Annotated in this window: 195 protein-coding genes, 1 rRNA gene, 7 pseudogenes and 2 riboswitches (1 of these 205 running past the window's edge); of the genes and pseudogenes, 114 read left to right on the plus strand and 89 right to left on the minus strand. The window is 73.3% G+C overall.

The annotated features are described in order from the left end of the window. Positions 1–143: 143 nt before the first annotated feature. The 11 genes from rrf (at position 144) to ACFZCD_RS00055 (ending at position 10,744) form a co-directional block, all read left to right on the plus strand. Positions 144–260 (plus strand): 5S ribosomal RNA (rrf, locus tag ACFZCD_RS00005). 144 nt (positions 261–404) lie between these two features. Further along, entirely contained in the window at positions 405–995 is a 591-nt protein-coding gene (locus tag ACFZCD_RS00010) for a CDP-alcohol phosphatidyltransferase family protein (RefSeq protein ID WP_391826152.1), read from the plus strand. A gap of 88 nt (positions 996–1,083) precedes the next feature. Beyond that, on the plus strand, positions 1,084–3,579 hold the full coding sequence (locus ACFZCD_RS00015; RefSeq protein WP_391826154.1) for a sugar phosphate nucleotidyltransferase: 2,496 nt from the start codon (positions 1,084–1,086) through the stop codon (positions 3,577–3,579). Positions 3,580–3,709: 130 nt separating this feature from the next. Then, a complete protein-coding gene (locus tag ACFZCD_RS00020) occupies positions 3,710–4,633 on the plus strand; it encodes a DUF881 domain-containing protein (protein ID WP_391826156.1) in 924 nt (307 codons plus the stop codon). Then, complete coding sequence (locus ACFZCD_RS00025) at positions 4,630–4,962, plus strand: small basic family protein (protein ID WP_030364457.1); 333 nt, start codon at positions 4,630–4,632, stop codon at positions 4,960–4,962. The genes ACFZCD_RS00020 and ACFZCD_RS00025 overlap by 4 nt, the downstream gene beginning before the upstream one ends. Positions 4,963–4,967: 5 nt before the next feature. Further along, positions 4,968–6,050 carry a DUF881 domain-containing protein gene (locus ACFZCD_RS00030; protein ID WP_391826158.1) on the plus strand — a complete coding sequence of 361 codons (1,083 nt, stop codon included), beginning with the start codon at positions 4,968–4,970 and terminating at the stop codon, positions 6,048–6,050. A gap of 106 nt (positions 6,051–6,156) precedes the next feature. Then, positions 6,157–7,020, plus strand: coding sequence for an FHA domain-containing protein (locus ACFZCD_RS00035; RefSeq protein ID WP_391826160.1), 864 nt, complete (start codon positions 6,157–6,159; stop codon positions 7,018–7,020). 46 nt (positions 7,021–7,066) lie between these two features. Continuing rightward, positions 7,067–7,873: a MerR family transcriptional regulator gene (locus tag ACFZCD_RS00040; protein ID WP_391826162.1), complete on the plus strand. Its 807-nt coding sequence runs from the start codon at positions 7,067–7,069 to the stop codon at positions 7,871–7,873. 52 nt (positions 7,874–7,925) lie between these two features. Beyond that, a complete protein-coding gene (locus ACFZCD_RS00045) occupies positions 7,926–8,399 on the plus strand; it encodes a bifunctional nuclease family protein (RefSeq protein ID WP_030364453.1) in 474 nt (157 codons plus the stop codon). A gap of 194 nt (positions 8,400–8,593) precedes the next feature. After that, complete coding sequence (locus ACFZCD_RS00050; RefSeq protein ID WP_391826164.1) at positions 8,594–9,208, plus strand: MerR family transcriptional regulator; 615 nt, start codon at positions 8,594–8,596, stop codon at positions 9,206–9,208. A gap of 69 nt (positions 9,209–9,277) precedes the next feature. Next, positions 9,278–10,744 (plus strand): DNA polymerase IV, encoded by a 1,467-nt coding sequence (locus ACFZCD_RS00055; protein ID WP_391826166.1) that lies wholly within the window; start codon positions 9,278–9,280, stop codon positions 10,742–10,744. 502 nt (positions 10,745–11,246) lie between these two features. On the opposite strand, the pseudogene ACFZCD_RS00060 reads toward ACFZCD_RS00055, so the two are convergent. Next, positions 11,247–11,618: pseudogene (locus ACFZCD_RS00060) on the minus strand (PRC-barrel domain-containing protein); the annotation flags it as partial. 109 nt (positions 11,619–11,727) lie between these two features. Beyond that, positions 11,728–11,837: riboswitch (glycine riboswitch) on the plus strand. A 190-nt stretch (positions 11,838–12,027) separates the two neighbouring features. Between ACFZCD_RS00060 and gcvP the strand changes: the two are divergent. Next, on the plus strand, positions 12,028–14,922 hold the full coding sequence (gcvP, locus tag ACFZCD_RS00065) for an aminomethyl-transferring glycine dehydrogenase (protein WP_391826168.1): 2,895 nt from the start codon (positions 12,028–12,030) through the stop codon (positions 14,920–14,922). 145 nt (positions 14,923–15,067) lie between these two features. Here the strand turns inward: gcvP and ACFZCD_RS00070 are convergent, their stop codons facing one another. Beyond that, positions 15,068–15,274 (minus strand): DUF5999 family protein, encoded by a 207-nt coding sequence (locus tag ACFZCD_RS00070; protein WP_391826170.1) that lies wholly within the window; start codon positions 15,272–15,274, stop codon positions 15,068–15,070. Positions 15,275–15,630: 356 nt separating this feature from the next. Beyond that, entirely contained in the window at positions 15,631–16,218 is a 588-nt protein-coding gene (locus tag ACFZCD_RS00075) for a hypothetical protein (RefSeq protein ID WP_391826172.1), read from the minus strand. Positions 16,219–16,710: 492 nt separating this feature from the next. On the opposite strand from ACFZCD_RS00075, the gene ACFZCD_RS00080 reads away from it, so the two are divergent. Further along, a complete protein-coding gene (locus ACFZCD_RS00080) occupies positions 16,711–18,225 on the plus strand; it encodes a glutamate--cysteine ligase (protein WP_391826174.1) in 1,515 nt (504 codons plus the stop codon). Positions 18,226–18,389: 164 nt separating this feature from the next. Further along, a complete protein-coding gene (locus ACFZCD_RS00085) occupies positions 18,390–19,196 on the plus strand; it encodes a CPBP family intramembrane glutamic endopeptidase (protein ID WP_391827890.1) in 807 nt (268 codons plus the stop codon). A gap of 72 nt (positions 19,197–19,268) precedes the next feature. On the opposite strand, the gene ACFZCD_RS00090 is transcribed toward ACFZCD_RS00085, so the two are convergent. Then, entirely contained in the window at positions 19,269–20,084 is an 816-nt protein-coding gene (locus ACFZCD_RS00090) for a PhzF family phenazine biosynthesis protein (protein WP_391826175.1), read from the minus strand. A gap of 268 nt (positions 20,085–20,352) precedes the next feature. Here ACFZCD_RS00090 and ACFZCD_RS00095 point away from each other — a divergent pair, with 268 nt between their 5' ends. Both ACFZCD_RS00095 and ACFZCD_RS00100 read left to right on the plus strand, forming a co-directional pair. Further along, positions 20,353–20,880: a peptidase gene (locus tag ACFZCD_RS00095; RefSeq protein WP_391826177.1), complete on the plus strand. Its 528-nt coding sequence runs from the start codon at positions 20,353–20,355 to the stop codon at positions 20,878–20,880. Positions 20,881–20,977: 97 nt separating this feature from the next. Next, complete coding sequence (locus ACFZCD_RS00100; protein WP_391826179.1) at positions 20,978–21,997, plus strand: DMT family transporter; 1,020 nt, start codon at positions 20,978–20,980, stop codon at positions 21,995–21,997. On the opposite strand, the gene ACFZCD_RS00105 is transcribed toward ACFZCD_RS00100, so the two are convergent. Further along, entirely contained in the window at positions 21,984–22,655 is a 672-nt protein-coding gene (locus ACFZCD_RS00105) for a pyridoxamine 5'-phosphate oxidase family protein (protein ID WP_391826181.1), read from the minus strand. The two genes, ACFZCD_RS00100 and ACFZCD_RS00105, sit on opposite strands and share 14 nt — an antisense overlap. 35 nt (positions 22,656–22,690) lie before the next feature. Here ACFZCD_RS00105 and ACFZCD_RS00110 point away from each other — a divergent pair, with 35 nt between their 5' ends. Next, on the plus strand, positions 22,691–24,022 hold the full coding sequence (locus ACFZCD_RS00110; RefSeq protein ID WP_391826183.1) for an aminotransferase class I/II-fold pyridoxal phosphate-dependent enzyme: 1,332 nt from the start codon (positions 22,691–22,693) through the stop codon (positions 24,020–24,022). Here ACFZCD_RS00110 and ACFZCD_RS00115 read toward each other — a convergent pair. After that, entirely contained in the window at positions 24,013–25,083 is a 1,071-nt protein-coding gene (locus ACFZCD_RS00115; RefSeq protein WP_391826185.1) for a DMT family transporter, read from the minus strand. The two genes, ACFZCD_RS00110 and ACFZCD_RS00115, sit on opposite strands and share 10 nt — an antisense overlap. 74 nt (positions 25,084–25,157) lie before the next feature. On the opposite strand from ACFZCD_RS00115, the gene ACFZCD_RS00120 reads away from it, so the two are divergent. Next, a complete protein-coding gene (locus tag ACFZCD_RS00120; protein ID WP_391826187.1) occupies positions 25,158–26,063 on the plus strand; it encodes a LysR family transcriptional regulator in 906 nt (301 codons plus the stop codon). Between the two features lie 109 nt (positions 26,064–26,172). Here the strand turns inward: ACFZCD_RS00120 and ACFZCD_RS00125 are convergent, their stop codons facing one another. Continuing rightward, positions 26,173–26,658, minus strand: a complete 486-nt coding sequence (locus tag ACFZCD_RS00125) for a pyridoxamine 5'-phosphate oxidase family protein (protein WP_391826189.1) — start codon at positions 26,656–26,658, stop codon at positions 26,173–26,175. A 140-nt stretch (positions 26,659–26,798) separates the two neighbouring features. Here ACFZCD_RS00125 and ACFZCD_RS00130 point away from each other — a divergent pair, with 140 nt between their 5' ends. Beyond that, a complete protein-coding gene (locus ACFZCD_RS00130; RefSeq protein WP_391826191.1) occupies positions 26,799–27,443 on the plus strand; it encodes a cysteine hydrolase in 645 nt (214 codons plus the stop codon). 9 nt (positions 27,444–27,452) lie between these two features. Here ACFZCD_RS00130 and ACFZCD_RS00135 read toward each other — a convergent pair whose 3' ends face one another. Next, on the minus strand, positions 27,453–27,986 hold the full coding sequence (locus ACFZCD_RS00135; RefSeq protein ID WP_391826193.1) for a Rieske (2Fe-2S) protein: 534 nt from the start codon (positions 27,984–27,986) through the stop codon (positions 27,453–27,455). A gap of 255 nt (positions 27,987–28,241) precedes the next feature. Here ACFZCD_RS00135 and ACFZCD_RS00140 point away from each other — a divergent pair, with 255 nt between their 5' ends. The 5 genes from ACFZCD_RS00140 to ACFZCD_RS00160 all read left to right on the plus strand — a co-directional run bounded on the left by ACFZCD_RS00140 (position 28,242) and on the right by ACFZCD_RS00160 (position 32,041). Further along, positions 28,242–29,066 carry a HipA family kinase gene (locus ACFZCD_RS00140; protein WP_391826195.1) on the plus strand — a complete coding sequence of 275 codons (825 nt, stop codon included), beginning with the start codon at positions 28,242–28,244 and terminating at the stop codon, positions 29,064–29,066. Further along, positions 29,063–29,458: a DUF3037 domain-containing protein gene (locus tag ACFZCD_RS00145; protein ID WP_391826196.1), complete on the plus strand. Its 396-nt coding sequence runs from the start codon at positions 29,063–29,065 to the stop codon at positions 29,456–29,458. The genes ACFZCD_RS00140 and ACFZCD_RS00145 overlap by 4 nt, the downstream gene beginning before the upstream one ends. A gap of 177 nt (positions 29,459–29,635) precedes the next feature. Beyond that, on the plus strand, positions 29,636–30,397 hold the full coding sequence (fabG, locus tag ACFZCD_RS00150) for a 3-oxoacyl-ACP reductase FabG (RefSeq protein WP_391826198.1): 762 nt from the start codon (positions 29,636–29,638) through the stop codon (positions 30,395–30,397). Between the two features lie 14 nt (positions 30,398–30,411). Continuing rightward, positions 30,412–31,206 carry an SDR family oxidoreductase gene (locus ACFZCD_RS00155; RefSeq protein WP_391826200.1) on the plus strand — a complete coding sequence of 265 codons (795 nt, stop codon included), beginning with the start codon at positions 30,412–30,414 and terminating at the stop codon, positions 31,204–31,206. Positions 31,207–31,342: 136 nt separating this feature from the next. After that, positions 31,343–32,041 carry a uracil-DNA glycosylase gene (locus tag ACFZCD_RS00160; RefSeq protein ID WP_391826202.1) on the plus strand — a complete coding sequence of 233 codons (699 nt, stop codon included), beginning with the start codon at positions 31,343–31,345 and terminating at the stop codon, positions 32,039–32,041. Between the two features lie 118 nt (positions 32,042–32,159). Here ACFZCD_RS00160 and ACFZCD_RS00165 read toward each other — a convergent pair whose 3' ends face one another. The 3 genes from ACFZCD_RS00165 to ACFZCD_RS00175 all read right to left on the minus strand — a co-directional run bounded on the left by ACFZCD_RS00165 (position 32,160) and on the right by ACFZCD_RS00175 (position 34,244). Further along, complete coding sequence (locus ACFZCD_RS00165) at positions 32,160–32,861, minus strand: hypothetical protein (RefSeq protein WP_391826204.1); 702 nt, start codon at positions 32,859–32,861, stop codon at positions 32,160–32,162. A 113-nt stretch (positions 32,862–32,974) separates the two neighbouring features. Continuing rightward, positions 32,975–33,484 carry a DinB family protein gene (locus tag ACFZCD_RS00170; RefSeq protein ID WP_391826206.1) on the minus strand — a complete coding sequence of 170 codons (510 nt, stop codon included), beginning with the start codon at positions 33,482–33,484 and terminating at the stop codon, positions 32,975–32,977. A gap of 55 nt (positions 33,485–33,539) precedes the next feature. Beyond that, positions 33,540–34,244 (minus strand): TetR/AcrR family transcriptional regulator, encoded by a 705-nt coding sequence (locus tag ACFZCD_RS00175; RefSeq protein WP_391826208.1) that lies wholly within the window; start codon positions 34,242–34,244, stop codon positions 33,540–33,542. Positions 34,245–34,351: 107 nt separating this feature from the next. On the opposite strand from ACFZCD_RS00175, the gene ACFZCD_RS00180 reads away from it, so the two are divergent. Further along, positions 34,352–35,563, plus strand: a complete 1,212-nt coding sequence (locus tag ACFZCD_RS00180) for an FAD-dependent monooxygenase (protein ID WP_391826210.1) — start codon at positions 34,352–34,354, stop codon at positions 35,561–35,563. Then, positions 35,560–36,465 carry a Gfo/Idh/MocA family protein gene (locus tag ACFZCD_RS00185; RefSeq protein WP_391826212.1) on the plus strand — a complete coding sequence of 302 codons (906 nt, stop codon included), beginning with the start codon at positions 35,560–35,562 and terminating at the stop codon, positions 36,463–36,465. The genes ACFZCD_RS00180 and ACFZCD_RS00185 overlap by 4 nt, the downstream gene beginning before the upstream one ends. Here the strand turns inward: ACFZCD_RS00185 and lnt are convergent. After that, positions 36,437–38,005 carry an apolipoprotein N-acyltransferase gene (gene lnt / locus ACFZCD_RS00190; RefSeq protein ID WP_391826214.1) on the minus strand — a complete coding sequence of 523 codons (1,569 nt, stop codon included), beginning with the start codon at positions 38,003–38,005 and terminating at the stop codon, positions 36,437–36,439. The two genes, ACFZCD_RS00185 and lnt, sit on opposite strands and share 29 nt — an antisense overlap. Positions 38,006–38,544: 539 nt before the next feature. On the opposite strand from lnt, the pseudogene ACFZCD_RS00195 reads away from it, so the two are divergent. After that, positions 38,545–39,153, plus strand: a pseudogene (locus ACFZCD_RS00195) (terpene synthase family protein); the annotation flags it as partial. 260 nt (positions 39,154–39,413) lie between these two features. Here the strand turns inward: ACFZCD_RS00195 and ACFZCD_RS00200 are convergent. Genes ACFZCD_RS00200 through ACFZCD_RS00220 form a run of 5 tightly spaced genes read right to left on the minus strand, consistent with a single transcriptional unit; the run spans position 39,414 to position 43,778 of the window. Beyond that, positions 39,414–40,874, minus strand: a complete 1,461-nt coding sequence (locus ACFZCD_RS00200; protein ID WP_391826216.1) for a cytochrome P450 — start codon at positions 40,872–40,874, stop codon at positions 39,414–39,416. Continuing rightward, a complete protein-coding gene (locus ACFZCD_RS00205; protein WP_391826218.1) occupies positions 40,871–41,509 on the minus strand; it encodes an ATP/GTP-binding protein in 639 nt (212 codons plus the stop codon). Before ACFZCD_RS00205 ends, ACFZCD_RS00200 begins: the two co-directional genes overlap by 4 nt. Further along, a complete protein-coding gene (locus ACFZCD_RS00210) occupies positions 41,490–41,855 on the minus strand; it encodes a DUF742 domain-containing protein (protein WP_391826220.1) in 366 nt (121 codons plus the stop codon). The genes ACFZCD_RS00205 and ACFZCD_RS00210 overlap by 20 nt, the downstream gene beginning before the upstream one ends. After that, positions 41,852–42,238 (minus strand): roadblock/LC7 domain-containing protein, encoded by a 387-nt coding sequence (locus ACFZCD_RS00215; RefSeq protein WP_206329087.1) that lies wholly within the window; start codon positions 42,236–42,238, stop codon positions 41,852–41,854. Before ACFZCD_RS00215 ends, ACFZCD_RS00210 begins: the two co-directional genes overlap by 4 nt. Positions 42,239–42,263: 25 nt before the next feature. Then, a complete protein-coding gene (locus tag ACFZCD_RS00220) occupies positions 42,264–43,778 on the minus strand; it encodes an ATP-binding protein (RefSeq protein WP_391826222.1) in 1,515 nt (504 codons plus the stop codon). A gap of 438 nt (positions 43,779–44,216) precedes the next feature. On the opposite strand from ACFZCD_RS00220, the pseudogene ACFZCD_RS00225 reads away from it, so the two are divergent. Further along, positions 44,217–46,930: pseudogene (locus ACFZCD_RS00225) on the plus strand (ATP-binding protein). Between the two features lie 99 nt (positions 46,931–47,029). Here ACFZCD_RS00225 and ACFZCD_RS00230 read toward each other — a convergent pair. Beyond that, positions 47,030–48,046, minus strand: a complete 1,017-nt coding sequence (locus tag ACFZCD_RS00230; RefSeq protein ID WP_391826224.1) for a Ku protein — start codon at positions 48,044–48,046, stop codon at positions 47,030–47,032. Between the two features lie 41 nt (positions 48,047–48,087). On the opposite strand from ACFZCD_RS00230, the gene ligD (ACFZCD_RS00235) reads away from it, so the two are divergent. Beyond that, positions 48,088–48,993: a non-homologous end-joining DNA ligase gene (gene ligD / locus ACFZCD_RS00235; RefSeq protein ID WP_391826226.1), complete on the plus strand. Its 906-nt coding sequence runs from the start codon at positions 48,088–48,090 to the stop codon at positions 48,991–48,993. Between the two features lie 73 nt (positions 48,994–49,066). Here the strand turns inward: ligD (ACFZCD_RS00235) and ligD (ACFZCD_RS00240) are convergent, their stop codons facing one another. Beyond that, positions 49,067–50,041, minus strand: a complete 975-nt coding sequence (ligD, locus tag ACFZCD_RS00240) for a non-homologous end-joining DNA ligase (RefSeq protein WP_391826228.1) — start codon at positions 50,039–50,041, stop codon at positions 49,067–49,069. 10 nt (positions 50,042–50,051) lie between these two features. After that, complete coding sequence (locus ACFZCD_RS00245) at positions 50,052–51,068, minus strand: PHP domain-containing protein (RefSeq protein ID WP_391826230.1); 1,017 nt, start codon at positions 51,066–51,068, stop codon at positions 50,052–50,054. 125 nt (positions 51,069–51,193) lie between these two features. Between ACFZCD_RS00245 and ACFZCD_RS00250 the strand changes: the two genes are divergently transcribed. Next, positions 51,194–52,672: an NAD(P)/FAD-dependent oxidoreductase gene (locus ACFZCD_RS00250; RefSeq protein ID WP_391826232.1), complete on the plus strand. Its 1,479-nt coding sequence runs from the start codon at positions 51,194–51,196 to the stop codon at positions 52,670–52,672. 55 nt (positions 52,673–52,727) lie between these two features. Here the strand turns inward: ACFZCD_RS00250 and ACFZCD_RS00255 are convergent, their stop codons facing one another. Beyond that, entirely contained in the window at positions 52,728–54,164 is a 1,437-nt protein-coding gene (locus ACFZCD_RS00255; protein ID WP_391826234.1) for a lipase maturation factor family protein, read from the minus strand. 69 nt (positions 54,165–54,233) lie between these two features. Between ACFZCD_RS00255 and ACFZCD_RS00260 the strand changes: the two genes are divergently transcribed. From ACFZCD_RS00260 to ACFZCD_RS00280, 5 genes are all read left to right on the plus strand, one after another. Then, positions 54,234–56,327, plus strand: coding sequence for a SpoIIE family protein phosphatase (locus tag ACFZCD_RS00260; RefSeq protein WP_391826236.1), 2,094 nt, complete (start codon positions 54,234–54,236; stop codon positions 56,325–56,327). 91 nt (positions 56,328–56,418) lie between these two features. Beyond that, positions 56,419–58,308, plus strand: a complete 1,890-nt coding sequence (mutA, locus tag ACFZCD_RS00265; RefSeq protein ID WP_391826238.1) for a methylmalonyl-CoA mutase small subunit — start codon at positions 56,419–56,421, stop codon at positions 58,306–58,308. Beyond that, positions 58,308–60,518, plus strand: coding sequence for a methylmalonyl-CoA mutase (scpA, locus tag ACFZCD_RS00270; RefSeq protein WP_391826240.1), 2,211 nt, complete (start codon positions 58,308–58,310; stop codon positions 60,516–60,518). The genes mutA and scpA overlap by 1 nt, the downstream gene beginning before the upstream one ends. A gap of 13 nt (positions 60,519–60,531) precedes the next feature. After that, positions 60,532–61,530 carry a methylmalonyl Co-A mutase-associated GTPase MeaB gene (gene meaB / locus ACFZCD_RS00275; protein ID WP_391826242.1) on the plus strand — a complete coding sequence of 333 codons (999 nt, stop codon included), beginning with the start codon at positions 60,532–60,534 and terminating at the stop codon, positions 61,528–61,530. Positions 61,531–61,602: 72 nt separating this feature from the next. Continuing rightward, positions 61,603–62,952, plus strand: coding sequence for a CAP domain-containing protein (locus ACFZCD_RS00280; RefSeq protein WP_391826244.1), 1,350 nt, complete (start codon positions 61,603–61,605; stop codon positions 62,950–62,952). Positions 62,953–62,973: 21 nt separating this feature from the next. Here the strand turns inward: ACFZCD_RS00280 and ACFZCD_RS00285 are convergent, their stop codons facing one another. The 6 genes from ACFZCD_RS00285 to ACFZCD_RS00310 all read right to left on the minus strand — a co-directional run bounded on the left by ACFZCD_RS00285 (position 62,974) and on the right by ACFZCD_RS00310 (position 67,421). Next, on the minus strand, positions 62,974–64,026 hold the full coding sequence (locus tag ACFZCD_RS00285) for an enoyl-CoA hydratase/isomerase family protein (protein ID WP_391826246.1): 1,053 nt from the start codon (positions 64,024–64,026) through the stop codon (positions 62,974–62,976). An 82-nt stretch (positions 64,027–64,108) separates the two neighbouring features. After that, on the minus strand, positions 64,109–64,552 hold the full coding sequence (locus ACFZCD_RS00290; RefSeq protein WP_391826248.1) for a type II toxin-antitoxin system VapC family toxin: 444 nt from the start codon (positions 64,550–64,552) through the stop codon (positions 64,109–64,111). A gap of 240 nt (positions 64,553–64,792) precedes the next feature. Continuing rightward, positions 64,793–65,392: a hypothetical protein gene (locus tag ACFZCD_RS00295; protein WP_391826250.1), complete on the minus strand. Its 600-nt coding sequence runs from the start codon at positions 65,390–65,392 to the stop codon at positions 64,793–64,795. Between the two features lie 69 nt (positions 65,393–65,461). Then, a complete protein-coding gene (locus ACFZCD_RS00300) occupies positions 65,462–66,046 on the minus strand; it encodes a hypothetical protein (protein ID WP_391826252.1) in 585 nt (194 codons plus the stop codon). Positions 66,047–66,261: 215 nt separating this feature from the next. Further along, positions 66,262–66,585 (minus strand): nuclear transport factor 2 family protein, encoded by a 324-nt coding sequence (locus tag ACFZCD_RS00305; protein WP_391827892.1) that lies wholly within the window; start codon positions 66,583–66,585, stop codon positions 66,262–66,264. A gap of 125 nt (positions 66,586–66,710) precedes the next feature. Then, entirely contained in the window at positions 66,711–67,421 is a 711-nt protein-coding gene (locus ACFZCD_RS00310) for a TVP38/TMEM64 family protein (protein ID WP_391826254.1), read from the minus strand. Positions 67,422–67,611: 190 nt separating this feature from the next. Between ACFZCD_RS00310 and ACFZCD_RS00315 the strand changes: the two genes are divergently transcribed. Next, positions 67,612–68,799: a GTP-binding protein gene (locus ACFZCD_RS00315; RefSeq protein WP_391826256.1), complete on the plus strand. Its 1,188-nt coding sequence runs from the start codon at positions 67,612–67,614 to the stop codon at positions 68,797–68,799. Between the two features lie 78 nt (positions 68,800–68,877). Continuing rightward, the gene (locus ACFZCD_RS00320; RefSeq protein WP_391827894.1) at positions 68,878–69,669 is read left to right on the plus strand and encodes a spermidine synthase; all 792 of its coding nucleotides are present in this window, start codon (positions 68,878–68,880) and stop codon (positions 69,667–69,669) included. A gap of 77 nt (positions 69,670–69,746) precedes the next feature. Here ACFZCD_RS00320 and ACFZCD_RS00325 read toward each other — a convergent pair whose 3' ends face one another. Continuing rightward, positions 69,747–70,817, minus strand: coding sequence for a hypothetical protein (locus ACFZCD_RS00325; RefSeq protein ID WP_391826258.1), 1,071 nt, complete (start codon positions 70,815–70,817; stop codon positions 69,747–69,749). An 81-nt stretch (positions 70,818–70,898) separates the two neighbouring features. Between ACFZCD_RS00325 and ACFZCD_RS00330 the strand changes: the two genes are divergently transcribed. Then, positions 70,899–71,354: a DUF4442 domain-containing protein gene (locus ACFZCD_RS00330; protein WP_391826260.1), complete on the plus strand. Its 456-nt coding sequence runs from the start codon at positions 70,899–70,901 to the stop codon at positions 71,352–71,354. Positions 71,355–71,470: 116 nt separating this feature from the next. Further along, the gene (locus ACFZCD_RS00335; protein ID WP_391826262.1) at positions 71,471–72,133 is read left to right on the plus strand and encodes a DedA family protein; all 663 of its coding nucleotides are present in this window, start codon (positions 71,471–71,473) and stop codon (positions 72,131–72,133) included. Between the two features lie 85 nt (positions 72,134–72,218). Here ACFZCD_RS00335 and ACFZCD_RS00340 read toward each other — a convergent pair whose 3' ends face one another. Next, positions 72,219–72,449: a response regulator transcription factor gene (locus tag ACFZCD_RS00340; RefSeq protein ID WP_391826264.1), complete on the minus strand. Its 231-nt coding sequence runs from the start codon at positions 72,447–72,449 to the stop codon at positions 72,219–72,221. A gap of 286 nt (positions 72,450–72,735) precedes the next feature. On the opposite strand from ACFZCD_RS00340, the gene ACFZCD_RS00345 reads away from it, so the two are divergent. The 4 genes from ACFZCD_RS00345 to ACFZCD_RS00360 all read left to right on the plus strand — a co-directional run bounded on the left by ACFZCD_RS00345 (position 72,736) and on the right by ACFZCD_RS00360 (position 85,817). Beyond that, positions 72,736–74,118: an MFS transporter gene (locus ACFZCD_RS00345; RefSeq protein WP_391826266.1), complete on the plus strand. Its 1,383-nt coding sequence runs from the start codon at positions 72,736–72,738 to the stop codon at positions 74,116–74,118. After that, positions 74,115–77,453 carry a type I polyketide synthase gene (locus ACFZCD_RS00350; RefSeq protein WP_391826267.1) on the plus strand — a complete coding sequence of 1,113 codons (3,339 nt, stop codon included), beginning with the start codon at positions 74,115–74,117 and terminating at the stop codon, positions 77,451–77,453. The genes ACFZCD_RS00345 and ACFZCD_RS00350 overlap by 4 nt, the downstream gene beginning before the upstream one ends. Next, entirely contained in the window at positions 77,450–84,964 is a 7,515-nt protein-coding gene (locus ACFZCD_RS00355) for a MupA/Atu3671 family FMN-dependent luciferase-like monooxygenase (protein ID WP_391826269.1), read from the plus strand. The genes ACFZCD_RS00350 and ACFZCD_RS00355 overlap by 4 nt, the downstream gene beginning before the upstream one ends. Before the next feature lie 79 nt (positions 84,965–85,043). Continuing rightward, positions 85,044–85,817 carry an acyltransferase gene (locus tag ACFZCD_RS00360; RefSeq protein ID WP_391826271.1) on the plus strand — a complete coding sequence of 258 codons (774 nt, stop codon included), beginning with the start codon at positions 85,044–85,046 and terminating at the stop codon, positions 85,815–85,817. A gap of 87 nt (positions 85,818–85,904) precedes the next feature. Here ACFZCD_RS00360 and ACFZCD_RS00365 read toward each other — a convergent pair whose 3' ends face one another. Continuing rightward, entirely contained in the window at positions 85,905–86,771 is an 867-nt protein-coding gene (locus ACFZCD_RS00365; protein WP_391826273.1) for an EamA family transporter, read from the minus strand. A gap of 118 nt (positions 86,772–86,889) precedes the next feature. Here ACFZCD_RS00365 and ACFZCD_RS00370 point away from each other — a divergent pair, with 118 nt between their 5' ends. Then, positions 86,890–87,465, plus strand: coding sequence for a helix-turn-helix domain-containing protein (locus ACFZCD_RS00370; protein WP_391826275.1), 576 nt, complete (start codon positions 86,890–86,892; stop codon positions 87,463–87,465). Positions 87,466–87,503: 38 nt separating this feature from the next. On the opposite strand, the gene ACFZCD_RS00375 is transcribed toward ACFZCD_RS00370, so the two are convergent. Next, the gene (locus ACFZCD_RS00375; RefSeq protein WP_391826277.1) at positions 87,504–87,944 is read right to left on the minus strand and encodes a CoA-binding protein; all 441 of its coding nucleotides are present in this window, start codon (positions 87,942–87,944) and stop codon (positions 87,504–87,506) included. A 58-nt stretch (positions 87,945–88,002) separates the two neighbouring features. On the opposite strand from ACFZCD_RS00375, the gene ACFZCD_RS00380 reads away from it, so the two are divergent. Further along, positions 88,003–88,629 carry a YigZ family protein gene (locus tag ACFZCD_RS00380; protein WP_391826279.1) on the plus strand — a complete coding sequence of 209 codons (627 nt, stop codon included), beginning with the start codon at positions 88,003–88,005 and terminating at the stop codon, positions 88,627–88,629. 34 nt (positions 88,630–88,663) lie between these two features. Here the strand turns inward: ACFZCD_RS00380 and ACFZCD_RS00385 are convergent, their stop codons facing one another. Continuing rightward, on the minus strand, positions 88,664–89,683 hold the full coding sequence (locus ACFZCD_RS00385; protein ID WP_391826281.1) for a polysaccharide deacetylase family protein: 1,020 nt from the start codon (positions 89,681–89,683) through the stop codon (positions 88,664–88,666). Between the two features lie 99 nt (positions 89,684–89,782). Between ACFZCD_RS00385 and ACFZCD_RS00390 the strand changes: the two genes are divergently transcribed. Together ACFZCD_RS00390 and ACFZCD_RS00395 are read left to right on the plus strand one after the other, a co-directional pair. Then, positions 89,783–90,952, plus strand: coding sequence for an exonuclease SbcCD subunit D (locus ACFZCD_RS00390; protein WP_391826283.1), 1,170 nt, complete (start codon positions 89,783–89,785; stop codon positions 90,950–90,952). After that, entirely contained in the window at positions 90,949–94,131 is a 3,183-nt protein-coding gene (locus tag ACFZCD_RS00395; protein ID WP_391826285.1) for an AAA family ATPase, read from the plus strand. Before ACFZCD_RS00390 ends, ACFZCD_RS00395 begins: the two co-directional genes overlap by 4 nt. A gap of 40 nt (positions 94,132–94,171) precedes the next feature. Here ACFZCD_RS00395 and ACFZCD_RS00400 read toward each other — a convergent pair whose 3' ends face one another. Next, positions 94,172–94,618 carry an Lrp/AsnC family transcriptional regulator gene (locus ACFZCD_RS00400; RefSeq protein WP_391826287.1) on the minus strand — a complete coding sequence of 149 codons (447 nt, stop codon included), beginning with the start codon at positions 94,616–94,618 and terminating at the stop codon, positions 94,172–94,174. Between the two features lie 94 nt (positions 94,619–94,712). Here ACFZCD_RS00400 and ACFZCD_RS00405 point away from each other — a divergent pair, with 94 nt between their 5' ends. The 3 genes from ACFZCD_RS00405 to ACFZCD_RS00415 all read left to right on the plus strand — a co-directional run bounded on the left by ACFZCD_RS00405 (position 94,713) and on the right by ACFZCD_RS00415 (position 95,881). Further along, complete coding sequence (locus tag ACFZCD_RS00405; protein WP_391826289.1) at positions 94,713–95,204, plus strand: rhodanese-like domain-containing protein; 492 nt, start codon at positions 94,713–94,715, stop codon at positions 95,202–95,204. A gap of 75 nt (positions 95,205–95,279) precedes the next feature. Further along, positions 95,280–95,510, plus strand: a complete 231-nt coding sequence (locus tag ACFZCD_RS00410) for a hypothetical protein (protein ID WP_391826291.1) — start codon at positions 95,280–95,282, stop codon at positions 95,508–95,510. Continuing rightward, on the plus strand, positions 95,510–95,881 hold the full coding sequence (locus tag ACFZCD_RS00415; protein ID WP_030364379.1) for a hypothetical protein: 372 nt from the start codon (positions 95,510–95,512) through the stop codon (positions 95,879–95,881). Before ACFZCD_RS00410 ends, ACFZCD_RS00415 begins: the two co-directional genes overlap by 1 nt. A gap of 44 nt (positions 95,882–95,925) precedes the next feature. Here ACFZCD_RS00415 and ACFZCD_RS00420 read toward each other — a convergent pair whose 3' ends face one another. The 4 genes from ACFZCD_RS00420 to ACFZCD_RS00435 all read right to left on the minus strand — a co-directional run bounded on the left by ACFZCD_RS00420 (position 95,926) and on the right by ACFZCD_RS00435 (position 102,478). Then, a complete protein-coding gene (locus ACFZCD_RS00420) occupies positions 95,926–97,611 on the minus strand; it encodes a DUF885 domain-containing protein (protein ID WP_391826293.1) in 1,686 nt (561 codons plus the stop codon). A gap of 75 nt (positions 97,612–97,686) precedes the next feature. Further along, positions 97,687–99,060 (minus strand): GNAT family N-acetyltransferase, encoded by a 1,374-nt coding sequence (locus tag ACFZCD_RS00425; protein WP_391826295.1) that lies wholly within the window; start codon positions 99,058–99,060, stop codon positions 97,687–97,689. 334 nt (positions 99,061–99,394) lie between these two features. Next, positions 99,395–100,843, minus strand: coding sequence for a dihydrolipoyl dehydrogenase family protein (locus ACFZCD_RS00430; protein ID WP_391826297.1), 1,449 nt, complete (start codon positions 100,841–100,843; stop codon positions 99,395–99,397). A gap of 63 nt (positions 100,844–100,906) precedes the next feature. Further along, positions 100,907–102,478, minus strand: coding sequence for an alkaline phosphatase D family protein (locus tag ACFZCD_RS00435; protein WP_391826299.1), 1,572 nt, complete (start codon positions 102,476–102,478; stop codon positions 100,907–100,909). 194 nt (positions 102,479–102,672) lie between these two features. Between ACFZCD_RS00435 and ACFZCD_RS00440 the strand changes: the two genes are divergently transcribed. From ACFZCD_RS00440 to mug, 5 genes are all read left to right on the plus strand, one after another. Continuing rightward, complete coding sequence (locus ACFZCD_RS00440; RefSeq protein ID WP_391827896.1) at positions 102,673–103,338, plus strand: HNH endonuclease family protein; 666 nt, start codon at positions 102,673–102,675, stop codon at positions 103,336–103,338. An 88-nt stretch (positions 103,339–103,426) separates the two neighbouring features. Then, positions 103,427–103,645: a hypothetical protein gene (locus ACFZCD_RS00445; protein ID WP_391827898.1), complete on the plus strand. Its 219-nt coding sequence runs from the start codon at positions 103,427–103,429 to the stop codon at positions 103,643–103,645. Positions 103,646–103,723: 78 nt separating this feature from the next. Next, positions 103,724–104,194: a hypothetical protein gene (locus ACFZCD_RS00450; RefSeq protein WP_391826301.1), complete on the plus strand. Its 471-nt coding sequence runs from the start codon at positions 103,724–103,726 to the stop codon at positions 104,192–104,194. Between the two features lie 65 nt (positions 104,195–104,259). Next, complete coding sequence (purB, locus tag ACFZCD_RS00455; protein ID WP_391826303.1) at positions 104,260–105,693, plus strand: adenylosuccinate lyase; 1,434 nt, start codon at positions 104,260–104,262, stop codon at positions 105,691–105,693. Next, positions 105,690–106,235: a G/U mismatch-specific DNA glycosylase gene (mug, locus tag ACFZCD_RS00460; protein WP_391827900.1), complete on the plus strand. Its 546-nt coding sequence runs from the start codon at positions 105,690–105,692 to the stop codon at positions 106,233–106,235. The genes purB and mug overlap by 4 nt, the downstream gene beginning before the upstream one ends. A 124-nt stretch (positions 106,236–106,359) precedes the next feature. On the opposite strand, the gene ACFZCD_RS00465 is transcribed toward mug, so the two are convergent. Beyond that, the gene (locus tag ACFZCD_RS00465) at positions 106,360–107,106 is read right to left on the minus strand and encodes an ABC transporter permease (RefSeq protein ID WP_391826305.1); all 747 of its coding nucleotides are present in this window, start codon (positions 107,104–107,106) and stop codon (positions 106,360–106,362) included. Between the two features lie 5 nt (positions 107,107–107,111). Next, a complete protein-coding gene (locus ACFZCD_RS00470) occupies positions 107,112–107,840 on the minus strand; it encodes an ABC transporter ATP-binding protein (protein ID WP_391826307.1) in 729 nt (242 codons plus the stop codon). A 107-nt stretch (positions 107,841–107,947) separates the two neighbouring features. Between ACFZCD_RS00470 and ACFZCD_RS00475 the strand changes: the two genes are divergently transcribed. The 3 genes from ACFZCD_RS00475 (at position 107,948) to ACFZCD_RS00485 (ending at position 111,112) form a co-directional block, all read left to right on the plus strand. Then, entirely contained in the window at positions 107,948–109,186 is a 1,239-nt protein-coding gene (locus ACFZCD_RS00475; protein ID WP_391826309.1) for a sensor histidine kinase, read from the plus strand. A 9-nt stretch (positions 109,187–109,195) separates the two neighbouring features. Beyond that, entirely contained in the window at positions 109,196–109,846 is a 651-nt protein-coding gene (locus ACFZCD_RS00480) for a response regulator (RefSeq protein ID WP_391826311.1), read from the plus strand. Between the two features lie 84 nt (positions 109,847–109,930). Continuing rightward, positions 109,931–111,112, plus strand: a complete 1,182-nt coding sequence (locus ACFZCD_RS00485) for an ROK family protein (protein ID WP_391827902.1) — start codon at positions 109,931–109,933, stop codon at positions 111,110–111,112. 77 nt (positions 111,113–111,189) lie between these two features. On the opposite strand, the gene ACFZCD_RS00490 is transcribed toward ACFZCD_RS00485, so the two are convergent. Beyond that, a complete protein-coding gene (locus ACFZCD_RS00490; protein WP_391826313.1) occupies positions 111,190–111,933 on the minus strand; it encodes a GntR family transcriptional regulator in 744 nt (247 codons plus the stop codon). Positions 111,934–112,095: 162 nt separating this feature from the next. Between ACFZCD_RS00490 and ACFZCD_RS00495 the strand changes: the two genes are divergently transcribed. Then, positions 112,096–112,842: an SDR family oxidoreductase gene (locus ACFZCD_RS00495; protein ID WP_391826315.1), complete on the plus strand. Its 747-nt coding sequence runs from the start codon at positions 112,096–112,098 to the stop codon at positions 112,840–112,842. Positions 112,843–112,856: 14 nt separating this feature from the next. On the opposite strand, the gene sigJ is transcribed toward ACFZCD_RS00495, so the two are convergent. Then, the gene (sigJ, locus tag ACFZCD_RS00500; RefSeq protein WP_391826317.1) at positions 112,857–113,789 is read right to left on the minus strand and encodes an RNA polymerase sigma factor SigJ; all 933 of its coding nucleotides are present in this window, start codon (positions 113,787–113,789) and stop codon (positions 112,857–112,859) included. A gap of 163 nt (positions 113,790–113,952) precedes the next feature. On the opposite strand from sigJ, the gene ACFZCD_RS00505 reads away from it, so the two are divergent. After that, positions 113,953–114,783, plus strand: a complete 831-nt coding sequence (locus ACFZCD_RS00505; protein ID WP_391826319.1) for an alpha/beta fold hydrolase — start codon at positions 113,953–113,955, stop codon at positions 114,781–114,783. Positions 114,784–114,787: 4 nt separating this feature from the next. On the opposite strand, the gene ACFZCD_RS00510 is transcribed toward ACFZCD_RS00505, so the two are convergent. Then, entirely contained in the window at positions 114,788–115,207 is a 420-nt protein-coding gene (locus tag ACFZCD_RS00510; protein WP_391826321.1) for a VOC family protein, read from the minus strand. Between the two features lie 123 nt (positions 115,208–115,330). Between ACFZCD_RS00510 and ACFZCD_RS00515 the strand changes: the two genes are divergently transcribed. After that, a complete protein-coding gene (locus tag ACFZCD_RS00515; RefSeq protein WP_391826322.1) occupies positions 115,331–116,161 on the plus strand; it encodes a hypothetical protein in 831 nt (276 codons plus the stop codon). A gap of 39 nt (positions 116,162–116,200) precedes the next feature. Here the strand turns inward: ACFZCD_RS00515 and ACFZCD_RS00520 are convergent, their stop codons facing one another. The 8 genes from ACFZCD_RS00520 to bioB form a co-directional block, all read right to left on the minus strand. Next, positions 116,201–117,040: an SGNH/GDSL hydrolase family protein gene (locus tag ACFZCD_RS00520; protein WP_391826324.1), complete on the minus strand. Its 840-nt coding sequence runs from the start codon at positions 117,038–117,040 to the stop codon at positions 116,201–116,203. A 69-nt stretch (positions 117,041–117,109) separates the two neighbouring features. After that, positions 117,110–118,126 (minus strand): hemolysin family protein, encoded by a 1,017-nt coding sequence (locus ACFZCD_RS00525; protein WP_391826326.1) that lies wholly within the window; start codon positions 118,124–118,126, stop codon positions 117,110–117,112. Next, positions 118,123–119,472, minus strand: coding sequence for a hemolysin family protein (locus ACFZCD_RS00530; protein ID WP_391826328.1), 1,350 nt, complete (start codon positions 119,470–119,472; stop codon positions 118,123–118,125). The genes ACFZCD_RS00525 and ACFZCD_RS00530 overlap by 4 nt, the downstream gene beginning before the upstream one ends. A gap of 175 nt (positions 119,473–119,647) precedes the next feature. After that, positions 119,648–120,523, minus strand: coding sequence for an LLM class F420-dependent oxidoreductase (locus ACFZCD_RS00535; RefSeq protein WP_391826330.1), 876 nt, complete (start codon positions 120,521–120,523; stop codon positions 119,648–119,650). A 62-nt stretch (positions 120,524–120,585) separates the two neighbouring features. Further along, the gene (locus ACFZCD_RS00540) at positions 120,586–121,293 is read right to left on the minus strand and encodes a class I SAM-dependent methyltransferase (protein ID WP_391826332.1); all 708 of its coding nucleotides are present in this window, start codon (positions 121,291–121,293) and stop codon (positions 120,586–120,588) included. Between the two features lie 146 nt (positions 121,294–121,439). After that, entirely contained in the window at positions 121,440–122,156 is a 717-nt protein-coding gene (gene bioD / locus ACFZCD_RS00545; protein ID WP_391826334.1) for a dethiobiotin synthase, read from the minus strand. A 455-nt stretch (positions 122,157–122,611) separates the two neighbouring features. Then, the gene (locus ACFZCD_RS00550; protein ID WP_391826336.1) at positions 122,612–123,919 is read right to left on the minus strand and encodes an adenosylmethionine--8-amino-7-oxononanoate transaminase; all 1,308 of its coding nucleotides are present in this window, start codon (positions 123,917–123,919) and stop codon (positions 122,612–122,614) included. Further along, positions 123,912–125,126 (minus strand): biotin synthase BioB, encoded by a 1,215-nt coding sequence (bioB, locus tag ACFZCD_RS00555; protein WP_391826338.1) that lies wholly within the window; start codon positions 125,124–125,126, stop codon positions 123,912–123,914. The genes ACFZCD_RS00550 and bioB overlap by 8 nt, the downstream gene beginning before the upstream one ends. A gap of 193 nt (positions 125,127–125,319) precedes the next feature. Between bioB and ACFZCD_RS00560 the strand changes: the two genes are divergently transcribed. After that, entirely contained in the window at positions 125,320–126,549 is a 1,230-nt protein-coding gene (locus ACFZCD_RS00560) for an 8-amino-7-oxononanoate synthase (RefSeq protein WP_391826340.1), read from the plus strand. Between the two features lie 13 nt (positions 126,550–126,562). On the opposite strand, the gene ACFZCD_RS00565 is transcribed toward ACFZCD_RS00560, so the two are convergent. Then, entirely contained in the window at positions 126,563–126,826 is a 264-nt protein-coding gene (locus ACFZCD_RS00565; protein WP_391826342.1) for a DUF397 domain-containing protein, read from the minus strand. A 9-nt stretch (positions 126,827–126,835) separates the two neighbouring features. Next, positions 126,836–127,714 (minus strand): helix-turn-helix domain-containing protein, encoded by an 879-nt coding sequence (locus ACFZCD_RS00570; protein ID WP_391826344.1) that lies wholly within the window; start codon positions 127,712–127,714, stop codon positions 126,836–126,838. A gap of 354 nt (positions 127,715–128,068) precedes the next feature. On the opposite strand from ACFZCD_RS00570, the gene ACFZCD_RS00575 reads away from it, so the two are divergent. After that, on the plus strand, positions 128,069–128,506 hold the full coding sequence (locus ACFZCD_RS00575; protein ID WP_391826346.1) for an ATP-binding protein: 438 nt from the start codon (positions 128,069–128,071) through the stop codon (positions 128,504–128,506). A gap of 190 nt (positions 128,507–128,696) precedes the next feature. Here ACFZCD_RS00575 and ACFZCD_RS00580 read toward each other — a convergent pair whose 3' ends face one another. Continuing rightward, positions 128,697–129,167, minus strand: a complete 471-nt coding sequence (locus ACFZCD_RS00580) for a C40 family peptidase (RefSeq protein ID WP_391826348.1) — start codon at positions 129,165–129,167, stop codon at positions 128,697–128,699. A gap of 4 nt (positions 129,168–129,171) precedes the next feature. Continuing rightward, positions 129,172–129,372: riboswitch (cyclic di-AMP (ydaO/yuaA leader) on the minus strand. A gap of 714 nt (positions 129,373–130,086) precedes the next feature. Between ACFZCD_RS00580 and ACFZCD_RS00585 the strand changes: the two genes are divergently transcribed. From ACFZCD_RS00585 to ACFZCD_RS00625, 9 genes are all read left to right on the plus strand, one after another. Next, positions 130,087–130,389, plus strand: coding sequence for an urease subunit gamma (locus ACFZCD_RS00585; protein WP_391826350.1), 303 nt, complete (start codon positions 130,087–130,089; stop codon positions 130,387–130,389). Between the two features lie 15 nt (positions 130,390–130,404). Next, a complete protein-coding gene (locus ACFZCD_RS00590; protein WP_391826352.1) occupies positions 130,405–130,716 on the plus strand; it encodes an urease subunit beta in 312 nt (103 codons plus the stop codon). Further along, on the plus strand, positions 130,709–132,430 hold the full coding sequence (locus ACFZCD_RS00595) for an urease subunit alpha (RefSeq protein WP_391826354.1): 1,722 nt from the start codon (positions 130,709–130,711) through the stop codon (positions 132,428–132,430). Before ACFZCD_RS00590 ends, ACFZCD_RS00595 begins: the two co-directional genes overlap by 8 nt. Continuing rightward, complete coding sequence (locus tag ACFZCD_RS00600) at positions 132,430–133,161, plus strand: urease accessory protein UreF (RefSeq protein ID WP_391826356.1); 732 nt, start codon at positions 132,430–132,432, stop codon at positions 133,159–133,161. The genes ACFZCD_RS00595 and ACFZCD_RS00600 overlap by 1 nt, the downstream gene beginning before the upstream one ends. Before the next feature lie 127 nt (positions 133,162–133,288). Further along, positions 133,289–133,996 carry an urease accessory protein UreG gene (gene ureG, locus ACFZCD_RS00605; protein WP_391826358.1) on the plus strand — a complete coding sequence of 236 codons (708 nt, stop codon included), beginning with the start codon at positions 133,289–133,291 and terminating at the stop codon, positions 133,994–133,996. Beyond that, complete coding sequence (locus ACFZCD_RS00610) at positions 133,993–134,787, plus strand: urease accessory protein UreD (protein ID WP_391826360.1); 795 nt, start codon at positions 133,993–133,995, stop codon at positions 134,785–134,787. Before ureG ends, ACFZCD_RS00610 begins: the two co-directional genes overlap by 4 nt. A 191-nt stretch (positions 134,788–134,978) precedes the next feature. Then, the gene (locus tag ACFZCD_RS00615) at positions 134,979–136,577 is read left to right on the plus strand and encodes an alpha/beta hydrolase (protein ID WP_391826362.1); all 1,599 of its coding nucleotides are present in this window, start codon (positions 134,979–134,981) and stop codon (positions 136,575–136,577) included. A gap of 174 nt (positions 136,578–136,751) precedes the next feature. Next, positions 136,752–136,928 (plus strand): hypothetical protein, encoded by a 177-nt coding sequence (locus tag ACFZCD_RS00620; protein ID WP_391826364.1) that lies wholly within the window; start codon positions 136,752–136,754, stop codon positions 136,926–136,928. Between the two features lie 331 nt (positions 136,929–137,259). Continuing rightward, positions 137,260–137,697, plus strand: a complete 438-nt coding sequence (locus tag ACFZCD_RS00625) for an SSI family serine proteinase inhibitor (protein WP_391826366.1) — start codon at positions 137,260–137,262, stop codon at positions 137,695–137,697. A 59-nt stretch (positions 137,698–137,756) separates the two neighbouring features. Here ACFZCD_RS00625 and ACFZCD_RS00630 read toward each other — a convergent pair whose 3' ends face one another. From ACFZCD_RS00630 to ACFZCD_RS00650, 5 genes are all read right to left on the minus strand, one after another. Beyond that, positions 137,757–137,915, minus strand: coding sequence for a hypothetical protein (locus tag ACFZCD_RS00630; RefSeq protein WP_391826368.1), 159 nt, complete (start codon positions 137,913–137,915; stop codon positions 137,757–137,759). A gap of 117 nt (positions 137,916–138,032) precedes the next feature. Then, positions 138,033–138,986, minus strand: a complete 954-nt coding sequence (locus ACFZCD_RS00635; protein ID WP_391826370.1) for a cytochrome c oxidase assembly protein — start codon at positions 138,984–138,986, stop codon at positions 138,033–138,035. A 113-nt stretch (positions 138,987–139,099) separates the two neighbouring features. Then, positions 139,100–140,125, minus strand: a complete 1,026-nt coding sequence (locus tag ACFZCD_RS00640) for a 6-phosphofructokinase (protein ID WP_391826372.1) — start codon at positions 140,123–140,125, stop codon at positions 139,100–139,102. A 120-nt stretch (positions 140,126–140,245) separates the two neighbouring features. Then, on the minus strand, positions 140,246–140,974 hold the full coding sequence (locus tag ACFZCD_RS00645) for a type 1 glutamine amidotransferase (protein WP_058041480.1): 729 nt from the start codon (positions 140,972–140,974) through the stop codon (positions 140,246–140,248). Between the two features lie 29 nt (positions 140,975–141,003). Beyond that, a complete protein-coding gene (locus ACFZCD_RS00650; RefSeq protein ID WP_030364333.1) occupies positions 141,004–142,242 on the minus strand; it encodes a MurT ligase domain-containing protein in 1,239 nt (412 codons plus the stop codon). Between the two features lie 177 nt (positions 142,243–142,419). Between ACFZCD_RS00650 and def the strand changes: the two genes are divergently transcribed. Next, positions 142,420–143,001 carry a peptide deformylase gene (gene def, locus ACFZCD_RS00655; RefSeq protein WP_391826375.1) on the plus strand — a complete coding sequence of 194 codons (582 nt, stop codon included), beginning with the start codon at positions 142,420–142,422 and terminating at the stop codon, positions 142,999–143,001. A 47-nt stretch (positions 143,002–143,048) separates the two neighbouring features. Here def and ACFZCD_RS00660 read toward each other — a convergent pair whose 3' ends face one another. Next, positions 143,049–143,693, minus strand: a complete 645-nt coding sequence (locus ACFZCD_RS00660) for a TetR family transcriptional regulator (RefSeq protein WP_391826377.1) — start codon at positions 143,691–143,693, stop codon at positions 143,049–143,051. A 157-nt stretch (positions 143,694–143,850) separates the two neighbouring features. Between ACFZCD_RS00660 and ACFZCD_RS00665 the strand changes: the two genes are divergently transcribed. The 6 genes from ACFZCD_RS00665 (at position 143,851) to ACFZCD_RS00690 (ending at position 150,884) form a co-directional block, all read left to right on the plus strand. Next, positions 143,851–145,077 carry an acyl-CoA dehydrogenase family protein gene (locus tag ACFZCD_RS00665; RefSeq protein WP_391826379.1) on the plus strand — a complete coding sequence of 409 codons (1,227 nt, stop codon included), beginning with the start codon at positions 143,851–143,853 and terminating at the stop codon, positions 145,075–145,077. Positions 145,078–145,092: 15 nt separating this feature from the next. Then, positions 145,093–145,491, plus strand: coding sequence for a VOC family protein (locus ACFZCD_RS00670; RefSeq protein WP_391826381.1), 399 nt, complete (start codon positions 145,093–145,095; stop codon positions 145,489–145,491). 110 nt (positions 145,492–145,601) lie between these two features. Beyond that, on the plus strand, positions 145,602–146,138 hold the full coding sequence (locus tag ACFZCD_RS00675; protein WP_391826383.1) for a hypothetical protein: 537 nt from the start codon (positions 145,602–145,604) through the stop codon (positions 146,136–146,138). A gap of 131 nt (positions 146,139–146,269) precedes the next feature. After that, the gene (locus ACFZCD_RS00680) at positions 146,270–147,937 is read left to right on the plus strand and encodes a sigma-70 family RNA polymerase sigma factor (RefSeq protein ID WP_391826385.1); all 1,668 of its coding nucleotides are present in this window, start codon (positions 146,270–146,272) and stop codon (positions 147,935–147,937) included. A gap of 120 nt (positions 147,938–148,057) precedes the next feature. Next, the gene (locus tag ACFZCD_RS00685) at positions 148,058–150,094 is read left to right on the plus strand and encodes an RICIN domain-containing protein (protein ID WP_391826387.1); all 2,037 of its coding nucleotides are present in this window, start codon (positions 148,058–148,060) and stop codon (positions 150,092–150,094) included. A 196-nt stretch (positions 150,095–150,290) separates the two neighbouring features. Next, positions 150,291–150,884 carry a hypothetical protein gene (locus ACFZCD_RS00690; RefSeq protein WP_391826389.1) on the plus strand — a complete coding sequence of 198 codons (594 nt, stop codon included), beginning with the start codon at positions 150,291–150,293 and terminating at the stop codon, positions 150,882–150,884. A gap of 42 nt (positions 150,885–150,926) precedes the next feature. Here the strand turns inward: ACFZCD_RS00690 and ACFZCD_RS00695 are convergent, their stop codons facing one another. Continuing rightward, the gene (locus tag ACFZCD_RS00695; protein ID WP_391826391.1) at positions 150,927–151,928 is read right to left on the minus strand and encodes an alpha/beta fold hydrolase; all 1,002 of its coding nucleotides are present in this window, start codon (positions 151,926–151,928) and stop codon (positions 150,927–150,929) included. 203 nt (positions 151,929–152,131) lie between these two features. Here ACFZCD_RS00695 and ACFZCD_RS00700 point away from each other — a divergent pair, with 203 nt between their 5' ends. Further along, entirely contained in the window at positions 152,132–152,542 is a 411-nt protein-coding gene (locus tag ACFZCD_RS00700; protein ID WP_391826393.1) for an SRPBCC family protein, read from the plus strand. Between the two features lie 10 nt (positions 152,543–152,552). Here the strand turns inward: ACFZCD_RS00700 and ACFZCD_RS00705 are convergent, their stop codons facing one another. After that, positions 152,553–152,885, minus strand: coding sequence for a hypothetical protein (locus ACFZCD_RS00705; RefSeq protein ID WP_391826395.1), 333 nt, complete (start codon positions 152,883–152,885; stop codon positions 152,553–152,555). 131 nt (positions 152,886–153,016) lie between these two features. On the opposite strand from ACFZCD_RS00705, the gene ACFZCD_RS00710 reads away from it, so the two are divergent. The 3 genes and pseudogenes from ACFZCD_RS00710 to ACFZCD_RS00720 all read left to right on the plus strand — a co-directional run. Further along, positions 153,017–153,409 (plus strand): hypothetical protein, encoded by a 393-nt coding sequence (locus tag ACFZCD_RS00710; protein ID WP_391826397.1) that lies wholly within the window; start codon positions 153,017–153,019, stop codon positions 153,407–153,409. 132 nt (positions 153,410–153,541) lie between these two features. Further along, positions 153,542–154,387, plus strand: coding sequence for an SAM-dependent methyltransferase (locus ACFZCD_RS00715; RefSeq protein ID WP_391826399.1), 846 nt, complete (start codon positions 153,542–153,544; stop codon positions 154,385–154,387). 101 nt (positions 154,388–154,488) lie between these two features. Then, positions 154,489–155,187, plus strand: a pseudogene (locus ACFZCD_RS00720) (lysophospholipid acyltransferase family protein); the annotation flags it as partial. A gap of 284 nt (positions 155,188–155,471) precedes the next feature. Here the strand turns inward: ACFZCD_RS00720 and ACFZCD_RS00725 are convergent. Then, positions 155,472–156,104: an AAA family ATPase gene (locus ACFZCD_RS00725; RefSeq protein ID WP_391826401.1), complete on the minus strand. Its 633-nt coding sequence runs from the start codon at positions 156,102–156,104 to the stop codon at positions 155,472–155,474. 102 nt (positions 156,105–156,206) lie between these two features. On the opposite strand from ACFZCD_RS00725, the gene ACFZCD_RS00730 reads away from it, so the two are divergent. Together ACFZCD_RS00730 and ACFZCD_RS00735 are read left to right on the plus strand one after the other, a co-directional pair. Further along, positions 156,207–156,917 carry a hypothetical protein gene (locus ACFZCD_RS00730; RefSeq protein WP_391826403.1) on the plus strand — a complete coding sequence of 237 codons (711 nt, stop codon included), beginning with the start codon at positions 156,207–156,209 and terminating at the stop codon, positions 156,915–156,917. Between the two features lie 245 nt (positions 156,918–157,162). Next, positions 157,163–158,101, plus strand: a complete 939-nt coding sequence (locus ACFZCD_RS00735; RefSeq protein WP_391826405.1) for a cytochrome P450 — start codon at positions 157,163–157,165, stop codon at positions 158,099–158,101. Here the strand turns inward: ACFZCD_RS00735 and ACFZCD_RS00740 are convergent. Both ACFZCD_RS00740 and ACFZCD_RS00745 read right to left on the minus strand, forming a co-directional pair. Then, positions 158,076–159,194 (minus strand): isoaspartyl peptidase/L-asparaginase family protein, encoded by a 1,119-nt coding sequence (locus ACFZCD_RS00740; protein ID WP_391826407.1) that lies wholly within the window; start codon positions 159,192–159,194, stop codon positions 158,076–158,078. The genes ACFZCD_RS00735 and ACFZCD_RS00740 overlap by 26 nt on opposite strands. Before the next feature lie 136 nt (positions 159,195–159,330). Beyond that, positions 159,331–160,131, minus strand: a complete 801-nt coding sequence (locus ACFZCD_RS00745) for a class I SAM-dependent methyltransferase (protein ID WP_391826409.1) — start codon at positions 160,129–160,131, stop codon at positions 159,331–159,333. 177 nt (positions 160,132–160,308) lie between these two features. Here ACFZCD_RS00745 and ACFZCD_RS00750 point away from each other — a divergent pair, with 177 nt between their 5' ends. Further along, complete coding sequence (locus ACFZCD_RS00750) at positions 160,309–161,247, plus strand: N-acetylmuramoyl-L-alanine amidase (protein WP_391826411.1); 939 nt, start codon at positions 160,309–160,311, stop codon at positions 161,245–161,247. 209 nt (positions 161,248–161,456) lie between these two features. Beyond that, positions 161,457–162,325 (plus strand): annotated as a pseudogene (locus tag ACFZCD_RS00755) (GMC oxidoreductase); the annotation flags it as partial. An 8-nt stretch (positions 162,326–162,333) separates the two neighbouring features. Here the strand turns inward: ACFZCD_RS00755 and ACFZCD_RS00760 are convergent. After that, complete coding sequence (locus tag ACFZCD_RS00760; protein ID WP_391826413.1) at positions 162,334–164,472, minus strand: PIG-L family deacetylase; 2,139 nt, start codon at positions 164,470–164,472, stop codon at positions 162,334–162,336. 391 nt (positions 164,473–164,863) lie between these two features. On the opposite strand from ACFZCD_RS00760, the gene ACFZCD_RS00765 reads away from it, so the two are divergent. From ACFZCD_RS00765 to ACFZCD_RS00785, 5 genes are all read left to right on the plus strand, one after another. Next, a complete protein-coding gene (locus ACFZCD_RS00765) occupies positions 164,864–166,024 on the plus strand; it encodes an alpha/beta hydrolase (RefSeq protein ID WP_391826414.1) in 1,161 nt (386 codons plus the stop codon). Between the two features lie 81 nt (positions 166,025–166,105). Further along, positions 166,106–166,684, plus strand: coding sequence for a helix-turn-helix domain-containing protein (locus ACFZCD_RS00770; protein WP_391826416.1), 579 nt, complete (start codon positions 166,106–166,108; stop codon positions 166,682–166,684). After that, positions 166,681–168,075 carry an MFS transporter gene (locus ACFZCD_RS00775; RefSeq protein ID WP_391826418.1) on the plus strand — a complete coding sequence of 465 codons (1,395 nt, stop codon included), beginning with the start codon at positions 166,681–166,683 and terminating at the stop codon, positions 168,073–168,075. Before ACFZCD_RS00770 ends, ACFZCD_RS00775 begins: the two co-directional genes overlap by 4 nt. Before the next feature lie 57 nt (positions 168,076–168,132). Next, positions 168,133–169,311, plus strand: coding sequence for an alpha/beta hydrolase family protein (locus tag ACFZCD_RS00780; protein ID WP_391826420.1), 1,179 nt, complete (start codon positions 168,133–168,135; stop codon positions 169,309–169,311). Between the two features lie 122 nt (positions 169,312–169,433). Beyond that, positions 169,434–171,038: an alpha/beta hydrolase gene (locus tag ACFZCD_RS00785; RefSeq protein WP_391826421.1), complete on the plus strand. Its 1,605-nt coding sequence runs from the start codon at positions 169,434–169,436 to the stop codon at positions 171,036–171,038. Between the two features lie 9 nt (positions 171,039–171,047). On the opposite strand, the gene ACFZCD_RS00790 is transcribed toward ACFZCD_RS00785, so the two are convergent. Both ACFZCD_RS00790 and ACFZCD_RS00795 read right to left on the minus strand, forming a co-directional pair. Further along, complete coding sequence (locus ACFZCD_RS00790) at positions 171,048–172,100, minus strand: polyprenyl synthetase family protein (protein ID WP_391826423.1); 1,053 nt, start codon at positions 172,098–172,100, stop codon at positions 171,048–171,050. A gap of 50 nt (positions 172,101–172,150) precedes the next feature. Further along, a complete protein-coding gene (locus tag ACFZCD_RS00795) occupies positions 172,151–173,197 on the minus strand; it encodes a tetratricopeptide repeat protein (RefSeq protein ID WP_391826425.1) in 1,047 nt (348 codons plus the stop codon). 288 nt (positions 173,198–173,485) lie between these two features. Here ACFZCD_RS00795 and ACFZCD_RS00800 point away from each other — a divergent pair. The 3 genes and pseudogenes from ACFZCD_RS00800 (at position 173,486) to ACFZCD_RS00810 (ending at position 177,544) form a co-directional block, all read left to right on the plus strand. Next, a pseudogene (locus tag ACFZCD_RS00800) lies at positions 173,486–174,812 on the plus strand (DUF692 domain-containing protein). Then, entirely contained in the window at positions 174,809–175,819 is a 1,011-nt protein-coding gene (locus ACFZCD_RS00805; protein WP_391826427.1) for a TIGR04222 domain-containing membrane protein, read from the plus strand. The pseudogene ACFZCD_RS00800 and the gene ACFZCD_RS00805 overlap by 4 nt, the downstream one beginning before the upstream one ends. A gap of 120 nt (positions 175,820–175,939) precedes the next feature. Beyond that, positions 175,940–177,544 carry a phospholipase D-like domain-containing protein gene (locus ACFZCD_RS00810; RefSeq protein ID WP_391826429.1) on the plus strand — a complete coding sequence of 535 codons (1,605 nt, stop codon included), beginning with the start codon at positions 175,940–175,942 and terminating at the stop codon, positions 177,542–177,544. Between the two features lie 116 nt (positions 177,545–177,660). Here ACFZCD_RS00810 and ACFZCD_RS00815 read toward each other — a convergent pair whose 3' ends face one another. Further along, positions 177,661–178,887 carry a serine hydrolase domain-containing protein gene (locus tag ACFZCD_RS00815; protein WP_391826431.1) on the minus strand — a complete coding sequence of 409 codons (1,227 nt, stop codon included), beginning with the start codon at positions 178,885–178,887 and terminating at the stop codon, positions 177,661–177,663. 504 nt (positions 178,888–179,391) lie between these two features. Between ACFZCD_RS00815 and ACFZCD_RS00820 the strand changes: the two genes are divergently transcribed. Both ACFZCD_RS00820 and ACFZCD_RS00825 read left to right on the plus strand, forming a co-directional pair. Continuing rightward, positions 179,392–180,192 carry a phosphatase PAP2 family protein gene (locus ACFZCD_RS00820; RefSeq protein WP_391826433.1) on the plus strand — a complete coding sequence of 267 codons (801 nt, stop codon included), beginning with the start codon at positions 179,392–179,394 and terminating at the stop codon, positions 180,190–180,192. Between the two features lie 181 nt (positions 180,193–180,373). After that, positions 180,374–181,561 (plus strand): acyl-CoA dehydrogenase family protein, encoded by a 1,188-nt coding sequence (locus ACFZCD_RS00825; RefSeq protein ID WP_391826435.1) that lies wholly within the window; start codon positions 180,374–180,376, stop codon positions 181,559–181,561. 753 nt (positions 181,562–182,314) lie between these two features. On the opposite strand, the gene ACFZCD_RS00830 is transcribed toward ACFZCD_RS00825, so the two are convergent. Next, positions 182,315–183,571: a multidrug effflux MFS transporter gene (locus tag ACFZCD_RS00830; RefSeq protein WP_391826437.1), complete on the minus strand. Its 1,257-nt coding sequence runs from the start codon at positions 183,569–183,571 to the stop codon at positions 182,315–182,317. 48 nt (positions 183,572–183,619) lie between these two features. Between ACFZCD_RS00830 and ACFZCD_RS00835 the strand changes: the two genes are divergently transcribed. Further along, positions 183,620–184,132, plus strand: a complete 513-nt coding sequence (locus ACFZCD_RS00835; RefSeq protein WP_391826439.1) for a MarR family winged helix-turn-helix transcriptional regulator — start codon at positions 183,620–183,622, stop codon at positions 184,130–184,132. Between the two features lie 75 nt (positions 184,133–184,207). Here ACFZCD_RS00835 and ACFZCD_RS00840 read toward each other — a convergent pair whose 3' ends face one another. Further along, a complete protein-coding gene (locus ACFZCD_RS00840) occupies positions 184,208–185,152 on the minus strand; it encodes an amidohydrolase family protein (protein WP_391826441.1) in 945 nt (314 codons plus the stop codon). A gap of 4 nt (positions 185,153–185,156) precedes the next feature. Then, positions 185,157–186,383, minus strand: a complete 1,227-nt coding sequence (locus ACFZCD_RS00845) for an amidohydrolase family protein (RefSeq protein ID WP_391826443.1) — start codon at positions 186,381–186,383, stop codon at positions 185,157–185,159. An 83-nt stretch (positions 186,384–186,466) separates the two neighbouring features. On the opposite strand from ACFZCD_RS00845, the gene ACFZCD_RS00850 reads away from it, so the two are divergent. Next, a complete protein-coding gene (locus ACFZCD_RS00850; RefSeq protein ID WP_391826445.1) occupies positions 186,467–187,393 on the plus strand; it encodes a LysR family transcriptional regulator in 927 nt (308 codons plus the stop codon). A gap of 17 nt (positions 187,394–187,410) precedes the next feature. Here ACFZCD_RS00850 and ACFZCD_RS00855 read toward each other — a convergent pair whose 3' ends face one another. Further along, a complete protein-coding gene (locus ACFZCD_RS00855; protein WP_391827904.1) occupies positions 187,411–188,385 on the minus strand; it encodes an aldo/keto reductase in 975 nt (324 codons plus the stop codon). A 60-nt stretch (positions 188,386–188,445) separates the two neighbouring features. After that, a complete protein-coding gene (locus tag ACFZCD_RS00860) occupies positions 188,446–189,378 on the minus strand; it encodes an oxidoreductase (RefSeq protein WP_391826447.1) in 933 nt (310 codons plus the stop codon). Positions 189,379–189,638: 260 nt separating this feature from the next. Here ACFZCD_RS00860 and ACFZCD_RS00865 point away from each other — a divergent pair, with 260 nt between their 5' ends. Together ACFZCD_RS00865 and ACFZCD_RS00870 are read left to right on the plus strand one after the other, a co-directional pair. Next, on the plus strand, positions 189,639–190,481 hold the full coding sequence (locus tag ACFZCD_RS00865; protein ID WP_391826448.1) for a helix-turn-helix transcriptional regulator: 843 nt from the start codon (positions 189,639–189,641) through the stop codon (positions 190,479–190,481). A 234-nt stretch (positions 190,482–190,715) separates the two neighbouring features. Beyond that, complete coding sequence (locus ACFZCD_RS00870; protein ID WP_391826450.1) at positions 190,716–191,450, plus strand: hypothetical protein; 735 nt, start codon at positions 190,716–190,718, stop codon at positions 191,448–191,450. A gap of 306 nt (positions 191,451–191,756) precedes the next feature. On the opposite strand, the gene ACFZCD_RS00875 is transcribed toward ACFZCD_RS00870, so the two are convergent. From ACFZCD_RS00875 to ACFZCD_RS00895, 5 genes are all read right to left on the minus strand, one after another. Continuing rightward, positions 191,757–191,906 (minus strand): helix-turn-helix domain-containing protein, encoded by a 150-nt coding sequence (locus tag ACFZCD_RS00875; RefSeq protein ID WP_391826452.1) that lies wholly within the window; start codon positions 191,904–191,906, stop codon positions 191,757–191,759. Positions 191,907–192,008: 102 nt separating this feature from the next. Continuing rightward, positions 192,009–193,871 (minus strand): TniQ family protein, encoded by a 1,863-nt coding sequence (locus ACFZCD_RS00880; protein WP_391826454.1) that lies wholly within the window; start codon positions 193,869–193,871, stop codon positions 192,009–192,011. A gap of 41 nt (positions 193,872–193,912) precedes the next feature. Continuing rightward, positions 193,913–195,163 carry an AAA family ATPase gene (locus tag ACFZCD_RS00885; protein ID WP_391826456.1) on the minus strand — a complete coding sequence of 417 codons (1,251 nt, stop codon included), beginning with the start codon at positions 195,161–195,163 and terminating at the stop codon, positions 193,913–193,915. After that, the gene (locus ACFZCD_RS00890) at positions 195,160–197,550 is read right to left on the minus strand and encodes a transposase (protein WP_391826458.1); all 2,391 of its coding nucleotides are present in this window, start codon (positions 197,548–197,550) and stop codon (positions 195,160–195,162) included. The genes ACFZCD_RS00885 and ACFZCD_RS00890 overlap by 4 nt, the downstream gene beginning before the upstream one ends. Next, positions 197,547–198,305 (minus strand): TnsA-like heteromeric transposase endonuclease subunit, encoded by a 759-nt coding sequence (locus ACFZCD_RS00895; protein ID WP_391827906.1) that lies wholly within the window; start codon positions 198,303–198,305, stop codon positions 197,547–197,549. The genes ACFZCD_RS00890 and ACFZCD_RS00895 overlap by 4 nt, the downstream gene beginning before the upstream one ends. A 247-nt stretch (positions 198,306–198,552) precedes the next feature. Here ACFZCD_RS00895 and ACFZCD_RS00900 point away from each other — a divergent pair, with 247 nt between their 5' ends. Continuing rightward, positions 198,553–200,520: a TniQ family protein gene (locus tag ACFZCD_RS00900; protein ID WP_391826460.1), complete on the plus strand. Its 1,968-nt coding sequence runs from the start codon at positions 198,553–198,555 to the stop codon at positions 200,518–200,520. A 166-nt stretch (positions 200,521–200,686) separates the two neighbouring features. On the opposite strand, the gene ACFZCD_RS00905 is transcribed toward ACFZCD_RS00900, so the two are convergent. Genes ACFZCD_RS00905 through ACFZCD_RS00915 form a run of 3 tightly spaced genes read right to left on the minus strand, consistent with a single transcriptional unit; the run spans position 200,687 to position 202,114 of the window. After that, entirely contained in the window at positions 200,687–201,289 is a 603-nt protein-coding gene (locus tag ACFZCD_RS00905) for an SLATT domain-containing protein (RefSeq protein ID WP_391826462.1), read from the minus strand. Further along, a complete protein-coding gene (locus ACFZCD_RS00910) occupies positions 201,240–201,695 on the minus strand; it encodes a hypothetical protein (RefSeq protein WP_391826464.1) in 456 nt (151 codons plus the stop codon). Before ACFZCD_RS00910 ends, ACFZCD_RS00905 begins: the two co-directional genes overlap by 50 nt. Before the next feature lie 2 nt (positions 201,696–201,697). After that, entirely contained in the window at positions 201,698–202,114 is a 417-nt protein-coding gene (locus ACFZCD_RS00915; RefSeq protein ID WP_391826466.1) for a hypothetical protein, read from the minus strand. A 374-nt stretch (positions 202,115–202,488) separates the two neighbouring features. On the opposite strand from ACFZCD_RS00915, the gene ACFZCD_RS00920 reads away from it, so the two are divergent. The 5 genes and pseudogenes from ACFZCD_RS00920 to ACFZCD_RS00940 all read left to right on the plus strand — a co-directional run bounded on the left by ACFZCD_RS00920 (position 202,489) and on the right by ACFZCD_RS00940 (position 210,419). Further along, entirely contained in the window at positions 202,489–203,415 is a 927-nt protein-coding gene (locus ACFZCD_RS00920) for an oxygenase MpaB family protein (protein WP_391826468.1), read from the plus strand. Beyond that, on the plus strand, positions 203,397–205,745 hold the full coding sequence (locus ACFZCD_RS00925) for a tetratricopeptide repeat protein (protein WP_391826470.1): 2,349 nt from the start codon (positions 203,397–203,399) through the stop codon (positions 205,743–205,745). The genes ACFZCD_RS00920 and ACFZCD_RS00925 overlap by 19 nt, the downstream gene beginning before the upstream one ends. Before the next feature lie 105 nt (positions 205,746–205,850). Beyond that, positions 205,851–206,942, plus strand: a pseudogene (locus ACFZCD_RS00930) (NAD(P)H-dependent flavin oxidoreductase); the annotation flags it as partial. Positions 206,943–207,260: 318 nt separating this feature from the next. Next, positions 207,261–208,814, plus strand: coding sequence for an acyl-CoA synthetase (locus tag ACFZCD_RS00935; RefSeq protein WP_391826472.1), 1,554 nt, complete (start codon positions 207,261–207,263; stop codon positions 208,812–208,814). Between the two features lie 84 nt (positions 208,815–208,898). Beyond that, positions 208,899–210,419: a fatty acyl-CoA synthetase gene (locus tag ACFZCD_RS00940; RefSeq protein ID WP_391826474.1), complete on the plus strand. Its 1,521-nt coding sequence runs from the start codon at positions 208,899–208,901 to the stop codon at positions 210,417–210,419. 79 nt (positions 210,420–210,498) lie between these two features. On the opposite strand, the gene paaK is transcribed toward ACFZCD_RS00940, so the two are convergent. Beyond that, positions 210,499–211,809, minus strand: coding sequence for a phenylacetate--CoA ligase PaaK (gene paaK / locus ACFZCD_RS00945; RefSeq protein ID WP_391826476.1), 1,311 nt, complete (start codon positions 211,807–211,809; stop codon positions 210,499–210,501). A 114-nt stretch (positions 211,810–211,923) separates the two neighbouring features. Beyond that, on the minus strand, positions 211,924–213,549 hold the full coding sequence (locus tag ACFZCD_RS00950; RefSeq protein ID WP_391826478.1) for an acyl-CoA synthetase: 1,626 nt from the start codon (positions 213,547–213,549) through the stop codon (positions 211,924–211,926). Positions 213,550–213,735: 186 nt separating this feature from the next. Here ACFZCD_RS00950 and ACFZCD_RS00955 point away from each other — a divergent pair, with 186 nt between their 5' ends. From ACFZCD_RS00955 to ACFZCD_RS00975, 5 genes are all read left to right on the plus strand, one after another. Next, entirely contained in the window at positions 213,736–214,539 is an 804-nt protein-coding gene (locus tag ACFZCD_RS00955; RefSeq protein WP_391826480.1) for a crotonase/enoyl-CoA hydratase family protein, read from the plus strand. A 13-nt stretch (positions 214,540–214,552) separates the two neighbouring features. Next, positions 214,553–215,500: a Zn-ribbon domain-containing OB-fold protein gene (locus ACFZCD_RS00960; protein ID WP_391826482.1), complete on the plus strand. Its 948-nt coding sequence runs from the start codon at positions 214,553–214,555 to the stop codon at positions 215,498–215,500. Then, positions 215,497–216,450, plus strand: a complete 954-nt coding sequence (locus ACFZCD_RS00965; RefSeq protein ID WP_391826484.1) for a lipid-transfer protein — start codon at positions 215,497–215,499, stop codon at positions 216,448–216,450. Before ACFZCD_RS00960 ends, ACFZCD_RS00965 begins: the two co-directional genes overlap by 4 nt. Further along, on the plus strand, positions 216,447–217,628 hold the full coding sequence (locus ACFZCD_RS00970) for a thiolase domain-containing protein (protein ID WP_391826486.1): 1,182 nt from the start codon (positions 216,447–216,449) through the stop codon (positions 217,626–217,628). Before ACFZCD_RS00965 ends, ACFZCD_RS00970 begins: the two co-directional genes overlap by 4 nt. Positions 217,629–217,758: 130 nt before the next feature. Beyond that, on the plus strand, positions 217,759–217,989 hold the full coding sequence (locus ACFZCD_RS00975) for a DUF397 domain-containing protein (RefSeq protein ID WP_391826488.1): 231 nt from the start codon (positions 217,759–217,761) through the stop codon (positions 217,987–217,989). Positions 217,990–218,030: 41 nt separating this feature from the next. Here the strand turns inward: ACFZCD_RS00975 and ACFZCD_RS00980 are convergent, their stop codons facing one another. The 3 genes from ACFZCD_RS00980 to ACFZCD_RS00990 all read right to left on the minus strand — a co-directional run bounded on the left by ACFZCD_RS00980 (position 218,031) and on the right by ACFZCD_RS00990 (position 219,887). After that, the gene (locus tag ACFZCD_RS00980) at positions 218,031–219,047 is read right to left on the minus strand and encodes an isopenicillin N synthase family dioxygenase (protein WP_391826490.1); all 1,017 of its coding nucleotides are present in this window, start codon (positions 219,045–219,047) and stop codon (positions 218,031–218,033) included. A 173-nt stretch (positions 219,048–219,220) separates the two neighbouring features. Then, positions 219,221–219,295: a putative leader peptide gene (locus tag ACFZCD_RS00985; RefSeq protein ID WP_353620260.1), complete on the minus strand. Its 75-nt coding sequence runs from the start codon at positions 219,293–219,295 to the stop codon at positions 219,221–219,223. 154 nt (positions 219,296–219,449) lie between these two features. Then, complete coding sequence (locus tag ACFZCD_RS00990) at positions 219,450–219,887, minus strand: rodlin (RefSeq protein WP_391826492.1); 438 nt, start codon at positions 219,885–219,887, stop codon at positions 219,450–219,452. Between the two features lie 360 nt (positions 219,888–220,247). Between ACFZCD_RS00990 and ACFZCD_RS00995 the strand changes: the two genes are divergently transcribed. Further along, complete coding sequence (locus ACFZCD_RS00995) at positions 220,248–220,745, plus strand: hypothetical protein (RefSeq protein ID WP_391826494.1); 498 nt, start codon at positions 220,248–220,250, stop codon at positions 220,743–220,745. 92 nt (positions 220,746–220,837) lie between these two features. Here ACFZCD_RS00995 and ACFZCD_RS01000 read toward each other — a convergent pair whose 3' ends face one another. Both ACFZCD_RS01000 and ACFZCD_RS01005 read right to left on the minus strand, forming a co-directional pair. Continuing rightward, on the minus strand, positions 220,838–222,841 hold the full coding sequence (locus ACFZCD_RS01000; protein WP_391826496.1) for an N-acetylmuramoyl-L-alanine amidase: 2,004 nt from the start codon (positions 222,839–222,841) through the stop codon (positions 220,838–220,840). Between the two features lie 247 nt (positions 222,842–223,088). Further along, complete coding sequence (locus ACFZCD_RS01005) at positions 223,089–224,195, minus strand: aminoglycoside phosphotransferase family protein (protein ID WP_391826498.1); 1,107 nt, start codon at positions 224,193–224,195, stop codon at positions 223,089–223,091. 333 nt (positions 224,196–224,528) lie between these two features. Here ACFZCD_RS01005 and ACFZCD_RS01010 point away from each other — a divergent pair, with 333 nt between their 5' ends. Further along, entirely contained in the window at positions 224,529–226,043 is a 1,515-nt protein-coding gene (locus tag ACFZCD_RS01010; RefSeq protein WP_391826500.1) for a hypothetical protein, read from the plus strand. Between the two features lie 51 nt (positions 226,044–226,094). Here the strand turns inward: ACFZCD_RS01010 and ACFZCD_RS01015 are convergent, their stop codons facing one another. Further along, positions 226,095–226,532, minus strand: the 3' portion of a protein-coding gene (locus ACFZCD_RS01015; protein ID WP_391826502.1) for a PP2C family protein-serine/threonine phosphatase. It continues 1,035 nt past the right edge of the window; only the last 438 of its 1,473 coding nucleotides appear in the window; its start codon lies beyond the right edge, outside the window — the gene reads right to left on this strand; its stop codon occupies positions 226,095–226,097.

Here is a 226,532-nt window from a genome sequence, read left to right on the forward strand (position 1 = left end):
CAGGTGTGGAAGACCGGTAACGGTTGGAGCTGACTGGTACTAATAGGCCGAGGGCTTGTCCTCAGTTGCTCGCGTCCACTGTGTTAGTTCTGAAGTAACGAACACGCCCCCTGCGGGGTGCGGCGGTTCGAATTTCATAGTGTTTCGGTGGTCATAGCGTTAGGGAAACGCCCGGTTACATTCCGAACCCGGAAGCTAAGCCTTTCAGCGCCGATGGTACTGCATGGGGGACCGTGTGGGAGAGTAGGACGCCGCCGAACTATTATTAGCCTCAGGCCTGGGATATTTATCCCGGGCCTGAGGCTTTTTTGCGTTGTACCCGTCCGCCCCTCGCCACTGCCGCACCACACCGGAGGGTAAGGTCAGGGGGTATCGTTCGCATATTTCCCACAGGAGGCCCCCGGGTGGAGGTCCAGGAGACGCGAGTCCAGACCGACCGCGTCCTCACCATCCCGAACATCCTCAGCATGGCGCGCCTGGTCGGCGTCCCTCTCTTCCTGTGGCTGATTCTCCAGGAGCACGACGGGTGGGCGCTCCTCGTCCTGGCCCTCAGCGGTGTCAGTGACTATCTCGACGGAAAGCTCGCCCGGCGCTGGAATCAGATCAGCAGCCTCGGCCGGCTGCTCGACCCCGCCGCCGACCGGCTCTACATCCTTTCCACCCTCTTCGGCCTGACCTGGCGTGAGATCCTGCCGTTGTGGCTGACCGCCGCCCTCATCGCCCGGGAAGCGATGCTGCTGGTCATGGTGTGGATTCTGAGGCGCCACGGCTATCCGCCGCCGCAGGTGAACTTCCTCGGCAAGGCCGCGACCTTCAACCTGATGTACGCGTTCCCGTTGCTGCTTCTCAGTGACGGACACGGCTGGTTGCCGTCACTCGCCGCGATTTTCGGATGGGCGTTCGCCGGATGGGGTACAACCCTCTATTGGTGGGCAGGGATCCTCTACGTGGTCCAGGTCCGCCGCTTGGTCAAGGCGGACACCACGGCCGACTGAGCCCGGCGCAGACTCCGGCCGCACCTCCGGCCGTCCCCGGGCGTTCTGTTCGGCTTGACCGTCGTCGCGCAAGGAGGACGCTTCCGACATGAAGGCCGTCGTGATGGCCGGTGGTGAAGGCACTCGCCTTCGCCCCATGACCTCGAGCATGCCCAAGCCGCTCCTACCGGTCGCCAACCGCCCGATCATGGAGCATGTGCTGCGACTGCTCAAGCGGCACGGACTCACCGAGACCGTGGTGACAGTCCAGTTCCTCGCCTCCCTCGTCAGGAACTACTTCGGGGACGGCGAAGAGCTCGGCATGGAGCTCACCTATGCCAATGAGGAAAAGCCACTCGGCACCGCGGGCAGCGTCAAGAACGCCGAGGAAGCACTGAAGGACGACGCCTTCCTGGTGATCTCCGGAGACGCCCTCACCGATTTCGACCTGACCGACCTCATCCGTTTCCACAAGGAGAAGGGCGCACTGGTCACCGTCTGCCTCACCCGTGTTCCCAATCCCCTGGAATTCGGCATCACCATCGTCGACGAGGACGGCAAGGTCGACCGCTTCCTCGAAAAGCCCACCTGGGGCCAGGTCTTCTCCGACACCGTGAACACGGGCATCTACGTCATGGAGCCCGAGGTCTTCGACTACGTCCGGCCCGACGTCCCCGTCGACTGGTCCGGTGATGTCTTCCCCCAGCTGATGAAGGAGGGCAAGCCGGTCTACGGCTATGTGGCCGAGGGCTACTGGGAGGACGTCGGCACGCACGAGAGCTATGTGAAGGCCCAGGCCGACGTGCTCGAAGGCAGGGTCGACGTCGACATAGACGGTTTCGAGATCTCGCCCGGCGTCTGGGTCGCCGAAGGGGCCGAGGTCCACCCCGACGCCGCCCTCCGCGGGCCGCTGTACATCGGCGACTACGCCAAGGTCGAAGCCGGCGCCGAAATCCGCGAGCACACCGTCGTCGGCTCCAATGTCGTCGTCAAGAGCGGGGCCTTCCTCCACAAGACCGTCGTCCACGACAACGTCTACATCGGCCAGCAGAGCAACCTGCGCGGCTGCGTCATCGGCAAGAACACCGACATCATGCGCGCCTCCCGGATCGAGGACGGCGCCGTCATCGGCGACGAGTGCCTGGTCGGTGAGGAATCGATTATTCAGGGCAACGTCCGCGTCTACCCGTTCAAGACCATCGAGGCGGGCGCGTTCGTCAACACCTCGGTGATCTGGGAGTCCCGCGGCCAGGCCCATCTCTTCGGCGCGCGGGGGGTCTCCGGCATCCTCAACGTGGAGATCACGCCCGAGCTCGCCGTACGGCTCGCCGGCGCGTACGCGACGACGCTCAAGAAGGGCTCCACCGTCACCACGGCCCGTGACCACTCCCGTGGTGCGAGAGCGCTCAAGCGCGCCGTGATCTCCGCGTTGCAGGCCAGCGCCATAGACGTGCGCGACCTGGAGAACGTGCCGCTGCCGGTGGCCCGCCAGCAGACGGCCCGCGGCAGCGCCGGCGGCATCATGATCCGTACGACGCCGGGGGTGCCCGACTCGGTCGACATCATGTTCTTCGACGAGCGCGGCGCCGACCTCTCCCAGGCCGGGCAGCGCAAGCTCGACCGGGTCTACGCCCGCCAGGAGTACCGGCGGGCCTTCCCCGGGGAGATCGGCGACCTCTCCTTCCCCTCCAGCGTCTACGACTCGTACACGGGCTCACTGCTGAGGTCCGTGGACACCAGCGGCGTCCGCGAGGCCGGGCTCAAGGTCGTGGTGGACGCGGCGCACGGCAGCGCCGGCCTCGTCCTGCCCAGCCTGCTCGGCCGGCTCGGTGTCGAGGCGTTCACCATCAACCCGGGGCTGGACGAGTCCCGGCCCACCGAGACCGCGGACGACCGCCGTTCCGCCCTCGTGCGGCTCGGGGAGATCGTGGCGTCGGCCCGTGCCGCGTTCGGCGTGCGGTTCGACCCGGTGGGCGAGCGCCTCTCCCTGGTCGACGAGCGCGGCCGGATCGTGGAGGACGACCGGGCCCTGCTCGTCCTGCTGGACCTGGTCGCCGCCGAGCGGCGCAGCGGCAAGGTGGCGCTGCCGGTGACCACCACGCGCATCGCCGAGCAGGTGGCGGCGTACCACGGCACCCAGGTCGAGTGGACGACGACCTCGCCCGACGACCTGACCAGGGTCGGCCGTGCGGACACCACGATCTTCGGCGGGGACGGCCGCGGCGGCTTCATCGTCCCGGAGTCCAGCAGCGTCTTCGACGGCACCGCCGCGTTCGTCCGGCTGATCGGTCTGGTGGCGCGCACGCAGCTCACGCTCAGCCAGATAGACGCCCGCATCCCCCGTGCCCACGTCCTCCGCCGCGACCTGCCGACGCCGTGGGCCGTGAAGGGGCTCGTGATGCGGTCCGTGGTCGAGGCGGCCGGGGACCGGCACGTGGACACGACCGACGGCGTGCGGGTCGTGGAGGCCGACGGGCGCTGGGTCATGGTGCTGCCGGACCCGGCCGAGGCGGTGACCCACCTGTGGGCCGAGGGGCCGGACGACGCCTCGGCGCAGGCCCTGCTCGACGAGTGGTCGGCGGTCGTGGACGGCGCCGGGCGCTGACGCCCACGCCGGGTCAGGACCCGGTGGGCGCCGTCTCCTTGGGGCCGGACCGGTGCCGGAGCGATCCCGCCTCCGGCGCGCCGGTGGGGCCATTGGGAGACGGCGCCCCCGACGTGCGACGATGTGCGGCATGTCGCAGCAGCCCCCCGTTCGGAGCACGGCCCCGCCGGCTCCGCGCCCTGATGCCTCCATGTCGCTGCTGACCAACGTGATGGACCACAGCCTCGACGACGGCTATGCCGAGGCTGCGGCGAGACGGAAGGCCGCCGGCGGCAGCAGGCTGCCGAGCCCGCTGCGGGCCAAGCTGGGGCTCGCGGCCGCCCTGCTGCTCGCCGCGGTGGTGGTGACGCTGGGGGCGGCGCAGGCGCAGATATCGGCACCGACGCTGGCCAAGGAGCGTCAGCAGCTCATCGACCGCATCGAACGGGAGACCTCGGCGGCCGACACGCTGCAGAAGAACGTCGACACCCTGCGGGACGCCGTCGGCACCAAGCAGCGCGACGTCCTCGAGAAGCACGGCGGGGACAAGGCCGACCTGGTGGCGCTGCTCGCGGGCGCGACCACCGTGCAGGGGCCCGGGGTCAAGCTGGTCGTGGACGACGCCAAGCAGACGAAGCCGGGCGGTGGCGGCGGGCCGCGCGAGAGCAACGGCTTCTCGGACACGGGCCGGGTGCGCGACCGTGACATGCAGCGCATTGTCAACGGCCTGTGGCAGTCCGGCGCGGAGGCGGTCTCGGTGAACGGGCAGCGGCTGACGGCGCTGTCGGCGATCCGGGCCGCGGGTGACGCCATACTGGTGGACAACAGGCCGCTGGTGCCGCCGTACACGGTGCTGGCGGTCGGTGACGGACAGCGGCTGGCCAATGCCTTCCAGCGCAGCGCCGACGGTCAGTACCTGCGTGCTCTGCAGCAGAACTACGGGGTCCGCTACAGCATTTCCGCTCAGGGAGAGGTGCGGCTGCCCGCCGCGCCGAGCCTGATCGTACGTACCGCACAGCCGCAGGAGGGTGGCGCGGCGGGTCGCGCCACCGACACAGGGAAGGGCACATCGTGATCGCCGTATTGGGGCTCGTCGTGGGAGTCGTGGTCGGACTGGTCGTCCGACCCGTGGTGCCGACGGTGGTCGAGCCCTACCTTCCCATCGCCGTCGTGGCGGCGCTCGACGCGGTGTTCGGCGGCCTCCGGGCGATGCTGGACGGGATCTTCGACGACAAGGTGTTCGTCGTGTCCTTCCTGTCCAACGTGGTCGTGGCCGCGCTGATCGTCTTCCTGGGCGACAAGCTCGGCGTCGGGGCCCAGCTCTCCACCGGTGTCGTGGTCGTCCTCGGCATCCGCATCTTCTCCAACGCGGCCGCGATTCGCCGGCACGTCTTCCGGGCGTGAGGCCGATGAGCAACGACGACAACACGCCCGGCGGGCCGGCTCCCGAGGAGGAGCCGACGGGGAAGACGCCCCGCGAAGGGACGCCCGGCGAAGGGACGCCCGGTGAAGGGACGCCTGCCGGGGGAGCGCCTACCGAAGGACCGAAGAAAGCCGCAAAGCCCGGTAAGGGCGATACGGCGGGTAAGTCAGGAGCGAGTGACAAGCCGGACAGGCCGGAGAAGCCGGGAGTGCCCGGGCCGGAGCCGGTTTCTGACGCCGGGTCCGCACCGGGCGCCGAGCCCGGACCGGAGCCCGGGCCTGGGCCGGGGCGTGTTCCCGGGCCCCCGGCCGGGCCCGCGCCCGAGCCCCCTGCGGCGGCCCCAGCGCCGGTGACCGGCCGTCAGCGCCTGGTGAGCAGCCTCTGGCCGCCGCGGCTGACGCGGGCCCAGCTCACCGTGGCGGTGCTGCTGTGCGTCCTGGGCCTGGGCCTGGCCATCCAGGTCCGGTCGACCAGTGACAACAGCGCGCTGCGCGGGGCCCGGCAGGAGGACCTCGTACGGATCCTGGACGAGCTCGACAACCGCACGAAGCGGCTGGAGGACGAGAAGCGGCGGCTGGAGAACCAGCGCACCGAGCTGGAGAGCAGCTCCAACCAGGCCGCCGAGGCACGCAAGCAGACCGCGCAAAAAGAACAGCAGCTCGGCGTGCTCGCGGGTACGGTGGCGGCGCAGGGGCCGGGCATCGAGCTCACGGTGAGCGACCCCAAGGGCGCCGTCGAGGCCGACAAGCTGCTGGACACCATCCAGGAGCTGCGGGCCGCCGGCGCCGAGGCCATCCAGATCAATGACGTGCGGGTGGCCGCCAACACCTTCTTCTCGGGTGCGGCGGGGAGGGTGGAGATCGACGGCAAGAAGGTCTCCCAGCCCTACCGGTTCAAGGTGATCGGCAAGCCGCAGGACCTGGAGCCGGCGCTCAACATCCCCGGTGGTGTGGTGCAGACGCTGGAGAAGGAGCAGGCGGGCGTCTCGGTCCAGCGGTCTGAGAAGATCATTGTGGACGCCTTGCGCCCGGCGAAGCGGCCTGACTACGCTCGGTCGTCATCGCAGTGAGGCGGGCGGTCATGCGGGCTTCAGAGGGAGGCCATGAGCTTGCGGGGGGTCGGCGCACCAAGTCGAGGGTGCGTGGTGGAAACTGTCTGTTGACCACGGACGTTGTATGGATGTCCAGGTCGGACGGTGTGTGCATCGAGGGTTTGTCCTGCCCCACGGGCGGGTCTGTTTCGGTCAAGGGGAATCGCCCGTGAAGTTGTTTGCGAAGTTGTTCGGCAAGAGCGCACGCCAGGACGGTGGCAGCGCCCGCCACCGTGCGTCGCGCCCCGCAGAGGGTGGCCGGGACCAGGGAGGCGCCCCCGAGGAGCGCCCGCTGTTCCGGGATGAGACGGCGGCTCCGGGAGGAGACATTCCGGGCGGGTCGGCTGTTGACCCTGCCGCCACCGGGCGCATAGGTTTCGGGGCACCAGCGACCTCGAGCTCGTACGGAGGGTCTGCCTTGCCGGTTTGCACGAGGTGCGGTCACCGGAACGCCGAGGCGAGCCGGTTCTGCTCCAATTGCGGTGCTCCGCTGCGGCCCGGTGCCGTGGCCGAGCGCGCCTCGGAGACGACCTCGACCATCTCCATCTCCGGTCTCGAGGCGTACGACTCCGAGACCACCGGCCAGACGCCGATCCCGTCGCTCTCCCCGGAGGCGCAGGCCGCCGTCGACGCCCTGCCGGTGGGTTCGGCGCTGCTGGTGGTCCGCCGCGGGCCGAACTCCGGCAGCCGGTTCCTGCTGGACAGCGAGATCACCACGGCGGGCCGGCACCCGCAGAGCGACATCTTCCTGGACGACGTCACGGTCTCGCGCCGGCACGTCGAGTTCCGCAGAGGCCAGGACGGCGGCTTCACCGTCTCCGACGTCGGCAGCCTCAACGGCACCTACGTCAACCGCGAGCGGATCGACTCGACGCCGCTGAGCAGTGGCGACGAGGTCCAGATCGGTAAGTACCGGCTGGTCTTCTACGGCAGCCAGCGGGGCATCTGACCCTCTCCCGGATCCCGTCCGGGGGAGGAGACCCCAAGGAAGGGCCATGCTTCGAACACCGTCGGGCGGTGCCGGGTCTACCGGTGCCGCCGGAGCGGAAGGGCGGCTGGTGAGCATCGGTACGGTGCTCAATCTGCTGCGCGAGGAGTTTCCCGAGGTCACCATCTCCAAGATTCGTTTCCTGGAGGCGGAGGGCCTGGTGGAGCCGCAGCGCACGCCGTCCGGATACCGCAAGTTCAGTACGGAGGACGTGGAGCGGCTCGGCTGCGTGCTGCGCATGCAGCGTGATCACTATCTTCCTCTGCGGGTCATCAAGGAGCACCTGGAGGCCCGCGAGCGGGGCGAGACGCCGCAGCTGCCCGCCCCCGCGAAGCCGCGCGACGCCGCCCTCGTGGCCGTCGACGGCGGGGCCGCGGGCCCGTCCGGGGCCGACGCCGGCGCAGTGCCGGCCGGCACGGAGCCGGGCGCTCCGGTGCCTTCCCCGGCTGCCCGGATCGGCCGGGAAGAGCTGCTGAGCACCACGGGTGTCACGGAGGGTGACCTCGCGGAGTGGGAGTCGTACGGGCTGGTCACGCCCCACCCGGACGGCGGATTCGGCGCAGATGCGGTGGCCGTGGCGCGCCTCGTGGCGGACCTGGGCCGTTTCGGCCTGGAGCCGCGCCATCTTCGCGCCATGAAGGCCGCCGCCGACCGCCAGGCCGGTCTTGTCGAACAGGTGGTCGCACCACTGCGGCGGCACCGTAATCCGCAGACCAGGGCCCATGCCGAGGCCACCACGCGCGAGCTCGCCACGCTGTCCGTGCGCCTGCACGCGGCGCTCGTGCAGGCCGCCCTGCACGCGGGCTCGCACTGACCGGCGGATGCCCGACTACCCAAACCTGCCGGGCACGTCCTAGGGTTGCTGTGTGAACGAGCTCGATGTCGTGGGTGTCCGGGTGGAAATGCCCTCCAACCAGCCGATCGTGCTCCTGCGTGAAGTGGGAGGCGACCGCTACCTCCCGATCTGGATCGGACCGGGAGAGGCGACGGCCATTGCCTTTGCCCAGCAGGGCATGGCCCCGGCCCGCCCGCTGACCCACGACCTTTTCAAGGACGTGCTGGAAGCGGTCGGCCAGCAGCTCACGGAGGTCCGGATCACGGACCTGCGCGAGGGTGTCTTCTACGCGGAGCTCGTCTTCGCCAGCGGCGTGGAGGTCAGCGCGAGGCCGTCCGACGCCATAGCGCTGGCCCTGCGCACCGGCACGCCGATCTACGGCAGTGACGGCGTGCTGGACGACGCCGGGATCGCCATCCCGGACGAGCAGGAGGACGAGGTCGAGAAGTTCCGCGAGTTCCTCGACCAGATCTCGCCGGAGGACTTCGGCTCCAGCAGCCAGTGAGCCGGCCGGAGCGGCGGGCGGCAGGGCGGCGCGAGACGGTCCGCCGCGGCGCATTCGATTAGCCATTCCCGGCGCAGGGGCACGCAAAACCACTCTCTGGGTGATTATCACTCGGCGTGCCGAGTGTGGCGATCGTTGACGCACCCCTGGTGACTGCCTACCGTCGAGAGGGCAGGTCAAGGACGGAGGTCGGCGTGAGAAGCATGGGCGACGGGACGGCGGTCGGCAGTCCGTATCCGCTGTTCGGGGGAGCGGTCGAACAGGCACCCCGTCCGGCGACCCCGGCGGCGGTCACCACGCCGCGGGGGCCGGAGGCCGATCTCATCGGCTACCGAGGGCCGACGGCGTGTGCCGCGGCCGGCATCACCTACCGCCAGCTCGACTACTGGGCGCGTACGGGCCTGGTCGAGCCGAGCGTGCGGCCCGCGTACGGGTCGGGCACCCAGCGGCTGTACAGCTTCCGGGACGTGGTCGTCCTCAAGATCGTGAAGCGGTTGCTGGACACGGGGGTCTCCCTGCAGAACATCCGCACGGCCGTCCAGCACCTGCGCTCGCGCGGCGTGGCCGACCTGCCGCGGATGACGCTGATGAGCGACGGGGCGACGGTCTACGAGTGCACCTCGCCCGATGAGGTCGTCGATCTCCTCCAGGGCGGCCAGGGCGTCTTCGGGATCGCCGTGGGCGTCGTGTGGCGCGATGTCGAGAGCGCGCTGTCCCAGCTGCACGGCGAGCGCGTGGACACCGGCGAAACGCTCATCCGCCCGAACCCCGCGGACGAGCTGGCGCGGCGCCGCAACCGCGTCGGCTGACCTGCGAGGCCTCCGCCCGCCGAACGAACGTGCGTGCGATTGTCAGTGGCATGCGGCAGCATCGGTGTCGTGAGAGGCGCGCCCACCATCCTGCATCTCGACATGGATGCTTTCTACGCTTCGGCCGAGCAGGCGGCCAAGCCCAGCCTGCGCGGGAAGCCCGTGGTTGTGGGCGGGATCGGGCCGCGCGGTGTGGTGGCCACCGCGTCGTACGAGGCGCGGGTCTTCGGCATCCGCTCCGCGATGGCCACGGCCCAGGCCCGCAGGCTCTGCCCCAACGCCGCCTACCTCACCCCGCGGTTCACGCTCTACCGCGAGGTCAGCGAGGTGGTGATGGGCCTGCTCGGCGCGCTGTCCCCGCTGGTGGAGCCGCTCAGCCTCGACGAGGCGTTCGTGGACCTGGAGGCCGGCGGCGTCGAGCCCACCGCCGCGGCCGTCCGGGCGGTGGGCGAGCGCCTGCGGCGGGACATCCGCGCGGCGACGGGTCTCAGCGGCTCGGTGGGGCTCGCCGCCTCCAAGATGCTGGCGAAGATCGCCTCCGAGGAGGCCAAGCCCGACGGCCTGCTCCTCATCGAGCCCGGCACCGAGATGGGGCTGCTGTCGCCCATGTCCGTGCGCGTCATCCCGGGCGTCGGCCCCGCCACCGCCGAGACGCTGCGCCGGGCCGGCATCACGACCGTCGCCGAGACGGCGGAGGCGGGCGAGGCGGAGCTGGTGCGGCTGCTGGGCAAGGCCCACGGCGCGGGGCTGTACGCCCTGGCCACCGGGCACGACGACCGTCCGGTCGTCGCCGAGCGCGACGCCAAGTCCGTGTCCGTGGAGGACACCTTCGAGGAGGACCTCACCGACCGCACCCGGGTGCAGCTGGAGATCTCCCGGCTCGCCGACCGCTGCGTGCAGCGGCTGCGCGCGGCCGGCCGGTCGGGGCGCACCGTCGTCATCAAGGTGCGCAGCTACGACTTCTCCACGCTGACCCGCTCCGAGACCCTGCGCGGCCCGACGGACGATCCCGCGGTGGTCCGGGAGGCGGCGGCCCGGCTGATCGAGGGCGTCGACACCACGACGGGGGTCCGGCTGCTCGGCGTCGGGGTCAGCGGCCTCGCCGACTACACCCAGGAGGACCTCTTCGCGCAGGCCGCGAGCGAGGCGGCAGCTGCCGCGCAGGCGGTGGATGCGGGGGGCGCCGCGGCGGCTGAGGCGGGGCGGGGTTCCGGCACGGAGCCGGGGGAGGCTGCGGGCGCGGCGGAGCGGCCGCGGCGCTGGCTGCCGGGCCTGGACGTGTGCCACGCCGAGTACGGGGCGGGGTGGGTGCAGGGCAGCGGCGTCGGCCGGGTCACGGTGCGCTTCGAGACGCCCTGGTCCGAGCCGGGCCGGGTACGGACGTTCGCCGTCGACGACCCGGCACTGGAACCGGCCGAGCCGCTCCCGCTCGTGAGGACGGCCCTGCCGGGCGCCGCCCCGGACGGGACGGGAGGCGCCCCCGCCACCCCGGAGCCCCCCGGCCCGGCCTCCCCGAAGAGCGGCGCGGCGGCGTAGGCACCGACCGGTGGCCGCCGCCGGGGCCGGCCCGCAGTGGCCCCGGCGGCGGCTCCATCCCGTAGGGGAGATCCGTGCCCGGGATTGGGCTTCGGCCGTGAATCCGGTCCCTGCTGTGCGGTGGTCCCCGCGCGGAGGGCAGGTGACGGCTCCGGCCCGGGCCCTGTGACTGGCCCGGCCCGCACGGCCCCGGCCCGGGAGCGGCTCCAGCCCGTAGGGCAGGCCACGGCTCCCGCTCCCGCTCTGGAACCGGCACGGCCCCGCGGCGCCTGGCCTGCGAGCGGCCCCCCCCGTAGAGCGGATCCCCGCCCGGTATGCGGCTCCGGCCCGCCCGCACCGGAGCCCGTCCCTAGAGCAGGCCCCCGCCCGGGATCCGGTCCCGCCCCTGCATCCAGCCCGGACCCGTAGCCGATCCCGGCCCCGTAGCGGGACCAGGCCCGGGAGGCGATCCCGACCCCGATCCCGGGCCCGTGCCCGCCCCCGGCCCGCCATCCGCCCCCGGCCCCGCGGGCGGTCCCGCCGAACCCGGCCCCGGCCCCCCGGCCGCGGCCGGCCCCGTGCCGGGGATGGGGAGGCGGTAGTGGTGGTAGAGCTGGAGTTCCTGTTCGGGGGAGAGGTGGCGGCCGACGCCGAAGTCCGGGGCTTCCTTGATCAAGGCCCGGTCGTACGGGGTGCGCAGGCTTTCCCCGGTGATTTCGCTGGGTGCCAGGGGAACGAAGGCGTCCCGCCGGAAGAACCCGGTCCGTACCGCCGCCCACAGCGGTTCGCCCGTCGCGTCGTCGAGGTAGACCTCGTCCACCGTGCCGACCTTCGACCCGTCGCGGTCGAAGACCTTCCGGCCGATCAAGCTCCGGGGATCGATGTCGCTCTGCACGGTTTCCTCCCAGAATCGGCGCCTCTTCCCACCCAAAAACACAAAGCGGGAAGCGGCCACTCGGGAGATCCGCCGGTAAAGCCGCGCTGGTAGGCTGGCGAGTGGCCGCAGAATCCGTGCGGGAGAGTCCTCCGGAAGCCCCCAGCGGGGCGGAGCGGAGGCGCCGAAGGAGCAAATCCTCCCCGGAATCTCTCAGGCACCCGGTACCGCACGGACGAGGTCACTCTGGAAAGCAGGGCGGGCCCGGTCAGCCACAGCGCCGAAGCCCCTCCTCACCGACGGTGAAAGCCGGGCCGCGCCTGCCGCGGGCCGGTGAAGCTCTCAGGTTGAGATGACAGAGGGGGAGGCCGTCCGGGTACCCGCGCCGTGGTACCCCTCGCAGGTCGCAACGACCAGGAGGCCTCCGCAGATGACCGCTCACCGCATCTCCCTTTCCGACCTGGAGCGGGACACCCCGTTCGAGCGCCGCCACATAGGGCCCGACGCCGAGGCGCAGGCCAAGATGCTCGCCCAGGTCGGCTTCGGCTCGCTCGACGAACTCACCGCCGCCGCCGTGCCGGAAGTGATCAAGAGCGTGGGAGCCCTGGCCCTGCCCGAGGCCCGCAGCGAGGCCGAGGTGCTCGCCGAGCTGCGGACGCTCGCCGACCGCAACCAGGTCCTCGCCCCGATGATCGGCCTCGGCTACCACGGCACGTTCACCCCGCCCGTGATCCTGCGCAACGTCATGGAGAACCCCGCCTGGTACACGGCCTACACGCCCTACCAGCCCGAGATCTCCCAGGGCCGCCTCGAGGCCCTCCTCAACTTCCAGACGGTCGTGGCCGACCTCACCGGGCTGCCCACCTCCGGCGCCTCCCTCCTCGACGAGGGCACCGCAGCCGCCGAGGCCATGTCCCTGTCCCGCCGCGTCGGCAAGGTCAAGAACGGCGTCTTCCTCATCGACGCCGACACCCTCCCGCAGACCGTCGCGGTCATCGAGACCCGCGCCGAGCCGACCGGCGTCGAGGTCGTCGTCGCCGACCTCACCGCCGGCATCCCCGACGAGATCGCCGAGCGCGGCGTCTTCGGCGTCCTCCTGCAGTACCCCGGCGCCTCCGGTGCCGTACGCGACCTGCGCCCGGTCATCGGGCGCGCCCACGAGCTCGGCGCGATCGTCACCGTCGCCGCCGACCTGCTCGCCCTGACCCTGCTCACCCCGCCCGGCGAGCTCGGCGCGGACATCGCGGTCGGCACCACCCAGCGCTTCGGCGTTCCCATGGGCTTCGGCGGCCCGCACGCCGGATTCATGGCCGTGCGCGAGCAGTTCGCCCGCAGCCTCCCCGGCCGCCTCGTCGGCGTCTCCGTCGACGCCGACGGCAACAAGGCCTACCGCCTGGCCCTGCAGACCCGCGAGCAGCACATCCGCCGCGAGAAGGCCACCAGCAACATCTGCACCGCCCAGGTGCTCCTCGCCGTCATGGCCGGCATGTACGCCGTCTACCACGGCCCCGAGGGCCTGGCCGCGATCGCCCGCCGCACCCACCGCTACGCCGCGATCCTCGCCGCGGGCCTGGTGAAGGGCGGCGTCGAGCTCGTCCACGGCACCTACTTCGACACCCTGACCGCGCGCGTCCCCGGCCGGGCCGCCGAGGTCGTCGAGGCCGCCCGCGAGCGCGGCGTCAACCTGCGCCTGACCGACGCCGACCACGTCGGCATCGCCTGCGACGAGACCACCACCCGCGCCCACCTGGCCTCGGTCTGGGCGGCGTTCGGGGTGCAGGGAACCGCCGAGGACGTCGCGGCGCTCGACGCCGTGGCCGGCGAGGCGCTCCCCGAGGCCCTGCTGCGCACCGGTGACTACCTCACGCACCCGGTCTTCCACGAGCACCGCTCCGAGACGGCCATGCTGCGCTACCTGCGCCGCCTCGCCGACCGGGACTACGCCCTGGACCGCGGCATGATCCCGCTCGGCTCCTGCACCATGAAGCTCAACGCCACGACCGAGATGGAGCCGGTCACCTGGCCCGAGTTCGGCGCGCTGCACCCCTTCGCCCCCGTCGAGCAGGCCGAGGGCTACGTCACGCTGATCACCGAGCTGGAGGAGCGGCTCGCCGAGGTCACCGGCTACGACAAGGTCTCCATCCAGCCGAACGCAGGCTCCCAGGGCGAGCTCGCCGGTCTGCTGGCCGTGCGCGCCTACCACCGCGCCAACGGCGACGAGCAGCGCACCGTCTGCCTGATCCCGTCCTCCGCGCACGGCACCAACGCCGCGAGCGCCGTGATGGCCGGCATGAAGGTCGTCGTCGTCAAGACCGCGGACGACGGCGAGGTCGACATCCAGGACCTGCGCGCCAAGATCGAGCAGTACCGCGACGAGCTGGCCGTCCTGATGATCACCTACCCGTCGACGCACGGCGTCTTCGAGGAGCACGTCGCCGACATCTGCGCCGCCGTGCACGAGGCCGGCGGCCAGGTCTACGTGGACGGCGCCAACCTCAACGCCCTGGTGGGCCTGGCCCGGCCGGGCGAGTTCGGCGGCGACGTCTCGCACCTCAACCTGCACAAGACCTTCTGCATCCCGCACGGCGGCGGCGGTCCCGGCGTCGGCCCGGTGGCCGTCCGCGCGCACCTCGCCCCGTACCTCCCCAACCACCCGCTGCAGCCCACCGCCGGCCCGGAGACGGGCGTCGGCCCGATCTCGGCGGCGCCGTGGGGCTCGGCCGGCATCCTGCCGATCTCCTGGGCGTACGTCCGGCTGATGGGCGGCGAGGGCCTCAAGCGCGCCACCCAGGTCGCGGTGCTCGGCGCCAACTACATCGCCAAGCGCCTGGAGCCGCACTACCCCGTGCTCTACACCGGCCCGAACGGCCTGGTGGCGCACGAGTGCATCGTCGACCTGCGGCCGCTGACCAAGGCCACCGGCGTGAGCGTCGACGACGTCGCCAAGCGGCTCATCGACTACGGCTTCCACGCGCCGACGATGTCCTTCCCGGTGGCCGGCACGCTGATGATCGAGCCCACGGAGAGCGAGGACATCGCCGAGCTGGACCGTTTCTGCGAGGCGATGATCGCGATCCGTGCCGAGATCGAGAAGGTCGGCTCGGGGGAGTGGAGCAAGGACGACAACCCCCTGCGCAACGCCCCGCACACCGCCGCGTCCGTGACCGGCGCCTGGGAGCACGCGTACGGCCGTGAGGAGGCGGTCTTCCCCGCCGGGGTCTCCGCCGCCGACAAGTACTGGCCGCCGGTGCGGCGCGTCGACGGTGCGTACGGCGACCGCAATCTGGTGTGCTCCTGCCCGCCGCTGGAGGACTACGACGGCTGACCGGGAGGACGGGCCTCGCTCAAGGGGCCCGGACCAGGTCGGGGCCGGTTCGGCGATCTCGCCGGGCCGGCCCCTTTTGTGCGGGTGAGGTGCGGTGCTGCCTGTGTGCGCGTGCGTGTGCCGTGCTGTGCGTGGTGATGCGAGCTCAGGCGGCCGTCACCACATTCCCCGTGTCCAGTGGCCGGTGAGGTGCGATGACCCGGCCGTCCGGCAGCAGCTCACCGGTGTCCTCGAAGTGCAGGACCCCGTTGCACAGCAGGCTCCAGCCCTGCTCCGGGTGGTGCGCCACGAGGTGCGCGGCTTCCCGGTCGGCGGAGTCGGCTGAGGGGCACGTGGGCTGGTGCTGGCACATGGGAGGGATCTTTCGCTGCGATGTGGTGGCTGTCCTGCGGCTCGATTCGGTATTCATGCCGCCCCCCGTTGGCGAATCGGTTGGTCGATACCAGTGTTGCCCCACGGGCGAGATTCCGCAGGGATTTCCCGGCAGCGCTCCTCACTCGTTGGAGACGCGTCACCCATGCGGGCGGTTGCCCCCAACACGACTGTCCGGACGGATGGTTGTGCGTGGCCGGTATGGGCTAGGCCATGAGGATGAGCACACGTGTACGCCCCGCGGCGGTGGCCGCGGGGCGTACAGGGGAAGGGCCCGTGCAGAAGGGCGGGTGAGGCGTGGCGGGAAGGGTGGGGCCCCCGGGGCCGGTGACGGGGTCAGGCGGGGGTCTTGAGCAGCGGGGCGGGTGCCAGGCGGAGCGTGAGGACCGGCATCAACTCGCTGAACCGGTGCGGACGGTGCGCGGCGATGCCCGGCGGCGCCGGGGCGAGCGGCACCAGCAGGTCGCCGGGGCCGGGCAGTCCCGAGGCGGCGTCGGCGTTGACGTCGCCGTGCAGCCAGAGAGTGAGCATGTAGAGCTCGGGCACGGACAGCAGCCGGGGCTGGTACGGGGTCGCCAGGGCTTCCGCCTGCCGCAGCGCGCGTTCCGTGGAGGCGAGGTAGGGGCCCTCGCAGAAGTGCGCGAACGCCCAGCCGTCCGCCGTCCGCACCGTCTCGCCGGCGGCCACCACCCGCTCGGCGCCGCGGATCAGGAACCGCCAGCCGGTGAGCCGGCTGCGCGGTGCGCCTCCGCGGCCCGTCACCTGTTCCAGTACGTGGACGGGCAGCGGGAGTTCGGGGGTGAGCGGTCCTTGCGCGGCCTTCAGTGACGGGGTGCGGGCCTCGCGGACGGCGGAGGGGGATCCGAGGGCGCTCAGGACACTGCGCAGGGCGGGCGCAGGGGCAGGGGGGACATGCAGCGGCATGGTGGGTCGCCTCTCACTTCGGAGACACGTGGTGCGGGGCAGGGTGCGGACAGCGCTGTCGGCGTGCGGGGTCGGAGGGGGGCCGGGACCTCACCGACTGCCGGGGCCGTGCGCCTACTCTCCGCCTCGTCCCCGAAGTTTATACGACACGTGTTCACATGGTGTTTCGGCTAGCTGTCGCCGGTATTTCCGGCAAGGGGATATCAGGGCCCCGTCAGGGGGTGATTTCGGTGATTCTGCGCCTCCGCCGGGCGTGCTACCTCGCATTGTTCCCCGGGCAGGGTAGGCCGAATCTCGTCGGTGTTTATCACCAGCGCTATCGGCATTGCCAGGGGCCCCGGCATGCCCAGGGAATGTGCCACCGGATGCGTTGCCGAGAGCGTAGCGGGTATGCGGTGCCGCCGGGGCGTTATCGATCACATTGGCTGGGCATCATCGACCGTGACGCGAGCCGCCGGCGCCGCGGCGACCCACGTGAGAAGGGACCCTGCGATGGGGGATAAGGTCGTGGCCGGGGGCATCGACCTCGCCGACCGGCAGCGCCACCGCGCCAAGCTCCGGCAGTGCCTGGAAGCACTGGCGAGACTGCTGGAAGAGAAGCGCTTCGACCGCCCCAGGAATCTCATGGGCCTGGAGATCGAGCTGAATCTCGCGGGGACCGACGGGATGCCGAGCATGGTGAACGCCGAAGTGCTGGAACGTATCGCCAGCGGTGATTTCCAGACCGAACTCGGCCGTTTCAACCTGGAAGTGAACATTGTCCCGCACCGGCTCTCCGGGAGCGTCCTGGACCAGCTTGCCGAAGAGTTGCGCACCACGCTCTCCTATGCCGATCGCAAAGCCATGGAGGTCGATTCCGGGATCGTGATGATCGGTATTCTGCCGACCCTGGAGGACCATCATCTGGTCTCGGCGAACCTCTCCGCCGACGAGCGCTACGCGATGCTGAACGAGCAGGTCGTGGCCGCCCGGGGCGAGCACTTCGCGATCGACATCGAGGGCGTCGAGCGGCTGACCTGCACCGCCGAGTCCATCGCTCCCGAAGCCGCCTGCACCTCCGTGCAGTTGCATCTGCAGGTGACGCCCAGGCGGTTCGCCGCCGTATGGAATTCCGCGCAGGCCGTTGCGGCCGCGCAGATCGCCGTCGGGGCCAATTCGCCCTTCCTCTTCGGCCGGGAGGTGTGGCGCGAGTCCCGCCCGCCGTTGTTCGTGCAGTCCACCGACACCCGCCCGCCCGAGCTCATGGCCCAGGGCGTACGCCCGCGCACGTGGTTCGGGGAGCGCTGGATCGATTCCGCGTACGAGCTGTTCGAGGAGAACCTGCGTTTCTTCCCGCCGGTGCTGCCCATCTCCGCGGACGAGGACCCGGTGCGCGTCGTGGCGGAGGGCGGCGTGCCGAGGCTGCACGAGCTGACGCTGCACAACGGGACGGTCTACCGCTGGAACCGGCCCGTCTACGGGATAGCCGACGGCGTGCCCCACTTGCGGGTGGAGAACCGGGTGCTGCCCGCGGGCCCCACCGTCACCGACGTCATCGCCAACACCGCCTTCTACTACGGGCTGGTCAGGGCGCTCGCGGAGGAGCCGCGGCCGGTGTGGACCCGGCTGCCGTTCCCCGTCGCCGCGGAGAACTTCGACGCGGCCTGCCGGCACGGCATCGACGCCTGGCTGCGCTGGCCCAAGGCGGTCAAGGGGGGCGGCCGGGCCGCGGCCCTTGAGCGGGTGCCCGCCGTCCGGCTCGTGCAGGAGGAACTGCTGCCGCTCGCCGCGGCCGGGCTCGACGCCTGGGGCGTGGAGCCCTCGGACCGGGACCGCTACCTCGGGGTGATCGAGGGCCGCTGCCGCCGCCGCACCAACGGTGCGTCCTGGCAGGCCGCCACCTACCACCGGGCCCTGGAGAGCGGCCTGGACCGGCACAAGGCGCTGGCCGTCACCACCCGCCGCTACTGCGAGCTGATGCGCACGGGCGCACCGGTGCACACCTGGCCCGCCGGCCCCGGCGACTGACACGCTCCCCCTCACCCGTACCCCCTGCCCCGCGGGCTCCGGCGCGTCGGGCAAGCTGTGACGGCGGCCGCCGCATCGGGCGGCCCGGTACGGCGCCTCCGCTGGTGGGGCGGGCGGAAGGGGAGGCACAGGTGCGGCAGAACGCGCAGGGCGAGGACGGCATCCTGCCGGGCCTCCCGCCCGGTGCCCCGTCCGGACCGCTGCCCGGCGGCACCGCCCTGCGGCGCACGCTGCGCAGCGAGACGCTGCTCGTCCTCGCGCTGTCACTGGGGGCCAGCGCGGTCTCGTCGCTGATCAGCTTCGTCGGCGCGCTCACGCGGCCGGGCGGGCTCAAGCACCAGGCCGCCAACCTCAACGCCTCGCACGCGCCCGGCCGCCCCTGGCTCGACCTGTCCTGGCAGGTCTTCGGCATCGCGACCGCGCTGGTGCCGGTGTTCCTGGTGGCCCACCTGCTGCTGCGCGAGGGAACGCCGGGCCTGCGCGCCATCGGTCTCGACCGGGACCGCCCGGCGTCCGACCTCACGCGCGGGGCGGGCGTGGCGGCGGCCATCGGCGGCACCGGGCTGCTGTTCTACCTCGGCGTCCGGGCGGCGGGCTTCAACCTGACCGTGGTGCCGGAGTCGCTGCCCGACGTGTGGTGGAAGATCCCCGTCCTCGTCGCGTCCGCGGTGCAGAACGCGGTGCTGGAGGAGGTCGTGGTCGTCGGGTACCTGCTGCGCCGGCTGGGACAGCTGGGGTGGACGCCGGCGGCCGCACTCGCGGCGAGCGCGGCCCTGCGCGGCTCGTACCACCTCTACCAGGGCGTCGGCGGGCTCATCGGGAACATGGTGATGGGCGTCGTCTTCGTCCTGCTCTACCGGCGCTGGGGGCGGGTCGGGCCGCTGGTGGCCGCGCACGCGCTGATCGACGTCGTGGCGTTCGTCGGGTACGCGCTGCTGGCGGGCAAGGTGGGCTGGCTGCCGACGGCTTGACGTGATGGCTTTACCCGACGGTCCGGCCCGGCCGTCCGGCCCGGCCGTCCGGTCCGGCTGCCCGGTCCCGGCTCAGGCGAGCAGGTCCCCCTCGATGACGGTGACGGCCGAGCCGGTCAGCAGCGTACGGTCACCGCGCAGCCCGGTCCGTACCAGGCCGGTGCGGGCGGACGCCTGGAGCCCCGTCAGGTCGTCCCGGCCCAGCCGCCCCGACCAGAACGGGGCGAGCGCGGTGTGCGCGCTGCCGGTGACGGGGTCCTCGTCGATGCCGACGTTGGGGAAGAAGCAGCGCGAGACGTAGTCGTAGCCGCGGGCCGGGTCCTCGGCCGGGGCGGTGGCGATGATGCCCCGGCGGGAGTGCCTGCCGAGGGCCCGGACGTCGGGTGCCAGGTCCCGGACGGTCTTCTCGTCGGCCAGCTCGACCAGCAGGTCGCCGATGTGGGGGCCGGTGTCGTGGGCGCTCCGCACCTCGGCGCCCAGGGCCTCGGACACGCCGCCGGGGAGGGCGACCGGGGCGAGCGGCGCGGTCGGGAAGTCCAGGGTGATCGAGCCGTCGTCGTGCGCGGTGGCGGTGAGGACGCCGCAGCGCGCGGCGAAGCGGGCCGTGCCGGTCGCGGCGCCCGTGGTGTGCAGGACGTGCGCCGTGGCGAGGGTGGCGTGGCCGCACATGTCGACCTCGGTCAGGGGCGTGAACCAGCGGAGCGCCCAGTCGGCGTCCTGCGAGGCGCCGGTGAGGGGGCGGGCGAAGGCCGTTTCGGAGAGGTTCACCTCGGCGGCGATCTTCTGGAGCCGGTCGTCGCCGGGGAAGTCCCCGTCGAAGAGGACGACCCCGGCCGGGTTGCCGGCGAAGGGCCGGTCGGTGAAGGCGTCGACGATTCGAATGCGCATGGCCGGACGCTACGACGCCGAAGGACCGGCAGGCCAGGGCCAATACGAGAAAGTGGCCCGGCGGGTCGCCGCCGGGCCCGGGCCCGGGCGCGGCGCGCGGCGGTGGCGGGGTGTTCCCGCGTTTCCGGCGGGAACACCCCCTGAGGACGATGACGTGCCCGTCCTCCTCAAGGAGGAGGAAACCGCCGTGCGTACCCAACCCCCGTGGGATGCGCGAATGCTTCCCTGCGGGGATGACCGGGCGGCCGGTGGCTGATGGGGTGGGAGGGTGCAAAGCCGCATAGGAGACAAGGGGGCGACGGGCGTCGTCCGAGAAGGCCTGTTCAGCGCCGAGCTGGCGGCCGCGGTCACGGGCGCCCGCCGGCGTGCCGTGCGGGACGGTGACCGGCAGGCCGACACCGCCCACCTGCTCCACACCCTGATGGAGGCGGACCCCGCCGTGTGCCGCGCGGTGGACGGGCAGGGCGAGGGCCAGTCGGTACGGCTGCTCGGCTATCTCGTCCAGCGCACCATCGGCTACGGGCTGCGCTGGAGCGGCACCGTCGAGGACTCCGGCTCGCTGCCCGTCCTCCTCGCATGCCGGGCGCCCGGCTGGTCGCCCGCCGCGGCCGCCGCCCTGGAGGGCGCGTTCGCGCGGGCCCGCGCGCGGGGCGCCGACCGGGCGGAAGGGACGGATCTGCTGGCGATGCTCGCCCGGGACCGCCGCTGCCGCGCGGCCGAGGTCATGCGCCGGGCGGGCACGGACACCGGCCTGCTTGCGGCGGACCTCGACCTGATGAGCCGTGACCTGCCATGACGTCATGTGCCGTGGCATCCCCCTGTCCGTTTCCCTGATCATTACGTCATGAGCTTGGAGGGGTGACGGTCATGTCATCGGCTGGCATGATGTGCCGATGCAAGCCTCTCAAGGGAGAAGCGCGGGCCTGGGTTTCGCCCTGGTCTCCGCGCTCGCGTTCGGTGGTTCCGGCGTCGCGGCCAAGCCGCTGATCCAGGTGGGACTCGACCCGCTGCACGTGGTGTGGCTACGGGTGGCCGGCGCGGCCCTGGTCCTGCTGCCGGTCGCCTGGCGGCACCGCGCCCTCGTCACCCGCCGCCCCGCCCTCCTCGCCGGTTTCGGCCTGCTGGCCGTCGCGGGCGTCCAGGCCTGCTACTTCGCGGCGATATCCCGGATCCCGGTCGGCGTCGCGCTGCTCGTCGAATACCTCGGGCCGGCGCTCCTGCTGGGCTGGGTGCGCTTCGTGCAGCGCCGGCCGGTGAGCCGCGCCGCGGCCGTGGGCGTGGTGCTCGCCGTCGCCGGGCTCGCCTGCGTGGTCGAGGTGTGGTCGGGCATGAGCTTCGACGCGGTGGGGCTGCTGCTGGCCCTCGGCGCCGCGTGCTGCCAGGTCGGCTACTTCGTGCTGTCCGACCACGGAAGCGACGGCGAGGAGCCCGCCGACCCCTTCGGCGTCATCGCCTACGGGCTCCTTGTCGGCGCCCTCGTCCTCACCGCCGTCGCCCGGCCCTGGGACATGGACTGGTCCGTGCTCACCGGGAGCGCGGGGATGAACGGTACGGACGTGCCCGCCGTGCTGCTCCTCGGCTGGATCGTGCTGATCGCCACCGTGGCCGCGTACCTCACCGGCGTGCTCGCCGTGCGCTCGCTGTCGCCGCAGGTCGCGGGCGTGGTCGCGTGCCTGGAGGCGGTGATCGCGACGGTGCTGGCCTGGGTGCTGCTGGGCGAGCACCTGTCCTTGCCCCAGCTCCTCGGCGGCGCCCTGGTGCTGGTGGGCGCCTTCATCGCCCAGTCCTCCACGCCGAAGAAGGCCGTGGCGGCTCCGGTGGCCCGGGGTGGCGAAGCGGCGGCGGGGGCCGGGGCGGGCGGGGCCGCGGGCGCGACCCCCGATGCGCGTCGAAGCCCGCTCAGAGAGCGGTGACGTACGCCGGTACGGGCGTGCCCGGCGCGAGGTGCCGATCGGGTATGGGCGTGCCGTACGCGGGGGCCACGGGCACGATGCCGCTCCAGTGGGGGAGGGCGAGGTCCTCGGGCTCGTCGTTCACGCCGCCGGCGCGGATCTTGGCCGACACCTCGGCGAGGTCGAGGCGGAGCACGGCCGTGGCGGCGAGCTCCTTGGCGGAGGCCGGGCGGCAGTCCGCCGAGCGGCCCGGCGTGGCCTGCTCGACCAGGGCGTCGAGGGCCGCGCGCTTCTCGGCCTCCCCGGTCACCTGGCGGGCGGAGCCGTGCACCACGACCGAGCGGTAGTTCAGGGAGTGGTGGAAGGCGGAGCGCGCCAGGACGAGGCCGTCGACGTGGGTGACGGTCACGCAGACGGGCATGCCCGCGTCTCCCGCCCCGCCCGCGGCGCGCAGCGGGCGCGAACCCGTCGAGCCGTGCACGTAGAGCCGGTCGCCGACGCGCCCGTAGAGCGTGGGCAGGACGACCGGCGCCCCGTCGCGCACGAAGCCGAGGTGGCAGACGTATCCCGCGTCGAGGATCGCGTGCACGACCTCGCGGTAGTACGACGCGCGCTCGCGGGCGCGGGTCGGCGTCGTCCGTTCGGTCTGCTCGTACGCGGCGGGCGGCGAAACCGTCATTGCCAACTCCATTGCACTAGTGCATAATCTTCTTTGTGCTAGGAGAGTATCGGATCGAAGGTCGCCGCGCAGCAGAGATTTCCGCGAGCGTGGAGCACGCCGTGGGCGCGGGCAAGCTGGCTCCCGGCGAACTGCTCCCGCCCATGAGGGAGCTGGCGGTCGAGCTGGGGGTCAATCCCAATACGGTCGCGGCCGCCTATCGCACGCTGCGCGAGCGCGGGGTGATCGAGACGGCCGGCCGCCGGGGGAGCCGTGTGCGCCACCGCCCGGCCAGCACGGCCCGCGAGCTGCTCCACGTCGAGGTCCCCGAGGGCGTCCGGGACGTCTCGGCGGGCAATCCCGACCCCGCCCTGCTGCCCCCGCTCGGCGAGGCGCTCGCCGTTGCCGCCGCCCGCGCCGCCGAGGCCCCCGCGCTGTACGGGGCGCCCGCTGTCGACACCGAGCTGGAGCGGCTCGCCAGGGCCGCCTTCACGGCGGACGGTGTCCCGGACGGGCCGCTCGCCGTCACCTCCGGCGCGCTCGACGCCATCGAGCGGGTGCTCGCCGTGCACATGCGGCCGGGTGACGCCGTCGCGGTCGAGGATCCGGGCTGGGGCAGCGTCCTCGACCTCGTCCCGGCCCTCGGGCTGCGGCCCGTTCCCGTGCCCGTCGACGACGACGGCCCGCTGCCGGGTGCGGCGGACCGGGCGCTGCAGCAGGGCGCCCGGGCCCTGATCGTCACCGCTCGCGCGCAGAACCCCACGGGTGCGGTGGTGGGCGCGGCCCGAGCGCAGGAGCTGCGCGCCGTGCTCGCGGGCCATCCGCAGGCACTGCTGATCGAGGACGACCACGGCCACGGCATAGTCGACCTGCCCTTGAACACCCTCACGGGGTGCACCGATCACTGGGTCGTCGTGCGCTCGGTAGCCAAGGCCTACGGGCCCGACCTGCGCCTCGCCGTGCTCGCGGGCGATGCCGTCACGGTGGACCGGGTGCGCGGCCGGCAGCGTCTCGGGCCCGGCTGGGTCAGCCACATCCTGCAGGACGCCGTCGTGCAGCTGTGGCGCAGCGGCGCGGTGGATGCGGTGAAGGTGGCCGCCGCGTACGGGCGGCGCCGCGATCCGCTCGTCCGGGCCCTGCGCGAGCGGGGCATCGAGGCGCACGGCCGCAGCGGCATGAACGTCTGGCTCCCCGTGCCCGACGAGACGGCGGCGGTGGCGCGGCTGCTCCACGCGGGCTGGGCGGTCGCGCCGGGGGCCCGGTTCCGGCTCTCGTCGCCCCCCGGCGTGCGGCTGACCGTCTCGGCCCTGGCGGCGGGCGAAACGGAACGGGTCGCGGACGCCTTGGCGGCCGCGACCCGTCCTACGGCAGCGGGGCGTTACGACTGACGGGCCTTCACCGCGGTGCCGGCCGCGGGAGAGCCGGTCGTGTTCGCCTTCACCGCGGGGGAGATGGTGTCCTTCCGGCCCCGCCCGCTTCCGGTCCGGCTCTGGGTGAGGGCGGCTCCGGCCAGCACGATCAGCGCCCCGACGGGGGTGTTCCAGCTGAGCTGCTCGCCCAGGAAGGCCACGCCGGTGATGGTCGAGACGACCGGGACGAGGTAGGTGATCATGGTCGCCGTCGTGGGCCCGACCTCGGCGACGAGCCCGTACTGGACGAGGAAGGCCAGGCCCGTGCCCAGCGCCCCGAGGGCGAAGATTGCCAGCAGCGGCACGGCGGGGAAGGAGGTGGGCACCGGGGCGACCAGCGGGGCCACGACCGCAAGCTGGACCGTGCCCAGCAGCAGCTGCGCGCCGGACTTCGACAGGTTCGAGTCGCCGGTGTCGGCCAGCGTGCGCCGCACGTAGATCCAGCCGACCGCGTAGCTGGCCGCCGCGACGAGGGCCATGGCGGTACCGGCCGCGTCCTGTCCAGAGAAGCCCTGCCAGACCCCGAGCACGGTCAGCACCCCGGCGAAGCCGATGGCCAGGCCCGCGAACCGGCGCCGCGTCGGCCGGTCCTCGGAGAGGGCCACGAGCGAGAGGACCATGCCCCACAGCGGGGTCGTGGCGTTGCAGATGCCGGCGAGCGTCGAGGGAATGCGCAGCTCGGCGTAGGCGAAGAGGGTGAAGGGCAGGGCGTTGAGGAGGAAGGCGGCGACGGCCAGGTGGCCCCAGGTGCGGGCGGCGCGCGGCAGCCGCTCCCGCTTCACGGCCAGCGTCGCGGCGAGCACCGCCGTGCCGAAGAACATGCGGCCGAAGGAGACGTACAGCGGCGCGAAGCCGTCCGTGCCGAGCTTGATGAACAAGAAGCTGCAGCCCCAAATGAGCGCGAGCGCACCGAAGCGGATCCTCCAGTCGACGGCGGGGCGGCCCCGCTGCGGCTGACGGGGTATGGGGCCGGCGACGGGGGCCGGGTGTTCGGGGAGAGCCGAGGGGGCGTTGGAGCCGGGGATTGCCGTGGTGCGCATGGTCGTCAGAATGACGGCTTCCACACCTTAGGACAAGTAAATTTAAGTAGGGTTTATCGCGTAGAGTTTCTTACATGTTGAACCTGGAGCGCCTGCGTACCCTCAATGCCGTAGCCCGCCACGGTTCCGTCAGTGCAGCGGCGGACGGGCTGCACGTGACGACGTCCGCCGTCTCCCAGCAGCTCGCCAAGCTGGAGCGGGAGACCGGGCAGCAGCTGCTCGCCAAGCAGGGGCGCGGAGTGCGGCTCACGGACGCCGGCCGGCTGCTCGCCGAGCACGCCTCACGCATCCTCTCGCAGGTCGAGCTGGCCCAGGCCGACCTGGAGGCGCAGCGCGGGCAGGCCGTCGGGGAGCTGCTCCTCGGCGCCTTCCCCACGGCCGCCCGCGGCCTCTTCCCGGCCGCCCTCGCCGGGCTGCGCCGGGCCCACCCCCAGCTGCGGGCCCGGCTGGAGGAGATGGAGCCGGAGGAGGCCGTGCCCCGGGTGGTCCGCGGCGACATCGACGTCGCGATCGTCCTCGACTGGTACAACAAGCCGCTGCCCATGCCGGACGGCCTGGCCAAGGCCCCGATCCTCGATGACATCGCCGACGTGGCCATGCCGGTCGGCCACCCGCTGGCCGGCCGCGAGGAGGTCGACCTGGAGGAGTTCGCCGACGACGACTGGGTCTCCTGGCCCCGGGGCGAGTTCTGCCACGACTGGCTGATGCTCACCCTGCGCGGCAAGGGCATCGAGCCCCGCATCTCCCACATGGCCGAGGAGCACCACACCCAGCTCGCCCTCATCGCCGCCGGGCTCGGCGTCGCCGTCGCACCGCGGCTGGGCCGGGGCCCGGTGCCGGAAGGGGTGCGCGTGGTGCCCGTGCGGCACACGGTGCGCCGTCACGTCTACGCGATCTGGCGCGCCGACGCGGACCGGCGCCCTTCCATCCGGGCGGCGGTCGAGGCGCTGCGGGTGGCCGGCGAGAAGGTGGCCGGCTGACCGCGTCCTTCTCGGAGGGGCCCGGCTGACCGCTGCCTCTTCAGAGGGGCCCGGGCTTACGGCTGCCTCCTCAGGGGGCGGGGCGTCCCCTCGCCCCGGCGGCCGGCCCTCAGCTTGCGGAAGTCCCGGGAAGCGGCAACTTGCGGAAATCCCAGGACGCGACCGCCTCGGGCGACAGCCGGAGCCACGCGTGCCGGCCGTCGTGCGGCATCGAGCACGGGCCCCCGAAGTACTTGGCGGCGAAGAGCGCCTCCGGCGCGGCCAGCTCCGGGCAGGGCAGCCCCGTGCGCGGCGCCTCGCCGACGAAGACGGCCGTGCCGGACAGCTCCGCGCCCCGCAGTTCCCCGTACTCCCGCCCGTCGTCCACCAGCACCGCGATCCGGGCGTCGCGCCGCAGCTCCGCCCAGCGGCGGCTGCGCACGAGCGAGTACAGCCACACCGCGGACCCGTCCCAGACGAACCACAGGGCGCTGAGGTGCGGCCGCCCGTCCCGTCCCACCGTGGCCGCACGGCAGGTGCGCTGCCCGGCGAGGAACGCGTCGAGCTCCTCGTCCGTCATCATGATCCGGCGGCCCCGCCGCTGGGTGACGGCCATCGTGCCCCTCCCCGCACCCCCGCAATTCTGACCAGGTGTCAGAAGTGTGGGCCCCTTCCCCCGCCGGCGCAATGCCCGCTACCCTCACGCGGCCCGGCCCTCACCCCCACGCCGGCAGAGCCCGGAAGGGAGGCACCGGCATGGCACCACCCGACCCGCCCGCCGAGGCGGCCGACCCCGCGACGACCGTGCTGCTCACCGTCGAGTGCCAGAACGGCGTCGTGGGACCCGGCAGCGCCCTGCCCGAGCTCGCCGCCGCCGCCCGCACCTCCGGCGCGCTCGTCACCATCGCCCGCCTCGTCGCGGGCGCGCACGACGCGGGCGTCCAGGTCGTGCACGCCATCGCCGAGCGCCGCCCCGACGGCCGCGGCGCCAGCCGCAACGCCCGCCTCTTCCGCGCCGCCGAGCGGCTGCCCGTGCAGCAGCTGACCGGCACCCGGGCGGTGCGCGTCGCCGACCCGATCCCGGTCGGCGACGGCGACCTCGTCGTCCGGCGGCTGCACGGGCTCTCGCCCCTCGCGGGCACCGGCCTGGACGCCCTGCTGCGCAACCTCGGCTGCCGCACCCTCGTCGTCACCGGCGTCTCGGCCAACGTGGCCGTCCCCAACACCGTCTTCGACGCCGTCAACCTCGGCTACACCGCCGTCGTCCCCGCCGACGCCATCGCCGGCGTGCCCGCGGACTACACCGCGGCCATGGTCGGCCACACCCTGGCGCTCGTCGCCACCGTCACCACGGCCGACGCCGTCCTGCGCGGCTGGCGGGGCGCGCCCCGGCGGGGCTGACGCCGGGTCTCACCCCAGGTGCAGGGAACCGTCGTGGACGGAGACCTTCTGCTCGGGCAGCGGCCGCTGCGCCGGGCCGGCCTGCACGCTCCCGTCCGCGATGTTGAATTTGCTGCCGTGACAGGGACAGTTCACCGTCCCCCCGGAGACGTCCTTGACCACGCACCCCTGGTGCGTGCAGACGGCGGAGAAGGCCTTGAACTGGCCCTTCGCCGGCTGGGTCACCACGACCTTCCGGTCCGGGAAGACCTTGCCGCCGCCCTCGGGGATGTCCGAGGTCTTCGCGATCCCCCCGTCCAGGCCCTTCGCCTCGTCGTCCCCGCCGCCCCCGCCGTTCCCCCCGTCCCCTCCGCCGCACGCGGCGAGCACGGTGACGAGACCGGCGGCCCCGGCCGCCGCGACGACACTGCGGCGGGTGGAACCGTACGAGGCCCGGGAGGCGGTGGAGTCAGGGGAGTCGTTAGGGGCGGTTGAGCCGGGGGTGGCGGTGGAGTCGGTGGTGGCAGGGGGAGTGACGGAAGCGGTGCGTGACGTGTGGTTCATGTTCGCTCCTCTGGTCGTGCAGTTTCAGGGAGTCATACGGCGCCGGCGCCACCCGCGTTCAAAGGCCGGTGGAAGTCCGGCAGCGGCGCTGGGCATTGCTCCCCGAAGACACAGATACCCGGTATGTCACGCCTTTGTGTGAGAACGGCCCGTTCCGTCGGGAAAACCCGTCACCTCGTCAGAACCGCGTCGGCGACCCGGCTGTCACGCTCGGTTACTATGCTCACTTCACGCCAGAGGCTGGAGTCGTTGTTCATGCTGCCAGAGGTCACCGCCACCCGATATGTCACGCCCTTGCGTGAGGGCGGCTCGCTCCCCGGCATCGTCGAGGCCGACGATCTCGGGACGTACGTCATGAAGTTCACCGGCGCCGGCCAGGGCCGCAAGACGCTGGTCGCCGAGGTCGTCTGCGGGCAGCTGGCACGCGCGCTCGGGCTGCGGGTGCCGGACCTGGCCCGCATCCAGCTCGACCCGGTCATCGGCCGGGGCGAGCCCGACCAGGAGGTGCAGGGGCTGCTGAAGGCCAGCGGCGGGCTCAACCTCGCCATGGACTTCCTGCCCGGCGCCCTCGGCTTCGACCCGCTCGCCTTCGAGGTCGGCGCGGCCGAGGCCGGCCGCGTCATCTGGTTCGACGCGCTGGTCAACAACGTCGACCGGTCCTGGCGCAACCCGAACCTGCTCGTGTGGCACGGCGAGCTGTGGCTCATCGACCACGGCGCCACCATGATCTGGCACCACAACTGGCCGGGCGCGGCCGCGGCCGCCGCCAAGCCCTACGACGCCTCGGACCACGTCCTCGCGACCTTCGGCCCCGACCTCGCCGCCGCCGCGGCCGAGCTCGCGCCGCGCGTCACCGAGGAACTGCTGACCGAGGTCGCGGCCGACGTGCCCGACGAGTGGCTCGCGGACGAGCCGGGCTTCGACGGCCCCGACGCGGTGCGCCGGCGCTACGTCGAGGTGCTGCTGGAGCGGGCACGGAGCATCGGCGACCGGATCACGGTCGGCGAACGCAGCAAGGACAAGCCCTCGCAGGCGCCGGAGTGGGTGCGTGTCAGGCTCGACGGAAGGGCCGGGAAGTGACCGGGCGCCACAACGGACGCGAAGTCTTCGAGTACGCACTGCTGCGGGTCGTCCCCCGCGTCGAACGCGGTGAGCAGATCAACGCAGGTGTCGTCGTCTACTGCCAGGCGACGGGCTACGTGGCCGCCCGCGTCCATCTGGACGAGGCCCGGCTGCTGGCCCTCGACCCGGCGGCCGACGTCGAGGGCGTACGGGCCGCGCTCTGTGCCGTCGAAGGCGTGTGCCTCGGCGGGGAGCGGGCCGGCCAGGCCGCCGGGGACGACCCGGGGCGCCGCTTCCGCTGGCTGATCGCTCCCCGCAGTACGGTCGTCCAGCCGGGCCCTGTGCACGCCGGCCTGACGGCCGATCCGGAGGGCGAGCCGGAACGGCTGCTGGACCTGCTGGTCCGGTGACCCGCCCGGCCCGGCGACCGGGCTCGCGGCGCGGTGCCGCACGGGGCGCGCGGGAAGACGTTGACAGCGGGTGGCGGGGCTTCTAGCGTCTGATCCGTCGAAGCTACTAAGCGGTTGCTCACCTGTCCGGCCGGGCGCCGGGCGGGCGGGCGGCCTTCGAGGTGAGGAGACCCCCGTATGCCCAAGCCCGAGCAGCGCGTGGCCGTCGTCACGGGCGCGGCCCGCGGCATCGGTGCCGCGACCGCCGTACGCCTGGCTCAGGAAGGCCGCGCGGTCGCCGTCCTCGACCTCGACGAGGCGGCCTGTGCGGGCACCGTCGAGAAGATCACGGCGGCGGGCGGCACGGCCCTCGCCGTAGGCTGCGACGTCTCCGACGCCGCGCAGGTGGACGCGGCCGTCACCCGGATCGCCGCCGGGCTGGGCGCGCCGCTCATCCTCGTCAACAACGCGGGCGTGACCCGTGACAACCTGCTGTTCAAGATGAGTGAGAGCGACTGGGACACCGTCATGAACGTGCACCTGCGGGGCGCGTTCCTGATGTCGCGCGCCTGCCAGAAGCACATGGTGGACGCGGGCTTCGGCCGCATAGTCAACCTCTCCAGCAGCTCCGCCCTCGGCAACCGCGGCCAGGCCAACTACGCCGCCGCCAAGGCCGGCATGCAGGGCTTCACGAAGTCCCTCGCCAAGGAGCTCGGCAAGTTCGGCATCACCGCCAACTCCATCGCCCCCGGTTTCATCGCCACCGACATGACGGCCGCCACCGCGGAGCGCATCGGCATGGGCTTCGAGGACTTCAAGGCCGCCGCGGCGAGCCAGATCCCGGTGCAGCGCGTGGGCGAGCCCGAGGACATCGCCAACGCCGTCGCCTTCTTCACCGGCGAGCAGGCGGGCTTCGTCTCGGGGCAGGTGCTGTACGTGGCCGGCGGACCGCTCAACTGACAGGAAGCACGGAGATGACCGCAGCACAGCAACAGCAGGAGCAGCAGGAGCGGCGGGACGGTCAGGAGGACACCGGCAAGGTCGCCCTCGTCACCGGCGCCAGCCGCGGCATCGGCTACGGCATCGCGCAGGCGCTCGTCGCCCGCGGCGACCGTGTCGTGATCACCGGCCGCAACGAGGACGCCCTCAAGGACGCCGTCGAGTCGCTCGGCGCGGGCCGGGCGATCGGCATCGCGGGCAAGGCCCACGACGAGGCCCACCAGGCCGCCGCCGTGGAGCACGCCATGGAGGAGTTCGGCCGCATCGACTACCTGGTCAACAACGCCGGGACCAACCCCGTCTTCGGGCCCATGGCCGAGCTCGACCTCGGCGTCGCGCGCAAGGTCTTCGAGACCAATGTGATCTCCGCCCTCGGCTTCGCCCAGCAGACGTGGCGGGCCTGGCAGAAGGAGAACGGCGGGGCGGTCGTCAACATCGCGTCCGTCGCCGGCATCTCCGCCTCCCCGTTCGTCGGGGCGTACGGCATGAGCAAGGCCGCCATGGTCAACCTCACGCTGCAGCTCGCGCACGAGTTCGCCCCGGGGGTGCGCGTCAACTCCATCGCGCCGGCCGTCGTCAAGACCAGGTTCGCCGCCGCCCTCTACGAGGGGCGCGAGGAGGAGGTCGTGGCCTCGTACCCGCTCGGCCGTCTCGGGGTGCCCGAGGACATCGGGGGCGCGGCCGCCTTCCTGCTCTCGGACGCCGCCGCGTGGATCACCGGGCAGACGCTCGTCGTGGACGGCGGGATCTTCCTCAACGCGGGGTTCTGAGGCCGCCGGACGGGGACAGGGGCGGGGGCACGGGGAGCCGGCCGGGGAGCGGGGAACGGGACCGGGAATCGGCCGTTGTCAGTGGTCGCCGGTAAGTTCTCGTGCGAGAACGGATCGAACCCCGGAGGTTGTTGACGTGACCGTCACCGACGCGCTGCCCCAGTCCTGGCACGGTGTCCTCGCCGAGGAGCTGGACAAGCCCTACTTCAAGGAGCTCACCGACTTCGTGGAGGAGGAGCGCACGAAGGCGCCGGTGTACCCCCCGCGCGGGGAGGTCTTCGCAGCCCTGGAGGCCACCCCGTACGAGCAGGTGAAGGTCCTCATCCTCGGCCAGGACCCCTACCACGGTGCGGGCCAGGGCCACGGCCTGTGCTTCTCGGTCCGGCCCGGCGTGAAGACCCCGCCCTCCCTGCGGAACATCTACAAGGAGATGCGCGAGGAGCTCGGCTACGACGTCCCGGACAACGGCTACCTCCAGCCGTGGGCCGAGCAGGGCGTCCTGCTGCTCAACGCCGTGCTGACGGTCCGCGGCGGGGAGCCCAACTCCCACAAGGGCAAGGGCTGGGAGAAGTTCACCGACGCGGTCATCCGCGCCGTGGCCTCCCGGCCCGACCCGGCCGTCTTCGTGCTCTGGGGCAACTACGCCCAGAAGAAGCTGCCGCTGATCGACGAGTCCCGGCACGTCGTCGTCAAGGGCGCCCACCCCTCGCCGCTGTCGGCGAAGAAGTTCTTCGGCAGCCGCCCGTTCACCCAGATCAACGAGGCGGTCGCGGCCCAGGGCCACGAGCCGATCGACTGGCGGATCCCGGACCTGGCGTCCGCACCGGCCCTCTGACCGGTCCGGAACCGCGCGGTGCGGCAGTGCCGGGTACGGAAGGCCCTGCCGCATCGTGAACCGCGCACCGCGCACCGCGCACCGTGCACGGTGCGCACCGTACGCCCTGCGCCGCCCGTCAGTGTCCGTACACCGAGTCGCAGATCTTCGACGCGTCGCTGCCCTGCTGCCAGCGGCCGTGCTCCCGGCCGAGCGCGCAGACGTTGTTGCGGCGCATGGCGGGCGGCTGGGCGGGCGGTGGTGCCTGGGCGGGCGGCGGCGCTTCCCGGCGGGACTCGGCCGCGGACGGGGGACCGGCGGGGCGCTCCTCCGACGGCGGAGCGGCCGGCGCCTCGCTCCGTGAGGAGGACGGGCCGCTGTCCGGCCCGGTGGAGCGGTCCGGCGCCCAGGAGCCGGGGCGGCTCGTGCGGCGGGCCGGGCGGGAGTGCTGCGGCGAGGCCCAGGCGGCGGAGGAGCCCGAGGAGTCCGCGTGCTCCGAGGAGGGGCCCGGCGGCCCGGAGGCGGCGTACGGGTCCGCCGGGTCCCCGTGGGCCCGGGAGGCGGAGCGGCCGGTGGCGGCATCGTGCTCGGCCCGGCCGCCGGCCGAGGCGGTTCCCGGCCCCTGCGCGGGATCCGACGGGCCGCCCGCACCGCCCGCGCCGTCCGGAGCGATGGTGATCAGGTTCTCCCGGGCGGGACCGGGCGCGGCCTCGCCGGGCCGGGCGTGGCCCGGCGGGCGGGGCGGGGAGTGGGAGGACGGGCGCTGGGAGACCGAGACGCAACCGGCGGCGGTCGCCATCGCCACCGCCGCCAGGACCGTCACTGCAGGCAGTCGATGCACCCGCTCAACTCTGCTGGGCCGCCGACTGCGTTGGGAATTACCCGCACGGGTGATAGGCGATCAAGCGTGCGGCCTCGGGGTGACTGCGGGACGGCCGTGGAGCGGCCGCGGGGTCACGTCCCCGTCGCCCCGTCGATCCGTTCCCGGATGAGGTCGGCGTGGCCGTTGTGGCGCGCGTACTCCTCGATCATGTGGAGGTAGATCCAGCGGAGGTCGTACTCCTTGTTGCGGTGCGGGGCGAAGCCGCGGTCGTCCAGCGACCGCCCGCGCGCCGCCTCCCGGGCCGCGGCGATCTCGGCCTGCCAGGTGGCGTACGCCTCCTCCCAGCTGTCCTCCGCGGTGACGTGGATGTCGCCGTCCTCGTCCTCGTCGCTGTAGTAGATCGGCCCGGCGTCCTCGCGGGCCAGGCACCGGCGGAACCAGGAGCGCTCGACATCGGCCATGTGCCGGACGAGGCCCATGAGGGAGAGCGGCGACGGGGGCGCGGAGGCTTCGCGCAGCTGCGCCTCGTCCAGGCCGGCGCACTTCCGGGCCAGCGTGGCGCGGTGGAAGTCGAGCCAGCTCTCCAGGCTGGTGCGCTCGTCGGAGATCGTGGGCGGCTTGGTGCGCTCAGTGGTCGTCATGGCGGTCATCCTCCCGTCCCGCAGGTGTCGCTGCCAGGGGTTTTCCTCCCGTCCCTCAGGCGTCGCCCCCAGGGGTTCTCCCTCTCCCCGCAGGCTCTCCGAGCATGCCGCGCAACAGCTCGCCCGCGCTGTCCCGCAACTCCTCCCGGCCGGGCACCCGGTCGTGGTACGGCCCCGCGGTGCAGGTGAACAGCACGCCGTCGGACCACGCGCCGAGCGACAGCGCGTGCCGCTGCGGCTCGGCGGACCCGGCCGCGGTCAGCAGCTCCGCCATCAGATCGCGGAACCCCCGGCCCGCCGCGTCGTAGATCGCCCGCAGTTCCGGGCGCCGCGCGGCCTCCAGGGCCAGCTCGAAGCGCGCGAGGACGTGGTCCCGCCGCCGGGTCAGGAGCCGGTGCAGCACGGTCGCGACCGAGTCCGCCAGCGCGTCGGGCCCCTTCTCCGGGCCGGGGAACTCGGCCGGGGTGAGGATCTCCGCGTCGCGCCGGGCGAGCTGCCGGACCGTCAGCTCCAGGAGCGCCAGGCGGGTCCGGGCGTGGTTGGAGGTCGAGCCGGGCGGCAGCCCCGCCGCCTCGTCCACCGCCCGGTGCGTCAGCCCGCGCGTACCGCGCTCGGCGAGCAGGGCCAGGGCCGTGTCGGCGATGAGCGCGGCGCGGGGCGAAACGGCCGGTGCCCCGGCGGGCGCCCCGGCGGGGCGTTCGGCGGAGGCGGAGGTGGCGGGGACGGCTGATGCGGGCGCGGAGGGCTGGTCGGCGGGCATGGGTCTCAACCTACCGCCCCCTCTCACTACAGAAGTAGTGCGAGCCCACTACGGCCGTAGTAGCCTCAGCATCACTACATCCGTAGTGACCCTCGGGAGGGAACGTCATGCAGTCACCCCGTGCCGTCGTCATCGGCGGCGGAATCGGCGGCCTCACCGCCGCGGCCGCTCTGCACCACCAGGGCTGGGCCGTCACCGTCCTCGAACGGACCGCAGCCCTCGAACCCGTGGGCGCCGGCATCGCCCTCGCCGCCAACGCCCTGCGCGCCCTCGACACCTTCGGCGCCGGTGACGCCGCCCGCGCCCTGTCCGGCTGGCAGGCCGACGGCGGCCTGCGCCTGCCCGGCGGCCGCTGGCTCTCCCGTACGAGCAACGAGGCCGCCGCCCGGCGCTTCGGCGAACCGGTCGTCGTCACTCACCGCGCCGACCTGGTCGCCCTCCTCGCCTCCCGCCTCCCCGAGGACGCCGTACGGACCGGCAGCCCCGCCGCCCTCGCCGACCCCGGCGGCCCCGCCCGCCCCGCCCGCGTGACCACCCCCGCCGGAGACCTCGAAGCCGACCTCGTCGTGGCGGCCGACGGCATCCACTCGGCCACCCGGGCCCTCCTCTTCCCCGGCCACCCGGCCCCCCACTACGCGGGATTCACCGTCTGGCGCGTCGTCGTGCCCCGCCCCTCCGAGCCCTTCCCCGCCCACGAGACCTGGGGGCGCGGCACGACCTGGGGCACCGTCCCGCTGCACGACGGCCGCGTCTACGCCTACGCCCAGGCCGTCACCCCCGCCGGGGGCCGGTCGCCCGACGGCGAACTCGAGGAACTGCGCCGCCGCTTCGGCAGCTGGCACCACCCCGTCCCCGCGATCCTCGCCGCCGCCGACCCCTCCGCGGTCCTGCGCAACGACGTCCACCACATCACCACCGCGCTGCCCGCCTACCACCGCGGACGGGTCGCCCTGCTCGGCGACGCCGCCCACCCCATGGCGCCCAACCTCGGCCAGGGCGGCTGCCAGGCCGTCGAGGACGGCGCCGTCCTCGGCCTCCTCCTCGCCGGAGGAGCCGACGACCTCCCCCGGGCCCTGCCCGCCTACACCGCTCAGCGCCTGCCGCGCACCATGGAGGTCGTCCGCCGCTCCGCCCGCATCGCCCGGCTGGTCTCCCTCTCCGCCCCGCCCGCCGTGGCCCTGCGCACCGCCGCCTTCACCGTCGTCAACCGGCTCGGCCCGCGCGTCGTCCTCCGCGGCCACGACGGCATAGCGGACTGGCACCCTCCGGTACACCCGTATGCTTCCCGAACGAAGGCACGCACCAGGGAGGCGCTGTGAAGGTCGGCTGCATCGGGCTCGGGGACATCGCACAGAAGGCGTACCTTCCGGTACTCACCGCACAGCCGGGGCTCGAACTCCACCTGCACACCCGTACCGCCGCCACCGTCCGGCGCGTCGCGGAGACCCACCGCATCCCCGAAGCGCAGTGCCACACCGAGCTCGGCTCCCTGCTCGCGGCCGGCCTCGACGCGGCCTTCGTCCACGCCGCGACGGCGGCCCACCCCGAGCTCGTCACCCGCCTCCTCGAAGCGGGCGTCCCCGTCTACGTCGACAAGCCCCTGGCCTACGACCTCGCCACCAGCGAGCGCCTCGTCCGGCTCGCCCGGGAGCGCGGGGTCAGCCTGGCGGTCGGCTTCAACCGCCGCTACGCACCCTCCTACGCCCAGTGCCTCGACCACCCGCGCGACCTGATCCTGATGCAGAAGAACCGCACCGGACTCCCCGAGGACCCGCGCACCCTGGTGCTCGACGACTTCATCCACGTCGTCGACACCCTCCGCTTCCTCGCACCCAGGCCCGTCGACCACGTGGACGTCCGCGCCCGGGTCCGCGGCGGCCTCATGCACCACGTCGTGCTCCAGCTCTCCGGCGACGGCTTCACGGCCATCGGCACCATGAACCGGCGGAGCGGCTCCGGCGAGGAGGTCCTGGAGGTCTCCGGGCAGGACACCAAGCGGCAGGTGCTCAACCTCTCCGATGTCGTCGACCACAAGGGCCAGCCCAGCACCCGGCGCCGTGGCGACTGGGTGCCCGTCTCCCGCCAGCGCGGCATCGAGCAGGCCGTCCTCGCCTTCCTCGACGCCGTACGGGCCGGGAAGGTCCTCGACGCCGAGGACGCGCTGCGCACCCACGAGCTGTGCGAACGCATCGTCAGGGACGCTCTGGAGCAGGCTTCCTGACGCGGCGCCGGATCACACGGGCGCCCTCGAAGGCGCCCGTGCAGACGACGACCGCAAAGGCCACCAGGACGATCCAGTCCCCGTAGCGCGCGTAGGGACTGGTGCCGCCGGCCAGCGGTACGTCGCGGACGGCGACCGTGCTGCGGTCCGGGCCGAGCGGCGCGCCGACGGCCCGGCCCCGGGGATCCGCCACCGTGCTCACTCCGGTCAGCGTCGCGTGCACCACCGGCCGCCACGTCTCGGCCGCCCGCAGTGCGGCCAGGGAGGCGTGCTGCCACGGGGCCCAGCTGTTCTGGAACGTCGAGGTGGAGGACTGCGCGACGATCAGCTGGGCGCCGTCGCGCGCCAGTTGCCGGCTCATGTCGGGGAACGCCGACTCGAAGCACACCAGCGGACCGATCCGCAGGCCTCCCGGCACCCCGGGGCCGGGAGGAAGGTGCATCACCACCTGCCGGTCGCCGCGCTTGCGGTCCTCGCCGGCCGCCTTGCCCACCGACGTGGCCCAGCCCAGCACCGAGCGCGCGGGCACGTACTCCCCGAACGGCACCAGCCGCATCTTGTCGTAGCGGTCGCCGGTCGGCCCGCCGGGACCGACGAGCACCGAACTCTTGAAGATGCCGGGCCGGTCCGAGCGGCGCGCGTCCACATTGACCAACAGGTCCGCGCCCACGGCCCGGGACAGCGCCGTGAGCCGGTCCCGCAGCTCCGGGTGCCCGGCGAGATCGCCGCCCACGCTGCTCTCGCCCCACACGACGAGGTCCACCCGCTGCCCGGCCAGTTGCCGGGTGAGCTCCTCCTGGCGGTCGAACCGGCGCTGGACGCTGCCCGCCCCCTCGACGATTCCCGGCTGCACGACCGCGATCCGGACGGTGCCCGCCTCCCGCGGCGAGGGCGCCCACCACCACACCCCGGCGACGACCGCCGCGCAGCCCGCCAGGCCGATTAGTCCGGTGATACGCGCGCGAGGGGCCCAAATGGCCGTGGAAACAGCGGTGTTGACGGCCACGAGGAGGAAACTAACCAGCCAGATACCGCCTACAGAAGCGATCTTCAGAGCCGGTGCCACCTGCCACTGGCTCGCCCCGAACAGACCCCACGGTCCGCCCAAATACTCCCAGGAACGGGCAAGTTCGACCATCAACCAGCCGGAAGGGACGACGAGGAGGGCCACGGCCGCCCGCCCCGGCCCGGGCGTGCCCCCCAGCAGCCGCTTGACCAGCACGCCCCACGGCGCCCACAACAGCCCCAGCAGCGCTGCCAGCACCAGGATGAAGACGTGCAGACTCGGCAGCAGCCAGTGGTGCACGGCGAGCAGGAACCCGCCACCGCCGAGCCAGCCGTCGAGCGCCGCCCGCCGCGCGGTGGGAGCCGAGCGGATCAGGGAGAGCCAGGGGACGAGCGCCGCATACGCAAGCCACCACAGGGAAGGGGTGGGAAACGCGAGGGCGGGCAGCGCGCCCGCCACCACTGCCGCGGCCGCGCGCGGCCAGGGCCGGACCGGCAGCCGGAGGTGCGTCCCGCCCTGCGGTTGCGTCGTCATGCCGTGCCTCCCTGGGCCCGGACGGTCACCGGAGCCGTAGGTCGTCGATCACCCGTCTGCCCGGCGCATGCGCGGGATCCGGCCAACCCTTAGGTTTTCGAACAGCTGAGGATCATGGGGAAAAAACTCCAGCATCGGGATGCAATATTCCATCGCTGACACTCATCGGAAAAGCCCCTTTGCCTTGTTCCGTTCAGAAACGATCCGAAGTGGGCCTTGCGTCCTGCGCTGGAAAGGTGTGACCGGGTATGCGCCGCGGGTTACCCCCGGTCCACCATGGGCAGGTACCGCGCAAAAGCGGACAGGAACGCTGCGAGCCGAACTGGGGAGGCGCCGTGACGGGCGTGCGGAACCGCATATCAGTACAGCCCCTGGAAGACCTGCCCTTCTACTGCCCGATAGCGCCGGCCGTGCACCCCTGCGTCCGGGAGATCGACCGCGCCGCGGTCGACTGGATGCTCCAGCGGCAGCTCGACGCGTCGGCCCACCAGCGGCAGCGCCTCGCCCGGTGCGACTTCGGCGGGCTCACGGCCCGGACCATGCCCTACGGCCGGCCCGGACCGCTCACCGTCGTCGGCAAGCTCCACGCCGTGCTCTTCTCCCTGGACGACGCCCTGTGCGACGAGTCGACCGCCACCGCCCACGGCCTGGCGCACACGACTTCCCGCATCATGCGCGTCCTGGAGGCACCGGTGCCGGAGTGGCCGGATGACGCGCCCCACGCCGCGGCACTGCGGGCCGTCCGCCTGGAACTGGCCGGGTACGCGACGCCGCCCCAGCTGCGCCGCTGGACCGAGGGCATGCGCACGTACCTGTCCGGCCTGGTGTGGGAGGCGGCCTGCCGCCGCGACCTGACCCTGCCGTCCGTCAACGACTACACCGCCATGTGGATGCGCGCCATCGGCATGGCGCCCTCCACGGCCCTGATGGACACCGCCGGAGGGTACGAGCTCGACGACCGGGACCTGGACCGGCCCGAGGTCCGCGCCCTGACCGAGATGACCTGGACGCTCGTCGCCTGGGACAACGACTTCTACTCACGGAACAAGGAGATCCAGCGTGCCGGAGACAACCTCAACCTGATCGACGTCCTCGCCGAGGAGCGGGGCTGGGAGCCCGCCCGCGCCCAGGAGGAGGCCATGGCGATGCGCGACCGCGTCATGACGCTCTTCCTGCGCCTGCGCGAGCAGGTCTGGCCCCGGGCCGGAGTGGAGCTGCGCTGCTATCTGGTGGCACTGGGACACTTCGTCCGCGGGCACCTGGACTGGGCCGCGAGCTGCGCCCGCTACCAGGACCCCTACGGGACCGTCCGCAGTGAGTGGTGGAAGCCGGGCCCGTCGGACGACAGCCCGGCCCCCCTGCCCATCCCCTCCATCGCCTGGTGGTGGGACCAGCTCGATGACGGGTGCTACCGCCGCCCCAGCAGCCGCCGCAGCGACCTCCACCACGACCGCCGCGGACCGGACGCCTCCGGCCCGGCGGCCCGTACGGGAGGCGCCGGGATGGCCGGCTGCTCGGCCCGCTCGGGCTGAACGGGCGCGGGCAGCTCGGGCGCGGGCACGGGCACGGGCGCCGTCGTCTCCTCCGGAGGCAGCGGCGCCCGCGGCGTGAACTTCACCGGCAGCGACGTCAGGTGACGGGACATCAGAGTGGAGCGGTAGGTGAGCTCCGACTCCTCCACGGCGAGGGTGAGGTCGGGCAGCCGCATCAGCAGGGCGTCGATGCCCGTGTCCGCGATCGCCCGCCCCACGTCCTGGCCCGGGCACTCGTGCTGGCCCCCGCTGAACGCCAGGTGCGAGCGGTTGCCGTGGACGGGAACGTCGGGGTCGGGACGGATCACCGTGTCCATGTTGGCGGCGGCCAGCCCCATGACCAGGGCGTCCCCCTCCTTGATCTGCTGACCCGCCAGCTCCGTGTCCTGCGTCGCCCAGCGGCCCAGGATCGTGATGAACGGCGGCTCGTCCCACAGGACCTGCTCGACCGCGTCCGGCAGCGTCATGTGGCCGCCGGCCAGGGAGGCGTGGAAGCGGACGTCGGTCAGCACCATCTTCAGGGTGTTCGCGATGAGGTTCGCCGTGGTCTCGAACGCGGCGATCAGCACCAGCCGCAGGTGCTGCTGCACCTCGTCGTCCGACAGCCCGGCGGGGTGCTCCAGCAGCCAGCTCGTGAAGTCGGCGCCCGGCTCCACGCGCTTGCGCGCCACCAGCTTGCGCAGCGTCTCCTGGACGAACTCGTTGCTGGCGATCGCCGTCTCGCTGCCCTTGATCATGTCCCGGCCGGCGTTGACCAGCTGGGGGCTGTACGCCTCCGGCATGCCCAGCAGCTGGGTCATCGCCATCATCGGCAGCTGCTCTGCGAAGTCGTGCACCAGATCGGCCCGCCCCGCGGTGCAGAACTGGTCGACCAGCTGGTTCGAGTACTGCGTGACGTGGCGGCGGATGCCGCGCTTGTCGAAGCGGGCGATGGCGTCGTTGACGGCACCGCGCCAGCGCTCGTGCTGCTGGCCGTCGGCGAAGACGCAAATCGGCTGCCAGGTGGTGATCGGGGCGAGCGGGTGGGTGGGGGCCACCCGGCCCTCGCGCGCCTCGATCCACCGCCGGGAGTCGCGCGAGAACCGCGAGGGGGTGCGCGCCACGTCGAGGTTCTCGCGGTAGCCGAGGACGAGCCAGGCCGGGACGTCGTCGTGCAGCAGGACGGGGGCCACCTGGCCGTGCTTCTGGCGCAGCCGTTCGTACAGCCCCATCGGATCGGCCTCGGCCTCCGGGCCGTAGAGCCGGGTGATCCCGCCGGGGCCGGTGGAGTGCGCCGGGCACTGCGGGGGAGGCCCGGCGGGGGAGGAGGCGCGGGACTGTTCGGAAGGGAGGGTCACTGGTGCTCCGGGGAGGCGGTGGTGAGCGTGTAGAGATAGCGCATGAGGGTGAGCAGGGTGTCGCGGCAGGAGGCGCGGTCGCGGGCGTCGCAGTCGACCATGGGCACCGAGTCGTCGAGGTCCATGGCCGCCCGCAGCTGCTCCATCGGATACTTGGGGGCCTGGGGGAAGCGGTTGACGCCGACGACGAACGGCACGCCCTTCTCCTCCAGGCGCCCGATCACGTCGTAGCTGACGTCCATGCGGCGGGTGTCGAGGAGCACGACGGCGCCGAGGGCGCCCTCGAACAGGCCGTTCCACAGGAACCAGAAGCGCTCCTGGCCGGGGGTGCCGAACAGATACAGCACCAGCTGCTCGTTGATGCTGATCCGGCCGAAGTCCATGGCCACGGTCGTCTCGGTCTTGTGCTCGATGCCGGCGACGTCGTCCACGCCGACGCCGGCCTGGGTCATCGTCTCCTCGGTGGTCAGCGGCCGGATCTCGCTCACCGAGCCGACCAGGGTCGTCTTGCCGACCCCGAACCCGCCGACGATGACCACCTTGACGGCCGCGGTGGCCGAGGCCGGCAGCACGTCCTCGCTGCGCGGCCCCGCATAGGTCTCCAACCCCGCGGAGTCAGAGCTTCTGTAGTCCATTCATCACCGCCTCCAGAAGTTGTACGTCGGGCAGCGCCGCCGCCGGGACCGGCGGCCGGGCCTCCACGTGCCTGCCGGCCACCAGCTCCGTGAGCAGCAGGGTCAGCGTGCTGACCGGCAGCTCCAGGTAGGCCGATATCTCGGCGACGGAGAGCGGGTAGGCGCACATCCTGACGATGGCGGCGTGCTCGGGCTGCAGCCCGGGGTCCGCCTCGGACCGGGAGACGATCAGCGTCACCAGGTCGAGCTCGGTCTTCCGCTCCGCGCGGGCCTGGCCTCCGGTGAGGATGTACAGCCGGTCGGGGCTGCCGGGCGCCGTCGGGGAGCCGGGTCCCTCCGCGCTCATGTCACCGACCCGCCGACCCGGGGCGGACTCGTGAGGTGCGATCCGATACGGGCCACCAGGTCCCGCATCCGCATGCCCATCAGCTCGGCGTCCACGTCGTCGTCGGCCAGCACCGCCAGGAAGGCCCCGGCGCCGGCGGCCATCAGATAGAAGAATCCGCCGTCGACCTCGATCACGACCAGGCGCATCTGCCCGTCCCCGTGCGGGAATTCACCGGCGATCGCCGTGGAGAGGCTCTGCAGTCCGGCACAGGCGGCGGCCAGGCGGTCGGCGGCGTCCGGGTCCGTGCCGTGCTGAGCCATGCGCAGGCCGTCCGAGGACAGCACGATCACGTGGCGGGTCTGCGGAACACTGGTTGCCAGGTCCTTGAGCATCCAGTCCATGTTGAACCGCGGCTGCGTCACTTGGCTACTCTTCCTTGTCTGACGGGATATCACTGTTCGCCCGGCCGGCATCCGGCTCCAGGGACTCCCCGTTGATGCCGCGGTTGAACGCGGCCAGCCACATCCCGGGCTGCTTGGGGGCCTCCTCCGGAGCGGCCGGTTCGGCGGGCGGGGCCGGCGGCCGGTCCCGTCGTTCGGCCGCACCCCGGCCGAACGGCAGCGGCGCGGGGCCGCGCCGGCGGCGCCGCTGCGGCAGCCCGCTGTCACCGAGCGGCGGCGGGATGGGGTGCTCCATCATCGGCGGCGCCGTCTGCGGAGCGGGCGGGGGGATCTTCTGGCCGGGGCGGCGCTTGGACTTGATGGGCGGGAGCTTGGGGGCGCGGGCGATGTCGCCGCCGGGGTGCTTGCTGGCGGTGATCAGGTCCATGGGGATGACGAGGACGGCCCGCACCCCGCCGTAGGCGGAGGGCCGCAGCGACACCAGGAAGTTGTACGTGCGGGCGAGCCGGCTGACCACCGCCAGGCCGAGGCGTGGCGCCTCGCCGAGGTCGTCGAGGTCGAGCGCGCCCTCGCGGGACAGGACGCGGTCGGTGCGGCGGCGGGCCTCGTCGGTCAGGCCGACGCCGGCGTCCTCGATCTCGACCGCGATGCCGGACTGGATGTCCACGGCGGTCAGGTGCACCCGGGTCTGCGGGGGCGAGTAACGGGTGGCGTTGTCCAGCAGCTCGGCCAGTGCGTGGATGACCGGCTCGACGGCCGCCCCGACCACGGCGACGTCGGCCACCGAGTGAAGGTCGACGCGCCGGTACTCGAGGATCCGCGACATGGCGCCGCGCAGCACGTTGTAGAGCGGGATCTCGTTCTTCCACTGGCGGCCGGGGCGGGAGCCGCCGAGGACCGCGATGCTGTCCGCGAGGCGGCCGGTCAGGGCGTTGCCGTGGTCGAGGTGGAGGAGGTCGCCGAAGACGTCCGGGTCGTTGCCGTGCTTGTGCTCCATCTCCCGGATGTCGTAGGCCTGCTGGTGGACGATGGCCTGGATACGGCGGGCGATGTTGACGAAGGCCCGCTGTGCGGAGTCGCGCAGCCCTTCCTCCGCCTGCACGGCCTCGATGACGGACTTCAGCACGGACCGGTGCGCGGCCGCGTAGCCGGGCTCCAGGTCGTGCACGGGGAGGGTGTGCCGCAGCACCACTTCGGTGGGGGCGCCGCGCTGCAGCAGGTGGATGGCCCGCGGCAGCAGCTCCTTGGCCAGCCGCCGGGTCTCGGCCTCGTGCTGGTCGAGCTGGTACCGCAGGCCGGCCTCCTGCTCGGCGCAGCGGCGGCGCAGCGCGCCGATGACCCGTCCCCGCCGTGCGGCCTCGGAGCTTGCCAGCGCCACCGCGACCGTGGCGGAGGCCCCGCACCAGGCCACCGGGACGCGGGCGACGGGAGTCACGGCGAGGATCGCCGTTCCCGTGCACACGGCCAGGACCAGGGGGGAGATCAGCCATATCAGAGCGGAGACGGGCCGCCGTTGAACTGACGAGCCAGTACCAACCATCGGGATCCTCGGAACTCTTAAGAAGGCGTTTCTGCGACGGGGCCCGGCGCGTGGAATTCCCGGGGGTGTCCCCGCGGAGAACGGCACCGGCGCAGCACTTGTGCGCACCGTGAAGCAGTCGCCACAACCCGCTGCGCGACATGGAGCGTAGCCGGTCGCGGGGGGCTCCGGCGCGAAGTTGTCATATTCGCAGATCGGCCTGACGCGGAAATTCGAAAGGATCCATAATGGCCTCGCGCTTCGAATTCCGAATGGATTTGCGAAGCATAGGAAAATATGTTCGGTGCATGGTGGGTACGGTTCCCGTGGTGCGGAACGTACGCGGGAGGCGCTTCCGGGCAAGGTCACGCTCCTGGGTGGTCCGTCTGCCGAACCCTGCCCGTGGCCTCACGGACGGGGCTAGGCTCGCTCCACCACATCTTCCGGGGAGACATCGCCATGTCAGGGCATCAGCGTGAACAGAACGCATCCGCCGCCCTGTTCGAGCGGGAGCTCGAGCTCGCAGCCGCTGAACAAGCGGTGCAAAGGCTGTGCGGAACTGCTACCGAAGGGCGGCCCCGGCTCGGCGGCCTGCTGCTCTACAGCGGTGAAGCGGGCCTGGGGAAAACGGCGTTGCTCGCCGAGACGCGCAGGCTGGCCATGGAGACGGGCAAGTGCACCGTCCTCTCCGCGCGCGGCAGCGAGTCCGCTCAGGCCATCCCCTTCCACGTCGTCCGCCAGCTGCTGCAGCCGGCGCTGGCGCCGATGTCCGAAAACGAGCGCAAGAGGGTGCTCGGCGGCTGGTACGACATCGCCGGCCCCGCCCTGGGCATCGTCCCGCCGGTCGGCCCGCAGGACCCGCAGGGAGTGCGCGACGGCATCGACTGGCTCGTCACCCAACTCGCCACCAACCAAGACCCGGTGGTCCTGCTGATCGACGACGCCCACTGGGCCGACGCCGAGTCCCTCACGTGGCTGGGGTACTTCGCCGTGCGGCTGCGCGAGGCGCCGCTGCTCGCCGTCATCTCCTACCGACCCGAGGAACTGCCGGAATCCGCACCCGGCTTCCGTGACATGGTCACCGGCCGCGCCGCCCGCCCCGTCGAGCTGCGCGCCCTGACGCCGGAAGCGGTCGACCGCCTGGTGCGCAAGTCCTTCCAGGACCCGGCCGACGCCCCCTTCTGCCGCGAGGTCTGGGCCGTCACCGGCGGCAATCCCTACGAGACCGTCGAGTTGATCGCCAAGGCGCAGGACCGGGGCCTGAAGCCGGTCGAGGAGTCCGCCTCCCTCCTGCGCGACCTCGGCGCGGCCTCCCGCGGCAGCGGACTGGTGGCCCGCCTGGAGCGGCTCGGCACCGCCGTCACCCGCTTCGCCTGGGCGGCGGCCGTCCTCGGCACGGAGATCCAGCCGTCCCTGGCCGCCAACCTCGCGGGCATGGGCCCCGCCCAGGCCGCCGAGTGCGCCGACAAGCTGCGCCACGCCCGTATCCTCACCGGCTCCATCGACCTGGAGTTCGTCCACCCGCTGATCGCGACCGCCATCTACGCCTCGATCCCGCCGGCCACCCGCACCGCCATGCACGGGCAGGCGGCCTGGTCCGTCACCGAGGCGGGGCTGGGCGCCGCCGCGGCCTCGCGCCACCTCCTGGAGGTCCACCCGGACCACGACTCCGAGCTGGTCGAGCAGCTGCGCATCGCCGCCCGCGAACACCTCGCGGTCGGCGCGCCGGACGCGGCCCGCCGCTGTCTGGAGCGCGCCCTGCAGGAGCCGCCGCCCGAGGAGGAGCGAGCCGGAGTCCTCTACGAGCTGGGCTGCTCCGCACTGCTCACGTCGCCGCCGACCACCGTCAACCACCTCAAGACGGCGCTCTCCCTGCCCCACCTCAGCGAGGACCTGCGCGTCGACGCCACCTACCGCCTCTCCCAGGCCTACGCCCACAACAGCCAGCTGCGCGAGGCCGCCGAGGTCGTGAAGGAGCAGGCCGACCGCACTCCGCCCGGCCCCGGCCGGATGCGCCTGCAGGCCGCGCACTATCTGTGGAAGGGCATCCAGGTCGAGGAGCAGGACTCCCACGGGCGTTCCCAGCGCATCGCCGAGCTCGCCGAACGCATCCCCGGCCGGGACAACACCGAGCGGACGCTGCTGGCGCTGCGCGGCTTCGACGGCATGATCCGCGGCGAGGACGCCGTGCGGGTCGTCGAGTACATCGAGCGCGCCCTCGTGGACGGCCGGCTCGCCGACGGCATGGGCTGGACCAACACCGAGTGGGGCTTCGAGGTCCCCAGCATCATCGGCATCACCTTCGCCTACGCCGACCGCCTCGACCACGCCGAGGAGCTCTTCAGCGACGCCCTGCGGTCCTTCGAGATCTCGGGCTGGAGCGGTGGCCACCTCGCCTTCGCCCACGACTTCGTCGGGCTGGTCCACCGCCGCCGCGGAGAGCTGGCCGAGGCCGAGAAGATGCTGCGCAAGGGGCTGCAGTTGGGCAAGCGCCTCGGGCCCGGCCTGCCGATCCACTGGGACGGCGCCTGCCTGCTGATCGACACCCTGCTCGCCCGCGGCCGGGTCGACGAAGCCCGGGTGTTCGCCGAGGAGAACGGCTTCCGGCCGCCGTACACGCCCGCGATCGTGCTGCCCGACGCCGCCTGCCTGGCAGGGCGGCTGCTGCTCGCCCAGGGGCGCAAGGAGGAGGCGATCGTGGAGCTGGAGGCCGCCGGGCGCAGGCTGGAGGAGCGCGGCCGGAACAACACCATCTGGGCCCCGTGGGCGCTCGACCTCGCCGTCGCCCTGGCCGACGAGGACCCCGAGCGGGCCCGCGCCCTCGCGGACAAGGCGGTCCGGCACGCCGCGGTGTTCGGCACGGACACGGCCGTCGGCGACGCCCTGCGCCGGGCGGCCCTCGTCGCCGAGCCGCACGAGCCCTGGTGAAGCTGGAGAAGGCCGTGGTGCACCTGCGCCGGTCGCCGTGCAAGTACGAGTTCGCGGAGGCCCTGGTCGCCCACGGCGCGGCGCTGCTGGAGGCGGGCAAGCTCCCCGAGGCCGCCGACCGGCTGCGGGAGGGGCTGGAAGTGGCCCAGCAGTGTGCGGCGGACGGGCTGGTGGAGCGCGCCCGGGCGCGGCTCGCCTCGGCGGTCTGCGAGGGCGTGGAGCCGGCGGGTGATGCCGTGCGGTGAGCGCGGCCGGGGCCGGGTCGCTCCGGCGGCCCGGGCGGTGCTTTCAGGCCGACTTCACGAGGAGGCCGGCTTCACGAAGCGGCGTTCACAAAGCCGGCTTCACGAGGCGGCGCGGCGGCCGGGCTTCTTGGCCGCCGTCTTCTTGGCGGCCTTGGCCGAAGTGCTCTTGGCGGTCTTCTTGCCCGTGGAGCCGGCGGAGGCCGCCGCCGGTTTCTTGGCGGTCGAGCGTTTTTGCGGGGTGGCGGATTTCTTTGCGGTGCTCCGCGCGGCTTTCCGCGGCTCGGCTTCCTTCTTGGCCGTGCTCCCCGTCCCCCTCGTCCTTCCGGGCTTTTCCGCCGTCTTTTCGCCCGGCTTTCTCGCCGCGCTGTCGATCGAGGCCTGGAGAGCGGCCATCAGGTCGATGACATTGTCCGGCGCGGGTGCCGTCTCCTTCTTGGGGACCGGGCGGTCGGACAGGTGGGCGTTGATCAGCTCGCCGAGGGCGATCTCGTACTCGTCCTCCAGCTCCTCGAAGTCGAACTCCTCGGAGAGGGTGTCCATGAGGCTCGTGGCCATCTTCAGTTCCTGCGGCCGCACCGTGACGGAGGAGGGCGGGGCCAGGTCGCCCGCGTCGCGGATCTCGTCCGGCCAGTACATGGTGTGCAGGGTGAGCAGGTCGCCGTGGACCCGCAGCAGGGCGAGCGACTCCCGGGTGCGCAGCGCGATCTTGGTGACGGCGACGCGGTCGGTCTGCTTGAGGGTCTCGCGGAGCAGAACGTAGGGCTTGTTGGCCGCCGCGCTCTCGGGCGCCAGGTAGTAGCCGCTGGACAGCTGCAGCGGGTCGATCCGGTCGGAGTCGACGAAGGCGAGCACGTCGATGAGCTTCTTGCTGGGCAGCGGCAGCCCGGCCAGCTCGTCCTGGGTGACGACGGCGGTGTGCCCCTCGTCGTCCTGGTAGCCCTTGGCGATGTGGCCGTAGTCGACCTCGTCGCCGCAGGCCTCGCAGACGCGCTTGAGGTGGATCCGGCCGCCGTCCTTGTCGTGGACCTGGTGGAGTCGGAGGCCGTGTTCCTGGACGGCGGCGTAGAGCCGTACCGGTACGGACACCAGTCCGAAACCAATCGCACCTTTCCACATGGTCCGCATAGTTTTATCCCTCCACGGGGAATTCCTACCTTATGTCTGTCTCGCCGGAGCGGCAGGCGGTGGAGATCGAGGGCCACCGGCTGGCCCTGACCCACCTGGACCGGGTGCTGTTCCCGGCGTCCGGCCACACCAAGGCGCAAGTGCTGCACTACTACGCGCGGATCGCCGCGGTGATGGTGGCGCACACCGCCGACCGGCCCGCTTCCTTCGTCCGCGCCCCGGAGGGCCCCGGCGGCCAGAGCTGGATCGCGAAGAACCCGCCCGGGGGAGTCCCCGGATGGGTGCGGGTGGTCCCCGTGGAGCACCGCGAGGGCGTCACCGAGCAGGTCGTCGTCGACACCACGGCGGACCTGGTCGCCATGGCCAACCTCGGTGCGTACGAGGTGCACGTCCCGCAGTGGACGGCGACCGCGGGCCCGGACGGCCACGACCGGCTCGTGCTGGACCTGGACCCCGGACCGGGCACCGACCTGGTGGTCTGCTGCCGGATCGCGCAGCGGCTGCGCCAGCTCCTGGACGACGACGGCCTCACGGCCCACGCCGTCGTCTCCGGCTCCAAGGGCCTGCACCTGTACGCGCCGGTCCACGCGGTGCCCGGCCGGGCCGCGGGCGGCTACGCCAAGGAGCTGGCCGCCCGCATGATGGGCGAGCACCCGGGGCTGGTCGTGGTGTCGATGGCGCGCGTCGAGCGCCGGGGCAAGGTGCTCATCGACTGGTCGCAGAACGCGAGCGCCAAGACCACCGCCGCCCCGTACACCGTGCGGCTGCGGGAGGACAGCCCCGGTGTCGCCGCCCCGGTCACCTGGGACGAGGTCGCCGCCTGCCGGGACCCGGACGACCTCGCTTTCACCCCGGAGCAGGTGCTGGACCGGGCGGAGGAGTACGGCGACCTGCTGGCCCCGCTCACCGGGGACGCCACCCGCGCCCGCCTCCCGTGACCGCCTGCCTCCTGTTGACCGCGCGCCCGCCGGCGTCCCCCGGCCGGGCCGGCGGGCCGGACAGCCGAGCCGGTCAGCCGAGCCGCGTGAGGTCCGGCCGCAACCGGTGCCAGACGGGGTGGCGGAGGCGGCCGGAGGACGTCCAGCCCGAGAAGACGACCTCGGCGACCAGCCGGGGCTCGACCCAGTGCGCGCCCGGCACGTCGACGGGCCCCGAGAAGGGCGGGTCCGTACGGGAGAGCACCGCCAGGTAGCGGGCGAGGTCCCGGCGCTCGCGCTCCGACAGGCCCGACCCGACGGATCCCGCGTACCGCAGCCCCTCCGGCTCCTCCACCCCGGCGAGGACCGCGCCCGGCAGCCCGGACAGCGCACCGCGCCCCTCCGCCCAGCCCCCGATGACCACGTCGATCGTGACGACGTGCTTGGTCTTGCGCCATTCGGACGACCGGATGCCCGGGGTGTAGAGCGACGTCAGCTTCTTCGCCACGACGCCTTCGAACCCGCCTTCGAGGGTGGCGGCCCAGGCCTGCTGCGCGTGGCCCGCGACGTAGGCCGGCACCGACCAGGCGGGCCCCGCGAGGTCCAGCCCCTCCAGGACGGCCCGCCGCTCGGCGTAGGGCAGGCCCAGCAGGGACCGGCCGCCGAGGTGCATGACGTCGAAGAGCATGAGGCGGGCGGGGTACTCCGCCGCGAGGCGGGCCGCGCGCCGCGCGTCGGTGACGCCCATGCGGCGCTGCAGCAGGCCGAAGTCCGGCCGCCCCGCCCCGTCGAGGACGACGACCTCGCCGTCGAGGACCGCGGGCCGCCCGCGCAGCGCCTCGCCCAGGGCGCGCAGCTCGGGGTAGGTCACGGAGGCCTCGGTGCCGGCCCGGGTGACCGGCCGCACGGTGCCGTCGCCGGGGACGCCCACGACCAGGCGGATCCCGTCCCACTTGACCTCGAACGCCCAGGCCGCCTCCTCGCCCGCGGGCGGCAGCGGCCCGGTGGTCGCCAGCATCGGCCGGATCGCCGGCAGCGGGGCCGGGGCGCGCCCGGCGGCCTTGGCCATCGTCTGCCGCCTATCCCTTCCCGCGCGCCCACTCCAGCAGGCGGGGCGCCGTCCATGTGGTGATGATCCGGTCGGCGGGCACCCCGCACTCCTCGGCGCGGGCGCAGCCGTGGATCTGCCAGTCGAGCTGGCCGGGGGCGTGCGCGTCGCTGTCGACGGAGAACAGCACGCCCGCGTCGAGGGCCTGGCGGATCAGCCGGCGCGGCGGGTCCAGCCGCTCGGGCCGGCTGTTGATCTCCACGGCGGTGCCGAAGCGGGCGCACGCGGCGAAGACCATCGCCGCGTCGAACGCGGACTCCGGCCGCCCGCGGCCGGCCAGCAGCCGCCCGGTGCAGTGCCCGAGGACGTCGACGAGCGGGTTGGCGACGGCCCCGACCAGGCGCTTCGTCATGGCGTCGGCGTCCATGCGCAGCTTGGAGTGGACCGACGCGACGACGATGTCGAGCTCGTCGAGCAGGCCCGGCTCCTGGTCGAGGGAGCCGTCGTCGAGGATGTCGCACTCGATGCCCCGCAGCAGCCGGAAGCCGTCGCCGAGGCGCTCGTCGACCTCGGCCACGACGCCGAGCTGGGCGCGCAGCCGGTCGGCCGACAGGCCGCGGGCGATCGTCAGCCGGGGGGAGTGGTCGGTGAGCACCGCCCACTCGTGGCCGAGGCCCTGCGCCGCCCGTGCCATGGCCTCGATGGGACTGCCGCCGTCGGACCAGTCCGAGTGCAGGTGGCAGTCGCCGCGCAGGGCCGCGCGCAGGGCCTCGCCGCCCTCGGTCAGGGGCTCCTCCGCCTCCTGCTCCAGCCTGGCCAGGTAGCCGGGCACGCGCCCGGCGAGGGCCTCGGCCACCACGCCGGCGGTCTTGGGGCCGATGCCCTTCTCGTCGGTCAGCGTCCCGGCGGCGGCCCGCCGCCGCAGCTCCTCGTCCGGCAGCCCGGCGATCACCTCGGAGGCCGTACGGAACGCCTTCACGCGGTACGTGGGCGCGTCCGCCCGCTCCAGCAGGAAAGCGATCCGGTCCAGCGCCTGCACCGGGTCCATCGCACCACCGCCTCCTCGCCTCTCGTCCTACGGTGCGCGATCCGCGGCGGGCGCGCATGCCGCGGGGCGGCACACGCGGGTGAACCCGCGCGTAGCCGCCGGACGGCGTGGGGAGGGTCCGTGGCATGAGAACCGCTTCCTCCGCCGCCCCCTCTCCCCGCGAGGCCCCCTCCGCAGGTGCTCCCGGCGCCTCCGGCAGACCGGGCCGTGTCGTGGTCCTCGGCGCGGGCATGGCCGGTCTGCTGGTCGCGGCGGCGGCCGCCGCGCACGCCGGCGAGGTCGTGATCGTGGAGCGGGACCCGCTGCCCGGGGGGACGGAGCCGCGCAAGGGCCTGCCGCAGGCGCGCCACGCGCACCTGATGATGTCGGGCGGCGCCCGGGCGGTGGAGTCCCTGCTGCCGGGCACCCTGGAGGGCTGGGTGAGCGCGGGCGCCCGCCGGGTCCCGCTGGGGACGGGGCTGGTCGCGTTCGGCCCGCAGGGCTGGTACCCGCGCTGGCCCGGCACGCAGTTCATGGTGGCCTGCACCCGCGACCTGCTGGACGGGGTCGTCCGCGACAAGGTCCTGGCCCTGCCGGGGGTCACGTACCGCGAGGAGACGGAGGCGCTGGCGCTGCTCGGCGACGCGCGGCGGGTCAGCGGGGTGAAGGTCCGCACCGCCGGCAGCCACTCCGCGGAGGCGCTGGAGGCGGACCTGGTGATCGACGCCTCCGGGCGTGGCTCCCAGGCCGCGCGCCGCCTCACCGAGCTCGGGCTGCGCCCCGCCCACGAGGAGACCGTCGACTCCGGCATGGTCTACGTCACCCGGGTCTTCCGCGCGCCCCCGGGCAGCGAGCGCTTCCCCGTCGTCAGCGTCCAGCCCGACCCGCACGGCCGGCTGCCGGGCCAGGGCGCGACGATGCTCCCCGTCGAGGGCGGCCGCTGGCTGCTCACGGCCTGCGGCACGCGCGGCGGCGAACCCTCGCGGGAGACCGGGGAGTTCGAGCCGTTCCTGCGCAGGCTGCGCCATCCCCTGATCGCCGACCTGATCGCGGGCCTGGAGCCGCTGACCGACGTCCACCTCACCCGCAGCACGGTCAACCGCCGCCGCTACTTCGAGCGCATGCCGGACTGGCCGGAGGGCTTCGCGGTGGCGGGGGACGCCGTCGCCACCTTCAACCCGGTCTACGGGCAGGGGATGTCCGTCGCGGCCCACAGCGCGACCGCGATCCGCGGCCTCCTGGCCGGGCACGGGGTGGGTTCGCCCGGCCTGGCCCGGCGCATCCAGCGCGCGGTCGGCCGCACCACGGGCAGCCCCTGGGACCTGGCGACCGGGGAGGACATCAACTACCCGGGCGCGATCGGCGAGCGGCCCCCGGCGGCGTCCCGGGTGCTGCGCGGGTACGTCCAGCGGCTGATGCGCACCGCCACGGTGAACCCGGTCGTCATGCGCTCGCTCTTCGACGTGATGACGCTGTCCGCGCCGATGACGGCCCTGGTCAGGCCGTCCGTGCTGCTGGGGGTGGCGCGCGGCCCGGGCCGCGAGGTGCGGAACGAGCCGTCGATCACGGCCGCGGAGCTGGCGGTGTGCGGGCTGGGCCCGCGGGGGCAGCGCAGCGGCTCGTGACACGTGTCGCCGGCGGTGACCGGGCGGAATTCCTGTCCGCCGCTGCCGGCCCGCGTCACCTCTCCCCGGAGCGGAGCGCAACCGCCGGGAGGAACTCCCCCCGCAGCGTCCGGTGCCACCAGGCGCCCGTTTCCCGCCGCTCCTGCCGGGTGGTGAAGCGGTAGAGGTAGAGCCGTGCCCGCACGTGGGTCGGCGGGGCGCCGGGGAAGGGGTTGTGCCGCAGCAGGCGCAGCGTGTCGCGGTCGCCCGTCAGCAGCCGCTCCACGAAGGGGCCGAACCACGGCTCCGCGTAGGCCGGGGAGATCCCGGCGAACCACATCATCCAGTCGAGCCGCAGGTGGTAGGGGGCGTACTGGCGGGGCAGCCGGTGCGGGTCGCCCGGCTTGCCCTTGAAGCCGTACTCCTTCCACACCGTGTCCGGCCCGATCCGCTCCTCGTCGGTGCCTTCGATCACCACCTCGTAGCGCCTGCGGTTGACGCTGCCGAACGCCCCGTACGTGTTGACCAGGTGGAACGCGTTGAAGGACATGTTCATCCGCTGCTGCCGCGAGAGCATGTTGCGCACCGGCCACCAGCTCAGGACGGCCACGAGGACGGCCGCCGCCACGACGATCCCCTCGTACCAGCCCGGGGGAGCGGGGGCCGGGGCGTGCCGGGACAGGCCGAGGACGTCGGCCATTCCGTCGCCGTCGACCGCGGCGAAGGCCATGACGATGGTCACCCAGTTGAGCCAGGAGAAGTTGCCGGAGGCGACGAGCCAGAGCTGGGTGCAGACGATCACCGCGGCGGCGATGCTCGCGCCGGGCTGCGGCGTGAACAGCGCGAGCGGCACGACGAGCTGGGCGACGTGGTTGGCCCCCGTCTCGACGCGGTGCAGCGGCCGGGGCAGGCGGTGGAAGAACCAGCTCAGCGGGCCCGGCATCGGCTGGGTCTCGTGGTGGTAGTACAGGCAGGTCAGATCGCGCCAGCAGGGGTCGCCGCGCATCTTGATCAGCCCCGCGCCGAACTCGACGCGGAAGAGCAGCCAGCGCATCAGCCACAGCACGAGAACCGGCGGATCCGTGCGGGCGTTGCCCAGGAAGACCGCGAGGAAACCGGCCTCCAGCAGCAGCGACTCCCACCCGAAGCCGTACCAGGTCTGGCCCACGTTGACGATCGACAGGTACATCGCCCACAGGGCGGCCCACATCGCCATCGACGCCCACAGCGGCACGGCGTCCGCGGCGCCCGCCGCCACCGCGGCCGCCAGGGCGGCGCCCGTCCAGGCCCACGCGGCGAAGAACCGGTCCGAATAGTGCAGCTGGAAGACACCGGGCGCCCGGCCGAAGGGCACCAGGCGCACGAACCGCGGCACCGGCAGCATCCCCCGCTCGCCGATGAGCGCGCGGAACTGCAGGGCGGCCGCCAGGAAGCCGACGAGGTAGATCCCGGCGAGCCCGCGCTGCACCACCAGCCTGCTCAGCCAGTACCCCGGGGCGGTGAACCACTCCATGGCGTATCCGTACCACCCGGAGCACGTAGTCACATCGAAGAAACGGGCAAAAGGTGTCAGAGTAGCTCTATGGTTGATCGGGGAGCGACGCCTGCCGCCGCGCCGGCGGGGTCCGTGCCGGGCGACTGGCCCGCTCGCCCGGAGGTCGCCCTCGCCCTCAACCGCATGGGCGGCTTCGACTGGGACCTCGACAACGGCGTGCTGCACATGGACGCCTCCGGCCTGGAGCTGTTCGGGCTGACCCCCGAGGAGTTCGACGGCCAGGTGTCCGCCCTGTCCGACAGGGTGGTCCGCTCGGACGCGGCCGACCTCGACGCCCACATCTCCCGCGCCCTGAAGGAGGGCCGCGACCGCTACAGCGCCTACTACCGCATCCGCGCCCCCGACGGCGAACTGCGCTGGGCCTACGCCCAGGGCCGGATCCGGCGCGACGCCGCGGGCCGCCCGCACCGCATCATCGGCATCGTCCGCGACGCCACCGAGGAGCTCGGCCACTCCGTCGGCAGACGGGACGAGAACCGCCTCTCGCACACCACGATCGTGGAGACCGTCACCGCGGCCCTCGCCCACGCCCGCACCGTCCAGGACGTCATCGAGTTCTTCCAGGACGACCGCGCGGTCCAGCACCTCGGCTCCGACCTGCTCGTCCTCGGCCTCGTCGAGGCCGGCCGGATCCACCTGGTCGCCGAGGGCCCCGGCGAGCACTACATTCCCGGCACCCGCTACACGCGCGTCGACGACAACTTCCCGATGAGCGACGTCATCCGCACGATGGCCCCGCGCTTCATCGAGTCCCGCGAGGAGTTCGCCACCTCCTACCCCTGGCTGTGGGAGCGCATCAAGGACGTCGGCATCTCCTCCGCCGCGTACCTGCCGCTGATCGCCCAGGCCCGCGCCGTCGGCGCCCTCGGCATGCTCTACCGCGAGACCCGCGGCTTCACCCAGCAGGAGCGCAACCTCCTGATCGCCCTCTCCAGCAGCCTCGCCCAGGCCATCGCCCGCGCCATGCTCTACGACCAGGAGCACGACCTGGCCGAGGGCCTGCAGCAGGCCATGCTGCCGCGCCGCATCCCCGACGTCCCCGGCGCGCAGATCGCCGTCCGCTACCGCTCGGCCCGCATGGGCCGCGACATCGGAGGCGACTGGTACGACGTGATCCCGCTGCCCGGCGGCCGGGTCGGCGCCGTCATCGGCGACGTCCAGGGACACGACACCCAGGCCGCCGCCGTCATGGGCCAGCTGCGCATCGTCCTGCGGGCGTACGCGACCGAGGGCCACGCCCCGGCCACGGTCATGGCCCGCGCCTCCTCCTTCCTCCACGAGCTCGACACCGACCGCTTCGCCACCTGCGCCTACGCCGAGGCCGACCTCTCCACCGGCGTCGTCCAGCTGGTGCGCGCCGGGCACATCGACCCGCTGCTGCGGCACACCGACGGCACCTGCCGGCGCCTGCCCGTCTCCGGCGGCCTGCCGCTCGGCCTCTCCGCCGAGTTCGGCCGGCTCGACTATCCCGTCACCACCGTCGAAATCGACCCGGGCGAGACGCTGCTGATGTTCACCGACGGCCTCGTCGAACAGCCGGGCTCCGACCTCGACGAGGGCATGCAGCGCCTCTCCGGGATCGTCCGCGCCGGCCCCTACGAACTCCACCAGCTGGCCGACCGGCTGTGCGACGTGATCGGGGAGCGCGTGGGCGAGGACGACATGGCCGTGCTGCTGCTGCGCCGCCAGGGCGCGGCCACCCAGGGCGGCGGCCGGCTGCAGCAGAACATCGCCCCGGCCGACCCCGAGGCGCTCTCCGCGGCCCGCCACATGATCCGCGCGGCGGTACGGGCCTGGGGCGCGCGCGAGCGGTCCGACGAAATCGAGCTGGTCGCGGACGAATTGGTGACCAACGCCCTGATCCACACCGACAGCGCGGCCGTCGTGACCATCCGCATCATCACCGGGCCCGAACGGCGCGTGCGCGTCGACGTCGAGGACAAGTCCAGCACGCTGCCCCGCCGCCGCGAGCCGGGGGAGTCGGGGGTCTCGGGACGCGGGCTGCTGCTGGTCGACCGGCTCGCCGACGTCTGGGGCGTCGAGTCGCGCGGGTCCGGAAAGTGCGTGTGGTGCGAGTTCGTGGTGCCCGGGCGCCACGAGCCGGCCGACGAGCCGGTCTGACGCGCCGTCCACGACGGCCGCCGCCGAAGAGGCCAAGGTCACAGCGGTTGCCACTGCTGCAGGACGGCCCGGCTCCCCTAGCCTTCCCCCCATGACGGTCCTGCCTGACGAAGGCTTCCCCCTGGCCGCCGAGTTCCCGGACCCCACCCGCGAGCAGTGGCAGCGCCTGGTGGAGGGCGTACTGCGCAAAGCGGGCGCGGCTGACGCATCCGGCCCGGCTGCCGAAGCGGTGCTCGCCACCGAACTCCAGGACGGGCTCGTAACCGGCCCGCTCTACACCGCCGACGACGCCCCCGGCGTGCCCGGCTACCCGGGCTTCCCCCCGTTCGTCCGCGGCGGCCGGCCCGAGGGGACGGCCGCGACCGGCTGGGACGTGCGCCAGCGCCACGCCCACCCGGACCCCCGGCAGGCCAACGAGGCGGTGCTCGCCGACCTGGAGAACGGCGTCACCTCCCTGTGGCTGACCGTCGGCCCCGCAGGCGTCCCCGCCGACGGCATCACCACCGCCCTCGACGGCGTCTACCTCGACCTCGCCCCCGTCGTCCTCGACGCGGGCGCGGACTTCGAGGCGGCCGCCCGGGAGCTGCTGCGCCTGTACGACGAGCGCGGCATCGCCCCCCGCGCTGCCCTCGGCAACCTCGGCGCCGACCCGCTCGGCACCCTGGCCCGCACCGGCGGCGAACCCGGCCTCGACGAGTCCCTGGCCGCCGCGGCCGGCCTTGCCGCGCTGTGCGCCGACGGCCGCCCGGGCTTGCGCGCCCTGACCGTCGACGCCCTGCCGTACCACGAGGCCGGCGGGTCCGCGGCCGAGGAGCTCGGCTGCTCCCTCGCCACCGGCGTCGCCTACCTGCGTACGCTCACGGCCGCCGGTCTGACGGCCGACCAGGCCTGCGCCCAGCTGGAGTTCCGCTACGCGGCCACGGCCGACCAGTTCCTCACCATCGCCAAACTCCGCGCCGCCCGCAGGCTGTGGGCCCGCGTCGCCGAGGTCGTCGGCGCCGGCGCCGCGAGCGCCGCGCAGCGCCAGCACGCGGTCACCTCCACGGTGATGATGACCCGCCGGGACCCGTGGGTGAACATGCTCCGCACCACCGTCGCCTGCCTCGGCGCGGGCGTGGGCGGCGCGGACGCCGTCACCGTCCTGCCCTTCGACGAGGCCGCCGGCCTGCCCGACGCCTTCGCCCGCCGCATCGCCCGCAACACCTCATCGGTGCTGCTGGAGGAGTCCCACCTGGCGCGGGTCATCGACCCCGCGGGCGGCTCCTGGTACGTCGAGGCGCTCACCGACGAGCTCGCGCACGCCGCCTGGGCCTGGTTCCAGGAGCTGGAGCGCGCCGGCGGCCAGGCCGCGGCCCTGCGCTCCGGCCTGGTGGCCGAGCGGCTCGCCGCCACCTGGGCCCGCCGCTCCGCCGACCTGGCCACCCGCCGCGAACCGGTCACCGGCGTCAGCGAGTTCCCGAACCTCGGCGAGCAGCCGCTGCGGCGCGAGCCCGCGCCCGCTGTCCCCGGCGGCGGCCTGCCCCGGGTCCGGCGCGACGAGGCCTACGAGGCGCTGCGGTCCCGCTCCGACGCCCACCTGGCCGCGACCGGCGCCCGCCCGCGCGTCTTCCTCGCCGCCCTCGGCCCCGCGGCCGCCCACACCGGCCGGGCCACGTTCGCCGCCAACCTCTTCCAGGCCGGCGGCATCGAGCCCGTGCACGACCCCGCCACGGTCGACGCCGGCTCCGCCGCCGAGGCGTTCGCCCGCAGCGGTGCCGCCGTGGCCTGCCTCTGCTCCAGCGACAAGCTCTACGCCGAGCAGGCCGAAGCCGTCGCCGCCGCCCTCAAGTCCGCGGGCGCGCAGCGGGTCTTCCTCGCCGGGAAGCCCGGCGGCGAGCAGCGGGAGGCGTATCTGCGGGCCGGGGTCGACGAGTTCGTCTTCGCCGGCGGCGACGCCGTCGCCGTCCTGTCCTCCGTCCTCGACAGCATGGGAGTCGTGTGATGCCGCCTTCCCCGGTCCCCGACTTCTCCGGCATCGGCCTGGGCCCGGCGAACGCCGCCCCCGCCGACCCCGGCCAGTGGCGCGCGGCCCTGAAGGAGGCCACCGGCAAGAGCGCCGAGGACCTCGTCTGGGAGACCCCCGAGGGCATCGGCGTCAAGCCCCTCTACACCGCCGACGACCTGCAGGGGCTCGACTTCCTCGGCACGTACCCGGGCATCGCGCCCTACCTGCGCGGCCCGTACCCGACGATGTACGTCAACCAGCCCTGGACGATCCGGCAGTACGCGGGCTTCTCCACCGCCGAGGAGTCCAATGCCTTCTACCGGCGCAACCTGGCGGCCGGTCAGAAGGGCCTGTCCGTCGCCTTCGACCTGCCGACCCACCGCGGCTACGACAGCGACCACCCGCGCGTCACCGGCGACGTCGGCATGGCGGGCGTCGCCATCGACTCCATCTACGACATGCGGCAGCTCTTCGACGGCATCCCGCTCGACCGCATGAGCGTGTCGATGACGATGAACGGCGCCGTGCTGCCCGTCCTCGCGCTCTACATCGTCGCCGCCGAGGAGCAGGGCGTACCGCCCGAGAAGCTGGCCGGGACCATCCAGAACGACATCCTCAAGGAGTTCATGGTCCGCAACACCTACATCTATCCGCCCCGGCCCTCGATGCGGATCATCTCGGACATCTTCGCGTACACCTCGCAGAAGATGCCCCGCTACAACTCCATCTCCATCTCCGGCTACCACATCCAGGAGGCCGGGGCCACGGCCGACCTGGAGCTCGCCTACACCCTCGCCGACGGCGTGGAGTACCTCAAGGCGGGCATCGGAGCCGGCCTGGACGTGGACGCGTTCGCGCCCCGGCTCTCCTTCTTCTGGGCGATCGGCATGAACTTCTTCATGGAGATCGCCAAGCTGCGCGCCGCCCGCCTGCTGTGGGCCCGGCTCGTCAAGCGCTTCGAGCCGCAGAACGCCAAGTCCCTGTCGCTGCGCACCCATTCGCAGACCTCGGGCTGGTCGCTGACGGCGCAGGACGTCTTCAACAACGTGGCCCGCACCTGCGTCGAGGCCATGGCCGCGACCCAGGGCCACACCCAGTCGCTGCACACCAACGCCCTGGACGAGGCCCTCGCCCTGCCCACCGACTTCTCCGCCCGCATCGCCCGCAACACCCAGCTGCTGCTGCAGCAGGAGTCCGGGACCTGCCGGGTCATCGACCCGTGGGGCGGCAGCGCCTACGTCGAGCGGCTCACCCACGACCTCGCGCGCCGCGCCTGGCAGCACATCGAGGAGGTCGAGGCCGCCGGCGGCATGGCCCAGGCCATCGACGCGGGCATCCCCAAGCTGCGCGTCGAGGAGGCCGCGGCCCGCACCCAGGCCCGCATCGACTCCGGCCGCCAGCCCGTCATCGGCGTCAACAAGTACCGGGTCGACAGCGACGAGCAGATCGAGGTCCTCAAGGTCGACAACTCCTCGGTGCGCGCCCAGCAGATCGAGAAGCTGCGGCGGCTGCGCGCCGAGCGCGACGAGGCGGCCTGCCGGGACGCCCTGCACGCGCTGACCCGCGCCGCCGAGGCGGGCTCCGGCCAGGGCCTCGAAGGCAACCTGCTGGCCCTCGCCGTGAACGCCGCCCGCGCCAAGGCCACCGTCGGTGAGATCTCCGACGCACTGGAGAAGGTCTACGGGCGGCACGCCGGGCAGATCCGTACGATCTCCGGTGTGTACCGCGAAGAGGCCGGCCCGTCGTCCGGAGTGGAGCGCACCCGCGCCCTGGTCGAGGCGTTCGAGCGGGAGGACGGCCGCCGCCCGCGCATCCTCGTCGCCAAGATGGGCCAGGACGGCCACGACCGCGGCCAGAAGGTCATCGCCACCGCCTTCGCCGACCTCGGCTTCGACGTCGACGTCGGCCCGCTCTTCCAGACGCCCGAGGAGGTCGCCCGGCAGGCGGTCGAGGCCGACGTGCACATCGTCGGCGTCTCCTCGCTGGCCGCCGGCCACCTCACGCTCGTACCGGCGCTGCGCGAGCAGCTGGCGGAACAGGGCCGCGACGACATCATGATCGTCGTCGGGGGCGTCATCCCGCCGCAGGACGTCCCCGCGCTCCTGGAGATGGGCGCCGCCGCGGTCTTCCCGCCCGGCACGGTCATCCCGGACGCCGCCCACGACCTGCTGAAGACCCTCGCAGGGGTCCTCGGCCACGAACTGTGAGGCTGCTGCCCCGATGGCACGGACGATCGACCTCGACGCCTACGTCAAAGGTGTGCTCGACGGCAAGCGGGCGGTCGTCGCCCGCGCCATCACGCTCGTCGAGTCCACCCGGGCCGAACACCGGGCGCTCGCCCAGCGGATGCTGACGGAGCTGCTCCCGCACGCGGGGGCGGCCCGGCGGATCGGCATCACCGGCGTGCCGGGCGTCGGCAAGTCCACCTTCATCGACGCCTTCGGCACGATGCTGACCGGCCTCGGCCACCGCGTCGCGGTCCTCGCCGTCGACCCGTCCTCCAGCCGGACCGGCGGCAGCATCCTCGGCGACAAGACCCGCATGGAGCGGCTGGCCGTCGACCCCGCCGCGTTCGTCCGGCCCTCGCCCACCGCCGGCACCCTCGGCGGGGTGGCCCGGGCCACCCGCGAGACCATCGTGGTGATGGAGGCCGCGGGCTACGACGTGGTGCTCGTGGAGACCGTCGGCGTCGGCCAGTCCGAGACCGCCGTCGCCGACATGGTCGACAGCTTCCTCATGCTCACCCTCGCCCGCACCGGCGACCAGCTCCAGGGCATCAAGAAGGGCGTCCTCGAACTGGCCGACCTCGTCGCCGTCAACAAGGCCGACGGCCCGCACGAGCGCGACGCCAAGGCCGCCGCCCGTGAACTCGCGGGCGCCCTGCGCCTGTTGCAGCCGCCGGACGCCGCGTGGAACCCGCCCGTGCTGACGTGCAGCGCCCGGGAGTCCACGGGCCTGGACACCGTCTGGGAGCGGCTGGAGCAGCACCGGCGGGTCATGGAGACCACGGGCGCGCTGGCCGCCCGCCGGCGCGAGCAGCAGGTCGACTGGGTCTGGACGATGGTCCGCGAGCAGCTCATGGACGAGCTGCGTCACCACCCCGCCGTGCGGGCGGCCGGGCCGGGCATCGAACAGCGGGTCCGCGAGGGCACGTTGCCGGCGGGGCTGGCGGCGGAGCGGTTGCTGGAGGCGTTCCGCCACGGCCCCTCCGAGGGCTGAGGGAACCTCCCGGTCGTACCGCACGTTCTCCACGGCACCGGCCGGACCGCGGCCGCGTTCGGAGGAGCCGCGATGAACGACCTGGTCGCCGGAGGCAACGCCACCCTGCCCGACGGCGCGCTCTCCCTCCGCGTGCCCGGGCCCTTCGACCTGTCGGTCATCGTTACCGGCGAGAGCGGAAAGGTCGCCGGGGACGGCGACTTCGTCTTCTACAACCAGCCGGCCGCACCCGGCGCCCGGCTCGCGGGCGACACCGTCACCGTCGACCCGCGCGGCCTGCGGCACGGCGCGGCGCGGGTCACGGTCGTGGTCAGCCCGGCGGCCCCCGGCACGCGGCTCGGGGCCCTGCCCGTACCGGTCCTGACCGTCGCCGGAAGCGGCGGCGGGGTCCTGGCCCGGTTCGTGCCGCCGCGCCCCGGACCGGAGACCGTGCTGCTGCTCGCCGAGCTCTACCGGCGCGGCACCGGCTGGAAGATACGGGCCCTGGGTCAGGGGTACGCGGACGGACTCGCGGGCGTGGCCAGGGACTTCGGCGTGGACGTGGCCGACGACGGCACGGACTCCGGGGCGTCGGGGCAGCGCCCCGGACCTGCGGCCGCCCGGCCTTACGGGGATGCTGACGCGCACGGGGCGCACGGCGGCCCGGACGGCGCCGACGCCTTCACCGCCCTCGTGAACGCCGAGCGGGCCGCGGCCGGGCTGCCGCCGGTGACCGCCGACCACCGCCTGGCCGCCGCAGCCCGCGCGCATGCCGCGGACATGGCCGCGCACGGCCGCCTCGCTGCCGGGAGCCCGGACGGCACCTCGCTCTTCCAGCGGGTGGCCGCGGCCGGCTACCGCTGCCTGACCGTCGCCGAGCACCTCGTGTCCGGGCCGCGCACCCCCGCCGAGTTCGTGGCCTACTGCCTCGCCGACCCCGAGCGCGCGCGGCCGTTCCGCGACCCGGCCGTCGTGCACACCGGCGCGGCCCACGTGAGCGGCCCCGGCGGGGACGTCTACTGGACGGTTCTGTGGGCCGCCCCCCTGACTCCCGCGGGCCTGGCGCGGCTGACCGCCGAGGTCATCGCGCTCACCAACGCCGAGCGCGCCGCGGCCGGCCTGCGCCCACTGGCCCCCGACGCCCGGCTGGCCGCCGCCGCACAAGCCCACAGCGACGACATGGTCGCCCGCGGCTTCTACGCGCACACCTCGCCCGAGGGGAGCGAGCCCTGGGACCGGGCGCGGGCCGCGGGAGCGCCGCACCCGGGGATCGGCGAGAACATCGCCTGCGGGCAGCGCAGCGCGCCGGAGGTCGTCCGGGGCTGGATGGACAGCCCCGGCCACCGCGCCAACATCCTCAAACCGGACTTCGCGCACATCGGCGTCGGCTACGCCACCGGCAGCAGCGCGGGCACGTACTGGACGCAGCTGTTCGGCACGTAGGCGGCGGGCGGGGAGGGGCGGCTAGAGGCCGAGGCCGGGCCCGTCCGCCGGCGCGAAGTGCCGTGCCACGTCCTCGTCGGTCACGTCCTCCAGCGCGGCCGGCTGCCACCGCGGCCTGCGGTCCTTGTCCACGACCTGCGCGCGGATGCCTTCCAGCAGGTCGGGGTCGGCCAGGGACGCGCACATCACCCGGAACTCCTGCTCCAGCACGGCGGGCAGCCCGGGCAGCAGGCGCGCGCGGCGCAGCGCGCCGAGCGTGACCTTGAGGGCCGTGGGGGACTTGCCGAGGATCGCCTCGGCCGCCTCCTTGGCCTCGGTCACCCCGCCCTCCCCGCACTCCGTCAGCCGGCCGAGGATCTCCTCCACCGTGCCTGCGGCGTAGCAGTGGTCGATCCAGCCTTGGTGCGCGGCGAGCGCGGAGGCGGGGGCCGGGGCCGCGAACGCCCGTACGGCCTCGTCCGGGCCGGAGTCCGCCAGCGCGGCGGTGAACTCCGCCAGCCGTCCGGCCGGCACGAAGTGGTCGGCGAACCCGGCGTGCAGCGCGTCGCCCGCACCCATGCGCGCGGTGGTCAGGGCGAGGTGCGTGCCCAGTTCGCCCGGGGCCCGGGAGAGGAGGTACGTGCCGCCGACGTCGGGCGCGAAGCCGATGCCGGTCTCGGGCATGGCCACCGAGGACCGCTCGGTGACGACCCGTACGCCGCCGTGCGCCGACAGGCCGACCCCGCCGCCCATCACCAGCCCGTCCATGAGGGCCACGTACGGCTTGGGATAGGCCGCGATGCGGGCGTTGAGCCGGTACTCGTCGCGCCAGAACTCCCGGGCGGCCGCGCCGCCCCCGGCGCGGACGTCGTCGTGGACGGCCCGGACGTCGCCGCCCGCGCACAGACCGCGCTCACCGGAGCCGTCGAGCACCACGGCGGTCACTCCGGCGTCGTGCTCCCACGCGTCCAGGGCGCCGGCGATGCGGCGGACCATGGCGTGGGTGAGGGCGTTGAGCGCCCGGGGCCGGTTGAGCGTGATGCGGCCCACGCGCCCCTCCCGGCGCAGCAGTACGGCGTCGTCGGTGGTGGTCATCGTGCCCCTTTCACTGGACGGTGGAGGGATGGCGGAGCGGGGCGGGACGGCGGCCCGCGGCCCGCGGACGGGCCGGATCCCGTCAGGCGCGGCCCGGCGCGGCGGCGGTGCCGGCCGCGTCGGTGATGCCCCGGATCGGGCAGCGCGGCCCGGTGGCGCGCAGCAGGCGCAGGTCGGCCGTCACGAGCGTCGCCCCCAGCTCCTCGGCGACGGCGACGTAGGCCGCGTCGTCCGGCGTGAGGTTGTCCTTCAGCTGCCACATCCGGCCCAGCAGCGGCTCCACGGGCACCTTGCGCAGCGTCAGGCCCGGCAGCCGCCCGGCGACCTCGGCCACCCGCTCGGCAGTCACCTGCCCGGCCAGGTACATGCCGCGCAGCGACTGCATCACTTCCACCAGGAGGTGTTCCGGAGCGGCCCACTCGGCGTCCGCCGCGAGCGCGGCGCGGGCGCTCTCGCCCCGCGGTCCGTCGTCGGCGAGTGCCAGGACGAGGGCGGAGGCGTCCACGACGATCAAAGTGTCTCCCACCGTGCCTTGTGCCTTCCGGCGGATCGGGACGAACGCGCCGGTTGCGGTGGCTGTGCAGTCCGCCGGGCTCGCGCCGTCGCGGTGCTCCGCCGTCGCGGCGGGCTCACGTTCCCGGACGAGGGTCCGGGCAGGTTCCCGGAGATGAGCCGCCGCGCCGCAGCCGCCACCCTAGCCGCGCACGCACGCCGGCCGGCGGCCGGGTGGATCAACGGCCCGGGCTGCCCTGAGGGAGCGTCAGCGTCAGTGGACCGGGCCCGCCCAGTGGACGGTTGCGTGGTCCTGGCCGAAACCGGGGCGCACCGCGACGTTCACCCGGGCCAGGCCGGCCGGCGGAACGTCGAAGGCGAACGTCGTCTTCCCCGACCGCTCCGGCTCCAGGTTCCCGGTGAAGGGCGTGCCGACGCCGCTCGCGCTGTCGAAGATCTGCTGCGCCCGGTCGGCCTTGTCGCCGGACTCCACGGTGACCAGGACGCCCGCGGTGTCCAGGGGGTGCTTGGTGCCGTTCGTGACGCTGACGGTGAACTTGACCGCCCGGTTGCCCGCTTGGTGGCCGAGGGCCGTGCCGCTGGGCGTGAACGTCCCCGGGTCGGACACCGTCACCTTGAGGCCGTCGTGGTACGCGTAGGTGTCCCCGAACGAGGCCGTACGGGACTGCGGCGAGACCGAGGGACCGCCCGGGAGCGTGATCGTGGCGCCGGCGTGCCCGGACCCTCCGCAGGCCGCACCCGCCACTGCCACGGCGGCCGCCGCCGCGAGGGCCACGGCCGCTCTCCCCGCGCCGGGCCGGACCGGGCCCCGGGCCGCAACGCGCGCCGCCCGGGGCGGCAGTCTCGTGCCCATGGGCACCAGCCTGCGCCGAAGGGCGGCGGCGCGCATCCGGAGCGCCGGGCCGCCGGCCCGGCCCGGCGGTCAGCCCGCCAGGGCCTTCTTGACCTGGGGCACCTGAGGCCCGGAGTCCTGGGCCGGGATCTGCCAGCGGAAGGTCTTGCCCTCGCCGTCGGTGTACGTGAGGGTGCCGCCGCGCTGCGCCGCGGCGATGTCGAAGGTGCGGGCGCGGACCTGGGTGGCGCCGGCCCGGATGGGGCCGCCCGCGTCGAAGCCGGGCAGGAAGACGTTGGCCTCGCTGTCGACGGCCTGGCCGTCGTTGGCTATCCACTGCCAGCCGCCCTTCTCGGTCGGCGTGGTCTCCGCGGCGGCCGTGTCCGTCAGGGGGCGCTCCTGCACCGCGACCACGGCGTACAGGCCGCGCGAGGGCTTGTCGGTCGCGGTCTTGGCGGCGTACACCACGCTCACGGGCGTGATGTCGAGCTTGCCGCCGCCGCCCGCACCAACGGTCTCCGTGCCCTTCCCCATGGCCAGGGGGCCGGCCGCGGGTGCCGCGGCGGAGGAGGGCGAGGAGCCGGCTGACTTGGTCTCGGCCTTCGTCTCGCTGCTGCAGGCGGCGAGCGACATGGCGGCGACGAAGCAGAAGGCGGTGACGGCAGTGGTGCGCATGCATCCCCCGGAGGATCGGGTTACGTGAGGTGTGAACGAACCCGGGAACCGTACCCTCGGTAACAACCCCTCGACGGCCGCTCCGCCTCAATCGTGACCAGCTCGCTACCCTCCCGGTATTGCGATGGGTCACCTCATCCCACTAATGCGCCTCGAAACGGTACGAGCCGGACTTGCGGGTCCCTCGGCCCGCTTGTCGGCTCACGTCCGCCGGGTCAGGCCTGCCCCGTCTCGAACCGGGTCACCTTTCCGCCGTCGACGGTGAAGTCCCACTTGGTGCGCATTTCGCCCCACGTGTCGTTGCGGTAGCGGGCGACGAGGGACAGGCCGTCGGCGCTCTCGGACTCGACGTCCATGTGGCCGTTGGACGTGAAGATCTCGCGGTCGGCCCACTGGGTGAGGTTGCGGTCGGTGCCGTCGTCGGCCATCGTCGCGCCCGGTGCGAGGGACTCGTGGAAGGCGGTGCGGTCGCCCGCGTTGAGGGCGCTCACCAGCGTGCGCACGGCGGGATCGGAGAGCTGCTCGACGGGGATCACCAGACGGCTCCTTTCGGTGTCCGGGACGGCCGGTGCCGTTCGGGCGGTGCTGTCCAGGACAGGACAGCACCCCGGAGCCGCCCGCGCGCGCCGGTCCGCCCGGATGGCGGAAAAGGGGCGCCCGGCCGTCAGGAACGCGACAGCCGCCGCGTCAGGCCCTTCTTGCGCCACGCCACGACCACCGCCGCCAGCCCGGTCACCGCGATGAACGCCATGGCCCCCAGGAAGGCCGGCGAGGTCGGCGTCGCCGCGTGACTGCCGGCGATCACGTAGGCAGCGGTGGCGGGCGCGCTGCCCAGGGCGGTCGCCAGCAGGAACGGCGTCCACCGCATCCGGGACACGGCGGCGCAGTAGTTCGCGGCGGCGAAGGGCACGCCCGGGAAGAGCCGGACGGCCATCATCGACCGGAAGGCGTGCCGGCTCAGCTGCCGGTCCGCCGCCCGCAGCCACCGGCCGCGCAGCAGCGGCCGCAGCGCGTCCTGCCCCAGCAGCCGGCCCAGCCCGAAGGACGCCGCCGAACCCAGCACCGTGCCCACCACGGCGGCCGCCGTCCCGGCGGGGGCGCCGAAGAGCGCACCGGCCGCCACGTTGAGGATCGGGCGCGGCACGAACGCCGCCGTGCACAGCCCGTACGCCGCGGAGAACAGCACGACGGCCGTACCGCCCGACAACTGCGGCCAGCCCTCGGCGAGCAGCCGCTCCGGGCGCAGGGCGAACACCGTGACCCCGGCGGCGACCAGCAGCAGCACGAGCAGACCCAGGCGGAACCACGGGGACAGCAACCGGGCGCGCTTGCGGGACTCGGCGGGGCCGGGGGAGAGCACGGCGGGTTCGGACATCGCTGGAGCCTAACCGACAGAGATATAAAGCGGTCGTCATCCCGGAAAGACGGGGCGGTGCCGGAACTCTCCTTCCCCGTACGTTCACTCGAATGCCGTCAGCCCGCCCCCCTCCCGCTCCCCGGCACCGGCCGCCGCGACCCGCGAAAACCGTTCGACGCCCCGCACACCGTGCGCGAGCATCGACCGCATGCACCGGCCACCGTCCGGCCTTCCGCGCCACAAACCGCACCTGAACATCGGCATCCTCGGCCATGCCCGCCACGGCAAGACCACCCTCACCGCAGCCGTCACCCACGTCCTCGCCACCCGGCGCCGCGCCGTCCCCGTCCCCGCCTCCGGCCGCGTCGCCGAGGAGGCCGGGCAGGCCGCCCCCGGCCGCACCGTCGCCTGCGCCCGCGTCACCTACGAGACCGACACCCGCCGTTACGCCCACACCGACCTGCCCGGCGACCCGCGCTTCACCAAGAACCTGCTCACCGGGCTGGCGCGGCTCGACGGCGCCGTCCTCGCGGTCTCCGCCGCGGACGGGCCGGCGGCGCAGACCGCCGCGCACCTGCTGCTCGCCCGCCGGACGGGCGTGCGCCACCTCGTCGTCGCCCTCACGCAGGCCGACGCGAGCGGGCCGGGCCACACCGACCTGGTCGAGCGGGACGTCCGCGCCCTGCTCACCGCCCACGGCTACGACGGCGAGCACACCGCCGTCGTCCGCGTCTCGGCCCGGCGCGCGCTCGCGGGCGACCCGCGCTGGACCGCCGCGATCGAAGCCCTGCTCGACGCCGTCGACACCTACATACCGGCGCCCCTGCGCTACACGGACGCGCCCTTCCTGCTGTCCGTGGACCGCGTCCTCACCCTCGCCCGGCGCGGCACGGCCGTCACCGGCGTCGTCGAGCGCGGCGCCGTCCTCCTCGGCGACCAGGTCCAGCTCCTGGGGCCCGGCGGCCCCCGCGACGTCCTCGTCACCGGCCTGGAGAGCTTCGGCCGGCCGCTCGGAGTCGCCCAGGCGGGCGACCGTGCCGCCCTGCTGCTCCGCGGCCTCCACCGCCACGAGGCGCGCCGCGGCGACACCCTCGCCGCCCCCGGCAGCGTCCTGCCGCGCCGCCGCTTCACCGCGGACGTCCGCCTGCTGCGGGCGGACGAGGGCGGCCGGCACACCCCTCTGTTCTCCGGCTACCGCCCGCAGTTCCACGTCCGGACGGCCGACGTCCCCGGCACCGTGCACCTCCCCGGGCCCGGCGTCGCCCTGCCCGGGGAGACCGTCACCATGACCGTCGCCCTCGACCGGGACGTGCCCCTCGAACCCGGCCTCGCCTTCGTCGTCCGCGAAGGGGGCCGCACGGTCGGTACCGGGACGGTCTCCTCACCCCACGCGTGAACGCACAATAGGGGCGTGACAGAACCAGGAGAACCGATACCCGTGACGCGGGACGTGGACTGGGGCATCGCCAAGCTGATGCCCGACGTGGACCGGCCGCACGCCTGGCTGCTCACGGTGAACGGCTCGCCTCAGTCGTACGTCGACCTGGACGACCCCACCCACCTCGAGTTCGAGTACGCCCGGCGGATCGCCCACGTCCTCGACGCCGCCGCCGAGCCGGACCGGCCCCTCGACGTGCTGCACCTCGGCGGCGGGGCGCTCACCCTGCCCCGCTACGTCGCCGCCACCCGCCCGGGCTCCCGGCAGCGCGTCGTCGAGGCGGACCGCGGGCTGATCGCCCTGGTCGCCGAGCACCTCCCGCTGCGGCACGGCTCCGGCGTCGAGGTGGTCGCCGGGGACGCGCGCAGCGAGCTGGAGGCGTCGCCCGCCGCCTCCGCCGACGTGATCGTCGCGGACGTCTTCGGGGGCTCCCGGGTGCCGGCCCACCTCACGTCGCTGTCCTACGCGCAGGCCGCCGCGCGGGTGCTGCGGCCCGGGGGCCGCTACGCCGCGAACCTCGCCGACGGCGCGCCGTTCGCCTTCCTCCGCTCCCAGGTGGCCACCTTCGCGGCGGTCTTCGCGCACGTGTGCCTGATCGCGGAGCCGTCGATGCTGCGCGGCCGGCGCTTCGGCAACGCGGTCCTCGTCGCCTCGCACACCGAACTCCCGGTCGCCGCGCTGGCCCGGCGCGCCGCCGCGGACGCCTTCCCGGCGCGGGTCGAGCACGGCCCGGCCCTGGAGCGGTTCGCCGCGGGGGCCGGGCCGGTGCACGACGCGGACGCCGTGGGGTCGCCCGAGCCGCCGGGCGGGGCGTTCAGCGTGGGCTGACGCCGGGCGCCCGCGCGGCGGGACGGGGGAGGCGCCAGGGGGCTCAGCAGCTCAAAGGACCTCAGGAGCTCAAGGGATCAGGAACTCTTGAGCGGCCGGAGCGAGCTCATGATCTTCTTGATGGTGTCGTCGGGCACCTCGTCCTCGGTGCCGGTGGCGCTGTAGAGGCACCACGTCGCCAGGTCGCCGTTGACGTCCTTGTACGTCACGGTCACGGACTTGGCGCTGGTGGCGCACTGGTGCTTCTTGGCGACTCCCGTGACCGTGGCCGAGGAGGAGGTTCCGGTGATGCCGTGGTCGCTCTTGAAGTCCTTGCCCTTGGAGTAGTTGAACTTCCCGGTCTTCTTCTGGTCGAAGCCCCAGAAGAGCCAGTTCAGCGCCTCGTTCTCGGCTGCGTCGGCCGGGCTCTTGGCGCCCTGGGCGCCCTTGGTGCCCGCGGCGACGGGGGTGGCGTCCTTGTCGCAGCGGTCCTCGTTGAAGAAGGCCACGCCGGACATGCTGATGCCCTTGCCGTTGGGCGGGAAGGAGTGGTCGTCCTCGTCCTGGAAGCCGAAGCTGGTTCCCGGCGAGGCGACCTTCCACTCCTGAGGCACGTCGAAGGCGATGTGCCGCTTGCTGTTGGTGACGACCTTCCAGCCGTCGATCACGGGCTTGACCTCGACGTTCGCCCGCGGGTTGTCGGCAGGGTCCTGGCTCGCGCCCTGGGACGGGGAGGGCGCGGCCGACGAGGCGGCCGCGCTCGGCGCCTTCGTCGGGTCGGTCTTCGCCACGTTCTCCTTGTCGTCGTCCTTCAGGAAGACGACACCGGTGATCACCGCGGCGGCCACCACCGCGACCGCAGTGCTGATCGCGATGATCGTGGTCCGCTTGCGGTTGTCCCGCGGGGGCTCCGGAGCTCCGGCCGGTGCCGGGGCGGGCCACTGCGGGCCGCCGCCCGGCTGACCGGGCTGCGGCGGGCCGGGAGGCTGCTGCTGGTAGGGGTTCGCCCCCGGGCCGGCCGGCGGGTAGCCCGGCTGCTGGTACGGGTTGGGCTGCTGGTAGCCCGGCTGCGCGCCGGAGGGCGGGCCCGGCGGCGGGACCGGCGTCTTGTACGGATTCGAGTCCTGCGGGTTCTGCTCGCCCCCGGGCGGCTGCTGTCCTGGCCACATGGCCGATAACCATAGAGGCAGATGGTGACATCGGTGAGGCCGCCCCTTCCCGCCATAGCTACTGGCTGGTAACTTGCGGGTATGTCTGAGACCACCCAGCCCTCGATCGGCGACATGCTCCTGGCCACCGTGCCCATGGCCAAGACGCTCAACCTCGTCTTCGAGGAGGCGGGCGCCGAGCGCGCCGTCGTCCGCCTCCCCGACCAGCCCGACTACCACAACCACGTCGGGGGCCCGCACGCCGGCGCCATGTTCACCCTCGCCGAGTCCGCGAGCGGCGCGATCGTCCTCGCCGCCTTCGGCGACCAGCTCTCGCGCGCCGTGCCGCTGGCCGTCAGCGCCGAGATCGGCTACAAGAAGCTCGCCATGGGCCCCGTCACCGCCACCGCCGAGCTGGGCCGCCCGGCCGCCGACGTCGTCGCCGAGCTGGACGCCGGCGGCCGGCCGGAATTCCCCGTCCACATTGCGATCACCCGCGAGGACGGCGCCGTGACCGGCGAAATGACGGTCGTCTGGACCCTCCGGCCGAACAAGTAACCGGTCCGCCGCAACCTGCGGGCACCTGAGGGAGTCCTCTCCTCCAGTAGGCTTCCCGGCGTGCGCCCCTGCGGCGCGCGCCGGGAAGAGATCGTCAAACCGGGGAGGAACCGGCGTTGCACATCCAGGAGTGGCTCGAAACGGTACCGGCGATCGCCGTCTATCTCTTGGTGGGCGGGGTCATCGGGCTGGAGAGCCTGGGCATCCCGCTTCCCGGTGAGATCGTCCTCGTCAGCGCCACCCTGCTGGCCGCGACCCAGGACCACATCAACCCGTACGTGCTGGGCGCCTGTGCCATCGCCGGTGCCGTCGTCGGCGACTCGATCGGCTACATGATCGGCCGCAAGGGCGGCAAGCCGCTGCTGGAGTGGCTCGGCCGGAAGTTTCCCAAGCACTTCGGCCCGCACCACGTCGCCACGGCCGAGCGGTCCTTCCAGAAGTGGGGCATGTGGGCGGTTTTCGTCGGCCGCTTCATCGCCCTGCTGCGGATCTTCGCCGGCCCGCTCGCGGGCGTCCTGAAGATGCCTTACTGGAAGTTCCTGATCGCCAACGTGCTCGGCGGCATCGTCTGGGCCGGCGGCACCGTGGCCGTGATCTACTCCGTCGGCAAGGTCGCCGAGGAGTGGCTGAAGAAGTTCTCCTGGCTGGGCCTGCTCGCCGCCGTGCTCTTCGGGCTCGGCTCGCTGGTCGTCATGCGGATCAAGGCCAAGAAGGCGGAGGCCGCCCGCGCCGCCGAACCGGCCGCAGCCCAGGCCGAGCCGGTCGGCACCGCCGACTGACCGCAGCAGCGAACGGCATTTCCCGAGAGCCCCCGGATCCGTACGACGGAGCCGGGGGCTCTTCGCTGCTCCCGCCCGGCGGCCGTCAGCCGCTCCGGCCCGCGTCCTGGGTGATGCTGAGGCGGACCAGGTCCGCGAGCGTCGGGGCCGGGCGCTTGGCGCGGATGCGGCGCAGGTACGTGCCGACGGTGTGGACGCTGATGCCGAGCCGCCTGGCGGTCTGGTGGTAGGTGAGCCCCGCGCCGATGTGGGCCAGCACCTGCCGCTCCCGGGGCGACAGGCGCGGCGGTCCGGTCTGGAGGCTGCGGCCGGGCATCTCGTCTCCATGTGGCTGGCGGAGCCGCGCGGCGTGGGTGACCGGGCGGCCGGCCGCGGGTGAAGTTCCTCCGCCCGCGCGACGCTTTGAAGGGATCTAATCATGAACTCGGCGAAATGCAAGCAAAAAGTAGTGGCCATCCGGTCAATGCCCCTTTAATCGCAGGCAAGTCGGCTGTCAAGTCCCCAACTTCCGCGGCTCCAGCCCCGCTTCGAACCGGGCGAGTGTGAGAGGCGGCGCCGCCGGTCGTGGCGCCGCAGCCCGAGCGACCGGAGGGGGACCGCGCATGGGGCACTTCCGTCTGCTCGTCGTCGGCAACGGGATCTCGGCGTACGGCAGCTATCTGAACATGGTGGCGCTGAACGTCTTCGTCTACCACGTCACCGGCAGCGCGCTCACCGCCGGCGCCTTCATGGCCGTACGCCTCGTGACGAACGTCCTGTCGGGCTTCGTGAGCGGCCGCCTCGTCTCCGCCCACGACCGCAAGCGGCTGATGGTGGGCGCCGACCTCACCCAGGCGCTGGCGCTGACCGCGCTGCTGCTGGCGCCCGACGGCGCCCGCGTGGGCCTGCTCTTCGCCCTGGCGGTGATCACCGGTTTCTGCTCCACCCTCTCCCAGGTCGCGCTGCGCACCAGCGTCCCGGAGATCGTGGGGCCCGGGCTCCGGGCCCGCGCCAACGGCCTGCTCGTCACCGGCCGCTCGCTGGCCATGATCGCGGGATTCGCGTCGTCGGGCCTGGTCGTCGCGCAGCTCGGCGGGTACACCACGGCGTTCGCCCTGGACGCCGCCACCTTCGTGATCTCCGCGAGCGTCCTGTTCCTGCTGCCGATACGGACCCGGGCGGCCGGCGGGGAGACGCCGGCGGAGGCGGGCGCGGGGCAGGAGGAGCCCGGCGCCGCGAGCGGCTTCGCCCGGATGCTGCTGCGCACGGCACCGCTGCTCGCGGTGATGATCGCCGTCCGGGCGGTCGACGGACTGGGCTCCTCGTCCCACAACGTGGCCCTGCCCATTTACTCGGACAGCCTCGATCCCGGCCACCCGGCGACGTTCATCAGCCAGTTCTGGGCCACCTGGGCCATCGGCAACATCGTCGCGCAGCAGGTGTTCGGCCGGGTCACCAAGAAGACCGGCCGGACGCCGGGGGAGCGGGCGTTCGCGCTCGGGGCGTGCGTGATGTCGGCGGCGTTCATCGTCGTTTTCGCGGGCCTGCCCACCGTGCCGGCCATCATCGCCGCGCTGGTGGCCGGCATGGCCGACGGGTTCACGGAGATCGTGTACGTCTCCCGGCTCCAGGCCGCCCCCGACGCTCAGCGCGGCCGGCTCTTCGGGCTGTCCGCCTCGGCCGAGAACACCGGCTTCGGCCTCGGCATGCTCGTCAGCGCGGCCCTGCTGGAGTCGTTCTCGCCGCTGCAGGTCGTGGCCACGTTCCACGGCATGGCCATCGCCCTGTGCGTCGTCCTGCTGGCCGTGCTCCTCAAACGCGGCGGCTCCCTCACCCGGCAGGAGGACCGGCAGAAGGAGCGGCAGGAGGACCGGCCGGACCGGCCGGACCGGCCGGAGGGGCAGCCGCAGGACCGGCCGGACGGGCAGGAGGCCCGGGACGATCACACGCCCGGCGAGCCCCGGGAGGCCCGGGACGTATCGACGGCGGAAGGCCGCACCTCATGAGACCCACGCCCCACCGGCAGCACCGCCCCGTCCCCGGCATCGCCGTCATCGGCATGGCTTTCCGGTTACCGGGGGCGGACACCCCCGAGGAGTTCTGGCGCGTCATCCGCGACGGCACGGACTGCATCACCCGCTTCACCGACGAGGAACTCGCCGCGGCAGGCGTGCCCGCCGAGCGCTACGGGGCGCCCGGCTTCGTCGGCGCCTCCGGGATCCTGGACGACGTCACCGGCTTCGACGCCCAGCACTTCGGGATGAGCGCCCGCGAGGCCCGGCTCACCGACCCGCAGCAGCGCATGTTCCTGGAGTGCGCCCAGCACGCCCTGGAGGACGCGGGCCGCCCGGACGAGCGCGACGGCAGCCGGGTGGGCGTCTACGCCACCACGGGCTACCACCTGTACACGCTGGAGACCTACTTCCTCAACAACGTCCTCCCGAGCGAGCCCGCCGGCGACTGGATGGCGGGCATGCAGATCGTCACGGGCAACGCCCCCGACTTCACCGCCACCCGCACCGCCTACCGGCTCGGCCTCACCGGACCCGCCGTCAACGTCCAGACCGCCTGCTCCAGTTCGCTCGTGGCGGTGCAGACCGCCGCGCAGGCGCTGCTCGCGGACGACTGCGACATCGCCCTCGCCGGCGCCACGGCCCTCCACGTGCCCCAGGTCCTCGGCTACGAGTACGTCAAGGGCTCCATCCTCTCCAAGTCCGGCCGGCTGCGAGCCTTCGACGCGGGTGCGGACGGGACCGTCGGCGGCACGGGCGTCGCCGCCGTCGTCCTCAAGCGGCTCGACCGGGCCCTCGCCGACGGCGACACCGTCCACGGCGTCATCCGCGGCTGGGGCGTCACCAACGACGGCGCCGGCAAGAAGGCGTACACCGCCCCCAGCGCGGGCGGCCAGCGCGCCGCCATCCGCCGGGCCCTGGACCGCGCGGGCGTCAGCGCCGGCACCATCGGCTACCTGGAGACCCACGGCACCGGCACCCTCAAGGGCGACCCGATCGAATTCGACGGCGCCACGGCCGCGTACCGCGAGGACACCGACCGCACCCACTACTGCGCCCTCGGCTCGACCAAGGCCAACATCGGCCACCTCGACGTCGCCTCCGGCCTGGCCGGCCTGATCAAGACGCTGCTCGTCCTCAAGCACGGCGTCGTCCCGCCGATGGCCAACTTCACCACCCCCAACCCGCTGCTCGCCCTCGACGGCAGCCCCTTCTATATCCCCGCCACCGCACGGCCCTGGCCGGAGGACGGCCACCCGCGCCGCGCGGGCCTGACCTCCCTCGGCATCGGCGGCACCAACGTCCACTTCATCCTCGAACAGGCCCCTGAGCCCGCGCCCCGCCCGGCCGATGCCGCGGCCCCGCCGGACGTCCTGCTGGTCTCCGGCAGCAGCGAGGAGGCGCTGGCCGCCAACGCCCGCGCCTTCCGCGACCGGCTGCGGGAGCGGCCCGCCACCCCGCTCGCCGACCTCGTCACCACCGCCGCCCTCGGCCGCACCCACCGGCGCCACCGGCTGGCGGCCCGCGGCACCACGCCCGCCGTGCTCGCCGGTGCCCTCGACGCCTGGCTGGCGGGCACGGCCCCGGCGGGCGTGACGACGGGGACGGCGCCCCGCGAGGGCGCGGCCGCGGTCGCCTTCCTGTTCACCGGCCAGGGCAGCCCGTACCGGGGCACGGCCGCCGAGCTCTACGAGCGCTTCCCCGCCGTGCGCGAGGTCCTCGACGCCTGCGAGCGCCACCACCGCGACCTCACCGGCGGCGGCTCTCTGCTCGACGAGCTGCTCGCCGCTCCCGGCTCCCCGGCCGCGGACCCCCTCGGGGACACGGGTTCCACCGACACCGCCCAGCCCGCCCTGTTCGCGCTGCAGTGCGCCCTCACGCGGCTGTGGCAGGACGCGGGCATCACCCCCGCCGCCGTCACCGGCCACAGCGTCGGCGAGTACGCGGCCCTCTTCGCCGCCGGAGCCCTCACCCTGGAGGACGGGCTGCGGCTGACCGCCGAACGCGGCCGGCTGATGCAGAAGCTCTGCGCCCCCGGCGCGATGGCGGCCGTACCGCTCACCCGCGACGCGGCCCTCGCCCTGGCCGCCGAAGTCCCCGGCGCGGAGCTGTCCGTGGCCAACGGCGAGCGCTCCCACGTGCTCGCCGGGCCCGTCGCCGCCGTGGACCGCGTGTGCGCGCTCCTGGAAGAGCGCGGCACACCCGGCCGGCGCCTCCCGGTGGAACGCGCCTTCCACACCGCCCTCGTGGAGCCGATGCTGGAGGACTTCCGGGCGGTGCTCGGCACGGTCGCCTTCCGGCCCACGGAGGTCCCCTTCGTCAGCGGACTGGACGGCGCGGTGCGCGCGCCCGGCTGGACCCCGGACGCCGCGTACTTCCTGCGGCACACCCGGGAGCCCGTGCGCTTCGACGAGGTGCTGCGCACCGTCGGCGCGCAGGAGCCCGCGGCCGTGGTCGAGATCGGGCCCCACACCACGCTCAGCGGCTTGGCGCGCCGGGCCCTGCCGGACGTGCGCGCGCTGCCGTCGCTGCGCCGCGGCACCGGCCTCGGGGCGCTGTGGGACGCGGCGGCGGCCCTGCACTGCGCGGGCGCGGACCCGGACTGGCGGCCGCTGCTCGCGGGCTGCGGCGGCCGCAGGATCCCGCTGCCGGGCTATCGCTTCCAGCACAAGGACTACTGGACAGGGCCGGAGTTGACGGCCGTACGTACCGGAACACCAGCGACAAATGGAGCCACTGTGGTACAGCACCAGGCAGCGGTCGAGCGGGTCGTCCGTAGCATCGTCGAGTCGACCGCCCGGCATCTCGGCCACGACCCGGCCGCCATCACCGGCGACACCTCCTTCTTCGACCTGGGCGCCGACTCGCTCCAGATGATCAGCGTGCTGCGCGAGCTGGAGCAGGAACACCGGGTCAGGGTCTCGATGCGGGAGCTCTTCGAGGAGACCGGGACGCCGCTCCGGCTCGCGGAGCTCATCGTGGACCGCCTGCCGGGGGAGGCGGCCGCGCCTGCCGCGGAGCCCGTGGCGGAGAGGCCCGGGCCCGTGGCGGAGCGGGCCGAGCCCGCCGCGCAGCCGTACGCGGCGCCGGAGCCCGTCGTCCCGCCGGCTCCCGTCCCGGCCCCGGCTCCCGCCCCTGCTTCTGAGCCCGTCGTCCCGGCGGCCGGCGCCCCCGAGTACGCCACGCGCCGGGAGCTGGAGGACCTCGCCCACAAGCTGCAGCAGATATCGCAGATACAGCTGCAGATGATGTCCCAGCTCTCCCAGCTGCTCTCGCTCCAGACCGCCGCGGCGGCGTCGGGCCTCAACGGCAAGGCGGTGGCCCGGTGACCGGCCTGGACGCCGCTTCCGCGGCCCTCGGCCAGGACATCGCCGCCATGGCCGAGCTCTCGCGCCGCATCGCCGGGCAGCTCGGCGGCGGCCCGGCGGACGCGGTGAGTCCGCCGGGCGAGGAAGCGCCGGACACGGAGAAACCGGCGGCCGCCGCGGACCGGACCGCTGAGCAGCCCGCGGACCGGACCGTCGAGCAGTCCGCTGAGCCGCCCGCCGGGCAGGCGGCCGAGCCGCGGCGCGTGCACGGCCCGCGGGTGACCGTCTCGCGCGGCTCCGGCATGGTCCGGGGCGGCGCCCCGCTCGCCCAGCAGGAGCACCTGGCCGACCTCGTGCGCCGCTACACCGCGAAGACCCCCACCTCCAAGCAGATCGCCCAGCGCTACCGCCGGGTCCTCGCCGACAGCCGGGCCGTCGTCGGCTTCCGCAGCGGCACGAAGGAGATGCTCTACCCCATCGCCGGCCGCCGGGCGAGCGGCGCCCGCCTCCAGGACGTCGACGGCAACGAGTACGTCGACATCACCATGGGCTTCGGCGTGCTCCTCTTCGGCCACGAGCCGGCATTCGTCGGCGAGGCCGTGCGCGAGCACCTCTCCCGCGGCATCCAGCTCGGCCCCCGCAACGTCGAAACCGGCGAGGCGGCCGAACTGCTGGCCGGGCTGACCGGCATGGAGCGCGTGGCCTTCGCCAACTCCGGCACCGAGGCGAACTCGGCGGCGATCCGCCTCGCCCGCTCCGCCACCGGCCGCAGCAAGATCGTCACCTTCCTCGGCGCGTACCACGGCCACGCCGACACCGTCCTCGGCCGCCCCTCCGGCACCCCGGAGAACCGGACCACCGTGCCCGTCTCCCGCGGCATCCCGGACAGCGCCGTCGCGGAGCTGATGGTCCTCGAATACGGCAGCGACGCCGCCCTGGAGGCCATCGCCCGGCACGCCGGGGACATCGCCGCCGTCATCATCGAGCCCGTGCAGAGCCGGCACCCGGCGCTGCAGCCCGTCGAGTTCGTCCGGAAGCTGCGCGAGCTGACCGCGCGCCACGGCATCGTCCTCATGTTCGACGAGATGCTGACGGGCTTCCGGCCCGCGCTCCGCGGCGCCCAGGAGCTGTACGGCGTCACGCCCGACCTCGCGACCTACGGCAAGCTGCTCGGCGGCGGCTTCCCCATCGGGGCCATCGCCGGCCGCGCCGACATCATGGACGGCGTCGACGGCGGCTACTGGTCGTACGGGGACGACAGCTACCCGCCCGCGGACACGACGTTCTTCGGCGGCACGTACATCCAGCACCCGGTGTCGATGGTCGCCGCGCGGGCGGTCCTCACGCACCTCAAGGAACACAGCCCGCAGCTGCAGGAGCGGCTCAACGCCCGTACGGCGGAGCTGGCGTCGTCGCTCAACGCCTTCTTCGAGGCGGAGGAGTTCCCGCTGCGGATGAGCCACTTCGGCTCGCAGTTCCGCTTCGACCACCGGGCGGACATGGAGCTGCTCTACCACCACCTGATGCTGCGCGGCGTGCACGTGTGGGAGTGGCGGAACTTCTTCCTGTCCACGGCGCATACGGACGGCGACCTGGAGTTCATCGCCGATGCGGTCAAGGGGTCCTTGCGGGAGCTGCGGGGGGCGGGCTTCTTCCCCGGCGCCCGCCCGGCCGTGCCGGCGCCCGAACCGGCCCCCGCACCGGAACGACGGGTCGCCTCCATGGCCTGGAACGCGGCAGCGGCCGCCGCCCCGGCCGCCGAACCGGCCGCGCCGCAAACCACCCCCCGCACGCCCGACTTCAGCGTCTACTTCTTCGGCGACTATCCCGAGGAAGGTAACCAGCAGGGCAAGTACGAGCTGCTCATGGAGACCGCCCGGTTCGCCGACCGGAACGGGTTCCACGCGCTCTGGATGCCCGAGCGGCACTTCCACTCCTTCGGGGGCCTCTTCCCCAACCCGGCCGTGCTCGCCGCCGCGCTCTCCCGGGAGACCTCGCGGATCCGGCTCAACGCCGGGTCCGTCGTGCTGCCGCTCCACGACCCGGTCCGGGTCGCGGAGGAGTGGTCGATGGCCGACAACCTCTCGGGGGGCCGCGTCGGCATCGGCATCGCCAGCGGCTGGCACGCCAACGACTTCGTCTTCTTCCCCGAGCGCTTCGGCCGGCACAAGGAGACGATGTACGAGCAGCTGGAGCAGGTGCGGCGGTTCTGGCGCGGCGAGCCGCTGCGCCGGGCCACCGGGGACGGTGAGGCCGACGTCCGGCTCTTCCCGCGGCCCGTCCAGGACGCGCCGCCCATGTACACGGCGGTGGTCGGCAACCCGGCCTCGTTCGTGCTCGCGGCCCGCCACGACCTCGGCATCGTCACCAACCTGATGACGCAGAGCGTCGAGCAGCTCGCGGAGAACATCGCGCTGTACCGCCGCACCCGCGCGGAGCACGGCCTGGACCCGGCCGCCGGCCGCGTGGCCGTCCTGCTGCACACCTACCTCGCCGCCGGCCACGACACCGCCCGCGCCGAGGCGTACGAACCCCTCTCGCGCTACATGCGGGCGTCGCTGTCGCTGTTCGGCGGCGTCACCAACAGCCTCGGGCACAACGTGGACCTCTCCTCGCTCAGCGAGGACGACCTCGACGTGGTGTTCCGGCGCGCCTACGACCGCTACTGCGACCAGCGGGCGCTGATCGGCACCGTCGGCACCGTCTCGCCCGTGGTGGACTCGGTGACCGCGGCCGGCGCCGACGAGATCGTCGCGCTCGTCGACTTCGGCGTCGCGCCGGACGACCTGCGCGCGAGCCTCACCCACATCGACGCCCTGCGCCGCCGCTACGAGCAGGCCCCCGAGCCCGCACCGGCTCCCGAGTACACTCCGGCCTCCGAGTCCGTTCCGGATCCCGTGCCCGCACCGGCCCCCACGCCTGCCCCGGCCGCCGTGCCCGCCGCCCTCCTCACCCCCGCCCCCGTCGAGGCCCCGCTCTCGCCGGGCCAGCAGCGGATCTGGTTCCTGGAGCGCATGCTGCCGGGCCGCACCGCCTACAACGAGACCAAGGCGATCCGGCTGGACGGCCCGCTCGACGTGCCCGCCCTGCACGCGGCGCTGCGCGGCCTCGTGGCCCGCCACGAAGGCCTCCGGACCGTCTTCCGGGAGACCGGTGGCGAGCCGCGCCAGGTCGTACGGGCCCCCGCCGAGCCCGACTTCGCCGTCGTGGACGGCACCGGGCGCGGGGAGGAGGCGGTCCGGGAGACCCTGGCCGCCGAGAGCGGCCGCCGCTTCGACCTCGCCGAAGGGCCGCTGTTCGTCACCCGGCTCGTGAAGCTCGGCGACGACGCGCACGTCCTCGTGCTGTCGCTGCACCACATCGTGGTCGACGCGGCCTCTGCGACCGTCCTCACCCGCGACCTGTCCGCCCTCTACCGGTCCCGTCTCGACGGCACCGACCCCGGCCTGCCCGCCCTCACGTGGAGCTACGCCGAGCACGCCCGCGAGCAGGCCGCGGCCCTGGAGGGCCCGGAGGCCGCCGCGGACCTGGCCTACTGGCGCGAGACGCTCGGCGGCGGCCTGCCCGTCCTGGAACTGCCCACCGACCGGCCGCGCCCCGCGGTCATGACGTCCAACGGCCGGGCCGTCTTCCGCACCCTGGACCCGGAGCTCTCCGCGCGGCTGCGCGCGCTCGGCCGGGCCCGCCGCAGCACCCTGTTCATGACGCTGCTCGCCGGCTACGCGGCCATGCTGCACCGGGTCACCGGGCAGGACGACATCGTCATCGGCACCCCGATCTCCGACCGCCCGCAGCGGGCCGGGGACCTGCTCGGGTTCTTCGTCAACACCCTGGCCCTGCGCTTCGACCTCTCCGGCGACCCGTCCTTCGCCACGCTCCTGGACCGGGTGCGCGGCCGCGCCCTCGACGCGTACGACCACGCGGGCGTGCCCTTCGAGGCGGTGGTGCGCGAGCTCGCCCCGCCGCGGGTCACGGACCGCACGCCGGTCTTCCAGGTGCTCGCCGAGTTCCAGAGCAGCGAGCCCTTCCGCTTCGAGCTGCCGGGCGTGCGGGCCACGCCGCTGGACGCGGGCCCGGACAAGGCCCTGACGGACTTCACCGTCTACTTCACCGATCAGCCGCAGGGCATCCGCTGCCACCTGGAGTACAACACCGACCTGTTCGACCCGGAGACCGCAGAGCGGTTCTTCGGCACCTTCCGGGACCTGCTCGCGGCCGCCGCCGAGGCGCCCGAGGCCCCGCTGTCCCGGCTCGCGGCGGCCGTCCCGCCGTCCGTGCCGGGCGCCCCCGTACCGGCCGCGTGGCAGCACGGACCCGTGCGGCCCGTGGAGGCGGTCGCCGTCCACGAGCTGGTCGCCCGGCGGGCAGCGGCGGCCCCCGGAGCCACCGCCGTGACCGACGGCGACCAGATGCTGACCTACCGTCAGCTGGAGGAGCGGGCCGGCCGTTTGGCGGCCGTGCTGCAGGAGCGGGGCGGCGCCGGCGAACCGGTCGCCCTGTGGCTGCCGCGCTCGGCCGGCCTCGTCGTCGCCATGCTCGCGGTCCTCAAGTCCGGCCGCGCGTACGTGCCCCTGGACCCCGCCCTCGGCCGGTCCCGCGCCGAGAAGGTGATCGCCGAGTCCGGCGCGCGCGTCGTCGTCTCCACGCCCGGCGGCGCGGCGGGACTCCGGCTGCCGGAGGGCGTCGCCGTCGTGACCCCGGACGACGCCCCGGCGGGCACTGGCACCGGTACCGGCGCCCCCGCCGCGCCCGCGGCCGGCGGCGAGTCCCTCTGCTACGTCATCTACACGTCGGGCAGCACCGGCACCCCCAAGGGCGTCGCCGTGCCGCACCGCGCCGTCGCCGATCTGTGCGCCTGGCACCACCGGCGCTTCGGCTTCACCGCCGCCGACCGCAGCGCCGTCGTCTGCAGCCAGAGCTTCGACGCCTCGGTCCTGGAGATCTGGCCGGCGCTCACCGCCGGCGCCTCGGTGGCCGTGGCCGGCGAGGCCGCCCGCAAGGACCCGCTCGCCCTCGCCCGCTGGTACGCGGACCAGGGCGTCACGCTCTCCATCCTGCCCACGGCCCTCGGCGAGGCGTTGCTGCAGCTCCCGCCGGACGCCCAGCCGCCGCTGCGCCACCTGCTCATGGGCGGCGACGTGATGCACACCCGGCCCCGGCCCGGCACCCCGTACGAGGTCGTCAACGTCTACGGCCCCACCGAGGTCACCGTGCTGTGCACCGTCGAGACGGTCGCGCCCGGCGGCGGGGACGGCGACGAGGAGATCGCGATCGGCCGTCCCGTCGACAACGTGCGCCTGCGCGTGCTGGACGAGTCCGGCGCACCGGTACCCGTGGGCGCCGTGGGGGAGCTCCACGTCGGCGGGCCCGGGGTGGCCCGCGGCTACCTCAACCGGCCCGAGGCGGACGCCGGGCGCTTCCTGCCCGACCCCGACGGTGGCCCGGACGCTCGCCTCTACCGCACGGGCGACCTCGTGCGCTGGACGGAGGACGGCAGGCTGCAGTTCCGCGGCCGCACCGACGACCAGGTGAAGATCCGCGGCTTCCGCGTCGAGCCGGAGGAGGTCTCCCGCGCGCTCAACTCCCTGGACGGGGTGCGCGAGGCGGTCGTCCTGGCGCGCCGCAACGGCCGGGGCGAGGCCTACCTCGCCGCCTTCGCCGTCCCCGCCGACCCGGTGGGGGAGGGCGCCGACGACCGGCAGGCCTTCGCCGACCTCATGGCCGACGCACTGGCCGAGCGGCTGCCCGAGTACCTCGTGCCGCGCGCCTGGACGGTCCTGGCCGCACTGCCCGTCACGGCGGGCGGCAAGCTGGACCGCGCGGGGCTCCCGGCCCCCGACCTCGTCACGGCCGCACCCGCCGCGGCCCCCGCCCCCGCCGTGTCTCCTGCGCCTCGCACGGAGGCGGCTTCGGGGACCTTGCCGCCGGACGACGCCGAGCGGCGGCTGCGGGCGCTGTGGGCCGAGGAGTTCGGCACCGACGCCGGCGCCATCGCGCCCGACGCCTCGTTCTTCGACCTCGGCGGCCACTCCATCACCGCGATCCGGCTGGTCAACCGGGCCCGGGAGGAGTTCGGCACCGAGTACCCGATGGTGCGCTTCTACGAGCAGCCGACGCTGCGGGCCATGGCCGCCTACTTGGCGGGCGCGTCCGGCGGCACAGGCTCCTCCGGCGACGGCGACGGCGACGGCGACAGCGGGCGCATCGGCATCGGCATCGGCGATGTCGTCGAGCACCGGGCGCCCGCCACCGAGCAGCAGGCCCGCTTCGCCACGGGCCAGCTCGGACACCCCCTGCCGCAGGTGTTCAACGTCGCCATGCGCCTGACCCTCACCGGCGACCTGGACGTGCCCGCGCTGCGCACCGCCCTGACCCGGCTCGTCGCCCGGCACGACGGCCTGCGCACCCGCATCGTCCGCGACGGCGACGGCTGGCAGCAGGAGATCCTGCGGGCCCGGCCCGTGGGCCTGCCCGTCGAGGACCTGACCGGGCTGCCCGAAGGGGAGCGCGCGGACGCGGTGGAGCGGATCTCCGCCGCGGCCGCCGAGGCGCCCTTCGACCTCGCCACCGGGGCGGGACCGGCGCTGCGCCTGCTGCGCTCCGGCGAGCGCACCTGGGTGCTGCTGTTCGTCCTGCACCACGCCGTGTGCGACGGCTGGGCCGTCAGCCTGGTCCTGAAGGAGCTGGCCGCGCTCTACGGGGCGGCCGCGAAGGGCCTGCCCGACGGGCTGGCGCCCGACCCGTACCAGCCGGGCGCGTACGCGCACTGGCAGCGGGAGCACGCCGATCCCGCCACCGACGAGCGCAAGCTGGCGTTCTGGAGGCGCGAGCTCGACGGCGTGCCGTTCGGCGTGGACCTGCCGCTGGACCGGCCGCGGCCCGCGGAGCCGAGCGGGCGGGGCGGCGTCGTGATGTTCACGGTGCCCGCCGCCGTGCGCGCGGACGTCGAGCGCCTGGCACGGCGCCGGGGGACCACGCCCTACGTGGTCACCGTGGCGGCGCTGGGCCGGCTGATGGCCCGCAAGTCCGGCCAGTCCGACGTCGTGTTCAGCATCTCCTACGCCAACCGGGAGCGCCGCGAGTTCGAGTCGCTCGTGGCCTGTACGACCTCGGGGTTCGCGCTGCGGGTGCGCGACGGCGAGGCGGCGTCCTTCGCCGCCCTCACGGACCGGGTCGCGCGGACGTCGGTGGAGTGCATCGACGAGATCATGCCGCCGCGGCGCCTGGCACCCCTGATGCAGCGCGAGGGGGTGGACATGCCGGACCGGCTCGCGGTCGGCTTCGCCTACCAGAGCTCGCTGGAGACGGACGTCGACATGCCGGGCCTGACCGTGGCCGTCGAGGACCTCGCCCCCGCGGCCTCCCGGGCGGAGCTCACCCTCGGGCTCGTTCCGGCGGGCGACGTGCTCGCGGGGATGGCCGAGTACTCGGCCGACCTGTGGGACCGGGAGACCGTCGAGGGCTGGGCGCGCGACTACGTCGAGCTGCTCCGCGACGAGGTCCGGGCGGCCCTGGCGGCCCTCGGGGACTGACCTGCCCGGCCGGCCGGTGGGGTGAAGATCACAGGTCACCCCGGCGGCCGGCCGGCACCCGGCCGACTACCGTGTCCGGGTGCCGAAGAACCGGAACACGTTCTCATCCGACGCCTCCACGGCCCTGCGGGCCTGGGGGCGTCGTGCCGCGTCCCGCGCGGTGCACCGCGGCTGGCAGTGGATCCAGCAGGCCGGAGCGGTCACCGCCGAGCGGCCCGGCCCGTACCGCTTCGGCAGGATCGGCACCGCGACGAAGCTGGCCTTCCCGCTCGGCACGGTCTTCGGCGAGCGCTGGATCGAGCTCGGCGACCACTGCATCATCGGCGAACAGGTCACGCTCACCGCCGGCATGATGCCGGGCCTCGACCTCGGGCCCGACCCGGTGCTCCGCCTCGGCAACGGCGTGGTCCTCGGCCGGGGAAGCCACGTGGTCGCCTCGCAGCGGGTGACCTTCGGCGACGACGTGTTCTGCGGCCCGTACGTCTACGTCACCAGCGACAACCACTCCTACGACGACCCGCACCAGCCCATCGGCAGGCAGTGGCCGCGCAGCGCGCCCGTCTCCATAGGCTCCGGCAGCTGGCTGGGCACCGGCGCGGTGATACTGCCGGGCGCGCGGCTCGGCCGGAACGTGGTGGTGGCCGCGGGGTCGGTCGTGCGCGGGGAGGTCCCGGACCACGCGGTGGTCGCGGGCGCCCCGGCGAAGGTCGTACGGCGCTGGGAGGAGGGGACGGGCTGGGTGCCGCCGCTGCGGACGGCGCCGCCGGTACCGATTCCTTCGGAGATGACGGCGGAACAACTGAGGGCCCTCGCGGACGCGCCGCCACCGGACGACGGCCCGCCGGCGGGCTGAGCCCGGCACGGCACCGCCGGTCCGCGACGAGTGGCGCACCACCGCGTCGCGGACCGGCGGAAAGATGATTGCCCGGCCGCCGTCCCGTCAGCCTGCCGCGAGCAATACCGTTCCCACCAGCGCCAGGCCCGCGCCCGCGGCCTGCACCGAGCGGAGGCGTTCGCTCAGGACGCCCCGCGCGGCCAGTGCCGTCACCACCGGGTAGAGGGAGGCGAGGACGGCCGCGATCGTGACCGGGCCGCTCCGCGCCGCGAGGTTGTACGTGCCGTTGGCCGCCACGTCCGCCAGGCCGACGAACGCGAGCGCGGGCAGCGCTGCCCGCACCGCACCGAAGCCCTCCGGCGGCAGCACCGCCCCGCCCCGCCGTGCGGAGACCAGGAGCGCGGTGCCGCCCACGGCCACGTTGCACACGCGCTGCACGAACAGGGCGAGGAACAGGCCGGTCAGCGTGGTCGACGCCTCGGCGATGAGCGCCATCACCGTGCCGAAGCCGAAGGCCGCGAAGAGGGTGTGCAGGAGGGTCGTCCGGTGGATGGGCGCGCCGCCGCGGGAGGGGCCGCTCGCCAGGACGACGCCGGCGACGGCGACCGCGATGCCCGAGAACTGCAGCAGCCCCGGCCGTTCCCCGACGGCGATGCCGACGCCCACCGGCACGGCGACGCCGCCGAGCGCCCCGAGCGGGGCGACGACGCCCATGGGCCCGTCCGCGAGCGCGCGGTAGAAGGCGAGCATCGCGGCGGGACCGATGAGCCCGGCGGCCACGGCGAACCACAGCCGCGGCCCGGCCTCGCTCCACCCGCCGGTGGCGACGACGATCGCGCCCAGCACGCCCACGGCCAGCAGCTGGGAGACGACGACCACGGTCAGGGCGGGGATGCGCCGGGTGAGCAGCCCGCCGCCGAAGTCGGCCAGCCCCCACAGGAAGCTCGTGGTCAGGGCGAAGACCGCCGTCATGGGAAAACCTCGCAGTACAGTGCAGTGTGGTGAACGGTGCAGTTCAGCACACCGTAGTTCACTATCTTTGACTGCGGAAATAAAATATTCGACGGCCGACGGAAGAGAAGACGCAGAGATGGCGACGGACCTCGACCGGCTCACCCAGTCGCTCGCCCGCAACCTCAAGCGCTGGCGCGGCGAGCGCCACCTCACCCTCGACGCCCTGGCGGCACGCTCCGGGGTCAGCCGCGGCATGATCATCCAGATCGAGCAGGCCCGGACGAACCCCAGCGTGGGCACCACCGTCAAGCTCGCCGACGCCCTCGGCGTCAGCATCACCACGCTCCTCGACCAGGAACAGACCGCACGCGTCCGCCTCGTGCCCCGCGAAGAGACGGTGCGCATGTGGTCCACGGAGGCGGGCAGCCACACCACCCTGCTCGTCGGCGCCCAGGGCCGCGGCCCCGTCGAGCTGTGGGACTGGCGCATCGCCCCCGGCGACGCGAGCGACTCCGACCCGCACCCGGCCGGCACCCTCGAACTGCTCACGGTCACCGCCGGCGAGCTCACCCTCGTCGTGGACGGCGAACCGCTCACCGTCCCCGCAGGCACCTCGGCCGCCTTCGAGTCGAGCGTGCCCCACTCCTACCGCAACGACGGGACCGTCCCCGTGGAAATGACGATGGCGGTGGCCGTCCCGCCCGCCCACTGACCCCCGTGCCGGGGGGAAACCTCACGCCCGGGCTGCGCCTACGACGCCCCGCCCGCCTCTCCGGCCCCGCGCACGCGCAGTGAGCCGAGCTCGATCGCGGGGCAGCGGTCCATCACCATGTCCAGGCCGGCCGCGCGGGTGCGCTCGTACGCCGCCTCGTCCACGACCCCCAGCTGGAACCAGACCGCCCGCGCGCCGATCGCGACCGCCTCGTCCGCGACGGCGCCCGCCAGGTCGCTGTTGACGAACACGTCCACCACGTCGACCGGGAAGGGGATGTCCGCCAGGCGCGCGTAGCCCCGCTCGCCGTGGACCTCCTCCGCCTTGGGGTGCACCGGCACGACGCGCTTGCCGTGGCGCCGCAGCACCTCGGCCACGCCGTGGGCGGCCCGCTGCCGGTTGGACGACAGACCGACCAGCGCCCACGTGCCGCCGGTCTCCTCGATGATCTTCCGGATGATCCCCGGTTCCGCGTACATGCCCGCTCAACGATCATCCCCGCGTCACCATTCCCGGGCCGCCGCATAGGGTGGCGGGATGACGGAGCAGTACCGGACGGTCGCCCGCGAGGGCGTGCACGAGATCGAGATCAGCAAGTCGCGCTTCCTCTGCGCGCTCGCGCCCGCCGCCACCGAGGAGGAGGCGCAGGCGTTCGTCGCGCGCGTCCGCAAGGAGCACCCGGCCGCCCGCCACCACTGCTTCGCCTACGTGCTGGGCGCCGACGGCGCCGTGCAGAAGGCGAGCGACGACGGCGAGCCCGGCGGCACCGCCGGCGTGCCCATGCTGCAGATGCTGCTCCGCCGCGAGGTCCGCTACGCCGTCGCCGTCGTCACCCGCTACTTCGGCGGCGTCAAACTCGGCGCGGGCGGGCTGATCCGCGCGTACGGGGGCGTGGTCGGCGAGGCGCTCGACGTCATCGGGACCGTCACCCGGCAGCGCTTCCGGCTCGCGACCGTCGCCGTCGACCACCAGCGCGCCGGAAAGCTGGAGAACGACCTGCGGGCGACGGGCCGCGCCGTGCGCGAGGTGCGCTACGGCGCGGACGTCCGCATCGAGGTGGGGCTGCCCGAGGCGGACGTCGAGTCCTTCCGCGCCTGGCTCGCGGACACCACGGCCGGCACCGCCCGCCTGGAGCTGGGCGGCGAGGCGTACGGGGACGCCTGAGCCCCCTCCCTGGCTCTGCGCGCAAGCGCCGGCCCTACGCGTAGTCCTCCAGCCGGGCCAGCGCGTAGCCCTGTTCGGTGACCTTGCGCAGCACCGTCCGCAGCATGTCGCACATGGTGCCGCCCCACGCCTTCGGGCCGTTGAAGTGGGTGAGGATGATGTCGCCGGGGTGGAACTGCTGGTCGTCGTGGCGGAAGTCCATCCGGTCCGCGAAGGCCTCCTCGTTCCACAGCGGCGCGGCCCGTGCGCCGCACTCCTCGGCCACGGCGAGCGTGTCGGCGTCGAAGTCGCCGTAGGGCGGGCGGAAGAGCGTCGGCCGGGCGCCGATCTCGCGCTCCAGGATGTCCTGCTGGCCGCAGATCTCCGTGTACTGCTCGTCCTCGGAGATGTGGTTCATCTGCGGGTGGTGCAGGGTGTGGTTCTGGATCGAGACGCCCAGTGCGTGCAGGTCGCGGAAGTAGCCGTAGTCCTCGGCCGCGGACTCGTCGGTGAGGAAGGCGCTCAGCGGCACCTGCAGGTCCCGCACCATCTCCAGGAACTCCCGGTCCTTCGCCGCGCCGTCGTCGATCGTCAGGAACGCGATCTTCCGGTCGGTCGGGACGCGGGCGGGCGCCGGGATCAGGCCGTCCCCCTGGTCCGCCCACTCGGGCGTGGACAGCCGGGGCTTCTCCTTCGGCGGGGGCGGCGCCTCGAGCGGCGCCTGGTCCAGGCCCCAGCGCTGCGCGGCGGCCAGCCGCTGCTCGGGGGTCTGCTTGAGCTTGGGAGCCGCCGGAGCCGCCGGCGCCGCCGGTGCCTGCGGCTGCTGGACCGGCCCGCGCGCCTGCCCCTTCAGCCGGCCGAGACCGGCCATGTCGTCGCCGTCGCCGGTGCCGGGCAGGGACCCGTCCCGGGCCGCGCACGCGGCGCCGCCGGCCAGCAGCAGGAGCACCGTCAGGACGAGGGCGAGCGGACGGGGCGGACGGAGGGACCGGCGGGAACCGAAGAGGCGGCGGGGACCGCGTACGGCGGGGCGGGCGCTGCCGCGGCGGACACGGGCGTTTCGTATAAGTCGCATATTTCTGGATCCTTTCAGCGGGTTCCCGCCCCCGCCCGTCCGGTTCGCCCATCGGGGCCATGCCCCACCACCCGTCCGCGGATGGAACACTTGGGGCCCGTGAGGATCCTGCATACGTCCGACTGGCACCTGGGCCGCTCGTTCCACCGCGTGAACCTGCTCGACGCCCAGCGCGCCTTCATCGGCCACCTGGTGCGCACCGTCCGGGAGCAGCGGGTGGACGTGGTGCTCGTCGCCGGCGACGTCTACGACCGGGCCGTCCCCCCGCTCGGCGCCGTCGCCCTCTTCGACGAGGCGCTGCACCGGCTGGCGGACCTCGGCGTGCCCACGGTCATGATCTCCGGCAACCACGACTCGTCGCGCCGCCTGGGCGTCGGCGCGGGGCTCATCGGCCGTGCGGGCATCCACCTGCGCACCGACCCGGCCGGCTGCGGCACCCCGGTCGTCCTCGCCGACGCCCACGGCGACGTCGCCTTCTACGGCCTGCCCTACCTCGAGCCCGCCCTCGTCCGCGAGGAGCTGGGCGCCCCCCGCGCCGCCCACACGGACGTGCTCGGAGCCGCCATGGACCGCGTCCGCGCCGACCTCGCCGCCCGGCCCGCCGGCACCCGCTCCGTGGTCCTCGCCCACGCCTTCGTCACCGGCGGCACCGCCAGCGACAGCGAGCGCGACATCACCGTGGGCGGCGTCGCCCAGGTCCCCGCCGCCGTCTTCGACGGCGTCGACTACGCCGCCCTCGGCCACCTCCACGGCAGCCAGACGATCACCGAGCGCGTCCGCTACTCCGGCTCCCCCCTCGCCTACTCCTTCTCCGAGGCCGGCCACCGCAAGACCATGTGGCTCGTCGACCTCGGCGCCGGCGGCACCCTGACCGCCGAGCGGATCGACTGCCCCGTGCCCCGCCCCCTCGCCCGCATCCGCGGCCGCCTCGACGACCTCCTGCAGGACCCGGAGCTCACCCGGCACGAGGAGGCCTGGGTCGAGGCCACGCTCACCGACCCGCACCGCCCCGACGAGCCCATGGCCCGGCTCGCCGCCCGCTTCCCGCACGTGCTCAGCCTCGTCCTCGACCCCGAGCGGTCGCCGCAGGACCCCCTCGCCTCGTACGCCCGGCGGCTGCGCGACCGCAGCGACCAGGAGATCGCCGAGGACTTCGTGGCCCACGTCCGGGGCGGCCTGGCCGCCGACGGGCCCGAACGGCAGCTCCTGACCGCCGCCCTCGACCACGTGCGGCTCGGCGAGACCACCGAAGGAGCGGGCGCCCGATGAGGCTGCACCGGCTGACGATCACCGCGTTCGGCCCCTTCGGCGGCACCCAGCACATCGACTTCGACGCGCTGTCCGCCGACGGGCTGTTCCTCTTCCACGGGCCCACCGGCGCCGGCAAGACCTCCGTCCTCGACGCCGTCTGCTACGCCCTCTACAACGAGGTCCCCGGCGCCCGCCAGGGCACCGCCGGCAGCCCGGTGCTGCGCAGCGACCACGCCGCCGACGACACCCTCACCCAGGTCGTCCTCGACCTCACCGTCGGCGGACGGCGCCTGGAGATCACGCGGCGCCCCGAGCAGATGCGCCCCAAGAAGAAGGGCGCCGGCTTCACCAAGGAACGCGCCGCGAGCGAGCTGCGCGAACACCGCGACGGGAAGTGGGAGGCCCTCAGCCGCTCCCACCAGGAGATCGGCGAGGAGATCAGACAGCTCGTCGGCATGAGCCGGGAGCAGTTCTGCCAGGTCGTCCTCCTGCCCCAGGGCGAGTTCGCCCGCTTCCTGAGCGCCAAGGACACCGCCCGCGGCGAACTGCTCGGCAAGCTCTTCGACACGGGCCGCTTCGCCGCCGTCGAGAAGCGGCTCGCCGAGCTGCGGCGCGAGGCGGAAGCCGGCGTACGGGCCGGCGACGAAGGACTGCTCGCCCTCGCCCACCGGATGCGGCAGGCCGCCGGCGACCCCGCGCTGCCCGAGGTGGGCACGCCCTCGCCCGCCGCGGCGGCCGGGGGCGGCGCCACCGCACCCGCCGCCCGCGCCCGCGACGGCGTCCCCGCACCCCGCCGCAGGACCCGGGAGAACGCCTCGCCCCGGCCCGCCGACGGCATGCCCGCCGCCGGGCAGGTCCTCCCGGCCCAGCGCGCCGCCGCGGCCGCGGCCCCGCTCGCCCCCGGCGACCCCGGCCTCGCCGAAGCCGTCCTGGAATGGGCCGCCCTCGCCCGCAGCAGCGCCCGGGAACGCCGGGACGTCGCCGTCGTCGCCGCACGCACCGCCGAGCACGCCCACCGGGCCGCCCAGGACCACGCCGACGCCGTACGCGAACTCGCCCGCCTCCAGCACCGGCACGCCGAAGCCCGCCGGCGCGCCGACGCCCTCGCCGCGCAGTCCGGCGCGCACGAGGCCGACCGCGAGCGGATGCGGCAGGCCCGCGCCGCCGACGGGGTCGTCCCCCTCCTGGAACTGCGCGCCGAAGCCGAACGGGCCCACCGCGCCGCCGTCGCCGCCGAGCAGCGCGTCCGCGCGGCGCTCCCCGAGGGACAGCAGGAGGCCGGGGCCGGGCAGCTCGCCGCACGGGAACGGAGCCTGCGCGAGGAGCTCGGCTCGCTGTCCGCCGCCCGCCGCGCCGAGGAGCGCGCCGCCGGGATCGAGGCCCAGCGGCGCGGACTGGAACGCGAGGCCCGCGCCGACGAGGACGAGCTCGCCGAGGCCACCGCCTGGCTCGACGGCTGGGAAGCCCTCCGCTCCGCCTGCGAACGACGCGTCGAGACCGCCCGTGAGGAAGCCAACCGGGCCGTCCGCCTGGAGGCCGAGACCGGCCCCGTCCGCACGCGCCTGGCCGCCGCCCGCGAACGCGACCGCCTCACCGGCGCCGCCGCCGCGGCCGGGCAACGGCTGACGGACGCCCGGGAGAAGGCCGTCACGGCCCGCACCACCTGGCTCGACCTCAAGGAACGCCGCCTGGACGGCATCGCCGCCGAGCTCGCGGGCGAACTCGCGCCCGGCGTCGCCTGCAAGGTGTGCGGAGCCACCGAACACCCCGACCCGGCCCGGGCCGCTGCCGGCCGGGTCGACCGCGCCGACGAGGAAGCCGCGCTGGCCGCCTTCCAGCGCGCCGACGGCGTGCGCGAAGCGGCCGCCCGCGAGCTCCAGGGGCTCCAGGACGCCCTCGCCCGCGCCGAGGCCGACGCCGGCGGAGCCACCGCGGCCGAGCTCGAAGCGCTCGCCGCCGGCCTGGGCCGCTCCCTGGCCGAGGCCCGCGCGGCGGGCGCCGGCCTGCACGCGGCCCAGGAGGAGCTCCGCCGGGCCGAGCGCGAGCACGACCTGCGCCGCGAGGCCCGGCAGGCCGCCCTGACGCGGATCACCGCGCGCACCACGCGCGGCGAACAGCTCGACCGCGACCTGGTCGCCCTGGAGGAGGAGCTGGACCGGGCCCGCGGCGGGGAGGAGTCCGTCGCCCGCCGGGCCGCCCACCTGGAACGGCAGCTGGACGTCCTGGCCGCCGCCGTCGAGGCCGTCCGCGCCGCGGAGGACGCGGCCGGCAGGCTGAAGGAGGCCGACGCCCGGCTCGCCGACGCCGCCTTCCGCGCCGGCTTCGGCAACCCCGCGCTCGCGGAGGAGGCCGTGCTCGGCCCCGCGGCCCGGCAGGAGTTGCAGGAGCGCCTCGACGCCCGGGCCCGCGAGGAGGCGGCCGTGGCCGCCGGACTCGCCGACCCGCAGGCCGCGGAGGCGGCCGCCCGCCCCGCCGCCGACCCGGAGGCCGCCGCCACGGCCCTCGCCGCCGCGACCGCCCGGCTCCGCGACGCCTCGTCCGCCGAGGCCGCCGCCCGAACCCGCTGCCGGGAACTCGACCGCCTCTCCGCCGCGGCCCTCGCCGACGCCCGCCGCCTCGCCCCGCTCCGCGCGGAGTACCACCGCGTCGCCGAGCTGGCGGCGCTCGCCGCGGGAACCTCCACGCGCAACGAACGCCGCATGCGCCTGGAGTCGTACGTCCTGGCCGCCCGCCTCGAACAGGTCGCGGCCGCCGCGACCGCCCGGCTCCGGCGCATGTCCGCCGGCCGCTACACGCTCGTCCACTCCGACGCCCGGGCCGGCGGGAACGCCCGCTCGGGACTGGGCCTGCACGTGATCGACCACTGGACGGGCAAGGAACGCGACACCGCCACCCTGTCCGGCGGCGAGACCTTCTTCGTCTCCCTCGCCCTCGCCCTCGGCCTCGCCGACGTCGTCACGGAGGAGGCGGGCGGCGTACGGCTGGACACCCTCTTCGTCGACGAGGGCTTCGGCAGTCTGGACGAGCAGACCCTGGACGAGGTGCTGGACGTCCTGGACTCGCTGCGCGAGCGGGACCGGGCCGTCGGCATCGTCAGCCACGTCGCCGACCTGCGCCGGCGCGTGCCCGCTCAGCTGCGGGTGGTCAAGGGCCGGTCGGGCTCGTCCGTACGGCACGAGGTGGGCGGCTCCTCCTGAGCCGCCGGCCGGCCCGGCGGTCGCACCGGGATCAGCGGTCTCAGCGGGCGATCGCGCGCCGGGGGAGCGGGGAGGAGTAGACGACGCTCGTGGTCACCGACCCCAGCGCGCCGATCCGGCCCGAGACCTCCTCCAGGTGCCGCATCGACCGGGCCGCGACCTTGATCATGAAGCAGTCGTCGCCGGTGACGTGGTGCGCCTCCAGGATCTCCGGCGTGCTCTCCAGCAGGTCGTGGAAAGGCTTGTAGTTCCCGTTGGGGTACCGCAGCCGGATGAACGCGAGGACGTGCATGCCCAGCTTCCCGGGGTCGACGACGGCCGTGTAGCCGTCGATCACGCCCGCCTCCTCCAGTCGGCGCACCCGCTCGGTGACGGCGCTGGAGGACATGTTCACGATCCGCGCCAGCTCGGCGTAGCCGGCGCGTCCGTTGTGCTGGAGGGCGTCGAGGATGCGCCAGTCGGTGGCATCAGGGGAATAGCCGGTCATGGGCGATGTCTAACAGTGAAATCACCGGTAACTCAAGAGTTTTGCCGAGGATTGACGGTTCTGTCCGGTGGTCTCGGACCGTAGATTCACTGCCATGACCACCACTGCTCCCGCCGCCGGAACCACCGCGAGCCGCGTCATGGCCGTCCCGCCCGCGCTCCCGGCCGATGCCGCCGCCTACTTCGCCGCCCGCCTGGCCTTCCACACCGACGTCGCCGACGTGCACGCGGCCCTCGCCGCCGGCGCCGGGGACTTCGTCCTCCTGGACTCGCGCTCCACCGAGGCCTGGGAGCAGGGCCACGTCCCCGGCGCCGTCCACCTGCCCACGGCGCAGATCCCGCAACTGGCCCGGCAGTTCCTCGACCCCGCCGTCCCCGTCGTCGTCCACTGCTGGGGCCCCGGCTGCGACGGCGCCACCCGCGCGGCCCTGGCCCTCGCCCGGCTCGGCTACCGCGTCAAGGAGATGCTGGGCGGCATCGAGTACTGGATCCGCGAGGGCTACGCCGTGGAGACCGCTGGCGGCACCCGGCAGCTCCCGCCGGACCCGCTGACCGCCCCGCTCGCCGCGGACGACTGCGGCTGCTGAGCGGCCGCGGCGCCCCGCCCGCGAAGTCCGTCCCGGGCGCTGCCGCGCGCGGTACTCGGCCGGTACCGTGGTGCCATGCCGGCACTCAACATCGAATTCACGGAAGAGGAGCTCGCGGCCATCCGCGAGGCCGCTGCCGCGGACGGCAAGAGCATCAAGGCCTACGTGCACGACCTGTCGGTGCGCGAGCAGCAGCGCCGCCGCTTCGTGGAGCGCGCCGCCCAGTTCTGGAACGAGCACATGGCGGAGTTCGACGCCGCCTTCCCCGAGGAGGCTCCGCCGTCCACGGGTGGTGCCGCCGCCTGATGCCGCTGCTCATCGACCTGCCCTGGCTCCTCGGAGTCCAGGAACAGAAGCTGTACGAAGAGCCTGCCGTCCACGACTACACCGCCCTCGCCGCCGCCGTCTCCCGGCACGCCTTCGACGTGGCGAAGTTCGACCACGAGCCCGACGCGGCCTGGCGCGCGGCCGCCCTGATGCACACCCTCGTCCGGCTGCAGCCGCTGCCGGTCCGCAGCAGCCTCTACGCCTGCATGGTCGTCGTCGCCTACATGGCCGCGGCGGGCGAGGGCATCGACCCGCCGTACGGGTCGATAGTCGACCTCGCGCGCGACATCAAGGAGTACCGCGTCGACGTCTACGAGTGCGCCGACCGCATCCGCACCTGGCGGATCTGATGGACGGGGCGGGCCCGCGGAGTTCGCGGGCCCGCCCCTCGCCGTCACAGCACGGACAGCTCGGCCACCAGGTCGTCCAGGCCCAGCGAGCCCTGCGACAGCGCCGCCATGTGCCAGGCCTTCGCGTCGAAGGCGTCGCCGTGCGCGGCGCGGGCCGCCTCGCGGCCGGCCAGCCAGGCCCGCTCGCCCAGCTTGTAGCCGATCGCCTGGGCGGGCATGCCGAGGTAGCGGACGACCTCGCTCTCCACGTAGTCCGACGGGCGCCCGCTGTGCAGGTCGCAGAACTCCTGCACCAGCTCCGGCGTCCAGCGCTCACCGGGGTGGAAGGGGGAGTCCGCGGGGATCTCCAGCTCCAGGTGCATGCCGATGTCCACGATCACCCGGAGGGAGCGCCACATCTGCGCGTCGAGGTAGCCCAGCCGCCGCTCGGCGTCCGTGAGGAAGCCCAGCTCGTCCATGAGCCGCTCCGCGTACAGCGCCCAGCCCTCGCAGTTGGCGCTGACGCCGCCCAGGGTGACCTGGTAGCGCGAGAGCTGCTCCGCCACGTGCATCCACTGCGCCAGCTGGAGGTGGTGGCCCGGCACGCCCTCGTGGTACCAGGTGGACACCAGGTCGTAGACGGGGAAGCGGGTCTGGCCCATGGTCGGCAGCCAGGTGCGGCCCGGCCGGGAGAAGTCCTCGGACGGCTCGGTGTAGTACGCGGCCGCCGCGCCGCCGGGCGGCGCGATGCGGGACTCGACCTTCTTGACCCGCTCGGCCAGCTCGAAGTGGGTGCCGTCCAGCGCCTCGACGGCCTCGTCCATCAGCTGCTGCAGCCAGACGCGCACCTCCTCGACGCCCTCGATGTGCGTGCCGTGCTCGTCGAGGTGGGCCAGCGCCTCCCACGGCGTCCTCGCGCCGGGCAGCACCTTCTCCGCCTCGGTGCGCATCTCGCCGAGGATGCGGTGGAACTCCGACCAGCCGTACGCGTACGCCTCGTTGAGGTCGAGGTCCGTGCCGTTCCAGTAGCGCGACCAGAGGGCGTAGCGCTCGCGGCCGACGACCTCCGGCGCCCCCTCGACGCCCGGCGCGTAGACGTCGCGCAGCCAGTCGCGCAGCGCGACCAGGCTGCCCGTCGCGGCGGCGGCCGCGGCGTCCAGCTCGGCGCGCAGCTCCTGCGGGCCCGCCGCGGTGAAGTCGCCGAACCAGCCGTTGCCGGTGCCGATCCACTCGCCCAGCTGGGTGAGGTTGGTGGCCACCTGGCGCGGCCCGGCCGGCAGCTTGCGCTCCAGGCCCTCCGCGAGCGAGGCCCGGTAGCCCTCCAGGGCCGCGGGCACGGCCCGCAGCCGCTCGGCGATCGCCGCCCAGTCCTCCGCGGTGTCCGCCGGCATCAGGGTGAACACCTCGCGCACCGAGTGCAGCGGCGAATGGATGTTGCTGACGGCGCGCAGGTGCTCGTCGGCCTCGTGCACCGCGAGCTGCGCGGTCAGGCGCTCGCGCAGCAGCCGCGCGCAGCGCCGCTCGATGCCGGAGTCCGCGCCGGGCCGCCGCTCGGCCTCGGCGAGGCGGTCGAGCGTGGTGCGCGCGAGGGCGGCGACGGCCTCCTGGCCCGCGGGGGAGAAGTCCGGCAGCCGGGTCGCGGACGCCGCAACTCCCAGGTAGGTGCCGGTGATCGGGTCGAGTTCGATGTACGCGTCGACGTAGGCGTCGGCGATCTGGCGGGGAAGCGGGGTGCTCGTGTCGTTCGGCATGCGGACATCCTGGTACGGAGGGGTGCGCCGCGTCACCGGATATTCCCGGCCCGGTGGCCGGAGCCGGCCGGATTGTCAGGGTGTGGGCGGGAGGGCCGGGACGCGGGCCGGGTCGAGCCGGACGGTGATGACGAGCGTGCCCTCCTCGAGCTGGTAGTCCAGCGGCAGGCCCAGGGCGCGCATGGCGGCGACCATGCCGGTGTTGGAGGAGCGCGTGACGGCGTAGACGCTGCGGCAGCCGTCGGCCACGGCCAGGTCCACCAGGCGGCCGAGGAGTTCGCCGCCGACGCCGCGGCGCTGCCAGTCGTCCTCGACGAGGAGGGCGACCTCCGTCTCGTCGCCGTCCCACAGCAGGTGGCCCAGGGCGACCAGGCGGCCCGTGGCGGTGCAGGCGGCCAGCGTACGGCCGAAGCGGGGGCTCAGCAGGTGGCGCAGGTACCGGTCGGCGTCGCCGCCCGGCCCGTGGTAGCGCTGGGCGAGCGTGGCGGCGGAGCAGCGCTCGTGCATGGCGCGCGCCGCGGCGAGGTCGCCGGAGCCGGCGCGCCGGACGGTGATCTCGTTGCCCTCGGGCAGGGTCAGGACGTCGGTGCTCGGCGGGACGCGGGGGCCCAGCCGGGCGTCGAGCTCGACCAGCGCGCGGGCCCGGGCGAACTCGGTGGGCGTGAAGGGCAGGTACGGCCGCTCGATGGTGATCGAGCCGCCGGCGGGGTCGCGCAGCCGCATCACGGTCCCCTCCCACACCCCTTCCACCGGCACCGGCTCGGCGGGGGCGCCGCCGCGCGGCGAGCGGGCGGGCACGGAGCGGATCGTGCAGCGGCCGAAGAGCCGGCGCAGCGCGAGCGGGAGTTCGGCGGCGTCGAGCGCCGTGCGGGTGGCGAGGTTGAGGACCCGGGTCGGGGCGTCCACGAGGTCGTGGGCGTCGGCCCGCTCCAGCCAGGTGTCACTGCCGCCGCCCGCGGTCGCGGCGTCGGCCAGGTCCTTGGCGGCCAGGGCGGCGGGGGCGCGCAGCAGCAGCTCGTCGACGACGCCGTCGCCCAGGGGGTGCGTCTGCAGGGAGAGGATGTCGGCCTCGTGGCGGGCCAGGGCCGTGCACAGCGCGGCCAGGCTGCCGGGCTCGTCGCGCACCGTCGTGCGCATCCGCCACAGGGTGGTGCCGGTGGTGCCGGTGGTGCCGGGGGTGCCGGGCTCGGCGGGATCAGGAGCGGGGGGAGCGGGTGCCGGCGGGGGAGCGTGGCTGCTGTGCCGCCGGGCCCACCAGGTGTGGAAGGCCGTGGTGGCCAGCAGGGCGCCGGCCGAGGAGACGAGCAGCACGGGGCCGTCGGGTCCGTGGGCGACGGTGTTGGCCATGGCGTCGGCGGCGGCGACCGCGGTGAACAGGGCGGCCAGCTCGACCAGGTCCCGCCGCCAGTGATGGGCGCGGTGGGGTTTTGCGGTGGTCTCGTCCGTCATGGGTTCCACCCTGACGCAGGGGTGTTGCGTGATCACAAACAGCTTGTGACCGATGGGTTAAGCGGGTTCTTTTTACCAACTGCCCCGAATCGGGGAGAAGCGCCCGGCGCAAGGCCGGGCACCGCGGGCACGAGGCCCGGCGGAGTGCGCGAGCCCGCGACCGGCGGCACGCCCCGGGCCTGTCCGGTGGATCGTGCGGCCCCGTAAGGGGCGCGGGGAACTGCGCGATCAGCCGCTGACGTCCCGCAGCCGGCGCGCGGCAGGGGAGTCCGGGCGGAGCGCAGCACGCCCTCTGCGGGAGCGTCGTGGCTTGTCGCGCAGTTCCCCGCGCCCCTTACAGGGCGCCGTGGCGGCCGCGTGACGAAGATCCGCCGGACAGGCCCTGGGCGTCCGGCGAGGACTCCCGTGCGCGGAGGTCGGCGAGGGCGTCCTCCACGCCCCGGTGGAACGTCGGGTACGCGAAGATCATGTGCCGCAGCGACTCCACGGGGACCTCCGCCTGGACGGCCACGGCCAGCCCGTACATCACCTCGCCGCCCGCCGGCCCGGCCGCCGTCGCCCCCACGAGCACCCCGCGGTCCGCGTCCTCGACCAGCTTGACCAGGCCCTCGTTGCCGGCCTTGTGGATCCAGCCGCGCGCCGAGGACGGCACGCGCGAGAGGCCCGTCCGCACCCGCATCCCCTTCTCGCGGGCCTGATGCTCGGTCAGGCCCACCGCGCCGACCTCCGGGTCGGTGAACGTCACCCGCGGCAGCGCCCGGTAGTCGGCCTTGGGGCCGGGCTCGCCGAGGACGGAGCGGACGGCGATCTCCGCCTCGTACATCGCCACGTGCGTGAAGGCGCCGTGGCCCGTCACGTCGCCCACGCCCCACAGCCCCGGCGCCGCCTGCATCCGGCCGTCGACCGCGAGGGACCGCGCGCCGGGATCGAGACCGACGGTCTCCAGGCCCAGGCCGGTCAGGTCCACCCGGCGGCCGGTGGCCACCAGCAGCTGATCTCCCGTCAGGTCCGTGCCGTCCTCCAGCGTCAGCACGAACGCGTCGCCCTCGTGCCGCACGGCGGCCGCGCGGGCGCCCGTGCGCAGGACCAGCCCCTCGCGGCCGAGGACCTCGGCCAGCAGGGCGCCCGCCTCCGGCTCCTCGCCGGGGACCAGCCGGTCCGCCGCCTCCACGATCGTCACGCGCGTGCCGAAGCGGGCGTAGACCTGGGCGACCTCCAGACCGATCGCGCCGCCGCCGAGCACGAGCAGCGAGCGCGGCGCCTCCTTCGCCGAGACCGCGTCCCGGTTCGTCCAGTACGGCACGTCCGCCAGGCCCGGCACCGGCGGGATCTGCGGGCGCGAACCGGTGGCGAGCACCACGCCCAGCCGGGCCTCGAACTCCTGCCCGCCGCCCTCGCCGCCCTCGACCGCCACGCAGCGCGGGCCGGTCAGCCTGCCGCGCCCGCGCACCAGGCGGCCGCCCTTGCCGGTGAAGCGGTCGGCGGCCACCCGGTCGTTCCAGTCGTCCGTCGCCTCGTCGCGGATCCGGGCCGCCACCGGCGCCCAGTCGGGCACGACCTGCCGCACGGTGCCCGCCATGCCGGGGACCCGCCGCGCCTCGGCCAGCAGGTTCCCCGCGCGGATCATCATCTTGCTCGGCACGCACCCCCAGTACGGGCACTCGCCGCCGACCAGCTCCGCCTCGACGCCCACCACGCTCAGCCCGGCCTCGGCGAGCCGGCCCGCGACGTGCTCACCACCCGGACCCATGCCGATGACGACGGCGTCCACCTGCTCGGCCATGGCAAGCCACCTTCCGCTCGGGTCGGCCGGACAGCCCCACCTTCCCACCGGCCGCGGGCGGCGTCATTGTCCGACGCGCCCCGGCTGGAGCACCTTGGTGAACAGCACCGCGCCGTCCTCGTCCCGCAGCCGCACGGTCAGCTCCCCGCTGTCGCCCGCGATGGCCACCTCGCCGAAGAACTGACTGCCCCGCCCGGGCGGGACGTTGGCCGTGGCGGGCGCCTTGAGGAAGACCCGGCGCGGGCCGAAGGTGCCGTCCAGCTCGTTCGCGGGGAAGCCGCCCGCGTTGAGCGGGCCGGAGACGAATTCCCAGAACGGCGCGAAGTCCTTGAACGCCGCCCGCTCCGGCTCGTAGTGCTGCGCGGAGGTGTAGTGCACGTCCGCCGTCAGCCAGACCGTGCCGGTGATGCGCCGGTGCTTGACGTGCCGCAGCAGCTCGGCGATCTGCAGCTCGCGGCCGAGCGGCGCCCCCGGGTCGCCCTGCGCCACCGCCTCGAAGTCCGCCGGGCCGTCGGTGACCACGAGCCCCAGCGGCATGTCGGAGGCGATCACCTTCCACACCGCGCGCGAGCGCGCCAGCTCCCGCTTGAGCCACTCCAGCTGCCGGGCGCCCAGGATGCCCCGGGCGTCGGCGGGCTGCCGGCCGGGCGAGTTCGCGTTCCGGTACGTGCGCATGTCCAGGACGAACACGTCCAGCAGGGGGCCGTGGCGCAGGACGCGGTAGACGCGGCCGTCGCCGTCCTCGCGCTGCGTGGCCAGGGGGAAGTACTCGGAGAAGGCCCGCCGGGCGCGCGCGGCGAGCACGTCGATCCGCTTCTCCGCGTAGCGCGCGTCGTCCAGGATCTGGCCCGGGTACCAGTTGTTGTGCACCTCGTGGTCGTCCCACTGCACCACCGTGGGCACCTCGGCGTTGAAGCGGCGCAGGTTGGCGTCGAGGAGGTTGTAGCGGAACGCGCCGCGGAACTCCGCGAGGGTCTCGGCGACCTTCGCCTTCTCCTCCGTGGTGACGTTCCGCCAGGTGCTGCCGTCCGGCAGCGTCACGGACGGCGCGATCGGGTTGTCGGCGTAGATGTTGTCGCCGCTGCAGAGGAAGAAGTCCGGTTCCAGCCGGCGCATGTGCGCGTAGATGGGGTAGCCGCCGCGGTCGGGGTTGATGCCCCAGCCCTGCCCGGCCAGGTCGCCGGACCACAGGAAGCGCACGTCCGAGCGGCGGGCCGGCGCCGTGCGGAAGGTGCCGTGGACCGGGCGGCCGGTGCGGCGCGGGTCGTCCGGGTCGGCCAGCAGCACGCGGTAGTGGATCCGCTCGCCGGGCGGCAGCCCGTGCAGCGCCGTGCGCCCGGTGAAGTCCGTGTCCGGCCCGACGAGAGGGCCCTGGATGCGGCGCACGGTGCGGAACGACTCCGTGGCCGAGGTCTCCACGATCATCCGGGCACGGCGGTCGGCGCGCACCCACACCAGCCCGGAGGAGGCCGTCACGTCACCGGCCTGCACCCCCCACCGGGCCTCCGGCCGCCCCGCCAGAGCCAGGGCGGGCGCCGCCCCCGCGAGCGGCGGCACCGCGGCCACCGCGGCGCCGGCCGCCGCCCCGCGCAGCACCGTCCGTCTGCCGACCGCTCGTCCGGGCCCCTGCGCCATGGAATCTCCTCCTGTGCCGACGGCTCCGCCGTCCTCGGTGATCGCTCCGGTCCTCACCGGCGTTCCTACCGCCACGAGGTGCCGGGCGGCGGAACGCGCCGTGAACAACGGCGTCAACGAGCCACCCCGGCTCGTCGTCGTCCGAGGGATATGTCCTGTATTGAGGATTGGTTGCCGGTATCTGTTGGTCCGTGATCCCACGAATCCGGTGGCGCCGCGCCGCCACTGCCGCAGCCCTGTGCCTGTCCGCCGTCCTCGTCCCCGCCGGCGTTCCGGCCTCGGCCGCGCCGCCCCCCGTGCAGCAGGACCTGCCGGAGCCTCCGCCGGCGTCCGCCGTCAAGGAGGAGCTGAGCGGGCTGACCGTCGAGCCGCCGCACTCGATGGCCGGATACAGCCGCGCGAAGTTCCCCCACTGGATCAAGCAGATGGGCACCTGCGACACCCGCGAGATGGTCCTCTCCCGCGACGGCCAGGACGTGAAGACCGACGACCAGTGCCGTTCGGTCTCCGGCCGCTGGCACAGCGCCTACGACGGCAAGGACTTCACGGCCGCGGGCCAGCTCGACATCGACCACATGGTGCCCCTCGCCAACGCCTGGCGGTCCGGGGCCGACAGCTGGTCCACGGACCAGCGCAAGCGGTTCGCCAACGACCTGGCCGGCCCCCAGCTGATCGCCGTCTCCGCCGCCTCCAACCGCGCCAAGGGCGACCAGAGCCCGGACCAGTGGCGGCCGCCGCTGGGCTCCTACTGGTGCACATACTCCCGCGCCTGGACCCACGTCAAGCACGTGTACAAGCTGAGCGTGACCCAGAGCGAGCAGGACACCCTTGCTGCCATGCTGGACACATGCGACCGATGAGCAAGCAGAGCACGGGCGGGCGCCGGTGACCGGCGGACGGCCCGGCGGGCCCCTCGTAGACCAGGTGACCGCCGGGCCGGGCGGCGCGATGACCGACGACGTCGGCGTTATCACCGGCGACCTCACAGTCGCCACGGCCGCCCTGCCGGACGGCAGGGCACGGATCGACGTCCAGTACACCGGCGCCGAGGAGTGGTACACGCTCACCGGCAGCCCGGCGGCCGTCCCCGAGGACGGTCTGGCGGCGCTCCACGAGCGGGTGCTCGCGCGCATCCGCGAGGGAGGCGCGGCGGAAGTCCCCCGCTGATCCCTCGCGCATCCCCACTATGATCACCGTCGGCCGGAAGTGATCTTGCTTCCGTGCCGGACCGGGCTAGGGGGAATCATGCGCAAGGCGGTCACCTGGACGGCGCTGGCCGTGACGGCGGCCACGCTGACGGCGGGCTGCGGGAGCCTGCCCGGGAAGGCCGGGAGCGGCGCCGCGGCCGCGGCGCCCCGGCAGGCCTCCGCCCGGGACGCCGCGGCGGACGCCGCGCCGCGCGTGCACCGCGTGACCTTCGAGCTGCGGGGCACGGGCACCTCCCAGGTCACCTACGTGGCCTGGGACCACAACGCCACCGAGCAGGTCTCCCTGCCGTGGACGAAGACCGTCGACGTCGCCTTCCGCGGCACGGAACCCAAACAGGGCGTCCTGCTGGCCCTGGTCCCCGGCTCCGTCTACGGGACCGGACCCGATCACGACGACAAGTTCGCGACCCCGCCCTGCGCGATCAAGGTCGACGGGAAGCAGGTCGCGGCCAGTGCGGGCGGGAAGTCCGCCAAGGGCTGTGAGTACACCCTGAAGACGGCGCCGTAGCTCGTAGCAAGCTACGAACGAGCCCCGTGCCGGAGTCTGCAGCAACCGACAGTAGACTCGGCAGCGTGTCTGTGAAGCCCCGCATCCCCAATGTCCTGGCCGGCCGCTACGCCTCCGCCGAGCTGGCCGTCCTGTGGTCCCCCGAGTACAAGGTGACGCTGGAGCGGCGGCTGTGGCTCGCCGTCCTGCGCGCGCAGAAGGACCTGGGGATCGAGGTGCCGGACGCCGCCCTCGCCGACTACGAGCGGGTGCTCGACCAGGTCGACCTCGCCTCGATCGCCGAGCGCGAGAAGGTCACCCGGCACGACGTCAAGGCCCGCATCGAGGAGTTCAACGCCCTCGCCGGCCACGAGCACATCCACAAGGGCATGACGTCCCGCGATCTCACGGAGAACGTCGAGCAGCTGCAGATCCGGCTGTCCCTGGAGCTCGTCCGGGACCGGACCGTCGCCGTCCTCGCCCGCCTGGGCAAGCTCGCCGCGGAGAACGCCGAGCTGGTCATGGCCGGCCGCTCGCACAACGTCGCCGCCCAGGCCACCACCCTCGGCAAGCGCTTCGCCACCGGCGCCGACGAGCTCCTCGTCGCCTTCGCCCGCCTGGAGGAGCTGCTCGGCCGCTATCCGCTGCGCGGCATCAAGGGCCCCGTCGGCACCGCCCAGGACATGCTGGACCTGCTCGGCGGCGACGCCGCGAAGCTGGACGAGCTGGAGCGGCGCATCGCCCACCACCTCGGCTTCGCCCAGGCCTTCACCTCCGTCGGCCAGGTCTACCCGCGCTCGCTCGACTACGAGGTCGTGACCTCCCTGGTGCAGCTGGCCGCCGCGCCGTCCTCGCTCGCCAAGACGATCCGGCTCATGGCCGGGCACGAGCTGGTCACCGAGGGCTTCAAGCCCGGCCAGGTCGGCTCCTCCGCCATGCCGCACAAGATGAACACCCGCTCCTGCGAGCGCGTCAACGGCCTCATGGTCATCCTGCGCGGCTACGCCTCCATGACGGGCGAGCTCGCGGGCGACCAGTGGAACGAGGGCGACGTCTCCTGCTCCGTGGTGCGCCGCGTGGCCCTGCCGGACGCGTTCTTCGCGCTCGACGGCCTCATGGAGACCTTCCTGACCGTGCTCGACGAGTTCGGCGCCTTCCCGGCCGTCGTCGCCCGCGAGCTCGACCGCTACCTCCCCTTCCTCGCCACCACCAAGGTGCTGATGGCGGCCGTGCGCGCCGGGGTCGGCCGCGAGGTCGCCCACGAGGCGATCAAGGAGCACGCCGTGGCCTCCGCGCTCGCCATGCGCGAGCAGGGCGCCGAGCGCAACGAGCTCCTCGACAAGCTCGCCGCCGACGAGCGCATCCCGCTGGACCGGGCCGGCCTCGACGCCCTGATGGCCGACAAGCTGTCCTTCACCGGCGCCGCCGCCGACCAGGCCGCCCTCGTGGTCTCCCGCATCGAGGAGATCGCCAAGCGCCACCCGGAGGCCGCCGCCTACGCGCCGGGGGCGATCCTCTGACACCGGCCGAGCTGGAGGCCGCCCGCGACCGCCTCGTCCCCGACGTGGTCGCGGACGGCCTCCGCGTCCTCTTCTGCGGCATCAACCCCGGCCTGATGTCGGCGGCCACCGGCCACCACTTCGCCCGCCCGGGCAACCGCTTCTGGCCCGTCCTGCACGCCTCCGGCTTCACACCGCGTCAGCTGCGCCCCGCCGAGCAGGAGGAACTGCTCGGCTACGGGCTCGGCATCACCAACGTCGTCGCCCGGGCCTCGGCGCGCGCGGACGAGCTGAGCACCACCGAGTACGTCGAGGGCGGCCGCATCCTGACCGCGAAGGTGGAGCTGCTCAAGCCGCGCTGGCTCGCGGTCGTCGGGGTGACCGCCTACCGCGTCGCCTTCGGCGACAAGCACGCGAAGATCGGCCCGCAGGAGCGGACGGTGGGCTCCACCCGCGTCTGGGTCCTGCCCAACCCCAGCGGCCTCAACGCGCACTGGCCGCTGCCGAAGATGGCCGAGGAGTTCGCGCGGCTGAGGGCGGCGGCCGACGGCGAGCCGGCCTGATCGCAGTCCGGCGTTGTCCGGCACCGCCGGACTGCACCGCCGTGGCCGGGGTCCGCTGCGGCGGGGAAGACCGAGCGGCCGTCGCCGCCCCCGCCGCGGATACCGGCCACCTCCCCGGAGGGGGTCACGCATCGCGGCGGCGCAGCGACCACCAGCCCGCCGCGGCGGCGAGCGCCGCCCACAAGGCCATCACGCCCATCCCCGACCAGGCCCCGAGCGGGCCCTCGGGGACCGGGTGCAGGATCTGCTGGCCCGCCCGGTCCGGGAGGAAGGCCACCACCTTCCCGATGCCCGAGACCCCCGCGAAGACCGGCGAGATCAGGAACACCACGGGCGTGAGCACCGACAGCGCGCCGACCTGGCTGCGCAGCACCGCGGCCACGCCCGCCGAGAACACGGTGAGCAGCGTGAGGTAGAGACCGCAGCCGATCGCCGACCGGAGCGCGCCGGGCGCCCCCAGCCCCACCCCGTACTCGCCGAGGAGGGCCTGCGCGCCGAGGAAGCAGCCGAAGCCGGTCGCCAGGCCCACCGGCAGCGCGAGGGCGGCCAGCACGGCCAGCTTGCCGGACCAGAACAGCCCCCGGCGCGGCACGGCGGCGAGCGAGAGGCGGATCTGGCCGCCCGCCCCGTACTCCGTGCCCACCACCAGCACGCCGAAGCACACGGCGGCGATATGGCCGAAGTTGAGGCCGAAGTAGGAGCCGTAGACCGGCTCGAAGTCCGCGCTGCCGGCCTCGGCCCTGCCGACCATGGCGTGCACCAGCACGGTGACGCCGACGGTCGCGACGAACACGGCGGACAGGGTGACGAGCAGCGGGCGCACGGAGCGGATCTTGATCCATTCGGAGCGCAGCACGGGCACGAGGGTCATGGCGGTCAGGCCTCCCGGGTGGTGTATTCGGCGGAGCCGGAGGTCAGGCGGAAGTAGGCGTCCTCCAGGGACGCGTCGTCGCCGACGAAGTCGTCCAGGGGCGCGTCGGCGAGCAGCCGCCCCCGGCCCAGCACCACGAGGTGGTCGGCGGTCTTCGCCATCTCGCCCATGAGGTGACTGGAGATCAGGACCGTCCTGCCCTCCCCGGCCAGCCGCCGCGTCAGCTGCCGCAACCGGAGGATGCCCTCCGGGTCCAGGCCGTTGGCGGGCTCGTCGAGCAGCAGCACGGGCGGGTCCCCCAGCAGCGCCGCGGCCAGCCCCAGGCGCTGCCGCATGCCCAGGGAGAAGGTCCGTACGCGGCGCCGCGCCGCGGAGGCCAGCCCCGTCTCCTCCAGCACGTCCTCCACCCGGCGGGCGGCGATGCGGTTGCTGCGGGCGAGGGTGAGCAGGTGGTCGCGGGCGGTCCGGGAGGGGTGGGCGGCCGCGGCGTCCAGCAGCGCGCCGACGTGCCGCAGCGGCTCGGCGAACGAGGCGTACGCCCTGCCGCCGACCAGGGCCGACCCGGAGGTGGGCCGGTCGAGGCCGAGGAGGATGCGCATCGTGGTGGACTTGCCGGCGCCGTTGGGGCCCAGGAAGCCGGTCACCCGGCCGGGCCGGATCGCCACGGTGAGCCCGTCCAGCGCGGTCACCGGGCCGTACCGCTTGGTGAGGTCGCGGATCTCGATCAAGGTCATGGCAACAGCCTCGCGCCCCGCCGGAACCGGCACTTCCCCCGTGCGTGGGGACCTCCTCCCCCGCGCGGGGGAGGCCGCCGCCCGCGCCCCGCTGCGAGGATGACGTCATGATCGTTCCGCTGCGCCCGGTGACCCGCGCGGTCACCTACACCCGCTGGCTGCACCTCGTCATGGCCGCCGTCGTCGCCACCGTGTTCGCGTTCGTGTCCCCCGGGCTCGGCAACGTGAACAGCCCCGCGGGCGCCTGGCTGCTGGTGGTGCCCCTCCCGTTCCTGGCGCTGGCGGCCATGGTCCCGGGGGTGCGGCTCGCGGAGGGCACCCAGGCGCAGCTGCTGCTCTTCCCCGCCCGGCGGGACGGCCGGGCCGGCGGGTCGCCGGGGCGGGCGGGCCGGGAACCGGACTTCGCGCCCGCCCGCTCGGCCTCCCCCGAGGACCGCCGGCGCACGGCGGTGTGGCTGATCGTGCGGTACGAAGCGGGTGTGGTGACCGCGTTCTTCTCGGTCCACGTACCGGCGCTGGCGGTGAACCTCATCGGCAGCGCGTGCGGGGGCGGCCCGGCGGACACGCCGCTGGGGCGGACCGGCCCGGGCCACTGGTCGTACGCCCTCCTGGCCCTGCTGCTGCTCGTGCTGCTCCTGGCCTTCGTCGTCCTCATGGGCGAGCTGCTGGCCCGCGCCGCGCGGGCGCTCCTCGGCCCCTCGGCGGCCGAGCGGCTGGCCGCCCTGGAGGAGCGGACGGAACGGCTGCTGGAACACAACCGGCTCGCCCGCGAACTGCACGACTCCGTCGGGCACGCGCTGACGGTCGCCGTCGTCCAGGCGGGCGCGGCGCGCGCCGCCGGCTCGCCCGCGTTCACCGAACAGGCCCTGACCGCCATCGAGGAGACGGGCCGGCACGCCCTCGAAGACCTGGAGCGCGTCCTGAAGGTCCTGCGCGAGGACGCGCCCGGACCCGCGGCGGGACGCCCGGACCTGACCCGCGTCGAACGGCTGCTCACCGCCGCCCGCGGCTCCGGCACCGAGGTCACCGCCGAGGTCAGCGGCGCCCTGGAGACCGTGCCGGGCCCCGTCTCGCGCGAGGGCTACCGCATCGCCCAGGAGGCGCTCACCAACGCCGTGCGGCACGCGGGCGCGGCCCCGGTCTCCCTGCGCATAGCGGTCCGCGCGGACGTCCTGGAGCTGGACATCCGCAACCCCCTGCCCGCGGGCGCCGGCAGCACGGTCAGCGGCGGCGGCAGCGGGCTGCGCGGCATCCGCGAGCGCGCCGCCCTCCTCGGCGGCCACGCCGAGACGGGCGTGCACGAGGGCGCCTGGCGGGTGCGGGCCCTGCTGCCGCTGAACGCCTAAGGTGTGCCGATGCCGATATCTGTTCTGCTCGTCGACGACGAGCCGCTCGTCCGCGCGGGCCTGCGCGCCATCCTCGAAGCCCAGCCCGACATCGAGGTCACGGGCGAGGCCGCGGACGGCGCGGCCGTCGTCCCGATGGTGCGTCAGCTGCGGCCGGACGTCGTCGCGATGGACGTCCGGATGCCGCTGCTCGACGGCATCGAGGCGACCCGGGCCGTGCTGCGCACGGTGGACGCGCCGCCGAAGATCGTGGTCGTCACCACCTTCGAGAACGACGAGTACGTCTACGACGCGCTGCGCGCCGGCGCCGACGGCTTCCTCCTCAAGCGCGCCGCGCCCGCCGAGATCGTCCAGGCGGTCCGCACGGTGGCCGCCGGCGACTCGCTGCTGTTCCCGGCCGCCCTGCGACGGCTCGCGGCCGGACGCGGCAACGAGCGGGCCCGCGCGGCCATGGAACGGGCCGCCCTGACCGCCCGTGAGGCCGAGGTGCTGCGCCACATGGCCCGCGGCCTGTCCAACGCGGAGATCGCCAAGACTCTGCTGCTCGGCTCGGAGACGGTGAAGACGCACGTCAGCGCCGTTCTGGCGAAACTCGGTGCGCGGGACCGCACCCAGGCGGTGATCGCCGCCTACGAGTCGGGGTTCGTGACGCCCGGGTGAGTGCCGAGGCTCGCCGCGGGCCATCGCACCCGATACGATCCGGCCAGTACGCAAAGGATGCGTAAATGCGAGGAGGCGGCGACGTTGGGGCGGCTCACCGGCGGGGACCCGTCGCTGCTGCGGCGGATCAACTCGGCCGTCGTGCTGCACGCGCTCCGCACGGCCGCCTCTCCGGCGTCACCGCTGGCCGCCGCGCCCACCCTCACGGACCTGGTCAAGGTCACCGGCCTGTCCCGGCCGACCGTGGAGGGCGTGGTCGAGGGCCTCATGGAGTCCGGCCTCGTGGTGGAGGCGCCCGCCGAGGAGGGCGAGGCCCGTCGCCAGGGCCGGCCGGCGCGCCGCTTCCGCTTCCGGGTCGAGGCGGGGCACCTGCTCGGCATCGAGATCGGGCCGCACCGCATCGCCGCCCTGATGGCCGATCTCAGCGGGCGCGTCATGGGCTCGGCGTCCATGGACGTCGCGGAGACGGCCCCGGCGGACGAGCGGCTGGACCGGGTGCGGGACGTGGTCGCCGACCTGCTGGCGCGCTCGGGCGTGCCGCGCGGCGGGCTGCGCGCCGTGGGCGTGGCCAGCCCCGGCATCGTGGAGGCCGACGGCACGGTGCGGCTGGGCACGGCGCTCCCGGGCTGGACGGGTCTGCCGCTGGGGGAGCGGCTGCGCCGCTCGTTCCGCTGCCCGGTCCTCGTGGAGAACGACGCGAACGCGGCCGCCGTGGCCGAGCACTGGAAGGGCGCGGCCACCGGGTCGGACGACGTCGTGTTCGTCCTGGCGGGCCTCAGCCCCGGCGCCGGCTCGCTGATCGGCGGGCGGTTGCACCGCGGCTTCGGGGGCGCGGCCGGCGAGATCGGAGCCCTGCACCTGCTGGGGCGCGAGGCGACCCCGGAAGAGGTGCTGTCCACGACGGGCGAGCCGCTGCACCCGCTGGACGAGGCGCAGGTGGCACGGGTCTTCGCGCTCGCGCGCGAGGGCGACGAGCGGGCCGCGGCGGCCGTGGAGCGCTTCATGCGCAGGCTGGTGCACGACGTGGCCGCGCTGGTGCTGGCCCTGGACCCGGAGCTGGTCGTCGTCGGGGGCTGGGCGGCGGGTGTCAGCGGCGTCCTGGAGCCGCTGCGGACGGAACTGGCCCGCTACTGCCTCCGCCCGCCGCAGGTGGTGCAGTCGGTGCTCGGCGAGGCGGCGGTGGCCACGGGGGCGCTGCGCCTGGCCCTCGACCACGTGGAGAAGCAGCTGTTCGCGGTGGAGAGCACGGTGACCGCGCGCCGGTAGGGCCGGGCCCGCCGTCGCCGGATGCCCGGCACACCCACGGGACCACTCACGGGGCCCCGGCTGGTGCCCCGGCCCCGTCAGCCGGCGGCCAGGAGCTGTACCCCCGTCTCACCGAAGGTGAGCCGGCACGTGTCCGCCCGGTACGTGGCCACCGCCACGGCCGCCGTGCCGCCGTCGGCCACGTAGCGCGTGGTGACGACGAGGACGGGCGCGCCGGGCAGCCGGTCCAGCTGCTTGGCGTCCTCGGCGCGGGCCGAGCCCAGCTCCACCGCGCGGTCCTGGCCCTCCAGGGTGAGGCGCTGCAGTTCGCGCAGGACCGTGCGGGCGCGGGCGGCGCCTGACGCGGTGTCGATCGCGGCGAGGCCCGGAACGGACTGCCCCGGCACGTAGAGCAGCTCGGCGGCGACGGGCTGGCCGTGCGTCCGTCGGATCCGGCGGACGGTGTGCACCGGACGGCCGGCGGGCGTGCCCAGCAGCCGGGCGACGGCCGCGGGCGGGGCCGCCTCCAGGCAGTCGACGGCCTGCCAGGAGTCCCCGGCGGCGCCGGGCCAGGCCTGTCCGGCGTCCCCGACGGCGACGCCGACGCGCGGCGGGGCGACGGTGGTGCCGACGCCGCGGCGGCGCTGCAGCCGTCCTTCGAGCTCCAGTTGTTCGAGCGCCTGCCGGAGCGTGGCCCGTGCGACGCCGAACCGGGCGGCGAGCTCCCGCTCGTTCGGCAGGATCTCACCCACCGCGAACTCGGAGTCGAGCGCCTCGCTGAGCACGGTCTTCAGATGCCAGTACTTCGGCTCCGGCACCGTTTCGAGCTGCGTGGTCCCCACCCTGATCCTCCGCAAAGCATTTTGCGCGCTTCTTTATTAAAGGTTGTTGCAGTATGGCGACCATAGGACGGTGCCCCGACTTGGTCAAGACCAATGCCCCGATTACCGTACGGGCGAAGGACGGCCGGAGACAGCGGGCGAAGAACGAGGGGGCGGGGCGTCATGGAACGGGTCACGGTGGTCACCGGAGGCGGCCGGGGGATCGGTGCGGCGGTCGCGGTGCGGCTGGCGCGCGCCGGCCACCACGTGGGCATCGGCTACGAACGCGCGCGCGAAGCGGCCGAGGCGACGGCGGAGGCGGTGCGCGCCGAGGGCGTCCGCTGCGTGACGTTCCGGGCGGACACCAGCGTGGAGGGCGACGTGGACGCGCTGTTCGGCACGGTGCGCGCGGAGCTGGGCCCGGTCACGGGCCTGGTGAACAACGCCGGCATCACGGGCCTGCTCGGCCGGCTCACCGAGACGCCGGTGGAGCGGATGCGCAGGGTCATCGACGTGAACGTCACGGGCGCTCTGATCTGCGCCCGCCGCGCGGCCCTGGAGATGTCGACCCGGCACGGCGGCCGGGGCGGCGCGATCGTGAACATCTCCTCGGGCGCGGCCACCCTCGGCAGCCCCGGCGAGTACGTGCACTACGCGGCGAGCAAGGCGGCCGTCGACGCGATGACCATGGGGCTGTCCAAGGAACTCGCGGAGGAGGGCATCCGCGTCAACTCCGTACAGCCCGGCCTGATCGTCACGGACATCCACGCGGCGATGGGCGACCCCGACCGGCCGCGGCGCAAGGCGGGCCAGGTGCCCATGGGCCGCGCCGGCGAGCCCGACGAGGTCGCCGGGGCGGTCGCGTGGCTGCTGTCGCCGGACGCCTCGTACACCACGGGCGCCGTCCTGCGGGTGGCCGGCGGCCTGTAGGCGGCCGGCGGCCGTTATGCCGCCTGTCCCGCCAGGCTTCGGAGCTTCTCGGGGTTGCGCACCAGGTAGACCGCCGAGATCCGGCCGTCCGCCACCTCCAGGGTGAGCGCGGTGTCCGGGCGGCCCCCGGACAGCAGGAGCAGGCCCGGACGGCCGTTGATCTCCATGAAGCGCGCCTCCGGCTCCGGCAGGGGCCGCTGTGCCACCCCGTGCAGGAAGCGCCCGACCTTGTCCGCGGTCTCGATGACGCGCAGCGGCGCCTTGGCCTTGCCGCCGCTGTCGCTGACGAGCCGCACGTCGGGCGCGAGCAGCTCCAGCAGGCTGCCGATGCTGCCGCCCGCGGCGGCGGCGAGGAACTTCTCGGTGAGGTCGCGCTGTTCCGCCGGGTCGACGGTGAAGCGCGGTCTGCGCTCGTCGACATGGCGGCGGGCGCGGGTCGCGAGCTGCCGCACGGCCGCCTCCGAGCGGTCGAGCGTGACGGCGATCTCGCCGAAGGGGAAGCCGAACGCCTCCCGCAGCACGAAGACCGCCCGTTCCAGCGGGGAGAGCGACTCCAGGACCACGAGCACGGCGAGCGACACCGAGTCCGCCAGCACCGCCCGCTCGGCGGTGTCCGGGACGGCCTGGCCGTAGTCGGTGGCGATCGGCTCGGGCAGCCAGGGGCCGACGTACGCCTCGCGCCGCGCCTGCACCTGGCGCAGCCGGTCGAGGGCCAGCCGGGTGGTGACCCGCACGAGATAGCCGCGGGGGTCGCGCACGTCCTCGCGGCCGGTGGCGCCGGACCAGCGCAGCCACGCCTCCTGGACGACGTCCTCGGCGTCGGCGACGCGGCCGAGCATGCGGTACGCCACGCCGGCCAGGACGGAGCGGTGTTCCTCGAAGACGTCGAGAGCGGTGTCACGTGCGGTCACCGGCCCATCCCAGCGGACCCTCCGGGAGTTGTCCATATGAACCCGCTCTCAGCCGCACCCGCGCCGGAGCCCTCACCGGGGCCGTATCGGAGCCGGACCCGACTCGTACGCGGCTCGTACAAGGTCTACCCTGCGGTAACCCTTACTGACATCCTGTCTCAATACCTCAGCGGTCACTCCAGGATGACGAGGAGCCACCATGGCCGACACGGTCGTCTTCCCCATCGACACCCCCGCCGGACGGCGGACGGCGGAGGTGTCCTACGAACGGCTGGGCGGCGGGGAGCCACTGGTGCTCCTGCACGGCATCGGCCACCACCTGCAGGCCTGGGACCCGGTCGCGGGCATCCTCGCCGCGGAGCGCGACGTCATCGCCGTCGACCTGCCCGGCTTCGGCAATTCCCCCGCCCTGCCGGACGGCGTGGCCTACGACCTGGAGGGCGTCGTCCCCGTCCTCGGAGCGCTGTTCGAGGCCCTGGGCCTGGACCGGCCGCACGTCGTGGGCAACTCCCTCGGCGGGCTGCTCGCCCTGCAGCTCGCGCACGAGAAGCTCGTGCGGTCCGCCACCGCGATCTCCCCGGCCGGCTTCTGGACCGAGGCCGAACGGCGCTACGCCTTCGGCATGCTGCGCGCCATGCGGCGCGGCGCCGAGACCCTGCCCCCGCGGGCCGTCGCCCGGCTCTCCCGCACGGCCGCCGGCCGCGCGGCGCTCGCCGGCACCATCTACGCCCGCCCCGGCCGCCGTTCGCCGGACGCCGTGATGGCGGAGACGCGGGCGCTGCGCGAGTGCACCGGCTTCGCGGCCACACTGGCCGCCGGGAACCGGGTCCTGTTCATGCACGAGCTGGCGGACGTGCCCGTCACCATCGCGTGGGGCACGCGCGACCGGCTGCTGCTGCACCGCCAGGGCGTCCGGGCCAAGAAGGTGATCCCCGGGGCGCGGCTCGTCCGGCTGCCCGGCTGCGGGCACGTGCCCATGAACGACGACCCGGCGCTCGTGGCGAGAGTCATCCTCGACGCCACGCGGTGAGGGCCTACGCGTTGGACCACTCGCGCGTGGACAGCACCAGGCGGTAGCCGTCCGGATCCTCGACCGTGACGCCCCACTTGTCCCAGTAGGGGTTGTGGGCCGCGACGCGCCGCCCGCCGTGCGCCTCCAGGCGGTCGACGAGCTCCTGCGGGACCTCCCCGGCGACGTAGACGACGAGGAGGTCCTCCACGGTGGGCACGGGCTCGACGAACCCGCCCGCCGAGACCACCAGTTCGAGGTGCCAGCCGGCGTCCGGCCAGCCCAGCATCAGCAGGGAGTGGTCCTCCCCGGGCGGGGCGTCCGGCGCGGCCTCGTGCCGGTGGAGGACCGAGAGGCCGAGCCCCCCGGCCCAGAACCGCTCCGCCGCCGCGAGGTCGCGGGACGGGCGGGCGATCCGCAGATGGGCCTTTCCGTCGACAGGCACGCCGTCTCTCCTTCGCTCCGAATCACCGGATGATCTCCGTCTGACCTGCAGGGATATGATCGACCGGACCGCCCCCGGGCCGTCAACGGGCGGGAGCGGCCCGTCACCCGCGTCAGGAGAGCCATGCCGTCCGCCGTCCAGCCCCGCGTCCTCTACGTCACCGACCTCGCCTACCCGGCGCGCGGACGCAGATACTGTGACGAGGACATCTTCCTCTCCTCCCGGCTGCGCGAGGACTTCGACGTCGCCCTGTGCCACCCGCTCGACGCCGCCGCGCTGATGGACGGCTTCGACGCCGTCGTGGTCCGCAACAGCGGGCCCGTGCTCCACTACCAGGCCGCGTACGACGACTTCGCGCGCCGCGCGGCCGAGGGCGGCGTGCGCGTCTACAACCAGCTCACGGGCAAGGCCGACATGGCCGGCAAGCAGTACCTGCTGGACCTCACCGCCGCCGGCTACCCCGTCATCCCGACGGCCGACCGCGCCGAGGACGCCGGCCGCCTGCCGGACGCCGAGGAGTACGTGGTCAAGCCCAGGCTCGGCGCGGACTCCATCGGCCTGCGCTTCGTCCCGCGGGAGGCGCTCGCGGACCTCTCCTACGACGGCGTCCTCGTCCAGCCGCGGATCCGCTTCCGCTACGAGGTGTCGTTCTACTTCGTCGACGACGCCTTCCAGTACGCCCTCCACGCGCCCGACCCCGCGCGCCGCTGGGAGCTCGTGCCGTACGAGCCCACCGCGGAGGACCTGGCCTTCGCGCAGCGCTTCGTCGACTGGAACGGCATCGAGCACGGCATCCAGCGCGTGGACGCCTGCCGCACCCCCGAGGGCGGCCTCCTGCTGGTCGAGCTGGAGGACCTCAACCCGTACCTGTCCCTGGACCTCGTGGCCCCGGAGACACGCGACGCCTTCGTCGGCGACTTCAAGGCCGCACTGCGACGGCTGCTGGACAGCTGAGCAGGGCGGTGGGGGCGGACCGGCCGGGCCCGCGCGGCGCTACGGCTCCGCCCGCACCCAGCCCGTCACGTCGCCGGTCCCGGCCCCGTCCGCGGGCGGCGTCACCCAGAACGCCCGGCCCAGGTCCGCGCTGAAGTGCGCCCCCGCCCGGCCGTCGCCGGACGAACGGCCCGTCAGGCGGCGCCCGATCCACGGCACGAGGTGCTCGCGCGTGAAGCGGACGTCCGAGGCGCGGCGCGCCGCCCAGCCGGCGCGGACTGCCGGGGGCAGCGCCGCGCGCCAGTCCTCCTCCGGCTCGTGGCCCAGCGCCTGCCACACCGCCTCGGCCACCCGCCGGTGCCCCTCGGCGTTCAGGTGCAGGCGGTCGTCCGCCCACAGCCGCGCGTCGCCCAGCACGTCGGCCGCGAAGAGGTCCACGACCACGGCCCCGTGCCGCTCCGCCAGCTCGTCGATGAAGGAGAACACCTGCTCCATGCGGGGGCGGAACCGCTCCAGGACCGGGCCGCGCCGGCCGGGGCTGCGCATCAGCACCAGCTGCTTGCAGCTCGGCGCGAGCCGGTCCGCGGCCTCCGCCAGCCGGGCGCACACCGCGTCCACGTCGCACTTGGGCCGCAGCACGTCGTTCAGACCGCCGACGAGCGTCACCAGGTCCGCGCCCAGCGCGGCGGCGGCCGCGGACTGCTCGTCCGCTATCTGGCCGATCAGCTTGCCGCGCACGGCGAGGTTCGCGTAGCGGAAACCGGGGGTGCGGGCCGCCAGCCGCGCGGCGAGCAGATCGGCCCAGCCCCGGTAGGAGCCGTCGGGCCGCCCGTCGGACATGCCCTCGGTGAAGGAGTCCCCGACCGCGGCAAAACTGGTGTACGTGGCATTCATCTGCATGGCGCGGGTGATCCTACTCCTCCGGCCCGCTCCTGCTCCTCCGGCCCGTTCCCGCTCCTCCGGCCGCTCCTACGCCGCGGGCCGCCCCACCAGCTCCCGCAGCAGGTCCTCCAGGGTGACCAGCCCGGCCAGCCGGCTGTCCTCGCCGATCACCGCGGCGAGGTGGGTGCCCGTGCCCCGCATGGTCGTGAGGACGTCGTCCAGCGGCGTCGCCGCCCGGACCGTCGCGATCCGGCGCATCCGCTGCAGCGGGAAGGGGAAGTCGCGCGGCCGGGCGTCCAGGGCGTCCTTCACGTGGAGGTAGCCCAGGATCCGGCCCGAGCCGTCCACCACCGGGAACCGGGAGAAGCCGGACTCGGCCGACAGCCGCTCCAGCCCCTCGGGGGTGATGCCGAGCGGCGCCGAGACCACCCGCTCGACGGGCGTCACCACGTCCTCGACGGGACGCTTGCCCAGCACCAGCGCGTCGCGCAGGCGCTCGGTGGCCCGCGAGTCGAGCAGGCCGGCCGCGCTGGAGTCGGCGACGATCCGCGCGAGCTGGTCGTCCGAGTACGTCGCCGCCACCTCGCTCTTCGGCTCCACCCGCAACAGCTTCAGCAGGCCGTTCGCGAAGGAGTTGATGGCGAAGACGAACGGGCGCAGCGCCCGCGCCAGGGTGACCAGCGGCGGCCCGAGCAGCAGGGCGCTGCGCACCGGCTCGGCCAGCGCGATGTTCTTCGGCACCATCTCGCCGAACAGCATGTGCAGGTACGTCGCCACGGCCAGCGCGATGACGAACGAGACGGGGTGGACCAGGCCGTGCGGCACCCGGAGCACGTCGAACACGGGCTCCAGCAGGTGGGCGATCGCGGGCTCGGCGACCACACCGAGGACCAGCGTGCACAGCGTGATGCCGAGCTGGGCCGCGGCCATCAGCGCCGAGATGTGCCGCAGGCCCCACAGGACGCTGCGGGCGCGCCGGTCGCCCCGGTCGGCGTACGGCTCGATCTGGCTGCGGCGCACCGAGATGAGGGCGAACTCCGCGCCGACGAAGAAGGCGTTGACGACGAGGGTTCCCAGACCGATGAGAAGCTGGACGAAGGTCATCGGCCGGCCTCCTCGTGGAGCCCGGTGCCGGAGCCGGCCGCCGCGGGCGGGCCGGTCAGGCGCACGCGGGCCGCGCGGTGGCCGGTCGCGTCGACGACGTCGACGCGCCAGCCCGCGACCTCCACGGTGTCGCCGCCGACGGGGATCCGGCCGAGCTCGGTGGCCACGAGACCGGCCAGCGTCTCGTAGGGGCCGTCCGGCGCGTGCATTCCGATGATCTCCAGCTGGTCGGTGCGGGCCGCGCCGTCCGCGTCGTACAGCGGCCGACCCTCGGGGTCCGTGCCGGCGGGCGCGAGGTCGGGCACCTCGTGGGGGTCGTGCTCGTCGCGGACCTCGCCGACGACTTCCTCCACGATGTCCTCCAGGGTGACGACGCCGGCGGTGCCGCCGTACTCGTCGATGACGACGGCCATCGTGCGCTTGCCCGACAGCCGGTCCAGGAGCCGGTCCACGGTCAGCGACTCCGGTACGAGCAGCGGCTCGCGCAGGATCGAGGTGACGGGGTGGCGGGGGCGCCGGTCGGCGGGTATGGCCAGCACGTCCTTGATGTGGGCGATGCCGACGACCGTGTCGAGGTTGTTGCGGTAGACGGGGAAGCGGGACAGGCCGGTCGCGCGGGTGGCGTTCGCGATGTCCTCCGCGGTGGCCTGGGCGTCGAGGGCGATGACCTGGACGCGGGGCGTCATCACGTTCTCCGCCGTCAGGTCGGCCAGGCTCAGGGTCCGCACGAACAGCTCGGCGGTGTCCGCCTCCAGGGTGCCCTCCTTGGCGGAGTGGCGGGCGAGCGCGGCCAGCTCCTGCGGGCCGCGCGCGGAGGCCAGCTCCTCGGCGGGCTCCAGGCCCATCCGGTGCAGGGTGCGGTTCGCGGTGTTGTTCAGGTGCCGGATGAGCGGGCCGAAGGCGGCGGAGAACGCGCGCTGCGGGCCCGCGACCCGCTTGGCGACCGGCAGCGGGCGGGAGATCGCCCAGTTCTTCGGCACGAGCTCGCCGACGACCATCAGCACGACCGTGGAGAGCACCGTGGCCAGCACCAGGGCCGTCGAGGAGGCCGCGCCGGCACGGAGGCCGGCGGCCTCCATCGGGCCCGTGAGCAGCGCCGCGATGGACGGCTTGGAGATCATGCCGATGATCAGGCCGGTGACGGTGATGCCGAGCTGGGCGCCGGAGAGCTGGAAGGTGAGGCTGCGCACGGCCTCGATCGCGCCCGCCGCGCCGCGCTCGCCGTTCTCGGCGGCGCGCTCCAGGTCGGCGCGCTCGACGGTGGTGAGCGAGAATTCCGCCGCGACGAAGACGGCGCAGGCCAGCGTCAGCAGCAACGCCACCACCAGCAGGACTGCCTCGGTCATCGGTTCACCTCCGTCCCATGATCGGACGAAGGGACGGGGACCGCGCGATGTCGGCCGCGGGGGCTACTGGGAGGCTCGCCCATGGGCGGACGCTCACACCTTTCATGTCGGTCGGGAAGCTGTCCACCCATGGTAAAGGACGAGCAAAAGGCCGCGCTTCAGCCGGTTCGCCCGGTCATCGGAGCTCTTCGAGCACGGGGGCGAAGGTCTCCATGGCGGGTTCCAGGACCGTGAAGTAGGTGAAGCCGAACCGCTCGCGGTGGGCCCGGACCTGGTCCGCGATGTCCGCGACCGAGCCGGCCAGCAGCAGCGGGTGGGCGAGCAGTTCCTCCTCGGTCAGGCCGGGGGCCCGCGCGGCCAGGTCGCGGGCGGCGGCGCGGCGGTCGCCCACGACGACGCGCTGCACGAGGATGTTGAGCTCGGCGGGCCGGGGCCGGTTCGCGGCGAAGCCCTTGTAGAGGGCCACCCGTTCTTCCAGGACCGCGGGGGAGACGGGCCGGACGACGCCGTCGTCGCCCGTCGTCGCCCCGGAGAACGCGGCGATGTCCGCGTGCTCCGCGGCGAGCCGCAGCATGCGCTTGCCGTTGCCGCCGAGCAGCAGCGGCGGGCGGGGGTCCTGGACGGGCCGGGGCGCGTGCTCCGGGTCGCCGAGCAGCCGCTCCAGCTCGCGGACCGTGTGCTCCAGGTGGTTCACGCGCTCGCGCGGCGAGCCGAAGGGCAGGCCCGCGCGGTCGTGCTCGTCCTTGACGTAACCCGCGCCCAGGCCGAGCTCCAGGCGGCCGCCGGTGAGTTGGTCGGTCGTGGCCGCCTCGCGGGCGAGCATCGCGGGGTTCCACAGGCCCGCGTTGAGCACCATGGTGCCCAGGCGCGGGCGCTCGGTGGCCTCGGCGGCGGCGACGAGGGACGGGAACGGTGCGGGCATCCCGAGGTGGTCCGGGACGAGGATGACGTCGTACCCGAGGGCCTCGGCGCGGCGGCACTTCTCGCGCCACTCGGCGGCGGAGCCGGGGGAGAGCATGTTGACGGCGAAGCGGAAGGGGTGCTGGCTCATGATCCAAATCTAACGGAGGGTTCCTCCGCTTTACCGTGCCGCGGGCCGCGGTGTGACGGGGCTCACGCGGGGCCGCCCGCCGGCCCGGCCGGATCGGGCACGGCCGGCCGTCTGGCCACGCCCAGCACGCAGGGGGAGGCCGGGGTCGGCACCCGGCTCTGCGGCACCCTCAGCCGGCTGTACGCACCGAGCTCGAACCCCGCCGCCTCGATCGACGCCAGCGGGTCCCGCGCCGTGTGGCACCCCCCGAACAGCACCGGCCAGATCGTCCGGTCCAGCGCCTGCTGGGTGACCGCCAGCGCCCGGCCCTCCGCCCTGCCGTGCTCGAAGAACCGCAGCTCACCACCCGGCCTGAGCACCCGACGCAGCTCCGCCAGCGCGCGCCGCACATCCCGTACGGAACACAGCACCAGCGACGTCACTGCCGCGTCGAACGCCTCGCTCTTCACCGGCAGCGCTTCGGCCGCGCCCGGCACCACGTCCACCGGGACGCCCGCCCGCACCGCCGCCTCCACCGCGATCCTGCGCAGGCCGCGCTCCGGCTCGATCGCCACCACCTCGGAGACCGCGGGCGGGTAGTACGGGAAGTTCAGGCCGTTCCCCGCGCCGATCTCGATCACCCGGCCCGACAGGCCCGCCAGCAGCTCGCGCCGGTGTTCCCCCACGCCGGCCCGCTCGTCGAGGATCGGGCTCACCTTGGCGTAGAAGCGGGCGAAGACAGGATGGTGCACGGCGTCGTGCGGCAACCTGGTGGTCCGAAGCGGCGGCATGGCACACCCCTTTCCGGGGACGACTACCGCGATTGTTCCCCGGCCGGACCGGCCCGCACCGTCGGCGCGCCGCAAGCACCGCTGCAGCCGCGGTAGTTGGGGCGAGCGGGGTGCGTGAGGCGGCCGGGGCGGGTGGTGCGGTCAGGTCAGCGGTGGTCCGCGGCGAAGCCGGCGGCGTCCCAGGTGCCGGACAGCTCCGGCGCCAGCCAGGCGGGGGCCGCCGTGCGGAAGGCCTCCGGCGGGAGGGATCCCGCGCCCTCCGGGACCGCGCCCAGGAGCGGGGCGCCGGCCGCCTCCGGCAGGTCGGCGAGGTTGCACCGCATGGCCAGGTCCGGCGCGGCCGGCCAGCTGCCGATCACCACGCCCGGGCAGCGCAGGCCCCGCCCGCGCAGGGCCTCCGCGGTGAGGGCCGTCGTGTTGAGGGTCCCGAGGCCGGCCTGGACGACGACCAGGACGGGGGCGGTCAGCAGCCGGGCCGCGTCCGCCAGGGTCGTGCCCTCCTCGTCCAGCCGGACGAGGAGGCCGCCGGCGCCCTCGACCAGGACCAGGTCGTGGCTCTCCGCCAGCCGCGAGGCCGCCTCCGCGATCTGCGGGGGGCGCACGGGAGCGAGACCGGCGCGGGCGGCGGCCGTGCCCGGCGCGAGCGGCTCGGGGAACCGCGCGAGCTCCTCCCCGGTCACCCCGCCCCCCGCGAGCCGCCGCACCTCGGCGACGTCCCCGGGCTCCCCGGGGGCGACCCCGGTCTGCGCGGGCTTGAGCACCGCGACGGAACGACCGGCAGCTCGCGCCGCCGCCGCGACGGCCGCAGTGACCACGGTCTTGCCGACCTCGGTGCCGGTGCCGGTGACGACGAGTACGGGCATGGAGTGTCCTCAGCTTTCTGTTCCCTGGTGCGGTTCATTACGTACGGCGGCGGGACGGCGGGCCGCGGCGCCGGGCCCGCGAGCGCGCCGGCGAGGCCGTCGGGCACCGCCGGGCGCCGCCGCGTGTGGTTGCTCTCCGCTGCGGCGGAGGAGCCGGCGCTGCTGCGCGGCTTCCTTCGGCTGCAGCGGCGCCGAGCCACGACGGCGCGGTCTGCGCCCGGCCCGTGAGCGTCATGGCGGGGACGTCCGGCACCGCCGGACAGCGCCGCGGGGCTTGATCGCCGTTGCGGCGGGGGAGGAGCGTGCGGCAGCGGCGCCGAGCCACGACGGCGCGGCCCGGCGGTGCCGGACGGCGTCGTCCGTAGCTCGGGGGACCGCCGCGCCCTGTACCCGCAGCCCGGGGCCGGGCTCCGGGACTGTCAGGGGGTGCCCCGCACACCCGTGCCGTGCCCCCGTCACGCGACCTGGGCCGCCGCGCAGACCGCCTCGCATACCCGGGCCACGTCCTCGTCCCCCGTCACGTACGGCGGCATCACGTACAGCAGGTCGCGGAAGGGGCGCAGCCAGACGCCCGCGCGGACGGCCGCTCGCGTCGCGGCCGCTACGTCGGCCTCGTGGTCGAGCTGGACGACGCCGATGGCGCCGAGGACGCGGACGTCCCGGACGCCCGGCAGGGAGGCCGCCTCGGACAGGCCGTCCCGCAGGCCGGTCTCGATGCGTTTGACCTCCGTCTGCCAGTCCTGTTCGAGCAGCAGGTCGATCGACGCGTTCGCGACCGCCGCGGCGAGCGGGTTGCCCATGAACGTCGGCCCGTGGGCCAGCACCGGCACCTCGCCCCGCGAGATGCCGTCGGCGACCCGCGGCGTGCACAGCGTCGCCGCCATGGTCAGGTACCCGCCGGTGAGCGCCTTGCCGAGGCACATCACGTCGGGCGTGACGCCGGCGTGCCCGGCCGCGAAGAGCCGGCCGGTGCGGCCGAAGCCGGTGGCGATCTCGTCGAAGACGAGGAGCACGTCGTGCTCGTCGCACGCGTCCCGAAGGACCCGCAGGAGCGCGGGATCGTGGAAGCGCATCCCGCCCGCACCCTGCACCACCGGTTCGACGATGACCGCCGCGAGCTCGTGGGCGTGGGCCGCGAGCGTCTCGCGCAGGTGCGCCGCGTAGGCGGGCACGGCCTCCGGGCCGGCGGAGAGGGCCGGCGGCGCGTCGGCGAAGACGTGCTTCGGGAGCGCCCCGGACCACAGCTCGTGCATCCCGCCGTCCGGGTCGCACACGGCCATCGGCTGCCACGTGTCCCCGTGGTAGCCGCCGCGCCACGTCATCAGCCGCCGCTTCTCCGGCCGCCCGGCCGAGCGCCAGTACTGCAGGCACATCTTGACGGCGACCTCGACCGACACCGAGCCGGAGTCGGCGAGGAAGACGTGCTCCAGCCCCTCGGGGGTGATCTCCACGAGCCGGGCGGCCAGCCGCACGGCGGGCTCATGGGTGAGCCCGCCAAACATCACGTGGCTCATCCGCTCCAGCTGCCCCCGCGCGGCCTCGTTGAGGACGGGGTGGTTGTAGCCGTGGACGGCGGACCACCACGACGACATCCCGTCGATCAGCTCGCCCACCCCGTCGACCGGTTCGGCGAGCCGCAGCCGCACCCCCGACGCGGACGCCACGATCAGCGGCTCCTGGCGGCCCGGCATCGGACCGTAGGGGTGCCACACGTGCTGCCGGTCGAGGGCGAGGAGCTCGCCGGGGGTGAGCGGTTCAGGCATTGGGCGGCAGGTCCGTTCCCGCGCCGCGGCGCCGCACGGCGACGAGGTCCGTACGGGCCTCCTGGCCGGCGACGGCAGCGGCCCCGGCCTCGGACGCAGACGCGGTCCCGGCCTCGGATGCAGCCTCGGGACCCGCGGCCTCGGCGGAGCCGTCCCCGCAGGGCCCGCACGAACCCCCGCCGCACCCCGCGGCGGCGGCGTCCGCCCGGTGCGCGGGAAGCGTCGTCGTCCCCGCGCCCTCCACCTCGAACCCGGCGTCCGCGATCATGTCCAGGTCGGCCTTGCCCTCCTGGCCCTCGCTGGTCAGGTAGTCGCCGAGGAAGATCGAGTTGGCCAGGTGCAGGGCGAGCGGCTGCATCGCCCGCAGGTGCACCTCGCGCCCGCCGGCCAGCCGCACCTCGACGTCCGGGCAGACGAACCGCACCATGGCGAGGATGCGCAGGCAGCGCTGCGGGGTGAGGTTCCACTCCTTGGCCAGCGGCGTGCCCTCGAACGGGATGAGGAAGTTGACCGGCACCGAGTCCGGGTCCAGCGCGCGCAGCGAGAAGACGACGTCCACCAGCTCCTCGTCGCTCTCGCCCATGCCCGCGATCAGCCCGGAGCAGGCGGACAGGCCCGCGGCCTGGGCCTGCTGCACGGTGTCGACGCGGTCGGCGTAGGTGTGCGTCGTGGTGATGGCGCCGTAGGTGGCTTCGGAGGTGTTGAGGTTGTGGTTGTACGCGTCGGCGCCCGCGGCGCGCAGCCGCTCGGCCTGTCCGGCGGAGAGCAGCCCGAGGCACGCGCACACCTCGACGTCCTCGTTCTCCTCCTTGATCGCCTCGATGGTCTTCGAGACCCGGTCGACGTCCCGGTCCGTGGGCCCGCGCCCGCTGGCGACCAGGCAGACCCGCTTGGCGCCGCCCGCGACACCGGCGGCCGCCGCCTTGGACGCGTCCTCCGGCTTGAGCCAGGTGTACTTGAGGATCCCGGCCTCGGAGCCGAGCCGCTGCGAGCAGTACGAGCAGTCCTCGGGGCAGAGCCCCGACTTCAGGTTGACGAGGTAGTTGAGCTTCACCCGGCGCCCGAACCACTTGCGGCGCACCTTGCCGGCCGCGGCCACCACGTCGAGCAGGTCGTCGTCGGAGGTCGCCAGCACGGCGAGCGCCTCTTCGCGGGTCGGCAGCTCGCGCCGCAGCCCCTTGTCCACCAGCGTGTTCAGCAGGTCCATGGCGGTGATCCTCGCTCACGGCCGCGCCCCTGGCCAAGGTAGAGATCGCACAACACCGGCGGATTGATGTGTGTGTATTGCCACACCCTGACCAGGTGTGACGCCCGCTACGTTCTAGAGAGGTTCTATCCGGGCCCCACAGAACGCACCGCAGAACCGGCGCCCCACCCCCCGGAACGCGAAGGACGGCCGCATGTCCCAGGACCCGCCTCAGGACCCGCTCCGGGACCCGTCCCGGGAGTCCCCTCAGGGCTCCCCGCCCGGCGCGGGCCGGGACCCCTTCGGCTGGATCGACGCGCACCACGAGCGGCGCCTCGCGGCCGGTCTCGTCCGGACCCTGCGGCCGCGCCCCGCCGACGCGCCGCTGGTGGACCTCGCGGGCAACGACTACCTCGGCCTCACCCGCCACCCGGAGGTCACCGAGGCCGCGGCGGCGGCCGCCCGGCAGTGGGGGGCCGGCGCGACCGGCTCCCGCCTGGTCACCGGCAGCACCGCCCTGCACGCCCGGCTGGAGGAGGAGCTCGCCGCGTTCTGCGGCTTCGAGGCGGCGCTCGTCTTCTCCTCCGGCTACACGGCCAACCTCGCCGCCGTCACCGCGCTCGCCGGGCCGGGTGACGCCGGCGGCCCGGCCCTGCTCGTCTCCGACGAGGGCAACCACGCCTCGCTGATCGACGGCTGCCGGCTCGCCCGCGCCGAGAAGGCGATCGTGCCGCACGCCGACCCGGACGCCGTCCGCAAGGCCCTCGCCGCGCACGCCGGCCGCGCGCTGGCCGTCACCGACTCCGTCTTCTCCGTCGACGGCGACGCTGCCCCGCTCCCCGCACTCGCCGCGGCGTGCCGCGAACACGGCGCGGCGCTGCTGGTGGACGACGCGCACGGGCTCGGCGTCCTCGGCGAGGGCGGCCGCGGCGCGGTGCACGCGGCGGGCCTGGCGGGCGACCCGGACGTCGTCGCCACGGTCACCCTGTCGAAGTCGCTCGGCAGCCAGGGCGGTGCGGTGCTCGGCCCCGAGCGGGTGATCAGGCACCTGGTGAGCAACGCCCGCACGTTCATCTTCGACACCGGCCTCGCCCCGGCGGCGGCCGGCGCCGCGCTGGCGGCCCTCGCGGTGCTGCGCCGCGAGCCCGGGCGGGCGGCCCGGGTCCGGGAGATCGCGGCCGAACTGCACCGCAGGGTGGTGGCGGCGGGCTTCGAGGCGGTGCGGCCCGACGCGGCGGTGGTGTCCGTACGGGCGCCCTCGCCGGAGGCGGCGGTGCGGTGGGCGGCGGACTGCCGGGCGGCGGGGTTCGCGGTGGGCTGCTTCCGGCCGCCGTCCGTGCCGGACGGGGTCTCACGGCTGCGGCTGACCGCCCGCGCGGATCTGACGGACCGACAGGTGAAGGCGGCGGCCGGCGCGATCGTACGGACCGCGCCGGCCGCCTGAGCCCGCGGCGGTCCTACCGGAGGCCGGTGCGGAGCCCTTCCACGAAGCTGGTCCACGAGGCGGAACGGAAGAGCAGGGCGGGACCGGTGGCGTTCTTCGAGTCGCGCACGGCGAGGAAGCGGCCGGGGAGCGGTCCGGCCGTTTCGACGCAGTTGTTGTATCCGGTGCTGTAACTGCTGCGCCGCCACGGGGCGTCGCGGAGAAGCGCATGGAGCGAAGGGGCGACTACGGGGGCTGGGGTGGAACGGTGGGGTACGTACCGAGGCATTGCGGACATGGTGCCTCCTTACGCGCCGTCGTTGATCCCGGCGATGAATTCCAGTGATTTCTCGTGCGAGAGGGCGTTTTCGCGCAGCGTCGTGAAGGCCGCGCCGTACGCCCGGAGGTCTTCTTTCCGCTCCAGGTAGAGGCTACTCGTCAAGTGGTCGAGAACCACCACATCCAGATCAGCAATGCGCGGAAATGAGAAAATAACAAAAGGGCCGGTGATGCCGATATGGCTGCCACTGGAGAACGGCAGGACGTGCAGCCGCACGTGCCGCATCGATCCCGTCTCCACCAGATGCCGCAACTGCCCGGCCATGACCTCCGGCCCGCCGACCTCATGGCGCAGGACCGCCTCGTCCAGCACGGCGCACACCTCCAGCGGCCGCTCCCCCCGCAGCACCGCCTGGCGCGCCATGCGCACCCGCACCAGCTCGTCGACCTGCTCCGGTGCGGGGTCGCCCAGCGCCACCCGGGTCACGGCGCGGGCGTAGGCGGGCGTCTGCAGCAGGCCGGGCACCACCGTGGTCTCCAGCGTGCTTAACCGCGACGCCTCCGACTCCAGGCTGATGAAGTCCAGATAGGCCGGCGGCAGCCGGTCGCGGTAGGCGTACCACCAGCCGCGCCGCGCCCCCGCGCCCTCGCCCGGCACGGGCGACCCCGCCCCGCACAGCGCCCCCAGCAGCGCGCGCAGTTCGGTGTCGGTGACCCCGTAGGCGTCCAGCAGCCGCGCCACGTCCGCCGGTTTCACGCCACTGGCACCCGTCTCGATCCGGCTCACCTTCGACTGGTGCCAGCCCACCGCGCGCGCGGCCTCCAGGCTCGTCAGCCCGGCCAGCTCGCGCTGGCGGCGCAGCTCCGCCCCCAGCTTGCGGCGGCGTACCGCAGGTCCGTACCGCATCGGCCCTCCCTCTGCCCCCGAGGCGGGCACGGCATTCCGGTCGTTCCCGGTTCGCTGTGCGCACCGTGGTGGACTCGACGTCCTCTAGGTCACTGTCACTGTCATACGTCAGTGTCAATAGCCCAGTGTGCCGCGCGAATCCGGTCGCTCGTCGTAGAGTTCACCGCTTCGAGCGACAGATATATGCATATCTTGGTGGATCGCTCCCATCACAGCCGTTATCAGTGGCAGGCTGTCGCACAGAGCCGCCCGAGGCCGCTCACCACCCCCACTGACGCACGGCGTCCTCCCCGGTCCCGGGGCGGTGCACCGGCGTCCGGCCTCGGCGGGACCTCGGCTGAAAGGGCCACCGCCATGGCAGACCACCAAGAAGCCACCGTCACCCTGCCGAGCGCCCCCGCCTCGGTCTCCACGGCGCGACGCTACGTCGCGGAGGTGCTGGCCGACTGGGGACTGCCGGGCGGGACGGATGCCGCCGAGACCGTGCGCCTGATCGTCTCGGAGCTCGCCACCAACGCCGTGCAGCACACCCGGGGACAGTCGCCCACCTTCACCGTGGACGTCCGCCTCGACCGCGACCAGCAGCTGCGCATCGGCGTCACGGACAGCCACCCCCGCTTCCCCCGGCGGCTGCCCGCCGCGGTCCAGCAGGACAACGGCCGCGGCATGGTGATCATCCGCTGTCTCACCGCGGAGTACGGGGGGCGGCTGTTCTTCACCCCGACCTCCGACGGCGGCAAGACCGTGTGGATCTCCCTCCCCTGGAGCACGCCGGTCAGCGCCGAGCGCTGAACTCCCCTCCGGCGAGCCGGGCCCCCCGCACGGGTTGCGGGGGGCCTCGGGCCTTTCCGGGCGGTGGGGCCGGTCCGGTCCGGGGATCGCCCGGACCGGACCGGCGCTCGCGGCGCGCGGGCGGGTCGGCCGGCGTCAGCCGGTGTCAGCCGGTATCAGTGGGGTCCGGAATCAGCGGGGTCCGGCGGTGTCAGCCGACCCGGCCGTAGAGGACGCTGTTGGTCCAGATCCGCTCCAGGCGGACCACCGCGCCCGTCTTGGGGGCATGCCACATCCTCCCGTCCCCGGCGTATATCCCGACGTGGTAGATCCCGCGCCCGGAGACGAAGAAGACCAGGTCGCCGCGCTCGCGGGCGGACCGGGAGACGTGCCGGGTGCTGTTGTACTGCTGGGCGGCGGTGCGGGGCAGGCTCTTCCCGGCCCGCTTGAAGGAGTAGAGCGTGAGGCCCGAGCAGTCGAACCGGTAGGGACCGGTCGCTCCCCACTGGTACGGGGAGCCCTGCTTCGAGGCCGCGATCCGGAGTGCCTGGCTGGAGACGGTGGATGCCTCCGCCTCCGCCGCGCCGCCCGGTGCCAGCACCGTGGCCCCGACGGCGGCGAGAGTGAGGGCCGATGCGGCACCGGCCCTGGACAGCTTCGACGGACGTTTGTGCGCGCCCATGCGCTAACCCTTCGTCAGCCGCCTGTGAAGGATGACCTGTCGGGTTCGGGCAGGCGAAGGTTGCCCGGCCGCTGTCAACGGCTTCACCCCAAGGGCCGACCGCACTACTCTTGGTCGTCCCACCACTCTTGGGTCCTCCATCCCTGCCGTTGCACTCAAGTCGACCCGGCATCCCGGCGGCGGCAGGGTTCGGCGTCCACCGGGACCGCCCCACCGGGATGGCGGGGTCTTGTCGTCGCAGGGATCTTGGCGCAGCCCTCGTGCGGATTCCGAGCGGAACCAGGGGTATGTGAGCCTGATCACTTCTGGGCAATTCCGGTGGACGCGGGGCGATTTGATGGGGTGCGCGCAAGCCGGCTGAGCCGCTGGCCTGCGGCGGTTCGTACCCGCCCGGGCGCAATCCGGCCGTCCGCCCCAAATCGATCACCGCGCCCCGTCTACGCCGTGATCCTCCAAGGGGCGGAGCCGGGTTTATTCGCGTGCGGACCCACGGCCCTCCGGCGCACGTGGCGCGGAGATCCCCTCGCCCCCGGCGCTCTGCGCCGGAGCCCCGTACCGCCCGCGTCGGAAGGACCCGTTCTCCCCTCCCGTTCACCGGCTTCGTACACGCCTGCGAGCCGGGCTCCGGCCGCGCCGTGGCGACGGCCGCGGTCTGCGGTGCCCGTAGCCGGTCGTACGTGTCGTGCGGACGGACCGTCATGATCCGGCCCAGAAGATCCAGTAGATGCATGCGACAGCGGCCCGCAGGGCTCTGGCCATGACAACGCAAAGAGTCAGTTAACGCGTTGGAAAAGGTTCCGCCCTAATCTGCAATCCCTGGCCGCCGACCGAAGAACCCCAGGTCAACACCGTGTTGAACTCGGGGGGTGACCCGGTGGGCCCGTCCGGGACAGCCCGGGACAACAGTGAGGTGGGACGCATGCAACTCTCCCCGCGGGAGCAGGAACGACTGCTCCTCCACGTGGCCGCCGACGTGGCGGCCCGGCGCAAGGCCCGCGGCCTGCTCCTCAACCACCCCGAGGCGGTGGCCCTGATCACCGCGCACGTCCTGGAGGGCGCCCGGGACGGCCGCACCGTCGCCGAGCTCATGTCCTCCGGACGCAAGGTGCTCAGCCGCGCGGACGTCATGGAGGGCATCCCCGAGATGCTCCCCGACGTCCAGGTCGAGGCCACCTTCCCCGACGGCACCAAGCTCGTCACCGTCCACGAACCCATCTGCTGACGGGGAGGGAACCCGATGGTCCCCGGAGAGATCCTGCACGCCGCCGAACCCGTGGCCCTCAACCCGGGCCTGCACCGCACCCGGCTCACCGTGCTCAACGCCGCCGACCGCCCCGTGCAGGTCGGCTCGCACTACCACTTCGCCGAGGCCAACCCCGGCCTCGACTTCGACCGGGCCGCGGCCCGCGGCAAGCGCCTCGACATCGCCGCGGGCACCGCCGTCCGCTTCGAGCCGGGCATCCCCGTCCGGGTCGACCTCGTGCCCATCGGCGGCAAGCGCATCGTCGAGGGCCTGCGCGGCGAGTGCGGGGGACCGCTCGATGAGTGAGCTCAGCCGCGTCGCCTACGCCGACCTGTACGGGCCGACCGCCGGCGACCGCGTCCGCCTCGCCGACACGGGCCTCGTCGTCGAGATCGAGGAGGACCGCAGCGGCGGCCCCGGTCACGCCGGCGACGAGGCCGTCTTCGGCGGTGGCAAGGTCATCCGCGAGTCCATGGGCCAGTCCCGCGCCACCCGCGCCGACGGTGCCCCGGACACCGTCATCACGGGCGCCCTCGTCCTCGACCACTGGGGGATCGTCAAGGCCGACGTCGGCATCCGTGACGGCCGGATCACCGGCATCGGCAAGGCCGGCAACCCCGACACCATGGACGGCGTCCACCCCGACCTCGTCATTGGCCCGGAGACCGAGATCATCGCCGGCAACGGCAGGATCCTCACCGCCGGCGCCATCGACGCCCACGTCCACTTCATCTGCCCGCAGGCCGCCGACGAGGCCCTCGCCTCCGGCGTCACCACCCTGCTCGGCGGCGGCACCGGGCCCGCCGAGGGCAGCAAGGCCACCACCATCACCCCCGGCTCCTGGCACCTCGCCCGGATGTTCGAGGCCATGGAGGGCTACCCCGTCAACTTGGGCCTGCTGGGCAAGGGGAACACCGTCTCCTACGACTCGATGCGCGCCCAGCTGCGGGCCGGGGCCGTCGGCTTCAAGATCCACGAGGACTGGGGGGCGACGCCCGCCGTCATCGACGCCTGCCTCGCCGTGTGCGAGGAGAGCGGCGCCCAGCTCGCCATCCACACCGACACCCTCAACGAGGCCGGATTCGTGGGCGACACCCTGGCCGCCATAGCCGGTCGCTCCATCCACGCCTACCACACCGAGGGCGCCGGCGGCGGCCACGCCCCCGACATCATCACCGTCGTCTCCGAGGCGAACGTCCTGCCCAGCTCCACCAACCCCACCCGGCCGCACACCGTCAACACCGTCGACGAACACCTCGACATGCTGATGGTCTGCCACCACCTCAACCCGGCCGTCCCCGAGGACCTCGCCTTCGCCGAGTCCCGCATCCGGCCGGGCACCATCGCCGCCGAGGACGTCCTGCACGACCTCGGCGCGATCTCCATCATCTCCTCCGACTCCCAGGCGATGGGCCGCATCGGGGAGGTCGTGCTGCGCACCTGGCAGACCGCCCACGTGATGAAGGAGCGCCGCGGCGCCCTGCCCGGCGACGGCCCGGCGGACAACGCCCGTGCCCGGCGCTACGTCGCCAAATACACCATCAACCCGGCCGTCGCGCAGGGACTCGACCACGAGATCGGCTCCGTGGAGCCGGGCAAGCTCGCGGACCTGGTGCTGTGGGACCCCGCCTTCTTCGGCGTGCGCCCGCTGCTCGTCATCAAGGGCGGCCAGATCGCCTACGCGCAGATGGGTGACGCCAACGCCTCCATCCCCACCCCGCAACCGGTCCTGCCCCGGCCCATGTTCGGCGCCCACGGCCGGGCACCGGCGTCCAACTCCCTCAACTTCGTCACCCAGTGGGCCATGGACGACGGCCTCCCGGAACGGCTCGGGCTGGGCAAGCGCTTCGTCCCCATCCGGTCCACGCGCGGGGTCACCAAGGCCGACATGCGCAACAACGACGCCAGGCCGCGGGTGGAGGTCGACCCCGACACGTTCACCGTCACCGTCGACGGAGAAGTGATCGACCCGCAGCCGGCGGCGGAACTGCCCATGGCCCAGCGCTACTTCCTGTTCTGATGAACCACGCGACCGACGCCATCGCGGTGGGCGCCCCGCCCCCTCCGGCGAGGACAGGGGGCCTCGCCGTCCTCCTCGTCCTCGCCGACGGGCGCTTCCCCGCCGGAGGCCACGCGCACTCCGGCGGGGCCGAAGCGGCCGTCGAGGCCGGGCGGATCACCGACGGGCGGACGCTGGAGGAGTTCTGCCGGGGGCGGCTGCACACCGCCGGGCTCACCGCCGCCGGCCTCGCCGCCGCGGCCGCCGCCGGGCTCGACCCGCTCGCCCTCGACGACGCCGCGGACGCCCGCACGCCCGTGCCCGCCCTGCGCACCACCGCCCGGCGCCTGGGCCGGCAGCTGATGCGCGCCGCCCGCGCCACCTGGCCGTCCGAGGCGCTCGACGCCCTCGCCGCGGCCAGGCCGCGCGGAGCCCATCAGCCGGTCGTCCTCGGTCTCGCCGCCCGGTCCGCCGGACTGGGTCCGCTGGACGCCGCCTACGCATCCGTCTACGAGGCGGTCAGCGGTCCGGCCACCGCGGCCGTACGCCTGCTGAGCCTCGACCCGTTCGACGCGACGGCGGTGCTGGCGCGGCTGGCGCCGGAGCTCGACGCCGCCGCGCAGCGCGCCGCAAGGGCCGCGCGGCGGGCGGAGGCGGAGGGGCCGGACGCCCTGCCGGCGTGCTCGGCACCGCTGCTGGACATCACGGCGGAACTCCACGCGGCCTGGCCGGTACGCCTGTTCGCGAGCTAGCGCACGTCCGCGGCCCGGCCGCCGGCGCCTCTTCCCGCCGCGAGGGCGTTGCGCCACGGCGGCGGGAGTCCGGCGGCGTCCGCGGCCACCGGAGCCGTAACCATCACCGACCTCCCCGGAGGGGACCATGCACCTGGACCATCCCGAGACCTACCCCCACCGCCACACCTACGGCGCCGCCTCCCCGGTCCGCCCCGACGGCACGCGCCGCGCCCTGCGGATCGGCCTCGGCGGGCCCGTCGGCTCCGGCAAGACCGCGACCGTCGCCGCCCTGTGCCGGGCCCTGCGCGACGAGTTGTCCATCGCCGTCGTCACCAATGACATCTACACCCGCGAGGACGCCGCGTTCCTCCTGCGCAACGCCGTCCTGCCGGAGGAGCGGATCACCGCGGTGGAGACCGGCGCCTGCCCGCACACCGCCATCCGCGACGACATCTCCGCCAACCTGGAGGCCGTCGAGGACCTGGAGGCCGCGTTCTCTTCCTCGGGGGCCGGCCCGCTCGACCTCGTCCTGGTCGAGTCCGGCGGCGACAACCTCACCGCCACGTTCTCCAAAGGGCTGGTGGACGCGCAGCTCTTCGTCATCGACGTCGCGGGCGGCGACGACATCCCGCGCAAGGGCGGCCCCGGCATCACCACCGCCGACCTGCTCGTCGTCAACAAGACCGACCTCGCCCCGTACGTCGGCGCCGACCTGGAGGGCATGGCGCGCGACGCCAAGGCGGCGCGCGGCGACCTCCCGACCGTCTTCACCTCCCTCGTCACGGAGGGCGGCGTGGAGCCCGTCACGGCGTGGGTGCGCGAGCAGCTCGCCGCCTGGACCGCCGCCCGGTGACCGTGACCGCAACCGTCACCGGTCCCCGGCCGGGGGCCGGGCTGCTGGCCGCCGCCCGGATCGTCGCCGCGGCGGACGGCAGGGGCGGCACCGCGCTGCCCGTGCTCGACGGCGCGGGCCCGTTCGCGCTGCGCCGCCTGCGCTCTGCGGGGCGCGAGGCGCGCGTCTGCCTGGTGGGCGCGATGAGCGCGCCCCTGGGCGGCGACGCCCTCACGCTGTCCGCCGACGTGGAGGACGGCGCCGGGCTGCGCTTCTCCACCACGGCCGCGACCATCGCCCTGCCGGGCCGTACGGGCGCCCCGGCCACGTACGACGTGCGGATCCGCGTCGGCGACGGCGCGGTGCTGCACTGGCTGCCCGAGCCGCTCATCTCGGCCCGCGGCGGCGAGCTGCGGATGACCACCACCGTCGAACTCGCCCCGACCGCACGGCTGGTGTTCCGGGAGGAGCAGATCCTGGGGCGGGCGGGGGAGCGGCCGGGGCGGCTGACCGCCCGGCTGACCGTCCGTCACGGCGGGCGCCCGCTCTACGACCAGGAGCTGACGTACGGGCCGGGGGTGCCCGGCTGGGACGGCGGGGCGGTCCTGGGCGGCCACCGGGCGGCCGGTCAACTCCTCGTCGTCGACCCGGGCTTCGAGGAGCGGCTGGTAGCGCCCCGGGCCCTGGGCCGCACGGCCGTCGTCGCCCCGCTGGCCGGCCCGGCCTTCGTCGTGAGCGCGGTCGCGCCGGACGGGCTGCAGGTGCGAGCGCTGCTCGAAAACGGGCTTTCGGCCATGGATATCGCTATTTAGTGCCATATGGGTGATGCGGGGCAGCAGTGACAAATGGTGTCACGCGTGCCGTCCTGTGTTTCGTCATTCTTACGGATTAGTAAAGAACACTCGTACGACCTGTTTTTTATGGGATAGGAGGCGAAAGGATCCCCTTGCAGCATTGCGATCTCCGCCGCTCCAAGCGGCGTACCCAGCAGGGGGATTCCTACGTGAGACACACGTCAATACTCGGCGCGGCCGGCACCCTGGTGACCGGCGCGCTGGTGGCCGGGTTCCTGACCGCCCCGGCCGCCGGCGCGAGCGAGCGCGTGCCGGGAGGGGCCGCCGAGGCCCGCGGTGTGAAGACGGCCGCCGATCGCGCGGCCAAGACGGGCGTCAAGTGGCAGGACTGCCCTGCCTCGTGGGGCCTCGACAAGCCCATCGAGTGCGGCTACGTCACGGTGCCCGTCGACTACGCCAGGCCCGACGGGCCCACCATCAAGATCGCAGTGGACCGGGCCCGTTCGACGGGCACCGCGAGCGAGCGCCAGGGCGCCCTCCTCTACAACCCCGGCGGCCCCGGCGGCTCCGGCATGAGGTTCCCGCGCCGGATCACCACCAAGGCGCCGCTCTGGGCCAAGACCGCCAAGGCCTACGACTTCGTGGGCTTCGACCCGCGCGGAGTGGGTCACTCCGCCCCGATCTCCTGCATTGACCCGCAGGAGTTCGTGGCGGCGCCCAAGGCCGACCCGGTGCCCGGCAGCGAGGCCGACAAGCGGGCCCAGCGCAAGCTGGCCCGCGAGTACGCCGACGGCTGCGCCGAGCGCAGCGGCAAGCTGCTGCCGTACCTCACCACGGCGAACACCGCGCGCGACATCGACGTCGTCCGCGCCGCCCTCGGCGAGAAGAAGCTCAACTACCTGGGCGTCTCCTACGGCACCTACCTCGGCGCCGTCTACGGCACGCTCTTCCCGGACCACGTCCGCCGCCTGGTCGTCGACAGCGTCGTCAACCCGGACCGGGACAACATCTGGTACCAGGCGAACCTGGACCAGGACGTCGCCTTCGAGAGCCGCTTCAAGGACTGGGAGGCGTGGGTCGCCAAGCACGACGACGTCTTCCACCTGGGCGCCACGCAGGCCGAGGTCCAGAAGGGCTGGGAGAAGCTCCGCGCCACGGCCAAGGAGAAGCCCATCGGCGGGGTCGTCGGCCCGGCCGAGCTGATCACCTTCTTCCAGGACGCGGCGTACTACGACTCCTCGTGGGTCCCGGTCGCCGAGGTCTGGAGCAAGTACGTCGCCGGTGACGAGAAGCCGCTGGTCCAGGGCGCGGGCCCGGACCTGTCCGACACCGCGGGCAACGTGGCCAAGGAGAACAGCAACGCCGTCTACACGGCGGTCGAGTGCGCGGACGCCAAGTGGCCCACCAGCTGGAAGAAGTGGGACCGCGACAACACCCGCGTCCACCAGCAGGCCCCCTTCATGACCTGGTCCAACGCATGGATGAACCTTCCGTGCGCCACGTGGCGCGCCCCCCAGGGCACGCCCGTCGAGGTCACCACGCACAAGGGTCTCCCGCAGACGCTCATCATCCAGAGCGAGCGTGACGCCGCGACTCCGTACGAGGGCGCCGTGGAGCTGCACAAGCGCTTCAAGGGCTCCCGCCTGATCACGGAGAAGGGCGCCGGCTCGCACGGCGTCACGGGCGAGGCGAACCCCTGTGTCAACGCCCGGCTCGACGCCTACCTCGTCGACGGCAAGCTCGACGCCCAGGACGTGACGTGCGCCCCGCACGCCACCCCCGAGCCGCCGAAGGCCGCCACGAAGTAGTCCCCGCACCACCCCTGGCGCCCCGGTCCCTCGCGGACCGGGGCGCCGTCCGTTTTCCCGCCGCACTTCCGGGGACCTGGGGAGGGTTTCCGGCTGGATGACCATTTGATGAGCATTCTGCGAACCTCGACGGTTCTCGGTGTTTTGGCCGCCCGTCCCTCGTAGCCTGTGCTCATGCCCGTCAACGCGGACCTCACCCAGTCGCCCGAGGAGATCAACGACGCGATCCGTGCGTTCCTGGCCGAGCGCCGCGGCCGGATGCTCAACGGCGAGGAGCGCAGGGCCTACGAGCGGCTGCGGGCGGAGTGGCTGGCGGCGGTGCGCGACGGGCAGTGGCTGAACGAGCGGTGAGCCTGGGGACCGGCGGGGCGGACCTTGCGGTCGGCGCCCTCGCGCCTCCCTCGCACCCCAACGCGCCCCCACCCGGCACGGTTTGACCCGGCGGCCGGGGGATCGGGCGGCCCTGGCAAGGGCGTTACGGGCGGTACGGTGGCCCTTCCCGCGGCCGTCCGCCCTTGTGCTGACCCACGTCAGCGCAGTGCCGCACCGGGGCCGGCGGCCGCCGCGCCCCGGCCGGGTGACCGGCCGCCGCCACCCGGGCGACGGCGCGGCGTGGCAGCTTGCCCGGCGCGTTCCGCGCGCGATGGCCTTGGCCCGGGCACCCCCGCTCCAGGAGGCACCGATGTCCCTACCCCGTACCGCCGTGTTCGCCGCGGCGGCCGTCGCCGCGCTCCTCGCCCTCGCCGCACCGCCGGCCGCGGCGGACGGCAAGCCCGGCAAGCCCGGAGAGCCGGCCCGGCCCGGCCACGGCGAGACCGGCGCCGGCCGGTTCCTCCTCACCGTCTCCGGCTCGCAGGACACCTGGATCCGCGGGGTGCACCTGAGCTGCCCGGACGCCACCGGCCACCACCCCCACGCGGCGGAGGCCTGCGCCGTGCTGCACCGGGCCGAGGGCGACCCGGACCGGGTGACGGGCACGGAGCACGAGTGCACCCGCCAGTACGACCCCGTGACCGCGACCGCCGAGGGCGAATGGAACGGCCGGCCCGTCGTCTGGCACAAGACCTTCCCCAACGCCTGCGCGCTCGACGTGGCCACCGGGCCCGTCTTCCGCTTCTGAAGGCCCCGGCCCCCCGGCCCCCCGGCCCCCGGCCCCCGGTCTCCGGTCTCCCGACCCCGTCACGCCCCCCGCGCCACCAGCGTCCCTATCGTCAGCAGCGACAGCATCACCCACGCGAACCACAGCCAGCCGTTGCTGCCTATCGTCACCGAATACGCGGTCACCACGACGAGGCCCCCCACCGTCAGCCCCGCCATCGCCTTCGCCGAACCGGGCATCCCCGCACCTCCTCACGGCGGCCCGGAAGCGCGCCGACGCGCGAGGGGCCGCGGCCTGGAGTCCATCGTCTCCCGGCCGCGGCCCCTGCCGCCAGATCCCGCGCGTGCGCCCGTCCCTCACGTCTCCCGCGACCGCAGCGACGCGAGGTAGGCGTTGTACGCCTCCAGCTCCTTGTCGCCGTTGCGGTCGGCGGCGCGGTCCGAGCGGCGGGCCTGCCGCTGCTCGGAGCGGTACCACTGGTAGGCCAGCGCGAGCAGCACCACGACCGACGGGATCTCGCTGAACGCCCAGGCGATGCCGCCGCCCGCCTGCTGGTCCTCCAGGGCGTCGATGCCCAGCGAGGCCGGCGGGTGCATGTACGTGCGGATCATCGGCTCCGAGGCCATCATCAGCGCGATGCCGAAGAACGCGTGGAAGGGCATGCCGGCGAACAGCTCCAGCATCCGCATCACGTAGCCGGGCCGGTGCGGGCCCGGGTCCACGCCCATGATCGGCCAGAAGAACACCAGGCCCACGGCGAGGAAGTGCACCATCATCGCGATGTGGCCCGTCCTGGACTCCATCAGGAAGTCGAAGAGCGGCGTGAAGTACAGCGCGTACAGGCTCGCGATGAACAGCGGGATCGTGAACACCGGGTGCGTGATCACCCGCATGTAGCGGCTGTGCAGCAGACCGACGAGCCACTCGCGCGGCCCCTTGCGGCCGCGCCCGGCCGCCGGCAGCGCCCGCAGCGTCAGCGTCACCGGCGCGCCCAGCAGGATCAGGATCGGCGAGAGCATGCTGATCACCATGTGCTGCACCATGTGCACGCTGAACATGACCATGCCGTAGTCGTTGAGCTTGGTGCACATCACCAGCCACACGGTCAGCACGCCGAGCACGAACGCGACGGTCCGGCCCACCGGCCAGGCGTCCCCGCGCCGCCGCAGCCGGACCACCGCCCAGCCGTAGAGGGCCAGCGCCAGCAGACAGCCGATCATGAAGAATGGATCGCCACTGAACTGCAGACCCCGTCCCAGCGTGAACGGCGGCATGTCCATGTGCATCATGCCGTGCCCGCTGTGATCCATCCGCTCTCTCCCATTTCGCACCAATGCGCCGGGACCAGACTAGAGGCGCCCCGGGCCGCGCCCGCGGCCGGGGGCGCCCCGCCGGAGAGCCGGAGGACGCGGGGCGAACGGGCTCAGAGCACGCACTCGACCTCGGTGTACCGCTCCTGCGGCACGGTCTTGAGCCGCTCGACGGCCTCCGCCAGCGGCACCAGCGTGATGTCCGTTCCGCGCAGCGCCGTCATCATGCCGAAGGCGCCGTGGTGCGCCGCCTCCACGGCGTGCCAGCCGAACCGGGTCGCGAGGACGCGGTCGTACGCGGTGGGGGTGCCGCCGCGCTGCACGTGACCGAGTATCACCGGGCGGGCCTCCTTGCCCAGGCGGTGCTCCAGCTCGCCGGCGAGCTGCCGGGCCACCCCGGCGAACCGCTCGTGGCCGTAGACGTCCGTGGCGCCGGTCTCGAAGGCCATCGAGCCCTCGCGCGGCTTGGCGCCCTCGGCGACCACCACGATCGCGAAGCGCTTGCCGGCCTCGAAGCGCCGGCCGACGACCTCGGTGAGCTCGCCGATGTCGAAGGGCCGCTCGGGCACGACGATGGCGTGCGCTCCGGCGGCCATGCCCGAGTGCAGGGCGATCCAGCCGGTGTGCCGGCCCATCACCTCGACGATCAGCACCCGCTGGTGCGACTCGGCGGTGGTCTTCAGCCGGTCCAGGGCCTCGGTGGCCACGCCCACGGCGGTGTCGAAGCCGAAGGTGACGTCGGTGGACGCGATGTCGTTGTCGATGGTCTTGGGCACGCCGACGATCGGCAGGCCCGCGTCCGACAGCAGCCGGGCAGCCTTCAGCGTGCCCTCGCCGCCGATCGGGATGACGGCGTCCAGCCCCAGGTCGGCCACATGCCCCTTGGCCCGCTCGACGCCGTCCCGCAGCTGCGCGGGCTGCACGCGCGAGGAGCCGAGGATCGTTCCGCCGGTGGCCAGGATGCCGGCCACGGCGTCCAGGTCGAGCCTGCGGTGGTCGCCTTCGAGGAGGCCCTTCCAGCCGTCGTGGAAGCCGATGACCTCGTCGCCGTGGTCGACGACCGCGCGGTGCACGACGGACCTGATGACGGCGTTCAGACCGGGGCAGTCGCCACCGGAGGTGAGTACACCAATGCGCATGACAGGGAGAAACCTTCGCAACAGGGCGGGGGACCGGACCCCGTCGTCCGGTTGCGTCCCCGCCACCCTACTAGCGGTGGGCGGCGGGGGACGCGACCGTCCGTCATGCGGTCGGCAGCGCTACGCCGACTGGGTCGCCGCGGCGATCCGCTCGGCGCGCAGCGCCTCGTACCAGCGGTCGTCCACCGGCGGCAGGGCGTTGACGTCCAGCGCCAGCTTGATCAGCATGTCCGAGATGTGCGGGTTGCGGGCCATCACCGGGCCGTGCATGTACGTACCGAAGACGGTGTCGTTGTACGCGCCCTCGAAGCCGTCGCCCGTGCCGTTGCCGTTGCCGTAGCGCACGCGGGCGAACGGGCGGGCCGTCGGGCCGAGGTGGGTGATGCCCTGGTGGTTCTCGAAGCCCGTCAGCGGCGGCAGGCCCAGCGGCTCGTCGATGTCCGCGAGGACGTCGCCGACGCAGCGCTCGCCCTCGCCGCGGGTGCTGATGACGTCGAGCAGGCCGAGGCCCTGCTCGCGCTGGCCCAGGTCGTTGATGAACTCGTGGCCCAGGATCTGGTAGCCGGCGCAGACCGAGAAGACGATCGCGCCGTTGGCCACGGCCCGGTTCAGGCCGCCGTCGCGGCGCAGCCGCTCGGCCGCGAGCCGCTGCGGACGGTCCTCGCCGCCGCCGATCAGATAGATGTCCCCGGAGGTCGGGATGGGCTGGTCGGACCGGATGTCCACGCGCTGGACGTCCAGCCGGCGCTGGCGCGCCCGCCGCTCCAGGACCAGGACGTTGCCCTGGTCGCCGTAGGTGCTGAGCAGGTCGGGGTAGACCCACACCACACGCAGACTGTTCTGGCTCATGCTCACAATCCTGTCAAGTCTCGGCGGGGTCAGTTGCCGACGCGGCGGCGGACGTCCTGGAACGCCGTGTAGTTGGCGATCAGCTCGATCTTGCCGGGCGGGCACTGCTGCACGGCCTCGTCCACGGTCTCGCAGACCCGGAAGTCCAGGCCCGCGACCTCCAGCCGGACGGCCAGGTCCAGCTTGCGGTCGCCGATGACGAAGATCGGGTGGCCGGCGAGGCGCGGGTAGTCCACGTCCCACAGCCACGAGGTGTCCGTGCCGTCGGCGCCGCGGGCGTTGACCGCGAGGATCACCGGCGCCGGGGGCCCGTCGATCAGCGAGAACGTCTCCAGCCAGCCGGCCGGGTTCTTGGCCAGCAGCAGCCGGATGTCGCGGCCGAGGAACTGCACCACGTCGAACCGGCCCGCGACCGCCTGCACCTGGTACATCCGCTCCAGCGCGACCTGCGGCGGGACGCCGAAGGTGGCCGCGACGGCCGCGGAGGTGGTGGCGTTCGCCTTGTTCGCCCGGCCCGGCAGCTGCAGGTGGATCGGCCACGCCGACCCGTGCGGGTCGAGGACGTAGTCGCCCGAGAGCGCCCAGCTGGGGGTCGGCCGGCGGAAGCCGCACTCGCCGCAGAACCAGTCGTCGCCGGGGCGCTGCATCACGCCGCCGCACGACGGGCAGGACCAGGCGTCGTCCTTCCACTCCTGGCCGGCCGCCACCCACACCACGTTCGGCGAGGAGGAGGCGGCCCACACGATCAGCGGGTCGTCCGCGTTCGCGATGATCACTGCCTTGGTGCCGGCCAGGCCCTCACGCCACTTCTCGGCGAGCATGCGCGTCTCCGCGGCCCGGTCGAGCTGGTCGCGCGAGAGGTTCAGCAGCGCTATGGCCTTGGGGGAGACGTCCCGGGCGACACCCGCCAGGTACTTCTCGTCCACCTCGATCACGCCGTAGCGCGCGTCCGAGCCGCCCGCCAGGGCCGAGGTGATGCCCGCGGGCATGTTCGCGCCCAGTGCGTTGGACACCACCGGGCCGCTGGCCCGCAGCGCCTCGGCGATCAGCCGGGTCGTGGTCGTCTTGCCGTTGGTCGCCGACACCAGGACCACGTCCAGGTGGGTCGCCAGCCGGGCCAGCAGGTCGGGGTCGAGCTTGAGCGCGACCTTGCCGCCGATCACCGAGCCGCTGCCGCGGCCCGCGGCCCGCGACACCGCCGCAGCCGCCTTGCCCGCCGTCACGGCCAGCTTGGCCCGCGGCGACAGTGGCCCCGAGTTGCCTGCCATCGTCCTAGATCCTCCTTGTTCCGGCGCCGTGCCCGTCCCTGGTCCGCCGGTGGTGGAACGCCCCCTCCGTGCCGAATCGCCAGCCAGGAGGCCCGGTCGGGGATCAGCCTATCGAGATCCGGCCGCAGGCCCGAACCGGCCGTCCACGGAACGTAGGGCTGACCGTAGGGTTGGCCCATGCGAAACGGCTCGATCCCCGGCAGTTCCGGACGTGTGCGGCCCATGCGGCTGCTCGGCGACCCGGGGCTCGGCACCCCCTGCGAAGACGTCACGGAGTTCGGCGAAGGCCTCGCCCGGCTCGTCGAGGACATGTTCGCGACCATGTACGCGGCGGGCGGCGTGGGCCTCGCCGCCAACCAGATCGGCGTGCCGCTGCGCGTCTTCGTCTACGACTGCCCGGACGACGAGGACCGCCGCCACCTGGGCCACCTGGTCAATCCCCGGCTCGTCGAGGCCGACGGGGTCGTCGTCCGCGGGCCGGAGGGCTGCCTGTCCGTCCCCGGGATCGAGGCGGGCACGCCGCGCTTCGACCACGCCGTGGTCGAGGGCTTCACCCTGGACGGCTCGCCCGCGCGCGTGACCGGCACCGGGTTCTTCGCCCGGTGCCTGCAGCACGAGTGCGACCACCTCGACGGCGGGCTCTACCTCGACCGTGTGACGGGCCTGCGCCGCCGCCGCGCGCTGCGGGCGGTCCGCCGGGCGCCGTGGGCCGGCCGTACGGAGGCGGCGGTGGAGCAGGAGCCGGCCCGTACGGCGTAGGACGCAGTACGTAACAGTACGCAGGGGTGCGGCCGGGCCGCGGCGGGTCAGAAGCCGGGGCCGCCCGGCAGGTCGCCCGAGGAGGCGAGCCGCCCCCACAGCAGGTCCGCGAGGTGCCGCACGAGGTGCGCCCGCGGGAAGGGGCGCTCGCGCAGCCACCAGTCGCCGGCCGCGTGCATCATGCCCACGATGCCGTGGCCCCAGGCGCGCGAGAGCTCGTCGCTGTCCGGACCGAGGTCGACGCGCTCGGATATGACCTGGGCGAGCTCCTCGCCCATCCGGCGCAGCAGGGGCGCCGAGTGCCGGCCCACGTCGAAGCCCTGCTCGGAGGGCTGGCTCTCGTCGGCCGGGTGCATCAGGAAGCGGTAGACCTGCGGCCGGGCCTCTATGGCCGCGAGATAGCTGTCCAGCGTGCGCTCGACGCGGTCGCGGCGGTCGGCCGGGGCGTCCAGCGCGGCCCGCAGCCCCACGAGCAGCGCGTCGGTGTGCCGGGCGGCCAGCGCGCGGTAGAGGCCGCCCTTGTCGCCGAAGTGGCGGTAGAGGATCGGCTTGGTGATGCCCGCCTCGGCGGCGATGGCGTTCATCGAGGCGCCGGGCCCCTCCCGCAGCACCACCCGGTCCGCGGCCTCGAGCAGCTCCTTGCGGCGGCGCTCCGCCGCGTGCTGCTGGTCCTCCCGCTGACTGGTTTCCATATGACCTGCCTCCCCGCCCCTGTGAATCGTGATGCCTGCGCAACGTAACACCCGCTCCACCCAGCGAATCCGGGAGGCGGGACGGTTGACACTACTACCGGTCGGTAACATACTCGCGTTACCGCGAGTAATGCCGTGCCGAGGGGTGGGAGGCCGCGTGGCCGAGTTCACGATGGAGCTCAACGAGGACCAGCGGGGGGTGCGCGACTGGATCCACGGCTTCGCCGCCGAGGTGATGCGCCCGGCCGCCGCCGAGTGGGACGAGCGCGAGGAGTTCCCCTGGCCCGTCGTCCAGGAAGCGGCCCGCATCGGCCTCTACTCCCTCGACTTCTACGCCCAGCAGTTCTTCGACCCCACCGGCCTCGGCATCCCCATGGCCATGGAGGAGCTCTTCTGGGGCGACGCCGGCCTCGGCCTCGCCATCACCGGCACCGGCCTCGCCGCCATCGGCGTCCTCACCAACGGCACCGAGGAGCAGATCGGCACCTGGCTCCCGCAGATGTACGGCGACGCGAACGACGTGAAGGTCGCCGCCTTCTGCTCCTCCGAGCCGGACGCGGGCTCGGACGTCTCGGCCATGCGCACCCGCGCCGTCTACGACGAGGCCAAGGACGAATGGGTCCTCAACGGCACCAAGACCTGGGCGACCAACGGCGGCATCGCGAACGTCCACGTCGTCGTCGCCGTCGTGGAGCCTGGGCTGGGCGCGCGCGGGCACGCCTCCTTCATCGTGCCGCCGGGCACGAAGGGGCTCTCCCAGGGCCAGAAGTTCAAGAAGCACGGCATCCGCGCCTCGCACACGGCCGAGGTCGTCCTCGAGGACGTGCGCCTCCCGGGGCACTGCCTCCTCGGCGGCAAGGCGAAGCTGGACGAGCGCCTGGCCCGGGCCCGCGAGCGCGCCGGCTCCGGCGGCGCGCGTACGCACAACGCCGCCATGGCGACCTTCGAGGCGTCGCGTCCCACCGTCGGCGCCCAGGCCGTCGGCATCGCCCGCGCCGCGTACGAGGTGGCGCTCGACTACGCCCAGACGCGCGTCCAGTTCGGGCGTCCCGTCATCGACAACCAGGGCGTCGCCTTCCAGCTCGCCGACATGCGCACCCGGATCGACGCGGCCCGGCTGCTGGTGTGGCGCGCGTCCTGGATGGCCACCGCGGGCAAGCCCTTCACCTCGGCGGAGGGCTCGATGTCCAAGCTCTTCGCGGGCGAGACGGCGAAGGCGGTCACGGCCCAGGCGATGCAGATCCTCGGCGGGAACGGCTACACGCGGGAGTATCCGGTGGAGCGGATGCACCGGGATGCCGCCATCTACACCATTTTCGAGGGCACGAGCGAGATCCAGCGGCTGGTGATCGCCCGTACGATCTCGGACGTACCGATCCGCTGAACCGGGGGCGTGGGCGTGCTGCATCACTTGGAGCTGTGGGTGCCCGACCTGCAGCGGGCCGAGAAGAGCTTCGGCTGGCTCCTCGGAGCCCTCGGCTACGAGCCCCACCAGCACTGGGAACACGGCCGCAGCTGGCGGCAGGGCGCCTTCTACCTCGTCGTCGAGCAGTCGCCCGCGCTCACGGGCGGCACCCACGAGCGGTGCGGGCCGGGCATGAACCACGTCGCCTTCCGCGTCGGGAGCCGGGCGGCCGTCGACGCGCTCGTGGAGGCGGCGCCCGGGCACGGCTGGCGGCTGATGTTCCCCGACCGGCACCCCTTCGCAGGTGGGGCCGGCCACTACGCCGCGTACCTGGAGAACGAGGACGGCTTCGAGGCCGAACTCGTCGCCGTGGCGGCCGGGGACATCCTCTGACAGGCAGGTCTCGTCCTCTGACAGGCAGTCTCTTCCTTCGCCGCGCGGCGGAGGAAGACCGTTCCGGGGGCTGACGCGAGGGCCCCGGCCCCGCCACCAGCATGGATCCCATGCTGAAGATGAACGCCCTGCCCGGCGTGCCCCGATGGGCCGTCCTCGCGGCCCACGCCGTGCCCCTGGTCACCCTGCCGTCGGGGCTGTGGCGGATCGCGCTGGTCGCCGGGCTGCCGGTGGCCCCGCCCGACGGCGACATGTCCCTCGGGGAGGCCCTCTACGTCCTCTCGCTCACCGGGATCTCCGAAGGACTCGCCCTGCTCACGCTCGGACTCGTGCGGCCCTGGGGCGAGACCGTGCCGCGGTGGATCCCCCTGCTGGGCGGCCGCCGGGTGCGCCCGCTCGCGGCGGTGGTCCCGGCGCTGCTGGGCGCCACGGCGCTGACGGGCCTCGCCGTCTGGTTCTTCTGCGCCCCCTTCGTGAAGCCGGATCAGCCCATCTGGCAGGGCACCCCGGCCCAGGACGCGCTCCTCGCCGCCTGCTACTCCCCGCTGCTGGCCTGGCCGCCGCTCCTGACGGCCGTGACCCTCGCCTACTACCGGCGCCGTACGGGCCGGCAGGCGGCCGGGGACCGGGCCCTCGCCCGGGCGTGAGCACCCGTCATACCCACCCCGCCACAAAAGATTCCGCCGAACCGCAGGTTTTTCTGTTATCCGCTACGCGCCCCCTGGTCTCCCATGCGTAAGCCCGCCGACGCGGTGGAGCGGAAAGAGGTGCGCGGAACGTGAACTTGGACAGCACGGCCGGGGTGATCGAGGCGGCGCGCGGCGGGGACGGCGCCGCACAGGGCGAACTCGTCGCCGCCTGCCTTCCCCTGGTGTACAACATCGTCGGCCGGGCCCTGAACGGGCACGCGGACGTCGACGACGTCGTGCAGGAGACCATGATCCGGATGGTCGGCGGCCTGCGCGGGCTGCGGGACCCCGAGGGGTTCCGCTCCTGGCTCGTCGCGATCACCATGAACCAGATACGCAGCCACTGGCGCAAGGAGCGCGCGGAGCGCAAGGACGCCCCCGCCGGCGGTCTGCAGGAGGTCGGCGAGGCCGCGGCCCCCGAGCCCGACTTCGTCGAGTGGTCGATCCTCCGCCTCGGCCTGCAGGGACAGCGCCGGCAGGCCGCGGAGGCCACGCGCTGGCTCGACGGCGACGACCAGGTCGTCATGTCGTTGTGGTGGCTGGAGGCCGCGGGCGAGCTGAGCCGCGCCGAGGTCGCCGCGGCCCTCGGCCGCTCGCCGCAGTACACCGCCGTCCGCGTCCAGCGCACCAAGACGCAGCTGGAGACGGCCCGCGTCGTCGTCCGGGCCCTCGCGACGACCCCGCGCTGCACGGAGCTCACGGCCGTGCTCGGGGACTGGGACGGGGCGCCGAGCCCGCTGTGGCGCAAGCGCATCGCCCGGCACGCGCGCGGCTGCACCGGCTGCGGCGGTCACTGGTCCGCCCTGGTGCCCGCGGAGGGCCTGCTCGCCGGTCTCGGCCTGGTCCCCCTCGGAGCCGCCCTGCTGGGCCGCCTGACCGGCGGCGCGGGAACCGGTGCCATGACGGCGTGCGGCGCCGTGACGGACGCGGAGGCCGCGGAAGCTGCGGAGGCCGCGGAGGCCCCCGGGGAGGCGCCGTCCTCGCCGCCCGAGGCCACGCGCCTGGCGCGCCGGGCCGTCATCGCCGGTGTCGTCGCCGTCATCGTGGGCGCCGCCCTGGGCGGCCCGCACCTCTTCGCCCCGGCCCCGGAGCGCGCCGTTCCGCAGGCTTCGGGGGGCTCCGTCGAGTTCCTCCCGGCCACCGCCGGCGGCCCCGCGCCCGCCGCTCCGGAGCGCACCGGCGCCACGCCCGTCGCCCGCTCCGAGAGCAGCGGCCGGATCCCCGTACGCGAATCCGCTGCCCCCGCGGCCTCGTCACCCGCACCGGCATCCCCCGTCACTCCGGCCACGGACAAGCCCTCCGCCGGGAGCACCGCACCGGCCGGGCCGCACCGTACGCCTGCCGCCGAGGCACCGGCCCGGCGGACCGCGCCGCCGCGCGACCCGGATGCGGGGCCCGCGAGGGACATCGTCCGCATCGTCAACACCGAACGCGCCAAGGCGGGATGCGGGCCGGTCCGCTACAGCGCCGAACTGGCCCTGATCGCCCAGCGGCACACCGAGGACACGGCCTCGCACGTCCCGCTGAACCAGTGGTCCGCCTTCGCCCGCGGCATCTCCGTGCCCGGCCACCGCTGGAGCTCGTACGGGGTGACCGCCGCCGGCGGCCGGAGCAGCGCCTCCGCGGTCGTGACCACGTGGATGAACGACCCCGGACGCCGCCGGACCGTCCTCAACTGCGCCTACACCGAGGTCGGCGTCGGCGTCACCTTCACCTACGACGGCCCGCGCTGGCTGCAGGTCTTCGCCACGCGGTGAGCCGCGGACGCGCCCGGCCGTTCGCAACCCCCAACGCGATACCCCCGCCCCAAGCCCCCACGTAACACCCCCCGCGCAACCCGAACCCCCCACGCCATACCCCCACCGAAGGGATAACCCTTGCCCCGCAAGCACACCCACCGCCGCAGCAGAACCGGCCGCCGCCTGATACTCACGGCGGCCGCAGCCACTGCGGCCGCCGGCATCACCTTCGGCGTCATCAGCGCCGGATCCGCGACCACGGCCGGCGACCCGCCGCCGGGCGCGGCGAGCGCCCCGGCCGCCGAGCCGGTGCACAAGAAGCCGCCCGCCCCCCTCAAGTCGGCCCCGCAGGCCGACAAGCGCCGCGGCCTCGTCTACGACGGCCTCAAGCCCGCCCCCAAGGGCGACCGCTGCGTCGGCGTCTACAGCGTCTCGCGGGCCGGCCTGTGCACCCACGGCCCGGACGCCCCGCCCAAGGGCGTCGACATCACCAAGGACACCGCGCCGGTCGCCAAGGGCACGGCCGGGCCCCCGCCCCTGACCGGCGACGGCGAACAGGCCCCCTCGGCCGCCGAGGCCCTGGGCGGCGCACCGGCCGTGATCGACGCCCGCAAGGGCGGCGTGGCCGCGGCCGCCGCCCCGGGCCCCGGCTCCGGCGCGCCCGCCGGCCCGCGGGACGGCTCCGGCTCCAAGGTCGTCTGCGAGGGCGACGGCGCCACCGGCAACCGCGTCCAGGTGCTGTACGTGCACGCGCCCGGCCGCGACCGGTTCGGCCAGTACGCGGCCTCCTTCAAGCAGTGGGCCGCCGAGACCGACGTCATCTACAACGCCAGCGCCAAGGAGACCGGCGGCGAGCGGCACGTCCGCTACGTCACCGAGGGCGACTGCACGGTCTCCGTCCTGGACGTCGAACTGCCCGCGGGCGACCTGCAGGAGTTCGGGGCGATGAACAACGCCCTGGCCGCCAAGGGCTTCAACCGCCGCGACCGCAAGTACATGGTCTTCGCCGATGCCCAGGTCTACTGCGGCATCGGCACCTTCAACGGCGACGAGCGCCCGGGCCAGGACAACCTCAGCAACTTCGGCCCGTCCTACGGGCGCACGGACTCCGGCTGCTGGGGCGGCAGCACCCCCGCCCACGAACTCGGCCACAACCTGGGCGCCGTCAACAACAGCGCCCCGCACACCAGCAAGGCCGGGCACTGCGTCGACGAGTGGGACATCATGTGCTACTCGGACGCCCCGTACTACCCGAAGATGCAGACGATCTGCCCCGACCGGGCCAACGACAACCGCCTGGACTGCGGCCACGACGACTACTTCCACACCGACCCCAAGCCCGGCAGTTACCTGGCCACCCACTGGAACATCGCGAACAACCGCTTCCTGATGGCCGGGGGCGGCACCACGAACCCCGGCCCCGGCCCCACGCCGACCCGTACGGCCGGCCCGACGCGGCCGTCGTCCGCCGGGCCCGACGCCCAGGCCGGCCAGATCACCCCGAACTCGGCCGTCGTCAGCTGGCCGAAGGCCCCTGCGGCCGCCGGGTACGACGTGCTGGTCAACGGGAAGAAGACGGCCGAGGTCAAGGACACCGTCGTCCGCCTCGCCAACCTCACCCCCGACACCGCCTACAAGGTCGCCGTCGCCGCACGGGGCACCGACGGGAAGTCCTCCGCGCCGGGGCGCGCCGCTGCCTTCCGCACGCTCCCCGCGGACGGCGGCTCCCCGACCCGCCCGGGCACCGCGTACCTGATGGTCAACGGCCTCACCGGCCAGGCCGTCGACCTGTGGGGCGGCTCCGCCGCGGACGGCACCGTCGCCATCGCCTACCAGCGGCACGGCTACGCCAACCAGCAGTGGGCCTTCGAGAACGCCGGCGGCGGCACGCTGCGCGTGAAGTCGGCCCAGACCGGCAAGTGCCTCGAACTGGGCACCGGCGGGCGGGCCGTGGCCGGCCAGTACGTCGCCCAGCGGCCCTGCCGTGACACGGCCGCGCAGAAGTGGCGGCTGAACGGCGCCGGCGGCGGGGCGTACGTCCTGCAGCCCGAGGGCTCCTCCCTGGTGCTGGGCATCAGCAACCGCTGGTACTACGGCGGACGGCTGCTCGAACTCCAGCAGAAGAACGGCCAGGGCTACCAGAGCTGGACCCTGTCGAAGGCAGCTTCTTCCTGACCGGCTTCTTCCTGACCGGCCTCTTCCTGACCGGCCTCTTCCTGGCCGGTCTCCTCCCGGCCGGTCTCTTCCTGACGGCCGCCTTCTGACGGCCGTCCCCTGATCCGGGCCGGCGACCGCTGCTCACCACCCCCACCCCCCACCTGCGGTCGCCGGCCCTTCCGCACCCTCCACCCCCCTCAGAGGAACCGCCACGATGAAGCTGCGCCCCCTCTTCCCGGCCTCCGCCCTCGGCTGCGCCACCGCCGCGCTCGTCCTGGCCACGGCCGGACCGGCCGCCGCGCACGGCGACACCATCCACTTCACCGTCGGCGCCGCGCAGCCGGACGGCCGCGTACGGGCCGTGGCGACCTGGGACGACGACGGCGACCCCGTGGACGAGCCGGTCGCCGGCATCCTGACGGCCACCGGCCCGGACGGGCGCACCCTCGGGCCCTGGCAACTGGTGGCGGCCGGGGGCGGGAAGGCCGCCTACACCACCCGCGAGGCCCTGCCGCCCGGCACCTGGAAGATCGTCGTCCACAGCGGCTTCCCGGACCTGGGCCACGGCGAGGGCGCGGTCACCGTCGCGGCGGCCGGCGAAGCCAAGAGCGGCCCCGTACCGGAGAAGGCGGCCTCCGCACCGGCGAAGGCCGCCGCCGCACCGGAGGAGCGGGCGAAGGCGCCCTCCTCCCGTACGGGCCTGACGGCCGTCGCCGCCTGCGCCGCGGCCGCCGTGCTCGCGGCCGTGGGCGGCGTCCTCCTGGTCCGCGCCCGGCGGTCGGGGAACGGCCGCCCGGCGTCCGTGTGAACGGCGGGGCCGAGCGCCCGTTGCGCAGGACCCCGCCGGCCGTCACCCGTCCAGGGCGGCCAGGAAGTCCAGCAACTCGGCGTTGACCTCGTCCGGGCGCTCCTGCTGCGTCCAGTGGCCGCAGCCGGGCAGGGTCACGCTGCGGTGCAGCCGCGGCACCGCCGTCTCCAGCGAGGCCAGCAGCTCGGGCATCCCGGGGAAGGTCCGTACGAGGTCGCGGTCGCCCGCCACGTACAGTGCGGGCACCTCGACGCGGCGGTCGTGGAAGGGCGCGAGGAGCTCCCAGTTCCGGTCGATGTTGCGGTACCAGTTGAGCCCGCCGGTGAACGCCCGGTCGCCGTGCTCGGAGAACTCGCGGGCGAACACGGCGACGTCCTCCTCGGTGAGCCAGCCCGGCAGCTCCTTCGGCTCCGGCATCGTGTCCAGGATCGTGGCGCCCGCCGGGACGACCCATGGGCGCGGCGGGTCGGTGAGGGGGCTGTCGCCCGAGGCGCCGGTCAGGATCCGGCGGAACGTCGACGCCGGGTCCTGCACCAATTCGGCGTCGGCCACGCCCGGTTCCTGGAAGTACAGCTGGTAGAAACCGTCGCCGAACAGGGAACGCAGGGCGGGCAGCGGCGCCGCCGGGCCGCGCGGCACCGGCGGCACGCTCAGGCCGGCGACGCCGCGGATGACGTCCGGCCGCAGCAGCGCCGTCGTCCAGGCCACCGGCGCGCCCCAGTCGTGGCCGACGACCACCGCGCTGTCCTCGCCGAGGGCGTGGATCAGCCCGATCACGTCACCGGCGAGGTGGAGCAGGCTGTACGCGCCGATGTCGTCCGGCTGTTCGCTGCGTCCGTAGCCGCGCTGGTCCACCGCGACCACCCGGTACCCGGCTTCCGCCAGGGGCCCGAACTGGTGCCGCCAGGAGTACCAGCACTCCGGGAAGCCGTGCAGGAGGACGACCAGCGGCCCCCGCCCTCGTTCGGCGATGTGCAGCCTGACGCCGTTGACCTCGACGAACCGGTGCTCGACCGGGTCGGCCGTCTCGACCGGGTTGGTCATGTCGTCCTCCTGGGATCGTCGTGCCGTGACCGCCGCGCGGACGTGCTCCACGGGCGTGCTTCACGGATGTGCTTCACAGCAGGGTGCAACTTCGCGGCGCGGTCCCGGGATTCCCGTTCCCGCCGTGTGTCCCGGGCGGTGGGCGTTCGGCCGGGTGCCGCACTGCTGTTGCGGGAACCGCCGGGGTGGGTCATGGGTAGGGCATGAGCGAATACGAGCGTTCCCGGACGATGCCCGACCTCCCCGAGCACGTCTTCGACCAGGCGAGCGTCGTGTCCTGGTTCGACAGCTGGCTCCCGGACGAGCTGCACGTCCGGGCGCAGGACCCGCCGGCCCTGACCGTCCACGAGGACAGCACGGGCGAGGACGCGGCCGCGCTGTTCCGCGCGGACCGCGAGCGGATGCGGCTGGAGTGGGGCGCGCTGGACGGCAGCGGCTACACGGGATGGCTCCAGGTGGCCGGGTACGGCACCGGTGCGAGCGAGGTCACCGTCCACCTGTCCTTCGCCGACTGGCGCCTCGACCCGGGCGAGGCGGACGTGCTCGGCGCCCTCGACCGGAGCCTGCAGCAACTGGAGGAGCAGGTCCGGCTCCGGGTCGAGGGCGCCGGATAGGCGGTGCGGCTCACCCCTCGGGGTCGGCCTCCAGGCAGGTCAGCTCGATGTCGTCGATGACGGCCTCGTGCGTCTGGCCCTTCAGGTGCGCGACGTTCTCGATGCCGACGGCCATCCAGCCCGCCAGGCTCATGGCGAGCACACGCAGCCCGTCCGTACCGTGCTCGGCGAGCACCCTGTCCGCGGCCTTGAGGGCTTCCTCCGGCACCCGCTCTGCCGGTTCGAGGCCGACGATCGTGCGCATCAGCCCGATGGTGGTGTACGAGATCTCCGGCGCGATCGCCCGCAGCCTCCGGTCCTCTTCCTCGTCCACGTGTCCTCGATCCTGTTCGTCAGCGGTCACGTGGGCAGCACCCTAGGCGGCGGCGCGCGGGGCCCGCACCCGTCCGGGACACCAACGGGTGATCCTGCGCCGCCGCGTCAGGCGGCCCGGCCCTCCCGGCGTTGTCAGTGCCCGGTGCGAGGATGCGTGGCATGAGTCCTCGTCTCCTCACCGACATCGAACGTGCCGTCCGCAGCAGTTGGGGCGCCGACACGTGCACACCGGAGTACCGGCCGCGCTGGACGCCGGACAATCCCGCGCGCGACCAGTGCGGCGTGACCGCGATGGTCCTCAACGACCTGCTGGGCGGCGACCTCGTCCGGGGCGAGGTCCGGGTCGGCGGCGTGCAGACCGACTACCACTGGTGGAACCGCCTGGGGGAGGGCGTGGAGATCGACCTCACGCGCGAGCAGTTCGGCCCCGAGGAGATCGTCACCGGCGGTGTGGTCATACCGCGGCCGCCCGAGATCAAGCGCCTGCGCGAGGAGTACGAGCTGCTCCGCGCCCGGGTCCTGGAGAAGCTGGCGGCGCCCGCTGCGGCGTGAGCCGGTGGTGCGGCCCGGCCCGGCGATCGTGGGTGCGGGCACGGCCCGGTCCTGGCCGGTTCCGTCCCTGTGGCCGGCGCCGTGCGGCGGGCGAGGCTGGTCCCGCACGATCCCGTGAGCGAAGGAGCAGTTGTGACCGGTCAGAGCACACCGCGTACCGGCGAGGACGCGACCCGCAGCTACTACGACTCCGCCGACGTCGACGCCTTCTACGCCGCCGTCTGGGGCGGCGAGGACATCCACACCGGCATCTACACCCGCCCCGGCGAGCCCGTGGCCGACGCCTCCCGCCGCACCGTCGACCGGGTCGGCGACCGGCTCGCGGACCGGCTCGGCCCGGGGCGGTCCGTCCTCGACCTCGGGTCCGGCTACGGAGGCACCGCCCGCCGCCTGGCCGAGCGCTTCGGCTGCCGCGTCGTCGCCCTCAACCTCAGCGCCGCCCAGAACGAGCGGCACCGCGCCGCCAACGCCGCGCGCGGCCTGGACGGCCTCGTCGAGGTCGTCACCGGCTCCTTCCACGACGTGCCGTTCCCCGACGGCCACTTCGACGCCGTGTGCTCCCTGGAGGCCCTCTGCCACAGCAGCGACCGGCCCAGGGCGCTGAGCGAGGCGGTCCGCGTCCTCAAACCGCAAGGAGCGCTGGCCTTCACCGACATCATGGCCGCCGAGGACGCTCCCGCGGAGCTGCTGCGCCCGGCCGTCTCCCGGCTCGGCGTCGACGCCCTGGCGACCGTGTCGTTCTACCGCACGCAGCTCGCCGCCCTCGGCCTGACCGGCGTCGGGTTCGAGGACCACAGCGACCAGCTGGTCAGCCACTACGTCCGGCTGACCGACGAGACGGCGGCCCGCGCGGCGGAGCTCCGCGGCCGCATCAGCGACGCCTATCTCGGCCACCTCCAGGAGAACCTGCCCGTCTGGGCCGACGCCGCGCGCCGCGGCCGGCTCCGCTGGGGCGTCCTGCACGGAAGCCGTCCGTGATCAACCGGCCACGCTCTGGCTTGATTTGCCTTCTCCCCCTGATCCATACCCGCGAGTAGCGTGCCCCGGCGCGGGGGCCTCTCTGGGAGAAGGGCGTTGGCATGTTCTATTGCGCGTTCAGGGCCGTGGTACTCGTGCCGCTGCTGCGGTGGCTCTTCCGGCCCCGGGTCGAGGGCCTGGGCCGGGTGCCGGAGCACGGGGCCGCGATCGTGGCGGGCAACCACCAGTCGTTCACCGACCAGTTCCTGATGGGAGTGACCCTCCGGCGCCGGATTTCCTTCCTCGCCAAGCAGGAGTACTTCACCGGCCGGGGCCTCAAGGGCCGCCTCGCCGCGGCGTTCTTCCGCGGGCTCGGGGCGATACCCGTCGACCGCTCCGGCCGGGCCGCCGGCCAGGCCGCCGTCGACGAAGGCGTGCGGGTGCTCGACCGCGGCGAGCTCCTCGGCATCTTCCCGGAGGGCACCCGCTCCCACGACGGACGCCTGTACAAGGGCAAGGTGGGCGTCGCGGAGATGGCGATCCGTTCCGGCGCGCCCGTGGTGCCCTGCGCGATGATCGGCACGTTCGAGGCGCAGCCCGCCGGGCGCCGGCTGCCCCGCCTGGTCCCGGTCACCGTCCGCTTCGGCGAGCCCCTGGACTTCTCGCGCTACGCGGGCATGGCGGACCAGCGGCACGTGCTCCGGGCGGTCACGGACGAGATCATGTACGCGATCCTCAAGCTCTCGGAGCAGGAGTACGTCGACATGTACGCCGTCGACGCCAGGGCCCGGCTCACCGCCCCTGCCTCCGGCGCGGCCCGCACGGAGACCGCCGGCAGCGCGCACCTGGCGCCGGTCCCGGACCGTACGCCCGGAGACCCCACGCCTGGAGCCCACGCGCCCGGCGACCGTACGCCCGGAGACCCCACGGCCGTCGCCGGGCACCCGGCCCCCGGAGAAGGGCGTCACGCGGCGTAGGAGCGGCGCGGGGCAGTGCGCGGGGCAGTGCGGGGGCGGCGCAGGAGCCGCAGAGCGCGGCCGGTGCCGGGGGACAGGCGTCACCCGGCCCGGCCGACGGGCCCCTTCCGGCGGAACGACCGCACGACTCAGTCGAACCGGATGTGCTTGAGCCCCGTCCACGCCCGGCGCGCCCGTCCCCGCAGCACGCCGTCGGTGTTCGGGGCGAGCGTCAGCCCGGCGGAAGCGGCGACGGCGTCGGCGACGGCCGGGACGGTGAGCCGGTCGGTCCACACGTGCGCGGCGAACTCCGGCCCGCGCAGCCGCTCCAGGCACGGATCGAGCCGCGACACGGCGAAGCTCTCCCGCCCCGTGCCGGGGCCGCGGCCGGCGGCGGCCCGCAGGGCGTGCACCACGGAGCGCTCGCGCAGTCGCCGCAGCACCGTGGCGCGCCCGGCCATGAGCGTGAAGTGCCGTACGTCGTGGCCGTTCTCGCGCAGCCGGCCGGCGGTCTCCCGGAGGAACTCCGGCTCCACGACCGTCATCGGCACGATGACGGGGCCGTCGAGCCTGCCGAGGGCCAGGTCCAGCACCTCGTACACGCCCTGCCGCCAGGCCGGGAAGTCCTGGAAGTCGCCCCGCAGGCCCGGGGGCGTCATCCGGTGCAGGCCGAAGCCGACGTGCTCGGGGTCGCAGATGACGCTGCCGGGCAGCCGCCGCTGCAACTCGTGCGCGGTCTGGGTCTTTCCGCCGCCGAAGGGGCCGTTGATCCATAGAAGCATGGGCGGACTCTACGGCCGGCCGCCGCGGGGCTGCCGTGCCGCCGGCCCCGCCTGCCGAGGCGCGTCGACCCGGAGGCGCCCCGGCCCGTAGGCTCCCCGCTCATGAATGACGACGTGCGCAACATCGTTCTGGGCCTGGTCGCCAGCGGGATCAGCGCTGCCGCGGGCTGGTTCGTCAGAACACAGCTGTGGCGGCGCCAACTCCGCCGCAAACGAGCATTTTTCGGCCTCTCCGCAGGGTCGGAGTGCCTGCTCGTGGTCAACCAGGACCCCGGCGCGAGCGGTTGGGGCGTCGCACGCCACGACGCCTTCGCGCTGCTGGAGATCGCCGCACTGATCAAGGAGTGCGGGGCGCACGCGGACATCGTGGTGCACGACGCCGCCCGCCAGGGGATCGGCGTGCGCACCGAGTTCTGCGTCGGCGGGCCGGTGTCGAACCGCCGCACCGAGGCCCACCTCCGCTCGCTGCTGCCCGGCGTCGGGGTCGACACCGGCCACGAGGGCCCCGACGCGGGCGCGTTCACCATCGGCGGCGAGACGTACCGGATGGACAAGGGGACGACCGAGTACGCCCTGCTCGCCCGGCTGGCCGGGCCCGGCGGGAGCCGGCCGGTCTTCCTCGTCTCCGGTCAGCGCAGCGTCACCAACCAGGCCGCCATAAGGTACCTGGCCCGGCACCACGCCCCGCTCGCCCGCCGGCACGGGCTCGACGGCACGTTCTGCCTGCTGCTGAAGGTCGTGAACTCGGAGGCGTACGGGCCGGACATGGTGGAACTGGTCGCCGACGTCACCACGGCGGCCACCGCAGGCTGACCCGGCCGGGCGGACACGCGCCCCGCACGCGCCCTGGCCATGCCCCGGCCGTGCGCCTGATCACCCGCCCCCGACGCGTACCCCGCACTCACCCGGACCGGCGGCACCGGCCGTGCGGCGGTTCCTTCCGCGGTGGCGGCTTCGCTACGGTGGCCGCGCCCAGCCGACCCGGGAGGCAGACCGATGACGCCACCGGCTCCCCGTCAGCCCCGGCGGCCCGCGGGCTCCGGCCTGCGGGCGGCATGATGCGGCGGACGATCCCCGAGACGATGGACGGCTGGCAGGACGGCCGGGAAACCGACCTCGGCCGCGAGCTGTTCGCCCTCGCCACCAAGACCGCGGTGCGGGCGCTCTTCGGCGCCGACCTGCCGCCCGCCGAGGCCCGCGAACTGCACGACGCCCTGGACACCTTCCTCACGGGCATCTACCGGCAGTCGCTCCTGCCGGGGGCCGGCCGGCTGCCCGCCCCCGGCAACCGCCGCTACGCCCTGGCCCTGGCCCTGGCCTGCTGGCGGGCGCACACGACCCGCCTCATCGAGGCCCGCCGCGCGCACGCCGCTAGTACCTCTGCCCGAAGTGCTGCCGAACCTTCGGGCGGCCACAAGGACGTCCTCTCCCATCTGCTGTCCGTCCGCACGCCCGAGGGCGCACCGGTCGCCGACCACGTCATCCACGACCAGGCCACGGCCCTCGTCCTCGCCGGCTCCGAGACCACGGCCGCCGCGCTGGCCTGGTCCTGCCACCTCCTGTCGCGCCACCCCGGGACCGAGGAAGAACTGTCCGCGGAAGCACGCGGCGTCCTGCGGGGGCGGGCCGCCACGCAGGACGACCTGCCCCGGCTCCCGCTGACGACGCGCGTCGTCACCGAGGCCCTGCGCCTGTACCCGCCGGCATGGCTCATCCCGCGGAACACCACCCGGGAGACGGAGCTCGCGGGCCTGCGCCTGCCGGCCGGCAGCACGGTGGTGTTCAGCCCGTACGTCGTCCACCGCCGCGGCGACCTCTACCCCGGGCCCGCCCGCTTCCTGCCCGGCCGCCGGGCGGCGGACCGGGCACCGGGCGCCCCGGAACTTAGGGCCTGCGCCCGAGCGGCTGCCGATGTACCTGTACGCGCGGTGAGCCGGCGCCGGCGGCCGGGCGGGCCGCCGGGCAGGCGCCTCACTCGCCGGGGAACACCTTCGTGACCACCTCGCCGCCGGCGGTCACGTAGCCGTAGAGCATGCCTTCACTGCTGTACGGGGCGGCCAGCACCCCGCGGGGGTCGAGCGCGATCACTCCGCCGGTGCCGCCCAGGGCGGTGAGCCGCTCGTGCACGACCTCGTGGGCGGCCGTGGCCACGTCCCGGCCGCCGAACTCCACGAGATGGGAGATCGTCGCCGTCGCGGCACCGCGGACGAAGACCTCGCCCTGCCCGGTGGCGCTCGCCGCGACGGTGCCGTTCTTCGCGTACGTCCCCGCCCCCACGAGCGGGGAGTCGCCCACCCGGCCCGCCATCTTGTTGGTCATCCCGCCCGTGGACGTCGCGGCCGCGAGGTCCCGGCCGCGGTCGACGGCGACCGCACCGACCGTGCCCGTCGCGGCCTCGCCCACGGCCTTCGCACCCATGGTCTTCCCGCCCGCGCCCGGTGCCCGGCCGCGGCCGCTCTGCTCCTTGGCCTGCATCAGGCTGTCCCAGCGCGCCTGCGTCCAGTAGTAGTCCTGGGTGACCACCGGCAGGCCGTTGCGCGCGGCGAAGTCGTCGGCGCCCTGTCCCGCCAGCAGCACGTGCGGGGTCCGCTCCATCACGAGCCGGGCCGCGGAGACGGGGTTGCGCACGTGGCGGACGCCGGCGACGGCACCGGCCGCCAGGTCCGAGCCGCGCATGACCGACGCGTCCAGCTCGTGCCCCGCGTCCTCCGTGAAGACCGCGCCCTTGCCCGCGTTGAACAGCGGGTCGTCCTCCAGCGACCGTACGGCGGCCTCGACCGCCGCCACACTGCTGCCGCCGTCCCGCAGCACCTTCCGGCCGGCGCGCAGGGCGGCGGCCAGCCCGTCCCGGTAGGCCTTCTCCGTACGGGCATCGGTGTCCTCGCGCCGTAACGCCGTCCCGGCACCGCCGTGCACGGCGAGCACGACTCCGGTGGCCTCCGGCCGCGGCGCCCCGCGGCCCGGCCCGGCGGTCACGGCCGTGGTCCCGGCGGGCTCCGAGGCCGGCTGCGGCAGCGCCGCGAGCGTCGCCACGACCGCCACCAGGGCGGTGAGCACGGGAAGGAACCGGAGTCTCGAACGCACACGCATGGGCTCTCTCCTCGCAAGCTCGGGTGTCCCGCTCACCTTGCCGAGGAGACCGCCGGGACGGAACGGGAACCGGGGCGGCGGAACGGGATCCGGAGGAAACGGCCGGGAACGCCGTCTTGCCGTCGCGCACGGGACGTCACACGGGCTTGCGGGCCTCGATGAGGAAGCGCGCCGAGTGGGCGACGAACGGGCCCTCCGCCCGGATGCGCTCGTGCAGCTGGCGCAGGCGGTCGCGGTACTCGCCGACGGTGAAGCCGGGGACCATCCAGATCACCTTCCGCAGGAAGTAGATCACCGCGCCGATGTCAAAGAACTCCATGCGCAGGGTCTCGGAGCGCAGGTCGACGACGCCGAGCCCCGCGGCCTCCGCCTCCCGCCGCTCGTCGTCGGGGTGGCGCCTGCGCCGGACCTCCTCCGGCTGCGGTCCCAGGAAGTACTCGACCAGCTCGAAGGCGCTGGCCGGGCCCACGTGCTGCGCGAGGTACGTGCCGCCCGGCCGCAGCACGCGGGCGATCTCCTCCCACCACACGGTCGCCGGGTGACGGCTGGTCACGAGGTCGAACGCCTCGTCGGCGAACGGGAGCGGCGGCTCGCCGGGATCCGCGACCACGACCGCCCCCAGGGGGTGCAGCAGCTTCGTCGCCTTCGCGACGTTGGGCGGCCAGGACTCGGTGGCCACCATCGTGCGGGGCAGCCGCCGCGCGCCGGCGAGGACCTCGCCGCCGCCCGTCTGGACGTCGAGGGCCGCGTCCACCTGCGCCAGGCGTTCGCTCATCGTCCGCTGATAGCCCCAGGACGGGCGCTCTTCGGTGGCCCGGCCCTCCAGCCAGGAGAAGTCCCAGCCGGCCACGGGTGCGGCCTCCGCCTCCGCCACCAGATCGTCGAAGCTCCGCCGGGCATCGGCGGTATCAGGGGTCCCCGGATTATTTGATGACATATCAGAAGTAATACCTCAAAGCCCTCCGCGCTTCCCCCGCCTTTCCGGGGCGGCCTTCACCACCGGAGCCTTTCATTCCTGGTGGCAGGGGATGGGGGAACGGGCATACCGCGAACAGACGTGCGTGTCGCCGTGCGGTGCGGCGCGCACCCAGCCCCCCAGCCCCGAGGAGTCGTGATGGCCTGGTACCCGGGCGCCACGAAGATGGAGCTCCAGCCGGAGTCGGACGACCAGCCGGCGATCCGGCCCACCCAGTTCATCCTGCACAGCATGGGCGCGCCCTGGACCGCGCGCCGCCTCTACGAGTACTGGCGCGACAGCAACCTGGAGTCGCATTTCGGCCTCGGCTACGACGGCGACCTCGCGCAGTACATCGGCACCCAGACCCGCGCCGACGCCAACTACCGGGCCAACCGGCGCCCGGACGGCACGGGCGCCGTGAGCATCGAGACCGCCTCCAACACGGACCACACCGACCCGTGGAACGCCCGGCAGATCGAGAGACTGGTCGAGGTGGGGGTGTGGCTGCACCAGTACCACGGCCTGCCGTTACGCATCTGCGGCGCGTGGGACGAGCCGGGCTACGGCTACCACCGGCTGTTCCCCGAGTGGTCCACGAGCGGCACGGCCTGCCCCGGCGACGCCCGCGTGGCACAGTTCCGCGACGTGGTCTTCCCCGCCATCGCCGCCCGCGCCTCCGGCAGGCCCGCGGATCCCCCGCAGGGCGGCGCCGCGCCCCGGACGCTCGGCGAGTACAGCGACGCGCGGACGGCGCTCGCCCCCGGCGCCTGGACGACCCTCTCCGTCAACGGCGAGGCGCTCATCAGCGGGGCGAAGGCGTACACGGCCACCGTCTTCCTGACCGTCAGCGTCCCCGCGGGCAGCACGCTCCAGGGCCGCTTCTACCACCAGCGGCCGGACGGCTCCCGCTGGGACGGCCCGATCGTCGAGCGCATCGCGACGGTGGGCGCGTCCTTCGTCGACTTCACCCACCAGGGATCCGTCTCGGACGGCGAGACCGTCCGCTTCGAGGCGTGCTACGACCCGCCGGCGCCGGGCGTCCGCGACCCGGGCACCGTCTCCACGTCCCGGGCGCGCGGCCTGTACTGGACGTGAGACCGTTGCCCGCACTCTCTGTATTCCTTCACTGACTCACTACTACTTTTGGTGCGGTGTCGAAGAGCAAGGATCACGCCACCGAGGCCGGAACGGCCGGTCCGTCACGCCGCCGTCTGCTGGGCTGGGCCGCCCTCGGCGCGGCGTCCCTCGCCGGGGCGACCACGGTCACGGCGGCCGGCGCCCGTGCGGCCGCCCCCGGCCCGGCCGGCAGTGGCTCGCTCGTCATCGGCGGCATCGCCGCGGTCCCCCGGCGGGCGTACTTCGAGGAGGTGCTGCCGCAGGTCGACGCCGCAGAGATGTACGCCCGGCACTTCCCCCGTGCCACGGCCATGCTCCGGGCGAACCGCGTCGACCCGGACTGGTTCGAGCAGACGGAGTGGTACCGCTTCGCGCGCGTCGCCCGCGCCTCGGCCGCGAAGGCGGGCCTGCGCACGGCCTTCGTCCCCAGCGTCTACGACTTCGCCCACATGCGGCGCGAGGCCGCCGGCGAGGTGCCGAAGTCCGCCCTCGCCGCCGAGGCCATGTACGGCAACAACCACGGCAAGCAGAGCCTGGACAAGACCTATCTCGCCGCCGCGCTCGGCACGGGCAGGGTCACCATCGAGACCCTGCACCACGTCACGGCGATCACCCGCCGGCCGGAGCCCGCCGGATTCGAGACCGGCATCAGCATGTACCTGGCCGTGACCAGGACCCCGAGCGCGGCACCTTCGTCCACGACGGTGCCACGGACCGCGTCCTGCTGCGGTGGGACCGGAGCCAGAACGCCCCGGCCGTGGCCTCGGCGAAGGCGTTCTTCGACCGGATCAACAAGGCCAACGGCACCGACTACCGCTACGACCTGTCCGGGCCGCGGGCGAAGGCGTTCGGGGACGACTTCTGCTACCACCCGCTCGGCGGCTGTGTCCTGGGCAGGGCGACGGACGCGTACGGGCGGGTCGCCGGCTACCGCAACCTGTACGTGGCGGACGGCGCGCTGATCCCGGGCTCGATCGGCGTGAACCCGTTCGCGACGATCACGGCGCTGGCCGAGCGGAACATCGAACGGGTCATCGCGGAGGACGCCCGGCGGTAGCCGCGGGCTTACGACTGCACGTTCGTACGGGCCTTGCCGTCGTGGGCGATCCAGTCCGTGAACGCGTCCTTGCCGGTGCCGCGCAGCCGCGCGCTGCTGAGCCGGTTGTCCAGGCCCATGACGACCACGACCGGGTTGCCCTTGCCGTCGAGCGCGACGCCGGGGACCGCGCGGTGCGGGATGCCGTCCTCGGCCCACGGGCCCGGGCGGCCCGAGCCGGCGGACAGCCGGACGTGCCCCTTGCCGTCGTGATCGGTGAGGACGGTCGTGTTCCCGGCCTGGACGATCGCGACCCGGTTGTGGCCGCCGAGCGGCTCGCACTGGGTGGAGATCCGCCAGCCCTTGTCGTCCCCGAGCCGGTCGGCGATCAGCACCCGCGAGGTGCGGGGCTGGCGCATGGCCATGCGCATGCCGCCGTTCGCGAGGGGGGCGAGGGAGAGCGGGCCGGTGGCGGCCGGGAGCTTCGTGGGGTCGGTCATCTGCAGCGGGGCGCCGGTGCCCTGCGACATCCAGTGGTACACGGTCTTGGTGTCGGCGGCCACGAGGTGGATCCGGCCCTGGCTGTCGAGGGCGGCGTCGAGGCCGTCCTCGGCCTTCACGGGCTGGCCGGAGGCGGGCAGCGTCTCCCAGTCGGAGAAGTCCTTGCCGCCGGCGCCGCTGCGGAGGGCCACCTCGCCCTCGAAGGTGCGGACGAAGACGTGGACCGTGCCGTCGTTGCCGGCGACGGCGACGGGGTAGCCCATCTCCATCGTGCGCTCGGGGTCCTGCTCGGGGGAGCCGAGCGACTCCCAGGGGCCGAACGACGGGGTGCCGCCGGAGCCCTTGCCGCTCTGCAGTGCGGTGACGACCTCGCGCCGGTGCGGCTGGTCCTTCGCGGGGAGCACCGTGCGTATGGAGAACAGCTGCAGGGTGCCGTCGGAGTGGCGCACCGCCTGTATCTGGCCCTCCAGCATCGAGCCGCCGACGGTGGTGGGCGTGGACCAGATGCCGCTGCCGGCTCTTGCCTCGGTCCAGCACTGGGCGGCGCCGTCGAGGAGGCCGAACGCCGCGAGGCGGCCGTCGGGCAGGGGCTGCACCCAGCGCATCGTGCCGGTGGCGCGGTGGCGGCAGTTGCTCGACCAGCCGAGGTACTTGTTCCGGGAGGTGCTGCCGACCTTGCGGTCGCCGCAGCCCGCGTCGTCGCCGCAGTCCTTGCCGTCGGCCCAGCCGTAGGTGTCGAGGAACTTGAGCTTGTGGTCGGTGACGGCCTTGTCGAGGTTGGCGGGCAGGTGGGCGACCTCGTAGCCGACGTAGCTGTCCACGGCCGTCGGCCGGGCGTGCTTGCGGCCCCAGTACTCGGCGAGCGCGGCCTGGGCGAAGAACGCCGACGTGGTGTGGTCCTGGTGGTCGTACTTGGCTATGCCGCGCAGGACGGGCGGCGCGTCGGGGAACTCCGGCGGCTTCGGCAGGTGCGCCGGGTTCGGGTCCAGGGTGCGGACGACGGTCGGCTGGTAGCGCTCGAAGATCGCGACGAGGGTGTCGATGACCTGCTGGCGGCCGTACTGGAAGGTGCGCTTGACCGGGCTGCCGGCCGGCAGGAGCGTCGTCAGCTTGGGGGTCGCCCCGAGCCACAGGCCGCGCAGGCTCTCCTTGCGCGGGTTGCGCAGGGTGCGGGCCTCGATCAGCTCCAGGAAGATCAGCTGGACCTGGGGGGCGGCGCGCAGCGTGTGCAGCTCGACCTGGATGCCGGGAAGCAGGGACAGCGGCTCCACGGTCCAGGGGCTGAGCCAGTCGCCGGTGGCCATCTGGGCGGTCGCCTCGCGGAAGCCGTTGAGCCGGGCGCGGACGAACTCGCCGCGCTTCTCGGGCAGCCGCTTGTAGCCGCGGGCGGTCGACAGCTCGTTGCGGCCGTCGGACTCGCCGCCGGTGAGGCAGACCGTGACGGAGGGGCCGCCGCCGAGGATCGACTGCTCCAGCTCCGGGTTCATGAAGTAGAGGGAGTCGTCGGGGTGGGCGATGACGTGCACGAAGGACTCGGACGTCGTGGCCTTGGCGGGCCGCACCGGGTGGCTCTCCTGCCCGGACTTCTTCGCGTCCGGGGCCAGCCACTGCCAGGCACCCACCGCGCCCGTTCCGAGGACGATGCCGCCGCCCGCGACCTGGAGCACGCGTCGGCGCGGTATGTGCCCTGGCACAGCTGTTCCCCCAACTCTGCTGCGCGGAAGCGCAGTGGAAAAGCGAAAGGGCGATTAGAACTAATCGCCCGTGGATCATGCGTTCGATCTTATGAAACGCAACCTGCTGTTTCCCCGCTGTTTTGTAACAGCCGTACATCGGCCGCGTGTAGTTTCGTGCGCGGTTCCGCAACGCGGCGCGCGGGCCGGGGGCGGGGGTGACCGACGGTCGCGCGCCGGTCGCGGAGCGGCTCGGAAACCGCATCCCCGGCGGCCACCCCCTACCGAGGTATCACCCCGGGATTGGCTCCCGGGGGTGACGCCCTCCCCGGCGTGATCTCCCTAGCTTTCCCCCGTCACGTCACAGGGCGAGGGAGAGACGTTCATGGGCCGCTTCAAGCGCACACTGGTTGCCGCCGCGCTGGCCACCACGGTCGTCGCGGGCACGGCGGGCTGGGCTGCCGGCAGCGAGCAGGCGGCCGTCACCGGGCCGCCCGCCGGCACGGCCGAATGGCGCGCGGACCACTTCCTGCACCGCACCCTGCCGGACCCGGCGACGGCCACGCCGCGCACGGTCGCCGCGTTCTTCGCGAGCCTCACCGAGGACCAGCGCGGGGAACTGGCGGCCCGCCACCCCCTGGTGACCGGCAATCTCGACGGCGCGCCCGTCGCCCTCCGCTACGAGGCCAACCGCCGGGCGATAGCCGCCGAGCGGGAGAAGGCCCTGGCCCGGGCGGGGGACGCCGGCCTGCCGCGCGCCGTGCGGGAAGAGGCCCGGGAGCGGGCCGGTCACTGCGAGCGGCTCCTCGCGCCGGGCCGCCGGATCCTGGCCTTCGACCCCCGCGGGCGCGGCCAGGTCGCCGAGGTGTCCGGCGACCTGACGACGGCCCGGCACACCGCCGTCGTCGTACCGGGCTCGGACATCGACCTCGCCTCCTTCGACCGCTCGCACGACCGGTACGGCACGCCTGCCGGAATGGCCGCCGCGCTGCGGTCCGAGATGGAGCGCCGGGCGCCCGGCACCCCGGCCGCCGTCATCGCCTGGGCCGGCTACACCACGCCCGTCGGCCTCGGCGTTGACGCCGCCACCGGCCGGCTCGCGCGGGCCGGAGCCGTCCGGCTGGAGCGCCTCCTCGCCGGGCTGGCCGCCGCCGCGGCCACTCCCGCCGCGCCGCCGCCCGCCGTCTTCTGCCACAGCTACGGCTCGGTCGTCTGCGGACTGGCCGCGCCCTCCCTCGACCGCACCGAGGCGGCCGACCTCGTCGCGCTCGGCAGCCCCGGCATGCGGGCCGGCACGGTGAAGGACCTGCACACCGGCACCCGTGTCTGGGCGGCCGCGCGCAACCCCTCGGACTGGATCGGCAAGGTGCCCAACGTCGACCTCATGGGCCTCGGCCACGGCACCGACCCGACCTCCCCGGAGTTCGGCGCCCGCCTCGTCCCCACCGGCGGCGCCCACGGCCACACCGGCTACTTCACCCCCGGCACGGACTCCCTCCGCAACTTCGCGGACATCGCCCTCGGTGCGTACGCCTCGGTCCGCTGACCCGGCGGCCGGCCCCGGCCCCGGGGCGGATCGCCAAGGTTTCTTTGCAAAGGACCCTTGGTGATCTCTACGGTGGGGGCCATGACCGATGTGATCCTGGACGCCAAGGGCCTGCGCGCCCTGGCCCACCCCGTACGCGTGCAGCTGACCGGGCTGCTGCGGATGTACGGGCCCTCGACCGCCACCCGGCTCGCCGAGCGGCTCGGCATCGTCTCGGGGGCCGCCAGCTACCACCTGCGGCAGCTCGCCTCGGCGGGCTTCGTCGCCGAGGACACCGAACTGGGCAACGCCCGCGAGCGCTGGTGGCGCGCCGTCCACCGGGTCACCCGGATCGAGGACGAAGACCTCGCCGAGCAGGAGCCCGAGGCCATGCTCGGCTTCGTCCGGGGCGTCGCCGCCGCCCACGCCCTCCGCACCCAGATCGCCGTCGCCGCCTACCCCGCCCTGCCGCGCCCCTGGCGCGAAGCGCTCGACATGAGCGACTGGATCCTCCGGCTCACCCCGCAGGAGGCGGTGGAGCTCGACGGCGAACTCCGGGCCGTGATCGAGCGGTACCGGCAGGACGGGCCCGGTGCGGACGCTCCCGCAGGCGCCGAACGCGTCTCGCTGGTCCTGCACCTCCTGCCCGACCCGGCCGCGGACGGGCAGGACGCCGCATGACCTCCTCCGCCTCCCCGGCCGGCCCGATACCCGCCGGCGACGAGCAGCAGTCCCCGCACCCCGCGCCCGCGCCCGCCCGCAGCATCCGTCCCCTCGCCGGCGTCCTCGCAGCAACCGCCGTCTCCGTGACCGGCACGCGCGTATCGGCGGTCGCCCTGCCCTGGTTCGTCCTCGTCACCACCGGCAGCGCCGTGCAGACCGGGCTCGTCGCCTTCTGCGAGATGACCCCGTACGTGCTGGTGAAGATGTTCACCGGCCCGCTGGTGGACCGGGTCGGACCGCGCGTCATCTCGTGGTCGGCCGACTCCCTCAGCGCCGTGGCCGCCGCGCTGATCCCCGCGCTCCACGCCTTCGGCCTGCTGCCCTTCTGGCTCCTGCTCACCCTCGTCGCGGTGATCGGCGCCGTGCGCGGGCCCGGTGACCTGGCCAAGGAGATCATGGTCCCGGAGGCGGCCGAGCGCAGCAGGGTCCCGCTGGAGCGGGCGACCGGCCTGTCCGGCGTCACCGAACGCCTCGCCTCCACCGTCGGCCCGGCGGCCGGCGGCGCGCTCGTGGCGCTCCTCGGTCCCATGGCCGGCCTCGTCGTCAACGCGGCCTCCTTCGTCCTGGGCTCCCTCGTCATCGCACTCGTCCTGCCCCGCGGCATGGGCGGCGCCGTGCGTCCCGGCGACGGTGACGGCCACACGTCACCGGACGGCTCCGCGGCGGGCGAACCGGCGGGCTACTGGCGCCGCTTCGGGGAGGGCTTCGCCTTCCTGCGCGGCGAACCCCTGCTGCTCACCGTCATCGTCATGGTCGGCATCACCAACCTCATCGAAGCGGGCTTCGCGGCCGTCCTCGTGCCCGTCTGGGCCGAGCGGTCCGGCGGCGGACCCGCCGTCATCGGGCTCATGAGCAGCACCTCGGGCATCGCTTCCGTCTGCGGCAGCCTCATCGCCGCGGCGCTCGCCCACCGGATGCGCCGCCGGCCCGTGTTCTTCGCGGGCTTCCTGCTCGCGGGCGCACCGAAGTTCGTGGTGCTCGCGTGCGGCGCTCCGCTGTGGGCGGTGCTCACGGTGTTCGCCCTGAGCGGTTTCGGCGGCGGGTTCCTCAACCCCATCCTCGGTGCCGTCTCCTTCGAGCGCGTGCCGCGCGGCCTCCTGGGCCGGGTGCGGGCGCTCGGCGACTCCCTCGCCTGGGCCGGCATCCCCCTCGGCGGCCTGCTCGCCGGGCTCGCCGTCACCTCCGCCGGGCTCGTCCCCGTCCTCCTGGCGAGCGGTGCGCTGTACTTCCTCACCACCAACCTGGCCGGACTGCGCCCGGAATGGCGCGAGATGGACCGCCGGAGGAAGGACGTCCGCGACGGCGGCGAGGAATTCGCCGCACCGCGCGAAGAGGCCCTGCAGGGCTGATCGTCTCCGACTTGAGGGTGACGTCCGCACCCTTCCGGCCGGATTAGCGTAATGATCATGAAGTGGAAAACGCGGAAAACGACGCGGCGGTCCTTCGTGGCCGCCGCGCTCCTCATGGCCTGTGCCGCTCCCCAGATCCCCGCCGCGGCCGCCGCGGCAACACCGCAACAGGCCCCGGGACAGCAGCCGGGACAGCTGCCCGCACGCACGAAGGCCGGCGCTCCGGCCGAGGTCCCGGCGCCCACGGGCAAGGAGCCGGTGGGCACGAAGACCCTGCGCCTCGTCGACGACTCGCGCAACGACCCCTGGAAGCCCGCCGCCGGCAAGCGGGAGCTGATGGTCACGCTCTGGTACCCGGCCCGGCACCGGGGGGAGCGGGACGCCCCGTACATGTCGAAGGCGCTGTCCAAGGCGTGGCTCGGCCAGGAGGACCTGGCCGGCGTGCGCACCAACGCCACCACCGGCGCCCGGCCGGCCCCCGGGGCGCGGCCGCTGGTCGTGCTGTCACCGGGCTTCGGGATGCCCCGTGAAACGCTCACCGGGCTCGGCGAGGACCTCGCGTCCCGCGGGTACGCCGTGGCCGCGGTCGACCACACCTACGAAGCCCCGGTGGAGTTCCCCGGCGGGCGCATCGAGACGTGCGAGATCTGCGAGAAGCGCGACCTCTCCGACGTCGTAACGAACCGGGCCGCGGACTTCCGGTTCGTGCTCGACCGGCTGACCGGTCCCGGGAGCCCGCTCGCCGTCGACGCCCGCCGGATCGCCGTCGTGGGGCACTCCGTCGGGGGCGCGAGCGCGGTGCGGGCCCTGCAGGACGACCCGCGCGTGGACGCCGCCGTCAATCTCGACGGCAACTTTCCCCAGAAGCTCACCGCCCCGGTGAACAAGCCCGTGATGCTGGTCGGTGCGCAGCGCGCCGGCAACGCCGAGCACATGGAGGACTGGGACAAGGCCTGGGGTCACCTGACGGGCTGGAAGCGCTGGTTCGACGTCCCCGAGGGCGGCCACATGACCTTCACCGACGCCCCCTGGCTCGTCGACAGCTTCGGCCTGCCGGGGCAGATGCCGCCGGGCGACGTCAAGAAGGCCTACGGCAGCCTGCACGGCACCCGCTCGACCGCGCTCACCCGGGCGTACGTGGGCGCCTTCCTCGACCGGCACCTGCGCGGCACCCCGGGCCCGCTGCTCGACCGGCCGTCCGCGGCGTACCCCGAGGTCGGCCTGCTCCGGAAGTAGGAGCGCTCCCAAGGGTTCCGGGGGTGGCACCAGCACCACCCCCGGAACGGATGGCAGAGGGATCGATCACGGCCCCGCCGCCCGGGAACATCGAACCGTCAAGCAACGCCCAGGAGGTTTCGATGTTCGAGTCCAGGAAGTCGCGGCGGGCCGTCTGTGCCGCCTCCGTCGTGTCGGCAGCCGTGGCCGCGGTGATCGCGGCCGGTGCCGTCCCGGCGGGAGCCGTGACCGCACGGCCGCAGCCGGCCGCGGCGGCGCCCGCGGCGGTGACCGTGCCCGAGCGGTACGCGTCCCAGAAGCTGGACTGGAAGCCCTGCCCCGACGTGGCGCCCGGCCTGGAGTGCGCGGAGATGACCGTCCCGCGCGACTGGCACCACCCGGACGCGGGCAAGGACCTCACCATCGCCGTGTCGCGCGTGCGCGCGAGCGGCCCGGCCCAGCGGCTCGGCGTGCTGATGATGGCCGCCGGCGGCCCGGGCGGCTCCGGCCTCAAGCGGCCGGCGGCACTCGCCAAGAAGGCGGCCTCCATAAGCGCCGCCTACGACATCGTCAGCTTCGACCAGCGGGGCGTCGGCAAGAGCACGCCGCTGCAGTGCCAGACCCAGGAAGAGCTCGACGCCCTCTTCGCCGGGGACTTCCGCGACCGCTCGCCCGAAGCCGTCCGGCGCACGATCGCCAACTCCCGCAAGTTCGCCGAAGCCTGCGGCGAGAAGCACGGCGACCTCCTCCCGTACATCACCACCGAGCAGACCGTGCGCGACATGGACCTCCTCCGCTCCCTGCTCGGCGAGCGGAAGATCTCCTACTACGGGGCCTCCTACGCCACCATGGTCGGCGCCTACTACGCCTCGCTCTTCCCCCAGCGCCTCGAACGCGCCGTCCTGGACAGCAACATCGCCTTCGAGGGGACCTGGGAGGACTTCGAGAAGGGCCAGCCCAAGAGCTTCCAGCGCCGCTTCGAGCAGGACTTCCTGCCCTGGCTCGCGAAGAACGACGCCACCTACCACTACGGGCGGACCGCCGCCGAGGCCAAGGCCACCTGGGAGAGGCGCCGCAGCGCGCTGCACGACCGGCCCCTCGGCCTCGACGGCGGCAAGACCAAGGGGAAGACCGTCGACCCCAACCGCTTCGACAGCGGCACCATCCAGGCGATCTACGACTCGCGGCAGGGCTTCCCGGCACTCGCGACGGCCCTGGCCGCGCTGGAGCACTGGGACAGCGCCACGCCCGCCGAACGGCAGGCCGCCGACACCGTCTTCGGCTCCTACCTCGCGCCCAACTTCTTCGCCGAGTTCCTCTCCGTGACCTGCGCCGACACGCCCTGGACCCGCGACACCGGCTACTGGGTCCGGCGCAGCGCCGAGGACACCGCCAAGTACCCCCTGGCCGGCGCCCGGGAGCTCGCGCTGACCACCGCCTGCGCGGCCTGGCCCACGCCCCCGGCGCCGCGCGTGAAGGTCACCGGCAAGGACGTGCCGCCCGTCCTCATGCTCAACTCCCTGCACGACCCGGCCACCTACTACGAGGGCGCGCAGCGCGCCCACCGGGCCCTGCGCGGCTCGCGCCTGGTCACGGTCACCGGCGGCGACCACGGCGTGTACCTCAACGGGAACGCGTGCGCCGACGCGGCCGTGGACACGTACCTCCTGTCGGGAGAGCTGCCCGCCCGGGACGTCACCTGCGAGCCGGCTGCGTCGTCCCCGGCTCCGTCGTCCTCGGGCCGGTAGCCCGGGCCGCTACAGGCGCCGCTCCAGCAGATACGCGGAGAGCGCGGCGAGTTCACCGGCCGCGTCCTCGGCGAGCCCCGCGCCGCGCAGGCACTCCTGCGCGGCGGCGGCGTGGCGGTGCGCCTCGGCGAGGGCGAAGTCCCGGCCGCCGGCCGCCTCGACCAGAGCGGCCGCGTGCTGCGCGGCCGCGGCGTCCGGCGGGACGTCCGAGCCCAGCAGCCGGGTCAGCTCGCGCCCGGTCGCACCGCCGCCCCGGGCGACGGCGGCGAGCACCGGCAGGGTCTTCTTCCGCCGCAGGAGGTCGCTGTGCACCGGCTTCCCCGTCGTGTACGGGTCGCCCCAGATCCCCAGCAGGTCGTCCACGGCCTGGAACGCCACCCCGAGCCGTCGGCCGGCCTCCATGAGGGCGTCCGCCTGCGGCGCGGGGGCGCCCGCCAGGACCGGGCCCAGGGACAGCGCGCAGCCGAGCAGGGCGCCGGTCTTGCGGGCGGCCATCGCCTCGTACTCCGGCAGGCCGACGGCCTCCGGGCCCGCCCACGGCCGGTTCTCGAACAGCAGGTCGTCGGCCTGCCCGCGCACCAGCTCGCCCAGGGATTCCGCGAGGTGCGCCACCGCCCGCCCGGCGTGCCCGCCCCCGGCCCCGGCGACCGTCTGCACCGCGAGCGCGAACAGGGCGTCGCCCGTCAGGACCGCCGGGCCCGTGCCGAACGCCTTCCACGCCGCGTCCCGGTGCCGCCGCCGCTCGTCCCCGTCCATGATGTCGTCGTGCACGAGCGAGAAGGTGTGCACCAGCTCGACGGCCACCGCCGCCTGCACCGCGGCTCCGACGGGCGCCCCCGCCGCTTCCGCGCCGAGCAGGGCGAACGCCTGCCGGACGCCCTTGCCCCCGGGGGAGTCGCCCGGCGTGCCGTCGGCCTCGCACCAGCCGAACGAGAACGCCGCCATCCGGCGCGGCAGCGGGTGCAGCGTCGCCACGGCGGCTCTGAGCGCGGGCTCGGCCAGCTCCCGTGCACGGGCGATCGCCCCGGGCGCGGGGGTGCGGAGTCCGGTCTGCATGGGCATGGGGCTTCTCTCTCCTGTCGTGGGGTGTGCCGCGGAAGAAGGGCGCACGGTCAGGCGGCCGGCCGGGCACCGGCCGGCGCCACCCCCAGCTCGGCCCGCGCCGCCTCGACCATCTCCCGGGCGTGCAGCAGGCCGATCCGGCCGAGCGTACGGTGCAGGTCGTCCAGCTCTGCGGCGGTCCCGGCGCGGTCGCGCCCCAGCCGGGCCCGGGACTTGACCAGCCCCAGCCGGGCCAGCGCCGCCCCCCGCGGCTCCGCCATCTCCTCGAACTCCGCCAGCGCCCCTCGGTAGCACTCCTCGGCCTCGGCGTAACGGCCCGCGCGGAAGAGCACGTTCCCCCGCATCTTGTGGTTGTAGGCGAGGGCACTGACCAGCTTCATCCGCCGGCACGTCACCTCCGCCTCCGACAGCAGCTCCAGCGCCCGGCCCGTCTCGCCCCGTACGGACAGCACGTCGGCTATCCCGCGCAGCGCCCACGCGTGGCCGCGGGCGTCGTCGGCCTTCCCGGCTATCTCCGCCGCCTCCTCGAACATCGCGAGCGCGGTGTCGTACGAGCCGGAGTTGCGGTGCATCTGCGCGATGCCCTCCAGCGCCCACACCGTGTGCCGGGCCTCGCCGCGGCGCCGCGCCTCCGCCAGCAGCTGCTCGTGCAGGGCGCCGACGGCCTCGTAGTCGCCCTGGATGCGACCGGTCTCGGCGAGGCCCGCCAGGGAGTAGCCGCGGGCCACGACGTCGCCGCCCTGCTCGGCGAGACCGGCGGCCGTCGCGAGCCAGCGCCGGGCCAGGGCCAGGTCGCCGCGCTGCCGGGCGAGCGTGCCGCCGCTCCACACCGCCCACGCCATCGCCCCCCGGTCGCCGGCCTCCCGCGCGGCGCGGTAACTCGCCTTCCACGCCTGCTCGGCCTCCGCCACCCGCCCGAGCCTGCGGCACGCCTCGGCAACGGCCAGCCCGGCGTGCGCCGCGTCCAGGGAGGAACCCGCCCGTTCGGCCCGCCGCCGCTGCTCCACGGCCTTGGCCAGCACCTCTTCGAGCGAGGCGTTCACCGACAGGTCTTCCAGGGAACCCCGGTACTCGGGAGCGAATGCCTTGCCGTACATGATCGTTTGCCTCACTTCGTGATCGACAGGAAGGGCCGGGGGAAGCACCCCACTGATGATCACGAAGCTACGGCCCGGGACCGCCGGAGTAATCCGACCACGAGGCGGCGTTCCGTACATCTGAGGTCCGGTACGGAAGGGGCGCGTCATACGCGAGATGTACGCGAGGCCCCGGCCGGGGGCCGGTCCGCCGCCAAAGGATTCGTAAAGTGTTCCCCTGGGAAAAGGCCCTGTGCGCGCACATGTTCGGTGCCGTGGGGGAGTACGGGGAAAGACGGGGGAAAGACCATGAACGAGCCGGGTGTGTCCGGCGTGCTCGGAACCGGGGTCGGCTGGCGCCCGGAGATCGCCGGCGCCCTCGCCGGGCCGGTCCGCGCCGACTGGGTCGAGGTCGTGGCCGAGAACATCTGCCCCGGTCATCTCCCCGAGCCGCTCCTGCGGCTGCGCGAGCGCGGCACCACCGTGATCCCGCACGGCGTCTCCCTCGGCCTGGGCGGCGCGGACCGGCCGGACCTCGGCCGCCTCGCCGCGCTGGCCGAGCGCGCCGAAGCGCTCGGCTCGCCGCTCGTCTCCGAGCACATAGCCTTCGTCCGGGCCGGGGGACCGCTGACCGGCGCTCCGCGCACCGAGGCCGGGCACCTGCTGCCCGTGCCCCGCACCCGCGACGCCCTGGACGTCCTCTGCGAGAACGTCCGCATCGCGCAGGACATGCTGCCCGTACCGCTCGCCCTGGAGAACATCGCGGCCCTCATCACCTGGCCCGGCGAAGAGCTCACCGAAGGCCGGTTCCTCGCCGAGCTCGTCGAGCGGACGGGCGTCCGGCTGCTCGTCGACGTCGCCAACCTCCACACCAACCACGTGAACCTGGGCCAGGATCCGTCGGCCGCGCTGGACGAGCTCCCGCTCGACGCCATCGCCTACGTGCACGTGGCCGGCGGGACCGAACGGGACGGACTGTGGCACGACACCCACGCCCACCCCGTGACCCGGCCCGTCCTGGACGTCCTCGCCGAGCTGTCCTCCCGCGTGGCGCTCCCCGGCGTCCTCCTGGAGCGGGACGACGACTTCCCGCCGGCGGCAGAGCTCGCGGCGGAACTGGACGTGATCAGGGCGACGGTGAACCGGGCGCGCCGTCCCGCCCCGGCGGCCCGGCAGAAGGCGGGATCCGGTGTCTGACCCCACGACCGACGCCGCCCGGCAGCGCCTCGCACGGGCCCAGCACGTCCTGCTGGCGTCGCTCGTCGCCGGCGCACCACCGCCGCCCGGCCACGACGCCGGGCGGCTGGAAACCCAGCGCCGGGCACTGCTCGGCAAGCGCGCCGACGTCGTGGCCAAGGTCGCGCCGGAGCTGCCCGCGACCCTCGGGGCGGACTTCCGGCGGCTGTTCCTCGCCTACGCCCGCGGCCGCCCCATGCACCACGGCTACCGCCAGGACGCCCACGACTTCGCCGCACAACTCCTGGAGACCGACGGCGCCCTCGCGGACCCCGGGCAGCGGGAGCGCCTCGCGGCGTGGCTGACGCCGGCCGCACCGGCCCGCCCCGCGGCCACCCGCCTCGCCTCGGCCTGGCACACCCTGCGCTCACGCGTGACCCGAAAGGCAACCGACCTATGACCGCCGGCATCGTCGCGCTCTCCCTCACGATGTTCCTCGCCTTCCTGGCCCCCGCGGCCTGGCTGACCGTCACCCGCCGCCGCACGCTCGCCGACCCGCCGCCCGCGCCGGGTGAACCGGGCCTCCTCGAAGTCGCGTACATGAGGGGCGGCCCGATCCGTGTGGCGGACACGGCCATCACCCGCATGTGCGAGGACGGGCGGGTCTCCGTCGACGGCGCCGGCAGGCTCAGGGTGGAGCGGGCCCTTGCGTACAACGCCGTGGAGCGCGCCTTGCTGGCCCGCTGCGGTCCCGACTGGGGCACCTCGCTGTACCGGCTCCGCGTCTCACTGCAGTTCGACGCGGCCGTGGACGCCGTCCGGAGCTCGCTCGTCAACCACGGGCTGATGCTGTCCGGCGCCGCGGTGGAGAAGTGGCGGCGGGCCGCGGAGGCGCAGGTGGCGGGCCTGGTCATCGGAGGCACCATCGCCCTGGGGCTGCTCGGCCTGCCCGCGTCCTACCCGGTGCCGATGGTGGGGCTCGTCCTCCTCGCGGCCGGCATCAAGCTGCGCATCGCGTACGGGCCGGGCGGCCCGAAGCCCCCCGGGGTCACGACGCGCGGCCGGGAGTTCACCGACCGCACCGGGAAGTCCGGCCCCTGGAGCGTCCATGCGGCCGACGCGCACCCGGAGGGCGTCGCGGGCGTCGTCGCCGTGCACGGCACGGGCGGGCCCGGGCTGGACCAGCCGTACGTGCACCAGCTCGGGCTGGCGGCGCGATCGAAGCCCGGCACGCACACGTCCGCGAAGCGCCCGGCCCCTGCGAGGACGTCGAAGTCCTCACGGACCGCCGCTTCTTCCTCGTACTCCTCCTACGGCGGATACAGCTGCTCCGGAGCATCCAGCTGCTCCAGTGGCTCCCATCACTCGGGCCACTCCAGCTGCTCCTCCGGTTCCTCCTGCTCCAGCTCCTCCTCCTGCTCCAGTTCGAGCTCCAGCTGCGGCGGTGGCAGCAGCTGCTCCTCCTGAACGGTTCCTTCCGGTCGGCTGGTAGCTTCACCGGGTGATCACTTCATGATCACCTGGTCATCACCGCACCCCCGAGAAGGAAGCACATTGGCTCGTCACCGGCTCCGCCGCTTATCCCGTATGTCCCGCGTCGCAGGCTCCGCGGCCGTCTCCGCCGCCGTCCTCGCCGCGCTCCCCGCGACCCCGGCCTCCGCCGACGCCGCCGGCTCGTCCGCCACCCCGCACCTCGACGCCGTCGAGCAGGCCCTCCGCCAGGTCTCGCCCGGCCTCGAAGGCCACGTCTGGGAGCGCACCGCGGGCAACGCCCTGGACGCCCCTCCCGGCGACCCCGCCGGCTGGCTCCTGCAGACCCCCGCCTGCTGGGGAGACCCCGGCTGCACCGACCGCCCGGGCACCCGGCGGCTGCTGGCCAGGATGACCGAGAACATCGCGAAGGCCACGCGCACCGTCGATATCTCCACCCTCGCCCCCTTCCCCGACGGCGCGTTCCAGGACGCGATCGTCGCGGGCCTCAAGCAGTCGGTGGAGAAGGGCAACAAGCCGAAGGTCCGCGTCCTCGTCGGGGCGGCGCCGGTCTACCACATGACCGTGCTGCCCTCGAAGTACCGCGACGACCTGCGCGGCAAGCTCGGCAAGGCCGCCGACGGCATCGAGCTCAACGTCGCGTCGATGACCACCTCCAAGACCGCGTTCTCCTGGAACCACTCCAAGCTCCTGGTCGTGGACGGCCGGTCGGCGGTCACCGGCGGCATCAACAGCTGGAAGGGCGACTACGTCGACACCACCCACCCGGTGTCCGACGTCGACCTCGCCCTGACCGGCCCCGCCGCCGGCTCCGCGGGCCGCTACCTGGACCAGCTGTGGAGCTGGACCTGCGCGAACAAGAGCAACGTCGCGAGCGTGTGGTTCGCCGCGTCCCCCGGCGCCGGCTGCATGCCCACGATGGAGAAGGACGCCAACCCGGAGCCCGCCCCGGCCACCGGGAACGTCCCCGTGATCGCCGTCGGCGGCCTCGGCGTCGGCATCAAGGACTCCGACCCCTCCTCGTCCTTCCGGCCGGACCTGCCGGCGGCGACCGACACCAAGTGCGTCGTGGGCCTGCACGACAACACCAACGCCGACCGCGACTACGACACGGTCAACCCTGAGGAGAGCGCCCTGCGCGCGCTCGTCGCCAGTGCGCGCAGCCACGTCGAGATCTCCCAGCAGGACCTGAACGCCACCTGCCCGCCGCTGCCGCGCTACGACGTCCGGCTGTACGACGCGCTCGCGGCGAAGCTGGCCGCCGGCGTCAAGGTGCGCATCGTCGTCAGCGACCCCGCCAACCGTGGCGCCGTCGGCAGCGGCGGCTACTCGCAGATCAAGTCGCTGAACGAGATCAGCGACGTCCTGCGCAACCGCCTCGCGCTGATCACCGGTGGCCCGCAGGGCGCGAAGACCGCCATGTGCGGCAACCTGCAGCTCGCGACCGCCCGCAGCTCGGACAGCGCCACGTGGGCGGACGGCAAGCCCTACGCCCAGCACCACAAGCTGGTCTCGGTGGACGGTTCGGCCTTCTACATCGGCTCGAAGAACCTCTACCCGTCCTGGCTGCAGGACTTCGGCTACGTGGTCGAGAGCCCGGACGCCGCCCGGCAGCTCGACGCGGAGCTGCTGGCCCCGCAGTGGAAGTACTCGCAGGCGACCGCGACCTTCGACTACGCCCGCGGGATCTGCCAGGGCTGACCCCGCCCCGCGGCGGCGGCCGGACGACCGCCGCCGCACACGCACCACGGCCCGCGGCCGGTAACAGCCGCGGGCCGCAGTCGTACGTCCCCGCTACCGGAAGAGGTGCCGGCGGGTCAGCGCAGCGTCATCACCTTCTGCGGCGAGAGGTCGGGCGTCAGGGCGGCGGGGCCTCCGGACGGCGCCTTGCCGCAGTACTCGGCCTCGACCAGTGCGGAGAGGTTGCCGGCCCAGTCGCCGTTCAGGTTGAACGCGGCGGTGTGCTTGCCGTCGGCCGTGGAGGCGGCCACGGTGAGGGAGCCGTGGATGCCGCCGGTGTGCGACCACACGGTCACGCCGCACGACAGCGGCATCTCGGCGACACCGAGGCCGTAGCGGGCACCGGGCATCTGCTTGCCGGTGGAGACGGTGGTCTGCAGCTCGCGCTGCTGCGCCTCGGGCAGCAGCTTCCCGCCGATCAGGGCCCCGTAGAAGCGGTTGAGATCACCGGTGGTGGAGATGATCTCGCCGGCGGCCCAGCCCCAGGACGGGTTCAGCTCGGTGGCGTCGAAGGGCTTCGGGCTCCCGCTCCCGGCGCCCATCCCCGTGTAGGCCGTGCCGTGCGGGTCCGGCATCTTCGGCGACGTGCCCGGGAGGGTGGTGGCGCGCAGGCCCAGCGGCTTGATGATGCGCCGGGTGATCTCGGTGGCGTACGGGCGTCCCGTCACCTTCTCGACGATCATGCCGGCGAGGATGTAGTTGGTGTTGGAGTAGTTCCAGCCCTTGCCCGGCCGGAAGTCCGGCGCGTGCGCCGTCGCGATCTTCACGAGCTCGGCCGGGGTGTGGGTCTCGAAGCGGTGCTCCGGGAAGCCGGGGCCGAGCAGCTTCTGGAACTCCGGGTCCGCGGTGTAGTTGTAGATCCCGCTGGTGTGGTTGAGCAGCTGCCGGACGGTGATCTTCCGCCCGTCGTGACCATTGCCCTGCACCACGCCCGGCAGCCAGTGGTCGACGGAGTCGTCCAGGCCGAGCCGCCCCTCGGCCTCCAGCTGGAGGAGGACGACGGAGGTGAAGACCTTGCTGACGCTGCCGATGCGGAAACGGTCCTGCGGCAGGCGCTGCCGCCCGGTGGTGAGGTCGGCGACCCCCGAGGACCCCTGCCAGGTGTCGTGACCGTCCCGGGCCCGGCCCAGGACGCCGGGTATGCCGGCCTTGACCTGGGACTCCATGGCGCTGCGGGTGGCGGCGTGCCGGTCGTGCCCCGGGGTGGCGGGGGCGGCCGCTGCGGGGGCGGTGAGGGCCACCCCGGTGACGGCGGCGACGGCCAGCGCCCCTGCCAGCGCTCTGTGGACGGTGCGTGCGTTCATGGCGTGCAGCTCCTCTGTTCCGGCCGTGTGTTCGGACACGGGGCAGGACTCCGCCAAGACGCCCGGGGTTGAAGGGGCTTGTGGGCACGGAGCGGGATCCGGCCACCGGGAAGCGGAATGCTGCGTTTGAGATACCGCACAGAATCCGCGGCAGCGGAACCAGGGAGCGGGCTGTGACGTCAAGCGCGACGGGTCCGGTCCCGGGGCGCCCGCCCCACGATCGGCTGAATCCCGTCGCCCGGCGCCGGCCCGGACGCGGCGACTGGACCCCTGCCCACGTGCCCGCGGGGTCACCGACAGGCGCAGCCTCCCCACACAGGGTGCTCCGGTCCTGGTGGGCGGCGGGCGCCCGGAGGCCTGCGGCGGGCGCCCACGCGGGGAGCGGGTGAGGCGCGTGTAGCTTTGCCGTACAGCCGTGCCGTTTCCCCCTGCGGCAGGCGGTCATCACCTTCGCGTGTACTGCCGTGCCGGTACCGCCCTACCGATACAAAGGACGCCCCACCCATGCCGTACGTGCGCCACTGGTTGCGCAACTCCGTCCTGCTGTTCGCTGCCGCGATCGTGCTGGGCCTGGTCGCCGCGCACACCGACCTCATCCAGCCGCACGACCTGCAGCTGGACCGCACGATCCAGACCACCTTCCGCACCGAGTGGCTGAACACGGTCATGGAAGGCGTCAGCGCGCTGGCATCCCCGATCGCCGGCGTCCTGATCCTCGCGGCCTGGAGCGGCTGGCTGCTGTTCGTACGGCGCCGGCCGGTGACGGCGGTCGCCACCTTCCTCGTCGTCGCGGTCGGCTGGAACAGCACGCAGCTCGCGAAGGCCATCGTGGCCAGGGCCCGGCCGCCGAGGCAGTTCATGCTGGACCCCGAGATCGGCTCCAACAGCTTCCCCAGCGGTCACACGGCCTTCACGGTCGCCGTCGTCATCGCCGCGTGCTTCCTCCTCCGGGAGTCCCGCCACCGCCGCACCGTGGCCGTCCTCGGCGTCTTCGCCGTGCTGCTCGTCGCCTTCTCCCGGATGTACGTCGGCGCCCACTACCCGACGGACACCTTCGGGTCGGTCCTGATCGCCTCGTCCGCGATCGTCTTCGTCACCGGCGTCTGGCACGCCTGGCTGCTGCCGCGGCTCTACCGCATCCCGCTGCTGGAGCGCTTCGGCCTGGACCAGGAGCTCGCCGAGCTGGAGGCCGCGGAGCACGGCGGCCACCACGGCCACACCCGTCCCGTGCCGCAGAGCCGGCGCCGGGGCGGGGGAGGCGGCGCGGCCGCCGGCGGCCGCCACCGCCGCCACGCGGGCCGCTGACGCGGGGCCGCGGCCACCGGACACCGGGGACCTCGCAGGGCTGACGAAGCCCGGCGGGGTCCCCGTCCCCTTTCCGGCCCCGCCTCCCCCTCCCGCTCCCCGTCTCTCCCCGTACCTTCCGAATTCCTGGAACACGTTCTACGGTGTGCGCCGTCGGCGCGGGCGAGACCCTGGAGGGGCCGTGGACCTCGAGTACACCCCGGAACAGCAGCGCTTCCGCGCCGAGCTGCGCGACTACTTCGCGGGCCTGGTCTCCGGCCGGGACCCGGCCCGCCACGACGACCCCGCCGAGCAGAAGCGCTTCTACCGCGCCACGATCCGCCGCCTCGGCGCGGACGGCCGCCTCGGGGTGGGCTGGCCCGCCGAGTACGGCGGCAGCGGCCGGACCCCGATGGAACAGTTCATCTTCTTCGACGAGGCCGCGCAGGCCGGTGTGCCGCTGCCCCTGATGGCGCTCAACACCGTCGGCCCCACCCTCATGCAGTTCGGCACCGCCGAGCAGAAGGCGTACTTCCTGCCCCGGATCCTCGCCGGCGAGCTGGACTTCGCCATCGGCTACAGCGAGCCCGGCGCCGGCACGGACCTCGCCTCGCTCACCACGCGCGCCGTGCGCGACGGCGACGACTACGTGGTCAACGGCCAGAAGATCTGGACCACCAACGGCGACAGCGCCGACTGGATCTGGCTGGCCGTCCGCACCACCCCCGTCACCGACGGCACACCGCCGCACAAGGGCATCACCCTCCTCCTCGTACCGACCAGCGCCCCCGGCTACTCCTGCACCACCATCAACACCCTCGCCTCCCACAGCACCACCGCCGGGTACTACGAGAACGTGCGCGTCCCCGTCCGCAACCGCGTCGGCGAGGAGAACCAGGGCTGGCGGATGATCACCACCCAGCTCAACCACGAGCGCGTCACCCTCGCCGCCCACGGCACCACGGCCGCCGGCGCCCTGCGCGACGTCCGCGACTGGGCCGCCGCCACCAAGCTCGCCGACGGCCGCCGCGTCATCGACCTCGGCTGGGTCCGGGCCCGGCTCGCCCGCACCCATCTGCGCCTGGAGGCGATGAAGCTCCTCAACTGGCAGATGGTCGACGCCCTGCAGCGCTCCGCCCTCACCCCGCAGGACGCCTCCGCCGTCAAGGTCTACGGCTCCGAGACCCGCCGCGACGCCTGCGCCTGGCTCATGGAGGTCCTCGCCGCCGCGGGCCCCCTCAAGGAGGGGTCCGCCGGGGCTGCCCTCCACGGCGAACTCGAACGCGCCTACCGCGCCGCCGTCATCTTCACCTTCGGCGGCGGCAACAACGAGATCCAGCGGGAAATCATCTCCTGGATCGGCCTGGGGATGCCGCGGGTGCGCCGCTAACCTGATGTGACGAGGATTCTTAGTTGGCATAAAAGAGGGGTAGTTGGCACCGAGCGTAATGCGCGGCTTCCTGGCGTGAAGGCGCCGAGATGCGATGGGCTATGGAGGCTCTGAGCTGCAGCTTTGGTGGCGTGGGTCGAGAACCTTCACGCCTCGTATCCCCGCTCCTTGCGCGACGACGGCGTCCGTGTCGAGGGGCAGCACCTCATTTTGGTCGCAGGCTTCGAATAGGAGTGAGGGGCGGGAGCCGACGAGGTGCGTTGAGGCTGCAGTAACGGGGCCTAGCCCGAGCGACGTAATGGCCACCTCGGGTCCGCGATTCTCGCGACGAGTTTGGACTCAGGGGGCCAGCGCGCGTTCTCGTGCTGGTGACGGCCGGGCTCTTGGCCGCGGCCTGGCCTGCCCGCGACCTGTAACTGGCGCTGCCCGACAACGGCAGCGCGGCGAAGTCCACCACCCAGCGCGAGACCTACGACACCATCACCAAGAAGTTCGGCCCCGGTCTCAACGGCCCGCTGCTGACCCTCATGGACACCGGCGGCGCCAAGGCGTCCTCCGCGCAGGAGCTGACCGGGCGACTGGACACCGTGCGCCAGGACTTGGCCGCTTTCGCTTCTCCGTACATCGGGCGGCAGCGTGGATCCGTGGTTGGCCGATGTGTGGCGGGATAGGTGGCCGCTCACCATTCGGGTTCTCTCCGGCCACCGCGGAGACCGGAGGGAAGGCAACGTGGGCTCCCGCCCGGGTGGGGGGTCAGTTGTCAGGGGGCGTTTCGCCGTGGCGGAGCCAGGGGCGGGCGAGGGTGATCAGGGCGAGTGCGGCGAGGGCGACGGCGGCGAGCATGATGAGGGCCATGGGGGTGGAGCTGGTTTCGCCGAAGAGGCCGACGAGAGGGGAGGTGAGGGCGCCGAAGAGGAATTGGAGTCCGCCGAGGAGGGCGGAGGCGGCTCCGGGGGCGGAGCGGCCGAGGGCCTGGCCGAGGGTGGTGGCGGCGGGGAAGACCAGTCCGACGCCGAGGAGGGTGACGAAGAGGCCGGCCCAGGTGCCCGCGAGGGTTTCACCCGCTGTGCCGAGGACGGCCAGCTGGCCGGTCGCCCCGAGGCCGCATATGGCGACGCCCGTGGTCAGCATGGTGTTGAGGCTGATCTTCCGGGAGAGCCTGCTGAAGGCGAAGCCCGCGATCAGCATGCCGACGGCGTTGGTGGCGAAGATCAGGGAGTAGGCCGTGGACGAGACACCGTGCAGGTGCTCGAAGACGAAGCTGGACCCGCTGATGTAGGCGAACAGCGCGGCCGAGGTGAGGCCGAGGACGAGGACGTACCCCATGAACGCGCGTCGACGGCACAGGCCGCCCATGGTGCGGAATGTGTTCGCCAGTCCCTGTGACTGCCGGTTCTGCGGGGGCAGGGTCTCGGGGACCTTGGCCAGCACTGCCACGGTGAGCAGGGCGCCGGCCAGGGCGAGGGCGACGAAGATGCCGCGCCAGGCGGTCATGCTGAGGATGGCGCCGCCGAGGACGGGGGCGGCCACCGGGGCGATGCCCAGGACCTGGGCGAGCAGGGCGAAGTAGCGGGGGACCTCGGGGCCGTCGAAGCGGTCGGTGAGGACGGCGCGGGCGAGGACCATGCCGGTGGCGGCCGCGACGCCCTGGAGCAGGCGCAGGACGAGGAGCGTCTGGACGTTCGGGGCGAGGGCGCAGGCCAGGGACAGGGCCGCGAAGGCGGCGGTGCCGCCGATGAGGAGCTTGCGCCGGCCGAGTGCGTCGCTGAGGGGGCCGATGACCAACTGGCCGGCTACCAGGCCGGCGAGGAAGGCGGTCATGGTCAGCTGGATCGCCGAGCTGCTCGCGTGCAGGGCGGCTCCCATGGCGGGGAAGCCGGGCACGTACATGTCGGTGGCCAGCGGTGCCACGGCGCTGAGGGCGCCGAGGACGGCGATCAGGGCGGCGCTGCGGCCTGCTGGGGCGGCCGTGCGGGGGGTGCTGTTTGTGGTTCGGGTCGGGGATACCATGAGAAAAACCGTAACCAATACATAACTGGTTAAGCAATTGGAGGTCCGGTGCACGCGCACTCGGGCAGGGTCCGCGGCCAGTGGGCGGCGAACAACCCTGGGCTGGACACGTCCTCGATGGAGATCGTGACGCTCATCAAGCGGTGCACGTCGTTGCTGGACCGCGCGGTCGAGCCGCTCGTCGAGGGCGCCCCGCTGACGTTGCAGGAGCTGGATTTCCTGGTGCCGCTGCGGTACGAGGAGGAGCCGGTGATCGCGCGCCGGCTCGCCGAGGACCTGGGGCTGACCCAGGCGGCGGTGAGCAAGGCGCTGGCGAAGCTGGAGCGGCGGGGGCTGATCGAGCGTGCGCCCAATCCGGCCGACCGGCGTGCGTCGCTGGTGACCATCACCGAGGAGGGCAAGCGCCTGATGGACTCGCTCTTCCCCCGGCGCCTGACGGTGGAGGCCGAGATGTTCCAGGCACTGGGCGGCGCCCGCACCGAGGTGCTCCAGGCGCTGGAGCACCTCGCCGAGGTGATGGGCGACCACGTCGAGAAGACGGCCGGTGACCGCCGCCGGTGAAAGGGCGCCCGTGCGCTCACTGCGCGGTGCGGGGCTGTCTGCCGGCTGCACGCGCAGCCGGCAGACAGCAGGTGTTCAGCTGAAGAGCGCCTCAGTGTTGGTGCTCAGGGCCTTGGCCATGCCGTCCTCACCAAGGGCGGTGGTGGCCGCTTCGAGGCGTCCGGCCCAGGCGAGGACTTCCGGCAGCGGGGTGAAGGGCCAGTCGCTGCCGTAGTGGAGACGGGCCGGGTCGGCGACGTTCAGCAGCGCCGGCAGCATCTCGGGCAGGGGCATGCCCGCCAGGTCGAAGTGGAGCGTGCGCAGGGCGTTGCGCATCGGCTGCTGGTGTTCCTTGCCGGCCGTGCGCGCGCCGATGACGTCGACGCGCGAGGCGATGGCGGGCAGGACCGCACCGGCGTGCGGGACGATCACGCGGAGGCCGGGGTGACGCTCCAGTACACCGGAGAGCACCATGTCGGTCACCGTCCGGGTGGTGTCGAAGAGAAACTCCAGCATGGGCTGCGGATACGGCAGGGCCGGGGCATGCCCGGTACAGGGGGCGGCGGGGCTGGTGGGGTGCAGGAACAACACGGCGTTACGGCGGCCGAGTTCAACATGGACCGGCTCCAACTGCTCGTTACCCAGGTAGAGGCCGTCGAAGTTGGTCTCGAAGACCACGCCGTCGGCGCCGAGCTCGTCGAAGGCGTACGAGATCTCCGCCAGGGCTCCGTCGATGTCGGGCAGCGGCGTCGAGGCGAAGAACCCGAACCGGCCCGGGTGGGCGCGCGCGAGCCGCGCGGCCTCCTCGTTGACCCGCCGGGCCAGAACACGGGCCGCGGCCGCGTCGCCGAAGTGGACTCCGGGGGAGGAGATCGACAGATACGCCTTGGCGATCCCGGCCTCGTCGAGCATCCGGAGGGCGGAGGTCTCGTCCCAGCCGGGGATGCCCCAGATGCCGTCGGGGCGGGAGTGCCCGTTGTCGATCAGCGCCTGGCGGTAGAAGTCGGGCAGGAAGTGGTGATGGACGTCGATCTTCGTCACGTGGTCACGCTCCTTCGCCGTCGAAGACGACTCGGCCGCTCCGGATCACCTGGTGGACACGGCCGATGGCGGTGATGTCCTGGGCCGGGTTGCCGGAGACGATCAGCAGGTCGGCGATCTTGCCCGGCTCGACGGTGCCCAGGCGGTCGGCGATGCCGAGCAGCTCGGCATTGGCCTTCGTCGCCATGGACAGGGCCGCGGGGGCCGGGATGCCCTGGTCGTGGACCATCATCACCAGCTCGTCGCGCAGCTTCCAGCCGTGCAGCCCCGGGGAGTGCGCGTCCGAGCCGACCCCGAGCCGTACGCCCGCCTCGTAGGCGCGGCGGACCAGATGGTTGCCGTAGCGCAGGGTGCGGGCGTCCCCGTCGGCGGTCACCTCGAACTGGTGGGCCACCATGGTGGGTACGAGGTAGGTGCCGCGGTCGGCCATGAGGGCGAACAGCGCCTCGGCGGCGGCCTCGTCCTGCGGTTCCTCCGCGCGCAGCACCAGGTGCTCGATGTCGTCGACACCGCGCTCGACCGCCGTCCTGGCGTCCTCGACGGTCTCGGTGTGGGCGGCGACCCGCAGCCCGCGGGCGTGGGCGGCATCGGCGATGGCCTCGGTGAGGTGCCAGGGCATCTTCAGTTCGGGGCGGGCCGGGCCGAAGATCGCGTTGTTCGAAATAATGATCTTGACGAGGTCGACGCCCGCGGCGGCGAGCTCGTCGACCATGCGCTCCGCTTCTTCGGCCGTCTTCGGCATGCGGGCGCCTTCCCGTACGGCTGCCGGCTCGCTGCCCCAGACGGTGGCGTTGGGGTGCCCGCCCTCGACCTGGAAGCTCGGCCCGCTGGTCACGACCCGGGCCCCGGCCAGGGTGCCGTTCTCGATGCCGTCCCGCACGGCGATGCTGTCGTGGAGGAAGTCGCCCAGGCTGCGCTGGGTGGTGACCCCGTACCGCAAGGCCCCTTCCCGAGCGGCGGCGTAGTCGTCGGTGGCGGCCCGGCCGCCGAACGGCGGCGCGCTCCGAAAGCCCAGTCCTCCCAGGTGCACATGGGCGTCGATCAGCCCCGGAAGGACCGCTTTGCCCTCCAGGTCGACCACCGTCGCGTGGGGAGGGACCGGTGCGCCGGTCCCGGCGGCGGCGATCCGGCCGCCGGAGACGACGACGGTCGCGCCGCCGATCACGGGTCCGCCGGTGCCGTCGATCAGCAGAGCGTTGGTGAGCGCGAGGCTCGGTTCGGGATGGTTCATGCCATCGAGTCTTATGCCGCACCAGGCATAAAGGAAATCAATGATCCGCATAGGTCCATCAGGCTGGCTGATAGTATGGGACTGTGGCCCGTCCTGATCTGAACCTGCTCGTCGCCCTGCAGGCCCTGCTCGAAGAACGGCACGTCAGCCGCGCGGCCGAGCGGATCGGGGTCAGCCAGCCCGCGGCCAGCGCCATGCTCGCGCGCCTGCGCCGGCACTTCGGCGACGACCTGCTCGTACGCGAGGGCAACCGCTACCGCCTCACCCCGCTCGCGCGGCAACTGCAGGAACAGACCGGCAGCGTCCTTCAGCTCTCCGACCGGCTCTTCACCACCAAAGCCCACTTCGACCCCGCCGCCACCGAGCGGGAGTTCACCCTCCACGTCTCCGACTACGCCATGGCCGTCCTCGGCCCCCGGCTCCTGACCACCTTCCAGGAACAGGCACCGCACGCCCGGCTGCGGTTCCGCCAGTTCGGCACCCCCGAAGCCATGCACAGTGAAACCGGCGCCTCCGCGGCGGACGGGCTGATCGCGCCCCGGGACAGCGGCGTGAGCGGACTGCCGAGCCTGGCTCTCTTCGCCGACGAGTGGGTCGTCATCGCCGACCAGCACCACCCCCTCACCCTCGCCGCACCCGGTGCGGATGACATCGGTGAACTGCGGTGGGTGCTGGGGCAGTTCGAGCCGCGCGACTCCCGCTTCATGCTGCACCGCCTCGCCGAAAGCGGCCTCCAGCTCAAGCCCGAAGCCGTCACCGACAGCTTCCTGGCCCTGCCCCTGTACGTGGCCGGAACCGACCGCGTCGCCGTCATCCAGCGACGCCTGACCAGGGCCGTACCCCTCCCGCCGACCCTGCGCGTGCTCCCCTGCCCCTTCGACGCCGGGCCGATCAACGAGGCCCTGTGGTGGCACCCCGTCCACACCCACGACACCGGCCACCGCTGGTTCCGCACCCTCGTCCACGACACCGCCCGCCAACTCGAAGAGGAAGAGCCCCTCGTCGGCTAGGCGGGTCGGGGTCGGTGTCAGCCCTTGGGCATGAAGGGGGCCGCGTAGCGGTCGCCGAAGGCGCCGTTCGGCAGGATCTCCTTGATCCGGGCGAGGTCGTGGCCGGTGAGCGTGACGCCGGTGGCGCCGGTGTTCTCCGCCAGGCGCTCGGGGCTGCGCGTGCCGGGGATGGGGACGATGTCGTCGCCCTGCGCGAGCAGCCAGGCAAGGGCGAGTTGGGCGGTGGTGATGCCCTTGGACGAGGCAAGCTCGGTGAGGGCGGCGACGGCTTGGGCGTTGGCGTCGAAGTTCTCGCTCTGCCAGCGCGGGTCGAGGCGGCGCCAGTCGTCCGCGGTGTACTGGTCGGCCGGCCTCATCGCTCCGGTGAGGAACCCGCGTCCCAGCGGGGCATAAGGCACGAACCCGATCCCGAGCTCGCGCACGACCGGCAGGACGGTGTCCTCGACGTGCCGCTCGAAGACGGAGTACTCGGTCTGCAGGACCGAGACCGGCTGCACGGCGTGGGCGCGGCGGATGGTCTCGGGGCCGGCCTCGGACAGACCCAGGTAGCGGACCTTGCCCGCCTCGATCAGCTCCTTCACCGTCCCGGCGACCTCCTCGATCGGCACGTCCGGGTCGACGCGGTGCTGGTAGAGGACGTCGATGTGATCGGTGCCGAGGTAGCGCAGGCTGTTGTCGGCGACCTTGCGGATGTTGTCGGGCCGGCTGTCGAGACCGCCGGGGTTGGCGAGGTCATAGCCGAACTTGGTGGCCAGCACCACCTCGTCGCGGAAGCCCTTGACGGCCTCACCGAGCAGCCGCTCGTTCGATCCGGTGCCGCCACCGTAGACCTCGGCGGTGTCGAACAGGGTCACCCCCAGGTCGAACGCGCGGCGGATGGTGGTGATGTTCTCCTCGCGGTTGCTGGGGCCGTAGAACATCGTCATCCCCATCGTGCCCAGCCCCAGGGCGGAGGTGGTCAGGCCCTGGCGGCCGAGGACGCGCTTGTGCATGCTCATCTGTGGTGCCTTTCGGACGTCTTCGTCGATGGACGTGATGGTGTCGGGCAGTGGTCAGTGGGAGGGGTAGTGGACCTGGGTGAGCTGCTCGGAGACCACCCACAGGCGACGGGCGACGTCCAGGTCCTGGGCGGCCTTGTCGGGCCGGACGACGGCGGGGTGGCCCCGGTACTCGCCGAAGCCGTCCGGGCCGATGAACTGGCCGCCCTTCACCCCGGCAGCGGTGGCCGCGTAGAGCTGGTTCCAGGCGCCCTTCTCGACGGGCTGGGCCATCAGCGGATTGGCGATCTTGGAGAAGAAGAACCGCAGGAAGCCGGTCGGGCCACTGGACTGCAGGTTGGTGCTGGCGTAGCCCGGATGGGCCAGGACGCTGGTCACCGTCGATCCGGCCGCGCGCAGCCGCCGGTCGAGTTCCAGGCCGAACAGGGCGTTGGCGAGCTTGGACTGGGAGTAGTAGGCGCGCGGGGCGTAGCCGCGTTCGCCGTGCAGGTCGTCGAAGAAGATGGTGCCGCCGCGGTGCTCGACAGAGCTGACCGTCACCACGCGGGCGTCGCGACCCTGGGCGGCGGACTTCTCCAGCCGGCCCAGCAGCAGGCCGGTGAGCGCGAAGTGGCCGAGGTGGTTGGTGGCGAACTGCAGCTCGTATCCCTGCGGCGTGAGCCGGTGCGGGGGCCACATGACGCCCGCGTTGTTCACCAGGACGTCCACCGGCAGGCCGTCGTCCACGATCTGCTGTGCGAAGGCGGCCACCGAGTCCAGGTCGGACAGGTCCAGCAGGCGCAGCTCGACGCTCGCCCTCGGCTGCTCGGCCAGGAGCCGCTCCACGGCGGCGGTGCCGCGGCTACGGTCCCGGGCGGTCATCACGACGTGGGCGCCGTGGCGGGCCAGCTCGCGGGCCGTCTGGAAACCCAGACCGCTGTTGGCCCCGGTCACGACAGCCGTCCGGCCCTTCTGGTCGGGGATACGGGCGCTGGTCCACTTGGCCATGGGATGAAGCTCCTCAGCAGTGCTCGACGGCTGCAAAGCACCGTCTACGTGCGAAAACACCGGCCCGGGAGGAGGTCTCCCAGCGGCTGTCTCCCAGCCTGCTGCAGGCACGAAGAGGTATCCACGGTGCGTTTATCGTCGGTCCGGCAGTACGTGGATAACCGGAGGCGGACATATCAAGCTATTCATGTCAGCGACTGCGAGCCGGCCTCGCCCCGATCCGCTCGCAGTGCCCGCCGTACCGCCAGGGAGCACCGAAGATGACCGACCGCCGAGAGCTGGGCCGCTTCCTGCGCGCCCGCCGCGAGGCCCTGCGCCCCGCCGACGTCGGCCTCGTCCCCGGCGGACGTCGCCGCACCCCCGGCCTGCGCCGCGAGGAAGTGGCCATACTGGCGAACATCTCCACCGACTACTACGAACGCCTCGAACAGGCACGCGGAGTCAACCCCTCCGAAGCCCTGATCGGCTCCCTCGCCCGCGCCCTGCGCCTGTCCACCGACGAACGCGACCACCTCTACGCCGTCGCCGGCTACCAGCCCCCGCAACACCACTCCGCCGACGGCTACGCCGACCCCGGGCTGATGCACATCGTCGACGCCCTCACCGACACCCCCGCGCAGATCGTCGACGAGCTCGGCACGGTGATCGTGCAGAACGCCGCGGCCGTCGCCCTGCTGGGACCGCTGGCCAACCGTCCGGGCCGGGAGGGCAACGGCGCCTGGCTCTGGTTCACCCACCCCACAGGCCGCGGTCTGTACCCACAGGAGGACCACGCATCACTCGGCCGCGTCATCGTCGCCGACCTGCGCGCGGCCGTCTTCCGCCACGGCCCCCACCCAGTCGGCGAGCAACTCGTCAACGACCTGCTCGAGCGCAGCGAGGAGTTCTCCGCCATCTGGGAACTGGGCGAGGTCGCCACCGTCCGCTCCGCCCGCAAGACCCTCCTCCACCCGCACGTCGGCCGCCTCGACCTGCAATGCGACGTCGTCCTGAGCCCCAGCACCGGCAACCGCCTCTTCCTCTACCGGCCCCAGCCCGGCACCGACGCCGCCGAACGCCTGGAATTCCTCCGCGTCCTCGGCCACCAGACCTTCACCACCTGACACCACCCGCCCTGCCCAGCCCGCCCAGGCCCCCGGACGTGCACCGACGGGGGCCGGAATGCGCCCAAGGCGGCGGTTCGGACTCCTTCGCACCATCGAGCGGGAGCGTCCGTCAGCCTCGGCGGCCGCCACCCGACCCGCCCTTGATCACCCGAGCAGGAGGATCCCGTGTCACAACCGCTGCCACAGGAGCCCGATTACCGGCACGAGAGCGCAGAAGGTGACGCGCGCATCATGCGTGGCATCGCTCGGCGGATGACCCCGCCGGTCGGAGCAGCCTTCACCAGTCACCTGCTCTACACCCTGGGCCTGATGCGGATCGTCGGCGAGGTCGAGGGGGCAGCCGCCGTCGACCGCGCCGGCACCGGAAAGATCCACCACAGCGGACAAGCCCGCGCCGACGACACGATCGCCTACTTCCAGCACTGGGTCCGGCACGGCGCGGCAAGCCCGCAGGCCGCCGCCTCGATCGACCGGGTCCAGCGCATGCACGACCACTACGCCCGCAGCTACCCCTTCTCCCACGAAACGTACGTTCACGGCATCGCACTGTTCACTCTTCTGTCCGACGAGATCCTCACCCTCGCCGACATCGACGCCTTCACCGACAGGGAGAAAGCCGCCCAGGTCCAGCACTGGCGCGCCATCGCCGCCCGTATGAACATCCGCAACCTGCCCACCACCTGGAGCGGCATGCAGCAGGCCCTCCGCGACTACGAACAATCCCCCCAGTGGTACCGCCCAACCCCCGCCGGAGGACGCAGCGCCGAAGCCCTCATCCACCAGTTCAACCACCGCTGGTTCCCCCGCCCCCTGCACCGGCTCGGCCGCGCCGTCCTGCTCTCCCTCCACCACGACCACGTCCTCGCCGCCATCGGGCAGGACCCACCGCCCGCCTACCTGGTCCGCCTGACCCGCCGTGCGCTCCGCATCGCGTACGCAGCGCAGATACGGCTGGCAACCCGTTGACGAAGGTCATGCAGCATCACGTGGTGTCCGCGCAACGTCACAGTTACTTGCTGTCCATCCTGAGGTAGCGGTGGGTCGTGCGCGGGGTGAATCCGAACTCTTGAGCCAAGAGGGCTGACGCTCATGCCGGGCATCCCCCTTCGAGATGTTGACAGCCGGCCCCGCCAGCGATGCAGGCACGCGAGCGGGGCTGAGGTTCACCGACCCTGTCGGTGAACCTCAGCCCCGAGCAAGCTCAGTGACCGCTACCCGAGCACTGAAATCTTTCGTGCGGTCACTGAAGAACCTACTGAAAACAATCGTGCGCTACTGAAGTCTTTCCTGCCGTCCTACACCCTCCAGGCCAGCCGCGTTGAACCGGTGCAGCCACTTGCGGACCGTTTTGTGATGGCAGCCGAGCTGTTCCGCGATCTGCAGCACCCGGCATCCGTCCCAGCTCAGTGCGATGATGCGCATGCTCGCAGTGCGGGCCGGGGCGTCGGCGGGTGACCTTCCTCCGACGCCTGGGCATGGCTACTTCTACGAAGGTGCGGTCCCGCGTGCCGGTGCGGCGGATCCCTATATGCTGAGGATGCCCATCTGCGGCAAATCAACGAACCGATCGCAGGCCGTAGCGAGGATGTCGGAGTACGCCGCGAGGCGGCGCAGCAACTCGCGCTTGCTGCCCTTCCGGTTGGCCGGGGTACAGAGTTGATTGACCGACGCGACCAGGTGCTGAGTGCTGCAGCCCGACTTCCTCAGGGTGCCGACCAGGGGGCTGTGAAGGTGATCGCCCTGGGTGACGTGTGTCCAAATCAGCACGGTCGCGGTGGCCGACGTGGGCGAGGTGGCACCCTGCCCGAACTGCGCCAAGCCTTCACATAGTTCGGCCCAGTCACGAGCCGGAACCTGCCAAGACTCGAGAAGCTCCCGGCGTCTCCCATAGTGGGCTCGATCCGCGTCCTTATCCAATTGTCTCGCCACACTCTCGACGGAGGCCTCGAACGCCGGCCACAGGTCTTGCGACTTCAACTCCTGTCTGACGACTCTGAGGGACTGCTGCGCGGTGGTCCAGGGGATGCGGAGAGTCGCTGCGCAGTCGGGCCATGTGCCCCCGCCGCCCATCTCGGCGAGCTTGAGTGCCCCTACACGCCGCAGGTGTCGAACTTTCCAGTCGGTCTGGTCCGCCCAGCGGGACAGCAAGTCCCCGAAATGGATGGAAAGCCACTTCTGCGGCAGGAGAGCCGGCACATGCTCGATTCGGAAGCAGCTCGAGCGGGAGGGGAGTCTCTGCCGCGCGTGACGGTGACCTGCGGCACGATAGAACCCCTGGTCATGCCGTAACAACGAACGAGCGAGCGCAGGAGAGACGTCCATACGCCGCAAGGCAGCGCCGATGGTGGCGGGGCTGCGACTGAACGCTGCTGCAGCCAGTGGCCGGACGCGATCGGTCACCTCAGCATCATCGCGCTCCTCGTGACCGAGGAGTGCGTCGGCGGCAACGAGCAGCGCTGCGCACTCGGCTGGATCCTCAGGGGCGCCCCAGGTGGTGGGCTTGCGCGCATTGGGTCCCGGGCCGCGGGGGCGAGCGGCAGTGGAGGAAACATGGTGGTCGATCAGGTCGGCCAACGACGTTGAGGAAGCGTATCGAGCGCCGTCTGGCCAGCTGAGTCGGATCACATGTGCAGCGACAATGAGATCCGGAAAGAAGAAGCAATCCAGGGCCGACTGGCCCGCATCCGCGGACGATGGACGACGCATCAACCGTTGATCGATGCGATGCTGCAGGGCAAGGAGAATGCGCAGCTCGTCTGCAGGTACCCGCGCGGCCTGGCGTCCGTGGTCCAGACGGGCAGCGCAGACAGGTGCCGGAGAGCCGTCGGCGCCTGCCAGGGGGCGGCGGCATTGGGCCGGGTGTAATCCGATCGTGGCGCGGTGCAAGATCAGCCCTTGCCGCTCAGTATTCGTCGGCCGATTCGGCAAACCCCCACACCTCGGGCACGTATGGGAGAGCAAGGTGCGGTGCGCGACGCAGGCATACGAGACAGGGAGATGCCAGCGCAGCTTCCAGGGGCCGCCGTAGCGTGATTGCGCGGGACTTGCACTGCCGGAAAGGCAGGAGGGACAGTACCGACTAGACATGATGGCAGCCCATGACTTGCGCGCGGCCGTGGTGGTTCGATTGCCGTCCATCCGTACGGACGCCAATGGCGGGTAGGCGGCGGCAAAGGACGACAGCGTCAGCGCGTCGGCTTCTTTCACGCGCATGCGGGTGGCAGAGGCGAACGGCACGATCCGCTCGGTGGGCAGGGAGAACAGGTACTCGCCTGGAAGACGATTCTGATGACGGATCAGTCCACTAAGGTGCGCAATCCTGGCAGGAGAACGCTCCGTACGGAATGCCAGGCGCAGGAGCAGACCGGGCAGTGATTCCTCGGGCAACGGTGCGAGACTGCGTGCCAGCGGCCGGGGCGCCACCTCCGTCAGCCCGCTTCGCCAGCTGCAGCGGGGCCGTCGTCGTCGAACACGGTGTTTCGGCCCCGTGTGTTCTTCTTCTGCGTCGGCTGGTGGGGCGGGATGTCGGGTTGTTCGCCGGACCCGGCGTCAAGGTCGGGCATGTCGTCGGGGGTTACGGTGAACTGGTTGAGTAGCTCCTTGGTCAGGCGCTCGCTCTTGTCCTCCATAGCGCGGCGGCAGCCGTGCTGGATGAGCTTCTCCAGGATGCCGACCACGCCCTTGGTCCGGTGGAACAGGTACTCGGGCATGTCGCCCTCGGTGAGCATGCCGGAGGTGTCGCTCAGCAGGCGCAACTCGCCCTCCAGGCGCCTGAGATGGACCATCCAGGCCTCCATTTGCCCCGGTGTCTTGTACCTGAACGGGTCGAGGTCGACGACCTGGAAGCGGCGTTCGTGCTGGCTGGCGGCGTGAGCGTTGGGACTGCGGCCGGCGTCCTGGACAGGCTCGTAGATCCACTCCTGGGTCTTGGGGTCGCGGCGGCCTTCGCGCAGCAGGCCTGAGGTGGGGATGCCGACGCCGACGAGGATGAGGGTGACGGGCATGCTCATCATCTCGCGGATTAGGTCGAGGACGTCCTGGTCGGCTTCGCGGTGCAGCTTGAGGCGGGTGATGTCGTCGATCACCAGGGCCTTCGTGGCGTGCTCCACGACCGCAGTCTTGACGGTGCGCACGAGGTCTTCCAGGCGCATCCCTTTGTAGTCCTCGCCGTAGAAGTCGAGGATGCGCTGGCAGGTGGAGATGGGGGTGGCCTTCACCGGGCAGCGTACGTAGGCGACGGGGGCGACCAGGTCGCGGGTGCCGGGCATGGCGTCGGGGTTCGCGTAGTTGTTCAGGGCCAGCCATTCCTCCTGGAAGATGGCCAGGGCCTCGCAGATGGTCTCGGTCTTGCCCTGGGCGCCGTCGCCGTTGACCATGATGCCGCCGCGGGTTCCGGCCTTGTGGCTGAAGGCGCCGTCCTCGACGCGGGCGAGCACCGCGTGGGCGACACGTTCGCTCATCGGCGTGGCCTGGATCGGCAAAGAACTGTGCGTCGCGAGTCGATGCAGGTCGTGGATGCGCTTCTGGCGCTTCGTGAGGCTGTCGTACTCCTTGGCGGTGAGGATCGGCGCCGGGACGAAGGCGTCGCGGGTCTCGCACCATCGGTTCCAGCCTTCGAAGGTAGTGCGGTCCACCGCCGGGCCGGGGAGAAACGACAGCGGGTTCTGCTTCGAAGTCACTGGCTGGCCTCTTCCTCGGCCTCGCCGGCCGTGACGGTGGAGTCGTCATCCTCAAAGTCATCGTCCAGCAGCGCCATCAAACTGGACGAGCGTAGCCGTTCGGACAGGTCGGGGGACGTGGGCAGTTGGTCGCGGACCGCGGCCTCGCGGCGGCGCCGGCGTTCGCTGGTCACCGCGTCGTGAACGTCCTGAGCGCGGTCCTTCGGGCGCAGGGGCACGACCTTGCCGTCGGCGGAACCTGCCCGCGCAGCGGGAACGGGGGTGGGTTGCAGCGGCTTCTTCTCGGTCGCGTCTGCGGGGCGGTCGGCGGTCGCCGCGGCCCGCTGGGCGACTTCGCGCGCGTGCTCGGTGCGCTTCCTCTTGGAGAGCTGGGTCGGCCATTTCTCGACCGGGATGTTGCCGCCGATCAACTCCAGGAGAACCGGCAGGAGTTCGGTGTCCGACTTCGGGGCAAGGCCCGTCTTGCGTAGTTCCCGCATGGCTTCACGGACGCGGGCGTCGCTGAACGCGGGCACCTCGCCTTCTTCCGGCAATCCGGTCCAGCGCAACGTGTGCCACTCATGCGTATTGGGGTCCCGGAAGAACGCGAAGCACGGGTCACGTGGGTCGCGGTGGACGACGTATTTGTTCTTGTATTTCCCGCCGCGGCGGGAGAGCTTCCCGCGATAGGGATCCAGGGCGGGGCCGTCGTACCAGAGGTTCTTGACCTTCACCCCTCGCTTGCCGTGGATCACGAGCTTGTGCTGCGGCAGAAGCTGGTAGTACAGCTCGGCGGGCGGAATCCGCAGCGCGAAGCCGCCCTGGGACATGGCCGTCGCGAACAGGGTGTTCGGGCTGTGGTCACCGCGGGGGTCCCAGCTCGGGGCGTAGGAACCGAAGCGCCGATTCTGCCAGGTCTCGACAATCCAGGTGGCGATGATGTGTTCCATCTCCGTCACGGTCAGGCAGGCGTCGGCCTCCGGGTCCACGCCCCGGTCGGCGACGTCCGTGCCCTGGTAGCCCAGCAGGAGGGCGAACAGCAGCGACCTGATGGCGCCGAACGTCCGTTCCACGGAGTGCTTGTCGGTCGGACGCAGAACGCGGCTGGGTTTGATGTTCGCCTTGATGATCCGCTGCACCTCGACGAGGTGGTGGTTGCGGTAGACAGAGCCGTGGTCGGTGGTCACCGTCTCGGGAGCGAAGAATGGCAGTCCGGCGACCTCGTACCCGGCGAACTCCGCCACCACCGTGTTGGGGACGCCGGGGTAGGCCCACTCCACCTTCTTGCCCCACTCCGGGCGCATCGGCAGCGGCATCATCATGTCCCGCAGCACCATGGCCACGTCGATCGACTTGTCGGAGACAAGGCTGAGGCGGAACGCCACGATCGAGCGTGTGTAGACGTCGAGCGCCAGCGTCAGATGCACAGACACGGGATCGCCGAACACGTTGTCTAGCACCTTAACCGGCAGCACCGTGCTGTCCAAGGCGACGACTTGGCCGGGGCGGTGCACCACGATATGCCAGCCGGTCGCGTACTGCTGCGCCTTCGCCGCTGAGCGTATGTAGCGCTGTCGACCCCCGTTGGAGCCGAACCACTCCTTCCAGATAGCCCGCAGAGTGTCGTAGTTGGGGATCTTCACACGCGGTGTGTCAGCGGGGTCAGCGTTGGTGGCCTCACCCTCGGCTGATCTGGCCTCGGGCGATTCGAACACCTCCCGGATGTACTGGTGAATGAGGCGTTCTTTGTCCCGCATGGTCATTTTCGAGCGGCGATCCGAGCACTCCGCGTACACCGCGAACAGGGCCTCCCGCAGTTCGGGGGAGATCATGTGCCCGGTCGCCTCCCGCAGCCAGCGGTCGTCTGCGACGCCGATCGGACCGTACTTCGCCCGTGCGGTGTCCCACCGGATCAGCGTGCGCAAGCTCACCTTATGCAGACCATTTGCCTTCGCCTGCGCGGGGGCCTCGGCTGCGGCTTTCAGCAGCTCCTTCGCCTTCGCGCTGCGGCGCTGGGTCAGCGTCGTGGTGTCCGGGTCGTACGGCGGCCGCGGTTCATGCGGCAGCGCGTTGAGCGGGTCGCCGCTGCGATACCCCGTCTCGGCTTCGAGTAGGTGCTCCATACGGAGCATGACGATCTCGCGTTGGTGGTCTTGCAGATCGTACAACGCCTTGGGTTGCCGGCCGCGGTCTGCGGCCGGCAGGTCCGTACGCGTCCGGGTGGAGGGACGGCAGTCCGGGCGATGCATCAGCTCGCTCAGCGAGGTCTTCCACGTCTCGCCGTCCTCGTCGACGAGCGTGACCCGGCCGAGATGAGGCAGGCAGGACTGGATTCGCCACGCGGTGCCACCGATGATCAGCTCGGCGCCCGGCTCCAGGTTCCACGTGGGATCTGCTGCGGTGCTCATCGTGGCAAATCCCGGCGATGCTGCTCGGGAGCCAGGCGGATGAGGCTCGCGTCCCCGAACGGCCCCGAGAGATTGACGCCGAGGTGGCGATGCCAGAGCAGATGGATCGCGTGAGCCCGGGCGATCGCCGGGATGCGGCAGCGCCCCGTCAACTCGCCAAATGCCAAAGGACCTTGCGCGGCGATCCAGCGTAACTGACCCTGAATTCCCAGCACATCAGGCGTCGGACGCCGCTCCGCAGAGAGCGCGTCCACGTTCGTCCACACGTGGCGGCGCCACCCTGCCACGACGCCGTACTGCCAGCCCGCCGACAGCGCGGTCTCCGCCGTGGCGGCGAACTTGAGCGCGTCCTCCGGCTTGATTCGATCGCCCGGACGTACGTCGATCAACAAGAGCCCGGAGCCCGTCACCAGCAGAAAGTCCGGGGTGTGCCGAATCGCCTTGCCATCGGAGAAGAACCGAAGACGGAAGGGCTGGCACAGGGCCTCGACCAGGCCGGCAGCGAAGTCGGCGACCAACAGTAGCCGCTCCTCCTCGTGGCTCTCGAAACCGTGGTGGCGGTCGGTGGCCATTAGGTATTCGAGCCCGGGGCGGTGGAACTGATCCATGCGCCAGGTGAATCGGCGCACCGGAACGCTACGCCGAAGGTCCGCCCTGTCCAGGTCGCGGACCGGACTGGTGATCGACGTCTGACCGAACTTCCACGTCGTGCTCCAGCGCAAGGGCCACGCCTCGTCGAGGTCCAAGGCCTGCACGTAGTCCGTGAACGCTGTGTCCAGTACGGCGAGGTCTTCCAGGCCGCACGCGTCCGACCACGCACCCCCAGGAGGCGGCGCCAACTCTGCGCGCCAAGTCAGCCCCAAGGCAGCCGAATCCATCAGAGACCCCCACGCCGTGATCGGTACGCCAAAGCGCCTTGACCGTACGGCGCCCAGCCCACCGCCAGTCGCTCGCACATTCTTGAATCACGCGTACGGGTGAACATGCGGGCATTGTGTCGCAGTGGACGAGACCGGACTGGTTCGTTATCGCGTGCAGGATCAGATCAAGTGGACGGCGCACTCGAAAGCGATGACGGACGAGAGGTGGAACATGACGGGGGGCACCGGACGGGGGTCGCTTCCGCGCAGCTTGTCCCCGCTGACGGGAGAGTCCCTGCCCGGATACATCCTTCGGCTGGCACATCGCCTGGGACGGTCACCCACAAGAATCGGCCAATTGACGGGGCTCGCAGTTGACGAGAAAGCCTTCAGGGTCAACCAACTCGTGGCGCTACGACCTCGCACCTTGACGGAATTCGCGGCTGCCACCCGCCTCACTGCCGATGAAGTCGTAACACTCGGACTGCGCCCTCTCGCCTCTGCGTACACGCCACTGGCCCGAGCCGGACCGCAGAGCGACGGTCGTGTCGTGCTACACAGCCCATGGGCCTTCACCGCTGCGAGCCGGTTTTGCCCGACGTGCCTCATCGGTGACCATAGCCCCATCCAACATGCCCACGGCGGTGCATGGCAGCGACATTGGCATCTTCCAGTTGTCTTTGCCTGCACCCGGCATCAGCGCCTGCTTAACAATGTATGCCCCGACTGTCATCGCCCCATCAACGACGCATTCTATAAACGAACGAGTCTGGTGCTCTATCCCACCAGCGCAGTGCAACACCCGGCGCGGTGTCGCAATATCAGCATCGACGATCCAGCCCGCGGGTCATCCGCCATGTGTGGCGCAGACCTTTCCAGCGACCACACTCCAACCCCCGCCCTACCACTGGAAGAGGCAGCAACCTACTTTGCGCTCCAGCTGAGGATCGAGCAGCATCTGACCCCCCTGCATGCCAATCCCACCTATTTCCGAGAGATAGTTCTGGTCGCTCAGCTCATCAAGCTGTCCTGGCCGGCGTCGATGGAATTCGCGCCGCTGTCATCATTTATGGGTGACCTGCTCGATGTGCACGTAGAAGGCATCCGAAGGGAGTTGACGCAGGCGGAACCTGAAAGTTCGCTGAACCGACGGGTGACCGGCCCGCCCGCCCAATCCCTTCATTGCGCGGCTCTTCTGCTGCATGCGGACCGGTTGCTATCAATCGATGAGCCAGGTGACTTGTATGATGCGATGCATGCGCTGGCAGAGCATGCTTTTCGGCGCGACCGTACGCGGTTCCGGAGCCTGATCAAGAACGCCTCACTGTCGCAGCGTCTCGCTCGGGCGATGGCACCACAAAGCCGCGGCTTCTACACGGGGAGGCGTACTCGTGGACTCCAAGTCCCCTCACGAGACAGCAAATTTACCGCACGTCACGTGCCACAATTGGTTCCGCTGGATTGGTATGTCCGTCACTTGCAAGAGTTTTGCGAACAGCTCACCGTTCGGACCCGTGACAATGTAGATCATGTTCGCCGGGCGGCCTCATTGAAGTTGGTCGAGATGGCAGTTGGTGGCACTCGAGCCAGCTGCGCGGAGCTCTTGGGTATGCCTATCACCGACGCGAAATCTAGTATCCGCACGCTTCGTCAACGCAGTCCCGAATCTGCATGGGTTCAGTTCCTGGAGGGGGTGGAGGCCATCGCATTTGACCTCGAACGGGCACCTGTCCGTACAGATTTCGGGCGCCGGCGGGACAAACTGTCTACCTGGGAGATTCCCGGGCAGGACTGGGAGATCCTAGTCCGCGATCTACGAAGCGAATACGGGGCGTCTCGCCACCGTCAGGTAGGGTCGATAATCGTGTGGACCATCGTTACCGAAGGGGACCACCTCTTCAGTCCGCATCTTCGAGCCAATGGAACAGGTGAACGGCTTCCGGATGCGATCTGGTTGGTTGCCAAGTTCACTATTTACCGGGCCGCTCGAAGGGGAGGCATGCCTATCCTTCGAGCGAGACTTGCGCGGTACGCGAAGCAGATTGCCATCCATTGTGATCGGGGCCTCCCTCTGTCGCAGGTGAATGCGGAGACATGTCTCCGCATGTAAGACTTCTGCCAGCACAGGTCCAGCATAAGGATCGGCCTGCCCCTCTACCCACATACCTGAGCAATCGTTGCTGAATCTGCGACGCCTTACAGGGGGATGTTTCCGTCGAGGATGAATCGTCGCACTTGTTGCACGAGCAGTACGTCGACGCCTTGGACCCTGCTTGTCAGGGGGATCGGAGGGCTTCTGGGAGGAAGCGATCGATCTCTGCGCTCGTGAAGGTCATGTCCTCGTCGATTTGAAGGGCGCGCTGCGCGGCTCGGTATGCGCGGCTCGATGTATCTGGTGCGAGTCGGTAGATGTGGTTCAGCTTTTCCAGCAACTCGTCCCTGCGGTGTGGGATGTCCACGGTCTGTGGGTTGGTCTGGATGTCGGTGAGCAGGTGTAGATACAACTCCCGGACGTACCAGAGTTCCTTGGCCGCGGTGCGGTGCTGCTCCGCGACTGCCTCGGGAGTGAAACTGAGTTGGAAGATGGTGAACGCGAGCGCCAAGGCCGAGGCGCCGCTGCTGATGTAGAGAAGCATCCGCTCATCGGTGATGATCGACGTCAGTAGTGTCCCCGACGTCAGAGTCACGAGGGCGATGTTGACCCACTTCGACCGGTCGGCCTTCGCTGATTCCAACTCCCTGGCCTTCTCATGGGTTTTGTGAGCGTAGACGACGCGGCCGAAGGCCTCGCGTATTGCTTGGACGTTCGCAGCATGCTGCGCACCCGGGCTAGAATTCATACTGTCCGCCGAAGATCTTCCGCCACTCGAGCGCGGCATCGGTGCGTCTGTCCTCAGCCTCGTATTGGCACGCTATGACCGCTCGGCTGTGGGCGCTGTTGGCCTTGCTCAGCCAGGCGTCACCGTACTGCTTCTTTTCGTCGGTGCCAGGGATTTCCCGGCTGTGGTTCACCTTCTTGATGAGTTCGGCGAAGAAGTCCCGGACCATCCAGTCGTAGTAGGCCGTGGAGCGCGGGGCGTGCTCCCAGGTCCGCAGGAACTCCACGCAGCGCAGTTCCAGGACCAGCGACTTGATGGGCACCGAGCACTCGGACTGCCAGATCTTCATCATGCGGATGAGGTTTCTCGTGTTGCCGAACGTGCGGACGTCGGAATCGGCAACGAACGAGATCTCTGCGTTGTGGTCGACGCGCCGCCAACTCCCACCGTCGTGTGTGTTAGGCACGATCATCCCCCTCCGGTGGCGTGCCAACCTGCAAGAACCTCCACCGTGTGGCCGGTCGAAAACTCAACGACCACGACTTGTCCGTCTCCGCCGATCTCAGTTCGCGGATAGCGCTCACGGAGTAGGGACCGGACCTCCTGCAAGAGTGCTGACTGCCCGTTGTGCAGGTACTCGGAGAAGCGGCGGTACGCGGAGACGGGCATGAAGTAGAGCACATCGACGTCCCGCGGCGGGCAAACTGCCGTGTCCTTTCCGTAGGACCCGATGACCATGCGGCAGGCGTCCGTGTACGGCGTGTTGCTGTAATGCCCATGCAGCTTGCGGGCGATTGCGTTGACACTCGTGAAGGCAGCTGCGCGGTGATCATCCGTCACCTTGATGTTCTTTAGGAATGTGTCGAACCTGCTCGCCGTGCTCAAAGGGGCTCCCCTTGCTCGAGTTGACGAGTCGAGCGTAGGGGGTGTCACTGACAATCGACGGGCTAAAGCGCGACGAGTGGTAGCCGCCGACGTCTGCCGGCTTGTCCGATGCGCCGCGTAGCGGGCTTGCCGGGTAGGGGTTGCGGCGACCATCGCCTGAACGGACCTGGCGGCTTCCTGACGCGCATCATGCGGCAACACGGCAACTGGTAGTCGGCAGCGGTGCCTCCCATCTGCGGTGTACCAATGTGCCAACTATCTTTCTGATTCCGTTCCAGGGAGGGCTGAAGCTAGTTGGCATCACCGCAGGTCAGGAGCATTGCCGAGTGTCAACCATCGGACTTGGTCACACCTGACGACGACGGGAGGTGCCCATGCCGCAAGCCGACCCCGGGCTCTTCGGGCCCGACTCGGTCACCTGGCAGCTGCACGGCGACCCCATGATGTGGATCGCCGGGGTGCGCGCCCTGTGGCTGCAGGCGCTGCACCCGCGCGCGGTCCGCGGCGTGACGCAGAACTCCGACTTCCGCAAGGACGCGTGGGGCCGGCTGCTGCGCACCGCGAACTTCGTGGGCACCACCACGTACGGCACCACCGAGGCCGCCGAGCGCGCGGGCGCCGCCGTCCGCGGCATCCACCGCCGGCTGTCCGCCACCGACCCGGACACCGGCGAGCGCTATCCCGTGGACGACCCCGGGCTGCTGCTGTGGGTGCACTGCGCGGAGGTCGACTCCTACCTGCACGTCGTCCGCCGCTCCGGCATCCGCCTCAGCGGCGCCCAGGCCGACGCCTACCTCGCCGAGCACCGGCAGTCCGCCCGCCTGGTCGGCCTCGCCCCGGAGGCCGTGCCGGACACGGCCGGGCGGATGGCCGCCTACTTCGAGAAGGTGCGCCCCGAGCTCGCGCTCACCCCGGAGGCCCGCGGCGTCGACGCCTTCCTGCGGCGGCCGCCCGTGCCGTTCCCGGCGGTCCCCGCACGCGCCGTGGTCTGGGGGCGGGTGGCCTCCCTCGCGTACGCCGCGCTGCCTCCCTGGGCCCACGAGCTGTACGGCCGGCCGGCCCCGCCCCCGGCCGTCGTCACCCGCCGGCTGCGCGCCGCGGGCGCCGCGCTGCGCCTGATCCCCGCGGGCGTCCGCTGGCAGCTGCCGCCCAAGCACATCCTCCGCGCCGTCGCCAGACTCGGCCCCGGTACCCGCCCTTCCGTCTACAACCTGCACAGACGGGCCGCCATACTGGACGGGCCGGGGGAAGCGCGGGGCATCGACGGGGGCGGCGGCGCGGGATGGCGGACACCAGGCTGATCCAAGGGCGGTACCGCCTGCTCGAACGCATCGGGCGGGGCGGCATGGGCGAGGTGTGGCGGGCGCTCGACGAGTCGCTCGGCCGGCAGGTCGCCGTCAAGTGCCTCAAGCCCATGGGGCCGCGGCACGAGCCGTCCTACCTGCGGGTGCTGCGCGAGCGCTTCCGCCGCGAGGCGCGCGTCGCGGCCGCCCTGCAGCACCGCGGCATCACCGTCATCCATGACTTCGGCGAGTCCGACGGCGTGCTCTACCTGGTCATGGAGCTCCTCGGCGGCCGCAACCTCAGCGAGCTCCTGGAGGACGCCTGCGGGCACCCGCTGCCGGTGCCCGACATCCTGGAGATCGCCGAGCAGATCGCCGCCGCCCTCGCCTACACCCACGGCCAGGGCGTCGTCCACCGGGACCTCAAGCCCGCCAACATCATGCGGCTGGCCGACGGCAGCGTGAAGATCTGCGACTTCGGCATCGCCCGGCTCGGTGACTCCATCGGCTACTCCTCGGTCTCCTCCCGGCTCACGGGCACCGGCATCGCCATGGGCACCCCCCATTACATGTCGCCCGAGCAGATCGGCGGCGGCCCCGTCGACCACCGCAGCGACCTGTACTCGCTGGGCTGCGTGCTGTACGAGATCGCGACGGGCGCCCCGCCGTTCGACATGGACGACGCCTGGGCCGTGCTCGTCGGACACCGGGACACCGCGCCCGAACCGCCGCGCACCCACCGGCCGGAGCTGCCGGAGGCCTTCGAGCGCATCGTCCTCGACCTGCTCGCCAAGGACCCCGACGACCGTCCTCCCGACGCCGCCGACCTCCACGCCCGCCTGCTCGGGCTGGAGCCCGCCGGCCGGCCCGTCCGGCCCGCCCGCCTCGCCACCGCGTACCGGACGCTGCCCGGGCCCCGCGCCCTTCCCGTGCGGGCGTCCGCACGGCTGCCCGAGCCCGCGCGGCTTCCCGGCTGGGCCAGGAACATGACGACGGGCTCCAAGGCGACCGGCCCCGGCCCGCGGACGGCACCGCCGCCCGACCCGGCGGCGGCGCTCACAGGCACCTGGACGACAGGTGCCTGGACGACGGGTACCCGGACTGCGGGCCCGCCGGAGCAGGCGGGAGCCCCGCAGCGGACCGGGCACCTCCCCGCCCTGCCCGCGGTCCCGGACGGCCTCCTTCCGGCGCCCGCGGTGCTCGCCGGCCTCACCGCACGCCATCAGGAGGGGCTGCGGCTGGGCCGGCTGGGCCGCTGGGAGGAGGCCGGCCGGGCGCACGCAGCCGTCGCCGCCGACCGCGAGCGCGTGCTGGGCCCCGACCACCCCGACACCCTGACCAGCCGTTACGAGGCCGCCTTCGCCCTCAGCATGCTCGGCCGCCCCGGAGAGGCGCTGCGCGAGTACGCCCGCGCCGCGGCCGGGCGCGAGCGTGCCCTCGGGCCGGACCACCCCGCCACGCTCGCCGCGCGGCAGGAGACGGCGTACGTCCTCGGGCAGCTCGGCCGGCACTTCGAGGCGCACGACGCGTACGCCGCCGTGCTCGCCGCGCGCGAGCGGACCATGGGCCCCGACCACCCCGACACCCTGCGCTGCCGGCACAACCTGGCCTTCAACCTCGGCCGCCTGGGCCGGCTGGAGGAGTCGTACCGCATGGCGTGCGAGGTCGCGGTCACCCGCTCCCGGGTCCTGGGCCCGGCCCACCCGGACACCCTCGTCAGCCGCTACGAGGTCGGCTACGCCCTCGGGCAGCTGAACCGCTGGACCGAGGCGCTGCAGACCTACCGCGAAGTGGCCGTCGCGCGGCAGCGCGTGCTCGGCGCGGGCCACCCCGACACCCTCGCCGCCCGCTACGAGACCGGCATCTGCCTCGGCCGCCTCCAGCGCAGCGCGGAGGCCCTGCGGCTGTTCCGCGAACTCGTGGACGAGCGCACCCGCGCCCAGGGGCCCGAGGACCCGGACACCCTGCGCGCCCGGCACTGCCTGGGCGTCAACCTCGGCCGCCTGGGGCGCTGGGAGGAGGCCCTGGCCGAGGCGCGCGACGTCTGCGCGGTGCGCGAGCGGGTGCTGGGCGCCGATCACCCCGAGACGCTCGTCAGCCGCCGCGAGGTCGCGGTCGGGCTCGGCTGGCTCGGCCGCTGGACCGAGGCCCTCGTCGTCTACCGCGAGGTCGCGCAGGCCCGGCAGCGGGTGCTGGGCGCCGACCATCCGGACGCCCTCACCAGCCGCAACGACGAAGCGCACTGCCTCGAACAGCTCGGCCGCTCCACCGAGGCCGTGGAGCTCTACCGGCAGGTCGCGGCGGTCCGCCGGGTCCGGGCCGTACGGGGCCGGTCCGGGCCGCCGTAGCGCGCGGGGGACGGTGCCGGCGGACGGGCCCGGCAGAGCACGTATCTGACGGCGTGTCAAGAAAATGCCTTCCCTCGCCACGCCGCCTGCGGCATCCTGCCGCCCATGCAGACCGAGCTGAGCCGGCGGCTGGGCATCGAGCACGCCGTCTTCGGGTTCACCCCCTTCCCCGCGGTCGCCGCGGCGATCTCCCGCGCCGGAGGGCTCGGCGTCCTCGGCGCCGTCCGCTACACCGACCCCGCGGCCCTCGCCCGGGACCTCGACTGGATGGACGCCCGCACCGGCGGCAGACCGTACGGACTCGACGTCGTCATGCCCGCCCGGAAGGTGGAGGGCGTCACCGAGGCGGACGCCGAGGCGATGATCCCCGAGGGGCACCGCCGCTTCGTCCGGGAGACCCTCGCCCGGCACGGCGTCCCCGAACTCGCCGCCGGGGACCGGCAGGGCTGGCGCATCACCGGCTGGATGGAGGAGGTCGCCCGCGCCCAGCTCGACGCCGCCTTCGACCACCCGCTCGCCCTCCTCGCCGGCGCCCTCGGCCCGCCGCCCGCCGACGTCGTCGAGCGCGCCCACGCCCACGGCGCCCTCGTCGCCGCGCTCGCCGGCAGCGCCCGGCACGCCGCCCGCCACGCCGGCGCGGGCATCGACATCGTGGTCGCCCAGGGCTACGAGGCCGGCGGCCACACCGGCGAGATCGCCACCATGGTCCTCACCCCCGAGATCGTCCGCACCGTCGCCCCGCTGCCCGTCCTGGCGGCCGGCGGCATCGGCTCCGGCGAGCAGGCCGCCGCCGCGCTCGCCCTCGGCGCCCAGGGCGTCTGGCTCGGCTCCCTCTGGCTCACCACCGAGGAGGCCGACCTGGGCTCGCCGGCCCTGACCGCCAAACTCCTCGCGGCGGGCTCCGGCGACACCGTGCGCTCCCGCGCCCTCACCGGCAAGCCCGCACGCCAGCTGCGCACGGCCTGGACCGACGCCTGGGACGACCCCTCCGGCCCCGGCACCCTCCCCATGCCCCTGCAGGGCCTCCTCGTGGCCGAGGCCCTGACCCGCATCCAGAAGTACGAGGCCGGACCGCTGCTGGGCACGCCCGTCGGCCAGATCGTCGGCAGCATGAACAGCCGCCGCGGGGTCCAGGCCGTCTTCGACGACCTGACGAGGAACTTCGAACGAGCCGTCGCCCGCCTGAACCGCATCGCTACGGGAACGGGGGAGGGGGCGGGCGCTCCTGCGCGGCAGGCAGGGCCGTCCTCGGACACGCCGGATGCCCCGGGCTTGCCCGCGGCCGGTGACGACGCGGCTGCCCCGGCGCCCCCTGCCGGGGACGGTTCCGGTCCGGCCGGTACGGGCCGCTGAGTGCCGGGCCTGCCTGTGCTCCGTCGCCGCACGGCCTGCCCGGTGTCCGGCGCCACCCGCGTCGCGGCGCCCGGCTGACCGCCCCGGCCGCGCCCTCCGCCGACGCCGCGCCACGCCGCACGGCGCGCCCGCGCCGTCCGCCCGCCATCCGAAGGAGGCCCCATGCCACCCCAACCGCCCAACGGGTTCTGGGCGCAGGCCGCCGCCGACCCCGGCCGCGTCGTCCTGGTCGATCCGGCCGGCGGCACCTGGACCGCCGGCCGCCTGCACGGAGCCGCCAACCGGCTCGTCCACGGGCTGCGCGCCGCGGGACTCCGCGAAGGGGACGCCTTCGCCGTCGTCCTGCCCAACGGGCCCGAGCTCCTCACCGCCCATCTCGCCGCGACCCAGGCGGGCCTGTACCTGGTGCCGGTCAACCACCACCTCGTGGGGCCGGAGATCGCCTGGATCGTGGCCGACTGCGAGGCCAAGGCGCTCATCGCCCACGAGCGGTTCGCCGCGGCCGCGACGGCCGCCGCCGACGAGGCCGCCCTGCCCGCCGCCCGGCGCTACGCCGTCGGGAACATCGCGGGCTTCCGCCCGTACGGCGCGCTCCTCGACCGCCGCCCGGACACCCCGCCCGCCGGGCGCACCGCCGGCTGGGTCATGAACTACACCTCCGGCACCACCGGCCGGCCGCGCGGCATCCGCCGCCCGCTCACCGGCAGGCCGCCCGAGGAGGGCCATCTGGGCGGATTCCTCGGCATCTTCGGCATCCGGCCGTTCGACGGCAACACCCACCTGGTGTGCTCCCCGCTCTACCACACGGCCGTGCTGCAGTTCGCGGCCGCGTCCCTGCACATCGGCCACCGGCTGGTGGTCATGGACAAATGGGAGCCCGAGGAGATGCTGCGCCTGATCGAGACCCACCGGTGCACGCACACGCACATGGTCCCCACCCAGTTCCAGCGGCTGCTCGCCCTGCCCGAGGACGTCCGGGCCCGCTACGACGTGTCCTCCATGCGCCACGCCGTGCACGGCGCCGCGCCCTGCCCCGAGCACGTCAAACGGGCGATGATCGACTGGTGGGGCGGCTGCATCGAGGAGTACTACGCGGCGAGCGAGGGAGGCGGCGCCTTCGCCACCGCCGAGGAATGGCTGAAGAAGCCCGGCACGGTCGGCAGGGCCTGGCCCATCAGCGAGCTCGCCGTCTTCGACGACGACGGCAACCGCCTCCCGCCCGGCCGACTGGGCACCGTCTACATGAAGATGGCCACGGGCGGCTTCGCCTACCACAAGGACGCGGACAAGACCCGGGACGGCCGCATCGGCGACTTCTTCACCGTCGGCGACCTCGGCCACCTGGACGAGGACGGCTACCTCTTCCTCCGCGACCGCAAGATCGACCTGATCATCTCCGGGGGCGTCAACATCTACCCCGCGGAGATCGAATCCGTGCTGCTCGGGCACCCGGCCGTCGCCGACGCCGCCGTCTTCGGCGTGCCGCACGACGACTGGGGCGAGGAGGTGCGCGCGGTCGTCGAACCGGCCGAGGGCCACGCACCGGGCGCCCCTCTGGCGGCGGACATCCTCGCGCACTGCGCCGGTGCCCTGGCGGGCTACAAGCGGCCCCGGGCGGTCGACTTCGTCGCCACCATGCCCCGCGACCCCAACGGCAAGCTCTACAAGCGCCGCCTGCGGGAGCCCTACTGGAAGGACCGGGGCCGTCCGGTGTGAGCGGCGGCGCCCGGTGCGAGCGGCCGCGGGCGCGCCGCGGCCGCCCCTTGACCTTCCGTGCCCGGCGGCCCCAGGATCCGGGGCATGACGGGAGTCCGCGACAGCACGGTGGACGGCATGCTGCGGCGCACGGCCCGGCGCGTGCCGGACCGGACGGCCCTGCGGTACGGGGAACGCGTCTGGACCTACGGCGAGCTGGACGCGGCCGTGACGGGCGCCGCCGCGGCGCTGCTCGGCAGCGGGCTGCGCGACGGTGACCGCGTCGCCGCCTACGGCCACAACTCCGACGCCTATCTGATCGGTTTCCTGGCCTGCGCCCGGGCCGGCCTGGTGCACGTCCCCGTCAACCACCAGCTGACGGGCGAAGAACTGGGCTACGTCCTGGAGCAGTCGGGCAGCGCACTGGTGCTCACCGATCCGGCCCTGGCCCACCGGCTGCCCGGCGCCGTCCGCACGCTGCCGATGCGCGACGCCGCGGGCTCCCTGCTGGAGCGGGTGGAGCAGCACCGGCGCGAGGGCCGCACGATCCTCATGGCGGGCGGCCCGCGCCGGGACGGCCTCGTGCAGCTGCTCTACACCTCCGGCACCACCGCCCGGCCCAAGGGCGCGATGATGACGCACGGCGCCCTCGTGCACGCCTACCTGAGCGCGATCACCGCCCTGGACCTCCGGGAGACGGACCGGCCGCTGCACGCCCTGCCGCTGTACCACTCGGCGCAGATGCACGTGTTCCTGCTGCCTTACCTGGCGGTGGGGGCCGAGAACACCCTCATCGACGCGCCGGACCCGGACCGCGTCCTCGGACTGGTCGAGGCGGGGCGGGCCGACAGCTTCTTCGCCCCGCCGACCGTGTGGATCGCGCTGGCCGGCCACCCCGGGTTCGCGGCGCGGGACCTGTCGGCGCTGCGGAAGGCGTACTACGGGGCGTCCGTCATGCCCGTGCCGGTCCTGGAGCGGCTCCGGGCCCGCCTGCCCCGGCTCGCGTTCTACAACTGCTTCGGGCAGAGCGAGATCGGGCCGCTGGCCACCGTGCTGCGGCCCGAGGAGCACGAGGGGCGGATGGACTCCTGCGGCCGGCCGGTGCTGTTCGTCGAGGCGCGCGTCGTGGACGACAAGGGCGCCGACGTGCCCGACGGCGTCCCGGGCGAGGTCGTCTACCGCTCCCCGCAGCTGTGCGAAGGCTACTGGGGCAAGCCCGAGGAGACGGAAGAGGCCTTCAGGGACGGCTGGTTCCACTCGGGCGACCTGGCGGTGCGGGACGCCGAGGGCTACTTCACGGTCGTGGACCGGCTGAAGGACGTCATCAACTCCGGTGGTGTGCTGGTCGCCTCCCGCGAGGTCGAGGACGCGCTCCACGGTCATCCGGCGGTCGCGGAGGCGGCCGTCGTCGGGCTCCCCGACGCACGCTGGATCGAGGCGGTCACGGCCGTGGTCGTCGCGCGCGGCACCGTGACGGAGGAGGAGCTGGTGGCGTACGCGCGGGAGCGGCTGGCGCCCTTCAAGGTGCCCAAGCGCGTGCTGTTCGCGGACGCCCTGCCGCGGAACGCCTCCGGCAAGGTGCTGAAGCGGGAGCTCCGGGAGCGGTTCCGCCGTTCGGGCGGATGACGAGGGGCGGGCGGATGACGACGGGCGGGCCGGCCGCGGTGGCCGCGCACTCCGCCGGACTCCCGCCGCGGCGGCCCCGTCACCGTGGCCTCCGCTCGTCCACGATCCGCTTCAGCTTGCCCACCGACCGCTCCAGCGTCCCGCCGTCCACCACCTCGACGGCCACCGAGACGCCGATGCCCTCCTTCACTTGCCGCACCACCTCGCCGGAGGCGGCCGCGCGCTGCTCCGGCGTCGCTTCCGGGCGCGCCTCGGCCCGTACGGTGAGGTGGTCCATCCGGCCCTCGCGGGTGAGCCGCAGCTGGAAGTGCGGGGCGAGGCCCGGCGTGCGCAGCACGATCTCCTCGATCTGGGCGGGGAAGAGGTTGACCCCCCGGAGGATGATCATGTCGTCGCTGCGCCCGGTGATCCGCTCCATCCGCCGGAAGGCGGGGCGGGCGGTGCCGGGCAGGAGCCGGGTGAGGTCGCGGGTGCGGTACCGGACGACGGGCATGGCCTCCTTGGTGAGGGAGGTAAGGACCAGCTCGCCGTGGCTGCCGTCCGGCAGCACCTCGCCCGTGAAGGGGTCGACGATTTCCGGGTAGAAGTGGTCCTCCCAGATGTGCAGCCCGTCCTTGGTTTCGGTGCACTCCTGGGCGACGCCGGGGCCGATGACCTCGGAGAGGCCGTAGATGTCCACCGCGTCGATGGCGAAGCGCTCCTCGATCTCCCGGCGCATCTCCTCCGTCCACGGCTCGGCGCCGAAGACGCCGGTCGTGAGGGAGGTGCTCCGGGGGTCGATGCCCTGGCGCTCGAACTCGTCGAGGAGGGTGAGCATGTAGGTGGGCGTCACCATGATGATCCGGGGTTTCAGGTCCTGGATCAGCTTCACCTGGCGCGTGGTCATGCCGCCGGAGGCGGGGATCACCGTGCAGCCGAGCCGCTCGGCGCCGTAGTGCGCGCCGAGGCCGCCGGTGAACAGGCCGTAGCCGTAGGCCACGTGGACCCTGTCGCCGGGCCGCGCACCGGCGGCGCGGAGGGAGCGGGCGACGACCTCGGCCCACACGTCCAGGTCCCGGTCGGTGTAGCCGACGACGGTCGGGGTGCCCGTGGTGCCGCTGGAGGCGTGGATGCGCCGGATCTCCGAGTCCGGAACGGCGAACATGCCGAAGGGGTAGTGCTCCCGGAGATCCGCCTTGGTGGTGAAGGGGAGGCGGGCGAGATCGCCGAGGCTGCGGCAGTCCTCGGGCCGTATGCCGGCGGCGTCGAAGGACCGCCGGTAGAAGGGCACGTTCTCGTAGGCGTGCCGCAGGGTGGCCCGCAGCCGCTCCAGTTGCAGCGCTGTCAGCTCGTCGCGCGACATCCACTCGGCGGACTCCTCGCGAGCCAACCGATCGTTCGGTCGTTGCATGGTCACAAGTATCCAGGGGCGGGAGCGGGCGTCAAGAGGTGCGCCGGGCCTGTGGATGAGGGCGTGCCGCGCCTCCGGACGATGACGGAGTGCCGGACCCGCGGCCGAGCGCGGCTACCCGCCCGTCTCCACGACCGACCGCGCCCACCGGTAGTCCGCCTTCCCGCTCGGTGACCGCCGCACCCGCTCCGTGAAGACCACGCTGCGCGGCACCTTGTACCCGGCGAGCCGCGCACGGCAGTGCTCCCGCAGCGCGTCCGGCGGCAGCGGCCCGGCGCCCTCGCGCAGCTGGACGACGGCGGCGACCCGCTGTCCCCACCGCTCGTCCGGAACGCCCGCGACCAGCACGTCGTACACGTCCGGATGCGCCTTGAGCGCCTGCTCGACCTCCTCCGGGTACACCTTCTCGCCACCGGTGTTGATGCACTGCGAGCCGCGCCCCAGCAAGGTGATCGAACCGTCCGCGCCCGCCCGCGCCATGTCACCGAGCAGCACCCACCGCTCGCCGCCCGCCCGGAAGAAGGTCGCCTTCGTCCGCTCAGGGTCGTTGTAGTAGCCGAGCGGCACGTGGCCGCGCTGCGCGACCCGCCCTTCCTCGCCGGGCGCCACGGGCTCGTGCGTGACCGGGTCGACGACGGCCGTGCGGTCGTTGACGCGCAGCCGGAGACCGCCCCCCTCCGCCCCCGCCCCCTCCTCGGCGGTGCCGTTGAAGCCCGACTCCGACGAACCGAAGTTGTTCAGCAGTGCCACGTGCGGCAGCAGGGCCGCGAACTGTTCCCGTACGGTGCCGGAGAGGATCGCCCCCGAGCTGCTCACGCTGAACAGCGACGAGCAGTCGGTGCCCCGCAGCGGCCCCGCCAGCGCGTCCACCAGGGGCCGCAGCATCGCGTCGCCGACCAGGGAGACGCAGGTGACCTTCTCCTCGGCGACGGTGCGCAGCACCTCCTCGGCGTCGAACTTGCGGTGCAGCACGACCTTCTGGCCGTAGTCGAAGGCGATGAGCGCGGTGAGCGTGGACGTGCCGTGCATCAGCGGCGCGGTGGGGAAGAAGACCAGGCCCTCGCCCCCCTCGGCGACCCGTTCCGCCAGCTCCCAGGGGTGCCCGACCGGCTCGCCCGTCGGCGCGCCGCCCCCGAGCCCCGAGAAGAACAGGTCCTCCTGGCGCCACATCACGCCCTTCGGCAGGCCGGTGGTGCCGCCGGTGTAGATGACGACCTGGTCGTCCCCCGAGCGCGGCCCGAAGCCCCGCAGGGGCGACCCCGACGCCTCGGCCTCGGCGAAGGGGACGGGCGGGAGGGCCGGCTCGGGCGCTCCGTCCGGAGGAGTCCCCACGCGTACGAGGTGACGCAAGCGCTCCGTGCGGGGCAGTGCCGCGGCCACCCGGGCGGTGAACGCGGCGTCGAAGACCAGCGCCACGAGGTCGGCGTCCCGGTAGAGGTAGGCCAGCTCGTCCTCGACGTAGCGGTAGTTGACGTTGACGGGCACCGCCCGGATCTTCAGGCAGGCCCAGAACGCCTGCAGGTACTCGACGCCGTTGTACAGGTGCAGCCCGACGTGCTCACCGGGCCGGACCCCGCTGTCGCGCAGGTGGTGCGCCAGCCGGTTGGCGGCCGCGTCGAGCTGCGCGTACGTCAGCCGGCGCTCGGCCCCGCTCCCCGGGAGGTCCGCGTGGACCAGGGCCTCCCGGCCGGGCACGGCGTCCACGACCGACTCGAAGAGATCGGCGAGGTTGTAGTCCACGTCTCCTCCTGCCCGGGGGAACGGCGGCCGGCGCCCATTAGAGCGCCGCGCGTCGCAGGGCGGAAGGGACGGATCCAGGAAAGCCCAAAAAATCTGACGGCATGTCAGAAAATCGGGGGGAAGGCTCTTGTGCCCCCGTCACGCCTCCTGCACCCTGTTCTGGTCGCCGGGACGGGAGGCCAGCCCATGAGCGGGACCGAACACCTCACGATCGAACGCGTCGGCGCCACCCTGGTGCTCACCCTCAACCGCCCGGAGGCGAAGAACGCCCTGTCGCTGCCGATGCTCGCCGGCCTCTACGACGGCTGGCTGGAGGCCGACGAGGACGACGCCGTCCGCTCCGTCGTGCTGACCGGAGCGGGCGGGGCCTTCTGCTCCGGCATGGACCTCAAGGCGCTGCACGGTCCGGGCCCGGCGGTGGACGAGAGCTGCCGCGCACGGTTCAAGGCCGACCCGGACCTGCACTGGAAGGCCATGCTCCGCCACCACCGGCCGCGCAAGCCGGTCATCGCCGCCGTCGAGGGGCCGTGCGTGGCGGGCGGCACCGAGATCCTCCAGGGCACCGACATCCGCATCGCCGGCGAGAGCGCCGTCTTCGGCCTCTTCGAAGTGCGCCGCGGCCTCTTCCCCGTCGGCGGCTCCACCGTCCGCCTCGCCCGCCAGATCCCGCGCACCCACGCCCTCGAAATGCTCCTCACCGGCCGCCCCTACACCGCCGCCGAAGCCGCGCGCATCGGCCTCATCGGCCACGTCGTCCCCGACGGCACGGCCCTGGACCGGGCCCTGGAGACCGCCGCGCTCGTCAACGCCAACGGGCCGCTCGCCGTCGAGGCCGTCAAGGCGTGCGTCCACGACACCGCCGGCCTCGCCGAGGCCGACGCCCTGGCCCTCGAACTGGAACGAGGCCTGCCCGTCCTCGGCAGCGCCGACGCGAAGGAAGGCACCCGGGCCTTCGCCGAGAAGCGCCCCGCCGTCTACCGGCGCGCCTGAAGGGAGCCCCGCCGTGCCGGAGATCCTCACCGCGCCCCTGACCGTCTCCTTCCCCTTCACCCGCTCCCTCGGCCCCGTGCAGAGCGCCTTCCTCACCGGCCTCCGGGAGCGCACCGTCCTCGGCGTGCGGACCGCCGACGGGCGCGTCCTCGTGCCGCCCGTCGAATACGACCCCGTCACCGCCGAGGAGATCCGCGACCTCGCCGAGGTCGCCCCGACCGGGACCGTCACCACCTGGACCTGGAACCCCGCGCCCCGGGACGGCCAGCCCTTGCGCACCCCCTTCGCCTGGGTCCTCGTCCGCCTCGACGGCGCCGACACCGCCCTCCTGCACGCCCTCGACGCCCCCGGCCCGCACGCCGTACGGACCGGCATGCGCGTCCGCATCCGCTGGGCCCCCGAACGCATCGGCGCCATCACCGACATCGGCTGCTTCGAGCCGTACGAGGGCGAGGACCGCGCAGGCCCGGCCATACCGCACGACGGCGTCTTCGCCGACCCCGTCACCGGCATCGTCGCTCCCGCCCGCCTCGACTACACCTACACGCCCGGCCGCGCCCTGAGCCGGCACCTCACCGCCCTCGCCGACCGGAAGATCACCGGCGAGCGCTGCCCCGCCTGCCGCAAGGTCCACGTCCCGCCCCGGGGCGTCTGCCCCACCTGCGGCGTCGCCACGACCGACCAGACGGAGGTCGGACCGCGCGGCACCGTCACCACCTTCTGCATCGTCAACATCAAGGCCAAGGGCGCGGACATCGACGTCCCCTACGTCTACGCCCACATCGCCCTCGACGGGGCCGACCTCGCCCTCCACGGGCGCATCGGCGGCATCCCGTACGACCAAGTCCGCATGGGTCTGCGCGTCGAGCCCGTGTGGACCGGCACGGGCCGCCACCCCGACCACTTCCGGCCCACCGGCGAACCCGATGCGGCCTACGACAGCTACAAGGGGCTGCTGTGACCCTCCGGGACGTCGCCGTCGTGTCCTTCGCCCGCAGCGACCACCAGGGCCCCGCCGACGGGCTGTCGGAGACCGAAATGCTGCTGCCCGTCCTGCACGAGGCGCTCGGCCGCGCCGGACTCGCCCCGGGGGAGGCCGACTTCACCTGCTCCGGATCCAGCGACTACCTCGCGGGCCGCCCCTTCTCCTTCACCCTGACGCTCGACGGCGTGGGAGCCTGGCCGCCCGTCGCCGAGTCCCACGTCGAGACGGACGGGGCCTGGGCGCTGTACGAGGCATGGGTGAAGATCCTCACCGGCCGGGCCCGGACGGCCCTCGTCTACGCCCACGGGAAGCCGTCCGCCGGCGACCCGGACGCCGTCCTCACCCGCCAGCTCGACCCCTACTACGTCGCACCCCTGTGGCCCGGCCCCGCCGACCTGGCCGGCCTCCAGGCCCGGGCCCTCGCCGACGCCGGGCACATCGACGAGGCCGCCCTCGCCGCCCCGGCCCGCTCCGCCGTCACGGACGGCGCGGCCGCCGTCGTCCTCGCCGCCGGCGACACCGCCCGCCGCATGTGCGACCGGCCCGCCTGGATCCGCGGCATCGACCACCGCATCGAACCCCAGGCCCTGGGCCTGCGCGACCTCACCGACTCGCCCTCCACCCGCCTGGCCGCCGAGCGCGCCGGAGCCTTCCGCGCCCCCGCCGACACGGCCGAACTCCACGCCCCCTTCCCCGCACAGGAAACCGTCCTGCGCCGGGCGCTGCGCCTCGATGCCACCGTCACCGTCAACCCCTCGGGCGGCGCGCTCGCCGCCGACCCCGTCATGACGACCGGCCTCGTCCGGCTCGGCGAGGCGGCCGCCCGCATCCACCGCGGCGAGTCGGACCGGGCGCTGGCCCACGCCACGTCGGGGCCCTGCCTCCAGCACAACCTCGTCGCCGTACTGGAGGGGGAGACCCGGTGAGCGGAAACCGGACGGCCAGGGAACCCGTCGCCGTCGTCGGCATCGGTCAGACCAAACACGCCGCGGCCCGCCGGGACGTCTCCCTCGCCGGACTCGTCCGCGAAGCCGCCCTGCGCGCACTGGAGGACGCGGAGCTGGCCTGGACGGACGTCGACGCCGTCGTCCTCGGCAAGGCCCCCGACTTCTTCGAGGGCGTGATGATGCCCGAGCTCTACCTCGCCGACGCCCTCGGCGCCACGGGCAAACCCGTCCTGCGGGTGCACACCGCCGGGTCCGTCGGCGGCTCCACGGCCCTCGTCGCCGCCGACCTCGTCGCGGCGCGCGTCCGGCGGACCGTCCTCGCCGTCGCCTTCGAGAAGCAGTCCGAGTCCAACGCCATGTGGGGCCTGTCCCTGCCCGTACCCTTCCAGCAGCCCCTGCTGGCCGGCGCCGGAGGCTTCTTCGCCCCGCACGTGCGGGCCTACATGCGCCGCAGCGGCGCGCCCGACGGCGTGGGCGCGCTCGTCGCCTACAAGGACCGCCGCAACGCCCTGCGGAACCCCTGGGCCCACCTGCACGAGCACGGGATCACCCTGGAGCAGGTGCGCTCCTCGCCCATGCTGTGGGACCCCGTCCGGTACTCCGAGACCTGTCCCTCCTCCGACGGCGCCTGCGCCGTGGTCCTCACCGACCGCGCCGGAGCCGCCCGGGCCCCGCACCCGCCCGCCTGGGTGCACGGCGGCGCCATGCGCAGCGAGCCCACGCTCTTCGCCGGCAAGGACTTCGTCTCGCCGCGCGCGGGGCGCGACTGCGCCGCCGAGGTCTACCGGCAGGCCGGCATCACCGACCCGCGCCGCGAGCTCGACGCCGCCGAGCTGTACGTGCCCTTCAGCTGGTACGAGCCGATGTGGCTGGAGAACCTCGGCTTCGCCGCCGAGGGCGAGGGCTGGAAGCTCACCGCTTCCGGCGCCACGGAGCTCGACGGCGACCTGCCGGTCAACCCCTCGGGCGGCGTCCTGTCCACCAACCCCATCGGCGCCTCCGGCCTCATCCGCTTCGCCGAAGCCGCCCTCCAGGTGCGGGGGAGGGCCGGTGCGCACCAGGTCGACGGCGCCCGCAAGGCACTCGGGCACGCCTACGGAGGGGGCGCGCAGTTCTTCTCCATGTGGGTGGTGGGCCACCGGCCTCCTGCCACCTGAAGGAGCGCACGGCCGGCCGTTCGGCGCTTTTCGCTCCTCGCCTCCCCGCACCCGTGCCGCGCGGCCTGTCCGGCGCACGCCGTGCTCGCTAGGGTGGGCGCGGGACGACGTACCGGGAGGAGCTGCAGCTGTGGCGGAGACGACCGAACGACTGGCAGGCGACATCGCGCCCGAGCTCGACCTCGACAACGCCGCCTGGCAGCCGGGCAGTCAGGGCATCGGCGACGTCCAGGTCGCCTTCGTCGAAGGCTTCATCGCCATGCGCAACGGACGCAATCCGGGCCCCGCGGTGGTGTTCTCGCCCGCGGAGTGGCGCGCCTTCGTACTCGGCGCCCGCGAAGGGGAGTTCGACCTCACGTAGCGCGCGGCCGCGCCTCCCCGCTCCGCGGGCATTCCGGGCGGTCAGCCCACGAGGCTGCCCTCGGTCAGCAGGTCCGCGTGGTGACGGCGGGCGACCTGCGGGTGGGCGCGGAGCCAGCCCTTGATCTCGTTGCGGCCGTACTCCGCGAAGAGCGGGTTGCGGGCGTCCTGCGTGACGCCCGGCGCCCGGTCCGCGTGCGCGAACGGCACGGGCTCGATCCGGGCGTCCAGGCGGGGGTTGTAGAAGAACGGGACCGAGAAGCGCTCCCGGGTGCCGGCCGGGCTGACCACGCGGTGGTTGGTGGCCTTCAGATAGCCGTTCGTGGCCACCTCCAGCAGCTCCCCCAGATTGATCACGAAGGCGCCGGGCACCGGCGGCACGTCGAGGAACGACCCGTCCGCCGCCTCCACTTGGAGGCCTCCGACCTCGTCCTGCAGCAGCAGGGTCAGGAAGCCGTAGTCCTTGTGCGCGCCCACGCCCTGGCCCGCGCCGTCCGGGGCGCTGCCGGGGTAGCGCACCAGCTTCAGGTGCAGGTGGGGGAGGCCGGCGAAGGCCTCGTCGTAGAAGTCCTCGGGGGCGCCGATCGAGGCCAGCAGCTCGTGCAGCAGCCGCTCGGCGACCGAGCTCAGCCGGTCGATCCAGTGCAGGGCGGCGGTGCGCAGCTCCGGGAGGGCCGCGGGCCACTGGTTCGGGCCCTCCAGCCACCAGTAGCCCGGCTCGTCCGCGGCGGGCACGTGCGTCTCCCGCTCGGCGCCTATGTCGAGCTGGTCGCGCCAGTCCCGGCTGCCGCCGGTCCGCTCGTCACCGATGCGGGTGTAGCCGCGGAAATGGGGGGAGTTGAGGTTGCTGACGGACAGCCGCTCCGCCTCGGGGAGGGCGAAGAACGCGCGCATGGTGCGCCACAGCTCGGCGGTCTCGGCCTCGGTCACGCCGTGGCCGGTCAGGTGGAAGAAGCCCACGTCGCGCGCGGCCGAGTGCAGCTCCTCGTGGAAGCGGGCACGGGCCTCGGGGCCTGCGGAGGCGGCGGAGAGATCGAGGACGGGAAGCTTGTTGCTCATGAGGGTTGTCCACAGCGTGAGGGCCCGGAATCGCGTACGGCGGTGCGCCGGACGCCCGCCCGCCGCCGCGGGGTACGCGGGCAGGGCGGAGCGGGACCGGGAAAGCGGCAGGGAGAAAGAAAGGAAAGAGAAAACAGGCCACGGCCCGCGGAAGGGGCCGGCCAGGAAGAAGATCAGCCGTAACGGCGACAGGACATGCTCGTGACGCGGAGGAGGTCCACGTGGCGGCGTTTGACGAGCATAGTCACGGGCCCATCGTATACGACCGGCCGGGGAACCGGCGCCGACCGCTCTGACCAGCGGTTTTCTGCCCATGGGCAAGGGAAACCCCCTGCCCGGGGCCGTGCGCCCGGGACAGGGGGGAGTCCGTCCGGCCGGAGCCGGTTGCGGCTGCGGTGCCGGTCAGTGGCGGCCGAAGCCGGGGCCGCCGAAGCCGGGGTGGCCGCCGCCCTTGTTGCCCGAGCCGTTGCCCGAGATGATCGGGATCTCGTCGAGGATGTGCGACAGCGGGTCGTCGCCGTCGCTGATCGTCGAGTTGTCGGTGCACTGCTGCTGCTGCTGGGAAGTGAGGATCGGCACGTCCTGGATGCCGATGTTGAGCAGAGCGATCAGCGACTGGAGGCCGATCTTGCCGATACCGATGCACGGCTTGTTCAGCGTGCCCTGGATCAGGCTCATCTGCGGGCTTTCCTTGCCACCGGTCTTGGTGTTGCCGTAACCGGTGTGCGCAGCGTTGCCGTTGGCGACGTCCTGGTCGTCGCCGATCGCCATCGCCGGGCCGGTGATGGTGCCGACAGCGGTGACCGTCACGGCGGCCGTCGTGAGTACCTTCTTGAGCACGGTCTGTGCCTTTCGATCGATTAGCTGCCTCTCACAGACAGGGAAGCGACCTGAGTAACTCGGGTGCATAACGGAAGTTTCGGGAATTCACTCATTTGCTCCAGGAGGGTAGTTTCCGTAAACAGAAGTCCCCTGGATGCCTGGTAACGTGCCGCGGCGGCGGTGTTCTTCGGCCGTCGGTCCGCCCGGACAGCGCCCCCACAAGCTGCGTCCGGGCGGGCTCTGGCCCGGCTTGCCCGCCGGCCGGGCCGCCTGACTCGCTCCCGCCCCCGATCGCCGCACCGGAAACACATCCGTCACCCGCAGCGCCGGAGCTCTCCCCGGAACCACACCCCGGCCCCGGGCACGTACGATGTGAGCATGTCCTTCCTCCGCCGCCGCAGCGCCACGCCCACCGGGCCGGACTTCGACGTCCTGGCCATGGACCCGGGGGACTGGCCGGGCGATCTCGGGGCCGGGCTGCTGCCCGCGCCCGACGGCAGCTGCCAGGGTGTCTTCCTGCGCTACGACCTCTTCGGCGGGCGCGGCCCGGCGATGATCATCGGCAATCTGCCGGAGGGCTCCCCGGCGCGCGAGCTCGAAGAGGGCCAGGTGCCCTTCGAGGTCACCCAGCTCCTGGCCGCCCTCGGCAACGAGGAGCCGGTGGAGGTGCTGGAGACCGAGGACATCCCCGTCATGCACGAGGACAACCTGCTGATCGTCCGGCGCATCAAGTGCTCCGAAGGCCGCATCTCCTGCACCCAGTTCGACCGCAGCGACGGCGTCCTCGTCACCATCGCCAGCTGGGACCGGCCCATCACGGACGAGCTCTACCAGCTCCTCAAGCCCCTGCCGGCCGAGATGTTCCAGACGGCCTGACGACACCCCCGCCCGGCCCCGGCCGGGCACCCGCACGCACCCGAGCCCGGTACGGCCCACGCCGCACCGGGCTCCTCCCGTCTCCGCGGGCGCTACTGGTTCGAGGGCCGCACGGTCACGTCAGCGGCCTTCACGAAGGCCACCCGGTGCCCGAACTGGATCTCGTAGTACACGTCCTTGCCGCGGATCACCTTGTGGCCTGCGGGATCGAAGGTCTTCGCCCACAGATACTCGCTCCTGACCCGCTGCCCCATGGCGTACGCCTGCCCGGCGAGCAGCCGGTACGGCAGCGGCTCCACGGCCTGTACGGGCACTCCCGCGGGATACGCCTCCTTCTCCGGATACGCCCGCCCGAACACCGGGATCTCCGCCAGCCCCTCCTTCGGGGTGACCACCTTGCCGAAGGCATTGACGGCGGTCGGCTGCGACACCGGGTTCTTGAACCAGGCGAGCTGGCCCAGATACCAGATCGCCGTCCAGGAGCCCCTGCGCTCCGCCACCACGAACTGCTGGCCCGTCGAGGCGCGGGCCCCCGTGTCGTTGACGTCGATCGTGGAGGCGCTTCCGTCCGGCCGCAGCCCGGAGTCCTTCACCAGCGGAGCCTTCTCACTCGGCTGCGTGTACAGCCGCACCGCACCCGAACCGTGCGGGGCGCAGGCCTTGGCGGGGGCCGTGCAGCCGGTGTAGGCGGGCTTGTGGACGTCGTACTCGGGCAGGACGGTGACCATGCCGGCGTACGGACCGCCCGTGGGGCGGAACGGCCTGCCCATCAGGTCGAAGTAGTGCGCCCAGTCCCAGTACGGGCCCGGGTCGGTGTGCATGCCCTTGATGGACGCCGGGGTTGTGCCCGGGACGTTGTCGTGGCCCAGGACGTGCTGCCGGTCCAGCGGGATGCTCAGCTGCTCCGCCAGATACCGCACCAGACGGGCCGAGGTGCGGTACATCTCCTCCGTGTACCAGGCGTCCGGCTGGGCGAGGAAGCCCTCGTGCTCGATGCCGACCGACTTGGCGTTCACGTACCAGTTGCCCGCGTGCCAGGCCACGTCCTTCGTGGGCACGTGCTGGGCGATGTGGCCGTCCGCGGAGCGCACCGTGTAGTTCCACGAGACGTACGCCGGGTCCTTGATGAGCTTGATCGTCGTCTCCCAGGACCCCTCCGTGTCGTGGATGACGATGAACTCCGGCTTCTGCGAGTCCGGGCGGTCCGCGAGATCGTGATTGCCGTAGTTGTCGCCCTGCAGCTTCTCGTACGGGGCGGGGATCGCCTCACAGGCCACCGCCTCCGGGCACTCGGTCTCCTCGTCCGGAAGATCCGCCAGGCCCAGCCGCCGCACCTGCTCCGTACGGTCGGTCAGGCGCGGCGCGGCCGGCAGGGCGACCCGCTGGCCGAGGTCGGTGGTGCGCCGCTGACCTGAGCGGATCACGTCGAAGACGTCACGGGCGAAGGCCGTGGCCGTCGCCGTGTCGGTGGACCCCGGATAGCCCGCCACCGCGCCGAACCAGTCGGCCGGATTCCCGCTCAGGGGCAGCCCGAGCCGCTTCTGGGCGGCCGCGAGCAGCGCCGCGCCACCCCGTACGTTCGCGGCGGGATCCTTGCGCAGGGCCTCACGCGGCAGGCCGGAGACCCGGGCGGCCTGCTCCAGGGTGCGCAGCCTCGGTGGGAGCTCGCCGGCCGGCAGCGCGGCGGGCCGGGTGGCCCGGGGGCCGGCGAAGGGACGCGAACCGTCGCCGCGCGGGTCCTCGCGGCCGTCACTGTGGTGCGGGACGGCGGCCAGGGCATGGGCGGCATCGGTCAGGTGCATGGGGCCGTAGCCGCCGGTGACGCTCGGGGCACCGCTGTGGCTGTCCCACCGCGACTCCAGATAGGAGACGCCCAGCAGCACGCTCTGCGGAACCTGATATTCGCGGGCGGCCTCGGCGAAGGCCTGTTGCAGCGCATCGGTGCGCGGCCGGCTGACCGTGGCCGTCGCCGCACCGGGCGCCAGGGGCAGCAGCAGGGCGGCCGAGGCCATGACGCCGGCCGCCCGGAACGCCCCCCGGCTTCTTCGGAGGGCTCTCAAGGGGGTGGTCCACGATGGGGGAACGGATCCTCGCAATGCAGCCTCCTCGGGGCGTGCCGTGCCACGCGCGGGAATGGTCGGGGCGCGAGCGGGCGTGCGAGACCGGACGTAACCAGAGGTAGCCCCTGGCAGACGATCCGTCAATCATGCTGCTGCGAAGCATGTTGCCCGCACACGGACGCCGCACCCTCGACGCCGAGGCTGCACCCTTTCCGCCCCTGCATACGGCGACACGCCGCGCAGTGTGCGCGGCGTGTCGCGGAGGGGGCCGGGGGAGGTGCCTTCAGCGGGTGCCGACCGCTGCACGGACGGCACGCCTGGCGAGCGCGCAGTCGTCGTGGAGCCTGCGCAGCAGCAGCCGCTGTTCCTCACCGGCCTCGGCCGCACCGGGCGCCGTGGGGGCGGGGTCGTGCATGGCGCGCTGCACGGCCGTCTCGCACGTACGGATCTCGCGGGTCAGTACGAGCATGAGATTCACCAGAAAGGCGTCACGCTGCACCGTGCCGGCCTGCTGGGCGACCTGGCTGATGTGCCGGCGCGCCGCCGGGGCGTCCCCGAGGACCGTCCAGAGCGTGGCGAGGTCGTAGCCCGGGAGATACCAGCCCGCCTGGTCCCAGTCCACCAGCACCGGGCCGGTGGGGGCCAGGAGGATGTTGGAGAGCTGGGCGTCGCCGTGGCAGAACTGGCCCTGGACGTGCGCCAGCCCGTGCAGCAGCTTCTGCAGGTCGCCCATGTCGCGATCGGTCAGCAGCCCCAGCTCGTGATAGCGCGCGATGCGCTTGCCGTAGTCGAGCGGCATGTCGAACATGCCGGCCGGGGGGCGCCACAGATTGACCCTGCAGATCGCACCGAGCGCGGCCCGGACGTCCGCCCGGGGCGGGTTGTCCGAGGGGTGGCGCTGTACGGCGGCGGGCCGCCCGGGCATGCGCTCGATCACCAGCGTGCAGTTGTCGGGGTCCGCGGCGATGAGACGCGGCACCCGCACCGGCGGACGGTGGCGGACGAACGCACGGTATGTCGCTATTTCCTGCCGGAACCGCTCGGTCCAGGCCGGGGAGGGGTCCAGTAAACACTTGGCCACTGCTGTGGTGCGGCCGGTGGAGCCGACCAGCAGCACCGACTGCCCGCCGCGGTGGAGGACCTGGACCGCGTTGAACTCGGGGCAAATGCGCTGCACCGCGGCGATCGCCGTGCGCAATTGCGCACCTTGAGGGCCGGACAAGTCGATTCTCCCGCTGAGCGGCTGGCCGCCTAGCCCCGGGGTCCGCCGGGCCCGTCCACCCCCGAAGGCAGCCCCCGCGGCATGGGAGGGGTCGAGGTACGGCCCGCCGCCGGCGTGCGGGGGACGGAGCCGGGGCGGGGCGGACACGGAGGACGAGGCTGCATACATGAGCGGAACGGATCCCTTCGTGTGCCGACGAGTTGCCGCGCTGCCCCGGAACCCGGGCCGGCCGTGCACCCTGGGGAATGCACGGGGCACCCCGCATAAGCAGGGGCCCTGCCGGTGCCGACGGCCGGTGAGCGGTCGCCGGAGACCGGCTGACGGCTCTCGGCCGGCGACGGCCGGCAGCCGGCTGCCGGGTGGCCGGGGTGGCGCGTTCCTACATCACACCCGGCCGCGGGTGGCACACCATGTGGCGGACCCTGGCGAACCCTGGCGAATACTCGCCTGGTCCATGACTGGCCGCTACCTTCAAGTCAGCCGAGAACCTGGGGGCTTGACGTGACAAGGGAACCCAACACCCGCCTCGCGGATCTGTTCGGCCTGGCCGGATGGTCCAAGGGCGAACTCGCGAGGCTCGTGAACCGGCAGGCGGCCATCATGGGCCACCCGCAGCTGGCGACCGACACTTCGCGAGTGCGGCGTTGGATCGACATGGGGGAGTCCCCGCGCGATCCCGTGCCCAAGGTGCTGGCAGCCCTCTTCACCGAGCGACTCGGCCGTGTCGTGACCATCGAGGACCTCGGGTTCGGTCGGCGAGGGCGCGCGGGTAGGGGGCAGTCCGCGGACGGCCTCCCCTGGCCGCCCGAGCGGACCGCCGCGGTCCTCACCGAATTCACGGGAATGGACCTCATGCTCAACCGACGCGGCTTGGTGGGCGCGGGCGCCGCGCTCGCCGCAGGCTCAGCACTCAGCACCGCCATGCACGACTGGCTGCACTCCGATCCGGTCCTCGCCTCCGACTCCCCCCGCTTCGACGATCCGCTGCGCCGGGACGCCCTCCACGCCGAAAACGCCGGGCTCGACCGCTACGAGGCCGCTCCCGTGGGCTCCACCGAGATCGACGCCCTGGAGCGCTCGGTCGAGGTGTTCCGCGCGTGGGACGCGGCCCGCGGCGGCGGGCTGCAGCGCAAGGCGGTGGTCGGCCAGCTCAACGAGGTGGGCGGGATGCTCTCCTACCACCACCCCGACCACCTCCAGCGCAGGCTCTGGGGCGTCGCCGCGAACCTCGCGGTGCTCGCCGGCTGGATGTCCCACGACGTGGGCCTGGAGCCCACCGCCCAGAAGTACTTCGTCATCGCGGCCCACGCGGCCCGCGAGGGCGGGGACCGGCCCCGCGCGGGCGAGGCGCTCTCCCGCGCGGCCCGCCAGATGGTGCACCTCGGCCGCCCCGACGACGCCCTCGATCTGATGAAGCTCGCCAAGTCGGGCTCCGGCGAGGAGACCCTGCCCCGCACCCGCGCCATGCTCGCCACGATCGAGGCCTGGGCACAGGCGTCGATGGGCCGCGGCCAGGCCATGCGCCGGACCCTGGGCGAGGCGGAGGAGCTCTTCGTCTCCGACAAGGGGGACGTACCGCCCCCGAGCTGGATGCAGAAGTTCGACGAGGTCGAGCTGCACGGCATGCAGGCCCTCGCCTACCGCACCCTCGCCGAGCACGACCCCTCGGCCGCGGCCATCGCCCAGCGGCACGCCAAGGAGGCGCTGGCCCTGCGGGGGAACGACACCCTGCGGTCGATGATCTTCGACTACATCTCCATGGCGTCGTCCTGCTTCATCGGCAATGACCCCGACCAGGCGGACACCTACGCCCGGCTGGCGCTGGTGTCGATCGGCGAGACCTCCTCGCACCGCACCTGGGACCGCCTGCGTGAGATGTACCGCCTCACCGGGAGGTACGTGGGATACGCCCGGATCGAGGACCTCCGGCAGGAGATCCAGCGCGCCCTGCCCAAGGCGCCCAAGCCGCAGACCAAGAAGAGCGGAGGGAACGGGGGCAGGGGCCTGGCGGTGTAGCGCGGCGCGCTGCTAACGCTTCCACGGCCGGTCAGTCATTGACAGGTCAGCTCAGCCGTTGATGCGGCCGATCAGCAAGCAGGCGTCGTCCTCGCGCTCCTTGCTGCCGAATTCCTCCAGCACGGCCCGTACGCACTCCTGCGCGCACTTCGCCGCGGCGAAGCGCGGGGCGAAGTCCAGCAGACGATCGCCGACCGTCCGGGCGACCGGCCCCGTGCTGTGGGGCGAGAGCCCGTCGGTGTGCAGGATCAGGACGTCACCGGGCTCCAGGCGCTCCTCGGCCTGCCCGTACGTGGCCTCCGCGACGGCACCGAGCAGCATGCCCTCCGGCGGCTGCAGCGCGCGGCCCTTCCCGCCACGGAAGAGCAGCGGCGCGGGGTGGCCCGCCTGGGACCAGGCGAGGGTGCGGCTCGCGGGGTCGTAGCGGCAGCAGACGGCGCTGCCCAGGGCGGGCTGTGCGGAGGCGTCGAGGAGGCGGTTGAGCCAGCC

The organism is Streptomyces sp. NPDC008001 (genome assembly GCF_042958085.1).
Taxonomy (GTDB): domain Bacteria; phylum Actinomycetota; class Actinomycetes; order Streptomycetales; family Streptomycetaceae; genus Streptomyces.

Excerpts from the sequence above, each read along its gene's own strand:
- ACFZCD_RS00015 (WP_391826154.1), top strand. The coding sequence starts at position 1,084 with ATGAAGGCCGTCGTGATGGCCGGTGGTGAAGGCACTCGCCTTCGCCCC.
- ACFZCD_RS00020 (WP_391826156.1), top strand. The coding sequence starts at position 3,710 with ATGTCGCAGCAGCCCCCCGTTCGGAGCACGGCCCCGCCGGCTCCGCGC.
- ACFZCD_RS00030 (WP_391826158.1), top strand. The coding sequence starts at position 4,968 with ATGAGCAACGACGACAACACGCCCGGCGGGCCGGCTCCCGAGGAGGAG.
- ACFZCD_RS00035 (WP_391826160.1), top strand. The coding sequence starts at position 6,157 with ATGGATGTCCAGGTCGGACGGTGTGTGCATCGAGGGTTTGTCCTGCCC.
- ACFZCD_RS00040 (WP_391826162.1), top strand. The coding sequence starts at position 7,067 with ATGCTTCGAACACCGTCGGGCGGTGCCGGGTCTACCGGTGCCGCCGGA.
- gcvP (WP_391826168.1), top strand. The coding sequence starts at position 12,028 with ATGACCGCTCACCGCATCTCCCTTTCCGACCTGGAGCGGGACACCCCG.
- ACFZCD_RS00070 (WP_391826170.1), bottom strand. The coding sequence starts at position 15,274 with ATGTGCCAGCACCAGCCCACGTGCCCCTCAGCCGACTCCGCCGACCGG.
- ACFZCD_RS00075 (WP_391826172.1), bottom strand. The coding sequence starts at position 16,218 with ATGCCGCTGCATGTCCCCCCTGCCCCTGCGCCCGCCCTGCGCAGTGTC.
- ACFZCD_RS00080 (WP_391826174.1), top strand. The coding sequence starts at position 16,711 with ATGGGGGATAAGGTCGTGGCCGGGGGCATCGACCTCGCCGACCGGCAG.
- ACFZCD_RS00090 (WP_391826175.1), bottom strand. The coding sequence starts at position 20,084 with ATGCGCATTCGAATCGTCGACGCCTTCACCGACCGGCCCTTCGCCGGC.
- ACFZCD_RS00100 (WP_391826179.1), top strand. The coding sequence starts at position 20,978 with ATGCAAGCCTCTCAAGGGAGAAGCGCGGGCCTGGGTTTCGCCCTGGTC.
- ACFZCD_RS00105 (WP_391826181.1), bottom strand. The coding sequence starts at position 22,655 with ATGACGGTTTCGCCGCCCGCCGCGTACGAGCAGACCGAACGGACGACG.
- ACFZCD_RS00115 (WP_391826185.1), bottom strand. The coding sequence starts at position 25,083 with ATGCGCACCACGGCAATCCCCGGCTCCAACGCCCCCTCGGCTCTCCCC.
- ACFZCD_RS00120 (WP_391826187.1), top strand. The coding sequence starts at position 25,158 with ATGTTGAACCTGGAGCGCCTGCGTACCCTCAATGCCGTAGCCCGCCAC.
- ACFZCD_RS00125 (WP_391826189.1), bottom strand. The coding sequence starts at position 26,658 with ATGGCCGTCACCCAGCGGCGGGGCCGCCGGATCATGATGACGGACGAG.
- ACFZCD_RS00130 (WP_391826191.1), top strand. The coding sequence starts at position 26,799 with ATGGCACCACCCGACCCGCCCGCCGAGGCGGCCGACCCCGCGACGACC.
- ACFZCD_RS00135 (WP_391826193.1), bottom strand. The coding sequence starts at position 27,986 with ATGAACCACACGTCACGCACCGCTTCCGTCACTCCCCCTGCCACCACC.
- ACFZCD_RS00140 (WP_391826195.1), top strand. The coding sequence starts at position 28,242 with ATGCTGCCAGAGGTCACCGCCACCCGATATGTCACGCCCTTGCGTGAG.
- fabG (WP_391826198.1), top strand. The coding sequence starts at position 29,636 with ATGCCCAAGCCCGAGCAGCGCGTGGCCGTCGTCACGGGCGCGGCCCGC.
- ACFZCD_RS00155 (WP_391826200.1), top strand. The coding sequence starts at position 30,412 with ATGACCGCAGCACAGCAACAGCAGGAGCAGCAGGAGCGGCGGGACGGT.
- ACFZCD_RS00170 (WP_391826206.1), bottom strand. The coding sequence starts at position 33,484 with ATGACGACCACTGAGCGCACCAAGCCGCCCACGATCTCCGACGAGCGC.
- ACFZCD_RS00175 (WP_391826208.1), bottom strand. The coding sequence starts at position 34,244 with ATGCCCGCCGACCAGCCCTCCGCGCCCGCATCAGCCGTCCCCGCCACC.
- ACFZCD_RS00180 (WP_391826210.1), top strand. The coding sequence starts at position 34,352 with ATGCAGTCACCCCGTGCCGTCGTCATCGGCGGCGGAATCGGCGGCCTC.
- lnt (WP_391826214.1), bottom strand. The coding sequence starts at position 38,005 with ATGACGACGCAACCGCAGGGCGGGACGCACCTCCGGCTGCCGGTCCGG.
- ACFZCD_RS00205 (WP_391826218.1), bottom strand. The coding sequence starts at position 41,509 with ATGGACTACAGAAGCTCTGACTCCGCGGGGTTGGAGACCTATGCGGGG.
- ACFZCD_RS00210 (WP_391826220.1), bottom strand. The coding sequence starts at position 41,855 with ATGAGCGCGGAGGGACCCGGCTCCCCGACGGCGCCCGGCAGCCCCGAC.
- ACFZCD_RS00215 (WP_206329087.1), bottom strand. The coding sequence starts at position 42,238 with ATGGACTGGATGCTCAAGGACCTGGCAACCAGTGTTCCGCAGACCCGC.
- ACFZCD_RS00220 (WP_391826222.1), bottom strand. The coding sequence starts at position 43,778 with ATGGTTGGTACTGGCTCGTCAGTTCAACGGCGGCCCGTCTCCGCTCTG.
- ACFZCD_RS00230 (WP_391826224.1), bottom strand. The coding sequence starts at position 48,046 with ATGTGGAAAGGTGCGATTGGTTTCGGACTGGTGTCCGTACCGGTACGG.
- ligD (WP_391826226.1), top strand. The coding sequence starts at position 48,088 with ATGTCTGTCTCGCCGGAGCGGCAGGCGGTGGAGATCGAGGGCCACCGG.
- ligD (WP_391826228.1), bottom strand. The coding sequence starts at position 50,041 with ATGGCCAAGGCCGCCGGGCGCGCCCCGGCCCCGCTGCCGGCGATCCGG.
- ACFZCD_RS00245 (WP_391826230.1), bottom strand. The coding sequence starts at position 51,068 with ATGGACCCGGTGCAGGCGCTGGACCGGATCGCTTTCCTGCTGGAGCGG.
- ACFZCD_RS00250 (WP_391826232.1), top strand. The coding sequence starts at position 51,194 with ATGAGAACCGCTTCCTCCGCCGCCCCCTCTCCCCGCGAGGCCCCCTCC.
- ACFZCD_RS00255 (WP_391826234.1), bottom strand. The coding sequence starts at position 54,164 with ATGGAGTGGTTCACCGCCCCGGGGTACTGGCTGAGCAGGCTGGTGGTG.
- ACFZCD_RS00260 (WP_391826236.1), top strand. The coding sequence starts at position 54,234 with ATGGTTGATCGGGGAGCGACGCCTGCCGCCGCGCCGGCGGGGTCCGTG.
- mutA (WP_391826238.1), top strand. The coding sequence starts at position 56,419 with ATGACGGTCCTGCCTGACGAAGGCTTCCCCCTGGCCGCCGAGTTCCCG.
- scpA (WP_391826240.1), top strand. The coding sequence starts at position 58,308 with ATGCCGCCTTCCCCGGTCCCCGACTTCTCCGGCATCGGCCTGGGCCCG.
- meaB (WP_391826242.1), top strand. The coding sequence starts at position 60,532 with ATGGCACGGACGATCGACCTCGACGCCTACGTCAAAGGTGTGCTCGAC.
- ACFZCD_RS00280 (WP_391826244.1), top strand. The coding sequence starts at position 61,603 with ATGAACGACCTGGTCGCCGGAGGCAACGCCACCCTGCCCGACGGCGCG.
- ACFZCD_RS00285 (WP_391826246.1), bottom strand. The coding sequence starts at position 64,026 with ATGACCACCACCGACGACGCCGTACTGCTGCGCCGGGAGGGGCGCGTG.
- ACFZCD_RS00295 (WP_391826250.1), bottom strand. The coding sequence starts at position 65,392 with ATGGGCACGAGACTGCCGCCCCGGGCGGCGCGCGTTGCGGCCCGGGGC.
- ACFZCD_RS00300 (WP_391826252.1), bottom strand. The coding sequence starts at position 66,046 with ATGCGCACCACTGCCGTCACCGCCTTCTGCTTCGTCGCCGCCATGTCG.
- ACFZCD_RS00310 (WP_391826254.1), bottom strand. The coding sequence starts at position 67,421 with ATGTCCGAACCCGCCGTGCTCTCCCCCGGCCCCGCCGAGTCCCGCAAG.
- ACFZCD_RS00315 (WP_391826256.1), top strand. The coding sequence starts at position 67,612 with ATGCACCGGCCACCGTCCGGCCTTCCGCGCCACAAACCGCACCTGAAC.
- ACFZCD_RS00320 (WP_391827894.1), top strand. The coding sequence starts at position 68,878 with ATGCCCGACGTGGACCGGCCGCACGCCTGGCTGCTCACGGTGAACGGC.
- ACFZCD_RS00325 (WP_391826258.1), bottom strand. The coding sequence starts at position 70,817 with ATGTGGCCAGGACAGCAGCCGCCCGGGGGCGAGCAGAACCCGCAGGAC.
- ACFZCD_RS00330 (WP_391826260.1), top strand. The coding sequence starts at position 70,899 with ATGTCTGAGACCACCCAGCCCTCGATCGGCGACATGCTCCTGGCCACC.
- ACFZCD_RS00340 (WP_391826264.1), bottom strand. The coding sequence starts at position 72,449 with ATGCCCGGCCGCAGCCTCCAGACCGGACCGCCGCGCCTGTCGCCCCGG.
- ACFZCD_RS00345 (WP_391826266.1), top strand. The coding sequence starts at position 72,736 with ATGGGGCACTTCCGTCTGCTCGTCGTCGGCAACGGGATCTCGGCGTAC.
- ACFZCD_RS00350 (WP_391826267.1), top strand. The coding sequence starts at position 74,115 with ATGAGACCCACGCCCCACCGGCAGCACCGCCCCGTCCCCGGCATCGCC.
- ACFZCD_RS00365 (WP_391826273.1), bottom strand. The coding sequence starts at position 86,771 with ATGACGGCGGTCTTCGCCCTGACCACGAGCTTCCTGTGGGGGCTGGCC.
- ACFZCD_RS00370 (WP_391826275.1), top strand. The coding sequence starts at position 86,890 with ATGGCGACGGACCTCGACCGGCTCACCCAGTCGCTCGCCCGCAACCTC.
- ACFZCD_RS00375 (WP_391826277.1), bottom strand. The coding sequence starts at position 87,944 with ATGTACGCGGAACCGGGGATCATCCGGAAGATCATCGAGGAGACCGGC.
- ACFZCD_RS00380 (WP_391826279.1), top strand. The coding sequence starts at position 88,003 with ATGACGGAGCAGTACCGGACGGTCGCCCGCGAGGGCGTGCACGAGATC.
- ACFZCD_RS00385 (WP_391826281.1), bottom strand. The coding sequence starts at position 89,683 with ATGCGACTTATACGAAACGCCCGTGTCCGCCGCGGCAGCGCCCGCCCC.
- ACFZCD_RS00395 (WP_391826285.1), top strand. The coding sequence starts at position 90,949 with ATGAGGCTGCACCGGCTGACGATCACCGCGTTCGGCCCCTTCGGCGGC.
- ACFZCD_RS00400 (WP_391826287.1), bottom strand. The coding sequence starts at position 94,618 with ATGACCGGCTATTCCCCTGATGCCACCGACTGGCGCATCCTCGACGCC.
- ACFZCD_RS00405 (WP_391826289.1), top strand. The coding sequence starts at position 94,713 with ATGACCACCACTGCTCCCGCCGCCGGAACCACCGCGAGCCGCGTCATG.
- ACFZCD_RS00410 (WP_391826291.1), top strand. The coding sequence starts at position 95,280 with ATGCCGGCACTCAACATCGAATTCACGGAAGAGGAGCTCGCGGCCATC.
- ACFZCD_RS00415 (WP_030364379.1), top strand. The coding sequence starts at position 95,510 with ATGCCGCTGCTCATCGACCTGCCCTGGCTCCTCGGAGTCCAGGAACAG.
- ACFZCD_RS00420 (WP_391826293.1), bottom strand. The coding sequence starts at position 97,611 with ATGCCGAACGACACGAGCACCCCGCTTCCCCGCCAGATCGCCGACGCC.
- ACFZCD_RS00425 (WP_391826295.1), bottom strand. The coding sequence starts at position 99,060 with ATGACGGACGAGACCACCGCAAAACCCCACCGCGCCCATCACTGGCGG.
- ACFZCD_RS00430 (WP_391826297.1), bottom strand. The coding sequence starts at position 100,843 with ATGGCCGAGCAGGTGGACGCCGTCGTCATCGGCATGGGTCCGGGTGGT.
- ACFZCD_RS00435 (WP_391826299.1), bottom strand. The coding sequence starts at position 102,478 with ATGGCGCAGGGGCCCGGACGAGCGGTCGGCAGACGGACGGTGCTGCGC.
- ACFZCD_RS00445 (WP_391827898.1), top strand. The coding sequence starts at position 103,427 with ATGACCGACGACGTCGGCGTTATCACCGGCGACCTCACAGTCGCCACG.
- ACFZCD_RS00450 (WP_391826301.1), top strand. The coding sequence starts at position 103,724 with ATGCGCAAGGCGGTCACCTGGACGGCGCTGGCCGTGACGGCGGCCACG.
- ACFZCD_RS00465 (WP_391826305.1), bottom strand. The coding sequence starts at position 107,106 with ATGACCCTCGTGCCCGTGCTGCGCTCCGAATGGATCAAGATCCGCTCC.
- ACFZCD_RS00470 (WP_391826307.1), bottom strand. The coding sequence starts at position 107,840 with ATGACCTTGATCGAGATCCGCGACCTCACCAAGCGGTACGGCCCGGTG.
- ACFZCD_RS00475 (WP_391826309.1), top strand. The coding sequence starts at position 107,948 with ATGATCGTTCCGCTGCGCCCGGTGACCCGCGCGGTCACCTACACCCGC.
- ACFZCD_RS00480 (WP_391826311.1), top strand. The coding sequence starts at position 109,196 with ATGCCGATATCTGTTCTGCTCGTCGACGACGAGCCGCTCGTCCGCGCG.
- ACFZCD_RS00495 (WP_391826315.1), top strand. The coding sequence starts at position 112,096 with ATGGAACGGGTCACGGTGGTCACCGGAGGCGGCCGGGGGATCGGTGCG.
- sigJ (WP_391826317.1), bottom strand. The coding sequence starts at position 113,789 with ATGGACAACTCCCGGAGGGTCCGCTGGGATGGGCCGGTGACCGCACGT.
- ACFZCD_RS00505 (WP_391826319.1), top strand. The coding sequence starts at position 113,953 with ATGGCCGACACGGTCGTCTTCCCCATCGACACCCCCGCCGGACGGCGG.
- ACFZCD_RS00515 (WP_391826322.1), top strand. The coding sequence starts at position 115,331 with ATGCCGTCCGCCGTCCAGCCCCGCGTCCTCTACGTCACCGACCTCGCC.
- ACFZCD_RS00520 (WP_391826324.1), bottom strand. The coding sequence starts at position 117,040 with ATGCAGATGAATGCCACGTACACCAGTTTTGCCGCGGTCGGGGACTCC.
- ACFZCD_RS00525 (WP_391826326.1), bottom strand. The coding sequence starts at position 118,126 with ATGACCTTCGTCCAGCTTCTCATCGGTCTGGGAACCCTCGTCGTCAAC.
- ACFZCD_RS00530 (WP_391826328.1), bottom strand. The coding sequence starts at position 119,472 with ATGACCGAGGCAGTCCTGCTGGTGGTGGCGTTGCTGCTGACGCTGGCC.
- ACFZCD_RS00535 (WP_391826330.1), bottom strand. The coding sequence starts at position 120,523 with ATGAGCCAGCACCCCTTCCGCTTCGCCGTCAACATGCTCTCCCCCGGC.
- ACFZCD_RS00540 (WP_391826332.1), bottom strand. The coding sequence starts at position 121,293 with ATGCCGCCGCTTCGGACCACCAGGTTGCCGCACGACGCCGTGCACCAT.
- bioD (WP_391826334.1), bottom strand. The coding sequence starts at position 122,156 with ATGCCCGTACTCGTCGTCACCGGCACCGGCACCGAGGTCGGCAAGACC.
- ACFZCD_RS00550 (WP_391826336.1), bottom strand. The coding sequence starts at position 123,919 with ATGCCTGAACCGCTCACCCCCGGCGAGCTCCTCGCCCTCGACCGGCAG.
- bioB (WP_391826338.1), bottom strand. The coding sequence starts at position 125,126 with ATGGACCTGCTGAACACGCTGGTGGACAAGGGGCTGCGGCGCGAGCTG.
- ACFZCD_RS00560 (WP_391826340.1), top strand. The coding sequence starts at position 125,320 with ATGTCCCAGGACCCGCCTCAGGACCCGCTCCGGGACCCGTCCCGGGAG.
- ACFZCD_RS00565 (WP_391826342.1), bottom strand. The coding sequence starts at position 126,826 with ATGTCCGCAATGCCTCGGTACGTACCCCACCGTTCCACCCCAGCCCCC.
- ACFZCD_RS00570 (WP_391826344.1), bottom strand. The coding sequence starts at position 127,714 with ATGCGGTACGGACCTGCGGTACGCCGCCGCAAGCTGGGGGCGGAGCTG.
- ACFZCD_RS00575 (WP_391826346.1), top strand. The coding sequence starts at position 128,069 with ATGGCAGACCACCAAGAAGCCACCGTCACCCTGCCGAGCGCCCCCGCC.
- ACFZCD_RS00580 (WP_391826348.1), bottom strand. The coding sequence starts at position 129,167 with ATGGGCGCGCACAAACGTCCGTCGAAGCTGTCCAGGGCCGGTGCCGCA.
- ACFZCD_RS00585 (WP_391826350.1), top strand. The coding sequence starts at position 130,087 with ATGCAACTCTCCCCGCGGGAGCAGGAACGACTGCTCCTCCACGTGGCC.
- ACFZCD_RS00590 (WP_391826352.1), top strand. The coding sequence starts at position 130,405 with ATGGTCCCCGGAGAGATCCTGCACGCCGCCGAACCCGTGGCCCTCAAC.
- ACFZCD_RS00595 (WP_391826354.1), top strand. The coding sequence starts at position 130,709 with ATGAGTGAGCTCAGCCGCGTCGCCTACGCCGACCTGTACGGGCCGACC.
- ACFZCD_RS00600 (WP_391826356.1), top strand. The coding sequence starts at position 132,430 with ATGAACCACGCGACCGACGCCATCGCGGTGGGCGCCCCGCCCCCTCCG.
- ureG (WP_391826358.1), top strand. The coding sequence starts at position 133,289 with ATGCACCTGGACCATCCCGAGACCTACCCCCACCGCCACACCTACGGC.
- ACFZCD_RS00620 (WP_391826364.1), top strand. The coding sequence starts at position 136,752 with ATGCCCGTCAACGCGGACCTCACCCAGTCGCCCGAGGAGATCAACGAC.
- ACFZCD_RS00625 (WP_391826366.1), top strand. The coding sequence starts at position 137,260 with ATGTCCCTACCCCGTACCGCCGTGTTCGCCGCGGCGGCCGTCGCCGCG.
- ACFZCD_RS00630 (WP_391826368.1), bottom strand. The coding sequence starts at position 137,915 with ATGCCCGGTTCGGCGAAGGCGATGGCGGGGCTGACGGTGGGGGGCCTC.
- ACFZCD_RS00635 (WP_391826370.1), bottom strand. The coding sequence starts at position 138,986 with ATGGATCACAGCGGGCACGGCATGATGCACATGGACATGCCGCCGTTC.
- ACFZCD_RS00640 (WP_391826372.1), bottom strand. The coding sequence starts at position 140,125 with ATGCGCATTGGTGTACTCACCTCCGGTGGCGACTGCCCCGGTCTGAAC.
- ACFZCD_RS00645 (WP_058041480.1), bottom strand. The coding sequence starts at position 140,974 with ATGAGCCAGAACAGTCTGCGTGTGGTGTGGGTCTACCCCGACCTGCTC.
- ACFZCD_RS00650 (WP_030364333.1), bottom strand. The coding sequence starts at position 142,242 with ATGGCAGGCAACTCGGGGCCACTGTCGCCGCGGGCCAAGCTGGCCGTG.
- def (WP_391826375.1), top strand. The coding sequence starts at position 142,420 with ATGCGAAACGGCTCGATCCCCGGCAGTTCCGGACGTGTGCGGCCCATG.
- ACFZCD_RS00660 (WP_391826377.1), bottom strand. The coding sequence starts at position 143,693 with ATGGAAACCAGTCAGCGGGAGGACCAGCAGCACGCGGCGGAGCGCCGC.
- ACFZCD_RS00675 (WP_391826383.1), top strand. The coding sequence starts at position 145,602 with ATGCTGAAGATGAACGCCCTGCCCGGCGTGCCCCGATGGGCCGTCCTC.
- ACFZCD_RS00690 (WP_391826389.1), top strand. The coding sequence starts at position 150,291 with ATGAAGCTGCGCCCCCTCTTCCCGGCCTCCGCCCTCGGCTGCGCCACC.
- ACFZCD_RS00695 (WP_391826391.1), bottom strand. The coding sequence starts at position 151,928 with ATGACCAACCCGGTCGAGACGGCCGACCCGGTCGAGCACCGGTTCGTC.
- ACFZCD_RS00700 (WP_391826393.1), top strand. The coding sequence starts at position 152,132 with ATGAGCGAATACGAGCGTTCCCGGACGATGCCCGACCTCCCCGAGCAC.
- ACFZCD_RS00710 (WP_391826397.1), top strand. The coding sequence starts at position 153,017 with ATGAGTCCTCGTCTCCTCACCGACATCGAACGTGCCGTCCGCAGCAGT.
- ACFZCD_RS00725 (WP_391826401.1), bottom strand. The coding sequence starts at position 156,104 with ATGCTTCTATGGATCAACGGCCCCTTCGGCGGCGGAAAGACCCAGACC.
- ACFZCD_RS00730 (WP_391826403.1), top strand. The coding sequence starts at position 156,207 with ATGAATGACGACGTGCGCAACATCGTTCTGGGCCTGGTCGCCAGCGGG.
- ACFZCD_RS00735 (WP_391826405.1), top strand. The coding sequence starts at position 157,163 with ATGCGGCGGACGATCCCCGAGACGATGGACGGCTGGCAGGACGGCCGG.
- ACFZCD_RS00740 (WP_391826407.1), bottom strand. The coding sequence starts at position 159,194 with ATGCGTGTGCGTTCGAGACTCCGGTTCCTTCCCGTGCTCACCGCCCTG.
- ACFZCD_RS00745 (WP_391826409.1), bottom strand. The coding sequence starts at position 160,131 with ATGTCATCAAATAATCCGGGGACCCCTGATACCGCCGATGCCCGGCGG.
- ACFZCD_RS00750 (WP_391826411.1), top strand. The coding sequence starts at position 160,309 with ATGGCCTGGTACCCGGGCGCCACGAAGATGGAGCTCCAGCCGGAGTCG.
- ACFZCD_RS00765 (WP_391826414.1), top strand. The coding sequence starts at position 164,864 with ATGGGCCGCTTCAAGCGCACACTGGTTGCCGCCGCGCTGGCCACCACG.
- ACFZCD_RS00770 (WP_391826416.1), top strand. The coding sequence starts at position 166,106 with ATGACCGATGTGATCCTGGACGCCAAGGGCCTGCGCGCCCTGGCCCAC.
- ACFZCD_RS00775 (WP_391826418.1), top strand. The coding sequence starts at position 166,681 with ATGACCTCCTCCGCCTCCCCGGCCGGCCCGATACCCGCCGGCGACGAG.
- ACFZCD_RS00780 (WP_391826420.1), top strand. The coding sequence starts at position 168,133 with ATGAAGTGGAAAACGCGGAAAACGACGCGGCGGTCCTTCGTGGCCGCC.
- ACFZCD_RS00785 (WP_391826421.1), top strand. The coding sequence starts at position 169,434 with ATGTTCGAGTCCAGGAAGTCGCGGCGGGCCGTCTGTGCCGCCTCCGTC.
- ACFZCD_RS00790 (WP_391826423.1), bottom strand. The coding sequence starts at position 172,100 with ATGCCCATGCAGACCGGACTCCGCACCCCCGCGCCCGGGGCGATCGCC.
- ACFZCD_RS00795 (WP_391826425.1), bottom strand. The coding sequence starts at position 173,197 with ATGTACGGCAAGGCATTCGCTCCCGAGTACCGGGGTTCCCTGGAAGAC.
- ACFZCD_RS00805 (WP_391826427.1), top strand. The coding sequence starts at position 174,809 with ATGACCGCCGGCATCGTCGCGCTCTCCCTCACGATGTTCCTCGCCTTC.
- ACFZCD_RS00810 (WP_391826429.1), top strand. The coding sequence starts at position 175,940 with ATGTCCCGCGTCGCAGGCTCCGCGGCCGTCTCCGCCGCCGTCCTCGCC.
- ACFZCD_RS00815 (WP_391826431.1), bottom strand. The coding sequence starts at position 178,887 with ATGAACGCACGCACCGTCCACAGAGCGCTGGCAGGGGCGCTGGCCGTC.
- ACFZCD_RS00820 (WP_391826433.1), top strand. The coding sequence starts at position 179,392 with ATGCCGTACGTGCGCCACTGGTTGCGCAACTCCGTCCTGCTGTTCGCT.
- ACFZCD_RS00830 (WP_391826437.1), bottom strand. The coding sequence starts at position 183,571 with ATGGTATCCCCGACCCGAACCACAAACAGCACCCCCCGCACGGCCGCC.
- ACFZCD_RS00845 (WP_391826443.1), bottom strand. The coding sequence starts at position 186,383 with ATGAACCATCCCGAACCGAGCCTCGCGCTCACCAACGCTCTGCTGATC.
- ACFZCD_RS00855 (WP_391827904.1), bottom strand. The coding sequence starts at position 188,385 with ATGCACAAGCGCGTCCTCGGCCGCCAGGGCCTGACCACCTCCGCCCTG.
- ACFZCD_RS00860 (WP_391826447.1), bottom strand. The coding sequence starts at position 189,378 with ATGGCCAAGTGGACCAGCGCCCGTATCCCCGACCAGAAGGGCCGGACG.
- ACFZCD_RS00865 (WP_391826448.1), top strand. The coding sequence starts at position 189,639 with ATGACCGACCGCCGAGAGCTGGGCCGCTTCCTGCGCGCCCGCCGCGAG.
- ACFZCD_RS00870 (WP_391826450.1), top strand. The coding sequence starts at position 190,716 with ATGCGTGGCATCGCTCGGCGGATGACCCCGCCGGTCGGAGCAGCCTTC.
- ACFZCD_RS00875 (WP_391826452.1), bottom strand. The coding sequence starts at position 191,906 with ATGCGCATCATCGCACTGAGCTGGGACGGATGCCGGGTGCTGCAGATC.
- ACFZCD_RS00890 (WP_391826458.1), bottom strand. The coding sequence starts at position 197,550 with ATGAGCACCGCAGCAGATCCCACGTGGAACCTGGAGCCGGGCGCCGAG.
- ACFZCD_RS00905 (WP_391826462.1), bottom strand. The coding sequence starts at position 201,289 with ATGCCGCGCTCGAGTGGCGGAAGATCTTCGGCGGACAGTATGAATTCT.
- ACFZCD_RS00920 (WP_391826468.1), top strand. The coding sequence starts at position 202,489 with ATGCCGCAAGCCGACCCCGGGCTCTTCGGGCCCGACTCGGTCACCTGG.
- ACFZCD_RS00925 (WP_391826470.1), top strand. The coding sequence starts at position 203,397 with ATGGCGGACACCAGGCTGATCCAAGGGCGGTACCGCCTGCTCGAACGC.
- ACFZCD_RS00935 (WP_391826472.1), top strand. The coding sequence starts at position 207,261 with ATGCCACCCCAACCGCCCAACGGGTTCTGGGCGCAGGCCGCCGCCGAC.
- ACFZCD_RS00940 (WP_391826474.1), top strand. The coding sequence starts at position 208,899 with ATGACGGGAGTCCGCGACAGCACGGTGGACGGCATGCTGCGGCGCACG.
- paaK (WP_391826476.1), bottom strand. The coding sequence starts at position 211,809 with ATGCAACGACCGAACGATCGGTTGGCTCGCGAGGAGTCCGCCGAGTGG.
- ACFZCD_RS00955 (WP_391826480.1), top strand. The coding sequence starts at position 213,736 with ATGAGCGGGACCGAACACCTCACGATCGAACGCGTCGGCGCCACCCTG.
- ACFZCD_RS00980 (WP_391826490.1), bottom strand. The coding sequence starts at position 219,047 with ATGAGCAACAAGCTTCCCGTCCTCGATCTCTCCGCCGCCTCCGCAGGC.
- ACFZCD_RS00995 (WP_391826494.1), top strand. The coding sequence starts at position 220,248 with ATGTCCTTCCTCCGCCGCCGCAGCGCCACGCCCACCGGGCCGGACTTC.
- ACFZCD_RS01005 (WP_391826498.1), bottom strand. The coding sequence starts at position 224,195 with ATGTATGCAGCCTCGTCCTCCGTGTCCGCCCCGCCCCGGCTCCGTCCC.